203 protein-coding genes, 1 tRNA gene, 1 other RNA gene, 4 pseudogenes, 2 riboswitches and 3 other annotated features (2 of these 214 cut by a window edge) are annotated in these 230,686 nt (G+C 38.6%); of the genes and pseudogenes, 150 read left to right on the top strand and 59 right to left on the bottom strand.

Annotated features, from left to right (window positions below):
• The 11 genes from LS684_RS18855 to LS684_RS18805 form a co-directional block, all read left to right on the top strand.
• A protein-coding gene (locus LS684_RS18855) for an ABC transporter ATP-binding protein (RefSeq protein WP_233808396.1) crosses the window boundary here: on the top strand, nucleotides 1-746 show its 3' portion. 247 nt of this gene lie to the left of the window's left edge; the window shows 746 of its 993 coding nt (coding positions 248-993); the start codon falls outside the window, past its left edge; it ends in the stop codon at nucleotides 744-746.
• The gene (locus tag LS684_RS18850) at nucleotides 743-1,741 is read left to right on the top strand and encodes an ABC transporter ATP-binding protein (RefSeq protein ID WP_233808395.1); all 999 of its coding nucleotides are present in this window, start codon (nucleotides 743-745) and stop codon (nucleotides 1,739-1,741) included. The genes LS684_RS18855 and LS684_RS18850 overlap by 4 nt, the downstream gene beginning before the upstream one ends.
• A 24-nt stretch (nucleotides 1,742-1,765) precedes the next feature.
• Nucleotides 1,766-2,884: an NAD(P)/FAD-dependent oxidoreductase gene (locus LS684_RS18845; protein WP_233808394.1), complete on the top strand. Its 1,119-nt coding sequence runs from the start codon at nucleotides 1,766-1,768 to the stop codon at nucleotides 2,882-2,884.
• Nucleotides 2,885-2,922: 38 nt separating this feature from the next.
• Nucleotides 2,923-3,243 (top strand): (2Fe-2S)-binding protein, encoded by a 321-nt coding sequence (locus tag LS684_RS18840; RefSeq protein WP_233808392.1) that lies wholly within the window; start codon nucleotides 2,923-2,925, stop codon nucleotides 3,241-3,243.
• The gene (locus LS684_RS18835) at nucleotides 3,240-4,328 is read left to right on the top strand and encodes an NAD(P)/FAD-dependent oxidoreductase (RefSeq protein ID WP_233808390.1); all 1,089 of its coding nucleotides are present in this window, start codon (nucleotides 3,240-3,242) and stop codon (nucleotides 4,326-4,328) included. Before LS684_RS18840 ends, LS684_RS18835 begins: the two co-directional genes overlap by 4 nt.
• Nucleotides 4,329-4,358: 30 nt before the next feature.
• On the top strand, nucleotides 4,359-4,688 hold the full coding sequence (locus LS684_RS18830) for a (2Fe-2S)-binding protein (protein WP_233808388.1): 330 nt from the start codon (nucleotides 4,359-4,361) through the stop codon (nucleotides 4,686-4,688).
• Nucleotides 4,688-5,761: an NAD(P)/FAD-dependent oxidoreductase gene (locus LS684_RS18825; RefSeq protein WP_233808385.1), complete on the top strand. Its 1,074-nt coding sequence runs from the start codon at nucleotides 4,688-4,690 to the stop codon at nucleotides 5,759-5,761. The genes LS684_RS18830 and LS684_RS18825 overlap by 1 nt, the downstream gene beginning before the upstream one ends.
• Before the next feature lie 309 nt (nucleotides 5,762-6,070).
• Entirely contained in the window at nucleotides 6,071-6,406 is a 336-nt protein-coding gene (locus LS684_RS18820) for a hypothetical protein (RefSeq protein ID WP_233808384.1), read from the top strand.
• A gap of 702 nt (nucleotides 6,407-7,108) precedes the next feature.
• Nucleotides 7,109-8,794 (top strand): hypothetical protein, encoded by a 1,686-nt coding sequence (locus LS684_RS18815; RefSeq protein WP_233808383.1) that lies wholly within the window; start codon nucleotides 7,109-7,111, stop codon nucleotides 8,792-8,794.
• Nucleotides 8,795-9,075: 281 nt separating this feature from the next.
• Nucleotides 9,076-10,383, top strand: coding sequence for a PD-(D/E)XK nuclease family protein (locus LS684_RS18810; RefSeq protein ID WP_233808382.1), 1,308 nt, complete (start codon nucleotides 9,076-9,078; stop codon nucleotides 10,381-10,383).
• Nucleotides 10,384-10,551: 168 nt separating this feature from the next.
• On the top strand, nucleotides 10,552-13,110 hold the full coding sequence (locus LS684_RS18805; RefSeq protein WP_233808381.1) for an S-layer homology domain-containing protein: 2,559 nt from the start codon (nucleotides 10,552-10,554) through the stop codon (nucleotides 13,108-13,110).
• Between the two features lie 370 nt (nucleotides 13,111-13,480).
• A riboswitch (cyclic di-GMP riboswitch) is annotated at nucleotides 13,481-13,568 on the bottom strand.
• Nucleotides 13,569-13,986: 418 nt separating this feature from the next.
• On the opposite strand, the gene LS684_RS18800 is transcribed toward LS684_RS18805, so the two are convergent.
• Complete coding sequence (locus LS684_RS18800) at nucleotides 13,987-14,760, bottom strand: transposase (protein ID WP_233808380.1); 774 nt, start codon at nucleotides 14,758-14,760, stop codon at nucleotides 13,987-13,989.
• A 242-nt stretch (nucleotides 14,761-15,002) separates the two neighbouring features.
• On the opposite strand from LS684_RS18800, the gene LS684_RS18795 reads away from it, so the two are divergent.
• The 3 genes from LS684_RS18795 (at nucleotide 15,003) to LS684_RS18785 (ending at nucleotide 21,663) form a co-directional block, all read left to right on the top strand.
• Nucleotides 15,003-15,635, top strand: a complete 633-nt coding sequence (locus LS684_RS18795) for an S-layer homology domain-containing protein (protein WP_233808379.1) — start codon at nucleotides 15,003-15,005, stop codon at nucleotides 15,633-15,635.
• 939 nt (nucleotides 15,636-16,574) lie between these two features.
• A complete protein-coding gene (locus tag LS684_RS18790; protein WP_233808378.1) occupies nucleotides 16,575-20,114 on the top strand; it encodes a S8 family serine peptidase in 3,540 nt (1,179 codons plus the stop codon).
• A 352-nt stretch (nucleotides 20,115-20,466) separates the two neighbouring features.
• Nucleotides 20,467-21,663, top strand: a complete 1,197-nt coding sequence (locus tag LS684_RS18785; RefSeq protein ID WP_233808376.1) for an SGNH/GDSL hydrolase family protein — start codon at nucleotides 20,467-20,469, stop codon at nucleotides 21,661-21,663.
• 318 nt (nucleotides 21,664-21,981) lie between these two features.
• On the opposite strand, the gene LS684_RS18780 is transcribed toward LS684_RS18785, so the two are convergent.
• From LS684_RS18780 to LS684_RS18770, 3 genes are all read right to left on the bottom strand, one after another.
• A complete protein-coding gene (locus tag LS684_RS18780; RefSeq protein ID WP_233808374.1) occupies nucleotides 21,982-24,120 on the bottom strand; it encodes a 5'-nucleotidase C-terminal domain-containing protein in 2,139 nt (712 codons plus the stop codon).
• A 174-nt stretch (nucleotides 24,121-24,294) separates the two neighbouring features.
• Nucleotides 24,295-25,512, bottom strand: coding sequence for an efflux RND transporter periplasmic adaptor subunit (locus LS684_RS18775; protein ID WP_233808372.1), 1,218 nt, complete (start codon nucleotides 25,510-25,512; stop codon nucleotides 24,295-24,297).
• A 12-nt stretch (nucleotides 25,513-25,524) separates the two neighbouring features.
• Nucleotides 25,525-26,187, bottom strand: a complete 663-nt coding sequence (locus LS684_RS18770) for a hypothetical protein (RefSeq protein ID WP_233808371.1) — start codon at nucleotides 26,185-26,187, stop codon at nucleotides 25,525-25,527.
• A gap of 198 nt (nucleotides 26,188-26,385) precedes the next feature.
• On the opposite strand from LS684_RS18770, the gene LS684_RS18765 reads away from it, so the two are divergent.
• Both LS684_RS18765 and LS684_RS18760 read left to right on the top strand, forming a co-directional pair.
• On the top strand, nucleotides 26,386-27,573 hold the full coding sequence (locus tag LS684_RS18765; protein ID WP_233808370.1) for a polysaccharide deacetylase family protein: 1,188 nt from the start codon (nucleotides 26,386-26,388) through the stop codon (nucleotides 27,571-27,573).
• Nucleotides 27,574-27,774: 201 nt separating this feature from the next.
• Nucleotides 27,775-30,126, top strand: a complete 2,352-nt coding sequence (locus LS684_RS18760) for an S-layer homology domain-containing protein (protein ID WP_233808369.1) — start codon at nucleotides 27,775-27,777, stop codon at nucleotides 30,124-30,126.
• A gap of 178 nt (nucleotides 30,127-30,304) precedes the next feature.
• On the opposite strand, the gene LS684_RS18755 is transcribed toward LS684_RS18760, so the two are convergent.
• Nucleotides 30,305-31,927: a glycosyl hydrolase family 18 protein gene (locus LS684_RS18755; protein WP_233808367.1), complete on the bottom strand. Its 1,623-nt coding sequence runs from the start codon at nucleotides 31,925-31,927 to the stop codon at nucleotides 30,305-30,307.
• A gap of 25 nt (nucleotides 31,928-31,952) precedes the next feature.
• On the bottom strand, nucleotides 31,953-32,537 hold the full coding sequence (locus LS684_RS18750; protein ID WP_233808366.1) for a hypothetical protein: 585 nt from the start codon (nucleotides 32,535-32,537) through the stop codon (nucleotides 31,953-31,955).
• Nucleotides 32,538-32,912: 375 nt separating this feature from the next.
• On the opposite strand from LS684_RS18750, the gene LS684_RS18745 reads away from it, so the two are divergent.
• Nucleotides 32,913-34,532, top strand: coding sequence for a M14 family metallopeptidase (locus tag LS684_RS18745; RefSeq protein WP_233808365.1), 1,620 nt, complete (start codon nucleotides 32,913-32,915; stop codon nucleotides 34,530-34,532).
• 70 nt (nucleotides 34,533-34,602) lie between these two features.
• Here LS684_RS18745 and LS684_RS18740 read toward each other — a convergent pair whose 3' ends face one another.
• Both LS684_RS18740 and LS684_RS18735 read right to left on the bottom strand, forming a co-directional pair.
• Nucleotides 34,603-35,658 (bottom strand): hypothetical protein, encoded by a 1,056-nt coding sequence (locus tag LS684_RS18740; protein ID WP_233808364.1) that lies wholly within the window; start codon nucleotides 35,656-35,658, stop codon nucleotides 34,603-34,605.
• A 14-nt stretch (nucleotides 35,659-35,672) separates the two neighbouring features.
• Entirely contained in the window at nucleotides 35,673-37,118 is a 1,446-nt protein-coding gene (locus LS684_RS18735) for an MBOAT family O-acyltransferase (protein ID WP_233808363.1), read from the bottom strand.
• A gap of 226 nt (nucleotides 37,119-37,344) precedes the next feature.
• Here LS684_RS18735 and LS684_RS18730 point away from each other — a divergent pair, with 226 nt between their 5' ends.
• Nucleotides 37,345-38,508: a polysaccharide deacetylase family protein gene (locus LS684_RS18730; RefSeq protein ID WP_233808361.1), complete on the top strand. Its 1,164-nt coding sequence runs from the start codon at nucleotides 37,345-37,347 to the stop codon at nucleotides 38,506-38,508.
• Nucleotides 38,509-38,911: 403 nt separating this feature from the next.
• On the top strand, nucleotides 38,912-41,425 hold the full coding sequence (locus LS684_RS18725) for a phosphodiester glycosidase family protein (protein ID WP_233808356.1): 2,514 nt from the start codon (nucleotides 38,912-38,914) through the stop codon (nucleotides 41,423-41,425).
• A 53-nt stretch (nucleotides 41,426-41,478) separates the two neighbouring features.
• Here the strand turns inward: LS684_RS18725 and LS684_RS18720 are convergent, their stop codons facing one another.
• Complete coding sequence (locus LS684_RS18720) at nucleotides 41,479-42,366, bottom strand: accessory Sec system S-layer assembly protein (protein WP_233808354.1); 888 nt, start codon at nucleotides 42,364-42,366, stop codon at nucleotides 41,479-41,481.
• Nucleotides 42,367-42,392: 26 nt separating this feature from the next.
• Nucleotides 42,393-44,759, bottom strand: a complete 2,367-nt coding sequence (secA2, locus tag LS684_RS18715) for an accessory Sec system translocase SecA2 (RefSeq protein WP_233808353.1) — start codon at nucleotides 44,757-44,759, stop codon at nucleotides 42,393-42,395.
• 404 nt (nucleotides 44,760-45,163) lie between these two features.
• On the opposite strand from secA2, the gene LS684_RS18710 reads away from it, so the two are divergent.
• Entirely contained in the window at nucleotides 45,164-46,210 is a 1,047-nt protein-coding gene (locus LS684_RS18710; RefSeq protein WP_233808346.1) for a glycosyltransferase family 4 protein, read from the top strand.
• 199 nt (nucleotides 46,211-46,409) lie between these two features.
• Here LS684_RS18710 and LS684_RS18705 read toward each other — a convergent pair whose 3' ends face one another.
• Both LS684_RS18705 and LS684_RS18700 read right to left on the bottom strand, forming a co-directional pair.
• Nucleotides 46,410-47,450 (bottom strand): LCP family protein, encoded by a 1,041-nt coding sequence (locus LS684_RS18705; RefSeq protein ID WP_233808344.1) that lies wholly within the window; start codon nucleotides 47,448-47,450, stop codon nucleotides 46,410-46,412.
• 94 nt (nucleotides 47,451-47,544) lie between these two features.
• Nucleotides 47,545-48,183 (bottom strand): YigZ family protein, encoded by a 639-nt coding sequence (locus LS684_RS18700; protein WP_233808339.1) that lies wholly within the window; start codon nucleotides 48,181-48,183, stop codon nucleotides 47,545-47,547.
• 431 nt (nucleotides 48,184-48,614) lie between these two features.
• On the opposite strand from LS684_RS18700, the gene LS684_RS18695 reads away from it, so the two are divergent.
• The 27 genes and pseudogenes from LS684_RS18695 to hpf all read left to right on the top strand — a co-directional run bounded on the left by LS684_RS18695 (nucleotide 48,615) and on the right by hpf (nucleotide 75,536).
• Entirely contained in the window at nucleotides 48,615-49,763 is a 1,149-nt protein-coding gene (locus LS684_RS18695) for a sensor histidine kinase (RefSeq protein WP_233808337.1), read from the top strand.
• A gap of 30 nt (nucleotides 49,764-49,793) precedes the next feature.
• Nucleotides 49,794-50,477, top strand: a complete 684-nt coding sequence (locus tag LS684_RS18690; protein ID WP_233808336.1) for a response regulator — start codon at nucleotides 49,794-49,796, stop codon at nucleotides 50,475-50,477.
• Between the two features lie 275 nt (nucleotides 50,478-50,752).
• On the top strand, nucleotides 50,753-51,592 hold the full coding sequence (locus tag LS684_RS18685; RefSeq protein WP_233808334.1) for a DegV family protein: 840 nt from the start codon (nucleotides 50,753-50,755) through the stop codon (nucleotides 51,590-51,592).
• A 236-nt stretch (nucleotides 51,593-51,828) separates the two neighbouring features.
• Complete coding sequence (locus LS684_RS18680; protein WP_432418783.1) at nucleotides 51,829-53,226, top strand: ATP-dependent helicase ComFA; 1,398 nt, start codon at nucleotides 51,829-51,831, stop codon at nucleotides 53,224-53,226.
• Nucleotides 53,223-53,918 (top strand): ComFC family protein, encoded by a 696-nt coding sequence (locus LS684_RS18675; protein WP_233808332.1) that lies wholly within the window; start codon nucleotides 53,223-53,225, stop codon nucleotides 53,916-53,918. The genes LS684_RS18680 and LS684_RS18675 overlap by 4 nt, the downstream gene beginning before the upstream one ends.
• Nucleotides 53,919-53,998: 80 nt before the next feature.
• Nucleotides 53,999-54,427 carry a TIGR03826 family flagellar region protein gene (locus LS684_RS18670; protein ID WP_233808331.1) on the top strand — a complete coding sequence of 143 codons (429 nt, stop codon included), beginning with the start codon at nucleotides 53,999-54,001 and terminating at the stop codon, nucleotides 54,425-54,427.
• A gap of 106 nt (nucleotides 54,428-54,533) precedes the next feature.
• A complete protein-coding gene (locus LS684_RS18665; protein WP_233808330.1) occupies nucleotides 54,534-58,523 on the top strand; it encodes a hypothetical protein in 3,990 nt (1,329 codons plus the stop codon).
• Nucleotides 58,520-58,819 (top strand): EscU/YscU/HrcU family type III secretion system export apparatus switch protein, encoded by a 300-nt coding sequence (locus LS684_RS18660; RefSeq protein WP_233808329.1) that lies wholly within the window; start codon nucleotides 58,520-58,522, stop codon nucleotides 58,817-58,819. The genes LS684_RS18665 and LS684_RS18660 overlap by 4 nt, the downstream gene beginning before the upstream one ends.
• 72 nt (nucleotides 58,820-58,891) lie before the next feature.
• Nucleotides 58,892-59,317, top strand: a complete 426-nt coding sequence (fliS, locus tag LS684_RS18655; RefSeq protein WP_233808325.1) for a flagellar export chaperone FliS — start codon at nucleotides 58,892-58,894, stop codon at nucleotides 59,315-59,317.
• Between the two features lie 16 nt (nucleotides 59,318-59,333).
• Nucleotides 59,334-61,316 (top strand): flagellin N-terminal helical domain-containing protein, encoded by a 1,983-nt coding sequence (locus LS684_RS18650; protein ID WP_233808324.1) that lies wholly within the window; start codon nucleotides 59,334-59,336, stop codon nucleotides 61,314-61,316.
• Nucleotides 61,317-61,415: 99 nt separating this feature from the next.
• On the top strand, nucleotides 61,416-61,853 hold the full coding sequence (locus LS684_RS18645; RefSeq protein ID WP_233808322.1) for a YaaR family protein: 438 nt from the start codon (nucleotides 61,416-61,418) through the stop codon (nucleotides 61,851-61,853).
• Between the two features lie 198 nt (nucleotides 61,854-62,051).
• On the top strand, nucleotides 62,052-62,309 hold the full coding sequence (gene flgM / locus LS684_RS18640) for a flagellar biosynthesis anti-sigma factor FlgM (protein WP_233808320.1): 258 nt from the start codon (nucleotides 62,052-62,054) through the stop codon (nucleotides 62,307-62,309).
• Between the two features lie 22 nt (nucleotides 62,310-62,331).
• The gene (locus tag LS684_RS18635) at nucleotides 62,332-62,817 is read left to right on the top strand and encodes a flagellar protein FlgN (RefSeq protein WP_233808318.1); all 486 of its coding nucleotides are present in this window, start codon (nucleotides 62,332-62,334) and stop codon (nucleotides 62,815-62,817) included.
• A 17-nt stretch (nucleotides 62,818-62,834) separates the two neighbouring features.
• A complete protein-coding gene (flgK, locus tag LS684_RS18630) occupies nucleotides 62,835-64,823 on the top strand; it encodes a flagellar hook-associated protein FlgK (RefSeq protein ID WP_233808316.1) in 1,989 nt (662 codons plus the stop codon).
• A 15-nt stretch (nucleotides 64,824-64,838) separates the two neighbouring features.
• Nucleotides 64,839-65,999: a flagellar hook-associated protein FlgL gene (flgL, locus tag LS684_RS18625; RefSeq protein ID WP_233808315.1), complete on the top strand. Its 1,161-nt coding sequence runs from the start codon at nucleotides 64,839-64,841 to the stop codon at nucleotides 65,997-65,999.
• Nucleotides 66,000-66,056: 57 nt separating this feature from the next.
• Nucleotides 66,057-66,623, top strand: coding sequence for a DUF6470 family protein (locus tag LS684_RS18620; RefSeq protein WP_233808314.1), 567 nt, complete (start codon nucleotides 66,057-66,059; stop codon nucleotides 66,621-66,623).
• 21 nt (nucleotides 66,624-66,644) lie between these two features.
• The gene (fliW, locus tag LS684_RS18615; protein ID WP_233808312.1) at nucleotides 66,645-67,097 is read left to right on the top strand and encodes a flagellar assembly protein FliW; all 453 of its coding nucleotides are present in this window, start codon (nucleotides 66,645-66,647) and stop codon (nucleotides 67,095-67,097) included.
• Nucleotides 67,097-67,324, top strand: coding sequence for a carbon storage regulator CsrA (csrA, locus tag LS684_RS18610; protein ID WP_233808311.1), 228 nt, complete (start codon nucleotides 67,097-67,099; stop codon nucleotides 67,322-67,324). Before fliW ends, csrA begins: the two co-directional genes overlap by 1 nt.
• 148 nt (nucleotides 67,325-67,472) lie before the next feature.
• Nucleotides 67,473-67,890: pseudogene (locus LS684_RS24330) on the top strand (flagellin N-terminal helical domain-containing protein); the annotation flags it as partial.
• 335 nt (nucleotides 67,891-68,225) lie between these two features.
• Nucleotides 68,226-69,890 (top strand): flagellin, encoded by a 1,665-nt coding sequence (locus tag LS684_RS24235; protein WP_432418836.1) that lies wholly within the window; start codon nucleotides 68,226-68,228, stop codon nucleotides 69,888-69,890.
• 402 nt (nucleotides 69,891-70,292) lie between these two features.
• A complete protein-coding gene (locus LS684_RS18595) occupies nucleotides 70,293-70,661 on the top strand; it encodes a DUF8042 domain-containing protein (RefSeq protein WP_233808309.1) in 369 nt (122 codons plus the stop codon).
• Between the two features lie 36 nt (nucleotides 70,662-70,697).
• Nucleotides 70,698-70,898 carry a YjfB family protein gene (locus LS684_RS18590; protein WP_233808307.1) on the top strand — a complete coding sequence of 67 codons (201 nt, stop codon included), beginning with the start codon at nucleotides 70,698-70,700 and terminating at the stop codon, nucleotides 70,896-70,898.
• Nucleotides 70,899-71,090: 192 nt separating this feature from the next.
• The gene (locus LS684_RS18585; RefSeq protein ID WP_233808306.1) at nucleotides 71,091-71,450 is read left to right on the top strand and encodes a flagellar protein FlaG; all 360 of its coding nucleotides are present in this window, start codon (nucleotides 71,091-71,093) and stop codon (nucleotides 71,448-71,450) included.
• Between the two features lie 115 nt (nucleotides 71,451-71,565).
• A complete protein-coding gene (gene fliD, locus LS684_RS18580) occupies nucleotides 71,566-73,767 on the top strand; it encodes a flagellar filament capping protein FliD (RefSeq protein WP_233808305.1) in 2,202 nt (733 codons plus the stop codon).
• A gap of 13 nt (nucleotides 73,768-73,780) precedes the next feature.
• The gene (gene fliS, locus LS684_RS18575; protein ID WP_233808297.1) at nucleotides 73,781-74,182 is read left to right on the top strand and encodes a flagellar export chaperone FliS; all 402 of its coding nucleotides are present in this window, start codon (nucleotides 73,781-73,783) and stop codon (nucleotides 74,180-74,182) included.
• A complete protein-coding gene (gene fliT / locus LS684_RS18570) occupies nucleotides 74,182-74,535 on the top strand; it encodes a flagellar protein FliT (protein WP_233808295.1) in 354 nt (117 codons plus the stop codon). The genes fliS (LS684_RS18575) and fliT overlap by 1 nt, the downstream gene beginning before the upstream one ends.
• Before the next feature lie 446 nt (nucleotides 74,536-74,981).
• Nucleotides 74,982-75,536 carry a ribosome hibernation-promoting factor, HPF/YfiA family gene (gene hpf / locus LS684_RS18565; protein ID WP_233808293.1) on the top strand — a complete coding sequence of 185 codons (555 nt, stop codon included), beginning with the start codon at nucleotides 74,982-74,984 and terminating at the stop codon, nucleotides 75,534-75,536.
• 49 nt (nucleotides 75,537-75,585) lie between these two features.
• Here hpf and LS684_RS18560 read toward each other — a convergent pair whose 3' ends face one another.
• Both LS684_RS18560 and LS684_RS18555 read right to left on the bottom strand, forming a co-directional pair.
• Complete coding sequence (locus LS684_RS18560; RefSeq protein ID WP_233808291.1) at nucleotides 75,586-77,250, bottom strand: methyl-accepting chemotaxis protein; 1,665 nt, start codon at nucleotides 77,248-77,250, stop codon at nucleotides 75,586-75,588.
• Nucleotides 77,251-77,262: 12 nt separating this feature from the next.
• A complete protein-coding gene (locus tag LS684_RS18555) occupies nucleotides 77,263-78,243 on the bottom strand; it encodes a BMP family lipoprotein (protein ID WP_233808290.1) in 981 nt (326 codons plus the stop codon).
• 187 nt (nucleotides 78,244-78,430) lie between these two features.
• Here LS684_RS18555 and LS684_RS18550 point away from each other — a divergent pair, with 187 nt between their 5' ends.
• From LS684_RS18550 to ltrA, 16 genes are all read left to right on the top strand, one after another.
• Complete coding sequence (locus LS684_RS18550; protein WP_233811704.1) at nucleotides 78,431-78,994, top strand: chromate transporter; 564 nt, start codon at nucleotides 78,431-78,433, stop codon at nucleotides 78,992-78,994.
• Nucleotides 78,991-79,521 (top strand): chromate transporter, encoded by a 531-nt coding sequence (locus LS684_RS18545; protein ID WP_233808288.1) that lies wholly within the window; start codon nucleotides 78,991-78,993, stop codon nucleotides 79,519-79,521. Before LS684_RS18550 ends, LS684_RS18545 begins: the two co-directional genes overlap by 4 nt.
• Before the next feature lie 105 nt (nucleotides 79,522-79,626).
• On the top strand, nucleotides 79,627-81,522 hold the full coding sequence (locus LS684_RS18540) for an SEC-C domain-containing protein (RefSeq protein WP_233808287.1): 1,896 nt from the start codon (nucleotides 79,627-79,629) through the stop codon (nucleotides 81,520-81,522).
• A 256-nt stretch (nucleotides 81,523-81,778) separates the two neighbouring features.
• The gene (secA, locus tag LS684_RS18535; RefSeq protein ID WP_233808285.1) at nucleotides 81,779-84,289 is read left to right on the top strand and encodes a preprotein translocase subunit SecA; all 2,511 of its coding nucleotides are present in this window, start codon (nucleotides 81,779-81,781) and stop codon (nucleotides 84,287-84,289) included.
• A gap of 102 nt (nucleotides 84,290-84,391) precedes the next feature.
• Nucleotides 84,392-85,493, top strand: a protein-coding gene (gene prfB, locus LS684_RS18530) for a peptide chain release factor 2 (protein WP_233808283.1) whose coding sequence is annotated in 2 segments (ribosomal slippage) — nucleotides 84,392-84,463 and nucleotides 84,465-85,493 — 1,101 coding nt in all. Because the reading frame shifts where the segments join, the coding sequence is not laid out codon by codon here.
• Between the two features lie 330 nt (nucleotides 85,494-85,823).
• Complete coding sequence (locus LS684_RS18525) at nucleotides 85,824-86,687, top strand: YitT family protein (RefSeq protein ID WP_233811703.1); 864 nt, start codon at nucleotides 85,824-85,826, stop codon at nucleotides 86,685-86,687.
• Between the two features lie 53 nt (nucleotides 86,688-86,740).
• Complete coding sequence (gene cccB / locus LS684_RS18520) at nucleotides 86,741-87,088, top strand: cytochrome c551 (protein ID WP_233808281.1); 348 nt, start codon at nucleotides 86,741-86,743, stop codon at nucleotides 87,086-87,088.
• A gap of 546 nt (nucleotides 87,089-87,634) precedes the next feature.
• Entirely contained in the window at nucleotides 87,635-88,321 is a 687-nt protein-coding gene (gene ftsE / locus LS684_RS18515) for a cell division ATP-binding protein FtsE (RefSeq protein ID WP_233808279.1), read from the top strand.
• The gene (gene ftsX / locus LS684_RS18510) at nucleotides 88,311-89,204 is read left to right on the top strand and encodes a permease-like cell division protein FtsX (protein ID WP_233808277.1); all 894 of its coding nucleotides are present in this window, start codon (nucleotides 88,311-88,313) and stop codon (nucleotides 89,202-89,204) included. Before ftsE ends, ftsX begins: the two co-directional genes overlap by 11 nt.
• A 197-nt stretch (nucleotides 89,205-89,401) precedes the next feature.
• The gene (locus LS684_RS18505; RefSeq protein WP_233808272.1) at nucleotides 89,402-90,667 is read left to right on the top strand and encodes a murein hydrolase activator EnvC family protein; all 1,266 of its coding nucleotides are present in this window, start codon (nucleotides 89,402-89,404) and stop codon (nucleotides 90,665-90,667) included.
• Between the two features lie 405 nt (nucleotides 90,668-91,072).
• Nucleotides 91,073-92,221 (top strand): coiled-coil domain-containing protein, encoded by a 1,149-nt coding sequence (locus tag LS684_RS18500; RefSeq protein WP_233808271.1) that lies wholly within the window; start codon nucleotides 91,073-91,075, stop codon nucleotides 92,219-92,221.
• Between the two features lie 263 nt (nucleotides 92,222-92,484).
• Nucleotides 92,485-93,939: a S41 family peptidase gene (locus LS684_RS18495; RefSeq protein WP_233808268.1), complete on the top strand. Its 1,455-nt coding sequence runs from the start codon at nucleotides 92,485-92,487 to the stop codon at nucleotides 93,937-93,939.
• 400 nt (nucleotides 93,940-94,339) lie between these two features.
• Nucleotides 94,340-95,533, top strand: coding sequence for a PDZ domain-containing protein (locus tag LS684_RS18490; RefSeq protein ID WP_233808266.1), 1,194 nt, complete (start codon nucleotides 94,340-94,342; stop codon nucleotides 95,531-95,533).
• Nucleotides 95,534-95,777: 244 nt separating this feature from the next.
• Nucleotides 95,778-96,965 (top strand): IS91 family transposase, encoded by a 1,188-nt coding sequence (locus LS684_RS18485; protein ID WP_233808264.1) that lies wholly within the window; start codon nucleotides 95,778-95,780, stop codon nucleotides 96,963-96,965.
• Nucleotides 96,940-97,182 carry a hypothetical protein gene (locus LS684_RS18480; protein WP_233808262.1) on the top strand — a complete coding sequence of 81 codons (243 nt, stop codon included), beginning with the start codon at nucleotides 96,940-96,942 and terminating at the stop codon, nucleotides 97,180-97,182. Before LS684_RS18485 ends, LS684_RS18480 begins: the two co-directional genes overlap by 26 nt.
• A gap of 423 nt (nucleotides 97,183-97,605) precedes the next feature.
• Nucleotides 97,606-98,934 (top strand): group II intron reverse transcriptase/maturase, encoded by a 1,329-nt coding sequence (gene ltrA / locus LS684_RS18475; RefSeq protein WP_233808260.1) that lies wholly within the window; start codon nucleotides 97,606-97,608, stop codon nucleotides 98,932-98,934.
• A gap of 717 nt (nucleotides 98,935-99,651) precedes the next feature.
• Here ltrA and LS684_RS18470 read toward each other — a convergent pair.
• From LS684_RS18470 to LS684_RS18465, 3 genes are all read right to left on the bottom strand, one after another.
• Nucleotides 99,652-100,023, bottom strand: a complete 372-nt coding sequence (locus LS684_RS18470) for a hypothetical protein (RefSeq protein ID WP_233808259.1) — start codon at nucleotides 100,021-100,023, stop codon at nucleotides 99,652-99,654.
• 129 nt (nucleotides 100,024-100,152) lie between these two features.
• Complete coding sequence (locus LS684_RS24325) at nucleotides 100,153-100,347, bottom strand: DUF3238 domain-containing protein (protein WP_432418835.1); 195 nt, start codon at nucleotides 100,345-100,347, stop codon at nucleotides 100,153-100,155.
• A gap of 231 nt (nucleotides 100,348-100,578) precedes the next feature.
• Nucleotides 100,579-101,562 (bottom strand): LacI family DNA-binding transcriptional regulator, encoded by a 984-nt coding sequence (locus LS684_RS18465; RefSeq protein WP_233808257.1) that lies wholly within the window; start codon nucleotides 101,560-101,562, stop codon nucleotides 100,579-100,581.
• Nucleotides 101,563-101,644: 82 nt separating this feature from the next.
• Here LS684_RS18465 and LS684_RS18460 point away from each other — a divergent pair, with 82 nt between their 5' ends.
• On the top strand, nucleotides 101,645-102,472 hold the full coding sequence (locus tag LS684_RS18460) for an HAD-IIB family hydrolase (RefSeq protein WP_233808256.1): 828 nt from the start codon (nucleotides 101,645-101,647) through the stop codon (nucleotides 102,470-102,472).
• Between the two features lie 576 nt (nucleotides 102,473-103,048).
• Here the strand turns inward: LS684_RS18460 and asnS are convergent.
• Nucleotides 103,049-104,440, bottom strand: coding sequence for an asparagine--tRNA ligase (gene asnS / locus LS684_RS18455; protein ID WP_233808255.1), 1,392 nt, complete (start codon nucleotides 104,438-104,440; stop codon nucleotides 103,049-103,051).
• 52 nt (nucleotides 104,441-104,492) lie between these two features.
• Nucleotides 104,493-104,723: a binding site (T-box leader), on the bottom strand.
• A 462-nt stretch (nucleotides 104,724-105,185) separates the two neighbouring features.
• Here asnS and LS684_RS18450 point away from each other — a divergent pair.
• A complete protein-coding gene (locus tag LS684_RS18450; RefSeq protein ID WP_233808254.1) occupies nucleotides 105,186-106,592 on the top strand; it encodes a sensor histidine kinase in 1,407 nt (468 codons plus the stop codon).
• A 28-nt stretch (nucleotides 106,593-106,620) separates the two neighbouring features.
• Here LS684_RS18450 and LS684_RS18445 read toward each other — a convergent pair whose 3' ends face one another.
• A complete protein-coding gene (locus LS684_RS18445; protein WP_432418782.1) occupies nucleotides 106,621-106,881 on the bottom strand; it encodes an alpha/beta-type small acid-soluble spore protein in 261 nt (86 codons plus the stop codon).
• Between the two features lie 181 nt (nucleotides 106,882-107,062).
• On the opposite strand from LS684_RS18445, the gene LS684_RS18440 reads away from it, so the two are divergent.
• The 8 genes from LS684_RS18440 (at nucleotide 107,063) to LS684_RS18405 (ending at nucleotide 116,004) form a co-directional block, all read left to right on the top strand.
• Nucleotides 107,063-107,908 carry an STAS domain-containing protein gene (locus LS684_RS18440; protein ID WP_233808252.1) on the top strand — a complete coding sequence of 282 codons (846 nt, stop codon included), beginning with the start codon at nucleotides 107,063-107,065 and terminating at the stop codon, nucleotides 107,906-107,908.
• Nucleotides 107,909-107,980: 72 nt separating this feature from the next.
• The gene (locus tag LS684_RS18435) at nucleotides 107,981-108,223 is read left to right on the top strand and encodes a CsbA family protein (RefSeq protein ID WP_233808250.1); all 243 of its coding nucleotides are present in this window, start codon (nucleotides 107,981-107,983) and stop codon (nucleotides 108,221-108,223) included.
• A gap of 85 nt (nucleotides 108,224-108,308) precedes the next feature.
• Nucleotides 108,309-108,704, top strand: coding sequence for a hypothetical protein (locus tag LS684_RS18430; protein WP_233808248.1), 396 nt, complete (start codon nucleotides 108,309-108,311; stop codon nucleotides 108,702-108,704).
• Nucleotides 108,705-109,144: 440 nt separating this feature from the next.
• On the top strand, nucleotides 109,145-111,124 hold the full coding sequence (uvrB, locus tag LS684_RS18425; protein WP_233808247.1) for an excinuclease ABC subunit UvrB: 1,980 nt from the start codon (nucleotides 109,145-109,147) through the stop codon (nucleotides 111,122-111,124).
• Between the two features lie 7 nt (nucleotides 111,125-111,131).
• Nucleotides 111,132-113,999, top strand: coding sequence for an excinuclease ABC subunit UvrA (gene uvrA, locus LS684_RS18420; protein WP_233808238.1), 2,868 nt, complete (start codon nucleotides 111,132-111,134; stop codon nucleotides 113,997-113,999).
• A gap of 184 nt (nucleotides 114,000-114,183) precedes the next feature.
• Nucleotides 114,184-114,501 (top strand): magnetosome magnetite crystal formation protein family, encoded by a 318-nt coding sequence (locus LS684_RS18415; protein WP_233808234.1) that lies wholly within the window; start codon nucleotides 114,184-114,186, stop codon nucleotides 114,499-114,501.
• Nucleotides 114,502-114,513: 12 nt separating this feature from the next.
• Nucleotides 114,514-115,623, top strand: a complete 1,110-nt coding sequence (locus LS684_RS18410) for a DUF4097 family beta strand repeat-containing protein (protein ID WP_349293078.1) — start codon at nucleotides 114,514-114,516, stop codon at nucleotides 115,621-115,623.
• Nucleotides 115,624-115,650: 27 nt separating this feature from the next.
• Nucleotides 115,651-116,004, top strand: coding sequence for a phage holin family protein (locus LS684_RS18405; RefSeq protein WP_233808233.1), 354 nt, complete (start codon nucleotides 115,651-115,653; stop codon nucleotides 116,002-116,004).
• 322 nt (nucleotides 116,005-116,326) lie between these two features.
• Here LS684_RS18405 and LS684_RS18400 read toward each other — a convergent pair whose 3' ends face one another.
• Nucleotides 116,327-117,046, bottom strand: coding sequence for an N-acetylmuramoyl-L-alanine amidase (locus LS684_RS18400; protein ID WP_233808226.1), 720 nt, complete (start codon nucleotides 117,044-117,046; stop codon nucleotides 116,327-116,329).
• Between the two features lie 286 nt (nucleotides 117,047-117,332).
• Here LS684_RS18400 and hprK point away from each other — a divergent pair, with 286 nt between their 5' ends.
• Genes hprK through LS684_RS18375 form a run of 5 tightly spaced genes read left to right on the top strand, consistent with a single transcriptional unit; the run spans nucleotide 117,333 to nucleotide 121,286 of the window.
• A complete protein-coding gene (hprK, locus tag LS684_RS18395; RefSeq protein WP_233808224.1) occupies nucleotides 117,333-118,268 on the top strand; it encodes an HPr(Ser) kinase/phosphatase in 936 nt (311 codons plus the stop codon).
• A 58-nt stretch (nucleotides 118,269-118,326) separates the two neighbouring features.
• On the top strand, nucleotides 118,327-119,145 hold the full coding sequence (gene lgt / locus LS684_RS18390; protein ID WP_233811700.1) for a prolipoprotein diacylglyceryl transferase: 819 nt from the start codon (nucleotides 118,327-118,329) through the stop codon (nucleotides 119,143-119,145).
• Nucleotides 119,146-119,162: 17 nt separating this feature from the next.
• Complete coding sequence (locus LS684_RS18385; RefSeq protein ID WP_233808223.1) at nucleotides 119,163-120,107, top strand: nucleoside recognition domain-containing protein; 945 nt, start codon at nucleotides 119,163-119,165, stop codon at nucleotides 120,105-120,107.
• Nucleotides 120,097-120,750, top strand: coding sequence for a pyrophosphatase PpaX (gene ppaX / locus LS684_RS18380; protein ID WP_233808219.1), 654 nt, complete (start codon nucleotides 120,097-120,099; stop codon nucleotides 120,748-120,750). Before LS684_RS18385 ends, ppaX begins: the two co-directional genes overlap by 11 nt.
• Nucleotides 120,747-121,286 carry an acyltransferase gene (locus tag LS684_RS18375; protein ID WP_233808217.1) on the top strand — a complete coding sequence of 180 codons (540 nt, stop codon included), beginning with the start codon at nucleotides 120,747-120,749 and terminating at the stop codon, nucleotides 121,284-121,286. Before ppaX ends, LS684_RS18375 begins: the two co-directional genes overlap by 4 nt.
• Before the next feature lie 20 nt (nucleotides 121,287-121,306).
• Here the strand turns inward: LS684_RS18375 and LS684_RS18370 are convergent, their stop codons facing one another.
• Nucleotides 121,307-121,702 (bottom strand): hypothetical protein, encoded by a 396-nt coding sequence (locus LS684_RS18370; RefSeq protein ID WP_233808216.1) that lies wholly within the window; start codon nucleotides 121,700-121,702, stop codon nucleotides 121,307-121,309.
• 331 nt (nucleotides 121,703-122,033) lie between these two features.
• Here LS684_RS18370 and LS684_RS18365 point away from each other — a divergent pair, with 331 nt between their 5' ends.
• The 15 genes from LS684_RS18365 (at nucleotide 122,034) to LS684_RS18295 (ending at nucleotide 135,679) form a co-directional block, all read left to right on the top strand.
• The gene (locus tag LS684_RS18365) at nucleotides 122,034-123,218 is read left to right on the top strand and encodes an ATP phosphoribosyltransferase regulatory subunit (protein WP_233808214.1); all 1,185 of its coding nucleotides are present in this window, start codon (nucleotides 122,034-122,036) and stop codon (nucleotides 123,216-123,218) included.
• Nucleotides 123,215-123,853 (top strand): ATP phosphoribosyltransferase, encoded by a 639-nt coding sequence (hisG, locus tag LS684_RS18360; protein WP_233808213.1) that lies wholly within the window; start codon nucleotides 123,215-123,217, stop codon nucleotides 123,851-123,853. Before LS684_RS18365 ends, hisG begins: the two co-directional genes overlap by 4 nt.
• A 14-nt stretch (nucleotides 123,854-123,867) precedes the next feature.
• Nucleotides 123,868-125,136 (top strand): histidinol dehydrogenase, encoded by a 1,269-nt coding sequence (hisD, locus tag LS684_RS18355; RefSeq protein ID WP_233808210.1) that lies wholly within the window; start codon nucleotides 123,868-123,870, stop codon nucleotides 125,134-125,136.
• A 291-nt stretch (nucleotides 125,137-125,427) separates the two neighbouring features.
• Complete coding sequence (gene hisB / locus LS684_RS18350; protein WP_233808208.1) at nucleotides 125,428-126,015, top strand: imidazoleglycerol-phosphate dehydratase HisB; 588 nt, start codon at nucleotides 125,428-125,430, stop codon at nucleotides 126,013-126,015.
• A 3-nt stretch (nucleotides 126,016-126,018) separates the two neighbouring features.
• A complete protein-coding gene (hisH, locus tag LS684_RS18345) occupies nucleotides 126,019-126,657 on the top strand; it encodes an imidazole glycerol phosphate synthase subunit HisH (RefSeq protein WP_233808206.1) in 639 nt (212 codons plus the stop codon).
• A complete protein-coding gene (gene hisA, locus LS684_RS18340; protein ID WP_233808204.1) occupies nucleotides 126,654-127,388 on the top strand; it encodes a 1-(5-phosphoribosyl)-5-[(5-phosphoribosylamino)methylideneamino]imidazole-4-carboxamide isomerase in 735 nt (244 codons plus the stop codon). The genes hisH and hisA overlap by 4 nt, the downstream gene beginning before the upstream one ends.
• Entirely contained in the window at nucleotides 127,382-128,140 is a 759-nt protein-coding gene (gene hisF, locus LS684_RS18335; RefSeq protein WP_233808202.1) for an imidazole glycerol phosphate synthase subunit HisF, read from the top strand. Before hisA ends, hisF begins: the two co-directional genes overlap by 7 nt.
• Nucleotides 128,137-128,769, top strand: coding sequence for a bifunctional phosphoribosyl-AMP cyclohydrolase/phosphoribosyl-ATP diphosphatase HisIE (hisIE, locus tag LS684_RS18330; protein ID WP_233808197.1), 633 nt, complete (start codon nucleotides 128,137-128,139; stop codon nucleotides 128,767-128,769). Before hisF ends, hisIE begins: the two co-directional genes overlap by 4 nt.
• 410 nt (nucleotides 128,770-129,179) lie before the next feature.
• A complete protein-coding gene (locus LS684_RS18325) occupies nucleotides 129,180-130,616 on the top strand; it encodes a tetratricopeptide repeat protein (RefSeq protein ID WP_233808192.1) in 1,437 nt (478 codons plus the stop codon).
• A 110-nt stretch (nucleotides 130,617-130,726) separates the two neighbouring features.
• Nucleotides 130,727-131,668: a thioredoxin-disulfide reductase gene (trxB, locus tag LS684_RS18320; protein ID WP_233808188.1), complete on the top strand. Its 942-nt coding sequence runs from the start codon at nucleotides 130,727-130,729 to the stop codon at nucleotides 131,666-131,668.
• Nucleotides 131,669-132,050: 382 nt separating this feature from the next.
• The gene (locus tag LS684_RS18315) at nucleotides 132,051-132,509 is read left to right on the top strand and encodes an NUDIX hydrolase (protein ID WP_233808186.1); all 459 of its coding nucleotides are present in this window, start codon (nucleotides 132,051-132,053) and stop codon (nucleotides 132,507-132,509) included.
• A gap of 26 nt (nucleotides 132,510-132,535) precedes the next feature.
• Entirely contained in the window at nucleotides 132,536-133,429 is an 894-nt protein-coding gene (gene rapZ, locus LS684_RS18310; RefSeq protein WP_233808184.1) for an RNase adapter RapZ, read from the top strand.
• The gene (locus tag LS684_RS18305; protein WP_233808183.1) at nucleotides 133,426-134,409 is read left to right on the top strand and encodes a gluconeogenesis factor YvcK family protein; all 984 of its coding nucleotides are present in this window, start codon (nucleotides 133,426-133,428) and stop codon (nucleotides 134,407-134,409) included. Before rapZ ends, LS684_RS18305 begins: the two co-directional genes overlap by 4 nt.
• 39 nt (nucleotides 134,410-134,448) lie before the next feature.
• Nucleotides 134,449-135,393, top strand: coding sequence for a DNA-binding protein WhiA (gene whiA / locus LS684_RS18300; RefSeq protein WP_233808181.1), 945 nt, complete (start codon nucleotides 134,449-134,451; stop codon nucleotides 135,391-135,393).
• Nucleotides 135,394-135,421: 28 nt separating this feature from the next.
• On the top strand, nucleotides 135,422-135,679 hold the full coding sequence (locus LS684_RS18295; protein ID WP_233808180.1) for an HPr family phosphocarrier protein: 258 nt from the start codon (nucleotides 135,422-135,424) through the stop codon (nucleotides 135,677-135,679).
• Between the two features lie 81 nt (nucleotides 135,680-135,760).
• Here LS684_RS18295 and clpP read toward each other — a convergent pair whose 3' ends face one another.
• Entirely contained in the window at nucleotides 135,761-136,360 is a 600-nt protein-coding gene (gene clpP, locus LS684_RS18290; RefSeq protein WP_233808178.1) for an ATP-dependent Clp endopeptidase proteolytic subunit ClpP, read from the bottom strand.
• A gap of 441 nt (nucleotides 136,361-136,801) precedes the next feature.
• Between clpP and LS684_RS18285 the strand changes: the two genes are divergently transcribed.
• The 10 genes from LS684_RS18285 to eno all read left to right on the top strand — a co-directional run bounded on the left by LS684_RS18285 (nucleotide 136,802) and on the right by eno (nucleotide 146,629).
• Nucleotides 136,802-137,053, top strand: a complete 252-nt coding sequence (locus LS684_RS18285; RefSeq protein ID WP_233808176.1) for a hypothetical protein — start codon at nucleotides 136,802-136,804, stop codon at nucleotides 137,051-137,053.
• Between the two features lie 115 nt (nucleotides 137,054-137,168).
• Nucleotides 137,169-137,240, top strand: a tRNA-Arg gene (locus LS684_RS18280).
• 351 nt (nucleotides 137,241-137,591) lie between these two features.
• Nucleotides 137,592-138,917, top strand: a complete 1,326-nt coding sequence (gene rpoN, locus LS684_RS18275) for an RNA polymerase factor sigma-54 (protein WP_233808174.1) — start codon at nucleotides 137,592-137,594, stop codon at nucleotides 138,915-138,917.
• Nucleotides 138,918-138,934: 17 nt separating this feature from the next.
• The gene (locus LS684_RS18270) at nucleotides 138,935-139,180 is read left to right on the top strand and encodes a glutaredoxin family protein (RefSeq protein WP_233808172.1); all 246 of its coding nucleotides are present in this window, start codon (nucleotides 138,935-138,937) and stop codon (nucleotides 139,178-139,180) included.
• A gap of 137 nt (nucleotides 139,181-139,317) precedes the next feature.
• Nucleotides 139,318-140,343: a sugar-binding transcriptional regulator gene (locus tag LS684_RS18265; protein ID WP_233808170.1), complete on the top strand. Its 1,026-nt coding sequence runs from the start codon at nucleotides 139,318-139,320 to the stop codon at nucleotides 140,341-140,343.
• Nucleotides 140,344-140,391: 48 nt separating this feature from the next.
• Nucleotides 140,392-141,399 (top strand): type I glyceraldehyde-3-phosphate dehydrogenase, encoded by a 1,008-nt coding sequence (gene gap / locus LS684_RS18260; RefSeq protein WP_233808169.1) that lies wholly within the window; start codon nucleotides 140,392-140,394, stop codon nucleotides 141,397-141,399.
• A 274-nt stretch (nucleotides 141,400-141,673) separates the two neighbouring features.
• Nucleotides 141,674-142,858 carry a phosphoglycerate kinase gene (locus LS684_RS18255; RefSeq protein ID WP_233808166.1) on the top strand — a complete coding sequence of 395 codons (1,185 nt, stop codon included), beginning with the start codon at nucleotides 141,674-141,676 and terminating at the stop codon, nucleotides 142,856-142,858.
• Nucleotides 142,859-142,955: 97 nt separating this feature from the next.
• Nucleotides 142,956-143,717 carry a triose-phosphate isomerase gene (gene tpiA / locus LS684_RS18250; RefSeq protein WP_233808164.1) on the top strand — a complete coding sequence of 254 codons (762 nt, stop codon included), beginning with the start codon at nucleotides 142,956-142,958 and terminating at the stop codon, nucleotides 143,715-143,717.
• The gene (gene gpmI / locus LS684_RS18245) at nucleotides 143,710-145,245 is read left to right on the top strand and encodes a 2,3-bisphosphoglycerate-independent phosphoglycerate mutase (RefSeq protein ID WP_233808162.1); all 1,536 of its coding nucleotides are present in this window, start codon (nucleotides 143,710-143,712) and stop codon (nucleotides 145,243-145,245) included. The genes tpiA and gpmI overlap by 8 nt, the downstream gene beginning before the upstream one ends.
• Nucleotides 145,246-145,330: 85 nt before the next feature.
• Nucleotides 145,331-146,629: a phosphopyruvate hydratase gene (eno, locus tag LS684_RS18240; RefSeq protein WP_233808160.1), complete on the top strand. Its 1,299-nt coding sequence runs from the start codon at nucleotides 145,331-145,333 to the stop codon at nucleotides 146,627-146,629.
• A gap of 96 nt (nucleotides 146,630-146,725) precedes the next feature.
• Here the strand turns inward: eno and LS684_RS18235 are convergent, their stop codons facing one another.
• Nucleotides 146,726-147,655, bottom strand: coding sequence for a nuclease-related domain-containing protein (locus tag LS684_RS18235; RefSeq protein ID WP_233808158.1), 930 nt, complete (start codon nucleotides 147,653-147,655; stop codon nucleotides 146,726-146,728).
• 255 nt (nucleotides 147,656-147,910) lie between these two features.
• On the opposite strand from LS684_RS18235, the gene secG reads away from it, so the two are divergent.
• From secG to LS684_RS18200, 7 genes are all read left to right on the top strand, one after another.
• Complete coding sequence (gene secG / locus LS684_RS18230; RefSeq protein WP_233808156.1) at nucleotides 147,911-148,144, top strand: preprotein translocase subunit SecG; 234 nt, start codon at nucleotides 147,911-147,913, stop codon at nucleotides 148,142-148,144.
• A gap of 148 nt (nucleotides 148,145-148,292) precedes the next feature.
• A complete protein-coding gene (locus LS684_RS18225; protein ID WP_233808153.1) occupies nucleotides 148,293-149,042 on the top strand; it encodes an alpha/beta hydrolase in 750 nt (249 codons plus the stop codon).
• Nucleotides 149,043-149,059: 17 nt separating this feature from the next.
• Entirely contained in the window at nucleotides 149,060-151,396 is a 2,337-nt protein-coding gene (gene rnr / locus LS684_RS18220) for a ribonuclease R (RefSeq protein ID WP_233808152.1), read from the top strand.
• A 102-nt stretch (nucleotides 151,397-151,498) separates the two neighbouring features.
• Nucleotides 151,499-151,966, top strand: coding sequence for an SsrA-binding protein SmpB (gene smpB / locus LS684_RS18215; RefSeq protein ID WP_233808147.1), 468 nt, complete (start codon nucleotides 151,499-151,501; stop codon nucleotides 151,964-151,966).
• Nucleotides 151,967-152,106: 140 nt separating this feature from the next.
• Nucleotides 152,107-152,465: a transfer-messenger RNA gene (gene ssrA, locus LS684_RS18210) on the top strand.
• A gap of 146 nt (nucleotides 152,466-152,611) precedes the next feature.
• Nucleotides 152,612-152,896, top strand: coding sequence for a group II intron maturase-specific domain-containing protein (locus tag LS684_RS18205; protein ID WP_267930308.1), 285 nt, complete (start codon nucleotides 152,612-152,614; stop codon nucleotides 152,894-152,896).
• A gap of 398 nt (nucleotides 152,897-153,294) precedes the next feature.
• A complete protein-coding gene (locus LS684_RS18200) occupies nucleotides 153,295-154,170 on the top strand; it encodes a MerR family transcriptional regulator (RefSeq protein ID WP_233808142.1) in 876 nt (291 codons plus the stop codon).
• Nucleotides 154,171-154,738: 568 nt separating this feature from the next.
• Here LS684_RS18200 and LS684_RS24170 read toward each other — a convergent pair.
• From LS684_RS24170 to LS684_RS18180, 5 genes and pseudogenes are all read right to left on the bottom strand, one after another.
• Nucleotides 154,739-154,873, bottom strand: a complete 135-nt coding sequence (locus LS684_RS24170; protein WP_267930307.1) for a hypothetical protein — start codon at nucleotides 154,871-154,873, stop codon at nucleotides 154,739-154,741.
• Between the two features lie 668 nt (nucleotides 154,874-155,541).
• Nucleotides 155,542-156,266, bottom strand: a pseudogene (gene istB / locus LS684_RS18195) (IS21-like element helper ATPase IstB).
• Nucleotides 156,263-156,829, bottom strand: a complete 567-nt coding sequence (locus LS684_RS18190) for a hypothetical protein (RefSeq protein WP_233808140.1) — start codon at nucleotides 156,827-156,829, stop codon at nucleotides 156,263-156,265. The pseudogene istB and the gene LS684_RS18190 overlap by 4 nt, the downstream one beginning before the upstream one ends.
• The gene (locus LS684_RS18185) at nucleotides 156,771-157,268 is read right to left on the bottom strand and encodes a hypothetical protein (protein WP_233808138.1); all 498 of its coding nucleotides are present in this window, start codon (nucleotides 157,266-157,268) and stop codon (nucleotides 156,771-156,773) included. The genes LS684_RS18190 and LS684_RS18185 overlap by 59 nt, the downstream gene beginning before the upstream one ends.
• Nucleotides 157,269-157,314: 46 nt before the next feature.
• Nucleotides 157,315-157,803 carry a hypothetical protein gene (locus LS684_RS18180; RefSeq protein WP_233808136.1) on the bottom strand — a complete coding sequence of 163 codons (489 nt, stop codon included), beginning with the start codon at nucleotides 157,801-157,803 and terminating at the stop codon, nucleotides 157,315-157,317.
• 30 nt (nucleotides 157,804-157,833) lie between these two features.
• On the opposite strand from LS684_RS18180, the pseudogene LS684_RS18175 reads away from it, so the two are divergent.
• Both LS684_RS18175 and LS684_RS18170 read left to right on the top strand, forming a co-directional pair.
• Nucleotides 157,834-158,033 (top strand): annotated as a pseudogene (locus tag LS684_RS18175) (DUF2238 domain-containing protein); the annotation flags it as partial.
• A gap of 352 nt (nucleotides 158,034-158,385) precedes the next feature.
• A pseudogene (locus LS684_RS18170) lies at nucleotides 158,386-159,390 on the top strand (IS1595 family transposase).
• An 831-nt stretch (nucleotides 159,391-160,221) separates the two neighbouring features.
• Here LS684_RS18170 and LS684_RS18165 read toward each other — a convergent pair.
• The 3 genes from LS684_RS18165 to LS684_RS18155 all read right to left on the bottom strand — a co-directional run bounded on the left by LS684_RS18165 (nucleotide 160,222) and on the right by LS684_RS18155 (nucleotide 161,600).
• On the bottom strand, nucleotides 160,222-160,611 hold the full coding sequence (locus LS684_RS18165) for a hypothetical protein (RefSeq protein ID WP_233808134.1): 390 nt from the start codon (nucleotides 160,609-160,611) through the stop codon (nucleotides 160,222-160,224).
• Between the two features lie 11 nt (nucleotides 160,612-160,622).
• Nucleotides 160,623-161,180: a hypothetical protein gene (locus tag LS684_RS18160; RefSeq protein WP_233808132.1), complete on the bottom strand. Its 558-nt coding sequence runs from the start codon at nucleotides 161,178-161,180 to the stop codon at nucleotides 160,623-160,625.
• A gap of 99 nt (nucleotides 161,181-161,279) precedes the next feature.
• Nucleotides 161,280-161,600 carry a helix-turn-helix domain-containing protein gene (locus LS684_RS18155; protein WP_233808130.1) on the bottom strand — a complete coding sequence of 107 codons (321 nt, stop codon included), beginning with the start codon at nucleotides 161,598-161,600 and terminating at the stop codon, nucleotides 161,280-161,282.
• 160 nt (nucleotides 161,601-161,760) lie between these two features.
• On the opposite strand from LS684_RS18155, the gene LS684_RS18150 reads away from it, so the two are divergent.
• From LS684_RS18150 to LS684_RS18130, 5 genes are all read left to right on the top strand, one after another.
• Complete coding sequence (locus LS684_RS18150) at nucleotides 161,761-162,372, top strand: alpha/beta fold hydrolase (RefSeq protein WP_233808128.1); 612 nt, start codon at nucleotides 161,761-161,763, stop codon at nucleotides 162,370-162,372.
• Between the two features lie 251 nt (nucleotides 162,373-162,623).
• Nucleotides 162,624-162,879 (top strand) — a binding site (T-box leader).
• Between the two features lie 47 nt (nucleotides 162,880-162,926).
• A complete protein-coding gene (ileS, locus tag LS684_RS18145; protein ID WP_233808126.1) occupies nucleotides 162,927-166,022 on the top strand; it encodes an isoleucine--tRNA ligase in 3,096 nt (1,031 codons plus the stop codon).
• Between the two features lie 130 nt (nucleotides 166,023-166,152).
• A riboswitch (cyclic di-GMP riboswitch) is annotated at nucleotides 166,153-166,240 on the top strand.
• Between the two features lie 77 nt (nucleotides 166,241-166,317).
• Nucleotides 166,318-167,961, top strand: coding sequence for a thiamine pyrophosphate-binding protein (locus tag LS684_RS18140; RefSeq protein ID WP_233808115.1), 1,644 nt, complete (start codon nucleotides 166,318-166,320; stop codon nucleotides 167,959-167,961).
• A gap of 29 nt (nucleotides 167,962-167,990) precedes the next feature.
• Nucleotides 167,991-168,356, top strand: coding sequence for a carboxymuconolactone decarboxylase family protein (locus LS684_RS18135; RefSeq protein ID WP_233808114.1), 366 nt, complete (start codon nucleotides 167,991-167,993; stop codon nucleotides 168,354-168,356).
• 30 nt (nucleotides 168,357-168,386) lie between these two features.
• Nucleotides 168,387-168,773, top strand: a complete 387-nt coding sequence (locus tag LS684_RS18130; RefSeq protein ID WP_233808110.1) for a hypothetical protein — start codon at nucleotides 168,387-168,389, stop codon at nucleotides 168,771-168,773.
• A gap of 20 nt (nucleotides 168,774-168,793) precedes the next feature.
• Here LS684_RS18130 and LS684_RS18125 read toward each other — a convergent pair whose 3' ends face one another.
• Together LS684_RS18125 and LS684_RS18120 are read right to left on the bottom strand one after the other, a co-directional pair.
• Nucleotides 168,794-170,263 (bottom strand): ATP-binding protein, encoded by a 1,470-nt coding sequence (locus tag LS684_RS18125; protein ID WP_233808109.1) that lies wholly within the window; start codon nucleotides 170,261-170,263, stop codon nucleotides 168,794-168,796.
• 112 nt (nucleotides 170,264-170,375) lie between these two features.
• Complete coding sequence (locus LS684_RS18120; protein WP_233808103.1) at nucleotides 170,376-170,855, bottom strand: Lrp/AsnC family transcriptional regulator; 480 nt, start codon at nucleotides 170,853-170,855, stop codon at nucleotides 170,376-170,378.
• A gap of 274 nt (nucleotides 170,856-171,129) precedes the next feature.
• On the opposite strand from LS684_RS18120, the gene LS684_RS18115 reads away from it, so the two are divergent.
• On the top strand, nucleotides 171,130-172,044 hold the full coding sequence (locus tag LS684_RS18115) for a DMT family transporter (protein ID WP_233811699.1): 915 nt from the start codon (nucleotides 171,130-171,132) through the stop codon (nucleotides 172,042-172,044).
• Nucleotides 172,045-172,103: 59 nt separating this feature from the next.
• On the opposite strand, the gene LS684_RS18110 is transcribed toward LS684_RS18115, so the two are convergent.
• Nucleotides 172,104-172,778 carry a lysoplasmalogenase gene (locus tag LS684_RS18110; RefSeq protein ID WP_233808101.1) on the bottom strand — a complete coding sequence of 225 codons (675 nt, stop codon included), beginning with the start codon at nucleotides 172,776-172,778 and terminating at the stop codon, nucleotides 172,104-172,106.
• 615 nt (nucleotides 172,779-173,393) lie between these two features.
• Between LS684_RS18110 and LS684_RS18105 the strand changes: the two genes are divergently transcribed.
• The 5 genes from LS684_RS18105 to mtnA all read left to right on the top strand — a co-directional run bounded on the left by LS684_RS18105 (nucleotide 173,394) and on the right by mtnA (nucleotide 179,535).
• Nucleotides 173,394-174,506 (top strand): sugar ABC transporter substrate-binding protein, encoded by a 1,113-nt coding sequence (locus tag LS684_RS18105; RefSeq protein WP_233808099.1) that lies wholly within the window; start codon nucleotides 173,394-173,396, stop codon nucleotides 174,504-174,506.
• A 192-nt stretch (nucleotides 174,507-174,698) separates the two neighbouring features.
• Nucleotides 174,699-176,207: a sugar ABC transporter ATP-binding protein gene (locus LS684_RS18100; protein ID WP_233808098.1), complete on the top strand. Its 1,509-nt coding sequence runs from the start codon at nucleotides 174,699-174,701 to the stop codon at nucleotides 176,205-176,207.
• A gap of 1 nt (nucleotide 176,208) precedes the next feature.
• Nucleotides 176,209-177,210: an ABC transporter permease gene (locus LS684_RS18095; RefSeq protein WP_233808096.1), complete on the top strand. Its 1,002-nt coding sequence runs from the start codon at nucleotides 176,209-176,211 to the stop codon at nucleotides 177,208-177,210.
• An 18-nt stretch (nucleotides 177,211-177,228) separates the two neighbouring features.
• Nucleotides 177,229-178,452 (top strand): S-methyl-5-thioribose kinase, encoded by a 1,224-nt coding sequence (mtnK, locus tag LS684_RS18090; protein WP_233808094.1) that lies wholly within the window; start codon nucleotides 177,229-177,231, stop codon nucleotides 178,450-178,452.
• 12 nt (nucleotides 178,453-178,464) lie between these two features.
• Nucleotides 178,465-179,535 (top strand): S-methyl-5-thioribose-1-phosphate isomerase, encoded by a 1,071-nt coding sequence (mtnA, locus tag LS684_RS18085; RefSeq protein WP_233808093.1) that lies wholly within the window; start codon nucleotides 178,465-178,467, stop codon nucleotides 179,533-179,535.
• A 113-nt stretch (nucleotides 179,536-179,648) separates the two neighbouring features.
• Here mtnA and LS684_RS18080 read toward each other — a convergent pair whose 3' ends face one another.
• Nucleotides 179,649-180,473, bottom strand: a complete 825-nt coding sequence (locus LS684_RS18080; protein WP_233808091.1) for a DeoR/GlpR family DNA-binding transcription regulator — start codon at nucleotides 180,471-180,473, stop codon at nucleotides 179,649-179,651.
• A 268-nt stretch (nucleotides 180,474-180,741) separates the two neighbouring features.
• On the opposite strand from LS684_RS18080, the gene LS684_RS18075 reads away from it, so the two are divergent.
• The 14 genes from LS684_RS18075 to LS684_RS18010 all read left to right on the top strand — a co-directional run bounded on the left by LS684_RS18075 (nucleotide 180,742) and on the right by LS684_RS18010 (nucleotide 191,084).
• Entirely contained in the window at nucleotides 180,742-181,551 is an 810-nt protein-coding gene (locus tag LS684_RS18075) for a class II aldolase/adducin family protein (RefSeq protein WP_233808086.1), read from the top strand.
• Between the two features lie 178 nt (nucleotides 181,552-181,729).
• Entirely contained in the window at nucleotides 181,730-183,277 is a 1,548-nt protein-coding gene (locus LS684_RS18070; RefSeq protein ID WP_233808084.1) for an aldehyde dehydrogenase family protein, read from the top strand.
• Between the two features lie 9 nt (nucleotides 183,278-183,286).
• Nucleotides 183,287-183,607, top strand: a complete 321-nt coding sequence (locus LS684_RS18065; protein ID WP_233808081.1) for a BMC domain-containing protein — start codon at nucleotides 183,287-183,289, stop codon at nucleotides 183,605-183,607.
• A 28-nt stretch (nucleotides 183,608-183,635) separates the two neighbouring features.
• Entirely contained in the window at nucleotides 183,636-183,929 is a 294-nt protein-coding gene (locus LS684_RS18060) for a BMC domain-containing protein (protein WP_233808080.1), read from the top strand.
• Complete coding sequence (locus LS684_RS18055; RefSeq protein ID WP_233808079.1) at nucleotides 183,926-184,357, top strand: BMC domain-containing protein; 432 nt, start codon at nucleotides 183,926-183,928, stop codon at nucleotides 184,355-184,357. Before LS684_RS18060 ends, LS684_RS18055 begins: the two co-directional genes overlap by 4 nt.
• Nucleotides 184,350-184,625: a BMC domain-containing protein gene (locus LS684_RS18050; protein WP_233808078.1), complete on the top strand. Its 276-nt coding sequence runs from the start codon at nucleotides 184,350-184,352 to the stop codon at nucleotides 184,623-184,625. The genes LS684_RS18055 and LS684_RS18050 overlap by 8 nt, the downstream gene beginning before the upstream one ends.
• A 185-nt stretch (nucleotides 184,626-184,810) precedes the next feature.
• Nucleotides 184,811-185,086: a BMC domain-containing protein gene (locus LS684_RS18045; protein ID WP_233808077.1), complete on the top strand. Its 276-nt coding sequence runs from the start codon at nucleotides 184,811-184,813 to the stop codon at nucleotides 185,084-185,086.
• 13 nt (nucleotides 185,087-185,099) lie between these two features.
• The gene (locus tag LS684_RS18040; RefSeq protein ID WP_233808076.1) at nucleotides 185,100-185,768 is read left to right on the top strand and encodes a phosphate propanoyltransferase; all 669 of its coding nucleotides are present in this window, start codon (nucleotides 185,100-185,102) and stop codon (nucleotides 185,766-185,768) included.
• 15 nt (nucleotides 185,769-185,783) lie between these two features.
• A complete protein-coding gene (locus tag LS684_RS18035) occupies nucleotides 185,784-186,044 on the top strand; it encodes a EutN/CcmL family microcompartment protein (protein ID WP_233808075.1) in 261 nt (86 codons plus the stop codon).
• A gap of 15 nt (nucleotides 186,045-186,059) precedes the next feature.
• Nucleotides 186,060-187,229 carry an extracellular solute-binding protein gene (locus LS684_RS18030; protein ID WP_233808073.1) on the top strand — a complete coding sequence of 390 codons (1,170 nt, stop codon included), beginning with the start codon at nucleotides 186,060-186,062 and terminating at the stop codon, nucleotides 187,227-187,229.
• Nucleotides 187,226-188,557 carry a CoA-disulfide reductase gene (locus LS684_RS18025; RefSeq protein ID WP_233808071.1) on the top strand — a complete coding sequence of 444 codons (1,332 nt, stop codon included), beginning with the start codon at nucleotides 187,226-187,228 and terminating at the stop codon, nucleotides 188,555-188,557. The genes LS684_RS18030 and LS684_RS18025 overlap by 4 nt, the downstream gene beginning before the upstream one ends.
• A gap of 54 nt (nucleotides 188,558-188,611) precedes the next feature.
• Nucleotides 188,612-189,445 (top strand): CoA transferase subunit A, encoded by an 834-nt coding sequence (locus LS684_RS18020; RefSeq protein ID WP_233808069.1) that lies wholly within the window; start codon nucleotides 188,612-188,614, stop codon nucleotides 189,443-189,445.
• Entirely contained in the window at nucleotides 189,442-190,161 is a 720-nt protein-coding gene (locus LS684_RS18015; protein ID WP_233808068.1) for a CoA-transferase subunit beta, read from the top strand. Before LS684_RS18020 ends, LS684_RS18015 begins: the two co-directional genes overlap by 4 nt.
• A gap of 95 nt (nucleotides 190,162-190,256) precedes the next feature.
• Entirely contained in the window at nucleotides 190,257-191,084 is an 828-nt protein-coding gene (locus LS684_RS18010) for a methyl-accepting chemotaxis protein (protein WP_233808067.1), read from the top strand.
• A 49-nt stretch (nucleotides 191,085-191,133) separates the two neighbouring features.
• Here LS684_RS18010 and LS684_RS18005 read toward each other — a convergent pair whose 3' ends face one another.
• The 4 genes from LS684_RS18005 to LS684_RS17990 all read right to left on the bottom strand — a co-directional run bounded on the left by LS684_RS18005 (nucleotide 191,134) and on the right by LS684_RS17990 (nucleotide 195,616).
• Nucleotides 191,134-191,775, bottom strand: coding sequence for a peroxiredoxin-like family protein (locus LS684_RS18005; RefSeq protein ID WP_233808066.1), 642 nt, complete (start codon nucleotides 191,773-191,775; stop codon nucleotides 191,134-191,136).
• Between the two features lie 203 nt (nucleotides 191,776-191,978).
• The gene (locus tag LS684_RS18000; RefSeq protein ID WP_233808065.1) at nucleotides 191,979-192,506 is read right to left on the bottom strand and encodes a DM13 domain-containing protein; all 528 of its coding nucleotides are present in this window, start codon (nucleotides 192,504-192,506) and stop codon (nucleotides 191,979-191,981) included.
• Nucleotides 192,507-192,662: 156 nt separating this feature from the next.
• Nucleotides 192,663-194,405 (bottom strand): aromatic amino acid hydroxylase, encoded by a 1,743-nt coding sequence (locus LS684_RS17995; RefSeq protein WP_233808064.1) that lies wholly within the window; start codon nucleotides 194,403-194,405, stop codon nucleotides 192,663-192,665.
• A 190-nt stretch (nucleotides 194,406-194,595) separates the two neighbouring features.
• Nucleotides 194,596-194,809, bottom strand: a binding site (T-box leader).
• Nucleotides 194,810-194,881: 72 nt separating this feature from the next.
• Complete coding sequence (locus LS684_RS17990) at nucleotides 194,882-195,616, bottom strand: MerR family transcriptional regulator (RefSeq protein ID WP_233808063.1); 735 nt, start codon at nucleotides 195,614-195,616, stop codon at nucleotides 194,882-194,884.
• A gap of 144 nt (nucleotides 195,617-195,760) precedes the next feature.
• On the opposite strand from LS684_RS17990, the gene LS684_RS17985 reads away from it, so the two are divergent.
• From LS684_RS17985 to LS684_RS17975, 3 genes are all read left to right on the top strand, one after another.
• On the top strand, nucleotides 195,761-196,375 hold the full coding sequence (locus tag LS684_RS17985) for a methyltransferase domain-containing protein (protein ID WP_233808062.1): 615 nt from the start codon (nucleotides 195,761-195,763) through the stop codon (nucleotides 196,373-196,375).
• On the top strand, nucleotides 196,368-197,285 hold the full coding sequence (locus LS684_RS17980) for an NAD(P)/FAD-dependent oxidoreductase (protein ID WP_233808060.1): 918 nt from the start codon (nucleotides 196,368-196,370) through the stop codon (nucleotides 197,283-197,285). The genes LS684_RS17985 and LS684_RS17980 overlap by 8 nt, the downstream gene beginning before the upstream one ends.
• 221 nt (nucleotides 197,286-197,506) lie before the next feature.
• Nucleotides 197,507-199,735, top strand: coding sequence for a bifunctional diguanylate cyclase/phosphodiesterase (locus LS684_RS17975; protein ID WP_233808058.1), 2,229 nt, complete (start codon nucleotides 197,507-197,509; stop codon nucleotides 199,733-199,735).
• 313 nt (nucleotides 199,736-200,048) lie between these two features.
• On the opposite strand, the gene LS684_RS17970 is transcribed toward LS684_RS17975, so the two are convergent.
• Together LS684_RS17970 and LS684_RS17965 are read right to left on the bottom strand one after the other, a co-directional pair.
• Entirely contained in the window at nucleotides 200,049-200,996 is a 948-nt protein-coding gene (locus LS684_RS17970) for an arginine deiminase family protein (RefSeq protein ID WP_233808056.1), read from the bottom strand.
• Between the two features lie 422 nt (nucleotides 200,997-201,418).
• Nucleotides 201,419-201,577, bottom strand: coding sequence for a DUF1540 domain-containing protein (locus LS684_RS17965; protein WP_233808048.1), 159 nt, complete (start codon nucleotides 201,575-201,577; stop codon nucleotides 201,419-201,421).
• 200 nt (nucleotides 201,578-201,777) lie between these two features.
• Between LS684_RS17965 and LS684_RS17960 the strand changes: the two genes are divergently transcribed.
• From LS684_RS17960 to LS684_RS17950, 3 genes are read left to right on the top strand one after another with little or no spacing between them, the layout of a single operon-like run.
• Nucleotides 201,778-202,782 carry an ABC transporter substrate-binding protein gene (locus LS684_RS17960; protein ID WP_233808046.1) on the top strand — a complete coding sequence of 335 codons (1,005 nt, stop codon included), beginning with the start codon at nucleotides 201,778-201,780 and terminating at the stop codon, nucleotides 202,780-202,782.
• Between the two features lie 11 nt (nucleotides 202,783-202,793).
• Nucleotides 202,794-203,852: a FecCD family ABC transporter permease gene (locus LS684_RS17955; protein ID WP_233808042.1), complete on the top strand. Its 1,059-nt coding sequence runs from the start codon at nucleotides 202,794-202,796 to the stop codon at nucleotides 203,850-203,852.
• Nucleotides 203,853-204,632, top strand: a complete 780-nt coding sequence (locus tag LS684_RS17950) for an ABC transporter ATP-binding protein (RefSeq protein WP_233808041.1) — start codon at nucleotides 203,853-203,855, stop codon at nucleotides 204,630-204,632.
• Between the two features lie 26 nt (nucleotides 204,633-204,658).
• Here the strand turns inward: LS684_RS17950 and LS684_RS17945 are convergent, their stop codons facing one another.
• From LS684_RS17945 to LS684_RS17915, 6 genes are all read right to left on the bottom strand, one after another.
• The gene (locus LS684_RS17945; RefSeq protein ID WP_233808040.1) at nucleotides 204,659-206,053 is read right to left on the bottom strand and encodes an L-cystine transporter; all 1,395 of its coding nucleotides are present in this window, start codon (nucleotides 206,051-206,053) and stop codon (nucleotides 204,659-204,661) included.
• Nucleotides 206,054-207,016: 963 nt separating this feature from the next.
• Complete coding sequence (locus tag LS684_RS17935; RefSeq protein WP_233808038.1) at nucleotides 207,017-208,495, bottom strand: phytoene desaturase family protein; 1,479 nt, start codon at nucleotides 208,493-208,495, stop codon at nucleotides 207,017-207,019.
• Nucleotides 208,492-209,595 (bottom strand): glycosyltransferase family 2 protein, encoded by a 1,104-nt coding sequence (locus LS684_RS17930; RefSeq protein ID WP_233808036.1) that lies wholly within the window; start codon nucleotides 209,593-209,595, stop codon nucleotides 208,492-208,494. Before LS684_RS17930 ends, LS684_RS17935 begins: the two co-directional genes overlap by 4 nt.
• A gap of 11 nt (nucleotides 209,596-209,606) precedes the next feature.
• Complete coding sequence (locus LS684_RS17925; protein WP_233808035.1) at nucleotides 209,607-210,266, bottom strand: lysophospholipid acyltransferase family protein; 660 nt, start codon at nucleotides 210,264-210,266, stop codon at nucleotides 209,607-209,609.
• Entirely contained in the window at nucleotides 210,259-211,008 is a 750-nt protein-coding gene (locus LS684_RS17920) for a carotenoid biosynthesis protein (RefSeq protein ID WP_233808033.1), read from the bottom strand. Before LS684_RS17920 ends, LS684_RS17925 begins: the two co-directional genes overlap by 8 nt.
• Before the next feature lie 253 nt (nucleotides 211,009-211,261).
• Nucleotides 211,262-211,462, bottom strand: coding sequence for a hypothetical protein (locus tag LS684_RS17915; protein ID WP_233808031.1), 201 nt, complete (start codon nucleotides 211,460-211,462; stop codon nucleotides 211,262-211,264).
• Between the two features lie 105 nt (nucleotides 211,463-211,567).
• On the opposite strand from LS684_RS17915, the gene LS684_RS17910 reads away from it, so the two are divergent.
• Nucleotides 211,568-211,774, top strand: coding sequence for a hypothetical protein (locus tag LS684_RS17910; protein WP_233808029.1), 207 nt, complete (start codon nucleotides 211,568-211,570; stop codon nucleotides 211,772-211,774).
• Nucleotides 211,775-211,814: 40 nt separating this feature from the next.
• Here LS684_RS17910 and LS684_RS17905 read toward each other — a convergent pair whose 3' ends face one another.
• The 3 genes from LS684_RS17905 to LS684_RS17895 all read right to left on the bottom strand — a co-directional run bounded on the left by LS684_RS17905 (nucleotide 211,815) and on the right by LS684_RS17895 (nucleotide 214,945).
• Entirely contained in the window at nucleotides 211,815-211,958 is a 144-nt protein-coding gene (locus tag LS684_RS17905) for a hypothetical protein (protein ID WP_233808027.1), read from the bottom strand.
• Nucleotides 211,959-212,050: 92 nt separating this feature from the next.
• A complete protein-coding gene (locus tag LS684_RS17900) occupies nucleotides 212,051-212,461 on the bottom strand; it encodes a YbaN family protein (protein WP_233808025.1) in 411 nt (136 codons plus the stop codon).
• 138 nt (nucleotides 212,462-212,599) lie between these two features.
• Nucleotides 212,600-214,945, bottom strand: a complete 2,346-nt coding sequence (locus LS684_RS17895) for a bifunctional diguanylate cyclase/phosphodiesterase (protein WP_233808023.1) — start codon at nucleotides 214,943-214,945, stop codon at nucleotides 212,600-212,602.
• Between the two features lie 320 nt (nucleotides 214,946-215,265).
• Between LS684_RS17895 and LS684_RS17890 the strand changes: the two genes are divergently transcribed.
• On the top strand, nucleotides 215,266-215,901 hold the full coding sequence (locus LS684_RS17890; RefSeq protein ID WP_233808019.1) for a universal stress protein: 636 nt from the start codon (nucleotides 215,266-215,268) through the stop codon (nucleotides 215,899-215,901).
• 278 nt (nucleotides 215,902-216,179) lie between these two features.
• On the opposite strand, the gene spoIIP is transcribed toward LS684_RS17890, so the two are convergent.
• Nucleotides 216,180-217,316, bottom strand: coding sequence for a stage II sporulation protein P (spoIIP, locus tag LS684_RS17885; protein WP_233808017.1), 1,137 nt, complete (start codon nucleotides 217,314-217,316; stop codon nucleotides 216,180-216,182).
• 309 nt (nucleotides 217,317-217,625) lie between these two features.
• Between spoIIP and LS684_RS17880 the strand changes: the two genes are divergently transcribed.
• Nucleotides 217,626-217,907 (top strand): hypothetical protein, encoded by a 282-nt coding sequence (locus tag LS684_RS17880; protein ID WP_233808016.1) that lies wholly within the window; start codon nucleotides 217,626-217,628, stop codon nucleotides 217,905-217,907.
• 23 nt (nucleotides 217,908-217,930) lie between these two features.
• Complete coding sequence (locus tag LS684_RS17875; protein WP_233808015.1) at nucleotides 217,931-218,422, top strand: spore coat protein; 492 nt, start codon at nucleotides 217,931-217,933, stop codon at nucleotides 218,420-218,422.
• A 520-nt stretch (nucleotides 218,423-218,942) separates the two neighbouring features.
• Here the strand turns inward: LS684_RS17875 and LS684_RS17870 are convergent.
• From LS684_RS17870 to LS684_RS17855, 4 genes are read right to left on the bottom strand one after another with little or no spacing between them, the layout of a single operon-like run.
• A complete protein-coding gene (locus LS684_RS17870; protein WP_233808014.1) occupies nucleotides 218,943-219,680 on the bottom strand; it encodes an ABC transporter ATP-binding protein in 738 nt (245 codons plus the stop codon).
• Entirely contained in the window at nucleotides 219,677-220,375 is a 699-nt protein-coding gene (locus LS684_RS17865; protein ID WP_233808013.1) for an ABC transporter permease, read from the bottom strand. The genes LS684_RS17870 and LS684_RS17865 overlap by 4 nt, the downstream gene beginning before the upstream one ends.
• A 22-nt stretch (nucleotides 220,376-220,397) precedes the next feature.
• Nucleotides 220,398-221,249: an ABC transporter substrate-binding protein gene (locus LS684_RS17860; protein ID WP_233808008.1), complete on the bottom strand. Its 852-nt coding sequence runs from the start codon at nucleotides 221,247-221,249 to the stop codon at nucleotides 220,398-220,400.
• Nucleotides 221,250-221,264: 15 nt separating this feature from the next.
• Nucleotides 221,265-222,179 carry a helix-turn-helix transcriptional regulator gene (locus LS684_RS17855; protein WP_233808007.1) on the bottom strand — a complete coding sequence of 305 codons (915 nt, stop codon included), beginning with the start codon at nucleotides 222,177-222,179 and terminating at the stop codon, nucleotides 221,265-221,267.
• Between the two features lie 660 nt (nucleotides 222,180-222,839).
• Between LS684_RS17855 and LS684_RS17850 the strand changes: the two genes are divergently transcribed.
• From LS684_RS17850 to LS684_RS17840, 3 genes are all read left to right on the top strand, one after another.
• Entirely contained in the window at nucleotides 222,840-224,156 is a 1,317-nt protein-coding gene (locus tag LS684_RS17850) for a methyl-accepting chemotaxis protein (protein ID WP_233808006.1), read from the top strand.
• 133 nt (nucleotides 224,157-224,289) lie between these two features.
• Nucleotides 224,290-224,751, top strand: coding sequence for a tRNA (N6-threonylcarbamoyladenosine(37)-N6)-methyltransferase TrmO (gene tsaA / locus LS684_RS17845; protein ID WP_233808002.1), 462 nt, complete (start codon nucleotides 224,290-224,292; stop codon nucleotides 224,749-224,751).
• 266 nt (nucleotides 224,752-225,017) lie between these two features.
• Nucleotides 225,018-226,190, top strand: a complete 1,173-nt coding sequence (locus LS684_RS17840) for an FtsW/RodA/SpoVE family cell cycle protein (RefSeq protein WP_233808000.1) — start codon at nucleotides 225,018-225,020, stop codon at nucleotides 226,188-226,190.
• Between the two features lie 316 nt (nucleotides 226,191-226,506).
• Here LS684_RS17840 and LS684_RS17835 read toward each other — a convergent pair whose 3' ends face one another.
• The 4 genes from LS684_RS17835 to LS684_RS17820 form a co-directional block, all read right to left on the bottom strand.
• The gene (locus LS684_RS17835; protein ID WP_233807998.1) at nucleotides 226,507-227,577 is read right to left on the bottom strand and encodes a Ger(x)C family spore germination protein; all 1,071 of its coding nucleotides are present in this window, start codon (nucleotides 227,575-227,577) and stop codon (nucleotides 226,507-226,509) included.
• Complete coding sequence (locus LS684_RS17830) at nucleotides 227,564-228,667, bottom strand: GerAB/ArcD/ProY family transporter (protein ID WP_233807996.1); 1,104 nt, start codon at nucleotides 228,665-228,667, stop codon at nucleotides 227,564-227,566. Before LS684_RS17830 ends, LS684_RS17835 begins: the two co-directional genes overlap by 14 nt.
• A 19-nt stretch (nucleotides 228,668-228,686) precedes the next feature.
• Complete coding sequence (locus LS684_RS17825; RefSeq protein WP_233807995.1) at nucleotides 228,687-230,180, bottom strand: spore germination protein; 1,494 nt, start codon at nucleotides 230,178-230,180, stop codon at nucleotides 228,687-228,689.
• Nucleotides 230,181-230,678: 498 nt separating this feature from the next.
• A protein-coding gene (locus LS684_RS17820; RefSeq protein ID WP_233807994.1) for an ABC transporter substrate-binding protein crosses the window boundary here: on the bottom strand, nucleotides 230,679-230,686 show its end. It continues 955 nt past the right edge of the window; the window shows 8 of its 963 coding nt (coding positions 956-963); its start codon lies off the right edge, out of view; it ends in the stop codon at nucleotides 230,679-230,681.

Genomic DNA, 230,686 nt, shown 5'->3' with positions numbered 1-230,686 from the left:
CAAATAAACAAATGAGAAAAATTCGTGGAAATAAAATCTCCATGATCTTTCAGGAACCACTTACATCTCTTAACCCCGTATTTACAGTTGGTATGCAAGTATCTGAATCCATTCGTCTTCATCAAAGGGTAGATAAACAAAAGGCGAAGGTCATTGCTATTGATATGCTTGCAAAAGTTGGCATTACAAACGCTGAGAAAGTGTACTCATCCTTTCCACATCAGCTAAGTGGGGGAATGAGACAAAGGGTAATGATAGCTATGGCCTTATCTTGTAATCCTCAGTTGTTGATTGCTGATGAGCCTACGACCGCTTTGGATGTTACCATTCAAGCTCAAATCATCAAACTTATGAAGGATTTAAGCAAGAGATTAGACACGTCCATTATTATGATTACTCATGATTTAGGTGTAGTTGCTGAAATGGTTGACAGAGTCATCGTCATGTACGCAGGACAGATTGTTGAACAAAATGATGTTTTTGAGTTATTTAAAAATCCAATGCATCCTTATACAAAGGGACTGTTAAACAGTACTCCAAAAATTCATCAACTTAACGATCAGCTGGAATCAATTGAAGGAAATGTTCCTAGTCCTTCGCAAATGCCTCGTGGTTGTAAATTCCACCCAAGATGTCCTTTAGCTATGGATAAATGTAAATTAATGGAGCCTCCTTTGTTTCAAATAAATGAAGGGTCAGAGGTTAGATGTTGGTTGAGTGAGGAAGAAGGTGAAATGGCTCTATGATGACCACAAATACAAGTGATGATTACCTTTTGAAAATAGAGGGTCTTAAGAAGTATTTTTCTAGCTCAACAGGTATGTTTCAAAAATCACACCATCATGTCAAAGCAGTTGATGGAATTGACCTTTTTGTGAAAAAGGGAGAAACCTTAGGAATTGTTGGGGAATCTGGCTGTGGGAAGTCTACTACAGGAAATCTCATTTTGAGATTGTTAGAGCCAACTGGGGGCAAGGTTATCTTTGAAGGGAAGGACCTAACGACTTTATCCCACCGGGAGATGCAAAAGGTACGTAAAGACATCCAAATGGTATTCCAAGATCCATTTTCCTCGTTGAATCCTAGAATGAGAGTGTTTGATATTATTGCTGAACCATTGCGAACGCATAAAGTATATAAGGGGAAGCAGCTTGGAAATGAAGTATATGAATTAATGGAAACAGTGGGGTTAGATCGGTCCTTTGCCAAAAGGTTTCCTCATGAATTTAGTGGGGGACAGCGGCAAAGAATTGGAATAGCAAGAGCTTTGGCTCTTAAACCAAAACTAATTGTATGTGATGAACCAGTCTCGGCCCTTGATGTTTCTATACAAGCACAAATATTAAATCTATTAATTGATCTGCAGAAAAAATTTGAACTCACTTATATCTTCATTGCCCATGGGATTCCAGCAGTCAAATATATAAGTGATCGAATTGCTGTTATGTATATGGGAGAAGTAGTAGAAGTTGCCTCAAAGGAAGAGTTATTTAGTCACACCCTTCATCCGTATACAAGTGGGTTAGTCTCGGCGGTACCTCTCCCTGATCCTACGCTTAGGGAGAGGGAAGACCGTCTAATACTCGAGGATGATTTACCTACACACATGGATGATCTAATAGGTTGTAGATTCTATTCTAGATGTCCTTTTGGGACAGAAAAATGCAAAAATGAGCGACCTGTGTTAAAGGAGATTCGTCAGAACCATTACGCAGCATGTCATTACCCCGTTTTACAATGATTGTAAAGAAAGGAGCATGTAATAATGAAAGTGATTGTAATAGGTTCTGGGATAGTAGGATCGAGTACGGCTTATCACCTTGCTAGGAAGGGAATAGAGGTAGTGGTAGTCGATAAAGTTCATCAAGGGCAAGCCACTGCTGCTGGGGCTGGGATTGTATGTCCATGGATTACAAGTGTTGAAGACCCTAATTGGTATACAATTGCTCGAAAAGGAGCCCTCTATTACCCTGAGCTTGTTTCGGCTATTGAAGAGGATGGGGAAACAGAATTAGGCTACAGGATAGTTGGGGCAATGGCAGTGAGTAAAGATGATGAGCTTTTAGATACCATTGAACAAAGAATTCTTGAACGAAAAGTTGATACGCCTGAAGTTGGAGTAGTCACCCGTCTATCTGCAGAAGAAGCGAAAAATCTTTTTCCTCCATTAAATGATGACCTTAAAGCTGTACATGTAACAGGAGGAGCTAGAGTGGATGGGAGATTATTAAGAGATGCGATGCAGCGGGCAGCAGAGAAGCGCGGTGTAGTTCGCCATACAGGAGAAGCAAGTTTAGTCGCTGCTAATGGGAAAGTAACGGGTGTAAAAGTGAATGAGGCAGAGATTTATGCGGATAAGGTGATTGTAACAGCAGGTGCATGGACGAAGCAATTACTTGCTCGGTTTGGGATTGATATATCAATTGAGCCACAAAGAGGGCAAATTATTCACTTTAAAGTGAGAGATGAAGATACTTCAAATTGGCCGGTTGTTCTCCCTCAGAACAGTTATTATATGCTTGCATTTGATGATTCAAGAGTAGTAGTTGGAGCCACAAGAGAAAGTGGAACCGGGTTTGACTATCGACACACAGCGATAGGAGTAAAAGAAGTGATTGAAGCAGGGCTTGATATGGCACCAGGTCTTGCAGACAGTACTTTACATGAGATGCGCATTGGATTTAGACCAGTAGGTCCAGACATTCTGCCACTTCTTGGGACTATTCCCGATTTAGACAATTTAGTTATTTCTACAGGACTTGGTGCATCAGGTATTACCATGGGTCCATACGTTGGTGTATTGGCTGCTGAGCTTGCTCTTGGAAATGAGATCGATGTGGAATTAAGTCCTTATCATCCTTTAAGAGCTACTCAGAAAGTGTAAGTTTTGAACCCTATTAATCCATAAGTAGGTGTGTATTAATGAATATTATTGAGAGTCATCCGGTGTTTGGAAATAAAAACCTTGAACAGGTTACGATCTATTTTGAAGGTCAGCCCTTCGAAGCCTATAAGAATCAAAGTATTGCTGCTGCTTTAATGACAAATGGAATTAAGAGATTAGGAGCTAGTAGAAAGAATGTGCAAGCAAGAGGTCTCTTTTGTTCGAGTGGCAGATGTTGTAGTTGTTATATGACGGTTAATGGAGAAGATCATGTTCAAACATGCATGAAGAGAGTAGAGGAAGGAATGGAGATTTTCCCTAATAATGAAGATCCACAGATCAGGAGTGAGAGGGAATGAATAAGGATGTATTAATTATTGGTGGTGGTCCGGCGGGGCTTTCAGCTGCAGTAGAGCTTGCTACAAGAAACGTTTCCGTTGCCATTGTAGATGAGGCTCTTGAACTTGGTGGGAAATTACGTCAACAAACACAAATTTTAACTTCTTTACCAGTACCATCGGAGTCTTTAAGAGGGTTTGAGTTAGCTGATAAATTAATAAATGAAGTTAGTAATCTTCCCGTTCATCAGCTCCTCGGTCATCGAGTGATCGGATTTTATGAAAATGGAAGTGTGGGCATTACCGATGAACAAAATGTTATTCCGGTAAGTGCTAAGAACATTATTGTTGCTACAGGAGCCTATGAAAAAGCAATTCCCTTTCTGAAATGGACCCTTCCCGGAATCATGACAATTGGCGCTGCGCAAACATTGATTAATAAAGATTTCGTCATTCCAGGTAGAGAAGCTGTTGTAGTGGGAATCAGTGATTTTTCATTAGATGTTGTAAAGCAATTAAAGAGTGTCGGAGTCCATATCAAAGCGATGATACAGCCAAAAGGTCAAGTACAAAAATACAGTAGTGAAAAACTAGAGAAGGCGCAATCCTTAGGAATTCAATTCTATCAACAGGCAGAAGTCCTTGAGGCAAAAGGGAATGGCAAAGTTGAAGAGTTGGTCATAGAACACGAAGGGCAACAACTATCTTTTCAGGTTGAATTTGTTTGTATTGATGGGGGAAGGTCTCCTATTTTAGATGTTTTCTATCAGTTAGACTGTTCCTTTGGTTATAGTGAAGCACTTGGAGGATGGGTTCCGCAGTATGATTCAAACTTCCACACAAGTACTCAAAATGTCTTTCTTGCTGGGAATGCTGCTGGGGTTAGCCGCCAAGATGTCTTACTTTTAACAGGGAAGTTGGCAGGTGTTAGCGTTTGTGAGAACTTGCAAGTACTTGGTAACCAAGAGGCTAACTCTATTAAAAATGTAATTTGGAAAGAAATTGAAACAGTAGAGTCCAATTATCTACCAGATGTATGGAAGGCTAGAAAAATCCACATAGAACATTTTTTACAACCTATGCTAAAAGATCAATTCATCTCATAGAGAAGGGGATGAGTAAAAGAAGGTGTATAAATGGATAAAGCAACGATAATCTGTAAGTGTGAAGAGATCACGTATGAGGAAATAGAGGAAGTGATTGGACATGGAGCAGAAGCATTTGATGATATTAAAAGATTAACACGTTGTGGAATGGGCCCATGCCAATCCAAGGTTTGTTCTCACCTTGTTTCTCAGGTCATTCATGAAGTAACAGGTAAGCCATTCGATGAAATCCCTGTGCCACGTACAAGAATGCCGATATCTCCAATAAAGATTGAAACGCTAGCGACAAACAGCACAGAGTTCTCTACTGTCAAGTCAGTTCTTGATGAACTCAAGCTAGAGGATGGGAGGGTGAAATAATGATTAAAGACTATGAAACGATCATAATTGGTGCTGGAGTAGTAGGAAATAGCATCGCTTTCCACCTTTCTGAAAGAAGCCAAGAGGGTATTTTGGTATTGGATAAGAAATTTCCTCTGTCTGGTACATCTGGTTCAACACAGGCTTGGGTGTGGGTACATAATAAAAATCCTTCCTGGTATGCTGAATTTAGTATGTACAGTGCTGAACTTTATCCGTATTTATCAAAAAAGATCGGGGATGTGGAGTACAAGCGTACAGGGGGCTTGTCTCCATTTTTCAGTGAGAAGGATAGAGATAAAGCCATAAAACTCGCTGAGGCATATAGGGAAATTGGGATAAATATTAAGATTCTAACAAGAGAAGAAGTGCTTGAAAAAGAGCCTTTTCTAAATCCTGCCGTTGCAGGTGCAACTTTTAGTAAAGTTGATGGAAATGTAAATCCTTTTCGTTTAGTGGATTTGCTTATGAGGGCTGCTAAAAAACAAGGGGTTGAATATTCTTACCATAGTATGGTGACAGGTGTAGAAAAGAAAAATGATTATTATATTGTTGAAAGTAATAAGGGCATCTACCGGTGTAAAAAACTTATTATTGCTAGTGGAACATGGTCACGTGAGGTAGGAAAAATGCTAGAGATTAATATTCCAATTAATCAATTAAGAGGCCAAATTTTAGTCACAGAACCACTTCAGCCATTCCTTAACTACACCATAAGCGGGATGAGACAGGCAAATAACGGAGAAGTATTAATTGGTTATTCAATGGAGAATGCGGGTTTTAATCGAGCTACAACTCTTGATGTTATACAGGAAACGGCGAACCTAGCTCAACATTATGTTCCTGCAATTAGAAAGGCCAAGATTGTACGTGCGTTCTCAGGAATAAGAGCTATGCCTGAAGACGGTTTTCCAATCTTAGGTAAGGTTCCTGGCAAGGATAACTTATATGTAGCAGCAACTCATAGCGGAATAACGCTTTCACCAATAATCGGAACACTATTAACAGAATTAATTATTGATGGAGAAACATCTATCCCAATTGACCGATATTCGATTGAGAGATTTGGATAGCATTGCGGTGATCCAAGTGCTCCAAGTGGACGGGTTCCTCGTCCACTCTCCCAAAAGGGGGCAGTTTTTGTTTGGTAACAAGTAAGAAAGCTCTCTGGCTATTTGAATAGCAAGAGAGCTTTCTTACGTTTGATATCTTCAGTGATCTTCAAAACTCTTCAAGAGGAGAGAGGTAGTCATTTAATTCACTGAAAGTAATAGCAAAAACATGATCCATAAGTAAAGAGCGATAATAAAATGTCCCACAAAACCAATGATGGTAAATACATTTCTCCATTTAAGAAGAACCAATAATCCGATAATTGGACCATGGGACCGGGTACCCTGTCCCATTTAGATGTTGGCGGTGTATTTGCTCCTTATATTAAAACATGTATGGAGCAGGGATCACAACTGGAAAGACAGAAACTTCTTATGGTGCTCACACAAACATCACTCGTGGTGATTTTGCAAATTTATTATAGACGCTTATTGTTTATAATTGACAATGTATACCTTCAGTATGCTGAATCCGTATCTTCAATAAGCTCTACTTCTTTCAGCATCTCATTAGAAGAAGCAGCTCCTGAAGATTATACAGCTAGGAATGTTTGGGATATGTTCATGGTTGACATTGAATTAGAAGACGTTCTTCAATATATGTAAATCCATCTTATATATCTCTATCTCCAGAACGTAAAGTACTTACCGTTAACCATGCATCATATGACTTAGTTGGAAAATCCGGCACGATTTAAGTGGATAATGACATTTCTGTTGTTTTCAATCATAAGAACGAATAGGTCCAGGGGGACATGGTAAGAAGGCTCATTTGAGATAATTCTCAAGTGGGCTTTTCTTTATGCCCAAAAACCGAATAAATAGTGGTCCAAGTGGTCTGGTACCTTGTCTCCAATATACAATTCCCGAGATGTTGTTGCTGATAGGAGACAAGCCCGGGACACAAGCATAATATTTTTTTAGTTCAGAGTTGGTTGGATGTGATGAAAGAACTTTTTTAAGTTTAGGCATTTATTTGTATATGAAAAAAGCTGACTCAAATAAGTTAGCCCTTTTAGTTAGATATGCTCAGTTTAACACTTACTCTAATAACTATATACGAGTAAAAATATGGAAGTTAGTAGGTGGATATTTACAGTTATTAAGTGTTTTTTTGTGGAAAAATTGGAAAATTTGACTTCTGAATGTATTATTCGGCAAGTTTTATTAAGGTCAATAGTCATGTATTTTAAAAGTAATTATATTGTGAAAGGTTCATAAGAATCATTTTATATATAATAATAGTGTTTTAGTGATATAATGATATAAAAATTGAATAAAATTACATATTTGTAAGGTGGGCTTTTAATGAGATATGGTTCAAGCAATAATTTAAAAAAGGCAAAGAAAAAGCACCTGGCAATAAAGGCCATAGGAATGGGCGCATTAAGTGTCATGTTATTCGGTCAGCCACTACAATCTTTTGCTGTTGGGGATGATACCACAAGCATCACAACTGAAAATACCACACCGAATTCATCAGGTGATACTACTACTGATGCAAATCACACGGAAGAAACAACTAATCCAAGTGAGTCAACAAGTCCCGCGGAAGGAACAACTAATTCAAGTGAGCAGACAAGTCCAACGGAAGAAACAACCAATCCGAGTGAGCCAACAAGTCCCACGGAAGAAGTGACTTCACCTACTGATTCAATGGAAGAGATACTACTTCCCCCAACGTTAAGGGAAGTCTCAACAGAAATAACACTTTCTACTTTACGTTCTATGTATCAAGGAAAAGAAGTAATTCTCTATGATCCACTAAATCAAGTGATGGATTTAACTGAAGATACTCTTATCGAAGATGGTCAATCTTTTACAGTTGACGGTGATAGATATATTCTTGTGATCACTATAAATGGTGGTGATACTAGTGGAGGAACATTATCGACACCACCAACTCCGCCATCTGATGGAAATTCGGTGACACCATCAACTTCGCCTTCTGATGGAAATTCGGTGACACCATCAACTCCGCCATCTGATGGAAATTCGGTGACACCACCAACAAATATTGATGCAATACAAACACCGACAACACCTAAGACACCTGATGAAGTCAAAGAAGAGGTTAAAGACATCAAAGGCCAAGCCAAGCAAAAGAAAGACCAAGTCAAAGAAGAAGTGAAAGACGGTCAAAGTGCAACGAAAAAAGCAGAAGAAACGATCAAAAATCTTAATGAATTGAATATTAAAGGAAAAATTACGAAAGATGTAGTAATAGAAGCGGTAGCTGTTCTTGAGGTGACCTCTGAAAAATTAAAAGCGGAAAAACAATACAATGCGGTTATTGAACAAGTGGCTGAAACCGTAAGAGTATTAGAGGGAGCTGTTGATAATTCGGTTATTGAAATGTTTGTCAAAGAAAACATTTTATCTTCCTCTTCTGTCTATAAGATGATTGAACATTTGAAATTAAGTGACGCAAATACAGCTGTATTAGAAAAACTTGCTTCTGAATACAAACAAGTAGAAACTAAAGTTATAGATGAATCCAAGAAAATTTTTGAAATAAAGGCAAATAAAAACTATGATAGAGCAATTGCTAATGTGGCAATAACCGTAGCTGAATTAGTTGAAAAAGAAGTTAACCCGATTAACGTAAAAGCATTTGTAAAAAAGAATTTAACTTCATCTGCATCAGTAGAGAGAGTTCTTGAAACTCTGGATCTTAACAGTGAAGTGGCACAAGAAATTGAAAAACTTTCTGAACAGATCAAAGTGTCTGAATCTATGATGATTCTATCAAAACAAGCCGTGATGCAATTGCTTGCTAAAAAACAGTACGGTCCTGCAATTAATGAAGTCACTATTGCTACTAAAGAGTTGATCCAAAATGATACTCACCCAGCAGCTATAACTTTGTTTATTAAGCAAACATTAGCTTCTTCTACATCTGTTGAGAGAGTTATCAAACAATCAGGTGCAAAAGGAGAAACATATATTGCTCTTAAAGAACTACTTGCTAATTATAAGGAAGCTGGTAAATAAAGATGTGGAACATGTGGAACATGGGTGGAACATGGGGACGGGTTCCTCGTCCCGTTGGGTGTGGAACATAGGACCGAGTACCCTGTCCTGGGCGGTCCGTAGTTCCTTAGCTAATAACCTTTTATAATTAATCCCTTCTCGTGTGAGAGGGGGTTTTCTTTATCACTTTCCGAGAATGAATATTCCTATAATTTATATATTGAATTTGCTATATTTTATTCATAAGCGGGATGAAGCAGAACGTGGGACTGGGTTCCCTGTCCCTAAAGGAGGAAGATAATATGATAGATACTAAGGCTTGCCCACGATGCAATGGCATACTGATAGAAGATGGCTGGGAAACGATGAATCAAGGCAAGGATGGTGAAGTAGTAATTGATGCATTTCCCGCTCTCATTTGCCAAAGCGGCTGTGGATATGTGAAAAAGGTCGACGAAATCCCTGAAATTATTGCACAGCAAGGGGATGACAGGCTGCTCCTAAAGTATTCAGACGATACAGGAAGCATTCTTGAGGTTCGAGATCGCGTGTTGTGTCCGAGGATGAATGTAGATTCTATTCTAGGAAGAGGATATTGGGAAAAATATACTGGGAATCATGATATTCAAGATTTGTTAGACGAGGCAAGGGTGAGTGAATCTGCTGAGATGGAAGAGCCGAATTTATTTTCGTTTGCTACTAGTGAGCTTTCCCAGGATGCGTTTTTATGCTGGCTTATGTCCTGGAGCCCGCGCTCTCATAGAGACCTTAACAGAAAGCTGCATGAAGCGGCAGTGGATTTTATCGATAGAATCTTTAATGCTCATAAGCTTCCAGCCCCTACAGTAGAATCCATTGAAATAAAAAGGCAATTTAAGTCCCTTGATATCTTAGCCATTGTGAACAATACATATGCGATTTTAATAGAAGATAAGACGTATACAAAGGACCATTCAGACCAACTACAGAGATACAGGGACACAGTGAAGGCGGAGTATCCAGCATTAACACAGCTACCTGTCTATTTTAAAATTGGGGATCAAAGCCATTATCACTCACCTAATAAAGTAGGATACTATCCTTTCAGGCGAAGAGAAATGCTAGACGTTCTAAAAAGAGGCTGGGAAAAGGGGGTCAATCATCCCATTTTCATAGACTATTACCGTCACTTGAATTCGATTGAAGATAAGGTGAGTGCGTTTAATAACAAACCGGTTTCAGAATGGGATGAATTTGCTTGGCAAGGCTTCTTTATGGAATTACAGAAGGAACTTGACGGGAATTGGGGGTATGTTCCGAATCAAACAGGTGGGTTTTGGGGATTCTGGTGGCCATCGACAACCAGTGACCAATACTATCTTCAATTAGAACAGGAAAAACTCTGTGTAAAAATTGTAGTGGAAGTTGAGTCGAAGCGCCGAGAAATAAGAAATTCACAAATGGAAATGGTACTTAGAGAATCTAGCGAACAAAACTTACAACTAAAGCGTCCGGCTAAGCTAGGAAAAGGCAAAGTAATGACCATCGCTCACAGAGACGACTATTTGCAGGAGGCAGCGGATGGGACTGTGGATTTGGCGAAGACTTTGAAAGAGCTTAACAAGTATTAGGTATGAATAAGAAATAAGAGTTGAGTAGGTCGATAGAAGAACTCATTTTGAAGGTAATATGGTTGTTATTACCATTACAAACATGACCTAGATATTGATAAAATATATTTCTACGCCTTCCAAAAAATTGGAGGGTTTTTTCAACGTTTTTTGAAAGGAGTGCAAAAGGTGAAAAAATTCTATTCAATAAATTTAGTTTTGCTATTATTTCTAAATTTAGTTCTACCCTATGAGAAAATAGCTGCAGCTGCCGATATCACAAAGCCAAGGCTTGACCAAGTTTCGATAGATAAAACGGAAGCTTGGGTTGGAGAGTCTGTAAAGATAACGGTCAAAGCTTCTGACGACGTGAAGGTGGATTCGGTAAATATATCCTACAGTATGCCCCTTACTTATAAGTCAATGTACGTCCGTCTTACTTATAATGAAGAAACAGATGCTTTTGAAGGTTCGGTTGACCTGACAGATAACTTTGAGTCTGGTGAATACCGGATTAATTACATCTCTGTAAGGGATACTGCTAATAATTATATTTTAGAGTCTAATCGGACGCTTACGGAAAAAGGGCATTTCAGGGTGTTTACAGAAGCTAATCCCCCGACCTTTACTAAACTTTCGATTGATCGGGACCAAATTGAATCGGAGCAATCGATTAACCTTGTCGTAGAAGGTGACGATGATACCTTGCTAAAACAGGCAGTTGTTAACTATCAAATGCCGGAGAGCCAAACCATTCGATCTGTTGCCTTTTGGTTTGGAAAATATAATCCTAATCGATCAGAGCAAGAACTATATATTACAAATAGAGACGAAGTAGGGACCTGGAAGGTTCACTCTATTGAAATGACCGATATTAATGATAATCAAATAGTAGTTAATGGTGAAAATGTAGATTTGTCAGTGGGTAATTTTTCAGTTGTAAGAGAGGTCGAGCCTTTAAAAGACTATTTAGTAAACACCTCTACAACGATAAAGAATGAGACGATTACTTCAGATGTGTATATATCACCGAGTGCGAATTTAACGATTGATGGGAATGTCACAATAGAAGGGAATGTTTATGTCTTAGGTGGCTTAAGAAGTAATGGTGGACTGACCGTTAAAGGGAATTTAGTAGCTAAAAGTATCAGTAGTGGTTCCTATGCTCCATCTAGACAACAGGCCTTGCTCTCCGAAACCGATATCATTCAGAATAAAATTAAGACCGATAAAATTTTGACTGAGGTCCCACTTGTTATATATGATACTCCGTTGATCAAAAAGGATGGTCAACTAAATATAAGTGGAGCAACGCTACCATTCTTGAATATGAAAATAAATGGTGAAGCAGTGCCATTAAAAAGTAATGGAACGTTTGAGTTAACGAATTACATCCTAGGAGAAAAGGAGAGCTTGGAGCTTGTGCTAACAGACCCAGCAAATCAACCCTTTTCCTTCCACTATAATGTAGCACCAATTTCTATAGATGAATTGACGAAAGAAACAACGGTATTAAAAGGGAGAACCTACGCCCATCATGATGTGAAAGTTTTTAGAGGAGAAGAACGAGTGGGGAGTAGCAAGGCGGATGATAACGGTATTTTTCAAATCCCTGTTAATGGCTTAATTGAAAATAGTACGCTGACCTTCCGTGTGTTTTCTACTGACCAAGCCTTAGTAGCGGAAAAGGATGTAGCAGTCAAGGATACAACAGCACCAAATATGCCGGAAGTGAATGAATTGAACAATCTTTCCGCTTTCATTACGGGGACTGCCGAACCAGGAGCTACTGTATATGTTCAGGCATGGCCTGAAGTCATTGCTCAAGGAATAACAGATCATTCAGGTACATTTCGAATGGAATTGGGTGCGCTTCTCCCAGGTAACTATTACACCATTTATGTAGAGGATGCAGCTAAAAACAGAAGTGAAAGTGTTACAGCGTATGTTATAGACCGAACAATTCCTGAGCCGCCAACTGTACGAAAAGTGATGCCTGGTGATCGAGCAGTAACAGGGATGGCAGAGCTAGGAACAAAAGTGGTTGTGAATAAAGATAGGAACACGATTAGCAGTGAGAGGGTTGATTCTAACGGGAATTTCTCAGTGGAAATTGATCCTCAGGATAGCGGAACAGTACTTGAAATCAAAGTTGTAGACACGGGAGGGAATATTAGTAAAACGGTTTACGTTACGGTTGGGAAAGAAGTGAATGCTTCTTTTACGGATGTGATGAAAAGCCATCGATTTTACCAAGAGATTCAGTACCTTGTTAACCGAAATGTTATTACAGGATTTCCTGATGGAGATTTCCGGCCAAATGCTACAGTGACTAGGGCTCAAGCGGCAATCATGATCGGTAGGGCACTTGGGTTAAATAGCGAACAAAGAAATACGAGCTTTTCAGATGTAGGTAAATCTCTAAAAGCATCTGGTTATATTCAATCAGCTGTGGAAAGAGGTATAATTACCGGTTTCCCAGATGGAACCTATCGCCCTGATGCTCCAGTCACTCGAGGCCAAATGGCTATCTTTATTGGAAGAGCATTCAGCCTAACCTCTGAAGCGACGATCTCTTTTTCCGACGTTAGCCAAGGAAGCTCTTCCTATGAATATGTAAAAAGAATACTAGCTGACGGTATTACAACTGGCTACCCAGATGGCACGTTCCGGCCAAATAAACAGCTGATTCGATCGGACTTCTCGGCATTTATGGCGAGAGCCTTGGATGAAGAGTATAAGTTGTGATAAAGAAGTGTTAAGGAAACAGAGAAATAAAAAGTTGCCACAATACAGTGGCAACTTTTTTAAAAATGATTGCTATGGATAAGCAATCATTTTTATACGCTAACAGATAACTCTATTTCAAGTAGTGACTTACAGGTAGGACAATTGATCTCTTCTTCTTTTCTAAACTGGACTTTCTTAAGGTCGCTTCTGAGACAAGTAGGGAATGCGTTATACTTAGCTCCGCATTCACACGTGTTTTTATTCTTTACAATGTGCCTTAGACCAGTTGATTCATCTAAATAGGTAGGATAGATCATTTATTTTCAATACCTCATCATAATTGATTAGGCAAAGCAGTTACAAAAGCGTCTTCTTGGAATGATGTAGTTTATGCAACTCGGCCACCATAACGTGACAAACGTCTTAGGTCCGTAGCTTTGCGTCTTTTACTTTCGTAAAATTTGCCCAATGGTAATAGTACCATATTTTGTCGAAAATTGTAAAGGGGAGAGAGGACGGAATTTTCTTGAAATAGTTTTTATAATGATAATCAATTTAAGTAATTGGGTATAGTTAACTTAGATGGTTCGTACAAGGTAAATACATAGGTATCATGTACTTATGAAAAAATGAACCGGATTATCCATCGACATATTTCGACAAAAAATGATATAAATATTATACGGTAAGGCTTTGGTTGGTAAACCAATAGGTTACCAAGACCAACCATCGCTTAAGGCATCGACCCTGGAAAAGTCGATGCCTTTAAACTTGTGCGGGACGTGGGGTCGGGTTCCACGTCCCATAAATAGCGGGACAAGGGGTCGGGTTCCACGTCCCATGCCTATAATGATTAAAGAATTTAAGGAATTAAATATTGAAGTAACGAATGGATTATTCAAGAGGGGGGTGTACTCGATGGATGATACTTTTGGGTATGCCAGTAATACGTGATATTTGCCTCAAAGATACTCCTTCTAATGATTTTATAATGAATAGTAATCTATCTCTTTCAACTTTATCCATTCTTTGCAAAGTACTAATATTTGATATTCCTTTTTCACGGAATACAGCTCTAACTTCATCATCATTCATCCTTACTCTTTGAATATCTTCTAAACACTCATCTTCGTTTATCTCATTTATATATTCCAAAAAATACTTAAGCGCCATCGCTCTATCCTCAGAAAACAAGTTTAAAGCAACATCAACATCAACAAAAGGATACCTCAACTTGTATTCACGTATACTTGTCCATTTACTATCTTCTACGCTTTTGGCTAACCCTGCCTTTAATGGATTTTGATGTATATACCTAAGAACTTTAAGAAAATAGGATTGACTATCTACACATTCGCTTCTAAACCTATCCTGGAATAAAGGTCCACATCGATCATATTTAAAGTTATACCAGTATACATAACTTGAACTTATTCTCTTCATGGAGTCTGAGATCGATTCACTGTCTTCCTTCATTAATAAATGGATATGGTTGTTCATTAAACAATAGCTATAAAGCTGAAATTTACTCTGCCTTTTATACCTCTTTAGAGTTTCTAAAAATCGATATCTATCCTCATCTTCTTCAAAAATAGTTTGCTTGTTAACACCTCGCATCATAATATGGTAAATCCCACTATTGCTCTTTCTTCGAATTTTCCTAGCCAAAAAAAGTCCACCTCCAATTCTAATAATCTTTCAAAAGATTAACAGACAATGACTAAATTCTACAGAAATAGTGGATCTCCTCTATTGGGACGAGGAACCCGTTCCCTTGTCTCTCGTCTCTGTCTCTCAAATGTTGGGATATGGGGGTGAAAAGTAACAGAATAATAAGATATATAGACGACGGGACAAGGAACCCGGCCCCATTGTCCCGTTAAGTATTTTCATAACGGCCTTTGTTTTTTTTGGGAGGTAATTTTTCTATTCATGCATCTGCACAAGGATTCAAGGATTTAAATCCAGATTACCGATTTTATGAAGAAATCAATTATTTAGCTGATAAGTCTATTATTACCGGCTTTTTGGATGGTACTATTCAAACGGAAGGGGCTGTATCTAGAGCTCAGGCTGCTGTCATGATCGGACGGGCGCTAGAACTAGACAATACTTCAAGAGATACGGATTTTCCGGATGTAGGGAAAGGGAGCTTTGCCAGTGGATATATTCAGTCAGCTGTAGAGGCGGGCTTAATATCAGGTTATAAAGATGGAAACTACTATCCAGATTTAATCGTTAATCGAGGGGAAATAGCAATCTTTCTAGCAAGGGCATTTAAGCTTGTAGCTGAAGAAGAACTCTCATTTGTGGATGTTAACTCGAAAATGGCTGCTTTTTCATCGATTAAAAAAATTCTTGCTGAAAGGATTACTAGTGGGTTTCCTGACAATACGTTTCGACTAACTCAAAGCGTAAAAAGAGGGGAATTCTCCGCATTTTTAGCAAGAGCACTAGATGAACGGTTTAAAGTGACAGTACCAAATAAAGAAATGAAGGTTCAATTTTTTAATGTAGATCAAGGAGATAGTGCGTTAATATAAACGCCAAATGGGAAGGATATTCTAATTGATGGAGGAGCTGATCGAGCAGATATTCGCGTACCATTATATATTATGGAATCAGTGGTTTCTTCAATTGATCTGCTGGTATCCACTCACCCAGATCCATGAGACATGGGTGAGACATGGGGACGGGTTCCTCGTCCCTCTTCCTTGGAGACAAGAAATTATTTGTCTTCAAGAGCATTGAAAAGCCCAAATGAAAATAATGTAAACTTCCTCCAGGAACTTGTATAGTTTGGAGCTCAAAACAACCAAATTATGCAAATTCAGAAGGTTTTTTAATTCCTTAAAGACTAGTAGATTATTAATTGCAATCTCATAAGGAAAGCCAACAAGCAATTGGTTATTCTTAAGAATGTTACTACCCTTCCACTTAACTGGGACAGGGAACCTGACCCCCTTGTCCCCCATGGGGACATGGGGACGGGTTCCTCGTCCCTCTTCCTTGGAGACAAGAAATTATTTGTCTTCAAGAGCATTGAAAAGCCCAAATGAAAATAATGTAAACTTCCTCCAGGAACTTGTATAGTTTGGAGCTCAAAACAACCAAATTATGCAAATTCAGAAGGTTTTTTAATTCCTTAAAGACTAGTAGATTATTAATTGCAATCTCATAAGGAAAGCCAACAAGCAATTGGTTATTCTTAAGAATGTTACTACCCTTCCACTTAACTGGGACAGGGAACCTGACCCCATTGTCCCCCTGGGACAGGGAACCTGACCCCATTGTCCCTCTCATTCCCACCACATAATCCCTCGCTAGGAAAATTTATGTAACTTTATGAAACTTTTTACAGGTTTGTTACGTTTATATAAATGGGCATAAATTTCATACTTTTTTAACTCTTCTTAAAAAGGAGTTTAATAAGTTATATAGAATTTATGTTTTGGTGGAAAAAATTTCTAGGGGGTAATTACTTGAAGACTATTAAAGGAAAAAGCCTTGCGGTTGGGCTTGCTGCGTCTTTAGTGGTAGGTTCATTCTTACCAGGGGCTACTTTAGCTGCTCAGAAAGAACCTAGTCAGAGTTTATATCAGCAGTTGGAACGCTTAGGGCTAAAGCAAAATTCGGTCAAGTCGAGTCAAATTACGAAGGATCAAGACAAAAAGTTTTCAGAGAATCAATTAATTGTTAAGTACAAAACACCTCTATCATCTAGCGACCATCATAAAGCAGGTGGAAAGCTAGTTAGGCGTTTTGCAAGCTTAGGCTATGATGTAATTGAGGTTTCCAGTAGTAAAAAGCTTGAAGCTGTTGCTGCAGAGTATGCAAAGCTTGGGAACGTAACTTCTGTGACTAGAAGTGCTTTTGCAAAAACGATGGGAACCGATGTAAAAGAAAACATGATGTATCATATTAAGGCATTGAACCTTTCCAAAGCACAAGGGCTAGCTGGGAAAAATAAAGTAAAAGTAGCTGTCATTGATACTGGAGTTGATACAAATCATCCGGAGCTGAAAAACAAAGTAGTAGCAAATAAAAACGCTATGAATCCGTTAAAGAAAGGCCTGGCCGATTCTCATGGTACACATGTAGCGGGAATTATTGCTGCTGAAAAAGGGAACAGCATTGGAGGCTATGGGGTTGCTCCAAACGCAGAAATCGTCTCTATTGATGTTTTTAACCGTTCTCCATTTGTAACAGACTATGTGATTGCAGAGGGAATTATTGAGGCAATTAACCAGAAGGTACATGTTATCAATATGAGTCTAGGGACGTTCTATCCATCACCTATCCTGAAAGATGCTGTACAAAAAGCTATTGATGCTGGAATTACTGTCGTAGCATCTGCTGGGAATGATGGTGCGGACATCTTGAATTATCCAGCTTCATTTGATGGCGTTATCAGTGTAGGAGCGACTAATGATAAAAATGTATTAGCCGATTTCTCTACCTATGGACCATCAGTAGATGTAGTAGCACCCGGTGAGGCAGTATATTCTTCTGTGTATGACTATGAAAAAGGCTCCTCATTCGTCGAAATGAGCGGAACCTCTATGTCATCACCAGTCGTAACAGGAGCTGTCGCACTACTGTTATCTAAATATCCAAATCTTACACCATATCAAGTAAATTATGTTTTAACCAAAACGGCTAAAGATATGGGAGATAAAGGGCACGATTTAAAGTATGGATATGGAATGATTGATATTGAAAAAATGCTATCATTTGATCCAAAGCATATCCCTGCAAATCCATTAGTAAATGAAAATAGTTTACTAGAAAACGCCCAAGACCTTGGAGAATTTGACACAATTGAGAAGTCTGGGAAGCTAGTTAAGTTAAACCAAGCCGATCTATATAAAACAGAACTGACGAAAGGTGAATACGTTCAGTTAAAGCTAGAAGGTACAAGTAAATATGACCTTAAATATGAACTATTATTTTATAAAAATGGCGAAGACAAGCCGGTTCAAAAGCTAGAAGTAAATGATACTAGAGAAAACCAACTTGAAGGTGGTCTCTTCCAAGCACCTGAAGATGGAATGTTAGTAATTGCTGTCAAAGATAGCTATGGGAAATATAATGAAACTGGAGCGTCTACTTACAAGTTAATGCTTGAAAGAACGCTGGAACTAAAGGAAGATGGCAATACGATGGATTCACCTGTTGTTATTGAATCTTTACCATATTCCTCGAAATTAGAAAATTACTATACAGATGAGTTTGTTCCTGCTGAAGAATCAGAAGAAACGGAATCAGAAGAGCTGGAAGAAGAAACAATGCCTGCAGAAGATTCAGAAACTCCTGAAGAATTAATGGAGGTCCATGGAGATTCAGACTTCTTTAGCTTTAAAGTACCAGGGAATGTAGAAGATGAGATGGTTGCAGTCAAGATAAACCTTTCAGAAGTTCCTGGGATCAATCCATCATTACGGTTACATATGATTAACCAGTATGAAGGGGAAGAATTTGTAGAAGAAATGGACATGGCTGATATGAAGGGCTATGGAAAAGGGGAAGAGCTAATTTTTAGTGCATTCCCAGGACAAGAGTATATGGTTGAAGTGACAAATAAGCCATTTATTGATCCATTTATGATGTTCTTCTTTGGGGAAGTAGAAATTGATAACGAACGCAGTTACTCCTCTAATCTTCCATATCAATTGAAGATTGATACGAAGGCATTGCAAGCGGATGAAGATGGAATTCCATTTGAAATGGGAATGGAAACGGTTGAAGAAGAACTTGCTGAAGGGAATTTAGAAGAATACGTAGCTAGAAAAAATGAAATTGAGCAGCAAGCATTTGACCCATTCGCTAATCCATATGAAGAAATGATCAAAATGATCAAAGAAGCTGCACTACCACTGGAAGAAGGGAAAGCAGCAGAAGGATATGTACAGTTAATGGGTGATGAAGATTGGTTTACATTCACTCCAGAATCAGACTCTATTTTTGAAATTAAAATGGACAACTCTAGTAAGTATAAGCCAGTTGGTATGAATATTATGAAGTATGATGAAAAGCTTAAAGATTTTAGGTATATATACTCAAATGAAGAAATGTCGTTTATCGATTGGATGCCAAAGCCAAAGGATACGTTCTATGTAGGCTTACAAAAGGGAGAAACCTACTATTTACGTATTGCAGATCCGATGTATCGCCCATCGTTTGACCCTTATCGTTTTACAATCAAAACAAAGGTCAAAAACACTGCCGATGCTTTTGAAAATAACAATGATTTTGAAACGGCTGTAACTATTACAACTAAAGGGATTACAGGGAATTTCTCTGGTTCTGCTGATATGGATACCTATTATTTCAAGCCAAACAAAAATAGTGTTTATGGAATCAGTGTAACTCCAGGTACACTACCTGCCAAATATGCAAATGTACCGAATGATGTTAAAGCGCAGATTGATCCTGTATTAGTTGTTATTGAAGATACGAATGGAAATGGAAAAATGGATAAAGAAGAAGAAGGAAAGTTTACAATGGTAGACTATGGCTTCTTCAATGATGAAGAAAGAACAGGTTTCAAAACGAGAAAGGGTATGGGATACTTTATTTTAACAATGGATTATTTCAACAAGTCATCCCTAACGCCGTATGTGTTAAAAGTGGATGAAACAACAATGGCTGATGAAGATAAAGGGTCAGTTGTCAAATCAAATATTCCTAGTAAACCATTAGTCCTAAACCAACCAGTGAAGAATCGATTCTACGCATTCGGTTATCTAAACTTAACCGATAACAAGGGAGATGCAGATTATTACAAGCTGCCAATCTCTCAATCGAAAGAATTCACAATTGAATTAGAAGCACCAACCGATATTGATGGGAAAATCACAGTGTATGATTCAAAAGGCAAGCAAGTAGCACAATCGGATGTCTATGGCCGTGGGGATCATGAAATTTTCTCAACGAAATTAACTAAAGGGACTTACTATGTAAAAGTAGAAGATGCTACTGGAGCAGCAAGCACAGTTCCTTACAAAATTATCGTAAAATAGTTATACCCACACTTTATGATTAGCTAAACTCGAATATAGATTTGAAAGAAAAGAGTTCAATCTGAGCTCTTTTCTTTTTTGTGTCTGAAAATTCATCAATTGTTGTTAAGCGCTTCGACATCCATCTCAAGCGCCTGGGCGTAAGCCAATTTTAGAATGGAAAAGGGTTAAGAACGCCCTCTATGCTAAAGACTTACTTTCCCTAGCTTGACCTAGGTGCTAGATTTTCTCCCAAAAGCTATATGAACATATAATCAAGAAATGAAAAAATTCCAAAGAAGGAATTTAAGTTGCCATTCTTTTATGTTAAACTATATTTATGTAAAAATATGGGTGTAAAAGGAGGAGAAATATGAATAGAAATCGATGGCTTTTTATCATTATCATACTGCTGTTTTCAGTTATTCCGTTGTATATCTTGAGGGACACAGATCATTCGGAGGCTCAATCTTCAAATCAAGCATTTCAGCTTAGAAATCCAGATAAAGTAATGGAAGATACCCTCCTAAATCCTTTTCAAACGAAGACGAAAATAAAGATTCTCGGTGACAGCATTACAGCTGGTGCAGGCGCTACAGGTTATGGGCTTACCAATCAAATGATTGGAAAAACGGGCTACTACATCCCTAAGCAAAATTCCATGTCTTGGGCTAATCAAGTAAAAAAACATGTAGAAGAAAAGTATAATGAAAAAGTATTTATTAATCCACTTGATCCGCGAATTAGTTATAAGTACCAAGGAACGGCTACTAAGAACGATGCCTATAAGCTAAAAATGGCTGCCTATACAAAAGGGAAAGGTGCACGAGTTTCATTTGATTTTATGGGTACGGCTGCCTCTTTGTATTTTACTAAGCAAAATGGATCTGCAATTGTTGATATCTATGTCGATGGGAAAAAAGTTACTCGTCAAGATCTATATAGTGGGTCCAATCAATATGGGCACGTAGTGAAACTCAACCAATTAACATATGGGAAACATACGGTTGAAATTCAATCTGCTGGTAAAAATCCAAAATCAATAAGTGACCGCATTTTCTTTGAGGGGATTGAGCTTCAAAAAAACGCGGTTGTGGAAAACTGGGGAGTAAGTGGCCAAGATTCTGAGTGGCTCTTTAATAACAAAGATACTTTAATCGAAAAAGATGATGATGTGGTGATGATTCAAATTGGAACCAATGACCGAATTGATTCCTACTCCGCAGAAGCAATCAAAGCACATCTCATTCCAATCCTTGAAAAATGTAAAGCTGAAAGGAAGCATGTCATTCTCCTATCAGCAAACCCAACTTCTATAGAAGATGATACCTTGAAGGGAACAAGAAAATTTACGATGTATGAAGTGGATGAAGCGATAAAAGGATTAGCTGCCGATTATGGAATTACCTACATTAGCAACTACCAAGCTTTCTTCAATTATACTGATACAACTGGCAATTCAATTGATAGTTTATTGAAGGATGGACTTCACCCAAATGACAAAGGATATGAGATAATGTATAAAAATGTAATACATGAACTTGGTCTTTCGCGAACTCGATCTTTGTAATGTGAATGGAATGAGTCCATCTGCGTGGTTAGATCAAACAGCATTGGTATGGAATGACAATGGTGATGGAACATATACAGCAATCATTGAACAAGCGTTAATTTATGGACAATAGCTACTCGCTAGACAAGCGACGGAAGGCCCATTCGTTTTCAAATCTACGATTGCTACTTCTGTAGAAATTAATTCAGTTGTTGTCGATCGTTCAATTAAAGAAGTATCCGAGCATTTCGTTCAAACCCTGATCTTACAATAATGAATATAAGTTTATAGCAAAAGCCTCTCCATAAAAAACTGGAGAGGCTTTTGTATAAAAGTTTATTCAGCTGGTGTAGCAGTATCTACAATACGTCCTTCCACTCCAGGTGTAATAGAAGTAGACTTTTGTAAATAATTCTTAAACATTTCATAGTCTACAAATCCAGGCTCACTTACTCGTCCTTCGGTATATGCCGTTTTAAATACATCATAACCGTCTCCACCTTTTGCAGTGAATGTGTTCGTAGCTACAAAATAGGTAGATGTTTCGTTTACTGGTGAGTAAGTTCCATCTTGACCTTTCACTTCAGCAGAAATCACTCTTTCGCCAGCAGGCTTTGAGCTGTCATAAGTGAATTTCATTCCAGAAACATGAAGGAATGCGCCGCTTGCATTTGGAGCTTGACTTACACTATGCTCAAGTGCAGTTGAAATCTCCGCTCCAGTTAAGTTCATAATCGCGAGAGAATTCCCGAAAGGCATAGTTGTTAATATTTGTCCAAGTGTAATATCTCCTGCTGGAATGGAAGCACGAATTCCACCACCATTTGTCATAGCAATTACTGTTTGCGGGTTAATACTTTGTGCTTTTTCAAGCATGCCATCTGTAATTAAGTTTCCTAGATTTGTTTCTTTAGTACGGACATCAGCGCGCTCCCCGTCTAAGTTAACAGTTGTTGCTACTCCAATTGTTTGTTTCTCAAGCTCTTCAATTTTTGTCTTATATGGTTGGAACATTCCTAAAGCTTCTGTATCTTCAGCAAAATCATCAATAGCGATAAGATCTCCTTCAAATCCAATCATCTTTCCTTCACTATCAAAATCAACACCCAGCATACCTAAGTACTTATTGTATTCTTTAGCCTGAACAATGACAGTTGGCTCATCTTTCCCTGCTTCAACTAGTACAGGAGCATCAAGCTCTGAATGCGTATGTCCACCTACAATGATATCGATTCCTTCAACCGCTTTAGCAAGCTCTAAATCGTTATCAAACTCTGAATTATCATCAAAACCAATATGTGTAATGGCAACGATTTTATTGACTCCTTGAGCTTTAAATGCTTGAACGGCTTGCTTTGCTTCATCAATATAGTTAGAGAAAGTAACGTTTACAGGACTTGAGATTTGCGGAGTTTCTTCAGTTGTTAGACCAAAAATACCGATTTTCTCTCCGTTCACCTCTTTAATGATTCCATCATAGATGTTCCCGTCCATCGGTGCATCTGCTATTGTTCCACCATGGTAGATTCCGTTAAACAATGAATCACCAGTGAAATCTACATTTGCACTAACAAATGGAAATTCAGCAGTCTTTACAAAATCAGCAAGTGCTTTATGACCATCTGTGCTTGCACCTAAGTCAAATTCATGATTTCCAAAGGTCATTGCATCATAGCCAAGGTAATTCATAAATTCTAGGTCAGCTTGTCCTAAAAATTCATTGAAATATAAGCTACCAGAGAAAACATCCCCAGCATCCAATAATAGCGCATGAGGCTTTTCACTTCTAATCTCTTTTACTACTGTAGCTTTCTTAGCAATATTATCAATATGTGCATGTGTGTCGTTTGAGTGCATTACGGAAAGCTCAAATTTCTCTGCAGCTGCCTGATCGGATTTATGTAGGAATATGGCAAAATCTCCGCGTTTAGCTGACGTTTCAATTCCAAAGGAAGTATCGCTTACACCACTTGTAATTTGGTTCGCAACTAATGCTTTGATAGCTTCGTTATAGCGGTCAGAGGCATCGCTGAAGCTAGTTTCAGAAAGCCCCTTTAACTCAAAGCCCTTTTGAATCCAAATCGCAAGCTCTCCACGTTTGATGGTGTCAGATGCTCCAAAGGTAGTATCTGTTTTACCAGAAGTAATATGAGCTGCCTTTAAAGCATTGACAGCACCACGTGCACGAGATGGTACATCGGTAAAACCAGAATCAGGTGCGTTTTTTGTATCAAGCTCTAATACATTTGCTAGCATTATTGCTGCGTCAACACGCTTAATATCCTTATCTGTTCCAAATTGACTATCGGAAATCCCATTAATCCCATTTGCAAGCATGAAATGAACCGCATCTTGGTAACGTTCGTTTACATCTGAAAAATCCTTTTCAGCAGATACTGTAGTTGCATATCCACCTGTAACAAGAGCGGCTGTGGCAGCAGTAGCTAATAATTTTCGGTAAGACTTAGAATACATAGAAGAATCTCCTCCTAAAAATTAATAGATGATCTAAAGCTTATAGATTCATAGACCCGAAGTTAATTATAGCAAACATATGACAAATAGTTTCAATATTTATATTATTTTTACAAGATTAATATTTCCTTAATGAAAAAAAATCCCTTTCAATTTGAAAGGGATAGGTATCTTCTATCGGCTTAAAAACCCTAGTAATGTATATTTCGCTAGCTCGCTTTTTGTCATATTCTTGAGTGCTTTCTTATTTACTTCTCCTATCTGTAACGGAGTTATAAATGGGGAATTATTTCGAATATGCACTTCTCCAGGGTGAAGAACTATCTTCTCATTTTCCGTTAGCCCAGATTGTATTTCATATAGCTTATTTACTTCAAGTCCGAGCTCAAGCTTGCGTTTCTCTATTTTTCCCGAACTATTTAACACGTAAGCATGGTTCTTTTTTAACAATGAATGACTTGATACTGTAATAACATCTTTCAACTCTTCTAGAGTAACATAGGCGTCTACGTGGTTACCTGATAGGAGAGATTCATTTTCCCCCTCTAGTCCAATAGTAAATAAATAATTACTATCTTCGTTTAATTTAGGAGTATTCATAGGATGGTGAAGCACCTGTGTTATTGTTCCAGTGAACTTCTCTCCATCATGCTTTCGGTAAATCGATGCATCCATGCCCGATTCTACCATACTTACTTCTTCTTCTGTTAACGTTCCTTGCACGGAAGGGGTTTCTGAATGTATTGAAATAATAGGGTTTGCTAGACTATCTTGAATTTTTGTAATTGTCCCAGTGTAAGAACTAATTACCGTGAGGCGATTCTCTTCCTCTTGAAGCTCTTCTAGCTGCTGATCAATTGCATCATACTCTTTTTCTAGAAGAGCCTTTTCTAGCTCTTTATTATAGATTTCTTTATCCATTTCAACGATAGAGGCAAAGTATGTGTTATCCTTATTTTCTTTTTTTTCCTGTGAGGCATCTATTTCAAGACCAGTTATATAGCTTGTTAATTCATCAATATGATCTTCTAGGCTAACAATTTGGTCATTTAGCAAATCTCGCCTGTTCTCCATTGTTTCTTTTTCCTTTTCGTATTGAAAGGTTTCATATTCAAAGAGTGGAGTCCCTGGTGTAATTTGCTCGCCTTCCTTTACTAAAAACTGTTTGAAAGCACCATTTTGATCATCAAAATAGATAAAATGCTCTTCAGAAGGTACGATTAGTCCTTCCGTTTTCAAGGTTTTCTTGAGGTCTTGCTTCTCAACAGAGGACCAATGCTCGATAAAGACAGAACGGCTTATTTTACTGTCCTCTTTCAAAATTAAGTAAAAGTTACAAGCAATAAAAAAAGTAATTGCTGTACCTAGTATGACAAGTTGTGATTTTTTCATGATTCCACACCTTTATAAAAGCTTTTCAAATTTAATAATCGAAAATAATGAAGCAATTAGCCAAAAAATAAGGTTAATTCCAACTACCATCAACGCTACCATTTTTGGTTCTTTATTTGATATTTTTTTAATCCCATTGTACTGAAAGTAGATGGTCCACACACTGAAAATAGATATGAAACTGAAGAAATAGATCAGAAATTCATATTCTATCACGTATTGAGAAACCACCCCGAGTGAGAAAGGAGAGGAAAATCGGTTTAATCCCCAAATGGATGCTACGAGAAATACTAGTGCTTTCTCCAATAGTAGAAGACATGCTGCTATTAATTGAATGACAACGACTTTATTAAAGGGTAAATCTGTAAACACCCAAAAAAATGCTGCTGGGACAAAGAGTATGATGGCTGTATAGAGAATAGCCCATGCGATTTTTCCAAGCATGAACAGTAGCTTTCTTGTTTCGAACTCACTTCGAGGCAGCTCAGCTAATTCCTTTGAAATGGATTCCGTTCCCATTCCATAAAATGCACTCATGGCATAGATGATTATACTAAACACAAACAATAAGAATATACGAGGCTTTAGTCCTTTGATTACCTCCGCTTTATGAAGCTGGAAGAATAATTCCTGTGGATGCAAAAGCCCTTTTAAAAGACGGACTTGATAAATCATGACAAAATCCTCCAAAATTTTGATGAGAAAGGTAAATTTAACAATCTCTATTTTACCTCAATTAGTGAAGAAAAGGGATTAATAACAAGAATATATTTTGTAAAATAAAGGTATTAAGTTAGTATAATTCTATTATCCTATTAAAAAAGTCTGTTATAATTAGGTATTATTACCATTTTTTAGCGGAGGTTTGGGGTTTTGAAGAAATGTATATGGATAATTCCTCTATTCTTTTTCTTGTTAATAAGTGCTGCAGAGAAAAGGGGAGAAGCTTCAACAAATATCTACATTGAAACGAAAGAAAATACGGCATTATTCGATATGATATCGGGAGAACGGGTGACAGTTGGCCAATTAGTAAAAGGCCAAATAGTCCAAACCATAGATGAGGATGAGAGCTATTATTACATTCTGTATGGAAATGGAAAAGCATACGTAAGCAAAGCTAGTGTTGAAGTTACACAGAAACGGGAGCCAATTGGGAAGAGAAGATATTCCAATCAAGTCGTTATTACAGAAAAGAATGTCACTGTTATCTCAGATACACGATCTGGAAAGGAGTTAGGGTTTTTATCTAGAAATATGAGATACCCTGTTACAGGTACATATAAGAAACATTGGTATACGATCCAACTTGGAGGAAGAACAGGATATATACATAAGGATCATGTTCGTAATGATGATGGGATTCCTGTGTTAATGTACCATCATATATTAAAGGATTCAGAGAATCGTTACTTTAAGAACCATATGACGATTTCTTTAAAGAGCTTCCAACAGCAATTAGATTATTTGAAGAAGAATGGATATCGTACCATTTTTCTAAATGATCTTGAGAATTACATGCGTTATCGTTCCAATCTAACGGGTAGAACTGTTGCCATCACGTTTGATGATGGATTAAAATCTGCTGCTATCTATGCGTATCCAGAACTGAAAAAACGAGGATTTATTGCGACGAATTTTTTGATTGCGGACCGAATATGGAAAACAGACTATGCCTTTAATCCTGATCGGCTACAACAGCTAAGTATGAGAGACCTTGAACAATCAGCGGATGTTTTTAGATATGAAAGCCATACGGCCTCTATGCATCTTAGAGACAAGCAGACAAATATTCCATTTCTTGTAATGAAAGGCTTTAATGACATTGCCAAGGATCTAGTGAAGAGTAGAGAAATCATTGGTTCTCATGTGAAATATTTAGCCTATCCATTTGGACAATATGATCAGGAGACTATTAAAGCAGCCCAAGCAGCACAGATCACAATGGCATTTACTACTGAACCAGGAAGGGTCATGTTAGGTGATCATCGCTACAAATTAAAAAGGCAGGGGGTTTCACCTGTCACGTCAATGAAAGATTTTATGAATAAAGTAGAATAGTGTAAAAGGAGGAGTGCCTAATGGGTGCTCCTTTTTCCATTCGTCTTTACCATTAGCTTCGTAAGGAAGCAAAACTTTTGTTGTAGGAATATGGTAATGGGTCAGTAATTGGTCAACAAAAACACCCATAAATTACCACTCAGATGCTAATTAGCTATACGTTATAATGGGGAAATCAACTAACATAATCAGGGGGTAAAAATGAGAAAGACTGTTATGGTGATTTTCTTAATGATTACTCTTCCGTTAAGCTATATGCATAGTCAAGTAAAAGCAGAAGAGCTATCAGATGTTCGTGACCATTGGGCAAAAAATCAAATTTCGACGCTGGTTAATAAAAATGTTATCAGTGGCTTTGAAAACGGCACATTTCAGCCAAATGCACCCGTAACTCGTGGGCAATTCATTGCTTTTCTAGTAAGAGGGCTAAGGTTACCGCCTGGGGAAACTGGGTTTAAAGATGTCACAAGGGGAAGTAGCTTATATGATGAAATGGCAGCTGGGAAACGAGCTGGATTAATAGTAGGTACGAAGGAAGGATATTCAAAAGCGAATGCCCCTGTAACACGTGCAGATGTAGCTGTTATGATTGACCGGGCTCTCCAGTTAAGGGGGGATTATACTGAACTTGATCAGTTGGATTTTGATGATCAAGGGACCATTCCTGCCTATGCCTTACAGTCTATTCAACGGACAGTAAAATATGGAATTGTGCTGGGGACAAAAGAGAACAAAATTAATCATAAATCAACAGCTACGCGTGCGGAGTCGGCTGTTTTCGTTTATCGAATGCTTGAAGTATTAAATGAACTAGAGGGTTTACCGACCTCTCCTCCACCATCTAATAATGGAGAGCCAGGTGCTTCTAAGAATATCAGCTCATCTGAAGTAGCCATCCCTATTGGAGACGGCAATCAAGTGAAGATCAGGATGAATACAAGTGGTGTCCCCCTTCATTATAAAAAATCAGATGAGTTTACCCACATTCATTCAAAGGATTTCAATTATTATTACGATATGGGATATAAACAAAATCCATTAGGTTTCCTCCGTGTGACACTAAGAAAGCTTGATAATGGGGATACATTTATTTTCTCAAGGTTTATTCATAATGGGGACAATACGTATTCTGCGTCGATTATTTTACCATTTGAACAAGCTAGCTCATACAGTCTAAAAAGAATAGATTCTTATGGTCAAGTGAAGAGGGAGCATGATGATACAATTGGTATAGATCCCACCTCCCATCCAATTGGACTTTTAAGTGTGAAAAGTGGGCAAGAGACAGCCCATCAAGTCATGATGAGTAAGAACTATACTTCAATTCAACGAGAAAAGCCTTATGCAAATGGGCAAAAATCTGTTGTTAGAGAGTTTTTAGATGAATTTGAGGGATATAAAATCTATTCTTCATCTTCCGCCGTCTCTATGCAATTAGATATGAAGGTAACTGGAAAGGCCATTTCCGAGAGCTGGGCACTGCTTTCAAATGAACCATTATTTCAGGATTCGTATTATATGGATTATTGGTTTCAGAGAAGTGTGGACGAATATCATACCATTAACAAATGGTTAACTGCAGACGGTGTATATACGAAGCTCCCATGGTCCATTGAACCGGGGTATAAACTAGGATTTGGTCGGAATTTAGGCTATATGCAAGGTGGGATATACTTGCGGGCATATAATGGTTCAAGTGAACGTTACTTCTATGATTTGGTCATGAATTCAATTGCAGATCTAGACGTGTTTACAAATGGTGCGATTCGAAGTGGGGATGTCCCTGTATTTAAAACGGAGTACACTAGTACCTGGTTGAAAAATGCTTATGGAACTACTGCTCCTTATATTGATACACGTCATAATGAAAACACCGCTCTATTTCTAAAAAATGCTGGAGAAACATTTCAAATACCACAGTTAGCAAAAGCAAATCAAAAATATGCAGATTTCCTAGTGGATCAAAAAGCGATTGGAAATGTCATAAAAATAACGAGCTCTAGCCATTTGATTGCCGATTATTATGCACCTGGGAGTAAAACCACCCATGTATCGTTAAACCATGCTCTAGGCGAGATGCGTTTCTTAATTGAAACTTATCTGCAAACAAATGATGCAAAGTATTTAAAAACAGCTAAGGAAATAAAAGCAGCTGTCGAGCATCTGTACCCGAGATGGATTCGAGATGATGGAGACCTATGGTATCAGGTTAACGGTAACCTGGTGTTTAATGGGAGAGATTATGAGTGGCTAACATTGGTAGATTTGCTTGCTAGTCAAGAATTATTCGAAGATATAGGCATGGTTAGCAGTTCCATCTTTGATTCGATGATCCGTTCAAAGACAGAGTATTTAATTCATACCAATCAATATATAAAATCCAGCATTCTTGAAATGCTGAGTGAACAAGGTTACACAGACCTTGTAGAGAAGTATAAAAACAATGTTACCTCATCAAGTAACATCCTCGAGGAACCAAAAGAGTTAGTAGGAGAACACGATATTTATGAGGTAGACGGGGCTGTAGATACGCTAGAAGAGCTTAGTAAATAAATACTTGAATAGGGTGTTCCTTTTGACTTGCTGGTTAAATTCCATAGAAAACCTTAAAACCTGCTCCGTTAGAACTTAACGGAGCAGGTTTTTTTTAGGGATATTACATTTTTGCTTAGACTTCTAATTGATCCATCAGGTTTACGAAAAGCTATCTAGTATTATTACTGACAGATTCTCACTTTTGAATTTTTAAAATATCATCTCTCATGCGATACATAAATTCTGCCATTTGGGCTCTTGTTGAATGGGCTGTAGGTCGGAATGTTCCATCTTTAAAGCCGCCTATATACCCCTGTTGATAAACCGCAACAATCGATTCATAAGACCAACGCCCAGGGTCCAAATCAGGAAAAGGTGAGTTGTCAGTTTTAGCAATAGGGTAACTAAAGATATTAAATAATATTCTGGTGAGCTGTTCTCTTGTTAGGGGATCCCCTGGACCAAATTGGTTTTCTTTTTTTCCATGTAAGAATCCTAATTCGCGTGCTGTTTCAATTTCATGTTGGGCCCAGTGACCCTTCACATCATTAAATTTAAAGGTTTGCGGTTTGTAATTGTCATATCCTAATGCCCTAATTATTATTACTGCGCCTTCTGCACGTGTGAGTGTAGAGTCAATCGCAAATGTGGTACTCGTCTTACCAACCATCCATCCTGCTTGAGAAACGTAATGGATGCTTGGCTCTGCCCAGTAGCCTGAGGAAACATCCCTAAAATAGAGTCCATTTAACCATAAAGAGTAGTAATCCCACATTTTAGGGTTCTCTAAATATAACGACCATGAGCCAGTCCCTTTTATCCCATATTTTTTCGGTAAGCGCAGTTTAGCCTTAAGAGATCTTTCATTTTCAGACCAAATAACATAGGGTCCTTCGGTGAGCTTCGTCGTTCCAATAAAAAAACTCTGTCCTTTTGGAATTGTAAAGCTAGCACTTGCACTTTCAGTTATTTCATCGTATGTTTGCTGTCCGTTAAATTTAGATAGGAGTTCTGTTATTCGTTCACTTGTAATCCCCATCCCAGTAATTTGTTTGTTTTCAAGTGTTGGGCCATTCAGCTTCCACAATCGCCCATAAAAAGGGATTCCATAGACAATTTTGCTTTTTGGGACCCCTTGGTTAATGGCGTATTGTATTGAACGCTCTGCGAAAGATATACTTGAAACGGGACCTATAGGACTTTCTGGAGATTCCCAGCTTTCATCATATGCCATGATCATAAGGTAGTTCGCATAAGTTGAAAGAGCTTTGTAATCGTATAATCCATGCCAGCCAGTTTTCCAATCGTTTGGATTGGCAGCTACGGCAACTGATACATCTTTGTGCTTTGGGATATAGGACCTTAGAAGTCGAATGAAGTCCGTATGTGCATCCCTATAGGTGGAACCGACTCCCTCAATATCTACATCAACCCCATCCAAATTGTATTTTTCTATTGCGGCTGCTATATCCTTTGCCAATTGTTCACGCTTAATAAGACCGTTAATACCTGCCTCCATATCCCAATGATTGGCTAAAAACGGAACTACTTTAATGCCTTTATTATGCATTTTAGTAATAAAGGAGGTCTGTAGTTTCCAAGTGACACTTAGAGAACCGTCAGGGAGAATATCAAAGTAATTTGGAGATACGACTTGAAGACTACCTTTTGTTTGATTGACTTGATCAAGATATGAAGTAGGGCTTCCAAAAAACAAATAGGACATATTATATAAATTTGTTTGAGCAGAGCTTTGTGACATCATGGGAGACCAAATTAAAAAAGCAAACAATAGGAGCAAAGCTTTGAAGACTTTCATAAAAATCTAGCCTCCTTAATTCAATTTACAAATCTTTGGGGTAGGAAGCTTCGAACAGATACCCATTAGCATATGGAGATACCCTATAATTAATTCCTTCATATAAAAGAGTGCTTTCGTTAATATTCTCAAGATTTTCATTTGGACCCACTCCAAGAGTAGCAAGCAAAGCATCTCCATCCTTTTGTGAATCTTCCCCTTTCAATAGCTGGTACACTACAATCCATCCTGTGAGCATCTTATAATGGTCTTTTGAGCTTTTTGAAATAAATTGTATCTTAACGATACCCTCACCATCACTCATTGCTCTAACTTCCATTTGATCTTGAAGCAGACACTGAAAGTAAGGATCGATTGGATCGTCAACATAGATTAATTCATTTATATGTAAATTCCTGTCCATTTCGTCTGCTAGAGCATTCCATCTATCTTTAAATTCAGCATATGGAATCTTTTCTAGAGTAATGGTTTTTCTGTTATTACTCTTTTGGTTTTCGATGGATGAAATGTTTAGGTATTCATTGTCATTTTGTTTTGCTCTCTGGCCATTCATTTCATTTCGACAGCCACCAACTACGATCAGTAAAGCTAAGACCCATATTATTCTCATATAACACCTCTTCCATATAGATAGGGTTTGTTATTCTTATCCGAAATATGACTTGTTTTGCTATACAGTTAGGAAGAATTAGTCATTTTTCCCCAAACAAAAAAATCCCTCCATAATTTAGCGAGTGTTTCATAAAAATTATTTTGAATATTCTTAGCTTGTATATTTTTCAAGGTTAACAATCTTCTCTACCTTGATAGAGTGTTTGTTTGGTTTAAACAACAATAGAAGCATTATAGCTCTCTTCCATGTGAAAATATTAAATATTAATATTTTGGTAATAAGATACAGAGAGAAAATCTCAAAATTTTTCAAAATAATGCTAGATTTATAAAAAAATAGTCTTTAATATTTGATAGGGAAGGGAGAGGACTAATGAAGAAAAATTATTGGAAGATAGTTATACTTTTATTCTTATGGGTAGTTATTTTTGCTCCAAACACATATGCGAATAAGTTAACTACCGAGTTTATAAAAGTAATTAAAGAAACAGAGTTAATAATAGTTGATGAAAATAATGTGGAAATTGAACGGGTTCCAATAGCATTAGGTACCGTTTTTCAAGTAATAAGCGAAACAGAAGCAGACTACTCTGTGTCATGGAATGACCAAATAGGATTTATATTAAAAGACGTAACGGAACCTGCATCGAGTTGGGATTATTATACCAATAGCACAATATTTAAGCCTACGGTTGATACGGCTGTTTTCAAAATGGAAGATGGAAAATTAGTAAAGCGTGCTAGGCTACTAAAGGGAGAGACTTTTAAACGAATTGGCGAAGAAGGTCTGTATCATCTCGTCCAATTCAGCTCGTTTAAAGGATATGTGTTAAAGGATGAAACCGAACCTGTAATAGCGGGTGAATTACCAAATGGAATTGTAGAAGGAAGTAAGTTCACCAATCGAATGATCTCATTAAATGTAACCAACTTTTATTATTCAAATGGTGGAAAGTTAACTCCGATGGCTCGCATGGAAAAGAAAATTGAAGTTCAAGCGATTGAAGCATATAGAGATTACTTTATCGTGGAGCTTGCTGGTAGGAGAGCATACGTGAAAAAGAGTGATGTGAACCGTTATGTGGGAGACTTCGTTAATCCTCGACATACCTATACATATGAACAAATGATTAAAGATCTAAAGGATATTCGATTATGGTATGCCGATATGACTGAGATTCAAATCATTGGAAATTCAGTAGATGGTCGAAATCTATACGCGCTGAAATTAGGAAGAGGAAAAGAAGAAATTTTCATCAATGGTTCCCATCATGCACGTGAACATTTGACAACCAATGTAGTGATGGAAATGATAGATGCTTATGCATATGCCTATCTTCGAAATCAAACCTTAGATGGGTATAACGTAAGAGAAATTTTGGATAAAACAAGTATTTGGTTTGTTCCAATGGTAAACCCAGATGGCGTGACTTTAGTTCAAAAAGGCTATAAAAGTGCGAAAAATCCGAGCTACGTTTTAAAATTGAACGGGAATAGTAAGGATTTTTCAAGCTGGAAAGCCAACATACGTGGAGTAGACTTAAATAGACAGTATCCTGCGGATTGGGAAAATATTTGCTGTGATCCTGGCAAGCCCGGTCCTCAAAACTATAAAGGGAAGCGCCCATTAAGCGAACCAGAAGCAAAAGCGTTAGTAGACTTTACATTAAAGCATCAGTTTAAATCAGCTACTGCATATCATTCTTCTGGAGAAATTCTTTACTGGCACTTTAATCAGAGTTATTCAAACTCGATAAGGGACAAAGCAATTGCCAATAAGATTAAAGAAAAAACTGGTTATGCTTTAGTTCCCGCTGTGAGAAATCCAAGTGGTGGAGGCTATACAGATTGGTTTATTCAAGAGTTGAAAAAGCCAGGATTTACACCTGAAATTTCGAAATATGTTGGGCCAAGGCCGGTGCCAACATCAAGCTTTGATAGCATTTGGAAGAAGAACTATTCTATTGGTCTAATGCTAGCAAAAGAAACGTGAGAATAAATAAAAGCATCGCCATAGATGAACTGCTCGTAATGTAGGGCAGCTCACCTAGGAGCGATGCTTTTTAATTTCTAACAAACAATTGCTGATTATGTTCTTTAATCCAGGCAAGGTGCTCTGCTAAACTGGCAGAGTCTACATATTTTCCAAAGTCAGGTGGTAGTTCTGGGTCTCCCGGATTACTTATTTTGCGAGCGATGGCTGTGCCGACGTGAGGATAGAAGTGATGGCCATCGAAATAATTTTCTATTTCATTCGTGATAGAATTCGGGTACATGAAGTTATGAACACCCCCAAAAACCGATGTAATATCCTGTAACCATCTTTCGTAATCAGTATAGCGCCCTTCATCGACAAGTGCTTCAAATAGTCTGTTCGAAATGGGTGTAGTGAAGATAATAAAATTTGTATTAGGATTATTTTCCTTTAACTCCAATAAATATTTTTTGTATTCGGGATTGTATTCATACGTTTCACCATAGAATACGTCGCGAAATTTTTGGATTTTAGCTACTGTTTGTTGCTCCTTAAGCTCAGGGTCTATTTCTTTTGCAACTGCTACATTGCTACGGTTATAGTTTCGTTCTTCTAAAATTTTGTTGTCTTTAGACACCTTAAAGTTTTGCCAAGAATACTCAAGTAGGTCTAACGATAATAGGTTTTTATAGCGGTAGAACGGCTCCTCAAGCTTTTTTGTATATTGATCTAAAGACAGTGCCACATTGCTTTCCGTTGTACTGGATTTAAAAAAGTCTAGCCCAATAATAATATTGGTGAAATCTTGACCTCTTTCTTTTTTAGCAAATTCAATAAAGCTATTATATTCACGGACAGACATATTGCTAACTGCATAATTATAAACATCCATCCCTTGGAAATCATGCTGATTAATATACGTAGACCTGCTACTGCCAAGAAGAAGAGTGTCGAATTCAAAAGGCTGAAAGTGTATTCGATTTGTCTTCTGTTGACGTTCGTTTATGACCGTTTGGACATCATTAAATCGGTGCTTAGAACTAAATGTCCACATAGGATCCATTAAATAGATGAATGAACCAGCAGAAAAAATAATAACTCCTACAATAAAAAGAATTTTATAAACAAATGATTTAAATGACATAATCATACTCCACCCTAGAAGTTAAAGTATAGGAATTCTGTGACTTTTTGTAGTTGAAATACAGAATATACAATTAGAGCTGATACAAAGAAAGCATTGGTCCAGTTTGGTTTTAGGTTATTTTTGAGTTCAATTGAGTTTTTGGCAAATAGTGTAACTATCAATCCTAGTAAAATGACAATAGCAGGCTTTATAAATCCATCATCAAGTGGAAATGCATAGAAGTTAGATACCTTTCCTTGTAAATATTCAAAGTGGTTGAACTCTTCTGGCAATCCGAAGCCATTTAAACCCACCATTCCTTTTAGTACGTTTTGAGCAATTTCAAAGGAAGGGGCGCGGAAGAATACCCAAGTTGCATTTACAAACTGGAAGGTGATTAACCATGCTAGCCATTTATACATTTTGAACCCAGCTTTTGACCATAGTCTATTAATGACGCTTGCCAATCCATGTAATACTCCCCATACAATAAAAGTCCAACCAGCACCATGCCAGAAACCACTAATAAAAAAGATAATTAGGATGTTGAGATAGGTTCTAAATCTACCTTTACGGTTTCCCCCTAATGGAATATAGATATATTTTGTAAGAAAGCTTGATAGTGTAATATGCCATCTTCTCCAAAAATCTTGGATATTTAGGGCTTTGTAAGGAGAATTAAAATTCATTGGTAGAACAATATTGAAGAGTAGCCCCGCACCTATTGCCATATCTGAATACCCACTAAAGTCAAAATACAATTGAAATGTATATGATAAAGAGGTTGCCCAAGAATCTACAAAGGTTAAATTCTCCGACATACTATATCCCTTATTCGCCCATACCGAAAAGGTGTCAGCAATTCCTACCTTTTTAAATAATCCCACAGCAAAAATAAATAAGCCTAAACCAATATTTTTGTAGTTAATTTTTCGATTCTGACGATCTGAGAATTGGGACATAACTGCGCTATGATGTACGATTGGCCCCGCAATTAACTGCGGGAAGAAACTTACGAACAGGGAGTAGTTCAAGAAATTATAATTTTTGGTTTCATTTCGAAAAGAGTCTACAAGATAGCCGATCTGCTGAAAGGTGTAAAAGCTGATGGCTAAAGGAAGAATCAAATGAAGCACCTGTAAGTTTGCACCTAATACAACATTTAAATTACTAATAAAAAAGTCATAATATTTAAAATACCCTAGTAAACATACATTAAATACAATTCCGACGGTTAACCAAAATTTTCTTCGATAAGTCGGATTTTCTTTTCCTAAATAGGTTCCAATTAAATAGTTTATACCTAAAGATACAAGAATTAATGGTAAATACTTTGGATTCCACCAGCTATAGAAGAAAAGTGAGCTAAGTAATAACCAAATCTTTGAAATAGTGAAATTCACTTTATTTAAAAGGAAGTAAACAACGAAAACAATAGGAAGAAACACAAAAATAAATTCAAAAGAATTAAAAATCAAGTTAATCTCCTCCGCGAAATTAGAAATGACACGATGAAGTGCCAAACTACATCATACTATACAGAAATTATAGATACAATATTACACTATTGTAGTTTGATAGTGAAATGTGTGTAAATTTAAGTCATTATTTGAAAAAAATTGTAGAAATATAGTTCATATATACTAATTAATATAGTAGAATAACATAATATGAAAAAAATGGTATTACAGGAGGCTGCTAAAGTTGAAGAATAAGGTTTTATGGATGATGGCATTTTTCGTATTCATTCTATTATTATCAGGAAAGTCAATCGCCATTGCAGCAGAAAAGAAAATCGCTGTCGGGGTGAATGATAAGCTTATTGAATTTCCAGATGCAGCTCCATCTATTTCGGATTCGACTGCTTATGTTCCAATTGTTCCATTTGCAGAAGCGATTGGTGCATCCATTACCTATGATTCTAGTAATCAAACGCTACAAGTCAGTAAAGGTGAGCGGTGGATTTTATTTTCTATTGCGGAACATACATTAGTAAATTCTGATGGTATGAATCATAAGGCCAGTATATTTATTAAAGATAAAAGAACGCAAGCGCCTGTTCGTCTATTAGGTGAATTTTTTGGCTATCGGGTAGATTATCTTTCACAGAACAACACCGTTCGATTAGTTAACGGTAAACATACAACTAGTCATAACGGGTTTGTTCAGCTAAATCGAAAAAAACTATTTGAATACTTTAATGGGAAGACAAGTAATAAGGATAATGTTGTTCCAAAAGGCAAGAGAAAGGTGTACCTAACTTTTGATGACGGACCAAACATCTATACTCCGAAGATATTATCGATTCTAAAAACCAAACAGGCATTAGCAACCTTTTTTATGCTTGAACCGAATATGAGGAAATATCCAAGTACCGTAAATCAATTAGTAAATGAGGGACATTATCCAGCTTTACATAGTGTAACGCATGATAAAAATAAGCTTTATATGGGGCAACCACAAAATGTTGCTTTAGAAATGGAAACTGCAAGAAAAACGTTGTTCAATCTTACAGGAGTTAATAGTAAACTGACTCGTGTTCCTTACGGGAGTAAGCCTTATATGAAACAACCATATAGAGATTCTCTCGCCAAGTATGGATTTAAGATGTGGGACTGGCATATCGACACGCTGGATTGGAAATATCAGAGTAACAACCCTAGACAAATTGTTGCGAATGTAAGGCTGGGAATGGAGAAGTTAGCGCTGAAGCAAGATAAGGTTGTTATTCTATTTCATGATTCGAAAGGAACTGCGTCCGTTCTTTCCGAGATTATTGATTATATTCACTATAAAGGATTCCAACTTGAAGTATATGATCCGAACGAACATCATGTGGTAAATTATTGGAATGACAGTCGTTTATAATAGTAATTTATAACTATTAAGGGATAGAGTAGTACTTAATAGCTCTTAAAATATGAAGAAATTAACCTAAAAGGGTATTATTATATATCTCTCATAAAATAGCCAAAACATGAAAATATTTCATGTTATATCTTGTATAACAGCCCTTATGTGTTAAAATAAAAGTGTAATACACTTCCGTTTTGTTTGGCGATAAAGTGTGGGCGATGGTTGGTCGCAGGCCGAAAAAAGATATCTGCTTTTTAAAAAGCAGATATCTTTTTTTGGTTATAGGACATTAGTTTTATCTATGAAAAGCTGGGTCGAACCTCTTGGTTTTTTGTCAAAATAAGTTATAATTTAGTAGGATAACTTTATTTTTCCAAATATAGTATTTTACTAGAAAAAGAGGGATCGTTCAGCTATGAAAAAGTACTTTATCGCTATATTGATTTTCTTTCTAATTGGGATACAAATTCAGCCTGTGAATGCTGCAGAGAGTGTGACCAAATTAACTCCAGGCATTTCATTAACAAATCAGTCTTTGTCTATTTCTAACAAGAAACAATCCATCCATCAAATACAAATTAATTTACAAGATCCCTATACAGATATTGATTATGGGATTTCGAATCCAATAAATAAGTTAACACCAGTAACTTCATTAGCTAAGATGCATACATTTGAGAAGCATCATGTTGTTGGAGCTATTAATGCTTCTTTTTTTCATATGGATTCAGGGGAAGTGGCCTATCTGTTATCTTCAAATAATCAGATAGCAAATCTTGGGGCTTTATCTTCATCCTCAACTGATTACATGCATACACCAGCAGCATTCGGTAAGGATAGAAGTGGGAAAGGAATAATCGATCGTTTTCAGCTGCAAATATCTATTACACACCATAATCAAACTTATCAATTATCTTCCTTTAACAGACAGCGTAATGAGAATGAAAGTATTCTATACACTCAAAGCTTTCGCTATAGTCATACAAGAACGAATCCGACAGGAATGGAAATAGTAGTTAAAGGGCTTAATAAGAATCTCGATCCAGGTGCGACTTTTGGAGAGCCCGTAACAGGGAAAGTTGTTAGTATTCGCCCTTATGGTCAAGTGACTAGTGCCGAAATACCAAAGGATGGTTATGTTATTTCTGCCCATGGAACAGCTGTAGACCAAGTGCGAAATTTAAAGGTAGGAGACCCAGTTACTATTCAAGTGGGAATTGATCAAAAATGGAAGGATGCTAAGTTTATTTTAGCGAGTGGTCCTCTCCTTGTTCAAAATGGAAAGTCTAGTATGACCATTGATTCAAGTAGTCCAAGGGCCACTAGCCGAGCACCTCGTTCAGCAGTAGCAGTTGATGCATCTGGCACTAAGGTTTTTTACGTAACTGTTGATGGAAGGCAGCCGGGCTATAGTGAAGGGATGACATTGAAAGAATTTTCTAATTATCTTGTAGGAATTGGAGCATATCAAGCACTTAACTTGGATGGCGGTGGTTCTACAACAATGGCTGCTCGAATTCCTGGAAATCGGTATGCATCTTTAGTCAATAAACCATCCGATGGAAAGCAACGTTCGGTATCAGCTATTTTACAAGCAATTAGTACCGCCCCATATGGACAAGCAGCTACATTCGAAGCAAAACAAGCCGCTGAAGGCAAGATTTTAGTAGGCGGTTCTGTCGCATTTCAACTTAATAACGTACTAGATTCATATAATAATTTAATAACCCTAAACAATGAAATGATTGAATATGAAGTAATAGGTGGAATTGGCACGGTGGAAAATCACCGGTTTATTGCAGAAAAGGCTGGGAATGGGTATGTATTAGTTAAATCTGGTCTAGCAAAGGTGAAGGTTCCAATTGCTGTAGTTGCGAATCCTAGTAAAATAGAAGCTTCCCAACCGAGTATTTATATTGGGAAAGGACAATCACAGAAATTATCTCTAAAAGTATATGATTCCAATGGGAAATTGCTTATACATGATCCTCAAAGAATAACTTGGAAAGCAGAAGGAAATGTAGGTACTGTTCAGCCTGATGGTACCTTTATTGCCTCTACAATTGATGCAAATGGTTCTCTTACAGCACAAATCGGGGAAAAGAAGCTTTCCATACCAGTAACCGTTAATAATAAACCGAAGCTTCTAGATGGCTTTGAGAGTCTTACAAAATGGAGTACAGATAGTGTGCGTGCACGAACAACTATTGGGAGCGTTTCAGATGGATCTCAAAAGGAAGGCAATAGCTATCTAAAATTAAATTACGATTTCACTGGTAATAAATCGGGAACTACTGCTTCATATGCTGTAGCAAAAAACCGAATCCCTATTGAAGGAAAGCCATTAGCAATTGGCTTATGGGCATATGGTGATGGCCAAAATCATTGGTTAAGAGGTAGGTTATATGATGCGGCTGGTAAAGAGGTGACCGTAAGCTTTACAGAGGAGGGCGCTTTGAATTGGAATGGCTGGAAGTATGTTCAAGCCACTATTCCGACGAATGTACAGTATCCTCTCTCATTTGAACGAGTGTATATAGCAGAAACCGTAATTGCTAAGCAATCAAAGGGTACAATTTACTTGGATCAGCTACAAGCAATTTATGAGCTTCCACATAAAGAAGCCTATTTTAAAACGAACTCTAGTACAAAAACAGTAGAGAGTGATAAAAAGTGGACGGTATCATTTAATACGGCGTTAAGTCCTACAACAGTAAATGACAAAGCCATTTATGTTCAAGATGTTGATGGGAATCGACTGCAAGTCAAGGTTGGTTTGCATACAGATGGGAAAACGGCGTATATTCAAAGCCCTGTTGCTGGGTATGAAAAAGGAAAAGCTTATCAGCTAATTGTAACCAAGGCTGTTCGATCGTTAAATGGAGTAGCGATGAGAAAAGACTATGCAATGCCGTTTATCATAAAATAACAAAAGGTTATACAAAAAAAGGATCAACTACATGAGTTGATCCTTTTATATTCCTATTGAATAGGATATACCTTCCATTTGGATAGGTCAGGTTTTTCTTTTGTAACTAGACTAGATGGAAAGATGAAAGTCCAAGGCTTAGATGTATTTGCTTTAATTTCAAAATTATCTAGCTTGAAGCCTCCTTTTGCAATGACTTCACCAGAAGCATCTTCTACCTGCAAAGGAAGCTGCTGAATATTCATGTTCTTATCATGCCCATTGCGTATCAATACTGTAACATGTAATTCTCCTGAATCTGCTGATTTGGCTTGAATACCCATAAAATTGACTTCACCTTGTTTAGGAGGCTGAATACTCTGTACAAGCTTTTCTAATTTCTCTTTTTCTTCAAGTGCAATGGATTGTTCCCATGTTTCATGCAAATCCAATTGATGTTTTTTCTTAAGTTCGAAAGCAATGGTCCATCCTTCTTTTTCAAACTCGGATTTCAATAAAGCCGAAGCTGGAAATAGAAAGCTCCAAGGACGGCTGCTTTTAGCAGGAAGATCACCAAGCTCACTTAAATCGAAAGTATGCTTTGCAATGACTTCTTTATTCGAATCTAATAGTAACAAGTTTACCTCTTGAAATTTGATTGATTTTGTAAGACTGTTTCTTACAAATGCAGTTACCTCAACGCCAGCTTGGTCTGGACGAATTTCAATCCCAGATAATGAAATTTGATTCGGCTTTAAAGGCGGCAGCTCATTATTTAAAAAACGTAAAACGTACATTTGTTCAGATTGAATATTCCAGGACGGGTGAAGAGAAAGGTCAGTGAATATTTCCTCTTCAGCTGATTCCTCAGAAACTTGAAAGAGATCTTCAGAAGAGACACTGCTTTCCAACCCAGTCTTTTTCATTCTATCTTGGTTTTTACGACGGAAGATCGATAGCATAGCTTCTACTACTCCTTTAAAATGGATTACAATTCCTCTTGCGCATTTTCAAATTGCTTAATTAATGACACTGCTTCTATACAAATATCCTTTTGGATTTTATGGAAGGATAATGTGAAAAGCTCAAGCCCCTCACGCTGATATATTCTCATCGGGTCTTCTTGTTGATAATGACGAAGTCCAATGCCTTCTTTCAAACGCGTCATTCCTTCTAAATGCTGAACCCAGTGATGATCGATAATAGCTGTCATAATATATTTAAGACCTGCTTGTACTTGTTCTTGCTCTTTAAGAGATTCGAGCTTTTGTAAATATTGATCTAGTGCTGTGAAGACGCTTTGGTTTATTTCTTTTAGTTCGGTAATGATATCAGTTACCACGATCTTTTCGGCGAGTAGAAGGGTGTTTACTGTTTGGTATAGATCTTGTGTAGTCCATTCTTCAGGCAGAATATCTTCTTGGCAGGTTTGGTCAATTTCTGTTTGAATGGTCTCTTTTACCATTGGGATCAGTAGTTCGATTCGATCATCTTGTTCTAAAACCTTATTTCTGAGAGTGTAAATAATACTTCTTTGCTCATTTACTACATCATCTAGCTTTAGATTGTATTCCCGCATCGAGAAGCTTGCGCCTTCTACAATACGCTGTACTCTATCTACGAACTCATGAACATTTTTATTTAGGACAATTCCTTCTTCGTTAACTGATAGCTTCTTTTCAAGTTTTTCTAAGTCATCTTTAGCGAAACGGCGGAACATTTCATCTTCTAAAGAGATGAAGAATTGGCTCTCTCCAGGGTCTCCCTGGCGCCCTGAACGTCCTCTTAATTGATTATCAATTCGGCGACTTTCATGTTTTTCAGTTCCGAGAACATACAGTCCACCAAGCTCTGCAACACCTTCACCTAATAGGATATCTGTCCCGCGTCCAGCCATGTTCGTCGCAATCGTGATCTGACTTTTTTGACCAGCAAGTGAAATTAAACGTACTTCTTGCTCGACACTTTTTGCATTTAATATTTCATAAGGTAGCTCTGCTTCATTAAAGTATTTAGCTACTTTTTCTGATTGAAGAATAGAAGAAGTACCAACTAATACCGGCTGCCCTTTTTTATAGCGTTCTTTGACTTCTTTCGTTACGGCTACGTATTTTTCATGAGCTGTTCGGAAAACGATGTCATCCCGGTCATCCCGAATCTTCGGTCTATTCGTCGGAATTTGGATAACAGACATTCCATAAACCTGCTCAAATTCTTTTTCCTCTGTCTTTGCTGTACCAGTCATTCCAGATAAATGCGGATACATTCTGTAATAGTTCTGAATGGTTATAGATGCTTGCGTTTTATTTTCTTCAGTTATTTCTAAGGATTCTTTGGCCTCGATTGCTTGGTGAAGTCCGTCGCTTAATGTTCTGCCTTCCATAATACGGCCTGTAAACATATCAACGAGCATGATTTTTCCTTCGCGAACGATATAGTCAACATCTCTTGTAAACATTACATGAGCTCGAACAGCTTGGATGACGTAATGGTAAAGTGTTTGGTGTTCTAGCTCATATAAATTATCTACACCAAAAGCCTTCTCCACCTTTTCAATTCCTACGTCTGTTAGGCTAGTTGCCTTTGTTTCATCATCAAAGTGATAATCCAATTCTACTTTAAAGCGCTTTGCTAATCGAGCAGCGATATAATGAAGATCAGCGCTCGACTTCATTTTTCCAGCAATAATTAACGGTGTTTTGGCCTCGTCAATTAGGACGCTATCTACTTCGTCTATAATCGCGAAATGGTAAGGTCGTTGAACACGTTCTTTTGGGTCGCGAGCCATGTTATCTCTTAAATAATCGAAACCAAATTCGATTCCTACTCCATAGGTAATATCTGATCTATAGGCAGATATTTTTTCCTCGGGCATCATCATTGGAAGGTTCAAACCAACAGAAAGTCCTAAAAATTCATGTATCTGACCAATCATTTCACGATCGCGTCGTGCTAAATAATCATTCACCGTAATGACATGTACACCTTTGCCTTCTAAGGCTCTTAGGTAGCTAGGAAGTGAAGCTACAAGAGTCTTTCCTTCACCAGTAGCCATTTCAGCAATATTACCTTCGGTTAGAACAAGCCCACCGATTAATTGAACGTCAAAATGGCGCATGCCTAGCACTCTTTTAGAAGCTTCTCTGACAACTGCAAATGCTTCAGTCTGAATATCTTGAATAGAGGCACCATTTTGAATGGCATTTTTAAATTCAAGGGTTTTCTCTTTTAATTGTTCGTCTGTAAAACGTTCAAATCTAGGCTCTAAAGAATTTATTTCTTCTACTAATTTACTATATTTTTTTAGTCGTTTTTCATTTGTATCCCCAAGGGTTTTTTTGAGAAACGTTAGCATATTCGTACGCTCCTTCATTCCTACTAGTTTAATTCTAACATTTATTAATCTTACCAAAAGAAAGGATATTTTACTATATAGATTGAAGAACTAGAAAATATATGCAACTTTTATTTGATATATTTCGTCATATGTTTTAGATTGGAAAAAGAGGGTACAATCTGCTTACATAATGAAGTAGGAAAAAATATAGTGGAATATTTAGAGATAAGTAGATATAATAATGAAGTTGTAATGGGCTAATTTTTTTACAAAACTGTAAAAGAAATGAGCGAGAATTATTGCTATACTGTTTTTTAGAAAATTGTTTAATTTTATGGTAACCATTTTTTTGTTGAATATGACGAACTTGTTAATTTAAAAATTTTTGACTTTGGATATGCTAATAGTTGAGGAGGTACGATATGGTTTACCTTACCTTGTTAATATGTTTTATCGCATCGATTATTATGACACCGTTAGTAAAGAAATTGGCGATAAAAATTGGTGCAGTTGATAAACCGAATAATCGAAAAGTTCATCAGAGGATTATGCCCCGCTTAGGTGGCTTGGCAATATATATCAGCTTTCTTGTAGGAGTCCTCTTTCTTAGACCTGAAGGAGAACTGGTAATACCTATCCTAATTGGTAGCTTAATCATCATCGTAACTGGCGTTTTGGATGACATGATGGAGTTATCGGCAAAATTTAAATTGCTTGGTCAATTAGCTGCAGCTGCAACAGTAGTAATTGGCGGAGTTAGTGTAGAGTATATTAATGTGCCTTTTGTAGGGCAAATTGAGTTTGGGATATTCAGTATCCCATTAACCATTCTTTGGATCGTGGGAATTACAAATGCCATTAACCTAATTGATGGCTTAGATGGTTTGGCTGCGGGAGTATCTTCCATTGCTCTTATAACAATATCAGGGATGGCAATCCTGAAAGGGGACCTGTTTGTTGTAAGCTTTGGAATTATTCTGTTAGGAAGTACTCTTGGGTTTTTGGTATATAATTTCCACCCTGCAAAAATATTTATGGGTGATACAGGAGCTCTTTTCCTAGGGTTTATGATTGCTGTTCTATCCTTGCTTGGCTTTAAAAATGTAACAGTGATTTCTTTGATTGTCCCTGTTATTATTTTAGGTGTACCGATTTCTGATACATTTTTTGCGATTATTAGACGAATTGTCAATAAGCAGCCATTGTCTGCTCCAGATAAATCTCATTTGCATCACTGCTTACTACGGTTTGGTTACTCTCACCGTCAAACGGTTTTAATTATATATGCAATGGCAGCAATGTTTGGTTTGGCTGCTGTAATCTTTTCTCAATCAACAATGTGGGGCTCACTTGTAGTCATTACTGTGTTAATAGTAGGAATTGAATTGTTTGCAGAATTAATTGGATTAGTTGGTAGTGAATACAAGCCGTTATTAAAGCGAATGGCAAACGTGAAGAATCGAATATAATAGTCAAAAGTGCGACCATTTGTCGCGCTTTTTTATTGTTTAAGAAATGATAAAATTTATTCATTGTTGATAAGTGCCTCCACATCTAGCTCCATCGCCTTGCCCCTCGAGGTGAGCTTGCAATTAACCCTTTGTTTATTTGAGATGAAAGAAAATGACGATATAAAAATAGCTTTGCCCCTAATAGGGGCAAAGCTATTTAATAGTTGCTCGAGTTAGTATTTTCGCTGTCTTCTAATGATGAGCGATCAAGTTCTTCTTCCTCAATTCCAAGGTGAACTTGTAGAGTTAGTTGCACTTCGCTAATAGATTCTTCGTCTAATTGATAATAATAGGATCTGTTATTTCCATTATCAATCCAAAGGTCTTCTCCATCTATTTTTATGGAATCGATCTGTAAAGAAGATCCTGCAGTGGCATAATCAAAAAATGATTTCATTTGGCTAAATGATAAGTCAGTTTGCATATTTTCCCCGATAGCATCAATTACATCTGCATATTTTGTAATGGAATTAGCTGAAATAGCTTTATCGACAATTGCTTTTAGGATTTCCTGTTGCCTTTCCCCACGCATAATATCATTATCCTGGTGTCTTGTTCTTGCAAGAGCAAGCGCCTCTTCACCGTCTAACACTTGTAAGCCTGGTTGTAGGCTAATTGCGTTGCGATTATCTTTCGAATCAAACTCATTGATAGCGTAAGGAACTTCAACCTTGATTCCGTCTAAAGCATCTACGATATCAATAAATGCATTGAAATTAACTTTTACATAATAATCAATGGGTATTTCTAGTAGCTCTTCTACTGTTTCAATGGTTGATGCAGGGCCGCCAAAGGCATGAGCGTGATTAATTTTATCTTCTATATCCTCAGATGGTATATAAACAAGAGAATCACGAGGAATACTTAGAAGCTTAACTGATTTGGCTTTCTTATTAAAGGTAGCTACCATAAGGGCATCTGATCTAGAGTTTACCTCGGCCCTTGTATCACTGTCATCTACACCTATCATTAATATAGAAATATTATCTACCTTTGGGTCGACTTCCGTTCTTTTTGTATCCCTTTCAATAGGTGTATAGGATTCGTCCATTACAGATTCTGCTTTGCTATATAAGAAAGCGCCATATACAGTGGCACTAATTGTTAATACAAGAATAGGTAGAAGGATCCACGCAACAATTCTTTTACGTCTAGCTTTTTTAATTTGCCTTTTATAGGCGTTTCTGTTTTTTGCCATACCTGATCTCCTCTATCAGAATTTTTCCCACATGTCAAAAAAATAAGCCAAGTTTCATTCTACATTTTTTTTTGTTTTTCGTAAAATGAAATTTTTACTTCTTCACATCCTCTTCTAAATAAAGCACATCCCCCTTATCGATCGCTCCCTGTCCATTCGTCAATTCCACCATCCACTCGGTAAAGCTCTCGGTTTGTGCTTCTTCGACAAAAACCTCAAATTCGACATTGTCTAGATAATGAATGTCTTTAATCGTATAAATGGAAGAGCGCAGTTCGTTTTCGAGTTTTCCGATCCATGTATAGTCAACCTTTGTATGCATGACGCGCATCAGTTTTCGTTCAACTACACCAGTTGCTTCAATTCCTTCAGAGGTTGATTTTCCATAAGCACGGATGAGTCCACCTGCACCTAATTTTATTCCACCAAAGTACCTCGTTATCACAACAACTGTGTCTTTTAGGTGCTTTTTTTTCAAAACCTCTAAAATCGGTACTCCTGCTGTACCACTTGGTTCGCCGTCATCATTTGCTTTTTGTATTTGATCGTGCTCTCCAATTAAATAGGCGGAGCAATTATGTGTCGCATTCCAATGCTGTTTTTTTATATGTTGAATAAAAGCTTGTGCTTTTTCTTCTGTTTCAGCTCGGGCAACTTGAGCGATAAATCGTGATTTCTGTATGGTGATCTCGTGTTCTCCATCACCTTTAACGGTATAGTAATTGGGCAGCATTTCTACCGCTCCTTTCGATAAAGAATAACACTCTTACAAAGGGAATAGCTAAACGCTTATTCCAACATATCTTCCGTCAAATCTCTATTATACGTCATTTTCTATACTATTTCGACATTTTATGTGTTTATTCTGAAGAAGCTGTTTATCAACAGATTGTAATGTTTCTTTAATGTGACTGTCACGTTGTCATGCTATACTTTACAAGATACATTTTAGGATTAAATTTTTCTATTGTTTCAGGCATAGAAGCCTTCGTGTCGTGATATAGTAACTATAGGACATTCGGCACGTGGCAATAGAGATAACCTGCGTCTTTTTACCGAATTTTCGGTAGTTTTGATATATCTAGATAGTAAGAAAAGTGATTTCACGCTAAAATATTTCCAAAGAGTATCAAGGATTGTTGATATTTCCCCTGGAGGGATAAAATGGCAAAAAAGAAATTTGACACAAAGACACTCGACTTTATATTAGGGAAAATGATCGACACGGTAGGAAATAGTAAGGATGAAATTTTCCGCATAGGCGAACAGTGTCGAAAGGATTACGATAGTCTGACAGATGAGCTAAAGGAAGTCAAAGGTCTCGTTATCCAAGTAATCGATGAAGGGGACAAGCTAGAGGTTAACACGAGGTTTGCGAGAAAACGCCTTTCTGAGGTAAGCAAACACTTTAATGATTATACAGAATCGGAAGTTCGCGAGGCATACGAAAAGGCACATCAACTACAAATGGACCTTACGATGAATCGGCAAATGGAGAAGTCGCTTCGTGACCGTAGAGATGATATTGAAAGAAGATTACTAGGACTAACAGAGACAATTGAACGAGCTGAGCATCTGGTATCACAAATAACAGTTGTCATGAATTACTTAATGAGCGACCTGAAGCAGGTTGGCGAAGCATTGGAAGATGCTCAGTTGAAACAAGACTTCGGGCTTAAGATTATTGAAGCTCAAGAGGAAGAGCGCAAAAGACTTTCTAGAGAAATTCATGATGGACCAGCTCAAATGATGGCGAATGTCATGATGCGTTCAGATTTAATTGAAAAAATCTATAAAGAACGTGGGGCAGACGAGGCAATTACAGAAATTCGGAGCGTTAAGAAAATGGTTCGAAATGCTTTATATGAAGTACGAAGGATCATCTATGATTTACGTCCTATGGCTCTTGATGATTTAGGCCTAGTTCCTACCCTCAAAAAATATTTACAGACGATCGAAGAATATCATAAGGAAACCAATATTTATTTTACCAGCATTGGGGAGAATCGAAGGCTCCCTACTAAATACGAAGTAGCCCTATTTCGTCTTGTCCAGGAATCCGTTACAAATGCATTAAAGCATGCAGCAGCAAGAGAAATTCAAGTGAAGATTGAACTTTCTAAGGCAAATATCACAGTAGTAATTAAGGATGATGGAAAGGGGTTCGATGTAGGTGAAAAGAATCCAGAATCCTTTGGCATAATTGGGATGAGAGAACGAGTGGAACTCCTTGAAGGAGAGATGAGCATTGACTCAAAGCTCGGAAGGGGAACCATTGTACTAATCCAAGTACCAATAACAAATCTGATATAAAACATATAAAGGCTCAGGGAGGAAATCTATATGACTACAAAGATTGTCATTATCGATGATCATCAATTATTCCGTGAAGGGGTTAAACGCATTCTAGATTTTGAACGTTCATTTGATGTAGTAGCAGAAGGTGATGATGGAACAGAAGTAGTTGAATTAGTTGAGAAATATCAACCGGATGTCATTATTATGGATATCAATATGCCTAAGACGAATGGTGTAGAGGCAACTGCTCAATTAATTCAGAAATATCCAGAATCAAAGGTCATTATCTTATCGATTCACGACGACGAAAACTACGTGACACACGCCCTTAAGACTGGAGCAAGCGGCTATCTTCTAAAGGAAATGGACGCAGATGCACTAATTGAAGCGGTGAAAGTGGTGGCGGATGGAGGATCTTACTTGCATCCGAAAGTGACACATAACCTAGTAAATGAATACCGCCGTTTAGCTTCTGAGCAAGCTGGTGGTGAGGGCTATGTTCAGCAAGTTGAAATTCGTCGCCCGCTCCACTTACTTACGCGTCGTGAGTGTGAAGTTCTGCAGTTGTTAGCAGACGGAAAGAGCAATAGAGGAATTGGAGAAGCACTATTCATTAGTGAAAAAACGGTTAAAAACCATGTAAGTAACATTCTTCAAAAAATGAACGTCAACGATCGTACACAAGCAGTTGTCGTGGCGATTAAAAATGGTTGGGTGGAAGTTCGATAATTTTTGAGGTGATATGTGGAGAGAAGTACGTTAAATGGACGTACTTCTCTTTTTAGTAGATGAACTAAAGTAATAAAGCTCCTATATGAAAACATTACCATATATAGCAAGTGCTATAATATGCTTTCTTTGTACACTACTAAAGGAGAGAAGCATTTTAAGGAATTGTATGATTTTTCCTTGGCCCATGCTAAACATAATGCATTTTTAATCCTTTTCATATAAAATGAATAGTAAGCATATAGTAGAGAAAAACGTATAAGGAAGGTACTTTTATGAAGACGGCAGTCGTTACGGATAGTACAGCGTACATACCGAAGGAATTGCGTGAGAAATTAAACATACATATGATTCCTCTTAGTGTGATTTTCGGAAATGAATCCTATCAAGAAGAGGTTGAAATAAGTGCAGCAGATTTTTATGAAGAGGTAAAACATAAGGAGCTTCCAACGACCTCCCAACCAGCGGTAGGAGAGTTTGTAGAACTCTTTGAAAAGCTTTCAAAGGAATACGATGCCGTAGTTAGTATCCATCTATCAAGTGGAATTAGCGGAACGTATCAAGGAGCTGTATCAGCAGGGAATATGGTGGAAGGGATTCACGTCTTTCCATTTGACTCAGAAATCAGCTGTATGGTCCAAGGCTTTTATGTATTGGAAGCAGCTGAAATGGCTCAGGCGGGGAAATCCCCAGATGAAATTATGGCACGTTTAGAGGAAATGCGAGAAACACTTACTGCCTACTTTATGGTAGATGACCTTTCCCACTTGCAGCGTGGCGGACGTCTGTCTAGTGCACAAGCCATTATTGGTAGCCTTCTTCAAGTAAAGCCGCTGCTACACTTTGAAGACAAAATGATTGTACCTTTTGAAAAAATCCGCACACGTAAAAAAGCCATGAAGCGCATTGTTGAGCTTCTAGGGGAAGCGGTTGCGAGCGGTGAACCACATCGTGCTGTGATCATTCATGCCAATCGCGAAGAGGAAGCAATCGAGTGGAAGCAAGAGCTTGAAGCTCAATATCCACACGTAGAATTTATGATTAGCTATTTTGGGCCTGTCATTGGGACGCACCTAGGTGAAGGGTCCATGGGACTTGGATGGGTAAAAAAATAGAAAAAACGTCACTTCAATAGCTGGAGTGACGTTTTTTTATTTTTGTCAAAAATTCGGGGTAGCTTCCTTGCTGGTCATGCTATACTGACAAAAAGGAGGTGAAAACAATAGAAGGGCTAGTGTCTAAAAAGGCTAATGTGATGCTGAGTGGCATAAGTGTATTGTTGCATATGACAGAAGTAGTGTCTTGATATCGCCAGCAGAAAGTTGGTTTTGAAAGAGTAAGCTAATTAAATATGATCGAAGGTGATCCATTGGAATCAACACAACCCAATATCGAACTTCAACAACTATTAATCGGAAAGCAACTGCTTCTAGATGAGCTTCCTTTTAGTAAAGAACTATTACAACAGCACCAACACCATCTTATTTTCCGCGAAGGAATCTCCTTAGAGAATAAAGCCCCCAAGTGCAATCGCTGTGGAAACCAACACCCCGAATGGCTTGCCACCTTTCCATGTTCACGATGTAAAAAAGAGTGTACCTATTGCCGAAAATGCATTAAGATGGGCCGAGTGAGTACATGTACTCCGTTAGTTAGCTGGAACGGACCAGCCATTTCACTATCTGTCACCCCAAAGCTAGACTGGAGCGGGACCCTTTCTATTGGGCAAAAAGTCGCCTCCGAGCAAGTAGTGAAAGCCATTAAACAAGACGAAGATCTTCTAGTTTGGGCAGTGTGTGGAGCTGGGAAAACAGAGGTATTGTTTCAAGGGATTGAAGAGGCATTGCTGTCTAACAAACGGGTATGTATCGCCACTCCGAGAACAGATGTAGTACTCGAGCTTACCCCAAGAATCAAGCAAGTATTCCCCCATTTGAAAATAGCTTCACTTTACGGTGGAAGTGACGATCGTCATCATTATTCACCCCTTACGATATCAACAACCCATCAACTGATGAGATTTTATCAAGCCTTCGATGTCATTATTTTAGATGAAGTAGATGCTTTCCCATACTCAGTAGAAGAATCCCTACATTACGCAGTCCATCAAGCACGAAAACCAGTTTCCTCGATGATCTATTTAACCGCTACCCCAAATCAGAAATGGCAAAGGGACTGTCAGCTTGGTAAACGACCATATGTCACAATTCCTGCCCGCTATCATCGCCATCCACTACCAGTGCCTCAATTCGTGTGGTGTGGAAATTGGGAGAAAAAATTGAAAAAGGGAAAGCTTCCCGGAAATGTCCTTCGCTGGCTCCAAAATCGAATTCACTCGAAAAAGCAAACCCTCCTATTCCTGCCAAAAATAGATCTCATGGAAAAGGTATTGCTCATCCTCCAAACCATCGATCCGACAATTCAATCTGTTCATGCTGAAGATCCTGATCGCAAAGAAAAAGTGAATAAAATGAGAAACAAGGAAATTTCATTATTGCTGACCACGACAATTCTTGAGAGGGGCGTCACTTTTCCGAATGTAGATGTAGCTGTACTAGGGGCTGAGAATCATATATTCACTGAAAGTGCCCTAGTTCAAATCGCTGGAAGGGTAGGGCGCAGCTTCGCCTATCCATCAGGGAATATTACCTTTTTTCATTATGGGAAGACAACCGCCATCGTTCGAGCTAGGAAACAAATTATTGAAATGAATCATCAAGCTGTAAAAAGGGGGCTAGTAGACGTATGAACTGCCTCACCTGTCATAATGAAATTCAGCAAAAGGTTAATTGGCATACGCTAATCTTGAAAGAAGAAGAATGGTTCCTTTGTCAGGAGTGTGAAAAGCAATTATCTCGAATCGAAGGGGAAACTTGTCGTGTTTGTCATCGTTCGTTCAATCTACTATCAAAGGAATATCAGAAAGGAGAGCTATGCTATGACTGCTTTCGTTGGGAGAGAGACGAAGAATGGAAGGGGGCATTGATAAAGAACACCTCGCTTTACCTCTACAATGATTTCCTCAAAGAGCTAATCGCCCGTTACAAATACCGCGGAGACTATATCCTCTCCAAAATCTTTGCTAAACAGCTCTCTTCTCTGCTAAAAGGCTATGAACTCCTCGTCCCCATTCCCTTAAGTGAAGAACGATTAGACGAACGAGGCTTCAATCAGGCAGAAGCTTTAATTGTTCAAGCAGGACATACACCAGCCTACCTTTTAACGCGAACACATTCTGAAAAACAATCGAAGAAATCGAGAGAGGACCGAATTCATCTGGAGCAGGTGTTTCGTGTGGAAAGAGGAGTGGACGTTGAAGGGAAGCGAGTCCTATTAGTGGATGATATTTATACGACGGGGTCTACGCTTAGGCATGCGGGGAAGGTGTTGCGAGAGGCGGGGGCATCGCAAATTCATTCTATAACTCTAGCTAGAGGATAAGATGTCTTAGAATTTTCATTTCCATCCTCTACGCTAAAAGATATAATGGAGGAAAAGTGTTTCTGTGGGGAGGATCATCAATGGATGAATTAAGCAACTGTCCTAAATGTGGAGATATTTTTGTTTTAACTAAATTTCGTGATATATGTCAGAAATGTTGGAAAGAAGAAGAACAAGCCTTTGAACTAGTCTATAATTTTATTCGAAAGCGAGAAAATAGAACCGCTACAATGACTCAAGTAGAAGAAGCCACTGGAGTAGATGAAGCTTTAATTATTAAATTTATTAAAAAAGGTCGTTTGAAATTAACACAATTCCCAAACTTAGGCTACCCTTGTGAAAAATGTGGGAAGCTAATACAAAAAGGGAAAATTTGTGATCCATGTTCAGAGCTTCTTCGAAAGCAATTGCAAAGCTTAGAAAAAGAAGAACAGCGTAAAGTAGAACGATTAAAAAAAGAAAAGCACGCTACATACTTTAGCGTAGATGATAAATTCAAAGAAAAGTAAGCCGTATGCGCAGCATGCGGTTTTTCTTTTTCTAAAAGATAGAAATTAATAAATAGGAAGATGCTCCGATATATAGATTAGATGGTAAGAATGAGGACGTGAGCGAATGCAAATAAACCAACAAACGTTTACTACTAATAATACACAAACGACAAATCAGCCTCTTGAGTTAAAAGAAGGCGAAATATATAGGGCACAAATTAAAGAGAGAGTTTCGGATTCAGAGGCAGTTCTTGTTATACGAGGGAAAGAGCTCCCTGTTAAATTCGAAGGAGCTGTCCCGTCTCAATCTCCTGTAACTGTTCAGATATCTGGCCAAAAAGATCAAGCAACATTAGTGAAAGCTATTGCATCTGAGTCGATAAAAGCGGAAGTTCAGTCAACGAATGCGGCTAAGGCATTTCAAAGTATAGGTATCAACTCTTCTGATTCTCCTGAAATAAAAAAGGCTGCTCAAGTTTTATTGGATAAAGGGCTACCTCTATCTAAGGAAGTTGTAGAAGAATTAAAATCGTTTTTTAATAAAGCAAAAGGATCGGAAGAATCAAAGATAGATACAGTCAAGGCATTGGCGAATAAAAAACTAGAGGTTACACAAGTCCATTTAAAAGCCATCCACGAAGCGTTGCATGGGGATCGACTTAGCGATGTCCTAAAGAACATAGCAAAGGAACTCGATCCGAATTTTAAAATAGAAGGGTCTAATCAAAATCAGTATGTAAATCATTCTTCTAAAAGTATAGAGAATAACGCTTCTACTTCTACTACTAAGGTTCTACGTTCCGAGTCTAATTCTTTGAATCTACCACAGAACGATGCTGTAAATAAGCAGGTTAGGGATGCGTTAAGTAATCTTCGGCAGGTAGTCGAAAATGAACCTAACTTAAAAGAGGCAGTGAGGAAAGTCAAAGAAGAAGTATGGAAGATGCCGGGTTTAGATAAGGAATCTATAGCTAAAATTGAAAAAGCTGCGAATGAAGCAGAGAAACTACAATCCATTGGAAAAGAGCGATTACTTCAAGAACTAAGGAAGGCTGAAAATCACCTTGAATGGAAAAACAACCAGCAGCCAGAGAAAATAACTCAAATCCAACCAAATAAATCAGCTATAGAAAGCCTTTCAACTATTGTAAATGAAATAAAGAGTGACCTAGTGAAAAGCTCTAATCTTCAAAAAGCAATGGATCGTGTTCAAGTCCAGTTAGTAAGAGATAGTCGATTTCCACAACAAAGTATTACAAAAGTACAACAAACAGTAGAAGAAGTTGCCTCCTTGCAAAAACAAGGTAGAATCACTGCAGGAAAAGAACAGCTTGGAAGTGTATTGAATTCATTAGAAAATGAACTCAAATCAATAGAAATGAGTCGTGCGAATAAGAATCTTCAAACAATAGAACAAAAACCTAGCGAAATCGTAAAGCAAGCAAAAGAAACGGTGCAGCAGGACCCAGATCTAAGCAAGGCGATTGAAAAAGTACGAGAACAGGTAGTCACCAATCCGAAAATCGATCGGGAAGTAGCGCAAAAGGTTGAAAAAGCAGTACAAGAAGCACGCCAGCTTCAACAAATCGGCCGAGAAACAGTAGGAAGAGAGCGCCTAACGCAAGCATTAACCAAGGCGGAGAATGAGCTAGGAAAAATGGAGGCTTCCTCAAAGCAGCAGCAAGCGCCAGCAGCAGAGCAACGTCCAAGCGAAATCATAAAGCAAGCAAAAGAAACGGTGCAACAGGAACCGGACCTAAGCAAAGCGATTGAAAAAGTACGTGAGCAGGTAGTCACGAATCCGAAAATCGACCGGGAAGTAGCGCAAAAGGTGGAGAAAGCACCACAAGAAGCACGCCAGCTTCAGCAGATGGGCCGAGAGACAGTAGGAAGAGAGCGCCTAACGCAAGCCTTAACGCAGGTGGAGAATGAGCTAGGAAAAATGGAGGCATCTCCTAAGCAGCAAGCGCCAGCAACAGAGCAACGTCCAAGCGAAATCATAAAGCAAGCAAAAGAAACAGTACAACAGGAACCAGATCTAAGCAAAGCGATTGAAAAAGTACGTGAACAGGTAGTCACGAATCCGAAAATCGACCGGGAAGTAGCGCAAAAGGTGGAGAAAGCACTACAAGAAGCACGCCAGCTTCAACAGGTGGGCCGAGAAACAGTAGGAAGAGAGCGTCTAACGCAAGCTTTAACGCAGGCGGATATGGAATTAACAAAAACGGAAGCTCAAGGTAAACCCCAAGCTGTAGAAGCTCAACTTAATGACACGGCGAGAAACACAACGGAAGCCACTAAAGCTACAACGGCCACTGATGAACTTAAAGAAACAGTAAAACATATTCGTAATGAGCTCCAATCAAAAGAGGATGTAAAAGCTTCTGTAAAAAAGATTTTAGACGAAATTACATCTAGTAGAAAGCTAGATCCAGTACTAGCAAATAACCTTGAAAAAATGGCTAAACAGGCAAATCAGCTTAATGACGCAGGTCGAGAGCGCATTGCTAATATGTTAAAGCAAGTTCAGGAATCTTTAGGGCTGTCTCAACAGAAAGTTGATCCTACAAAGTCACAAGATTCTGTTGAAATGAATCCAGAACAACAAATGAAGCAAGGGAAAGCCGTCCTTCCTAGTGAAACAATCAAACAAGCAATCAAGCAGCTCCAAAATGAACCAAGCTTAGATGTTGCACTAGATACTATCCGTAAACAAATCTCGAGCAACCCGAATATTGATCTGAAAAACATAGAAAAGGCCGAGAATTCATTGGAGCGCGCAGCCCAGCTGCAAGAAAAGGGTAGGGAGATGGCAGCTCGCCAAGAAATTTCTAAAACCTTAACTGAGATGGAACAAGACCTAACTAAGACAGAGCCTGCTTCTAAGTCAGAACCTACGTCAGCCGCTGAAAACTATGACATAAATGAAAAACTGCAAGGACTCAACGTTCCATCTAAAGACATATTGGTTACAAGAGTCACTCAAAAGCTAGCTCAAGTTACACATGACTTCCGCGAACTTAAACGTGAAATAACAAGGAATTTAGATCATGTAGATAAACTTATTCAAACGTTTAAGAACAATGCCTATCCTCAGGCGAAGCAAATGCTCGAGTCTGCAATAAGCAAACTGGATAATGCAATCTTAAAAAGTGATATTATGCTGTTTACTGACATGCAAACAGAAAAGAAACTGATTAATGCGAGCTCTCAACTTGCAGAAGCAAAGAAATTACTAGCCAAAGGAGAGCATTCTCAAGCATCTAAAATAGTTCAAGAAGTAAAGACGCTAGTCGATAAAATCAACTTTAAGCCAACAGATCAAAAAATTGTTCATTATGCTTCAAAAGAGAGCTTGATGCTGGAAAATTCAAAGCCATCTCATCAGCTGTTAAACCATTATGGTGACCTGACAAAAAACATATCAACCCAAGAACCATCTGCGAAACAAATGTTTGAAGCCGTCCGTACGCTAGGTTTAAACCACGAGAGTGATCTAGGAAAATCACTAGTGTTTCAAAAAGGGGATTCATCTTTTCAACAAGAGCAAAGTCAACAGCAACAAAACATGAAGGCAGCGTTAATGAAGCTTGCTCAAGGAGAAGGAGAAGAAACAAGTCCGAAAGTCATGCAACAAGCGGAGCAAGCATTGAATAACCTTACAGGACAACAGTTGCTAAGCAAATCGGACGCATCAGGCTCGTTGCAAAGTATGTTTTTTAACCTTCCAATGCTACTAGGAGGAAAGCCAGAAAACATTCAGGTATTTATTAACTCTAAAAACGAGGGTGAACAGGTAGACTGGGAAAATTGTAGTATTTATTTCCTTTTAGAAACAAATAAGCTAGGTGATGTAGGTGTAATGCTGACATCCTCGGAACGGAATCTTTCTATTACGATAAAAAATGATAAACCGGGGTTTAAAGAAAAAATGGAACCCATTGCAGCAATAGCGAAAGAAAAATTAAATGAAATAGGCTATAGCGTGAATAGCATTAGCTTCGCCAAGATGAATGCTCCTACAACCAATACGCAAGAAGAACAACCCAATCATGCCGCTGCCAAGCCGTTAAGACCAGTATTTACAGAGAAAGGAATGGACTTCAAGATATGATGGTTACTAAGTTTTATAATCAGAAAAAAAGAAGAGAAATAAACGGTCCTTCTGCCGCTGTGATCAAATATGATGAAGAAACGGGAAGAGCGCCGATCGTTGTAGCCCAAGGGAAAGGTCAGGTTGCCCAGCAAATTATTGATCTAGCAAAGAAAAATAACCTTCATATGCAAGAGGACTCTTCATTAGTCTCAAACCTCTTGGACATGGACCTGGGAGATAATATTCCCCCTCAGCTTTACTCAGTAATGGCGGAAATTTTAGTATTAATAGAAGAAATGGAAAAAAACTATTAACAAAACTATTAAACACTTACAAAATTAGACCGATAAAATAAACAGATAACGTAAATTAGGAGGTGTACCTTGATGACTGACTTCTTAACAGAAGAATTAATCTATAAAAAATCGCCTCAGGAAATTACGGCTTTATTATATGAAGGATGTATCGTAGCTTTAGAAGAAGCTATTGAAGCCATAAAACAAAAGGACTATTACCATACGAATAGACTATTAACCAAATCAAATGATATCCTGTACCGATTAGATGCAGGAATTAACTATGAAGCTGGAATTATAGCGGACCAATTAGATGCGCTTTATGACTATATGTCAGAGAAGTTAATTGAAGCTAATATGAATAAAGATATTAACAAAATTGAAGAAGTCCTACAAATCTTAAACGAACTAAGCGGATCGTGGGGTCAAGCAATTAAAAGCAAACCAATTAAACAAGCGAACCCGATACGTCAAAAAGCTAATGCATACGAAAAACACATTCTAACCGTAGAGTAAAAGGAGACTAAGCAAAATGAGAATTAATAATAACATTCAAGCATTAAATGCTTATCGCAACTTATCTTCTAATCAGTTTAATACTTCTAAGAACTTAGAAAGATTATCTTCCGGATTACGTATTAACCGTGCAGCTGATGATGCAGCAGGTTTGGCTATTTCAGAAAAAATGCGCGCGCAAATCCGTGGTTTACAAATGGCAGAAAGAAACTCATTAGATGGCATCTCTTTAATTCAAACGGCAGAAGGTGCACTGACAGAAGTTCACAGCATGCTTCACCGTATGCGTGAGCTAGCAGTACAAGCAGCAAATGACACAAACACTGAATCCGATCGTAAAGAAATTCAAAAAGAACTAAACCAGCTAACATCAGAAATCAACCGTATCGGAAATGCAACTGAATTCAATACAAAGAAGCTACTAAACGGTGGAGCAAATAAAATTGCGCCGACAGTTGAGAAGTATGGGGTGGCATTAACAGAGGGAGAAGCTATATTTAATATTATTACAAATAGTGTTCCAGCTACGACTCCAGGAAAATTTGAACTTGATTTAAATAAAATGTTTGTTAAAGGTGAGCAAATTTCAATAGCAGGTCAAACATTTACATTCGGGGAATCAACAGGACAGATTAATTTAGGGAATACAACTTCAGAACAAGCAAATAATATTAAAAATACAATTGCAGCAAATGCAACACTTTCACCAAGATTCAATGTTAGTGTTATTGATAACAAGATAATACTAGAGGAAAAATCAGCAGTAGTAGCAGCTGGGAACCCAACAATTAGTACAATCGGTAACGCACAAGGAACCGTTCATTTTGATCATCTAGTGGTTGGTACTGCAGCACCAGCAGTAAAAGGAAAATATGAAATTGATATTACAAATGTTTTTAGAGAGAATGAAACAATCAAGATTGCTGGAGTGGAATTTAAAGGTGTTAAAGGAACAGCAAACCCTACTGCTACTCCTCCAGAATTTAGTGTGGATGGAAATGCGCGTGATCAAGCAAACAGTTTAAAGCAAGCACTAGAAGCACATGCTACTTTCTCAAACGCAACTACTGGTTATGATATCTCAATCTCAGGTACAACCTTAACTTTTGATGAAAAAGTAGCTGGTTCAGGAACAGCTATCACTAAACCAGAAACAGACCTAACTGCAGCAATCCCAGGTGAGTTTAAATTTAACATTGAGCGTTCGATTGTAGGACAGTCATATACAATTGATGGAATTGAGATCAAAGTAGTTAATGACTCTACACAGCACAATGATGATGTGAATACGGGTAAATCGATGCGCCATAGTGAAGTCCTATCCGAGCAAGCTGAGAACTTAAGAAAAGCGATTGAAAGAAACCCTGATCTTGGGAAAAAATATTTTGTTGAAGGAACTGGAAATGAGGTTGTTCTTAAACAAAGACCAGACTACGAAACGGCTGTTATCCCTACGATTATGCTTTCGAACACGGGAGATGGGGATGTATTCAAATCGAATCTCCAAATTGGGCCAAACCAGCACCAAGTTTTAACTGTGGAATTAAACGATGTACGTTCTCCGATGTTAGGAATTTCTACAACAGATCCTCGAACGAAGATTGTTGATGTAAATGGGGACCTAATTGAAGGAGCCGCGTTTAACGTAGAAAAGACTGTTTCTAATGGTTTAACAGAAGGGTTTGTTGAATACTCAATCGATATTAGCTCACATGAAAAGGCTTCAGCTGCAATTAAAGTGTTTGATACGGCTATCGAACGAGTGAACGGAGAAAGAGCTTCACTTGGAGCACTTCAAAACCGTCTAGAGCATACCATTAACAACCTTAAAGTAACTCACGAGAACCTATCATCTTCTGAATCACGTATTCGCGATGCTGATATGGCTCTTGAAATGACGGCATTTACGAAGAATAACATCTTAAACCAATCTGCTCAAGCGATGCTAGCTCAGGCAAATCAGTTACCACAAGGTGTTCTTCAATTATTACAAGGATAATGAGATAGAGAGGTCTGCTCCTTCGGCCGAGCAGCCTCTCTTTTTTTTATTTCTTATGGTACAATACAAAAAAACTTATTAATAGGATGGGATTCTATAATGGATGTTCAGAAAATTGGTAAGGCAGGCCTTGATGGAGTTAAAAGTAAGAAAAATGTACCTACTGAGAGCATTTCATTCCAAGAGGTAGTGGCAAAAGGAAGACAACAGGTCATATTTGACCGACTTACCCAGATGGTGGCTGAAATTGAGGAGCAAGGGAAAGTGTTAGCGGAGAACCGATCCGTTGACCACTTAAGGAAATATAAGAAAAAAGTAAAAGAGTTTATGGATGAGGCAGTTCAAAACGGCTTGCAGCTTGAGGAGCAGAGAGGGTTTAATCGTAGGGGAAGAACGAAGGTATATAAAATCGTAAAAGAAGTAGACAAAAAGCTGATCGACCTTACGAATGCTGTATTAGACAAGGAAAAGAAGGGCTTAGATATTTTAAACATGGTTGGAGAAATCAAAGGTCTGCTGATAAATATTTACACGTAAAGCTACTAACCACCCGTTAGTGGTTTTCTTTATTTTTTCTAACTCTGCAGAATCCCACAAAAAATACAGCAATAAAAATTAAATTACAATACTTTAATTTATCGAAAATCTGACGATATTAATAAAAAGTGAAACGATACGTTGAATTGGAAAATAGATAAAAGACGTGATTTGAAATTCAAGAAAGGAGAATTTTCCATGAAAATCAATAATGTAAACCGTGTAAATGTCAATCCATATAGACAGGCATCGGATAAGATCGAGCAGGTTCAAAAAGTATCTAAAAAAGATAAACTTGAAATTTCAAGCGAAGCAAAGGTATTACAAAAGACGAGTCCAATGGAAGCTGCCCATTTAGAAAAAGTGGCAAAGCTGCAACAGCAAGTTCAAGCGGGGGAATATCAAGTGAACCCAAAGGAAGTCGCTCGCAAGCTATATGATTTCTGGAATTTATAAGAAGTAAGGGGGGGAAGCAGCTATGTCGATTAAAGATGTAATTAGTAATTTAGAGAAGTTAACCATGCTTCAAAAGAGCCTAGTGAACATCTCTATGCAAAAAACAGAGATTATCAAATCTGAAGACGTAGAGCCCCTTAACCAATTGATAAAGAATGAATCCAAGCATATTCAAGTGATAAAGAAAATAGAAGCTGATTTAATCGCAATTTCAAAAGAAGTGAACGGAATGGAAGAGGATTCTCCAACAATAACTGACCTCATTCACCTTGCTGAAGGAGACGAACAGGAAAGGCTTCTAGCTCTCAAGCAAGAACTAGAGGAGACGATCGGAGCATTGACGAAGAGAAATCGGTTAAATCAGCAGCTATTAGAGCAATCATTGCAATTTATTCAAGTATCAATGGATCTTCTTAATCCAACTATCGATTCTTATAACTATGAAAAGCCGAATCAATCGAGTGAATATGAAGAGCTGAATCGCTCCATTTTTAATTCTAAAGCATAAACTGGAGGAAACCTTATATGGTATCTACTTTTTTTGGACTTGAAATAGCAAAGCGGGGGATGCAAACGTCTCAAAGTGCCCTTTATGTAACGGGTCATAACGTTTCAAATGCAAATACACCTGGATATACGAGACAACGAGTGAACTTCAATCAAACAGCTCCGTATCCTAACCCAAGCATGAACCGTCCGCAGCTTCCTGGTCAGATGGGAACAGGTGTCGAAGCGGGAGCCATTCAAAGAATAAGAGACAACTTTGTTGATGGTCAATATCGCTCAGAAAACAACAAACTAGGTTATTGGGCTGCTCAAAACCAAGCATTAAGTTCATTAGAAACCATTATGAATGAGCCTAGTGACTTAGGAATTGCGAATGCATTAGATGAGCTTTGGACCTCACTTCAAGATCTATCTGTTACCCCTCAAGACTCGGGAGCTCGTTCAGTTGTGCGTCAAAGGGGAGCAACTGTAGCAGATACATTTAACTATATTTACAATAGTCTTCAAACCGTTCAAACCGATTATAAAACAGAAATAGATGTTACTCAAAAGGCAATCAATTCGATTCTGAAGCAAGTGAATGATGTAAACCAGCAAATTAAAGATGTGGAAGTACACGGATATCTTCCTAATGACTTGTATGATCAGCGAGATCGGTTAATTGACAATCTATCATCCTATGTAAATGTTCGCGTAGACGCAAAATCCTCTGGAGGACTTTCTTCTTCTATTGCAGAAGGTGTCTATGATATCTATTTAGCCGATAACAACGGGAATATTATAAAGGATGACAATGGAAAAAATATTAAATTGGTGGATACCATTCTTAATCAAGCATTTGGTGTATCCGTTAAGTATGATTCAAGCAATGTAAATAACCCAGTAGCTGGTATTGAACTAAGATTATTAGATACACAAGGTGGAGGAACTAATGGATTTGCTCAAAATCCGTATGACCCGTTAAATACTCCTGCCTATTCATTTGCTAAGTTTGAGACGTTTAAAAATCAAACAACAGGTAGTTTAAAAGCACATATCGAGTCATATGGCTATCAAACGGATAGTGGCACTAAGGGAATCTATCCAGATATGTTAAAAAACCTCGATGAAATGGCCTTTAAATTCGCGCAGGCATTTAACGAAGTTCATCGATCAGGCTGGAGTATTACTGAGATTAACAAAGGAATAAAGGATGGAAAAGACTTTTTTACTTTTGATAGTTCCATAGCGAATCCTACTGAAGATAATCCGACAGGAGCAGCAAAAAGTTTAAAGCTTTCCCAGCATATTTGGGATAGCATTGATAATATCTCAGCTGCTGCAGAAGGAACAACGATTTCTCAACAAATGCAACCACCAACCGTCCTACCATTAAATACATCTACAGGTCAACCCGAAATTACGGGAAGATTTGAGCTTCCAGCTGGGGAACCGAGCATGGATGTGCAAGTGAGCTGGTCTGGAACCACTTGGAATTATACTATTTCAACACCAGGAGGCACGGGAAATACTACTGGAGTGCTATCCTTGAATAGTGATAAAATAGCTGAACTGCCTGGTTATCCAGGAGTGAAAATCGATTTTTCTGCGATTGCTGGAGAAGTGGCTGGAGACAATTGGACGGTTTCAATTGCAAATAACGGTGGAATTACACCAAAAGACTCAGCTTTTATTGGAAGTGGATCCAATGCAGCAGCATTAGCAAATATTAAAGATTTTGTTCAAGACTATGGCGGAACCTCTACCACGATAACAAGTTTTTATCAATCAGTTATAGGGGATATGGGGGTAAAAGCGAATCAAGCAAATCAAATGACAAAAAGTACTGAAGTACTATCAAGCTCGGCTTTAACGAGACGAGAGTCGGTTTCAAGCGTTTCTCTTGATGAAGAAATGACAAATATGATTAAGTTTCAGCATGCATATAATGCAGCTGCTCGTAATATCACTATGGTAGATGAAATGCTTGATCGAATTATAAATAATATGGGTGTAGTAGGAAGATAAGGTAGGTGACTAGACATGCGTGTAACTCAAAATATGCTTATCCGCAACAACTTATCCTATATCAGCAATAACTATGAACGATATGGGGAAATTCAGGATCAAATCAATACGAATAAGAAAATTACACGTCCGTCTCAGGACCCAGTTGTCGCGATTAAAGGCATGAGATATCGATCTCAAGTCGTAGAGGTGGAGCAATTTAAGCGAAACCTCAGTGAAGCATACAGCTGGATGGATAATGCAGATGCAACATTAGATGAAACTACAAATGTACTTCATCGGATCAAGGAATTAACAATTCAAGCATCGAATGAGACGTATACTCCCGACCAAAGAGATGGAGTAGCAAAGGAAATTAATGAGTTATTAAGCCATCTAGAATCACTTGCAAATACTAGAGTAAATAATAAATATATTTTTAATGGTACAGATACAAACAGTAAGCCAGTTGATATAGCTAGCATTAATAAAAGTCTTTCAGAGTTAACCCTAGCAAATGGAGGGGACTACATGCTTCATTATCAAGGGAAGCATTTTCAGTTCTCAAGTTCGAGTTCTAGCACGGCAGGTGCTGTAACGACGAATAATTATGTGTTTACGAATGGAAACGAGCAAATTACGATTAATATCGATAAAGAAGCGTCAAAAGAAGATGTAATATCTATTGAATTTGATGGAGACATCGCCGATGCTACGAATACACCTGATGCGATTACAGAGCAAGACATAATTCTTTCAGGCAAAAACGCAGTGGCGACGAATAAGCAAGATGTGAATATTGAGGTAATGAAAGGAATCAATATCGATATTAATATTCGACCGCAGCATGTATTCTCTCCAGAAATGTTTCGAGACATCACTGACTTAGTTAAAGCATTAAAAGAGCCAAGTCAAAAAGCGGATGGAATTAATCCCTTTATAAGTAAAATAGAAGCGCACATGGACAATGTGACAAATGAAAGAGCAGACTTAGGTGCGAAATACAATCGAGTAGAGCTTATTGAACAAAGATTGGCTCTACAAGAAGTAATTGCAAAGGACACGATGTCTGATAACGAAGATATTGACTTTGAAAAAGCAATCATCGACCTTAAAATACAGGAAAGCTTGCACCGTGCTTCATTAGCGATGGGAGCAAGAATTATTCAGCCAACACTGATGGATTTCTTACGTTAATGAAAAATAGCTATCTATTATAGATAGCTATTTTTCATAGGAGGACAAGGAGGGGATATGATGCAAATACCTCAATTAAAAGTGAAAGCGCAGCCGGCTCTTCTCGGAGTTCAATATCAGCCTACGCAAATTGAAATGAGGCAGCCCAAAGCTGAATTATTCATAAAGCAGCCTGCAGCAGATATAAGATACATAAAAAATGAGGGACAGCTAACTATTGATCAAACTGAAGCCTTTGCAGACGCGGAGCTAAAACACATATTTAGACGAAATGAGGAGTGGGCAGCTAAAGGCAGACAACAAGCGATGAAGGCTGTTGCAAAAGCAGTCCAACAAGGGGATCAAATGATGAAAATCGAAAACAAAGGGAGTGTCTTGCCTCAAATAGCGAAAACGAATAGCGAGCCACCTAATTTCGAATTTAACATAGGCTTCATCCCGTCATCAGCCTCTAAGGTGAAAATTCAATACCGTCCAGGCTCTCTAAAATTTGATATTAAAGAAAATGCTCCAGAAATCCAAATAAACCCAAATAAGGTTACGGTTAACGTAAACCCAGGGCATACTAGAATATATATAAAACAAAAATCAGCTATTTCATTTCAGATTGACCTTCAAAAATAAAAAGAGATAAGCGGTGAAAATATGATCATTGAAACAAAATATCATGGGAAACTCGAAATTGAACCAAACACAATTATTACTTTTGAAAGTGGAATTCCAAGCTTTGAAGAGGAAAAAAGATTTATTGTCCTAGAATTAAATGACGATACGCCTTTTTTTGTTCTCCAGTCAACACAAACACCTGAACTTGCCTTTTTATTAATTAATCCTTTCGCCTATTTCCAATCATATGAGTTCTCTTTACCAGAACAAATTCTAGAAAAACTAAAAATCGACAATAAAGAAGATATTGCGACATTTTCAATATTAACGATAAAAGAACCTTTTGACGAAACAACAGCCAACTTAAAAGGACCAATCATTATCAATACAAAAGAAAAACTAGGCAAGCAACTATTACTGGTAGAAGAAATCTATCAAACGAAGCACAAATTGTTTGAAAAATCACCCTCCCAAGGAGAGGAGCAGGAATAATGCTGGTGCTAACAAGAAAACCAAACGAAGCCATAAAAATTGGATCTGACATTGAGATAAAGATTCTTTCGATAGATGGAGAACAAATCAAAATAGGTATAAATGCCCCTAAAGAAGTCGAGATTCACCGAAAAGAAATCTACCTCTCCATCCAAGAAGAAAACGCAAAAGCGGCCCACACAACAATTGACATACTAAAAAAATTTACCACTCAATTAAAAAAATAAGCAAAAACTATTAAAAAAGAACTAAACTAGGTCGATATAATGAGTGTAAAACAAAATAAGAGCTTTGGACGGCCGCCAATCTCTTATTTTGTTATCAAATTCACCACATGGATGTGGGAAAACAAACATTTCAAGGAGGAAATAACCAATGATTATCAACAACAATATTCCAGCGTTAAACACGTACCGTCAGATGGGAATTAACAACAATGCAAGTGCGAAAGCAATGGAGAAATTATCTTCAGGTCTTCGTATTAACAAAGCAGGAGACGACGCTGCAGGTCTAGCAATCTCTGAAAAAATGCGTGCTCAAGTACGTGGTTTAGACCAAGCAAGCCGTAACTCTCAAGATGGTATCTCAATGATCCAAACTGCAGAGGGTGCATTACAAGAAACTCATAACATTCTACAACGTATGCGTGAGCTAGCTACACAAGCAGCAAATGATACTAACGTAGAAGTTGACCGTAACGAGATTCAAAAAGAGATGAACCAATTAACATCTGAAATCAATCGAATTGGTAATACAACTGAGTTCAATACTCAGAAGTTATTAAATGGTGGAGGGCAAGACGCAACAAAAGTATCAAAAGGATCATCCCTTGAAATTCCTGCTCAATTAGCAGGGGGTGAGGCAGGAGTTGCAGCAAACTTATCTAAGACATTTACAGTTACAAATAACTTCACTACTGCAGATGATGGTAAACAACTTACTTTCAAACTTGGTGAAAAAGAGTTAACTTTTACTTTAAATAAGAATATAACTGGTGCTAATTCAACAGCAACTCAAATTGGGATTAGTGATACTAGCACAGCAACAGCAACAGCTGATGCAATTTCTAAAGCATTAAAACAAGCAATAGACGCAGATGAAGAGCTAAAGGCAAATTACCAAATTGACATGACATCTGATGCCGATGTTCTTGTATCTGCAAAAGCGATGGCATTCTCTGCTGGTAAACTTACAGGTTTAGACCATGGAACAAATGGAACTATTAATTTTAGCACAAGTGAGTCAATGGCATCTGCAACTTTTGGTGAAGCAATAACTCAAGCAAGTGCGGGGGCACATGCTACTGCTGAAATCGATTTTACTGGAAAGGCAGCTAATGAGCTTGTAGGAACTGGATTTGTACTAGATGGAAAGAAGATAGACTTTTATGATAGCTCACAAGGGGCGTATAAAGGAGATGCCGACTTCTCTATTGATTTAAAAGGTACTGGTTCTTCTGAAGCTATTGTAGATAAAGTTGTAAATGCACTTTATAACAGTACTGGAACTACTGTTAATGGAGTTTCCAATAATAATAGCTGGTTGACAAATGTAAATGTTGGTAAATCTCTATCTGATCCAAATAAATTAGTAATAGCAGCTAAGACTTCCGGTACTGCAGGAAATTCAGTATTATTAGCAGATAACTCACAAGTGAAAGTTTCTAACCAATCTGGAAATGATAAGTTAGTTGGTGAATCTGTAGTATCTGCAAAGGGACTTGAAGATGGATTACAAACAGTAGAAGTAACATATAATGCAGCTAAAACTAATACAATAGGTACAGATGGTGTTCACTTTGATGGTGGAGATTCCGTAAGTATATCTAGCGAAACTACTCTTACAGATGGAACATATCAATTAGTAGCCGCAGATGCTGGTGGAAATGGTGAATTAAAATTACAAAAAATGGACAGTGCTGGAAGCTTCCAAGATGTAGCTGGTTATGAATCGTTTACTCTGGGATCAAGTGGTGTTTCATTTAAGGATTTAACTATTTCAATGGACAATGATTTATCGGCTGCTGCTATTAATGCTGCAGCAAAGTTAACTTTCTCAATTAGTCAGCAACATTATTCAGCGAAACTTACTGAAGCTAATGACAGTACAGCTGGAACAGAAGTGAAATTTACTCCTGGTCAAGAAGGAGGATTTACACTAAAGGCTAATGATGGAATTGGTGAAGCTACTATCAAAGTTGATGACATCGCTGATTCGCTTGGTGTTGGTGAGAGTACTAAATTTACCTTTAATACAAAGGCTGGAGCTCTTGAATCAGAAGTTGTAGGTGGAACATTTGAGGCTTCATTCCAAATCGGAGCTAATTCTGGTCAAAGCATGACAATTCAAATCAATGATATGCGTTCTCAAGCATTAGGTGTTAGTGGTACAGATGCAGCTGGCACAGCAATGGCTAAGAATGGAAAAGAAGCGTCATTTACAAAAGTAGAATCTGTAACAAATGGAACAAACAACGATAACGTAGAATTTGCACTAGATGTATCTACTCATGAAAAAGCATCTGCAGCAATCAGTGTTATTAATGATGCAATTGAGAGTGTTTCAAGCCAGCGTTCAACTCTGGGTGCATTCCAAAATCGTTTAGAACACACAATCTCTAACTTGAATAACTCTTCTGAGAACTTACAAGCAGCTGAATCTCGTATCCGTGACGTAGATATGGCTAAAGAAGTAATGGAAATGACTCGTGCAAACATTCTAGGTCAAGCTTCTCAAGCTATGCTTGCTCAAGCTAACCAAAAACCTCAATCTGTAATGCAGTTATTAGGATAATTTTAATTAACAACTACAAAGGAGGCTCTAGATTTCTAGGGTCTCTTTTTTCATACATATCACAACTATTAGAGTGAAATATAGTGGCTAATTAATTAAATGTGAAACTAATAAAGTATTTGCTACTATACCTCATATAAAGCTTAACATAGCAGTTATAGTATCTGATATTACTGATTTTTTTACAAAGAGGAATGAACCCAGTCTCGCTGTTAAAGGAGTTAATGAGATTGTATTAGCAACAGAAGAAGTTTAAGATAAATACAGTAGTTATTTACCGAACTTATTAATTACGATTAATCTAGCTAACGAAGTAATAAGGGAAGATGAGAGAGATATACAACCTAGAGAAAAAGTAATTATTAACGTGAGTTTTATATAAAAATATAAAGAAGGTGCCACATGGAAAAACACATCGAAGTCATGAAAATGTCATTAGAGCTTTCTGAAACCATTGTAGAAGGCTTACAACACATTCAAAAGTTACTAAACGAGGGTAAACATGAGCAAACTGTCTTCTTGTTTGAGGATGTACTCACAGCCTATGAAAGCATTGGTAGAACAACTAAACAAGTTGTCAAAGACTTAAACCAAGAATTAATTCTGGCTAGACAAACTGAATTTGGTAAATCAGCCGAATTAGTTGTGACTGCTTTTGAAGAAAAGAACTACGCTAAAGTTCAAGAGATTCTTCAATTCAACTTTGTACCAAAATTTAAAAAGCTAAAAGAAGAACTAGAGAAGGCATTTAACCCGTATTTAGTCTCTTAATAAAGTAATTTAACTGAAATAAAGGAGGATAATCAAATGGACATAGCCTTGCTCTCCTTGGCATTAAGCCAAGGAAAAGTCCAGCATCAAGCTTCCATGTCAGTCATGAAGAAATCATTAGACCAGGAAGAACAAGGTGCAGAGGGACTAACAAAGATGATTGCAAGTGCAGAAGTAGGAGCCCTCCAAATGGCAGCCCAGCCACATCTTGGAGGGAACATTGATCTGAAACTATAAAAACAATAGCAGAGTAGCCGAACAGGTTGCTCTTTTCTAATGGAAAAAAATATATCCACTTTTCAGCCCCTTACATCTTTTTTTCCCATTTTCTTTATTTGCTTCATATGACTATGAAAAATATTGTAAAGATCATCTATAAATAATAGTGAATATTCCGATATAAAAAGAAAACGAATAAGGGGAACTGATATGAATATTCAAAAACCTTCCTTTTCCCAGTCATCCCATATACAGAAAAATATTGGTACTTCGGAAAATATGGATAAAAGCGAGTATGTTATTAAAGATAGTATTCTCCCATCTAACCAAGAAGAAACAATAGATAATAAAGAAAAAATCTCTGCCCAAATAGACAGCATGAACAAAATGTTTGAGCTAAATATGACCTCTCTTAAGTTTAATCTGCATGAAGATACAGATCGCTATTATGTTGAAGTAAGAAATCAAGATACTCAAGAGGTAATTAAGGAGATTCCCTCAAAAGAATTTCTTGACTTAATGGCTCGTATTGCAGAGTTTAGTGGATTTCTAGTGGACAAAAGGGTTTAATTGTTGAAGAGTAAAACTCTTCTTTTTTTTGTCTTAAAAAATGTAGAAAGCTGACGATAATAGTAGTAACAGATAAAGTATACATAGAAATTGTATATAGTTCGGGAGGTTTATAATGAGTGGATTAAGAATAACCGGTTTGGCTACAGGGATGGATATTGATAGTATTGTCAAAGACATGATACGCGCAGAAAGTATCCCCTTAGATAAGATTCTACAAAAGAAACAGACGCTCGAGTGGAAGAGAGACTCCTATCGAGAAATGAACACATTGATTCAAACTTTACGTGAGGATTCATTGAAGATGCGTCTTCCTTCAACCTATTTAACAAAAGTCGCAACTTCCTCAAATGATTCGAAGATTTCAGCAACTGCAGATGCGACAGCTGGAACCTTATCTTATTCCTTCACAAAAGTAGACAGATTAGCTTCTGCTGCAACGAACGCAAGTGCAACTCCCATTTCCGGCATTGATGGAAAAATTGACACGAAAGCAAAAATATATTCCATCCAATCGAAGTTTTTGAATAGCTCTGCAAATTTTGATTGGAAAACAACGGATACTGACGGTGTGAATGAAACGGTAAAAGTGTCTAGTGCTAGTAAGGTATTTAAGTTGTCAAAGCTATCAGGTGGAACGATTAGTAGCGGTAGCTTAGATGCAGGGCAGACGATTTCCGTAAAAGATAAAGATGGAAATATTACCGATACATTTACCATCACAACGAATGAAGAGGATCTCAAATCTCTTTCTGAAAATCAAGTGTATCTCAATAAAAGCACTGGTCAAATGACGTTTGGGAAAGAGTTACAAACGGACAGTAGTTTTGATGTACCCTATAAATATATACAAAAAGATACATTATCAGCTAGCTCAACGCAAAAAGAGTTTCAGCTTTCGAATGTTGGAATTAATAGTACAGATGGGATAAAAAAAATTACGGTAACTACCTATCAGAAAAATGAAGATGGATCGATTAAGATAGATTCGAACGGAAACTCGATTATTGCTAGCACTCAGAATTACACATCATTCGTAAATGGTGCAAACCCAGGTGAGTTTGTGAGCAGTGATGGAAAAGTTACTGTTGATGGAAATACAGGAAAGGTTACTTTTGCTGATGATGTAGAGCAAGGAGCTAAAATAGAGGCAGACTATTCCTACTCTTATTTTGAGTTTGATATAAAGACACATACATCCAAAGGTGAAGTTACGGAAAGCTTTAAAATTAATGGGGGCGACTCATTTAGTACGATTTTATCGAAAATCTCTAATTCGAAGCTAGGCATTAGTGCTTTTTATGATGAGTATTCTGACAAAGTAACGATGACTCGAAAAGAGACTGGAGATTACCATACCAATGCGTATGATCCTGCTACTGGAAACTTAATAACTCAGAACCATGAAATTGAATTCATGGGCAATAACTTTCTTACTAATATCTTAAACCTTAACGAGAATCAAGAAAAAGGCGGAGAAGATGCCAAGTTTACAATGAATGGGCTTGAGACAGGGCGTCATACCAATACTTTTGCTGTAAATGGTGTAACTTTCACACTTAAAGATACATTTCAAGCAACCGATCCAACAGTATCAATTGGAACAAAGACAGATACGGACAAGGTATTTGATAGTATTAAATCGTTCATTGATAAGTACAATGAAACAATAGATAAGGTGAATAAGAAAATATCTGAGGATCGCTATCGAGAGTATCAGCCATTAACAGCTGAGCAAAGAGAATCACTTAGTGAGAAAGAAGTAGAAATGTGGGAAGAAAAAGCGAAAAGTGGACTCCTTCGCAGAGATCAAAATCTATCTGGTCTCCTAGACAAAATGCGTAGTGATTTCTATGCGAAAGTTGATTTTGAAGGCGATAGCCCATACAAACAACTTGCTACAATTGGGATTACAACAACTAATTTATATAATGTAAATAAAGGAAAGCTTGAGATTGATGAAGCTAAACTAAAAGAAGCCATTAACAATGATCCAGATGCAGTCTATAAACTTTTCGCAAATGACAGCGACAATTACTCGGAAAAAGGGATTGCTCGACGATTACGTGATTCGATGACGAATGCCATTGTTGCAATTGAAGAAACGGCCGGTAACGATGTTAAAACCAATGATCAATTTACTATTGGGAAAAACTTAAATGATATCGAGGATCGAGTATCCGACTTTGAACGAAAACTTAAAGAAGCGGAAGAACGCTATTATCGTCAATTCAGTGCAATGGAGCAAGCTGTACAGAAAATGAATCAACAGTCTTCCTACCTCATGTCACAACTTGGAATGGCACAACAGCAATAAGGAGTGGAATAAAATGGCGATTAATAATCCTTATCAAACCTATAAGCAAAATTCAGTCACACAGGCATCTCCTGCAGAGCTTACGTTAATGCTATATAATGGAGCATTAAAATTTATCAAGCTAGCAAAGCAGGGCATTACCGAGAGTAACATTGAACTCAAAAATACGAATATCCAAAAAACCCAAGGAATTCTTCAAGAGTTGATGGTTACCCTCAATACGGACATTGAGCTTTCAAGAAATTTAATGAGAATGTATGATTACATGATGCAGCAGCTTGTGCAAGCTAATATTCAAAATGATAGCAAGCTATTAGATGAGGTTGAAGGATATTTTACCGAATTTCGTGATACATGGAAGCAAATTGTTCAGCAAAATCGACAAACGAGCTTTCAGCAGGGTGGTCAAGTGTAGTGAGTTCACTTCAGGAATTGTATGACTTAACGGTAGAGTTCCACCTTTTTGTACAAAATGTTGAAAACGATCACTCAAAACGTGAATCCACTATCGAACAAGTAAACGACTACATCGATCGAAGGCAAGAGTTCATCAGCAATGTTAAGGAGCCTACCGATCTTCAAGAAAGAAAGATGGCAGAAGAGCTAATAAAGCTCGATAAAGAAATTAGTCTTCTTTTGAAAGGAATTCTAGGCGATATTAAGACAGATATGCTTTCCCTAAAAAGTAAAAAGGTTAAGCAAAATCGATATGAAAATCCTTATAAAGCTCCATTAAATGATGGAATGTTTTTTGACAAACGAAATTAATAGTAGCGAAAGACAAAAGGTATGTGTAGCCTTTTGTCTTTTATTTTTTTTAGAATTAATCCAACGAATATACTTTAGACGTTCTTTATGATGAAAATGCTGTTTTCCCTCATTGAAATCACCTTTCCTCCCACCATCTTCACCATTTCGACAAAACTTTTTCAATTTTTCCACTGTTTTAGCAGGAATATGTTAGGGTAAAATAGAAATGTATTAGTATAAGTCTTCAAATTGATTTTCTGGTTACGTTGGTGAGGCAGATAGGAGATGAAAGCTGTAGATGTTAGACAGCTGACACCCTCATCACCTAGAGAGGCTAAGTTAGCGAAATCAGCCCAGTGTCCAATGTAGACAGAAGCAATAGAGAAGGCTAGGCCATTCTAGATCGGCGGACATGCCATTCGAAAATGACCATAATTGGATTAAGGAAAAGGAGGAGTTCACTTATGAATTACAACATTCGTGGTGAAAACATTGAGGTAACTCCAGCAATTCGAGAGTATGCAGAGAAGAAGATTGCTAAATTAGAACGCTATTTTAATGAGTCTCCTAATGCAACTGTACATGTCAACTTAAAAACGTATAATGATAAAAAGAGCAAGGTAGAAGTGACTATTCCGATGCCGCATTTAGTCTTACGTGCAGAGGAAATTCATGATGATATGTATGCAGCGCTTGACTTAATTACTGATAAGCTAGAGCGCCAAATTCGTAAGCATAAAACAAAAGTAAACCGCAAGTTCCGCGAAAAAGGAAACATTAATGAAATGTTTGCTGCTGTGGAAGAGCCAGATGTAGCGGTAGCGGTTGAAGATGACAATGAATTAGAGGTTGTACGCCAAAAGAGCTTTGATCTAAAGCCGATGGACAGTGAAGAAGCGATTCTACAAATGAACATGCTTGGCCACAGTTTCTTCGTTTTCACAAACGCAGAAAGCAATCGTACAAATGTAGTCTATAAGCGTAAAGATGGCCGCTATGGCTTGATCGAAGCTCAATAATCATACAGAAAATCAAAATCCCCTGCCACTGCTGGTAGGGGATTTCTTATTATTTTAATTTAAACCTCTCCAACTCCACCTTCATCTCCCTTGCCATATCCTGAAGCTGGGCGACTTTGCCACTTACTTGCTCGAAGGAGCGAAGCTGGGCTTCCGTTGAGGCAGAGATTTCTTCGGTGCCGGCAGCGGTTTGTTCGGTGATGGCTGAGATGTTTTCGATGGCCGCCACGACTTGCTGGCTCTTGTCACTTGAGTTTTTCATGTCGCCAACGAGTGTGTGGAGCTGGCTTGTGATGGCGTTGACTTCCGAGCTAATGATTTCGAAAGACTTTTCGGTATCTTCCATCGATACAGATTGTTGTTTGGATAGGTGGTGGCCGAGTTCGGTTAATTCAACAATTGTGCTTATTCCATGTTTGATATTTGATACCATTTCGGTGATTGATTGGGTTGCTTTCGTTGAGTCGTCTGCTAGCTTTCGAACTTCTTCTGCTACGACTGCGAAGCCTTTGCCTGCTTCTCCTGCCCGAGCTGCTTCGATCGCTGCATTGAGTGCAAGTAAATTCGTTTGATCTGCTATTTCTCTTACCGCATGTGCAGCTGTTTCAATTTGACTTGTGTATTGGGCAAATTTTTCAACAGAGCTTTGAATGTCGTCTGAGGATGTGGCTAGCTGATGGGCGATTTCTGCTTGCTTCGTTAATGATATTTTTCCGCCATCAATGGATAGAATCGCGTTTTGGCCAGCTGCTAATGAATCCTCGCTTTTTTGCTGAACGTGCTCAAAGTCATCGTTCATACGCGTCATAAGGCTTGCGGTTGATTGAATATCCTCTGATATGGATTGGCTGCCTCGTGCAAGCTCATCGGTAGAAACGGCCACCTGGTTACTGCTTTCCTTAAGGTTTTCCATATAATCGGACACTTCATGTGAAAAGCTTGTTACGCGAACGCCCACTTGTTCAATGGATTGGACCGTCCCTCTTAAGTTTTCCACCATATTGGCGAAGGCCAATTTCAGCTGATCGACCTCATATTGACTGTTTTTCTTTACCTTGTTTGTATCTACTTGTACACTTAAATCCCCGTTCGCTACTTTTACAGCTTGCTCCACGATTTGGTTTACTGGCTTGGTAATGCGCTTGGCAAGAAGGATGGATGAAGCAACGGATATGGAAATTAAGAGAATGCTAGCTACAATGGAAAACTGAACAATAAATCGTAATTTCTGTTCCCCTTTGGCTAGTAGTTCGTTGTACCATTTATTGGTTTGCTGATCTAGTAGATAAACATCGTTTTCAATCCCTGCGATACGAATAGACTCTCGCTTAATAATAGGACTATCAGCCGCTTGGAATGCGGACTGTGCTTCTTTCGTTAATACGGTAAATTTCTCTTCTGCCTTCAGAAAGATTTGCTTATGATCATCTTCTTTTAAAAGACTGCTTAGCTCGTCCATATTGGCTTCGATTTGAGCTAGCTTGTTAAGTGCTTCTGCTTTGTTCGCATCCGATGAAATATACGTATAGTTTGAAAGGCCTTGTCTCGCTTGATTAAGATTTCCTTGTAGCTCCTCAACCTTAAGGAGAATGTTCACATCGTCTTTAGCTGAGCTGGATACGGTTAATAACAGAATGAGCATAAACCCAATAATCATCGTCGAAAAAACAAGGGGGATCAATCCTAGCATGAGTAAACGGATTCTTAGTTTCATACGTCCCACTCCTTATTCAAAGTCCACTTGGAGGCTGCCAGACTTTATTTTATCTGTTGCTTCCTCAATGGCTGATTTTTGTTCACTCGTCAGTGTGATGTTGCGGATTTCTGCAAGTCCCACGCCTTCTTCTACTAGCCCTAGCTGATAGGATGATGCTTCAATGGACCCTTTATCAACTAATTCCTTTGCGATGTTGTATACCGCAACGTCAATGTTCTTTAGCATGGAAGTAACAACGGCTTTTTCTGCAACAAAGTATTGGTCTGTATCGACTCCAGCTGTGTAAATTCCTTTCGATTGTGCGGTCTTTAATGTGCCAAATCCAGTAAACCCAGCAGCAGGATAGATGAAATCTGCCCCCTGCTCAATTTGCTTTTCAGCAATTTCACTCCCGACCTTTGGTTCGGAAAAGCTATTTGCGTACTCTTGAAGGATGTTGATCTCTGGATTCACGTATTTGGCTCCTTGAATAAAGCCTTTTTCAAAGTGGTGAATAACAGGTACATCAGCACCTCCAATAAAGCCAAGTGTATTGGTTTTGGTGATCATCGCTGCAATCATACCGACAAGAAAGCTTCCTTCATTCTCTTTGAACGTAATGGATACAACGTTTTCTAAGCTAGAGACCCCATCAATGAGAAGAAATGGCTGCTTCGGGTTTTCTTTTGCGACTTTCTCCAGTGTTTCTTGAACGGAGAACCCTAATCCGATAACGAGGTCATATTTCTCGTTGACTAATTCGTTTAATCTTCCTTCAAAGTCTCCATCTGGTGCTTCTTTATAATCGAATAATATGCCTAATTCATCACGGGCTCTTTCAAGCCCTCGAAAGGCAGAGTCATTAAAGGATTCATCGCCTAGTCCAGCATCGGATAGAAGGATGCCGATTCGGATTTCTTCAGGCGTGCTGACTGAATTTGAGCTTTGACCATTTGAACATGCGGTTAATATGAATACTAACAAGATGATGCTGATCAACTTTTTAAACATGGGTATAAACCTCCCAAATTTTAATGTGTACCTTTAGTAATATCGACTTATTTTTTAAAAAGTTAATATAGTGGTCAGACATCTTACGAGTGTTTTTTTGGGTATTTTTGAGTTATTTCGAGTTCCTATCATTTTTTGAATATTTTTATTATACTAATAAGTAAAAGGATGAAACGGGTGATGCATGGTGAAGCAGCTAGATCTATTTATGGCCTTTTTTCGAGTAGGGATCCTTGGATATGGGGGTGGCCCATCTTCTATTCCTCTCGTCCACAAGGAAGTGGTTGAGAAATACAAATGGATGGATGGGGATGAATTTGGGGATGTGCTGGCGTTAGGGAATGCACTGCCAGGCCCGATTGCAACGAAAATAGCAGGTTATATCGGGTACAGAGTAGGCGGTTTTGCCGGCATGCTGACGGCACTATTTGCGACAATGGTTCCTACTATATTCTTGATGATTCTTCTTCTAACCGTTTTAAATGCATATAAAGATCAACCATGGGTGAGCGGAATGTCTGCAGCGGTTATTCCAGTTGTAGCAGTCATGCTCGGTGTTCTTACATGGGATTTTATCAAAAAGTCAGGCAAGTCCAGTTTAGGCTGGGGAAGGACGGCAGGTTTAATTTTTATGAGTTTACTATTATTACAGTTTCTACATATTCATCCAGCAATCCTCATTTTTGCTCTGCTTGTTGCAGCCTTGTCGTTAAAGGATTCTAAAGGAGAAAAGGAGAAGAAGGCATCATGATCTATTTAGACATCTTTCTAGCATTCTTTATTCCGGGGATTCTTGGCTATGGCGGTGGACCGGCTTCGATTCCACTGATTGAAAACGAAGTGGTGGATCGGTATGGCTGGTTAACTGTGAATGAGTTTAGTGAGGTGCTTGCACTAGGTAATACACTGCCAGGTCCGATTGCAACGAAGATGGCAGGCTATATCGGTTATGCGGAAGGAGGCGTGCTAGGGGCAGTTGTCGGGGTGTTTGCAACAGTTGCTCCATCGTTGATCTTAATGATCGCCATGCTAGGACTATTGATGAAATACAAGGAATCACCAAGGGTGAAGCGGTTAACGACCTTTGTTCGCCCGGTCATTGCCGTGTTGCTTGGCCTTATGACATACGATTTCTTTTTTTCCTCCTATGAAGGGGTGGGTGTCCTTCAAACGGTTGTAATCGGGGCCATTAGTTTCATTCTGATGGAAAAATTAAAGGTACATCCTGCCTATGTGATTGCAGGAGCACTTGTATACGGAGCGGCATTCTTAGGATAATTCCGAGCAGCTATTCGTTTTTATGCGGATAGCTGTTTATTTTTTGCTAAATAAGATTAAACTAGAACTAGATTAACAGATTCGGAAGGAAGAGGAGAGAATGCGATGAAAACGAAGGTCAGTCGGAATGCATTATGTCCTTGTGGGAGTGGGAAAAAATATAAGCGTTGCTGTGGCAGTCAAGAAACCATTTCCATTCATGAGATACTTGAAAATGATATGATCGAGGTCCAACGAGACATTCGAGATTTTGGATTGGCCCATTACTCGGAAGAGATAGAGTCTGCCTATGCTGAATTTATGGTTGATTTTGATATAGATGATGAGGATGTTTATCCATTTATCCATTCGTTTTGGTTTATTTGCTTTGTAGAGGTGGAAGAGCGCCAAACGATATTACAAATGTATATTCAGTCCCATCTGAACAAGATTACTAGAACGAAGCTGAAGTCGATAGTGAAGTCGTGGACCTATCCTATTGTGACAGCTGGGGAAATAACAGATGTGAGAGATGATTATCTGGTGATTCATGATACATTAAGGGACACACCGTTAAAAGTAAAGCTATTTAGCTATTTAGGTAGGTTTGAAGAAGGAAAATATGCATTTGCCATCCTCCTTCCTTATGGAGAAGCAGAGTACGTTTTGTTTCCAAATATATTTGATATCGAAGGTGAAAATTGTAAAGCATATGCTGACGTTATCTTACAAGAATATCGAAACGCTTCTGTAATTGAAGTAGACGATTTCCTAGCAGACCATCTACTTTGGCTGATGCTCCTTACCCCACAGGTGAAAATGGAGTTGAAGGTTGAACAAGTAGAGTGGCCATCTTCTGCTTCAAAAGATGTAGCGGAGATTTTTGAGGAGGAAATGAAAGAAGCGGGGGAAGACTACGCTACTATTGAGATGGGTGTGATCTTATGGTATCAATTTGTCACCCGTAAAAATAAGCGAATACAAAACCCACTGATCTACGTGGCCGCACTTCGTTACTTTGTATCTACGATAATTGAAACGGAAGGGGTTTATACACAAAAAGAGCTGGCTAAAAAGTATGGCATCTCCGTTTCCAGTGTGTCTAGTAGGTACGGGGAATTGTATGATGAACTTGAACCTGAGCTCGCAAAGCTATTAAATGAAGAGGTGCCTGAATCACATATGGTGAGTCCTTTTCATGACCTATTAGAGGAATTAAAAGACCATGAATTCGACAGCATGGAGGAAGCAAAAGCGTATATCTATTCGAAAATCAATGGGAATGAGAAAAAAACGGGGAAGCAAACCGATGAACAAAAAGCGCAAGACCTTATTTATGAAGCGATAAAAGCTGGAGGGAAAAAGCGTTATCAGCTTGCACAGGAAGCGTTGGCACTTAATCCACTGCACCCAGATGGTTATACGTTATTGGCTGAACAAGCATCTACAATGGAAGATGCTCTATTGCTTTATCAAAAGGGAATGGAATGTGGCATAGAGGCATTAGGAGAAGACTTTTTTAGTGAAAATAGAGGTTTCTTCTGGGGGCTTATTGAAACGAGACCTTATATGCGTGCACGATATAATTACGCACAAACCTTACACAATCTAGGGAATATGAAGGATGCAATAACAGAGTACGAGGGTATGATCGAGCTGAATCCAGAAGACAATCAAGGAGTACGAGATTTGCTTCTCATTGCTTATATTGAAGTGAGCGACCTAAAGGGTGCGAAGAGATTAATGGAGCGTTTTGAAGAGGACTCCAGCATGGCAGCCTTTAATAAAGTTTTGCTGGAAATAATGAATAAGGGATTTACAGCGAAAGGTAGATTGTTGTTGAATAACGCAAAAAGTCAAAATCCGCATGTGATCCCGTACTTAGTAGGGAAAAAGAAGCTCCCACAAGAATTGCCAGCATATTATGGAATTGGTGATGAAAATGAAGCAAAAACGTATGCGTTGCTTCATCAGCACCTTTGGAATCAGGTAAGTGGGATGAAGCAATGGTTATTGAAATAAGAAGGCAGCGGATGCCTTCTTATTTATTCGCTCATACCATTAGTGCTAGTTATAGATTGCCTCCAAGGTAAGCACAGCCGTTTTTCAAATAATGGCATCATTATGATAATAACTCTACCTTTTTATCGTTAATTGGACTCACCCTCTCCCCCACATAAGTTGTCACCCCTTGTATGAAGTGGTAATATTAATTAGGAATAAATAGAAATCGTATGAGAGAAATTTGCTCATATTCCATATAAAAGGAGCGTTTTTAATGCTTGGTATTTTAGGGAAAGTGTTTGATCAAAACAAACGAGATTTAAAGCGACTAAATAAATTAGCAGATGAAATTGATGCATTAGCAACAGCAACAGAGCAGCTTTCAGATGAAGAGCTTCGCGGAAAAACAGTTGAATTCAAGCAGCGTCATGAAAAGGGAGAATCTGTTGATGACCTTTTAGTAGAAGCATTTGCCGTTGTTCGTGAAGCAGCAAAGCGTGTGTTAGGCCTTTATCCTTACCGCGTCCAGTTAATGGGTGGTATTGCTTTACATGAAGGAAATATTTCAGAGATGAAGACAGGGGAAGGGAAAACGTTAACCTCTACCATGCCCGTTTACTTAAACGCATTAACAGGGAAAGGTGTCCACGTTGTAACGGTTAACGAATACTTAGCAAGTCGTGATGCGACTGAAATGGGTCAGCTTTACGAATGGCTTGGTCTGACAGTCGGGCTTAACTCGAACGGATTATCGAAAGAAGAGAAAAAAGAAGCATACGCATGTGATATCACGTACAGCACCAACAATGAGCTAGGGTTTGATTATTTGCGTGATAATATGGTTCTTTATAATGATCAAAAGGCGCAGCGCCCACTTTATTTTGCTGTAATTGATGAGGTCGACTCCATATTAATTGATGAAGCCAGAACTCCATTAATTATTTCTGGGACGGCTCAAAAATCAGCAAAGCTTTATATTCAAGCGAATGCATTTGTTCGCACGTTAGTACGTGATCAAGACTATACGTACGATGAGAAAACAAAAGGGGTTCAGCTAACAGAAGACGGAATGACAAAGGCTGAGCGTGCTTTTGGTATTGAAAACCTATTTGATATTTCACATGTAGCATTAAACCATCACATTAACCAAGCATTAAAAGCCCATTCAAGCATGCATCTAGATGTAGACTATGTTGTTCAAGATGGGGAGATTGTAATTGTTGACCAATTTACGGGTCGTCTAATGAAGGGACGCCGCTACAGTGACGGTCTTCACCAAGCAATCGAAGCGAAGGAAGGCCTTGAAATTCAAAACGAAAGTATGACAATGGCGACGATTACGTTCCAGAACTACTTCCGTATGTATGAAAAGCTAGCTGGGATGACAGGTACAGCGAAGACAGAGGAAGAGGAATTCCGTAACATTTACAATATGAGTGTTGTCGTAATTCCAACGAACAAGCCTGTCATTCGTGATGACCGTGCTGACTTAATATACGCTTCAATGGATGGAAAGTTCCGTGCAGTCGTTGAGGATATTGCAGAGCGCCATCATAAGGGACAACCAGTTCTTGTCGGTACAGTGGCAATTGAAACCTCTGAAATTATTTCTAAATACCTGACGAAAAAAGGTGTTCGTCATAACGTACTAAACGCCAAAAACCATGAGAGTGAAGCGGAAATTATTGCTCATGCGGGTGAAAAAGGTGCGGTTACCATTGCGACAAACATGGCTGGTCGTGGAACAGATATTAAATTAGGTGAGGGTGTTCGAGAAATCGGCGGTCTTGCCGTGATCGGAACCGAGCGTCATGAATCTCGCCGTATTGATAATCAGCTTCGTGGGCGTTCAGGACGTCAAGGAGATCCAGGGGTTACCCAATTCTATCTATCGATGGAAGATGAGTTGATGCGCCGTTTTGGCTCAGATAATATGAAATCGATGATGGAGCGTCTTGGCATGGACGATAGTCAGCCAATTCAAAGTAAAATGGTATCTCGTGCAGTTGAATCGGCTCAAAAACGAGTGGAAGGAAATAACTTTGATGCTCGTAAGCAGCTTTTACAATATGATGACGTTCTACGTCAGCAACGCGAAATTTTATACAAACAACGAAATGATGTATTAGGATCAGACAACATTCGTGAAATCGTCGAAAACATGATTCTGTCTTCTATTTCACGAAATGTCGCTGCACATACACCTGATACTGAAGACGAAGAGCAATGGAATCTACAAGGAATCATCGACTATGCGAATGGAAATCTTCTTCCTGAAGGCGACCTTTCCATCAACGATCTTCGCGGAAAAGATGCTGAGGAAATGGTCGATTCGATCTATGAAAAAGTAAAAGCACGCTATGATGAAAAGGAAGAAGAGCTTCTTCCTGAACAAATGCGTGAATTTGAGAAGGTTATTCTGCTTCGTGCAGTCGATTCTAAATGGATTGACCATATCGATGCGATGGATCAGCTTCGCCAAGGAATTCATTTGCGTGCATATGGACAAATTGATCCGCTTCGTGAGTACCAACATGAGGGCTTCGCTATGTTTGAAAACATGATTATTGCCATTGAAGAAGACGTTGCGAAATACGTGATGAAGGCAGAAATTCGTAACAATTTAGAGCGTCAAGAGGTAGCAAAAGGCCAAGCGGTTAATCCAAAGGAAGATGGAGACAAGGCGGCAAAGAAAAAGCCAGTTGTGAAACAAATGGATGTAGGTCGTAATGACCCATGTATTTGTGGGAGTGGCAAGAAATACAAAAACTGCTGCGGGCAATAGCATTGGATAAAAGAGGGCCGGCCCGGATGCCGACTCTCTTTTTCCTGCCAATAGAGTAGGATTTGTCGAAAACGGAGTAGAATTTTATAAGAGGTGACTGAAATGGAATTAGCAGATATTCGGAATGAATTAGAAAAAACAGCTAAGAAATTAGCGGACTTTAGGGGGTCTCTTTGACTTAGAAAATAAAGAGGCGCGGATTGCGGAGCTTGACGAAGTGATGCTTCAGCCTGATTTCTGGGATGATCAGCAACAGGCACAGGGCATTATCAGCGAAGGAAACGCCCTGAAGGAACTTGTCAATGAATTCAACGACTTAAATGAAACCTATGAAAACCTAGAGCTGACTCTCGAGCTTGTTAAGGAAGAAAACGATGAAGACCTCAAAGCAGAATTAGTGGAGGAGCTAAAAGATTTAATGAGCCGTTTAAGTCAATATGAGCTTCAGCTCTTATTAAGTGAGCCATATGACAAAAACAACGCCATCCTAGAGCTTCATCCAGGTGCAGGAGGGACAGAGTCACAGGATTGGGGATCGATGCTGCTTCGAATGTACACGCGCTGGGCGGAAAAGAAAGGCTTCAAGGTAGAAACGCTGGATTATTTACCAGGGGATGAGGCTGGAATTAAGAGCGTTACCTTGGCAATTAAAGGGCATAATGCATACGGGTATTTAAAAGCGGAAAAGGGCGTTCATCGCTTAGTTCGGATATCCCCTTTCGATGCGTCAGGTCGTCGCCACACGTCATTTGTTTCTTGTGAAATCATGCCTGAGTTTAATGATGAAATCGAAATTGATATTCGGACAGAGGATCTGAAGATAGACACGTATCGTGCGAGCGGTGCTGGTGGTCAGCATATTAATACGACGGATTCAGCTGTTCGGATTACGCATCTTCCAACAAATGTTGTCGTTACCTGCCAAACCGAGCGCTCACAGATCAAAAACCGTGAGCGTGCGATGAAGATGCTTCAAGCGAAGCTTTATCAAAAGAAAATTGAAGAGCAGGAGCAAGAGCTAGCTGAAATCCGCGGAGAACAAAAGGAAATTGGCTGGGGAAGTCAAATCCGTTCTTACGTATTCCATCCCTATTCATTAGTGAAGGACCACCGTACAAACACAGAGGTGGGGAATGTTCAAGCCGTAATGGACGGAGAACTAGATCCCTTCATTAATGCATACTTGCGTTCAAAATTAAACTAATACAAAAATAATAGCCTCTACCGCAGAATTGCGGTGGAGGTTTTTTAGAAGGAAAAAATAAAGAGTCCCATAAATGTCCATTCCAATTTGCGTAAATAGATGATTACATGTTTGATATTGATTACTTTGATTGTTCAATAATTTACAATTTAATATTATGTCGTAGATTAACCCATTCTATTAATAGGGGGTATGAAATTCCTGTTTTAGCCCTTTAATACGGTGGTTGAATGGCATTTACACACATAACCCTCCATGCTATACTCACTTTCGGTTCAACACATTTTTGTTACATAATGCTTGCTTAGTAAAGGAGTTATCCATATGAACATGAAACGAAAAAGAGGAACGCTTCCAAACCCGCGTCTTGAAAAGCTTCTAGAAATTATCTTTATTTTAAGTGGCTCTGCCATTGTGGCAATTGCGTTTAATGTGTTTTTACTTCCAAACCAAGTGGCATCTGGAGGGGTGAGTGGGATCTCGACCATCGTAGAAGATGTCTTTGGCTGGGAGCCAGCATATGTACAATGGTCATTGAACATCCCGCTGTTTATTGCTGGAGTCATCCTACTTGGTAAGCAATTCGGGCTAAAAACACTAATAGGGACCATCTTTCTGCCGTTTATTGTTTTCGTAACGAAAGATTGGGAGCCTTGGTCACAAGATCCATTGCTTGGTGCACTATTCGGTGGGATTGGTGTTGGTCTAGGTTTAGGAATTGTATTTCGTGGAAAAGCATCTACAGGCGGAACCGACCTTGCCGCTCAAATTATTAATAAGTATACAGGGTTCACACTTGGAACTTGTGTAGCAATTATTGATGGGTTAATCGTATTATCTGCAGCGATCGTTTTTGATATTGAGAGAGGATTATACGCATTGATTGCGTTATATGTTACGAGTAAAACAATTGACCTGGTTCAAGTTGGTTTTGGTCGCTCGAAAATGGCGATGATCATTACCGACAAGCAAAGTGAAGTTCGAGACGGAATCTTGAATAAAATTGATAGAGGTGTGACAAAACTATCTGCGTATGGTGGTTATACTGATAATGAACGCCCAATCCTAATGTGTGTCGTCGATCAAACGGAGTTCACAAAATTGAAACAACTAGTCAAAAGCATTGATCCATCTGCATTTGTGATTGTAATGGATGCTGCAGAGGTACTTGGCGAGGGTTTCAAACGGGCATAGAGTTGGTATAATATAGTTGTACTATGTATATTTTTCCTGAGGGGGAGTTTCAAGTGAAGAAAAAGCTTCTTGCATTATTAATGGGTACTTCTCTTGTTCTTGCTGCATGTGGTGGCGGAGACAATGCTGGAGAAGAAAAGGACACATCTACTACTGGTGGCGAAACGACTGAAACAGCTAGTGCTGGAGATGCAGAAAAGCTCTACAGCCAAAAGTGTTCTAGCTGTCATGGTCAAAATCTAGAAGGTGGGGTAGGTCCTGGTCTAGAGCAAATTGGTGCTTCACTTTCAGCTACAGATATTGAAAAGACCATTGTTGAAGGTAAAGGTGCTATGCCATCTGGTCTATTACAAGGCGAAGAAGCAACTGCAGTTGCTGAATGGCTTGCTGGGAAAAAGTAATCCGCTTTTCTAAAGAGCGTTCTGTTTCATGAACAGGACGCTTTTTTTTACAAAAATCTACTATATCATCCACTTCTATATCATCCATCTATTTATTCTTTCCTTCTTTTCTAGTAAAATCGATCCATTTGTCGAAAAATTGAAGCAGGAAATGCTGTCGATTTGTTGTATATAATAGTTGTAATAGGTTGTATTTTGCGGTTTCTTGACTTGTTTGAAAAGAAACTGTAATAATTTGATAAGGTAATTTGACAAGTGTTGGTGTTATAATGAGAAAGGTGCTTATGAAGGAAGCATTTTGGTGCTTTATAGGCAAACATGTAGAAATCAAAAGAAACTGTCGTTTTTTTGTCGTTAATTGCGATTTTATAGACTTGATTTTAGGCACGATTGTAGATAAAGGCTGTTTGCCAAAAATATCAATAGACAATTTTGAAAGCTGCTATGGAATGAGTTCATGGTGAAACGAGTTAGTAGAAAACTAGACAACAAGGTATCGGAAAGACAGCTAGCAACAAAAAACAAACTAGACTCTAGGTGATATAAATGATTGAAATGCAGGATGTGTTTAAGAAGTATCCGAACGGTGTCGTAGCTGCCAATGGAATCGACGTACGAATAAAGCAAGGCGAGTTTGTTTATGTGGTAGGTCCGAGCGGTGCAGGGAAGTCAACATTTATTAAAATGATGTATCGTGAAGAGATTCCGACAAAAGGAACGATAATGATTAACGGAATTAACCTGACAAAGCTCAAACTAAGTAAGGTTCCACTTTTACGAAGAAATATAGGCGTTGTATTCCAAGACTTCAAGCTACTACCTAAATTAACCGTATATGAAAATGTAGCATTTGCTTTAGAGGTAATTGAAGAACAACCAAAATATATTAAAAAGCGAGTCATGGAAACATTAGAGCTCGTTAATTTAAAGCATAAAGCACGAATGCTTCCAACTGAATTATCGGGGGGAGAGCAGCAGCGTGTATCCATTGCAAGATCGATTGTCAATTCGCCTAAAGTAGTTATTGCAGACGAACCAACAGGGAATCTTGACCCAGATACGTCATGGGAAATTATGAACATTTTTGAGGAAATCAATACGCGTGGAACGACGGTTGTAATGGCGACACATAATAAAGAAATTGTTAATACAATTAAGCACCGCGTTATCGCAATAGAAGCAGGGAAGATAGCCCGCGATCAACAGAGGGGGGATTACGGTTATGAAAGCTAGAACCCTTCGTAGGCACGCAAAAGAAAGCTTTAAGAGCTTAGGTAGAAATAGCTGGATGACTTTTGCCTCTGTCAGTGCCGTTACGGTCACGCTTATACTAGTTGGTGTGTTTTTCGTTATTATGATGAATCTCAATAAAGTAGCTACAACGATTGAAGAGGATGTTGAAATTCGCGTTCATATTGATGTAGCTGCAAATGAGCAGGATCAAGAGAAGCTCAAACAGACAATTGAACAAATAGCGGAGGTTAAATCCGTCGCTTATTCACCTAAAGAAACCGAACTCAATAATTTGATTGATAGCTTGGGTGAAGAGGGTGAAGCATTTAAATTATTCGAACAGGATAATCCTTTAAATGATGTATTTGTCGTAAAAACGAAGAAACCAACAGACACGATGAAAGTTGCCAAGCAAATTGAACAAATGAACTATGCGTCAAAAGTAAAGTATGGACAAGGACAAGTAGAGAAGCTATTTAATTTTATTAGCATGAGTCGAAATGTAGGACTAGCTCTAATTATTGGCTTGCTGTTCACTGCGATGTTCCTCATTTCAAATACGATAAAGATTACGATTGTAGCTAGAAGAAAAGAAATCGAGATTATGAAGCTAGTAGGAGCAACAAATTCATTTATTCGCTGGCCATTTTTCCTAGAGGGACTTTGGCTTGGAATTCTTGGGTCCATTCTGCCAATTATTCTTATTTCAGTAGCCTACAATCAAGCATATGATTACCTACAGCCAAAGCTAAAAGGAAACTTTATTCAAATTCTCGAATTTAACCCATTTATCTATCAAGTAGGTGCGATTTTAATTGCACTGGGGGCATTCATTGGAATTTGGGGAAGCTTAATGTCTATCCGTAAATTCTTAAAGGTTTAATGTGGAGGAGCGAGCTATCGAAGAAAACGAGCTTGCTAGTTAGAAAGAGAGGTTTGAAGGGTCTACGGGGGGAACCGTATCTTAAGACCCTTCAAAGCTATCTAATAGACGATTAATTAAGCTAAAAGGTTTCAAAATCTTGCACAGAAAAAACGATGAACCTGTACATAGATTAGGAATGGAAGGGAGAAATCGGAATGAAACGACCACTTATAACATTAACTCTAGCAGCTACTTTAGGCATTGGGAGTATTAGTGTGGCAGCACCAGCGCAAAATGTACTTGCTAGTAAACTAGAAGATCTTCAAAACCAAAAAAAAGAAATACAAAATGAGCGTTCAGGAATTGAATCGCAAATCAATAGTACGAATAAAGAGCTGGACAAAGTAAAAGCAGAGCAAGAACAAGTGCAACAAGAGATTAAAAAAATTGATCTAGCTACAACAGATACGAAGAACAAAATTGATGAAAAAACAGTTCAAATTGCAGAGAAAAAGAAAGAAATTGAACAGCTTCAAATAGAAATTAAAGAGCTAACTGAAAGAATCAATAAACGAAATGAAATGCTGAAGGATCGCGCTCGCAACTTCCAGGAAAATGGAGGAATGGTGAGCTATATTGACGTTCTGATGGGTGCTCAGAGCTTTAGTGATTTTATCGATCGTATGAGCGCAGTGGCAACGTTCGTTGAAGCAGATCAAGGAATTCTCGAGCAGCATCAAGCGGACAAACAGCTTTTAGAGGAAAAGGAAGCAAAAGTGGAAAAGGATCTAAATGATCTAGAATCCATGCTAAGCGAGCTAGAAGCAATGAAACAGCGTCTATCCGCTCAAAAGGCACAAAAAGATCAGTTAATGGCTTCCTTGAAGCATGAGGAAGAGCAAATGCATGCAGAAAAGCTAGAGCTTGAAGAAGAACAAGAGCTGTTAGCTGCACAGGAAGCTGCTATTAAGCAGGCCGAGAAGCTTGAAAAGAAAAGAATTGCTGAACAGCAAAAAGCAGCGGCTAATAAAGGGTCAAACGGATCTAGTGGAGGAAGCTCTGTTTCTGCTCCACCGGTTTCTAGCGGAGCCTTTACTCGTCCTTCTGCAGGATACCTTTCTTCAGGGTTCGGCCACCGCTGGGGCGAACTCCATGCAGGTGTAGATATTGCCGCTAGCGGTCATGTTCCAATTGTAGCAGCAGCCGACGGGGTAGTAATCAAATCCTACTATTCGAGTAGTTATGGAAATGCCATCTTTATTTCTCACTCTATTGAAGGACAAATCTATACAACTGTATATGCGCATATGAGCAGTCGTTCAGTAAGCTCAGGTGCTACTGTTTCAAAAGGCCAACAAATTGGAGTTATGGGGAATACAGGGTACTCCTTTGGACAGCATTTACACTTTGAGCTTCACCGTGGCCCGTGGAATGCTTCTAAGTCCAACGCAATTAACCCAGTTGGAATTGTCCCATTGTAAGTCTTGTTTACTCTATTTATACCCTATTAAACTAGTAAATATACCTATTCACGATAAATGATTTCTACAAAAATCGAAGACTATGTTTAAACAAAAGGTATTGAGAATGTTCTCGATACCTTTTGTTTTTTACATCAAAATACGAGAAAATTTTCTTGTTTGGATAAATAGTTTAAAATACAGAAAATTCCTTCATCCTACTTTCCTCATATGACTTATTTCCTGTAAATTCTGTTAATTTAACTTGTTTTGTTACACAATTGTAATATTCCTCTAACCTTCCTGTTATCTCCTGTTGCTATACTACTAGAGAGAAAAACAACTAATGCTGTAAAAAAACTGAATTTATTGTCTTATTTTAAAATAAAATACATAATTTTGCTTAAATTAGGGAGTTGGCAGTTTATGTTGAAGAAGAAATTACTAGTCTTAAATACAACGATTTTACTAGGTTTAGGAAGTGTGATTGCCTTACCGTCTACCTTGGCAGAAACAAATGCTGAAAAGCAGCGTAAAGTAGAACAAAACTTAACAGAAGTACAAAATAAGCTATCACAATTACAAGAGCAAGTAAAACGTGTAGAAGAAGCATATAACGATAACAATGAAATGATCGCCAAAACGGAAGCGGAAATCAAAGCAACTAATGCAGAGGTAGAAGCTTTAAATAAAGAAATTGCGATACATAACGAGTCGATTGCAAAGAGAACTGAAATCCTCAAGAAGCGCGCTGAATCATTACAAGAAACAGGTGGGAAGGTAAGCTACTTAGAAGTACTTGTTGGTTCAAAGGATTTTAGTGATTTTGTTGATCGAGTGTTTGCGGTTGTGCAAATTGCTCAAGCAGATAGTGATTTAATTCAACAGCATGAAGTAGATAAAGCTTCTATTAAGGAGAAACAAGACCTTGTGGCAAGCAAGTTAGCCGACCTAACAAGTAAGAAGGTTGAACTGGACGGAATGAAGGCTCAAATTCAAGAGCAAAAGAAGCAAAATGACCAGTTAAAAGCTCAATTAGAGAAAGAGAAAAAAGAGAATCTAAACAAGAAAGCTAGCTTACAAGCAGAGGCTCAGCGTTCACTTGCAAGTGCACCATCATCATCGAATACTAGTCATTCAAATGGAGCATCGTCAGCTCCAGTGTACACTCCTCCGGCAGGTAACGGAAGCTTGAGTGACGTACTTGCTGCTGGCTACAAATATATCGGAAATTCAGTGTATGTGTTTGGTGGCGGTCGAAACCAATATGACATTCAAAATGGACGTTTTGATTGCTCAGGCTTTGTTCACTTTGCTTTCTCCCAAGCAGGTGTCCGCATCGGTGCAAGCACAGAATCATTGAAAAATACGGGAACACCTGTGTCAACAAGTAATATGAAGCCAGGCGATTTAGTATTCTTTGATACGTATAAAAGAGACGGTCATGTAGGTATTTACCTTGGTGGAGGGAAATTTATCGGTTCTCAAAACTCTACAGGAGTTGCGATTGCAGATATGACCTCTGGCTATTGGAAACAAAAATTCAATGGTCGTGTAAACCGAATCATGAACTAATACGACAAGCTTATCCTACTTTAGGGTAAGCTTTTTCTATCTTTCTATCATCCTTCCCTATTCTATGTAAAATAAAACCTACTAGAGCAAAATTGGAGGAATTTCTTTTTCATCATGGCAAATCGACCTTTATTCTTCATAACTCGTCCATTCTTGGCATATAGTGTTGATAAGCTAAGATTGTGCCTATTAATCAAAATTTGTTTACTGATTCAACCAGAAAAGGCTAAGGAACGGTAGAGAGAGAATTGAGGAGGATTCATATGAATCGAAAGTGGATGGCGATTTTAATGACAGGCTCTTTATTGACAGGGGCAGGGGGCACGTATGCTGGTATGCAGCTGCTGCAAAAGCCAACGGAAGGGTCTGCTTTGGAGAAGCAAATACAAGGCATGGAGACAGGTTCAGGGCAAGCTGTGAGCCTGGAGGACTTGGATAAAGTGCAGCAAGCCTACAAGCTTATCTTAAGCAGCTATGTCGATAAGGTTGAAGGGGACCAGTTGATTGAAGGTGCGATAACAGGTATGTTGTCAACGCTCGATGATCCGTATTCTGTCTATATGGATCAGGAAACAGCTAAACAATTCAGTGAGACACTTGAATCCTCATTTGAGGGGATTGGTGCCGAAGTGAGCATGGTTGAGGGGAAAATTGTTATTGTGTCTCCGTTTAAAGATTCTCCAGCTGAAAAAGCAGGCTTAAAGCCGAATGATCAAATTTTAAAGGTAGATGGAGAAAGTGTGGAAGGCTTAGACTTGTATGAAGCGACCTTGAAAATACGGGGTGAAAAAGGAACGAAGGTTCAATTAGAGATTGCGAGAAAAGGGCTTAAGGAACCAATTACCGTTGATATAAAGCGAGATGAAATTCCCCAAATTACGGTCTACTCCGATCTGAAGAAGCAAAATGAAAGAAAAATTGGCTATTTGGAGATCACATCATTCTCAGAAAATACTGCGAAGGAATTTAAGGAAGAGCTAAAGTCATTGGAGAAGAAGAGAATGGAAGGGTTAATTATTGATGTACGAGGCAATCCGGGCGGCCTCTTATCAAGTGTGGAAGAAATCTTAAAGGAGTTTGTTTCAAAGGAAAAGCCATATGTACAAATTGAAAAGCGTGATGGTGAGAAGCTCCGTTACTTTTCCACATTGGAGGGTGATAAGACCTATCCTGTGGCGGTGTTAATTGATGAAGGAAGTGCTTCCGCTTCTGAAATATTAGCTGGTGCCTTAAAAGAAGGAGAGAATTATACTTTAATAGGTGAAAGAACCTTCGGGAAAGGAACTGTGCAGCAGGCTATGCCGATGGGTGATGGAAGTAATATTAAGTTGACGCTGTTTAAATGGCTTACCCCGGATGGCAATTGGATTCACAAAAAAGGGATTGAACCGACCTTAGAGGTAACACAGCCAGACATCTATCATACACACCCCATTCAAATTGAGAAACCTCTGCAAAAGGATATGAACAATGAACAGGTGAAAAATGCGCAGCAAATATTAGACGGGTTAGGTTTTGCACCGGGAAGAACGGATGGATACTTTAGCATACAAACGGAAACAGCCGTGAAAGCCTTCCAGCAGCAAAAGGGTGAAAAAGCAACAGGTGTGATTGATCAGAAGACAGCATCCTTGCTTGAAGAAGCCGTTATTAAAGAAATGAAGAAAGAAAAAAATGACCTCCAGCTTCAAACCGCTCTTCGCTTCTTAGCAAAATAATAAGGAGTCAGGCACCTTGCCTGGCTTTTTGCATTGGGGGAGGTACATTGTCTTTTGCATATGATCTGAAAAGGGAGCGAACACTCGTTTTTGGAGCGAACGCTCAAGGGTTTGGCGTTTTCGCTCACTTTTTTTGATTTTCGCTCGTATTCGACAAGAACTCGCTCGTACTTGACCAAGTTTCGCTCCATCATCCCCTATTTTCGCTCATTATGCAGATTTTCCAAGCCTGCATAGGGGCGTTTTACTTGAAAATTGGTTCAAATCTAGCATTTTTCCTAGTTACGTACTTAATGGCTATTTTCAAAAAACTAGCAATAGGCTTTGACGGCACATTTTGGTAGAATAAAGACAGATAAGTTGAGAGAAATAGAAATTTACATAGAGGTTGGTGGCAAGGGTGGTTGAAAGCTGGATTGTACAATTATTAATCGGAACCGGAAAATTATTTCTCCATCCCGTGTTTTATTACGCATTTTTTCTAGCGGCTATATTAGGTGTATCACGTGTCAAGCGAGAAAGATGGAATTTTCATATTCGCGCGGAAAATGCCTATTTTGAATTAAGGCAATTGCTCCCATTAGGAATGCTTCTAGGACTTTGCCTTTCTCTAATTACGATTGGTGCAGGCTTAGTCATTCCATTTGCGGCCATTCTATTTACGGCAATATGGACCATTCTTCTGAGTTTTACAACAAAGATTCGGTTGCTTTCCCCAGTCTATACATTAGGTGTTGCCTTTTTTGTAGTAGTCATTGGATCGAATCAAGGGTGGGAGCTACCTTTTTTTCCTGAAGCTCTTAAAGAGGTGGAGGAGAGTGTATTTCCTGCCATTGCCCTTTTACTTGCTCTTTTGATGATTGCAGAAGGAGTTCTTATTTTCCGAAACGGTTCAAAAGGAACATCGCCAAGGCTGATTAACAGTAAACGTGGTCAAAGAGTTGGAATTCATGAGGTGAAAAGAATATGGATGCTTCCGCTATTTCTAGTCATACCAGGTGAGGCGTTATCATCTCCATTTTCTTGGTGGCCTGTCTTCACAATAGCAGATAGTAGCTATTCGTTGTTGCTTGTTCCATTTACTATTGGGTTTCATCAACGAATCCAAGGAATGCTTCCGAAAGATGCGATTGATGTTCTGGGTAAAAGAGTAATGATGTTAGGCATTCTATTCGTCCCGCTTGCAGCAGTTGGATACTGGTACCCATTGTCTTCTGTAGGTGTAGTAGCACTTGCGATGATCGGTCGAGAGGCATTGTATATTCGTCACAAACTATTAGATGAAAGCCTGCCTTTCTTCTTTTCTAAAAAAAATCATGGTTTGATGATCCTCGGAATTATTCCAGAGTCTCCCGCTAGTAAAATGGCTCTTCAGGTTGGGGAAATGATCACAAAGGTGAATGGCACACCCGTTCAAAGTGAAACAGCCTTGTACGAAGCACTCCAACGGAACCGTGCCCATTGTAAGCTTGAGGTCATTGATGTAAATGGACAAATTCGCTTCGTGCAAAGAGCGCTATACGAAGGAGATCATCACGAACTAGGTATTTTATTTGTACAGGATAAGAAGAAGTGGGATAGTGCGGTGGTATAACTGTAGGTTTTCAAAATTAATTAGAAATTCGTCAAAATTAATTGGAAAAATTGTCAAAATTCTTTGGAAAGCTGGTTAGTCCTTTGAGATAATTATCTCGAAGGACTTTTTATTTGTTTAGGAAATTATAAAATTCTCGACTTGTGGATAACTGTTCGATAAAATGTTCGTATAAATAGTAGGAGTATCAATATGAGTAAACAAGGAAGCGGAGTCATAAAACACATTTTAAAAGACCACTTTGATGGATTGGAAGTTGAACGACTGGAGATTCCCCGAATACTATCGTGAGGTTATAAAAGAAACGGTGGAAAAGGCGATGCATTGTGGCACAAGTGATTTAGGGTATGCTCGTTATGAATGTTTAGGGTGTGAAGGGAATCCTAAACCTGTTTTTGTTTGCTTTACATGTAAAAGTCGCTTCTGTCATAGATGTGGTAAGAAGTATACGGATGATTGGTCAGATAAACAACAGGAAATGATTTTGGATGTACCACATCGACATATGGTGTTTACTATACCGAAAGAACTTAGAAATGTATTTTTTGAAGATCGCAAGAAGTTAAACGAACTAAGTAAGCAAGTCGCTGAAGTTTTTCAATACCACTATCAAAAGAGAAGAAAAAAGGATAATTTAACCGTTGGGGTTATTACTGTTATTCATACCTTTGGTAGGGACCTGAAATTTAATCCTCATATTCATGCTTTGGTTACCGAGGGCGCTTTAGATAATCGAAATCAATGGGTTTCAAGTGGATATATTCCTTATGACTTTTTGAGAAAGTCTTGGCAGAAAGTTATATTGGACTTGTTAAAGAAATGGTTTCCTGATAACCAAAGGGTTACAAATCTTGTTAATGAATTATATCAAAGGTATCCAAAAGGATTTTATGTGAATGCAGAAAAGAAGATGAATGACGCTAAAGGTGCGGCAAAATATACAGGTAGATACTTAGCGAGGCCCGCAATTGCTGAGTATCGGGTTGAAGAATATGACGGAAAGGTAGTTCGTTTTTGGTATGAAGATCATCAAATAGGGAAACGAGTAGATAAAACTTTTCCCGTTTTCGAATTTCTCTTTATGTTAATACAGCACATTAATCCCAAGCATTTTCGAATGGTTGGTCGTTTTGGGTTGTACAGTAGAAGAACGTATGAAAGAGCTAACCATGTTATGAGTCTATATTCATTTATGAGAACTAGACAACTTTCATTGCTCCTAGGAAATAGAAAGAAAAAGAAGACTTATCGACAAAGAATGATTGAAGCATTTGATAAAGATCCATTTATCTGTCCTCATTGCCATCGAGAGATGGACTTAGTTGAGATATGGCATACAGATTACGGATACTTGTATCAATATATGGATGATATGGAATCTATTAAAACAATGAGGAGAATAAACCTTGGACAAAAACAAAAAGCAGGATAATTTTTTAAAATGGTTGGATGAGGAAGATCCATTTGGTTTAAATGATGAAATGGAATTCATTATATTTAAGTGTCTTGATTGTGGAAAAAAAGATGAAGTTCCTGATTATGTAGTAGAGGAGTTTCATTTTGATTTAGATCAAAATGAAGAAGTGGAAGTCGAATGCCCTTTTTGTAATGGTACCATGCGGCAAGCGAAAAAAGACCCAAGTGAATAATCAACACTTGGGGTGTGGTTGAGTCGCGTTAGCGATTTTGTTCTTTCCAAGGTTGTGAAGCATTACACTTTCACTAACGGGGCAGGTGTGCGGCCGAGCCTAGGTCGTATCATATAGCGGGCGGGCCGAAAGCAACATTTTATCCTTCATCAAAGGCAAGAACGGTAAAACCTCTCTGGAGTCAGAGACCTTGGCACGTTACACATTGATATGATACGGCAACTCGGGAAACCCTACCGGTCTTTTCTTTTGAAGAGTATGGTCTACAAGCGATAACAAGCAAGGAAACCAAATTCCACGATAGGGAGTCGGATAGCAGCGTAGTACCAATGAAGTCGGGTAATGCCGATGGAGGGAAGGCTAGCTACCAGTTATCACCCTTACTAGGGACACATTTACTACACACAGAGGTAGGAATAATAAATGGAAACAAAACTACTAAGGATAGCAGAATTAGCAAAATCTGAGCCTAAAATGAAATTCACATCTCTTGCGCATTTATTGAATGAACAATCCCTAACTCAGTGTCATCATGAATTGCCTAATAAAAAGGCAACGGGCATCAACGGAACGACAAAAGAACAATACTGTGACAGCTTGGAAGAAAACATAGAGGACTTAGTAAGTAGGCTCAAAAGTAAAAGTTATCGTCGTGTTCCAGTAAGACGAATGTATATCCCAAAGCTCAACTTAAACAAGATGAGACCATTGGGAATACCGGAACATGAAGATAAAATTGTCCAAAAAGGCATTACTAAAATACTAAACTCCATCTATGAAAATGACTTTCTAGACTGCTCATTTGGGTTCCGTCCAAATAGAAACTGCCACGATGCGCTGAAAATACTGAATCAATATATTGAGAAGAGAGCAGTGAGTTATGTAGTCGATGTAGATATTAAAGGCTTCTTTGATAACGTTGACCACAAATGGATGATGGAATTCTTGAAACTCCGAATCTCTGACCCTAACCTACTGAGAATAATCAGCAGGTTTCTTAAAGGTGGATACATGGAGGAAGGTAAGAAACACAAGACAGACAATGGTACACCGCAAGGTGGAGTGATATCTCCGATATTAGCCAATGTCTATCTTCATTACGTTCTTGATCTATGGTTTGAAAAAGTGGTTAGGAAACAATGTAAAGGCCAGGCATATATAGTAAGATACTCAGATGATTTTGTTTGTTGTTTTCAGAATAAAAGGGAAGCCCAGCAATTCTTCCATTCATTAAAAGCTAGGTTAAAGAAATTCAACTTGGAAATAGCTGAGGATAAAACTAAAATAATTCCCTTCGGACGGTTTGCGGAAAAGAATGCAAAACGTGACGGGACTGGCAAACCAGATACCTTCGATTTCCTTGGGTTTACACACTATTGTGGGTTAAGTAAGCACGGCAAGTTCCGAGTAAAGCGGAAAACCAGCAGGAGGAAAGTCCAAGGCAAACTAAAAGAAACGAAAGAATTTCTGATGAATAATAGGAATAAAGATATTCATATGATTATGGATAGATTTAAACGCTCACTAATAGGTTATTACAACTATTATTGCATCACTGATAACTCCCAAACTGTTAACAACTTTAAAGAGAAAATCGAGAGCTTACTATTTAAATGGCTAAACAGAAGAAGCCAAAGGAAATCCTTTACTTGGGATAAATTCAGGCTCTTTCTTAATAAATACCCACTACCTTCACCAAGAATCAAAGTGAATATTTATGACTTAAGAAATGAAATCAGCTACATTCTGTGAATGATAATTTGGAGGAGCCGTGTGCGTTAATAGCGCAAGCACGGTTCTGTGAGGGGGGAGGAGTACCATTTACCGTAAGGTAGAAAGGCTCCCTTCTACTCGACTAGTTCAAGAAGGAAATGGATTAATAAAAGGTGACCTAAAGTGATTACATTCGTTTGAGGGTTTAAATGATACATATTTTAAAAGAAATTGTACAAATAAGGCATAGTGATTATTCTGGCTGTAAGGACAAGTAGGGATGGGATAATCCTGAGTATTTTCTTACGGAAATAGAGGAGTTTGAGAAAAAAGGTTCCCTTCTCTTCATTAATGAATATTGGCAGTTCCCTTTAGTTCTTGGTTTCTTTTCTATTTCTTTAGATGCTCCCAGCTGTTGTCGCACTGAAGACAGTCCATTCTTACTCTTTTACTTCTAATTAATCCTGCTAGGAGCCCGATGGGTTCCACTACGATGCCTCCCGCCAAGCCTTTACCCCTTGGTACCGATCTTAACATCCTTAGATTGATATCTAGGGCATTTAATGTTTTCCGTTAAATTTCCTGCTTGAATGTTGAAAAGAGCCTCTAAACAGCTTTCTAGAGGCTCCCTGCCAAAGTTATTGTGTCTTATAAGACATCTGAACCTGTTCTGGGTGCTTCTTGATATTTTCCTTTCTTGTTTTTGGTGAGTCAATCCATTCTGGACCAAAGTCGCCTCTATAATTCGTTAATTATTTATAGACCAGCTGAAAAAGGTAATTTATTGAATTTTATAAAGAGTTCTTCGATTATAAAGAAAAAAATACCTGCAATAAGACCGTATAAACTGATAAATTCGGCTAAAAAGAATAAACCTCCAAAGAGTGAATAGCCTATTAATTTAAAAAGAGCTTTTATAATCGGGTTATTTATTTTTTTGGTCAATTTATCTATAAGAAATGATACCACTAATCCATACGTGAAAATAGCTAAGGTAAATACCAAAAAAATAATCCATATAATTGATAAATCAATATATTTACTAAAAATTAGATATGTGGTGGTGGTGGACAAGAGACTGGTGATGGTAGCAACTAAGAATTTTCTTTTTAACCAACTTGATTCCATCCCATAATTTCTCCTTTCAAATCCTAAGATGTTATGTAATATCTTATTCACTATCAAAATTATTATGATTTTGCGATAAGAGAGCATGAATTGATTCATGCTCTTTTAATTATCTTTCAAGGCACAATATTACTGGTAATATCCAAAGTCTATATCCATTGGTGGAGCCAGGGAAGTAGGTGACGAACCACTTGCACTATAGGTGTATAATGTCTTCCAACTCGAATCATACCTATAAATTTCATGCCATGGGTAACCATCATGAGATCCGTTAATCATTGTGACTCCACTTTTATAAATCGTTAAGTCGTAAACGTAATCAATGTTCGGAAGAGTATCTCCCCAAAATGGGTTTCCGATAGAATGTACTACCCTAAAAATGCTGAACTGCTTGTTACACTTGGTTGGCTATATGTCATGCCACTAGAACTAGCTGTCTTTATTGCTTTATACGACGTATAAGGACAAGTATTATTTGTGCCATCATCATACTGTTTAGTGGAAGATACACTCCTTATAGGGGTATACGTCCTAAAAGGAATATCCAATTCCTTCTTAGGTCCCCCTAATCACCAGCTCCCCTTTATAGACTTTTCTTGCAGGGAGAAATTCTTTACCGCTAAGTCTGTCTAGTAAACAGGTGACCAAATCAATGACCATCAATTTAGTCTGGTTTTGAATGCTAGAAAGTGCAGGGAAAGTTGTCAGGCAAATTGGGTGGTCATCAAAACCAATAATGGAACATTCTTTTGGAATAGAAACACCATGTTTTTTAGAAGACGAAAGTAAGCCTGCAGCTAAAAAGTCACTGCCTGCAAGAATTCCATCATGTTTGCAATGACCTGAAAAAATTTCATCACCCAGGAGTATACCATCTTCAATCGTAGAGTACCCACTTATTTTTTGATGAATAGTACATGCTTTATTAAAATCAAGATGAGCTTGTTTAAACCCTTCCCATCTTTGTCGCTGAAGTGGCGTTCTTTCTTCATCCGCACAAAATAATAGTTGGTTGCGTCCTTCTTTCAGTAGGTATTTGGTAGACGAATAGACTGCATCAATTTCATCAAGTGCAAAGACATCTAAATGTTTTGTTTGAAGTGGTTCGTTGCAAATAAGCACGATCTTATCTCTAGATTTCTGTTTAATCTCCTTCTCACCTAATAAAGTATGGGTGATAATGACTGCGTCCAGCTCATTTTCAGTTAGCCTCTCAAAAATTTCATATTCCTCATCAATAGAATAAAACGTTTGGAAAATAACTATCTTATATCCGGATTTTCTGATTTTTTCTGCAATCATGCCAACAAGCGGGCTAAAATAAGGGTGATCAAGGACCGGGATAGTCACACCAATAGTTTTTGTTGATTGTGTTCTTAGGTGTACACCTCGCGCATTTCGAACAAAAGACAACTTTTCTATTGCCTCCATTACTCTTTTTCGGCTGTCTTCTGAAACGTGAGGATGATTATTAATAACGCGTGATACCGTGGACTTTGAAACGCCACTAAGTCGAGCAATATCTAGAATAGTAGCCATTTATTTCACCTCTAAAAAGATTGACCTGGGAACGTTCCCTGCCTGTACATTATAAATAACATAGAACAGGGGGGCATTAAACGTGACATATAAAGTGTACCATTCTAACGGAAATCCTGACTACTTAATGCTATTTGATTTTGATGAAACATACTATCCACATGACCTAAAAGGGTGGCAGTTAGAAGATTTATATGAGCTTGAGGAGTATCTTGAAAAGATTCTTCATAAAAAAAACATCAGAATTGGTTGGGTAACAGGCAGTAGTTTGGCTGATATTCATAAAAAAATGAGAGCAGCTCGGATGAACTATCTTCCGCATTTTATTGCATCAAACCTTGGAACAGAGTTATGGGAGATCAACCCAAAAGGAGAATTTAATCAAAATCAAGAGTGGAAGAAAAGAATCAAAAGGTCAGGATTCAGCCATCGAGAGATTGAAGATTTTATTAATGATTTAAGATTAATATATGGAATACAGTTACAAAAACAAACAAAATTTGGTCAACAATCCTTTAAGATGAATTATTATTATTTCATAGAAGATAGTGTGAAGGTTAAGTACGACCTTGATATCATAAAGCAATTAGCACGCAATAGTGGAATAAATTTCAATATTAACCGTTGTAACCCTCTAGCTGGAGATCCGGTAAATGCATTTGACGTAGATTTTATACCACAAAATACAGGGAAGCGGGCAGTAGTTTATTTTGTAATGAAACAGTATAGGATCTCTGTTGAGAATACATTTGCCTTTGGAGATAGTGGGAATGATATAGAAATGCTTAAAGCGGTAAAGCATGGGTATTTATTGAAAAATGCTACAGAAGAAGCAAAAAAACTGCATGACACGATAACGGTAGATCCTTATGCCAAAGGTATCCAAAACGTTTGTAGGATTTACTTTTAATTTTACTCTTACTCAATTTCTACCACTATTTATCCAATTCTTCTCCTTGACCCGATTAGACCACGTTTATTAAGTACGACCTTGAGTTTACATGTCCCATCATTTTGGCGACTGGCCGGAAATGGAAGTAGATCTTAATAAAGGTTCGTGGAGAATAATTATTCAAGTTTTGTTAAATTAATTGATGATGCAGAGGATGCATTATCTAAAGTAACAAAACAGATATTCCAAACCATATTTTTGTTGATGAACTCGAAGCGTATGATGGGGATCAAGAGGTTTTTAAAAAAGATTTATCTTTAATTAGAGATTTGATTTTACTATTTAAACTTTGCCTATTCTTAAGCAATTCCGTAGAATTATGAAAAAAGGTAGTTTGAAAATCGTTGATAGGTTCATAACTTATTCCGAGAATTTATAAAAAATAACATGTACCAAGTGACTTCTTCACCAGGCAACTTTCATACTTCAACACGAGGGGGCGCTTACACGATCGTAATCGTCTCTTTTTTCTGATGTAAAGACTAGACAGATAATGAAAAAAGGATGCCGCAGCATCCTTTTTTGAAGGTACGATTAAAAATCTGCATTTCCCGGTGTACGTGGGAACGGAATCACATCACGGATATTCTTCATCCCAGTTAAGTACATGACAAGTCGCTCGAATCCGATTCCATAGCCAGAATGTTTGGTGCCACCGAATCTTCGTAGCTCGAGGTACCACCAGTAGTCTTCTTCTGACATGCCAAGCTCTTTAATTCGATTGGCAAGGACTTCTTCTCTTTCTTCACGCTGGCTTCCACCGATTAGTTCACCAATTCCCGGAACCAGTAGGTCAGTCGCTGCTACAGTCTTACCATCATCATTTGCTCTCATATAAAAAGCCTTGATTTCTTTCGGATAGTCGGTTACGAAAACAGGGCGCTTGTAAATTTCTTCACTTAGGTAACGTTCATGCTCCGTTTGCAAGTCCGTCCCCCATTCAACTGGGTAGTCGAATTGTTTATCGGAGTTCTTTAATAATTCCACCGCTTCAGTATAGGTTACTCTTCCGAATTCGGACTCTAGCGCATTTGTCAGTCTTTCCAAAAGTGTTTTATCAATAAAGTTATTAAAGAATGCCATTTCTTCAGGTGCATGTTCAAGAACATAGTTAATAACATATTTGACCATATCTTCTCCAAGGTCAATAATATCCGGTAATTCTGCAAAGGCAACCTCAGGCTCAATCATCCAGAATTCAGCGGCATGACGAGCAGTATTCGAGTTCTCTGCTCTGAAGGTCGGACCAAAGGTATATACATTGCGGAAAGCAAGTGCAAAGCTTTCTGCGTTTAACTGACCGCTAACCGTTAAGTTCGTTTCTTTAGCAAAGAAATCGGCACTGTCATCTACTTTTCCTTCTTCCGTTTTAGGCACTTGGTTCAAATCCATTGATGTGACACGGAACATTTCACCGGCACCTTCTGTATCACTTCCCGTAATAATCGGTGTGTGTACATTTACGAAACCTTGTTCTTGAAAGAACTTATGGATGGCATAAGATGCAAGAGATCTTACTCTGAACACAGCTGAGAAAGTGTTAGCTCTCGGACGTAAATGAGCAATCGTTCTTAAATATTCAAGAGAATGGCGCTTTTTTTGTAATGGATAACTTGTATCTGATACCCCTTCTACAACAATTTTAGTTGCTTTAATTTCAAAAGGCTGCTTCATTTCAGGAGTTGGGACAAATTCACCTTCTACTAAAACAGAAGAGCTGATCGGTAATTTCGTAATTTCTTTGAAGTTATCTAGCGTGTCTTCAAACACGACTTGTACACTTTTAAAAAATGTTCCGTCATTTAATTCCATAAAGCCAATGGTTTTAGAATCACGAAGCGTACGAATCCAGCCAGAAAATTGAACAGTTGCACCATTATATTCTTCTTGATTTCTGTATAAGTCCTTTACTACGGTCTTTTTCATAAATAGTCTCCTTCTGGTTATTTTTGCAATAAAAAAAGCCTTCTATCCCATAGAAAGGGACGAAAGGCCATCTTCCGCGGTACCACCCAATTTGTCATCATATGACCAACTTACAATTGCTTACCCAGTCAATAACGTGCTGGTAACGTCTAGGCCTACTTAGAATATTCTGTTCGGTTAGAACTCAAAGGTGTTCTTCGTTCATGCCTCATCGCCAGGCTTCCACCACCCCCAGCTCTCTATTGAATATAGCAGAAACTACTTTCCTTTTCATCGTTTACATATGCAGTTTTCAAATGGATTTTTATTGTATTAATTTATCAAAAAACATAATCCTTTGTCTAGTTGTATTTGTGAAGAGGTGCTAGGTTCACACGAAAAAGAAGGGGAACATTCACATTTTCTAAAGAGAAGGGGGTGGGTAAATAAGGAAAACCTACTTTCGTATACACAAATTGTTGCCTGTGGTAAAAGCCATACAGAATGAATCTGTAACCCCCTCTGAATCCTGTTAGGGTACGGACATCATACATCCTCTTATTTGATTTCCTTCCTAAAGGGTAAGAGATCTTTCCTATATTTTGTTCGATTAACATATGTAAGATAATGAATTCCCACCATAGAATGGATAGGGAAAGGAAATTAGTAGTGTTTACCGCTGAAATTTCTTATACTGTTTAAGGAAGGAATGTCCTTGAGGGGTCGTTTGCAGTCACTAACTATTAAAAGATATTGGAGATTCGATATGATAGTAGGACTACTAGTTTGTATTATTGGGATTATTCCGATCGTCTTAGCAATAAGCACGCGGCGGATATTTAAAGGTACGGAACTCTCATTTGCTGTATTTATTATTATGCTCTTAATTAGTATTTGGCAGGTTGATGTGGGGATTTTATATTTTCATGGGATGTTGGGGGAGGAGCAGACTTTGTTTCTGTTTCGCTTATTCCGTATTGCCCCTACTTTTTCCATTCCGTGTGTTTTCTTTGTTGTCTATACCATGCTGCAAAATAATCCTATTACCTTTGAGAGAAAAGGACTAGCTAAGATATTTTCAAAAAAAGTGTTTTATCTATTGCTAGGATGGAGTACTTTCATTTATTTCATGAACTGGACTTCTTATGGAATTAAGGGATTAGAATTACAAACACTGCTTTCCACGCAAATTGACTATTACTTTCCCGTCTATGGACCGTTGCATATCTTATTTATGCTCCATATGAGTACCTTTATCTTTTTTCTAACGGCGATTTTTTTAATAGCAAGAAGCTTACAAAATACATATTTAAAAGATTTCTTAAAGAGCTTTGCGATCAATTTAGTTCTTTTATTTATATTTGGCTTTTTTAATTTTTGGCCAGATACGGGAGCGATTGCGAGCAGTTTTGGGGTTGTTTTATTTTCCATTAGTATTATGACTGCCTTTATAAAAATGAATCTTCGAATTACCTTGCAATACAACCAATTGATGGAAAGACAGAAGAAGATGGATTATATCGGTAATTTAGTTAGTAGCTTAACCCATGAGGTGAAAAATACAGCCCAAGTCATTCGGGGGTTTAGTCAGATGTTAGAAGAATCTACGTCGAATCCAGGGGATCAAGCCAAGCTAAAAATGATTCAAAAAGCAACCGATCAAATCCATGGATTTTCCGATCAATTTAAAGAATACATCGAGTCATCGAAAATGGACTTCAGGATCGAGGATCTCAATCAAATTATTTCAGATTCAATTGATTTCTCAAAAGAGCAAGGTCTTGATATATCCTACAGGCCAAAATACAAGCCGTTAACTGCCTATGTGAATAAAGCATTTCTACAACAGGTGTTTATGAATTTAATTAAAAACAGTGCAGAAGCAATGGCAGATAAAGATCGAGATAGGACCATAACGATTCGGACAGAGGTTGAAAAAGGATTTGTCCTTATCCACTTTTTTGATAAAGGAAAAGGCATCCCTGCCTCATGCTGGGAAAGCATATTTGACCCCTTCTTCTCCTTAAAGGAGTCAGGCATGGGCATGGGGCTTCCGTTTGTGAAAAAAATTATATTTGAACATAGGGGAGATGTTCGGGTCGTCAGTAGCGATTCCAAAGGAACGCATTTTCTCATTCAAATCCCCCAAAATGAGTTGAGTGATTTCATATAAAAAGGGAGAAGAGCCCGAAAATAGGCTTCTACTCCCTTTTAGTTAATTGCTCTTTTGCCATTTCAATCATCTCTTTCACCATGCTGCCTCCAATAGGACCACCAATTTTTCCTGCTTGCCTGGAGGTAAGGTGTCCATTGTCACGTGCCTTCAGCGGAATATGAGCTTCTCTGGCTATTTCAAATTTCACATGATCCGGAGTATTTTTATAAATGGGGACTCTTTGTTTCTTCATCCTCTCCCATTTTGGTTCGTTTAAGTCTACATTCCCTTTCATTCCTCGATTCAACTACGTCATCTCCTTTTGATTAGCATGTACAAATACCCCTATATTATTTTCAAATGAGCATAACGAATCTTGCTTCCGTATTTTAGGAGTTTTATAATGAATGTTGGAAAATAAAACCTTCGAGCCAGTGCTCAAATCATGTAAGTTAAGCGTGGCATTCATACCTAAAGGGGGAGATAAGGTGCCTGATTTGAATCAAAAGCTTTATCATTTTTTATCTGAACACTCTACAGAGATATTAAATGAGTGGTTAAATAATAGAAAGGTGATACCTTCCTCTGTATATTCGGCAGATGCACCTATGGAAACGGTTGAAAAGATTCGTAAACAAAATCAAGAATTGTTCCTGAATATATGCAAAGTTTTTATTGGTGAAATGGATGAATTTTTAGCCTTTATTAATCAATGGACGTTGACCATTTCCGCTGAACGTGCAGTTGAAGAAACACCGATTTATGAGGTAGTAGAACAATCGAAAATCGTAAAAGGAATTTATAGCAAATACATTGAGAAATTTGTCGAAACCTGTGAAGAAAATATAAGTATGTCTCAAATCTTCAAGTGGAATCGACTTAGTGTGTATGCATTGGATGAAGTGATGGAGAAGTTCGTGTTTCATTATTATAAAGCCACACGAAACCAGTTAAACATCCAACAAAAAGTCATCCATCAATTAAGCTCTCCGATTATTCCCATTTCTGATGAGGTGGCCGTTCTCCCATTGATAGGAGATATGAATGAAGAAAGAGCTCAATGGGTCATTGAGTCATGCTTACAGGAATGCAGTGAAAAGCATATAACCCATCTAGTCATTGACCTTTCTGGTGTTCATACGATGGATACACTAGTTGCTCACAAGTTATTCCAGGTGATTGATGCCCTCTCAATTGTTGGCGTTCAATCTATTTTGACAGGGATTCGGCCGGAAATCGCTCAAACAGCCGTACAACTAGGGATTGATTTTACTGGTATTCCAGTTGAAGTCAATTTAGCAAAAGGCTTGGCAGCGTTAGGGTTAAAGGTGTAGAATTTGATAGACTAAGGTGAGGGAATGCTTCGCCTAAGAAAGGTATTATCATAGGAAAAGTAGGTGTACCTAATGGCTATTGAATTGCTTCGCTTTTTTTCGGCACTTTTATTACCAGGTTTATTAGTGGTCCTTTTTACAAGGGTAACCTATAATCATATCATTGGCCTCGTATTGACTGTTGCGTTAATTGCAGCATCAGCCTATAAAGGATATACGACTACATGGCCAATAATAATTGTGGATGCCTTCTCGTTAACAGTTGGCTTTTGGTATGCTCGAAAAATGAAACAAAGAACGAAACAAAGCGCATAAACATATCAGTTAGCCTGTTGATCTGTTCAACAGGTTAATTTTTTGCGTCTTTGAGAAAAATGTATAAGACGAAAGGAAGGTTTATATGAAGTACTTTTACAAAACACAGCTTTTTAGTTTGGTTTACGCATTGGTTGGGCTCCTCTATGCGAACCTCTTCTATTTCTTATTCTCACAGTCGATTCCGATTGTACGGCCGCTACTTTATGTAATTACCATTATACTAGCAATTGTCTACAGCATAACCGCTAGAAAATATTTGGAGGGCAGATGGATTTCAATTGTGTATCTCATTGTTCCATATTTTCTTTATTTGCTGTTTTTTGTTTTCTTGGAGGAAGCTCTATTAAGTAGCAAAATCAAACTTGATACGTTTTATTTTGTATTTGAGCAAGTGAATGCGGGCCATGTCGTATCGATATTGATCGGGACTGCGATGGGAATTTATTTTGCTAAAAACTCAGTGAAACATGATGCTTGAGACCTGCATAAAATAGATTCCGATTATAGAGTCAAAATAAAGTGATTTTTCCTATAACCAACTGGGTTCAAACCAATTTAATCAAACGTTTGATTAATATTCTTACGAGAGGATTCATTCTTGGTGTATCAAGTTTTTTTAGTTTTCAGTAAGACAGGGGAAGCACCAATAGGCGAAGCCATGGAGCATGAATTTCTTTTAGATATAAGCCATTGTTCGTAGCATAATGGAACAAAAGCTGTTTGAATTCCGAAAAATAGAAAGATGAAATTATTAAAAAAAACGAATATCCGTTCGCATATTGTTGGTTTGTAATCGCTTGATTGTGGTAGAATGTTGATATTGAATGAAACGGGATACTCAGCTTCAACCAGGTCCTAGTGCTTCAGAAGAACGACAGCTGATTACATATAAGTCATTTTTGAACAGGAGGCTTTTTAGTGAAGGACCAATTTGAATTAGTCTCGAAATACTCCCCACAAGGTGACCAACCGAAGGCAATTGAACAAATTGTGGAGGGGATTCAGTCTGGAAAAAAACATCAAACACTTCTTGGTGCAACAGGAACTGGGAAAACATTTACGATCTCCAATGTCATCAAAGAAGTTAACAGGCCAACCTTAATTATCGCGCACAATAAAACATTAGCTGGACAGCTGTATAGTGAATTCAAGGAATTTTTCCCAAACAATGCAGTTGAATATTTTGTCAGCTACTACGATTACTACCAACCTGAAGCCTATGTGCCTCAGACAGATACCTTTATTGAAAAGGACGCAAGTATAAACGATGAGATCGATAAGCTCCGTCATTCTGCTACCTCTTCTTTATTTGAACGGAGAGACGTCATCATAATTGCCAGTGTTTCTTGTATTTACGGGTTAGGTTCTCCTGAAGAATACCGTGACCTCGTGCTTTCTTTAAGAACCGGGATGGAAATTGAACGAAATCAGCTATTACGTAAATTAGTTGATATCCAGTACGAACGAAACGATATTGACTTTCAACGTGGTACGTTTCGCGTGCGAGGCGATGTGGTTGAAATCTTTCCTGCCTCACGAGATGAGCATTGTATAAGGGTTGAATTTTTCGGTGATGAAATCGATCGCATTAGGGAAGTGGACGCATTAACAGGCGAGATTATGGGAGACCGTGAGCATGTAGCTATTTTCCCAAGATCCCACTTCGTTACCCGCGAAGAAAAGATGAGAGTGGCGATTGAGAACATCGAAAAGGAGCTTGAAGTACAGCTCTCGGTGATGAGAGAGAACGGAAAGCTGCTAGAAGCTCAGCGACTAGAACAAAGAACTCGTTATGATCTTGAGATGATGAGAGAGATGGGCTTCTGTTCGGGGATTGAAAACTACTCCCGGCATTTAACCCTACGTCCACCCGGCTCGACACCATATACACTGTTAGATTATTTTCCTGAGGATATGATGATGGTCATTGATGAGTCCCATGTGACACTCCCGCAGGTTCGGGCCATGTTTAACGGAGACCAAGCCCGTAAGCAGGTTCTTGTTGATCACGGTTTCCGTCTGCCATCTGCAATGGACAATCGACCGCTAACCTTTCTTGAATTTGAAAAGCATGTGAATCAAATTGTCTATGTATCGGCAACACCTGGGCCATATGAGCTAGAACACACACCTGAGATGGTTCAACAGATTATCCGTCCAACTGGCTTGCTTGATCCTACGATAGATGTTCGCCCAATCCAAGGACAAATCGATGACCTAATTAGTGAAATTCAGGATCGAATTCAACGAAATGAACGGGTACTCGTTACTACGCTTACGAAAAAGATGTCAGAGGACCTAACAGACTACTTAAAAGAAATCGGAATTAAAGTCCAGTACCTTCACTCGGAGGTCAAAACGTTAGAACGGATTGAGATCATTCGAGAACTTCGTTTAGGAAAGTATGATGTGCTAGTAGGAATTAACCTATTACGGGAAGGGCTTGATATTCCAGAGGTTTCACTGGTAACGATACTAGACGCGGATAAAGAGGGATTCCTGCGTTCTGAACGCTCATTAATACAGACAATCGGACGTGCTGCTCGTAACGCCAATGGACACGTAATTATGTATGCAGATCGAATGACAAATAGCATGGAGCTTGCTATCAGTGAAACGAAGCGTCGTCGTTTGATTCAGATGGAATATAATGAAAAGCATGGGATCACACCACAAACCATTCAAAAGGATATTCGTGATGTTATTCGAGCAACACATGCAGCCGAGGAGCAAGAGGAGTACAAACCAGCAAAGAACCTAGGCAAGTTAACGAAAAAAGAGAAAGAACAGCTGCTGACCGATATGGAGCAAGAGATGAAGGAAGCTGCAAAAGCGTTAAACTTCGAACGAGCTGCAGAGCTTCGTGATTTAATATTAGAGTTGAAAGCGGAAGGATGACGAAACGATGGCAATGGATAAATTAATTGTAAAGGGTGCTAGAGCCCATAACTTAAAGAACATTGATGTCACCATTCCGAGAGATCAGCTGGTTGTACTTACAGGGCTTTCTGGTTCTGGGAAGTCCTCTTTAGCCTTTGATACGATCTATGCAGAAGGACAAAGACGTTATGTAGAATCGCTCTCTGCCTACGCAAGACAATTTCTTGGACAAATGGACAAGCCAGATGTAGATGCGATTGAAGGTCTTTCACCTGCCATCTCCATCGATCAAAAAACAACCAGTCGAAATCCCCGTTCGACTGTCGGAACGGTGACGGAAATATATGACTATCTACGACTTTTATTTGCTAGAGTAGGGAGACCCACTTGTCCGATTCATAACATCGAGATTTCTTCCCAAACCATAGAGCAAATGGTGGATCGAATCCTAGAATATCCTGAGCGAACGAAGCTTCAAGTGCTTGCACCTGTTGTGTCTGGAAGAAAGGGAACACATGCAAAAGTGTTGGAGGATATTAAAAAACAAGGCTATGTGCGCGTGCGCGTTAACGGAGAAATGTACGATATAGGGGAAGAAATTGAACTGGAGAAAAATAAGAAGCATTCGATCGAGGTAGTGATTGATCGTATGGTCGTAAAAGAAGGAATGGAAGCCAGGTTAGCGGATTCCCTCGAAACTGCCTTGAACCTTGGGGAAGGCAAAGTCATCATTGATGTGATGGGAGAAGAGGAGCTATTGTTTAGCGAAAAGCATGCCTGTCCACATTGCGGGTTCTCCATTACGGAATTAGAGCCTAGAATGTTTTCTTTTAACAGTCCATATGGTGCTTGCCCGGATTGTGACGGGTTAGGGTCGAAGTTAGAAGTTGATGTAGAGCTTGTGATTCCGAATTGGGACCTCTCTCTACGACAGAATGCACTTGCCCCGTGGGAGTCGACGAGCTCACAGTATTACCCTCAGTTATTAGAAGCGGTTTGCAATCATTATGGAATCGATTTAGATGTGCCTGTCAAGGATGTCCCGAAGCACTTATTAGATAAAGTACTTTATGGCTCCGATGGGGAAGAAATCTATTTCCGTTACGAAAACGATTTTGGACAAATAAGAGAGAATACCATTCCATTCGAAGGTGTCATCCGAAATGTAGAGCGTCGCTATAAAGAAACTAGCTCTGACTATATAAGGGAACAGATGGAAAAATATATGGCACAGCAATCGTGTCCAACATGTAAAGGCTACAGGCTGAAAAAAGAAAGTCTAGCGGTTCTCATTTCAGGTCAACATGTAGGGCATCTGACATCTTTATCGATTGAAGAGTCCTTTGCCTTTTTCGATAGGATGTCATTAACAGAAAAAGAAATGAAGATTGCTAATCTTATTTTACGAGAAATTAAGGAACGTCTCGGCTTCTTAATCAATGTGGGTTTAGATTACTTAACATTGAGCCGAGCAGCTGGAACATTATCTGGTGGAGAAGCGCAGCGAATTCGCTTAGCCACTCAAATTGGCTCTCGATTAACAGGGGTACTCTATATTCTAGATGAGCCTTCTATTGGATTACACCAGCGGGATAATGACCGTTTAATTGATACGTTGAAAAATATGAGAGATATCGGCAATACGCTCATTGTCGTAGAGCATGATGAAGATACGATGATGGCAGCGGACTATTTAATTGATATTGGACCAGGTGCGGGTGTTCACGGTGGTCAGGTCATCTCTGCGGGTACTCCTGATGAAGTGATGAATGATGAAAACTCATTAACAGGTCAATACTTATCAGGAAGAAAATTTATTCCACTTCCGCTGGAACGCCGAAATGCAGATGGACGTATGTTAGAAATTAAAGGCGCTAAAGAGAATAATCTTCGAAATGTGAACATTAAAATTCCATTAGGCATGTTCATTTCCGTAACGGGTGTATCTGGGTCTGGGAAAAGTACGCTTATTAATGAAATCCTTCATAAAACACTTGCGCAGAAGCTTCATCATGCTAAGTCGAAGCCAGGTGAGCACCGCGAGCTAAAAGGGATCGAGCATTTGGATAAGGTAATTGATATTGACCAATCTCCAATTGGCCGGACACCACGATCAAACCCTGCAACCTATACTGGAGTGTTTGATGACATTCGCGATGTATTTGCAGCTACAAATGAAGCAAAAGTCAGAGGATACAAGAAAGGTCGCTTTAGTTTCAATGTAAAAGGTGGCCGATGTGAGGCATGTCGCGGGGATGGAATTATAAAAATTGAAATGCATTTCTTACCAGATGTATATGTTCCTTGTGAAGTGTGCCATGGAAAACGTTACAACCGAGAAACGCTTGAAGTTAAATACAAAGGCAAGAATATATCAGATATTCTTGATATGACAGTGGAAGATGCTCTAGAGTTTTTTGAAAATATCCCGAAAATTCGTCGGAAGCTCCAAACGATTTATGATGTAGGTTTAGGGTATATTACCCTTGGTCAACCGGCAACGACATTGTCTGGAGGGGAAGCGCAGCGCGTGAAGCTTGCTTCTGAACTACACCGTCGCTCGACGGGGCGCTCGCTGTATATTTTAGATGAGCCTACAACTGGTTTGCATGTGGATGACATTTCAAGGCTCCTTGTCGTTCTCCAACGCCTAGTTGAAAACGGCGATACGGTCTTAGTTATTGAACATAATTTAGATGTGATAAAAGCAGCTGATTACATCATAGACCTCGGACCAGAGGGTGGAGATAAGGGTGGAACGATTGTGGCTACAGGAACACCAGAAGCGGTTGCAGAAGTGCCAGAATCGTATACGGGAAAATACTTAAAACCAATCCTTGACCGAGACCGTTTGCGAATGGAAAAACAGCTTAACCAAATGTCAAATGTATAACCATTCATCGAGTCGTACGAGAGAGTACGGCTCTCTTTATTTTACATACAAATGAATAGGACAAGCTGGAAAAAATCACTTGGGTTCTACTCAAATTATCTCATCGCTCATTATCAACTATTTTCACTAAACTTGAAACTTTCCGGCCATATGAGCGTAAATATTCTAGAAGGAGTTGACGGCAATGGAGACGAAGAAAGTATTATCAGCATTAAGTTATTTAAGTGTATTATTTGCTGGGATTATTGTACCGATTATTCTATACTTTGTTGCAGAGGATACGGATGTAAAGAAGCATGCGAAAAAAGCACTCTTGTCTCATCTCATCTTGCTTATCCCGCCTCCAGTGATACTTATTACAATTTTTAGTTACGGTGAGGGCTTGGAACTCAGCTTTCCAATCCTTTTGATTGTTGAGTTTGTTCTCTTTATTCTGCTAAGTCTAGCTGTGGTGATATGGAATATTGTTAGAGGAATTCAGCTATTAACAAGGGGCTACTAATAAGGAGGAGTTATGATGCAAGAGGAACGTAAACGAATACTTAAAATGGTTGAGGAAAAAAAGCTGACAATTGACGAAGCATTAATTTTACTAGAGCAGCTAGAGGAAAGCTCACAAGCAATGGAAAAGAAGCAAGAGGAAATGATCAATGAGCTTTCTACAGTTGTCGATTATGATTATGGAAAGAATGAACAGACTTCTTCTTCCAAAACAGCCCAATCGACAAAAGAAAAAATTCTAGAATTCTTTGATGTTGCGGTGAAGAAGATTAAGGACTTTGATTTAGATTTAAACTTTGGTCAGTCTGTAGATATCTCCCATATTTTTCAGCATGGAGAAGCCTATTTAACACATGTAGATGTAGATATTGCGAATGGTTCATTGCAATTAATCCCGTGGGATCAACAAGATGTACGAGTAGAATGTGATGCAAAGGTGTACCGAGTGGAATCAGCGGAAGAAGCGAGGCAAAGCTTTTTAAAGGATGTTCACTTTGCCATTGAGGGAGGGAAACTGCGCTTTTCTACCCAGCAAAAGTGGATGAAAATCCATACGAAAATTTATGTACCACAAGAACATTTTGATAAAGTAAATGTTCGTATGTTTAATGGGCCAATCGAAAGTGAAAACATAATAGCGAATGAGTATAAAGCAAAAACGGCAAATGGAAAAATTTCTGTAAATGGGTTAAAAGCGGAATCCGTTGAAGTGGAAACAGCAAATGGGCCGATAAATATCCTAAATAGTAGAGTAAGGGACTTAGAGGCAGAAACCATTAATGGGGCTATTTCATTAGATGGTGAATTTCATCAACTCGACCTACAATCCTTTAACGGAAGTATTCATGGAATCATTAAAAACGAGGATTGTGGACGTGTCGAAGCAAAGGCAACTACCGGAGGCATTCGTTTACACCTTCACGAACAGGTAGCATTAGCAGGAGAAATAAAAACGAACCTAGGAAGTTTAAGTCTTGAATTCGATCACATTCAGATGCTTGAAGAGAAACAAGAAGTGATTCAAAAGTCGATGAAATTCACTTCTTTAAAGCCTGGAGAACCAAGGCTAAAGTTAAATGCCGACACGAAATCAGGTGCGATTATCGTTAGGAAAATTAAGTAATCTCGAGAAGGGAATGAAGATTGTAGGATGCGCTGGCTCATCGGAATTATGATAAATGCGGTTTTGTTTGTAGCGCTTGCTGGCTATTTTGAGCAGTCGATCCAGCTCTCTGGCTTTGGAGCAGCACTTGGCGCAAGCTTTATTTTATCCATCTTAAATATACTCGTGCGCCCCATTCTGATCCTCTTAACCTTACCTGTTACTGTGCTTACACTAGGGCTATTCCTTTTTGTTATAAACGGAATAACACTCTTAATGACAGATGGACTGATGGGTGATGCGTTTGAGTTGGCTGGATTTGGAACGGCCCTGTGGGTGACTATTGTTATGAGTGTAGTCAACCTCATTGTCCAGCAAACGATACTTAACGAGGATAAATAAGAGAGGCTGGGACATAAGTATTTCAGTCAATGACATACCCGAACGATCAGGAGTAATCTCCTTTTACTAGTTCGGGTATTTTTGTTTGTTCGGAATACAAATTTTTTAAAAATAGTGGAATGGAGCGGAAGACACTCGACTCCTAAGGGAAATAGAGGTAAGGCTGAGACACCAAACCGCAGCGAAGAGGCTCAGCTTCCTCCCCGCGAAAAGCTAGTGTCCGCAGCGCAGGTGGAACGAACTTGTTTTTACAACTTAATTATTTCAAAAAAGTCATTGTTCGTCTTTGAGAAGGAGTCATTTAGTTATGTCCCAGCCTCTTTCATTCTTGATAAATATAAGGAGCATACCCATCCTTTTTTAATTGAGCTGCGAGCTCTTCCGCATTTTTCTTATCTGAAAAAGCACCTACCTGTACTTTGAATAATCCTTTCCCGGTGCTAGGGGTCTTATTGCTTCCTTTATTCGTATCTGTACTGCTACTAACGGGTTTTTTCACTAGTTTGTATTGCTCTGCAAGTGCCTTTACTATTGCATCTGCACATGTTCGCCGATAAGCATCTGAGCGAAGGAGCTTGGCTTCCTCTTGATTCGTCATAAACCCACATTCCACTAATACTGCTGTCATATTCGTTTCCCTTAACACATGAAAATCAGCCGTTTTGACTCCTCGATTGTCTCTCCCTGTTGAAGCAATGATATACTTCTGAATTTTCAGAGCTAATTCGTAGGCTTCTCTAGGCTTTGTCGTGTATACATACGTCTCGATTCCATCTGCACTATTCCAGCCAGAGCCATATGCATTCGCATGGATGGACACAAAACAATCGACTTTTAACGCATTTGCCCTGTCTGTTCTCTCGGTTAAAGGAACATCTCTTTGATCAGAATGGGCAAAATAGACGGTTACATTTTGATAATTTTCGAGAAATAGCTTTACGTAGTTTGCAACTGCTCGGTTAAATTCATATTCCCGAAGGCCATCGGGACTTCTTTTTCCAGGCGTATTATAGCCGTGTCCAGCATCTATCATCATTTTCATGCACGATACCCCTCTCAATCATTGGTATTTTTCTATAAATATATGTTTGTTGTAGGAAAAAGGACATGGACAAGAGTTGTTTTTGATGAGCGGAACTTTCAAAATGGTCAGAGACCCACAGTTCAACTTATTCGGCCACCATGTAGAGGGGAAGTTGTCCTTGGTAAAAATAGTGATAAGATGATGTTAAAACTGTTCTCAGAAATTTGGTTCTGCATAAAAAAATGCTAAAATAGAGTAATTGATGGCTCTACATGATAATCATCTACACAAAGGAGGAGCTCTTTTGGTAAAAGTAAGAACGAAGGATATGATTGAAAAATTTGATTTGGAGCTGATTAGTGGCGAGGAAGGTATTGATCGTCCCATCGTGACAAGCGATATTTCTCGACCTGGTATTGAGATGGCGGGTTACTTTGAATATTATCCCGCTGAGCGAATTCAGCTCTTGGGAAAAACAGAGCTCTCATTTGCCTATAAATTAAGTGATAACGACCGAAAAGTCCGAATGGAGCGTTTATGTACAGATATCACACCGGGAATCATTGTGACAAGAGAGTTGGAGGTTCCTCGTGAGCTCATAGAGGCATGTGAGCTAGAAGCAGTACCTCTTCTACGAACCAAGCAGAAAACTACACGGTTCTCCAGTCGCCTCACTAATTTTCTAGAAAGTAAGCTAGCTCCAACAACAGCCGTTCATGGAGTGTTAGTAGACATTTATGGAGTGGGAGTGCTGATTACTGGAAAAAGCGGAGTAGGTAAAAGTGAAACCGCGCTTGAGCTAGTGAAGCGAGGGCACCGCTTAGTAGCGGATGACTGTGTAGAGATACGCCAAGAGGATGAAGACACGTTAGTCGGGAATTCCCCAGAGTTAATTGAACATTTGTTAGAAATCCGTGGTCTCGGAATTATTAATGTGATGACCCTGTTTGGTGCAGGTGCCGTCCGCAGCCATAAACGGATTTCCCTTGTGATGAATTTAGAGCTGTGGGATCAAAGCAAGCAATACGATCGCCTTGGACTTGACGAGGAAAAAATGAAAATTATCGATACAGAAATCACGAAGATGACGATTCCAGTTCGCCCCGGACGAAATCTCGCTGTTATTATCGAAGTAGCAGCTATGAACTTTCGTCTGAAGCGTATGGGTGTCAATGCAGCTGCGCAGTTTACAGCTCGTTTATCCGACGTGATTGAAGATGGAGAGCATGACGAGGCATAAACATACATAAGGAAACCCGACATGCAGGTTTAAATGAAACGGTGAAGGAGATGGAATGATGGAAGATACAATACAGCCTTTAGATCCGGTTGCGCTATCACTTGGCCCGATTACGGTTCATTGGTATGGAGTCATTATTGGTTTAGGGATTGCACTCGCTTTAATACTTGCGATGCGTGAAGGGGAAAGACGTGGCTTACCAAAGGAGACATTTGCCGATTTAATGCTGTGGGCTATACCGATTGCAATCCTGTCAGCTCGATTGTATTATGTGATTTTCCAATGGGAGTTCTACGCAGAAAACCCTGGAGAGATTATTAAGATTTGGCATGGTGGAATTGCCATACATGGAGCATTAATTGGATCTGTGATCACCGCGTTTATTTTTGCAAAAAAACGGAATATTTCCTTTTGGCAGCTAGCAGATATTGCAGCGCCAAGTATTATTCTAGGTCAAGCTATTGGAAGATGGGGGAACTTCATCAACCAAGAGGCACATGGGAGCGAAGTGACTCGTACGTTCCTTGAGAATTTATTCTTGCCCGAGTTTATTATCAATCAAATGTATATTAATGGGGCTTATTATCACCCTACGTTTTTATATGAATCCCTATGGAACATACTTGGATTCATTCTGTTAATTTCATTAAGAAAAGTAAATTTAAGAAGAGGGGAAATCTTCTTATCTTATGTGATCTGGTATTCAATTGGTCGCTTTTTCGTCGAGGGGCTTCGTACTGATAGTTTAATGCTTGGAGAACTTCTTCGCATGGCACAGGCCATTTCAGTCGTCTTAATCCTTGGTGCTGTCGCAATGATTATTGTTCGACGAGCAAAGGGCTATGCAACTGAAAGATATTTAGATAAAAGCGTATAACGTAAGGGGTTAGGAGAATGCTAGGATCAATAAAAAGGGGATTTTTTGTTGGACTTCACACGACGTGGACACTAGGGAAGATTATATTTCCTATCACCTTAATTGTAGCGGTACTGCAGCATACGCCTATTCTGCCATGGGTGATTAAATGGATTACCCCACTAATGCAGCTAATTGGCCTGTCCGGGGATGCGGCCATTCCACTTGTACTCGGAAATTTTTTAAACTTATATGCTGCAATTGGAGCGATATTAACGTTAGACTTAACCGTTAAAGAGGTATTCATCATTGCTGTTATGCTATCTTTCTCCCATAACCTGCTAGTCGAATCGAGCGTAGCGGTAAAGGTTGGTGTGAAATTATGGGTGGCGTTTGCCGTTCGAATTGGACTCGCCATCGTCTCAGCTATCTTCATCCATATTTTTTGGAAAGGCGGCTCCGACCTCGCGAAATATGGACTCGTTCCTATTAAAGAAGCAGAAGTGTCTGGAATGCTTCCGATCCTGCTAGATGCTCTTGAAAAAGGAGCACTCGGAATTTTCCAGTTAGCGTTAATCGTACTGCCGCTCATGATCGGTATTCAAATCTTAAAGGATTTGAAATGGCTTGCCGTTTTTTCCAAATGGATGGCACCATTTACAAGGGCACTAGGGATGAAGGAAAATACGTCAACGACTCTCGCCGCAGGCTTAATCTTTGGTCTTGCGTATGGAGCAGGTGTGATGATTCAAGCAGTTCAAGAGGATGGTGTCAGTAAAAAAGACGTGACAATTGCGTTTATTTTTCTTGTAGCCTGCCATGCTGTTATTGAGGATACATTGATATTTATCCCCCTAGGAATCCCGGTACTGCCACTATTACTCATCCGCTTGGTAGTTGCCATTATCCTTACGTTCATTGTTGCTACGATTTGGAATAGAATTGATTTTGCGAAAGGAAAGGAAGCTACATATGAGCAATAACATAAATACTGTTTTATTCGATCTAGATGGGACACTAATTAATACAAATGAATTAATTATCGCATCCTTCCTACACACCCTCGAAAACTATTACCCTAATCGCTATAAGCGAGAAGATGTATTGCCATTTATGGGACCTACATTAATAGAAACGTTTGAAGCCATTAATAAGGACCAGGTTGAGGAGATGGTGCAAACCTACAGAGAATATAATTTAGCTAATCACGATCAGCTCGTCACAGAGTTTGAAGGGGTATATGAAACGGTCAAGGTCTTAAGTGAGAAGGGCTATAAGCTTGCGGTCGTCACGACAAAGATGTTAAATACGGCATTGAGAGGATTAAAGCTAACAGGACTTGATCCATTTTTTGAAGTTGTCGTTGCCCTTGATCATGTGGAAAAAGCAAAGCCAGATCCAGAGCCGATCTATAAGGCCCTCGATCTTCTTGGTTCCAAGCCAGAGGAAGCGATAATGGTTGGAGACAATCATCATGATATTTTGGGCGGAAAAAATGCCGGGACGAAAACAGCCGGTGTGGCATGGACGATAAAAGGCAGAGAGCATTTGATGAGCTTTGAGCCAGATGTAATGCTTGAGAAAATGCCAGACCTTCTATACGTGCTAGAGGGGAAACAAGGATGAGAAGGACCGAGCGTTATCCTGTTGAAGGAGCAAACTCGCTATGGCATGTCTATAAGACGGTTCCCTTTATCAAGGTTGTAAAAAATTTCATTGTCATTCAAGCTGCCCGCTATACCCCATTTTTAGGAATGAAGAATTGGCTGTACCGGACGTTTTTGCAGATGAAAGTCGGGGAGCAGACATCGTTTGCCTTGATGGTTATGCTAGATGTCATGTTTCCTGAAAAAATCAGTGTGGGACGAAACACGGTCATAGGCTATAATACAACGATTCTAGCACATGAGTATTTAATTAAAGAATACCGACTGGGAGAGGTTCGCATTGGCAGTGAAGTGATGATTGGTGCGAATACGACCATTCTGCCAGGGGTAACCATTGGAGACGGAGCCATTGTTTCAGCAGGGACGCTTGTTCATAAGGATGTCCCCCCTGGTGCGTTTGTTGGTGGAAATCCGATGCGCGTGATTTACTCGAAGGAAGAATTAGCGGAGCGCTGGGCTGATGATGAGATATATGGAAAGAAAAAACTGCATTAACTTTGGTTAATGTGGTTTTTTTAATTGTGCGGTGGAAGTTTGTGAGTGAAACCGGGCAAAGTGAGTGAGTGCTCTTTTTTTGGTGTGGTGGAAGTTTGTGAGTGAAACCGGGCAAAAGTGAGCGAACGCTCTTTTTTTGGTGTGGTGGAAGTTTGTGAGTGAAACCGGGCAAAAGTGAGCGAACGCTCTTTTTTGGTGCGGCGGAAGTTTGTGAGTGAAACCGGGAAAAGTGAGTGCTCTTTTTTTGGTGTGGTGGAAGTTTGTGAGTGAAACTGGGAAAAGTGAGTGAGCGCTCTTTTTTTGGTGTGGTGGAAGTTTGTGAGTGAAACCGGGCAAAAGTGAGCGAACGCTCCTTTTTTGAGCGTTCGCTCCACAATAGCCGAAAATCGCTCGTTTTTTCTGAATTTCGCTCGCATTTGACAAGAAATCGCTCCAGTTCGACAAAGTTTCGCTCGGAAGTACCTGGATTTCGCTCATTAACTGGTGTTCTAACCGCTGTAATTTCTTACAGCGAGTCTTTTAACACAACATGGCCATACAATTGCCATATTACTCAATTTTGATGTGCCCTCTATTCCGTAAGTGACAGGATAATCAACAAAAGTGGAGAATAGACAGTTATCCCAATTTCTGAGACTTTGTGGTTGACGTGAAGCTTGGAGCACGTTAAACTACTAGTAAATTCAATTCACTAATATATTAGCGAATTAAAGGATTCGGAATTTGATCATTGTTGAGGTGAGAAGCATGAGTCGCTTATTTATGTTTGAAAAACCATTAGGGATGAGAGACACTCTTCCTGACTTGTGGGAAACGAAAAATCAAGTACGTATCTCTGCAGAACGTGAAATGAAACAATGGGGCTATCAATTTATTGCAACACCAACCCTTGAGTATTTTGAAACAGTCGGGAGCGCTTCTGCCATTCTCGATAAGCAGCTATTTAAGCTTTTGGATCAGCAGGGACACACATTAGTGTTGCGCCCGGATATGACGGCGCCCATTGCTAGGGTGGCGGCCTCTAAGCTTTTGAAGGAGGATTTGCCGCTTAGGTTAGCCTATTCAGCAAATGTCTACAGATCGCAGCAGCGTGAAGGAGGGAGACCTGCTGAATTTGAACAACTAGGGGTAGAATGCATTGGTGATTCGACGACTAGCGCTGATGGAGAAGTGATTGCTTTAATGATCTCAGCCTTAAAAAAAGCACGATTAGAAAATTTTCAAATTTCAGTCGGCCATATTGATTTTGTACGGGAATTATTTGTTCAAATTCTTGGAACAGAAGAGCGAGCGAACACATTGACGAAATTCTTATATGAAAAAAATTATGTCGGATACAGGCAGCATATCGAGAGCCTTTCCTTATCGAGTATAGATAAACAGCGACTAATTGATTTCTTAAAATTAAGAGGGGGCCAAGAGGTATTTCAGGCTGCTTTAGATCTATTGGAAAATGAAAAAGGACGAGAAGCGATTATTGAATTAAAACAGCTGTGGGACACGATGATGGACTATGGCGAAGAGGAAAAGCTAAAATTTGATCTCACGCTTGTTAGTCATATGAGCTACTATACAGGGATTTTGTTTGAAGTATATGCAAAGGATGTAGGCTTTCCTATTGGGAATGGAGGACGCTACGATCTGCTGCTAGAGAAATTTGGAAAATATACAGGTGCTACTGGATTTGCGATCCGGTTAGATCGGCTAATTGAGGCTATAGGTGAGCTGGAAAATAGTAGTCCAGAGCAATGTATCTTATTTAGTGAAGAACGCCGTAAGGAAGCTTTCGATTTGGCCAAAAGCAAACGAGCGGATGGCATAAAGGTGGTTTTGCAGGATATACGGGGGGTTCGTCATATAGATGCGTGTACGAATCTCTATGATGAGGTTGTTTTCTTAGTTGGAAAAGCAGGAAAGGAGTCGGTGAAATGAGTGAATGGTTAACGATTGCCATGCCAAAAGGCAGAATTTTTGATGAAGCTGCAGAGCTGTTGCGTCAAGCTGGCTTTAACCTGCCTCCTGAATTTGAAGACTCTCGAAAGCTCATTATTGATGTGGAAGAAGAGAAGTTTCGGTTTATTTTGGCAAAACCAATGGATGTCCCAACTTATGTGGAGCATGGGGTCGCGGATCTTGGAATTGCTGGGAAAGATGTAATGCTTGAAGAGGAACGGGATATATATGAGCTTCTTGACCTGCAAATCAGTGACTGCTACTTAGCGGTAGCAGGTCTACCACATACGAACATGAATGATATCGCGCCAAAAGTGGCAACGAAATACCCAAAGGTTGCTGCTGCTTATTTTCGTGAGCAAGGTGAGCAAGTGGAAGTAATCAAGCTGAACGGGTCGATTGAACTTGCTCCGTTGATTGGATTGTCTGATCGAATTGTCGACATCGTTTCGACTGGGCGCACGTTGAAGGAGAACGGGCTTGTCGAGTATGAAAAGATAGAGACTATTACGTCAAGATTAATCGTCAACCCTGTTAGCTACCGAATAAAGGATCGTCGTATAAGTGAAATCGTAGAAAGGTTAAACCTCGTAATTAGTGATGTAGTGGGGTAAGGAGGTATATTCGAATGCGGATAGTGAAAGTGGAGGAAGCAGTATCAGTTAAACGTTCGGTTGATAGCGGGACAGAAGAGCAGCGAGCAATTGTTCGGGCGATTATTGATAGGGTACGACGAGAGGGGGATTCGGCTCTCAACGTATTTACAAAGCAGTTTGATGGAGTGGAGCTCTCGAGCTTACTAGTTAGCCAGGAGGAAATACAGGAAGCATATGAAAAGCTAGCTTCAAGCGATATCGATATCATTCAAGAAGCAGCATGCAATATTAGAAGCTATCATGAAAAACAGGTAAAACCTTCTTGGATTACAACGGAAGCAAATGGGACGATGCTAGGGCAGAAAATCACCCCTCTCGACTCAGTTGGGTTATATGTACCAGGAGGGAAGGCCGCTTATCCTTCTTCCGTTCTGATGAATGCTATTCCAGCTAAAGTAGCAGGTGTTGAGCGGATAGTTATCGTATCTCCTCCTAATCGCCAAGGAGAACTGCCTCCAGCAGTGCTAGTAGCCGCACATGAAGCAGGTGTGACCGAAATCTATAAGGTAGGAGGCGCCCAAGCGGTAGCCGCCTTAGCCTATGGAACCGAAACGATATGTGCAGTAGATAAAATTACTGGACCTGGGAATATCTTTGTAGCACTTGCTAAAAGGGAAGTATACGGAGATGTGGATATTGATATGATTGCTGGTCCAAGTGAGATTGCTATTTTAGCAGATGATACCGCCATTGCAGCGGAAGTGGCAGCAGATCTTCTTTCGCAAGCAGAGCATGATGAACGGGCATGTAGCGTACTTGTGACACCGTCAGAGAACCTTGCAGAAGCAGTTCAACTGGAAGTGGAAAAGCAATTAGCACTACTTCCTAGAAAGGAAATAGCGAAGGAAGCTATCTCCACATATGGAATGATCTATGTGACAAACACCATCATTGAAGGGATAGCTACCATAAATGGGTTAGCCCCTGAGCATTTAGAGATTATGACAGAAAATCCGATGGAACTGGTGGGAGAAATTCGACATGCTGGAGCCATTTTCATCGGAAGATTCAGCTCTGAACCGGTTGGAGATTATTTTGCCGGACCTAATCATGTGCTGCCGACAAACGGCACCGCACGTTTTTCTAGTCCGTTAAGCATCGAGGATTTTCAAAAGAAATCGAGCCTCATCTACTATAGCGAAAAAGCACTTCGGGAGAACGGAGAAAAGATTGCTCAATTTGCTAGGTTGGAAGGGTTAGAGGCACATGCCAGAGCGGTGGAGTCACGGTTGAAAAAATAACGAATTCAATGGTCGTACGCATGGCAATACTGCTTTAAATGAAAAGCTATTCTCTAAGAAGATTGTTGTTTTATACCAGGTAGAATTCCTGCTTCATACGAAGGTTAGCAGTTTGGAGCGGAAGGATCCGAGCCGCTTGCGGGAGCAGTGGACAGGTGAGACCCCACAGGCGAAGCCGAGGATACTCTCTGCGTGTCTCGCGGCAAGCGAGTTTCATGGAGCAATGGGAATCTGTCCTAATTTTATTCGAAAACAGTCAAATGAAAATATCCCAATATTGGAGGATGAATTATGGCTAGAACCTCATCAATTAAAAGAACAACAAATGAAACGAATATAGACTTAACATTAGCAATTGATGGAGAGGGAAAATCAACTTTACATACAGGTGTTCCTTTCCTAACTCATATGCTTGATTTGTTTGCAAAACACGGCCAATTTGACTTAACGATTCAGGCGAATGGAGATATAGAGGTTGATGACCACCATACTTCAGAGGATATCGGAATTTGCCTAGGTCATGTATTACGAGAAGCATTAGGAGATAAGAAAGGAATTAAACGATATGGAAATGCGTTTGTTCCGATGGATGAGGCACTTGCCCAAGTGGTCGTCGATTTAAGCAATCGACCTCATTTGGAAATGCGGGCTACATTTCCAAGTCAAAAGGTAGGGACGTTTGATACAGAGCTTGTTCATGAGTTCTTATGGAAGCTTGCTTTAGAGGCACGAATGAATTTGCATGTCATTGTTCACTACGGACAAAACACTCACCATATCATTGAAGCCATTTTTAAAGCACTTGCACGTGCATTGGATGAAGCAACTACAATCGATCCACGGATTAAAGGGGTCCCATCGACGAAGGGAATGTTATAAATCATGATTGGCATCATCGATTATGGAATGGGAAATTTGTTTAGTGTGAGCAAAGCTCTGGAACGACTAAACGTATCTTATTTTATTTCTGAAAGCAAAGAAGAGTTACTGAAGGCAGATGCCTTGATTCTGCCGGGGGTAGGATCCTTTAAAGATGCAATGAATATCTTGACTCAATCCGGTTTAGATGCGATGATTCATCAATTTGTAGAAACTGGTAAGCCTCTTCTTGGTATTTGTTTAGGGATGCAGCTTTTATTTGAAAAGAGTGAGGAAAACGGGATAACTAAGGGGCTAAGTTTGCTTCCAGGTGAAGTGAAGCGCTTCTCAGGAGTGAATCATAAGGGGGAAGCGTATAAAGTTCCCCATATGGGCTGGAACCAATTGTCCTTTACGAATCGCTCGTCACTCTTTAAAACGGCTGATGAGGATCATGTCTATTTTGTTCATTCTTACTATGTCGACCCGAAGGAAACAGATGTAATATTGGCTTCTAGCTTCTATGATGTAGAAGTTCCAGCGGTTGTAGGGAGAAATCAAGTTTACGGGATGCAGTTTCATCCAGAAAAAAGCGGGAAATTAGGGATGGAGCTACTGAAAAAATTTACAGAGATAGCAGGGGAAAGGGTGGGAATGGCATGAGCTTTATCGTATACCCGGCGATTGATATGAGGGGCGGCAAATGTGTTCGTTTGCTTCAAGGAGATTATAGTCAAGAGACTGTGTATGGAGATTCTCCCTTTGAGATGGCCAAGAGATTTGCTGAGGAAGGAGCAAAGTGGATCCATATGGTTGACTTGGATGGAGCTAAGGAAGGCAAACGTGTAAATGACGAGTTCGTGTTAAAAGCAGCGAATGAATTACATGCAAAAGTCCAAATTGGTGGGGGAATTCGATCTGAACACGATATTGACCACTATTTAGTTAATGGTGTAGAGCGAGTCATCATCGGAAGCATCGCTGTTTCAGATCCTAATTTTGCCATCGAAATGATACGAAAATATGGGAAACAAATCGCTGTTGGACTCGATGCGAAAAATGGGTATGTAGCAACACATGGCTGGCTAAATACATCAGAGGTACAAGCAGTAGAAATAGGGAAGCGGCTGGCTGATGCTGGTGCAGAGACATTTATTTTTACCGATATTGCAACGGATGGGATGTTATCAGGCCCAAATCTGGAGGCAGTTCAGTTAATGGCAGAACAAACAGGCAAGGCTGTTATTGCCTCAGGTGGTGTAAGTCAGCTTTCCGACTTAACTTCATTAGCATCCTTTCAAAATAAAGGTGTGGCCGGTGCTATTGTAGGAAAAGCGATATACGAAGGCCGCTTTTCTGTTAGAGAAGCCTTGAACGAGGTGACTTCATGCTAACGAAACGAATTATTCCATGCTTAGATGTGAAAGACGGCCGTGTCGTGAAAGGGATTCAATTTGTTCAACTTCGAGATGCAGGAGACCCTGTTGAATTAGCAAAGGTATATGATAAGGAAGGTGCGGACGAACTTGTTTTTTTAGATATTTCTGCTTCACATGAAGGGCGCAAAACAATGGTAGAAGTAGTGAAGCGAGTAGCGGCAGAGTTAGCCATTCCGTTCACGGTAGGAGGAGGCATTAACTCTTTAGAGGATATGAAACGGATTCTTCGTGCAGGGGCAGACAAAGTGTCATTAAATACTGCTGCGGTAGAATCTCCAAGTCTGATTACAGAGGGAGCGAATTATTTTGGCTCTCAATGCATCGTAGTAGCTGTGGATGCGAAATATGATGAAACAATGGGAACGTGGCGCGTGTATACTCACGGGGGACGGACTGCAACAGACTGGAAGGTGCTTGATTGGGTGAAGGAAGCAGTTGCTCGCGGGGCAGGAGAAATCCTTCTGACAAGCATGGACGCTGATGGGGAGAAAAAGGGCTTTAATGTCCAACTAACAAAGGCTGTAAGTGAAGCGGTATCTGTTCCTGTTATTGCATCAGGTGGTGCGGGAAATGCAGCTGACTTCAAAGATGCCTTTGTTGCTGGAAAAGCAGATGCAGCACTTGCTGCCTCCATCTTTCATTATAAGGAGACCTCCGTTAGTGAAGTAAAGGGATACTTAAAAGAAATGGGGCTGTGTGTACGATGAATATGGAGCAAATTAAATTTGATGGTCAAGGGTTAGTTCCTGCAATCGTTCAAGATGCTGAAACAAGGGAAGTATTAACGTTAGCTTATATGAACCAAGAGTCATTAGAAAAATCCCTTGAAACGAAAGAAACGTGGTTTTATAGCCGTTCACGACAAGAGCTATGGCATAAGGGAGCGACAAGCGGTCATACCCAGAAAATCACTAGGATGACATATGATTGTGACCAAGATGCCTTGCTTGTTGAAGTCGTGCCATTAGGTCCTGCTTGCCATACAGGCGCAATCAGTTGTTTTCATGAAGAACTAATCGTAGATCAAGAGAATGATCGTGCGAGTTTATCTGATTATGAAATTTTGATGAAGCTAGAAAAGCTCATTGATTCACGGGAAAAAGAACGTCCCGAGGGGGCTTATACAACCTATTTATTTGAAAAAGGTGTCGATAAAATCCTTAAAAAAATTGGGGAAGAGGCAGCTGAGGTGATTATTGCCGCTAAAAATAGAGACAGTGAAGAGCTAAAATGGGAGGCGGCAGATCTACTTTACCACTTACTCGTCCTTCTTACTGAGCAAAAGCTTAGCGTTAAAGAGGTTTTAACCGTGTTAGAGAAGAGACATGTCAAGTAATGAACCGGTGTAAAATGGCCCGGTTTTTTTTTAGAGTAAGAAAGTGAAAAATTAAAACTTAGAGAATTGTCCAGCGCAAGCGCCCTAGCTCCTAGTGTACTTCGGTCCTCTTGCTACAATAAGTCGACATCAATTCGCTTACAAGCTCATCGTGTTTTCCTTTACCTCCTTCGAGTCCCGCAAGTCCCTAAGGCGCTGGACATGGCGCTTTCGCTTTTCTTATTGAATGAGAAATTCTATTGTGCATTTGTCGAATAAGTCGATATTTCCCAGGAAATGTCCGAATTCGCCTGACGAACTGAAAAAGTTGTCAGCATTTGGTGTGACTGATCTTTCCCTTCCCCCTCTTCTCTAAAGGAAGTTACATATGTTATAATACATAAGTTAAAAATCTTTTTATGGAGGATTGCATGGGTAAAGACTCTTTCGTAAGACAACCAAAAGGGAAATTATTATCATTTATTCCTACCGGTGAGTACTACTTCTCAAAAGGCATAAAAGCGTATCATCGTCGGGATTTTCATAAATCAAAAAAATATTTGCAGCGTGCCATGCATCTAGAACCTAACGAGCCAATGATTATTTGTCAATTGGCGATTGTTTGTACAGAAATGGGAGAGTACCAGCATTCTAATCGTCTTTTACACATGATCCTTGAAGAAATAGATTCAGATATGGTCGAATGCCATTATTTCCTTGCTAACAATTATGCCCACATCGGGTATTTCAAAGATGCACATCATCATGCCACTCTTTATATAGATCTAAATATCGATGGTGAGTTCATTGAGGACGCAGAGGACTTGCTTGATTTGCTGTCTCTTGAGCAAGAGGATTTCGAAGAGGGCTTCTTTGAAGAGGATGACCTCATTATTAAACAAGAAAAGGCTACTGACCTCATTGAAAATCGTCAGTTTTCTGAAGCCGTTGTTCTATTAAAAGAAGTCATTGAGCAATATCCTGAGTATTGGTCAGCTTATAATAATTTAGCACTTGCTTATTATCATCTAGATGAAAAGCAAAAGGCATATGAAATTTTAGAGTCTGTTTTAGAGCTTAATCCAGGCAATCTACATGCCTTATGTAATAAGCTGCTCTTTGCATTTGCAGAGAATCGCTATGAGGAAGTAGCATCCTTAAAGGTGGCACTTAGAAAAATAAAGCCGTTATTAGCAGACCATCAATTAAAGCTAGGGACAACGCTAGCAGTAGTTGGAGATTATGAGACGGCGCTACTATGGCTACGCAGATTGCAGAAATCAGGCTATCATGGGGATTGGGGCTTTTATTACTATTTAACACTATCATCGTATTTTACTGGTCGAGAACAGATGGCGAAACTGCTTTGGAAGAAGGTAGTGGAATTAAAGCCTGAGCAAGAAGGCAATGAGCCATGGGCAGAAGAAGCAGAAGCAACATCCTCTCATTTTTTGAAAAAGATGAAAAGTGACTTAGCCATTGAGCGGTTAGTCGGGTTATTCTTAGCAGTTGAAGCTGGTCACAAAGCAAAGGCATTAGAGGTATACCCAAAATCCGGGAACATCACGACGCTTGAAAGACAGTATTTAGAAGGTACAGCCACTACCTTACAGTTTGCTTTTGACATTGCGAAACGCTTGCAAAAAGAAAATGAAGAATCGATTTTATATACATGGTTTTCCGTATTTCTCGAAATGGCCAATCAAGAGCAGCAATGGAATAATCCATCTGCGTGGGCGGCAGCAACAGAATATGTATGGTCAAAGTCGGAGCATGTCAAACAAACGCAGCAAACGGTAGCAGCTAAGTTTGGAATTTCGACATCCACCCTACAAAAATATGTAAAAATGGTGAATAAACACCTATAGTCAAGCAGATTTTTGGACTATAATTCCTTTCTTTAATACTATAAGGGTAGTAAGGAAATAGTAAAAAGTATAATCCATTTCGAGGATATACGGCAAAGGAGCGAACCGATATGACTGAAGAAAAAATATATGATGTGATCATTGCTGGTGCAGGTCCAGCAGGGATGACTGCAGCTGTTTATACATCTCGTGCCAACCTTTCTACTTTAATGATTGAACGTGGAGTACCAGGTGGACAAATGGCTAATACAGAAGAGGTTGAAAACTATCCAGGATTTGATCATATTTTAGGACCAGATCTTTCGACAAAGATGTTTGATCATGCTAAGAAATTTGGTGCAGAATATGCATACGGAGACATCAAAGAAGTAATTGACGGGAAAGAGTATAAGACGGTAGTGGCAGGATCTAAGCAATATAAAGCACGTGCCGTAATCATTACTACAGGTGCAGAGTATAAGAAAATTGGTGTACCAGGGGAAAAAGAACTAGGTGGTCGCGGAGTTTCTTACTGTGCAGTATGTGATGGAGCATTCTTTAAAGGGAAAGAGCTTGTTGTAGTAGGTGGAGGAGATTCTGCTGTAGAAGAAGGTGTGTATTTAACACGTTTTGCTTCTAAGGTAACCATTGTTCACCGCCGAGACGAGCTACGTGCTCAAAAAATTCTTCAGGATCGTGCATTCGACAACGAGAAAATTGATTTCATTTGGAGTCATACAGTAAAGAAAATTAATGAAAAAGACGGAAAAGTAGGCAGCGTCACATTAGTATCCACTGAAAATGGGGAAGAGCAAGAGTTTAAAACGGACGGTGTATTCATCTACATTGGAATGGTTCCTCTTTCTAAACCATTTGCTAGCATAGGGATTACCAATGAAGCTGGATATATCGAAACAAATGACCGTATGGAAACGAAAGTGGCTGGAATTTTTGCAGCAGGAGATATTCGCGAAAAGTCACTTCGTCAAATTGTAACAGCAACAGGCGACGGTAGTATTGCTGCACAAAGTGTACAGCACTATGTAGAGGAATTAATGGAAAGCTTGAAATAATTGTTTGATTGTTGGACTGCACTCATGTATGTATGAGTGCAGTTTTTGTTCGCCTAATAGAATAGTTTTTCTGAAAAATTATGGTTGAAGTGATTAAGAAATATAAAACAGTGAGCATTTTTACAAAAAGTCATTCCCTTTTAATTATCCTGTAACAGTAGTGAAATAAAGATAGGTTATTATATAGTTAGAAATTGACCCCCTTTTAAAGATATAATCCTTTGTTCGCACAGGTACCCCCTGTGCTCTTTTTTTACCCAAATTTGTCTTAGTCCTATTCGTTGTGACGAATGACTAAAAATAGTATAATGATAAGAATTAAAATAATTAGGTCTCTTCGTGAGATTACATAGATAAATGAAGCAAGATGAGGTGAATAGACTTGCAACGAGTGACGAATTGCGTTTTGTTAAAGGACGATAAAGTGTTATTGCTACAAAAGCCAAGAAGAGGCTGGTGGGTAGCGCCTGGTGGGAAAATGGAGCCAGGGGAATCAGTTAGAGATTCGTGTATTCGGGAATTTCGTGAGGAGACAGGCATATATTTAAGAAATCCGAATTTAAAAGGGATATTCACCTTCATCATCAAAGAAGGCGATCAAGTGGTCTCAGAGTGGATGATGTTCACCTTTTTCACAAAAGAAGCGGATGGAATCAACTTGAATGAGTCTGAAGAAGGCACGCTGTCTTGGCATTCTTGGGAGGACATGAAGAATTTACCTATGGCACCAGGTGATTATCATATATTAGATTATATGATCCATGGAAACGGAATCATTTATGGAACCTTCACATATACACCAGATTTTGAATTAATTAGCTATCGATTAGATCCAAGCTAAATGCGAATACCAAGGGGGAAATAACAATGAGTATAGGTTCGAATAGCGATACTCAAATGGTCGTCATAACTGGAATGTCTGGAGCTGGAAAAACTGTAGCCATCCAAAGCTTTGAGGATTTAGGATTTTTCTGTGTTGATAATCTTCCTCCGACGTTATTGCCTAAATTTCTTGAACTGATGAAGGAATCTGGGAATAAGATGAATAAAGTTGCATTAGTAATGGATTTGCGAGGCAGAGAGTTCTTTGACCATTTATTTAAGGCGTTAGATGATCTTGCTGAAACCTCATGGGTGACACCGCAAATCCTTTTCTTAGATGCAGATGATTCAACACTTGTTAGAAGATACAAGGAAACTAGACGCTTCCACCCACTTGCACCGTCAGGGCTTCCTCTTGAGGGCATTAAGCTTGAACGAGAGCTGCTAGAGGAATTAAAGGGAAGGGCACAGCTCATTTACACTACTTCAGGAATGAAGCCACGAGAATTACGGGAGAAAATTCTAAATGAATTCTCGATGAATAAAAAAACGATTTTCACAGTGAATGTCATGTCCTTTGGTTTTAAACATGGGATTCCTATTGATGCTGATTTAGTGTTCGATGTACGATTCTTACCTAACCCACATTATATTGAGCATATGAGGCCGAAAACAGGCTTGGATGAAGAAGTTTCAACATACGTGTTAAAGTGGAACGAAACGAATAAATTCCTCGAAAAGGTTACGGACTTACTGAGCTTTATGCTTCCTCACTATAAGAGGGAAGGAAAGGCGCAGCTAATAATTGCGATTGGGTGCACAGGTGGTCAGCACCGATCGGTCGCTTTGGCAGAGCATATCGGCCATCATTTTGCAGGTGACTACCACACTTGTATTACCCACCGTGACATCGAGAAAAGAAAGGATCAACAGAAATGACAAGGATTAGACAGCCTAGAATTGTCATCATTGGTGGCGGAACAGGGCTACCTGTACTATTGCGAGGGTTAAAGCAATATCCAGTGGATATTACGGCCATTGTAACAGTTGCTGATGATGGTGGTAGCTCGGGGCGATTAAGAGAAGAGCTTGATATTCCTCCTCCAGGAGATATTCGCAACGTGCTAGCAGCCTTATCCGATGTTGAACCATTAGTCGAAGAGATGTTCCAGCATCGATTTTCATCTTCTAATGAATTAGCAGGTCACTCTTTAGGGAATTTAATTCTTGCTGCGATGACATCCATTACAGGTAACTTTACGCATGCAGTGCAAGAAATGAGCAAAGTGTTAAATGTAAGAGGGAAGGTCTTACCTGCTGCTGAAAAAAGTGTCGTGTTACACGCAGAAATGGAAGATGGATCGATTGTATCAGGTGAATCAAAAATTCCATATTCGGGCAAACGAATTAAGAAAGTTTTTTTAACACCTAAGGATGTTCGTCCACTGCCTGAAACCATTCATGCCATTCGACAAGCAGACCTGATTATTATTGGCCCAGGAAGCCTATATACAAGTATATTGCCAAATTTACTAGTACCTAAGCTTGGGAATGAGGTTTGCCGCTCAAGTGCCAAGAAGGTGTATATATGTAATTTAATGACACAGGCAGGTGAAACATTAGATTTCACTGCTAGTGACCACGTTCGAGCGATTTATGAGCATATGGGATGTGCATTTATTAACACCATACTTGTAAATAATGAAGAAATTCCACAAGTAATACAGGATCGCTATAGCGAAGAGCTGGCAAAACCAGTTATTTATGATCTAAACCGCCTATACGAGCTAGGTTTAGAAGTGATATTCGGTGAAATTGCGAATCTCGAGAATGAGGTCATTCGCCATGATACAAATGAAGTGGCAAGAATTTTATATTCTTTGCTATTAAATGAAACTAATAAACGTTTTAAAGCGTAATTATAGCTGTGCAAGCGTTTGTCTATAGGGGGTGAAGGGGTGTCTTTCGCTTCAGAAACAAAAAAAGAACTGACAAATATTGATGTGAAAGCATGTTGTGGAAAAGCTGAATTGTCCGCATTGATTCGAATGAATGGCTCACTTTCTTTTTCTAATCGAAATCTAGTGGTAGATATTCAAACGGAAAATGCGGCTATTGCTAGACGAATTTACACGTTAATTAAAAAATACTACAACATCCAAGTGGAACTCCTAGTTCGAAAGAAAATGCGGTTGAAGAAAAATAACGTTTATATCGTCCGCATCGCACAAGAGGCTAGAGAAATACTGGCTGATTTGAAAATTATTGGTGAAAGCTTTGTTTTTACACATAATATTTCAAGTGATTTGGTAAAAAAGAAATGTTGTAAGCGCTCTTATTTGCGAGGAGCCTTTTTAGCAGGGGGATCTGTGAATAACCCTGAAACCTCTTCCTATCATCTTGAAATTTTCTCACTTTACCAGGAGCATAATGAAGCCTTAAGTGAATTAATGAATAACTTCGGGTTAAATAGTAAGACGCTTGAACGAAAAAAAGGGTTTATCGTTTACTTAAAAGAAGCAGAAAAAATAACAGAGTTCTTAAACATCGTAGGTGCTCATAGTGCTCTTCTTCGCTTTGAAGATATTCGGATTGTCCGAGATATGAGAAATTCGGTCAATCGACTCGTTAATTGTGAAACAGCTAACTTAAATAAAACGATAGGTGCTGCTCTGAGACAAGTGGAAAACATTCGCTATATCGAAGAATCCGTGGGACTTCATATTCTGCCAGATAAGCTAAGGGAAATCGCCGAGCTTCGCGTTACCTATCAGGATGTCACCTTAAAGGAACTAGGGGAGATGGTGTCTGGTGGTACGATTAGTAAGTCAGGGATTAACCACAGGTTAAGAAAAATTGATGAAATGGCAGAGAAGCTTCGCCGCGGGGAGCCTATCGGATAAATATAGTCAAATAGGAGGGAACAGGAAAATGGTGGAGAAACAGGTGGAAGTAAAGCTAAGAACGGGATTGCAAGCTCGTCCAGCCGCTCTATTTGTACAAGAGGCCAATCGTTTTTCATCTGATGTATTTCTGGAGAAAGATGGGAAAAAGGTGAATGCGAAAAGTATTATGGGGTTAATGAGCTTAGCGATTAGCTCCGGCTCGGTTGTGAGCCTAATAGTCGAAGGTAGCGATGAAGAAGAAGCTATAGAAGCACTAGTCACTTATGTTCAGCAAGAAGGATAAAGAGAAAAAGCACCTAGCGCAATAGGTGCTTTTCTGCATGTAAAAGCCTCCAAGATCATCTCCTGGAGGCCTGAATGTATCTTATTTCTTCTCGTCTAATAAGTTGCGCGTAATAATATGATCAACTAGGCCGTATTCCTTCGCTTTTTCAGCCGTCATGAAGTTATCACGATCTGTATCCTTCGCAATAACATCCATAGGTTGACCTGTACGATCCGCAAGAATTTGGTTTAGCTTTTCACGTAAGAAAAGAATGCGTTTAGCTGCAATTTCGATTTCAGTTGCTTGCCCTTGAGCACCACCAAGTGGCTGATGAATCATAACCTCAGCGTTTGGAAGAGCATAACGCTTTCCTTTTTCACCAGCTGCAAGTAGGAATGCTCCCATAGAAGCAGCCATCCCAATACAAATCGTTTGCACCTTTGGTTTAATAAATTGCATCGTATCATAAATTGCCATCCCTGCAGTGATGCTTCCACCTGGGCTATTAATATAGATGGAAATGTCCTTTTCAGGGTTTTCAGCTTCTAGGAATAATAATTGAGCAACAATGGAGTTGGCAACGTTATCATCAATAGCACTCCCAAGCATAATGATGCGATCTTTCAGAAGACGAGAGTAGATATCGTATGCACGCTCACCACGGTTTGTTTGTTCAATAACTGTAGGAATTAAATTCATCAGATTTCCTCCTTTAAAATAAGAGTATAACGTCTAATTCGGTAATAGATGTTGCTTGTATGTACTCTAATGATACACGGATGGTCAATAAAGGTCAAACAAATCACTCACCAATTTTTCATCTCTAACCATCATACCCCGGAAAGTCTCCTTCTAAACGAGAAACCCTCCAAAAGGAGCATCATTTTCTAGGTCATTCGAAAATAAAATAAGTGGTAGCTGACCTTTTCACCGCAGAGTATTTTACGGAAAATAGCTAAATTAGAAGAGTGTATTCAGAACTAGATGCTCCCAACCCGTTTACACTTTTCTTATCATATGTAAGCGTATCATATAAATATGCCACGTACCTACAGATAACACTCTATATGAGACCGTTGCGAATTTTTGATTGGGAGCAGCTGGACAATGAGGGTGTTGAGAAAATTGGAGGAGAATGACATGCCGAAGCAAATCGTTACAACTGCAGTAGAAGCATTAATTGACCAATTCAAGATGAAATCAGAAGCTGACAGCTACCTATTCTTTCGTTACCTCGAAGAAATGTGTGACAGAACAAATGATGAAGCATACATTTTAACTGACCTTCCCTTATTAGCTAACATCCTACTAGAAAAAGACATGCGATGCTTGATTGATTTCATTGCACTATACGACTTTAAAGCTGCTCAGCAGCTAGAACTTCTTACATGAAAGGACGAAGTAAAGCTTACTCGTCCCATCCCGCGGGTATTGACAATTTAGCGCAATCTTAGTATTATGGTGTAACGTCAAGAGTGACCCAAAATGCTTGACGTTAACACAATTTGCCCTCGTGGTGCAACGGATAGCACGTAAGATTCCGGTTCTTAAAATGGGGGTTCGATTCCCTCCGAGGGCGTAAATAGGACGAATACAAAACACCCCTTCATGCTGGATATCCAGCATGAAGGGGTGTTTTTTTACTAGATAGAAAGATGGAGATCCGTAACATAGTTTGATAAATCCGCAGGAACCACTGAGAAATCCGCAGCTTTTTAGAATCAATCCGTATGTAAGCCAAAACCTATCTAGGACTTTGATCTAGTATAGAAAAAATGCACATCCTCTCTTCTAATAAATAATTTCCGATCATGAGAATATAAATACTAACAATCTACTTGTAGTGAAATGATTTTCTGCCAGCATGTCAATTTATTTCCATACAACATTTGGGCGGCTTATTGTAAAATGAGGGGAGGGGGAATGTTAGATGAATTTAAAGGCCGGGTTGTATCAACAGCAGACACTGAAATTAACGATGACACAAGAGCTAACTCAGGCAATTGCACTGCTACAATATTCCACTCAAGAGCTTACTTCTTTTTTAGAGAATAAAGCACTCGAAAATCCCCTACTTGAAATTGAAACAGGCCATATTACGGCGATGGATCCACGAAAAGACCAGTTAAAATTGAATCGGATGAAACCCGAAAAGGATAAACAAAGCTGGATCGAACAAATAGGGGCAGAGGTTCACACCTTGTCTGAGTATTTACTCTCACAACTAACAGATCAACAAATTACTTCATCTGAGAACAAAATATACGATTATCTTATTCATAATCTAGATGAAAACGGTTACTTGTTAATTGGTACGAAGGAATTGATGGAGCATTGTGGGCTAACCAGTGAATTGGCAAGCGAATATATAGATAGACTTCAACAGCTGGAGCCTGTTGGAATTGGTGCTAGGTCTCTTCAAGAGTGCTTACTATTACAAGTAAAAGATTATGGCTATGACTTAGCAGAAGTCATCCTTGAAGAACACTTCGAAGCATTTGCTGATCGTAAATGGAAACCATTAGCGAAGCTTCTAGGGGTCGATCTAAAGGAAATTCAAGAAGTCTTTGACTACGTTCAAACTCTAGATCCACGGCCGGCGTCTCGATTTCAGACGGAAAAAGCATCATATGTGGTTCCCGATGTCGTCATCAAATGGGATGGAGAGTCGTTTGCCGTTAGTATTTTTGATGAGCTAATTCCGAAAATAAAATTTAACACCACGTATTATCAGAAGTTTTCAAAACACGAAGACCAACAGGTTAACCGATTTTTAAATGAAAAGCAGCAGGACTACCATTGGATATTAAAAAGTCTTGAACAACGGAAAGAAACGCTCACAAATGTCTCGATGAAAATTGTTGAGAAGCAGTCGAATTTTTTCATTAAAGGACCCTCACATCTCAAACCAATGACGATGAAGGAAATAGCTGATGAATTAGAAATTCATGAATCTACGGTTAGTCGTGCTGTAAGGGAGAAATATGCGCAGACCCCATACGGTACGTTTGAGTTAAGGTCCTTCTTTAGCAGCACGATACAGACAACCTCTGATGAAAATACATCTTCTCAGCAGGTAAAGAACGTCATTCAAAGACTTGTAGATAAGGAGAATAAACAAAAACCACTTTCAGATCAGCAGCTAGTGAGTATTCTGAAAGACGAAGAAGGAATCGTTGTGTCTAGGCGTACGATTGCGAAGTACCGTGATCAGCTAGGGATACCGTCCTCCTCCAAGCGAAAGCGATACGAGTAATAAAGGGGCGTATACAGATGAATACCATCATTAAATTATATACACGTCAAGGATGCCATCTATGTGAGCAAGCTATGGAAATCCTCGTAGATCTCCAGAGTGAGGTTCCTTTTGTAATTGAAGAAGTAGATATTGAAAAAAGTGATGATCTAACGGAGCGCTATGGATTAATGATACCCGTCGTAGAATGGGACGGTGAAGAGATTCAGTATGGACAGGTTGACAAAATGTTCATATATGAAGCGCTTACAACAAAAAAGTAGGTTATTTAAGTTGAAAAGCCACTTCACTCCTGCTAGAATGAACTTGTAAAGCGGGAGTGATTTTTTTTGAAGTGAGTGGGACATAATATGACTTAGCGGGACGATTATTGCCCAACTATAAAAAGGAGATATTATGAATGCACTCATTACTTGATATACAAAAAAGATTATTACCTGATTTGCTTTCTGTTATGCAAAAGCGGTATTACATCCTTCATTACATTTCCATCATGCAGCCTGTAGGAAGACGGAGCTTGTCGTTAAGCCTTGGTTTAACTGAACGTGTGCTGAGAGGTGAGGTCGAATTTCTAAAAGACCAAAATCTCCTTTCAATCGCAACAATTGGAATGAGCTTAACCAATGAAGGACAGCAGCTCCTTGAAAAGCTAGAAGGCATTATGCGAGATGTGACAGGTGTTAACGAAATGGAGCAGCAGCTTCAAAAGCAATTAGGAATCAAGAAGGTTGTTATCGTTACTGGAAATAGTGATGAATCTCCTTGGGTTAAAAATGAACTCGGTAGAGCAACAGCGAGTTGCATGAAAGCCTTGCTTGATGGGGAAAATATCATCGCAGTAACTGGGGGCTCGACAATGGCAGCTGTAGCAGAAATGCTAAACCCAGAGCTAATAGAAGGCAAAAAATTGTTATTTGTTCCTGCTCGAGGTGGAATTGGTGAGGATGTCAAAAATGAAGCAAACACGATTTGCGCGAATATGGCAGAAAACACCGCATCCAAACATCGCGTACTTTACGTACCAGATCAAGTAAGCAAGCAAATGTACGATTCATTTATGAATGAACCAAACATCATTGACGTTTTAAAATTAATTAAAGCTGCTAGCATGGTGCTTCATGGGATTGGAGACGCTATAACAATGGCAGAACGTCGAAAAACGAGCATAGAAGATATTTCAAAGCTCCAGCAATTAAATGCTGTTGGTGAAGCATTTGGTTATTATTTTAACGAAGCTGGTGAGGTAGTCCATAAAGTTCATACTGTAGGACTACAATTAAAGGATTTAGAGCATATTGAACATGTATTAGCAGTTGCAGGTGGAGCTTCGAAAGCGAAAGCGATTCGGGCTTATCTGAAGAAAGCACCTCAATCAACCATATTAATTACAGACGAAGGTGCAGCACAAAGGTTGTTACAAGGGTAACCCCTTAATATAAATATTATCCCTACCCACTTAAAGGAGGAAAAAATCATGGCAGTAAAAATTGGTATTAATGGATTTGGAAGAATTGGACGTGTAGTATTCCGCGCAGCTCTTAAGAACCCTAATGTAGAGGTTGTAGCAGTAAATGACTTAACAGATGCTAACATGTTAGCTCATCTTTTAAAATATGACTCTGTACATGGAAAATTAGATCAAGATGTAACAGTTGATGGTGAATACCTAGTAGTAGGTGGCCATAAAGTAAAAGTTCTTGCAGAACGTGATCCAGCTCAATTAGGTTGGGGAGATCTTGGTGTAGAAGTAGTAGTAGAATCAACTGGTCGCTTCACAAAGCGCGCTGATGCTGCGAAGCATTTAGAAGCTGGTGCGAAAAAAGTAATCATCTCTGCTCCTGCAACTGAAGAAGATATCACAATTGTAATGGGTGTAAACCATGAAAGCTACGATGCAGCTAATCACCACGTTATTTCAAATGCATCTTGTACAACAAACTGCTTAGCACCTTTTGCTAAAGTTCTTAACGATAAATTTGGAATCAAGCGTGGTATGATGACAACAGTTCACTCATACACAAATGACCAACAAATCCTTGACTTACCACATAAGGATTACCGTCGTGCGCGTGCAGCTGCTGAAAACATTATCCCAACAACTACTGGTGCTGCAAAAGCTGTATCATTAGTACTTCCTGAATTAAAAGGAAAATTAAACGGTGGAGCAATGCGCGTTCCGACTCCAAACGTTTCTTTAGTTGACTTAGTAGTTGAATTAAACCAAGACGTAACAGCTGAAGAAATTAATGCAGCTCTTAAAGAAGCTTCTGAAGGTGAATTAAAAGGAATTCTTGGGTATAGCGAAGAGCCACTAGTATCTGGTGACTACAACGGAAATCCGGATTCTTCTACTATCGATGCTCTTTCTACGATGGTAATGGAAGGAAACATGGCGAAAGTAATTTCTTGGTATGACAACGAGTCAGGTTACTCTAACCGTGTAGTAGACTTAGTAGATTACATCGCACAAAAAGGCCTATAATCTAACCAATTGAAAATTATATGTATGTTCACAAGAATATAATGGATATTAAAAACGTGAACGTCTATAATGATAAAGGGAAAAACTTCCCTCAATAGATATCTTTATCCATAAGGGAAGCTAGACCTTTTATTAAAGCGTCTAACTGAACGACATAAAGGGTAAAAGGGGAGCGGGGAGGATTCCCCACTCTCCTTTTCTTATTTAGGAAGCATCAATCTTTTAGTTGAATGCAGCTCATGAAATTGAAAGTATTTTAAGGAGGTCCTTTATCATGAACAAGCAAAGTGTTAAAGACTTACAGTTAAGTGGAAAGCGTGTATTTTGCCGTGTGGATTTTAACGTGCCAATGAGCAATGGTCAAGTTACAGATGAAACACGTATTCGCGCTGCCCTTCCAACGATTCAATATTTAATGGATCAAGGAGCAAAAGTAATATTAGCAAGTCATTTAGGACGTCCAAAAGGGCAAGTGGTAGAAGAGTTAAGACTCACTCCAGTTGCTAAGCGATTATCAGAGCTATTAAACAAAGATGTAAAGAAAGCGGACGAAGCATACGGTGAATCCGTTCAAACCATCATTTCTGAAATGAGTAATGGAGATGTTCTTCTTTTAGAAAATGTTCGTTTCTATCCTGGTGAAGAGAAAAATGATGCAGAGCTTGCAAAAGCATTTGCAGAATTAGCGGATGTGTATGTGAATGATGCTTTTGGTGCTGCTCACCGTGCGCATGCATCAACTGAAGGTATTGCTCACCACCTACCTGCCGTTTCTGGTCTTTTAATGGAAAAAGAACTTGAAGTGTTAGGAAAAGCTTTATCAAATCCAGAAAGACCGTTCACAGCTATTATCGGTGGAGCGAAGGTAAAGGACAAAATTGGCGTTATCGAAAATTTACTAGAAAAAGTAGATAACCTGATTATTGGTGGCGGACTTGCTTACACATTCATTAAAGCACAGGGCCATGAAATTGGAAAATCACTATTAGAAGAAGATAAAATTGAGCTGGCAAAGACGTTTATGCAAAAGGCTGAAGAAAAAGGCGTTAAGTTCTATATGCCTGTCGATGCGATTGTTGCAGACGATTTCTCAAAAGAGGCCAATACGAAAGTCGTTGGAATCAATGAAATTCCTGCAGATTGGGAAGCACTTGATATTGGACCAAAGACAGCAGAGGTTTACAGCGACGTTATTAAAAACTCTAAGCTAGTTATTTGGAACGGACCTATGGGTGTTTTCGAATTCGATCTATTTGCAAACGGTACGAAGGCAGTTGCAGAAGCCCTAGCAGAAGCAAAAGATACATATTCTGTTATCGGTGGCGGTGATTCTGCAGCAGCAGTTGAGAAGTTCAACCTTGCAGATCAAATGAGCCACATTTCCACTGGTGGTGGTGCGTCTCTTGAATTTATGGAGGGTAAAGCATTACCAGGTGTTGTCGCTTTAAACGATAAGTAATCATAGGCTCTGCTATGTGGAAGGGTAACCTTTATATTAGATGAAGCCGATTGAAATATAATGTCTATTTTTCTAAAACGGAAAGGATGTGCCAGTAATGCGCAAACCAATTATCGCTGGGAACTGGAAAATGCACAAAACTCTACCTGAAGCGAAAAGCTTTATGGAAGAAATCAACGGATTAGTTCCATCCAAGGATCAAGTAGAGGCTGTTGTATGTGCTCCTGCATTATTTCTAGATCGTCTAGTAGAAATTGCAAAGGACTATGATGTAGAAATTGGCGCTCAAAACATGCACTTTGAAGAAAGCGGTGCATATACAGGCGAAATCAGCCCAAGAGCTTTAGAAGATATTGGAGTAAAATATGTAATCCTAGGACATTCTGAACGTCGTGAAATGTTCAATGAAACAGATGATGCGGTAAACAAAAAAACACTTGCAGCGTTTAAGTACAACTTAACTCCTATTGTGTGTGTTGGAGAAACGTTAGAGCAACGTGAAAACGGTGAAACAAATCAGCTAGTTGGCGATCAAGTGAAGCAAGCACTAGTAGGTTTAACTGATGAGCAAATGAAGGAAACGGTTATCGCATATGAGCCAATCTGGGCAATCGGAACAGGTAAGTCTTCAACGGCTGAAGATGCAAATGAAGTATGTTCACATATCCGTAAAGTAGTGGCTGAGCAGTTTTCTCAAGAAGTAGCTGAAGCAGTACGGATTCAATATGGTGGAAGTGTGAAGCCAGGTAATATTAAAGAATACATGGCACAATCAGATATTGATGGAGCATTAGTTGGTGGAGCTAGCTTAGAAGCTCAATCATTCTTGCAATTATTGGAGGCAGGGAAGAATGAGTAAAGCACCTGTTGCCTTAATCATCTTAGATGGCTTTGCTTGCCGAGATGAGGTAAAAGGGAATGCAGTAGCACAGGCGAAAAAACCAAACTTTGAGCGGTTTTGGAACCAATTCCCTCATGCTACTCTAACAGCATCTGGAGAGGCAGTCGGATTACCAGAGGGCCAAATGGGGAACTCTGAAGTAGGACACCTCAATATTGGGGCAGGCCGCGTTGTGTATCAAAGCTTAACAAGAGTGAACATTGCAATTCGCGAAGGTCAATTTGAAAAAAATGAGACGTTCATTGACGCAATGAATCACGCAAAGAAAAAAGGTACGAACCTTCATGTATTCGGATTATTATCTGACGGTGGAGTTCATAGCCATATCCAACATCTATATGCATTGCTACGTCTTGCAAAAGAAGAAGGCGTAGAAAATGTGTATGTACACGCCTTCTTAGACGGTCGTGATGTTGGTCCGAAAACAGCGGAGCAATATATAAAAGATGCTCAAGCTAAAATGCAGGAATACGGTGTTGGGGAATTCGCAACAATATCAGGTCGCTATTACTCAATGGACCGTGATAAGCGCTGGGAACGTGTAGAAAAATCTTATCGTGCCATGGTGTATGGAGATGGCCCAACTTATTCAAGCCCGCTTGAACTAGTGGAAGACTCGTATACGAATGGAATCTTTGACGAGTTCGTTATTCCGTCTGTTATGACGAAAGAGGATGGTTCGCCAGTTGCAACGATTCAGGACGATGATGCGGTAATTTTCTATAATTTCCGTCCAGACCGTGCGATTCAAATTTCCAACACTTTCACGAACGAAGACTTCCGTTCATTTGATCGTGGAGAAAAGCATCCGAAAAACCTTCACTTTGTATGTTTAACACACTTTAGTGAGACAGTTGATGGGTATGTTGCTTTTAAACCAACAAACTTAGATAATACAATTGGTGAGGTATTATCTCAGCACGGCTTAAGACAACTTCGTATTGCTGAGACAGAAAAGTATCCACACGTAACCTTCTTTATGAGTGGTGGACGTGAAGCAGAGTTTCCTGGTGAGCAGCGCATTTTAATTAACTCGCCAAGGGTTGCGACATATGACTTACAGCCTGAAATGAGTGCATACGAAGTAACCGATGCTCTTGTCAAAGAAATCGAAGCAGACAATTTTGACGCAATCATTCTCAACTACGCAAACCCAGATATGGTTGGACACTCTGGGATGCTAGAGCCAACTATTAAAGCGGTGGAAACAGTCGATGAATGTTTAGGACGCGTAGTAGACTTAATCGTCAGCAAAGGTGGAACGGCGATTATCACAGCGGATCATGGAAATGCTGATGAAGTGGTAACGATGGAAGGAACTCCAATGACTGCTCATACTACAAATCCGGTTCCAGTAATTGTAACAAAAGAGGGAGCCGAGTTACGTGAGGGTGGAATTTTAGGAGACTTAGCCCCAACCATGCTTGATTTGCTTCAGATTGCAAAACCAGAAGAAATGACAGGAACAACCTTGATTAAAAAATAGATTCCGTAGGTATTTACGAAAGCCCCAATAGCAACATCTTATAATAAAAAAGGCTTATAAGCCTCAAAAAAAGGAGACAATTAATATGCCATTTATCGTAGACGTTTATGCTCGTGAAGTATTAGATTCTCGTGGAAATCCAACAGTAGAAGTAGAAGTATTTACAGAGTCAGGTGCGTTTGGTCGTGCCCTAGTTCCAAGTGGTGCATCTACAGGTGAATACGAAGCAGTAGAACTTCGTGATGGTGACAAAAGCCGTTACCTTGGAAAAGGTGTATTAAAAGCAGTTGAAAACGTAAATGAAATTATCGCTCCAGCATTAGTTGGCGAAGAATACAATGTTCTAGACCAAGTTGGCATTGACCAAGCATTAATCGCTCTTGATGGAACAGAAAACAAAGGGAAATTAGGAGCTAACGCAATCCTTGGAGTATCAATGGCAGTAGCTCATGCAGCAGCAAACTACCTAGATATGCCTTTATACCAATACCTTGGTGGATTCAATGCGAAGCAGCTTCCAGTTCCAATGATGAACATCGTAAACGGTGGAGAGCATGCAGATAACAATGTAGATATTCAAGAATTCATGATCATGCCAGTTGGAGCTGAAAACTTCAAAGAAGCATTACGCATGGGTGCAGAAATTTTCCATAACTTAAAATCAGTTTTAAAAGACAAAGGTCTTAACACAGCAGTAGGTGACGAAGGTGGTTTCGCACCAAACTTAAAGTCTAATGAAGAAGCGCTTCAAACGATCATCGAAGCAATTGAAAAAGCTGGCTACACACCTGGTGAGCAAATCAAGCTTGCAATGGACGTAGCATCTTCTGAGCTATACAACAGAGAAGACGGCAAATACCACCTAAAAGGTGAAGGTGTAGTTAAAACATCTGAAGAAATGGTTGATTGGTACGAAGAGCTAGTTTCTAAGTATCCGATTGTCTCAATTGAAGATGGGTTAGACGAAAATGACTGGGATGGTCACAAGCTTTTAACAGAGCGCATCGGCCACAAAGTTCAATTAGTTGGGGATGACTTATTCGTAACAAACACGAAAAAGTTATCTCAAGGAATTGAGCAAGGCGTTGGAAACTCCATCCTAATCAAAGTAAACCAAATCGGTACACTTACAGAAACTTTCGATGCAATCGAAATGGCAAAACGCGCTGGTTACACAGCAGTTATCTCACACCGTTCTGGAGAAACAGAAGATAACACAATCGCTGACATCGCTGTAGCAACAAATGCTGGCCAAATCAAAACTGGTGCTCCATCACGTACAGATCGTGTAGCGAAATACAACCAGTTACTACGCATCGAAGACCAATTAAGCACAACTGCTCAATACCTAGGTGACAACACATTCTACAACCTAAAAAAATAATGAGCTAATGATTATATGAAACGTCGACCATCGTGTCGGCGTTTTTTTCTATTTAGCAGAAACAAACCATGTGAGAGGCCTGTCATACACTCTGCCTCAGTTGCTGCCGGAGTGGGGGAGGTGGGTGGTGAGTATCCTTGAAGCTATGTTTGGAGAAGCAAGTAAAGAGAATTCACAGAACTTATGGTTAGTTAGACGATCATCAATTAGTAGAAAATAATCGGAAATGGTGGATAAATGGGCATCTTTGGACAAATGAGTGCATGAAGGACACTTCCAGCATCCATGCAAACGAACCATTCCAATTTGTTTACAATTGGGACAGGCGACACCAGGAATTACCTCAGACTCTTCCATTTTGTAGTAGCTTAGGATGTTAAAATCTTCAAGGGAATGTGCTTTAATTATGAGTTTGCTTAATTTCTTAAGGGATTTTTCATCTAAGTGTTCCGTTCTATATTTTTTCTGCATTGTATTAATCTTTTCAATTAGATGTTGTGCATGAAAAACTTTATCGAATAGTTGAATGGAGTTAGTTGAAGTTTTTAGAATGGTAGAGGAGTGGCTAATTACAATGAAGTATTCAATAGGTAAATTAAATTTGGTGTGGGTATCTAGCCATTTTTTTAGGAGGATACTATGACGATTAGCTTGAGCAAGGGGGGTTGGGAAGCCTTCTTCCTTATCTTCTTTATTTTTTCTAATTAATTGCTTGAATTCATGATCAAATATAAGGGTACCAAAAATATTTTTAATTTCTAATAAGAGGAGAAACTTTGAAGAGAGTAAAAGGGTATCAATTTGAAATGTAAGGTTGTTAATGGAGAGTCTTACATCATGAAGAATCATAAAATCTTTCAAGTGCTCTAAATGGTAATCAATCGTCTTCTCTCCTTTGTAACCAGCTAAGTTTTTGGTTAAATTCCTCTCGATTTCTATCCTTTTCGGATGATTATTAGAGATTCTTCTCAATAAAGCTTCATGTTTTAGAATTCGTAAAGGGATACTGCGGTGTTTTATAATCATTTATATGCCTCCTTCGATAAGATGAATATTTATTTCTCTAACTTAATAGTAAACTCCTGCTATAAAAATCAGGAGATTCTTACATATCAGCGAAATTTTTGGTTTATCAGCGAAATTTCAAATATATCAGCGAAAAACAAAATATATCAGCGAAAATGAGATTATATCCGTATTTGACATCCCCTATTGTCTAAGCCGTCAATATATGGTACATTTAAACTACTGTGTAATGTACGTTTTTCAGGAGGTGGCTATATGCACGCGTTACTACTCACATTATTGGTTATTGTGTCAATTGCTCTTATTGTTGTTGTACTTCTTCAATCTGGAAAAAGTGCAGGCCTTTCAGGTGCGATTTCTGGAGGAGCAGAATCTTTATTCGGAAAGCAGAAAGCACGCGGTATTGATTTGGTACTTCATCGTGTGACGATCGTTCTTTCTGTATTATTCTTTGTATTAACAATTTTAGTATCGTATGTTGGTCTTTAATTATACTGCCTGGCCTTATCGGTCAGGTTTTTTTGTTGTATTGGGGCGGAAAATAGGTCGTTTTAGTGGAATGCGACTTCAATATTTGTTAAAAAATAAGCAGAAGGATATTTATTCAATTACATAGATTAAAGGAGTTCGAAACGAAATGAAACGAGTTGCACCTAAGCCATTTACATTTGAGGGGGGAAGCCGAGCGGTCCTTTGTCTCCACGGATTCACAGGAAATTCGGCAGATACGCGGATGCTCGCCCGTTATCTTGAACAAAGAGGCTATACCTGCCATGCGCCGCAATACAAAGGACACGGGGTTCCACCGGAAGAACTCGTTCATACGGGTCCAGAAGATTGGTGGAAGGACGTCATGGAAGGCTACGAATTATTAAAAAGTATGGGACACGAAGAAATCGCTGTCGTAGGGTTGTCCCTTGGAGGCGTATTTTCTTTAAAATTAGGTTACACTGTACCTATAAAGGGAATTGTGCCTATGTGCGCGCCGATGTATATCAAAAGCGAAGAGATTATGTATAAAGGAATCCTGGCTTATGCTCGCGAATATAAAAAGCAAGAGGGTAAAACTTCAGAAGAGATTGAAGAGGAAATGATGGAGTTCCAAAAAACACCGATGAATACGTTAAAAGCTCTACAGGGACTGATTGCCGACGTTCGCGAACATGTGGATATGATTTATGCTCCTACATTTGTCGTTCAAGCACGCCACGACCATATGATTAATACGGACAGCGCTAATATTATTTATAATGAAGTAGAAACCGAACATAAGCAGTTGAAATGGTATGAAGAATCAGGGCATGTCATCACACTTGACAAAGAGCGGGATCAATTACACGAAGATGTATATCAATTTTTAGAATCACTTGATTGGCAAGATAAATAGAAGAAGGAGGTATGACTATGGAACAAAACATTCAGCAGCATGTAGATAAGCTATTACACTACATGAAGGATGAAGCATATAAGCCTTTAACTGTACAAGAGTTAGAGGCGGCATTCGGAATTGAAGATTCCACACATTTCAAAGATTTCGTAAAAGCGCTTGTTGTGATGGAGGAAAAGGGACTAGTTGTACGGACGAGAAGCAATCGTTATGGATTGCCGGAAAAAATGAATCTTATTCGCGGAAAACTAACTGGACATGCTAAAGGGTTTGCCTTTGTGATTCCTGATGAGCCGGGGATGGACGATATTTTTATTCCGCCGAATGAAACGAATAATGCGATGCATGGAGATACGGTACTTGCACGTGTATCCTCAGAAACTTCAGGCCAAAGAAGAGAAGGGACCATTGTTCGTATTCTAGAAAGAGGCATTCAAAAAATCGTCGGAACATACATCGAAAGCAAAAACTTCGGATTTGTGTTACCAGACGATAAAAAGTTTGCAGGGGATATTTTCATCCCAAAAGCTGCTTCTAAGGGAGCTGTAGAAGGCCACAAAGTCGTAGTTGAATTAACAGTTTATCCTGAAGGGCGCAAGAGTGCGGAGGGAGAAGTTGTAAAAATATTAGGTCATAAAAATGATCCAGGAGTCGATATTCTCTCGATCATTCATAAGCATGGCCTGCCGATGGCTTTTCCAGATGAAGTAATTAACCAAGCGAACGAAACGCCAGACACGATTAACGAAAGTGAATTGGAAAATAGAAGAGATCTCCGAAACGAGACGATTGTCACGATTGATGGTGCAGATGCAAAGGACCTAGATGACGCCGTACAGGTTGAGAAGCTAGACAATGGAAACTATAAGCTGGGTGTTCATATCGCTGATGTTACATATTACGTAACAGAAGATTCAACTATCGACCGTGAAGCAGCTGAACGCGGGACAAGTGTGTATCTTGTTGACCGAGTGATTCCAATGATTCCTCACCGACTATCGAATGGGATTTGTTCCTTGAATCCAAAGGTGGATCGCTTAACCTTATCTTGTTCGATGGAAATTACACCAGAAGGGGAAGTCGTTCATCACGAAATCTACCAAAGTGTGATAAAAACAACTGAACGGATGACCTATCACGATGTTAACTTAATTTTAACCGAAAAGGATGAGAATCTAATCAAGCGCTATGAGCCGCTTGTTCCGATGTTCGAATTAATGGCTGAGCTTGCAGAAATTCTCCGTACGAAGCGAATGAATCGTGGGGCTATCGACTTTGACTTTAAAGAATCCAAAGTTCTAGTTGATGAAGAAGGAAAGCCAACAGATGTTGTATTAAGAGAACGATCTGTGGCGGAACGCCTTATTGAAGAATTCATGCTTGCGGCAAATGAAACGGTTGCTGAGCATTTTCACTGGTTGGATGTACCGTTTATCTACCGTATCCATGAGGACCCGAAAGAGGACAAGCTACGTAAATTCTTCGAGTTTATTACGAATTTCGGCTACTTAGTAAAAGGGACAGCTAATGCTGTTCACCCAAGGGCTCTTCAGGAAATTATTGAAGAAGTACAAGGGAAACCAGAAGAGATGGTTGTATCAACGGTTATGCTACGCTCGATGCAGCAGGCGAAATACAATCCAGATAGCTTAGGACACTTTGGGTTGTCTACTGAGTTTTATACTCATTTCACTTCACCAATTCGTCGTTATCCAGACTTAATCGTTCATCGCCTCATCCGGACGTATTTAATTGAAGGCAAGCTTGACCAAGCAACAAGAGAGAAATGGAGTGCACTTCTACCAGATATCGCTGAGCATACGTCTAAGATGGAACGCCGAGCGGTTGAAGCAGAACGTGAAACCGATGAGCTTAAAAAATCAGAATATATGGAGGACAAGGTCGGCGAAGAGTATGATGGAATCATTAGCTCTGTTACAAACTTTGGTATATTTGTGGAGCTTCCGAATACGATCGAAGGACTTGTTCACGTAAGCTATATGACCGATGATTATTATCGCTATGACGAGCGCCATTACGCGATGATCGGCGAGCGCACGGGGAATGTTTATCGCATTGGGGATGAGATTACAGTTCGCGTAGTTAAAGTCAATAAGGAAGAGCGAGCAATTGATTTTGAAATTGTCGGTATGAAAGGGACTCGCCGCCGTGAAATCTCTGATGCACCAAGAGTGTTTAAAACAGGTAGCAATGAAAAGAAACCGAGAAAATCAAAGGCTAAGGGTGACCGTAAGCCAATGAATGGCTCTAAAGGAACAGCACCAGGGAAGAAGCGGAAGAAAGACAAAAAGCATTTTGAAAACGCACCAAAAGCAAAGCGTAAGAAAAAATGATCATTCAGTCGAAGAGAGTCTAGTATAGGCTCTCTTTGCCTTCCCCGTTGAGAATGAAAAGAGTTTTTGTTAAAATAAAGCAATAGAGAAAGGGGAAGTCATATGCCAAAGGGATCAGGGAAAGTGATCGCACAGAATAAAAAAGCTTATCATGATTATTTCATCGAGGAAACATATGAAGCTGGCATTGTTCTTCAAGGAACGGAAATAAAGTCTATTCGCTCTGGACGAGTGAATTTAAAGGATTCCTACGCTCAAATTAAACAAGGGGAAGTCCACCTGCTCGGCATGCATGTTAGCCCATATGAACAAGGAAATCGATATAACCATGACCCGCTTCGAACAAGAAAGCTACTCCTCCACAAGCGGGAAATTGATAAGTTAATGGGAGAAACGAAGGAAGTAGGATATTCTATCGTTCCATTAAAGCTCTATTTAAAAAATGGCTTTGCCAAAGTTCTAATTGGCTTAGCTAAAGGGAAGAAGCAATACGATAAACGTGAAGATTTGAAAAAGAAAGAAGCGAAACGTGAAATCGAGCGTGCTTTCCGAGATCGCCAAAAGATGTAGTTTACAGTTATTAACAATTGAATTTTACTTGCAGTATGCTATAATAGAACTTGTCACCACGAGTGACACTGACTTATGCTCATCTATTCTGAGCTTCCTAACGTCACGTGCTGAATAAGATTCGACGTTGACCTTTATATGGGGACGTTACGGATTCGACAGGGGTAGTTCGAGCTTAGGTTGCGAGTCGAGGGGATCGGCCTCGTTAAAACGTCAAAGCCTATAACTGGCAAACAACAAAACAACTTCGCTTTAGCTGCTTAATAGCGCTTAGCGGTTCCTCCCTCCATCGTCCATGTGGTAGGGTAAGGGACTCACTTTAAGTGGACTACGCCGGATCTCGCCGTCTGAGGGAGAAGGAAGAGAACAACCAGACTAGCTGCTCGGGCGCCTGTCGATAGGCAGAAGTTGCAGCGAATGATGAATATATCGACTACACTCGTAGAAGCTTAAGTGCCGATATTTCTGGACGTGGGTTCGACTCCCACCGTCTCCACCAATACATAATGTTTGGTGGGTTTTTTATTTTGTGTGACTTTAACCATAATTTTGCCGGATTGGCAAGGATATGCTTAAATAAGCATTCGGCAACGGAAGTCAAGCAAGAAGAAAGTCCAAGGCAAACTCAAAGAATCTAAAGAATGGTTGAAGATTAACAGAAATAAAGATATTCATTTAATTATGGATAGATTTAGACGCTCTCTTGTAGGGTATTACAATTATTATTGCATCACAGATAATACCCCAAGTGTAAACAAATTCAGAGACAAAATCGGATACCTGCTGTATAAATGGCTCAATAGAAGAAGTCAAAGGAAATCATTTAATTGGGAGAAATTCAAACTGTTTCTTAATAAATATCCATTACCTTACGCAAGAGTTAAGGTTAATATATACGACTTAAGAAAAGAGATTAGCTATATTTTGTAAATGATAACTAGGAGGAGTCGTGTGCGTTAATAGCGCAAGCACGGTTCTGTGAGGGGGGAGAATACAATCAACCGTAAGGTAGAGAGGTTCTCTTCTACTCGACTACTACATTTAGCAAGGATCACTATAAGCCAAAAATATTCAAGTTTTTATACAAAACTTGTTATTTGTTTGGCTTATTTTCATTCTTAAGGGAGTAAATGAGCAGAATAGTTAAAAAAGGAAATAATTGGACAAATGATTAGATATTCAATGACTTATTAATGTTTTAAAATGAATTAATAAAATGCTCAAAGCTACAAAATAGGAGCAATATGGGAAACAAGGATGATTTATAAAAAAAACTATTGACTACCACCTTGGGTGTTAGCTTATGCTTTTTTTGAGAGGTGATAGTTATGTTAATTAATGAAGCAAGTAAGTTAACAAATTTGACTAAAAAAGCTATTGAGTATTACATAGAACAAAAATTGGTATTTCCCAATATTTTAGACAACGGGTACCGTGATTTCAGCGAAAATGATATAGAGTGTTTAAAAAAAATTTATGTCTTCCGTAAACTTGGGCTTAGAACAGAGGAAATCAAGTCAGTGCTTGCCGATAAGGCAAACAACACATTGCAAAAGATATCGGTACAAAGAGAATTAATTATGCAGAGGGATCAGGTAAAAAAATCCATTCTTGACCAACTAAGTTTTGACAAAAATTATTCTGAACTAAGTAAGGAACTGAGAGCTATTGAACAGAGTTCAAGTGTAACCGAAAAGATATTAGAGGCTTTTCCAGGTTACTACGGTCGATTTATTTGCCTGCATTTTGCACGATTTTTGAATGAGCCTATTACAACTTCAGTTCAGCAATCTGCGTATGAAGAAATAATAGCATTTCTGGATAATGCACCTTCATTGCAGTTAACTGAAGACTTACAATTGTTCTTAATGGAATGCACAAAGCATATTAACACAGAAAATATTCGTGACATGATAGAGAATACAAAGCAATCTATTGAAAATCCTGATAAATTCTTGTCAGAAAACAAGGAAGTTGTCGAGCGATACTTGGCCTACAAGCAGTCCGAAGAATACAAAAATTCCCCCATCTATAAGATCCAAACAATTCTTAAAGAGTTTAATAATACAAGTGGTTATTATGATGTATTCATTCCTGCAATGAAAAAATTAAGTGTTTCTTATTCGGAGTATTGTATGCAGATGGAATTAGCAAACGAAAAATTATTGTTACAATATCCAGAAATAAATAAATTGAACAACTAAGCTAATAGAGTGATCTTACTTTTAGTTACGGAGTTGCATTCTTATGATTTGAAATAAAGTAACTCATTTATATGTTCTTAGGAAAAGATTGTGAATTAGTGTACTTAAAGTAAGGGTGAGCTATACCTCCTCAAAGATTGAAAATAAGCAGCCAAAAATATGCAGGATTTTATTCATATACAGGGGAGAATAAACAGAATATGATCTGTACAGGCTCAACACCTTTATATCAAATCAACTTTTTTGAAAGGATTAAATGTTGAATTAATCGATGGTGTGAAACTTGTTGAACTTTGGTTAGAAGAATTAGAAAAAGTGAAAGATGAAATTAAGCAAGTTTTGCTAAGTATATCTAAAAAAACAAAGCACCTTGGGGATTTGTTTTTTAATTTAACCTAATACAGGATTTTATTTTTCAATATCTAACCTTTTATTCAATTTATAGTTGAAGCAAAATTCAAATAGAAATAACACCGATTTGAGTATTTTCATTCTCAGTTGTTGGTTTCTGAACCCAATTTTTTGTTTTAGTAAATATAACTCCTTTCACATGTTCATCACATATCCATTAAAGCGGAACAAAAACCTCTGCGTAAGAATCAGAATTTTCTTCAGTTTTATAGAAGGTTGCTTGAATAGTTTTACCATTATTTAACGGAATTAGGGACTCTTTAGGTATAAGCACTTTTACCAGGCAATTCATGATTTTCCTCCATTAACATTGAATTTATGTTTATTATTTGTGCAGAGAAATATATTTATTCAAATGGAGAATTCTTGAAAAGTTCATGTGCCGCAACATTAAAAGTGTAATTTGACTTTTCAATATGGAAATTAATGGTGATAAAAAAGTAGTTAGAAGTCAAAGAGTGGTTAACACACCACTCTTTTTCTTTTTTTAAGTGTCCCAATAATCTTCTTTTGGAATGGGTGAAGCTTTTAACATAGAAATAAATTAAACCAATGTTCTACAAACGGGCCAGTTTGTTGAATAAGAATTATAGATTTTTTTATATGTAAGTTAATGGTGAATCCTACGTTAAATCTACTGTTCAATGTTTAATAACACATGGAAATAACCATTTTTTCTATTATTTATATTAATTGAAAAAATTAGGTCGATATTGAAGTTTAATAATGTAGAATAAAAATAAAGAATAATTTTATATGGGGTGAAGCCAATGGGAATTTCTATGAATTCCTACCGAAGTAGATAAAGAATTTTGTTGATTCTATATTTTTTCTCAGAAGAAATTAAAATTCAATGAAAGAGACATTAAAAAATTTTTTAGAGAAATAATCCAAGGTTGTATTTTGCAATAGAAAAGTGCAGAAAAATGCAAAGAAAAGTACAGAGGTTTGTCACCCAGGTTACTTTTCTTTAAGATAATGAATCGTTAAGCGGTAACTCTCACCTTGAAAAGAAATAATGTGAGCGTGGTGAATCAGCCGATCCACCAATGCTGCAGTCAATCTCGAATCTGTAAATATCCGGTTCCATTGACTAAATTCTAAATTTGACGTGATAATTAAACTCTTCTGCTCGTAAAATTCAGAAATAAGTTGGAATAATAGCTCCGAACCTTCTTTACTAAATGGCAGATAGCCCATTTCGTCCAGGATGATTAAATCCACTTTCTCCAATTTCTTACGAAATGCTGAGAGCTTATTTGATTTTACGCCTGCTCTAATTCTTCTACTAAATGAGCGACACGGTAAAAGCGGACCTCATATCCATTTTCACAAGCCTTCCTTCCCAAAGCGGTTGCTAGATGGGTTTTTCCTGTGCCAGGAGAGCCTACTAACACTACGTTTTGCCCACTTTCAATGAAATTCAAACTGCATATTTCGTCTTTTGATGTATGAGCTGGAATACGAATCTGCTCAGTCCACTCGTAAGTTTGAAGACTCTTCTTATCCAAGAATCTGGCTTTCTTTATTAGTCTCATCGATTTTGTCTGATCCCTTAATCTAAATTCCTCGTCAAACAAATCATTTAGATATTGCTCCAAATTCTCGAAGGGGATTTGATGATGGATTTCTGCTATATGTGCCAATCGTAGAGTCTTGCATTTGCTTCGTAATTGATCACTCATTTGCCTGCCTCCTGCATTGGAGATAGGGCATCGTATTGATTCCAATCCACTTCATAAGGGTTACTATCACCATTCAATTGATCCTTCTCAATTAGGTCATAAAATTCTTCATTGATTCGCTTCATGTCATGAGTAATCAGGAGGGCTGTAAGAGACTCTAAACGCTTTCTACGAATAAGCAAGTTGTCCGTTAGTAGAAATTCCTTTACCCTTCCCGGTAGGTAGTCACGATATCGAGAGTAGTTCAGAACTCTTGGTTTATGTACCCACGTTTTAATAATAGATAGCCAAGGAAGAGCTTTTCGCTTATTCATGTAAGGACGGAAGTCCTCCAAAAGAATTTCACCATCTGGTGAAATGACTTTAAATTGATCCCATGTTAGGATTAGGCGCAATTGGCTATAGTTATATGCTCTTGGTACATGAATAAGGAACTTATCAATATTCACTTCGTTATACTTGTTCACCTTCGCAAAGTCTTCTTTAAATACTGGATAGTCTTTGTCAGGTAAAGCTAATAAATTCTTGGTCCCATAACTCTTGGATAAGAACTTCCTTCTCATAATGCAGCCTTTTACGATCTTCCTGCAGTTGTTCCTCCAACTGTAATGTTAGATCTTCAAAGCTCTTCATCACCGGGGCATTGGTGAAAAAGTTATATCGAATATAACCTACTTTGTTTTCTACATTTCCTTTTTCATGGCCACTTCTAGGGTTACAAACTTGCACATGAAATCCATAATGATTTTGAAATTGCATAAATTCATCCGTTAATTTTGCCTCTTCTATTTTGGAGCGCGTTTGTTTTACTGCCGGTGTGAGATTATCAATACGTAATGATTTTGGCACTCCACCAGCTTGAATAAACAGCTGCTTCAATCCATATAAGAAACACTCTTGGTTCTCTGATGGTAGTGGTATCGCGAAGCCAGTGTTACTGTAAGGCATAGACATTATCAATGCACGCACATCTACTAATTCTCCGTCTTGTACAGCTTCCATTACACCAAAATCCACCTGGGCTTCACCCGGAGGGTGTTCTAATCTTTCATGTCCTCTGTCTTTGTCTTCCTTGATGACTGCTTTTCCACTCTTTCACAAAATTACACACAGTTCTATACGAGCCGGTAAATCCGTAATTAGTTAGTTCGTTATGTAGCTCTTTATTTGTCCTTCTAGATTTTCTTTTTAATTTTTGATCTTCAAACAACCAATCTGCTACCATGTCTCCCCACTTTTCCTCATACATCATCCCTTTTCTAACTTTCAGGGTTTCTTCGGGTACCTGGTCTTCATCAGCATACTTCTTAGCTGTCCTCCAATTGACCCCCAATATTTTCTGGATCTGAGAGATAGATAGACCTTTGTTGTTTCTTAGATTTTTGATACAATTAACATCAGACATTGCTAGCATCCTTTCGAAACCTCCATGTATTGATTCGACACCAATTACACTAGAGGGACTTGGGGTGACTGGCAAGTCTTTTTTTATGCCCTTATAAAAATAAGTGCAGGACTCTGCATTTTTCCTTTGCAAAGGTCTGCACTTCTATTTTGCAATAAACAGCTCTTTAAATGGATTAAGGATCATCTTGATCTGAGCTGGAATCACTATGATCGGTTTGGGCATTTCTTGAAAGGTTTTTTGTGATTGTGATAAGAGGAATTTTATTAAGAAAAACCCCATTAACCATAGGCTCATGGCTGGTTGCCATTACATTATGTATAAATCTCGCAATAAGTGCTTTATATGAAATCATTGAGTGGCAGGTCTCGAACCTATGATCTAATTTCATGTTATGCAATATGGTAATAAAGAAATATTTCATAGGAATTCTCCCTGAAAAATGATATATTCTCCAACTAACTATTCATCAGAAACTAAGAAAAACCTCTATTGATTGTGGAAAATAATCCTTACAGACAATTACCGGATATTATATATAAAATATTTAATAAACAAGATGTTAATAATGTAGATTTAAATAAAGTTTGATAATTTGTAAAAAAGTTTTATTAAAAATCCTGTATTATTTTTTGCCTGTTTTCGTAAATATTGTGGATAATATCTAAATTTCGTATAAATCTAACAAGAACGTACGTGCGGGAAGGTTTTTCAATGTGGGAAAATGTATATCAAGCTTTCTTTGACCTACCTGACGGAGAAAAGGAAAAGTTTATTCGAGCGATTGAGCGTGATAAAACTGCCAACAAATCCGATATTGCTAAACTAATATCTAACATTAGAGAAACTCGTTTTAGTGATGGGCTTGGATGTGTTCATTGTGGTTCAACGGTAGTAGTCCGACACGGGAAATATCGTGGTCGCCAACGCTATAAATGTAAGGATTGCTTTAAGACGTTCAACGATATGACCAACACGCCAGTTGAAGGTACACACAAACCTCATTTGTGGCTTCGTTATTTTGAATTGATGGTGGAAGGATACACTCTTCCCAAAATCGTAAAGCGTCTTAATATCCACCTTTCTACGGCTTTCTACTGGAGACATAAAGTGTTAAATTCTGTCCGTTCTGTCGGCGACAGTGTTCTTCAAGGTGTCATTGAAAGTGATGAAACCTATCTACTTGAAAGTATGAAAGGAGGCAAGCGTATCACTCACAGGGAGCCTCGTAAACGTGGTGGAGTGGCTCCTGAATGTGGGATTAGTAAAAGTCAGTAAACATTCTGGTGGCAATGGATAGGAACGGAAATATCATCAGTAGAAAAAATGATTTTGGGAGAACAACCGCCTCTGAAATCGAAAGTGTATTAGGGGACTACATCGACCCTTCTAGTATTTTGTGCACCGATACAGCGACGAATTACAAGAAATTTGCCAAGTTGAAGAAGTTGCCGCACGAACCATAAACGCAAGTAAGGGTATCTATGTACGAAAACACATCTACCATATCCAACACGTTAACAGTTACCATAACCAACTAAAACAGTGGTTGGATAGATTTCAGGGGTATCAACACGATGGTTAGACAATTACTTGTATTGGTTCAGTTTTCTCCAATTAAACAAGAAATTGCCGTATGAGGAGCAGATTACTTCGTTATTATTGGGGTGTTGCAGGAAGTCCAATTACACAACGATTGAAGAACTAAGAGCTGCTTAATATCCACCCTTGATAGTGGATTAGCAAGGTCATACTTACACACAAAAACATTTTCGCTATGATAAAAAGAAAATGTTATTTGGACTTCCTTTATTTTCTTGTTCCATTAAAGCTCCTGTTATATGGTATAAAAAATTATGCATTTTTCTTTTTCCCTATTAGAAGAAAAATTAATCCTAATAGCATTATGAATATACCTATTTGCCAATATAGTCTATTGACATCCTCATGTAAAACCCATCCCCAGTTTATTCCTCCTCCAGGTTTCGCTGGATAAATAAATAGGATGGGGAGCACACCAAAATAAATAGTAGGAATACTACCTATAACAATTAACAGATAAGATAAAAGTTTCAATCTCATTTAACCCCTCAACGAATTAAATAGTTCAATAATCACCTTGTTCAACAATACTGCCCTTTAGCTAAATAACAACTTCTACTATATATTAGCATAAAATCCCATTAACCTTCTATTTATTATTTGAAAACCACAATATTTTAGAAAACAGGCTATTTTTTAAACAGGATTTTTCTTTACATGTTCTTATCGGTGTTGTAAAACTCAAGTATGTTACTCCATCCTATACAATTTGAAAAAACTAATAGGCCAGCAAAAATATAAAAAATTTGCTGGCGGTACCAATTCTTATTATATATTGTTTGTGTCAGTAATTTTAGCCCTGGGGTGGTCATTTTTAGTTCAAGGTAGGGTTTACCTTGAACTAAAAACCATTTACAGATGTAAGTAATCAGCTTAGAAGTCAGAAGAGTGTCTTAAATGGATTCTCAAGTATGTCAGTTTCAAATAAATCTGGAAGAAGAATAGGATTTATATACCTAGAGAAATAAGATTTGTGTTAACATCTCGTTTAAATTTATCTATATTAACGTTCCTATTGGTTAGTTGGTATCGACTTAGAAAGTCTTCAGATCGATTGATAATAGCTAGAAGTGCATCAGGGAACGATCGATGTTTATTAATAAATCGAAGTAAATCTATTGCTAGCTGTTTGGATTTCGGTTGCTTGCCTAATTCTAGTATTCTTTCAGAAGCTTTATCGAAAGCATAATAGTCGCCTGTACCAATATGTTTTACATATGCAGTTTTAAATTCATTTAATATAATATCACTGTTAAATAGGCTCCAAACATTGTCGTCTAATTCATACTTTTTCATAAGGTACTTAATTTTCTTTCCCGTTCTTAGTTGTATTTCCATACGATAAACATTTAGGCTTCTTCTAATAGAAAATCAGGATAACCTTTATTCTCAGCTTGATCATACTTATCATAGAAATTATAGTATGTGCTTTTACTTCCTACATAATCACTCCCAGCACTCCATCCAATTTTTCTATACCAATATGGGACAGTACCTTTTTGAGCTAGTCCTACATAAGTAGATACATAGGGTGTGTGTATTTGAAAGGCTATATCTAGTCTTGATAACCACCAGTTAACTTTGTTGAAGCTCAATTCTGAACAAATGACTTGGAGTGTACTATAAAGTTTTTGTTTCAGTATTTCAGTTGTTAGCTCGTCAACAGGGAACAGTTCCATGCTTTTAGTTCCTTGTACTAGAGTTAGAGGTTCTATGACAAGAGCTAGATAGTATGCGGATACATTGGGTGCTACTGTTAACGTGGCTTTCTGTATGCATGGTATTCCAAATGGGTCTGACAAGGTTGGTGGTATTTCTTGTGTTAATAGAGATTGGCTAAGAGTCTCATTGACGCTCAAAATTTGTGAATATGAAAATGCTGCCTTAATCTCAAAAGTGTGAATCATTATAATTCCTCCAATTTTGTCAGGTAAGTCGCCCTTATTTTAATAACCTATTACTTTAGTAGAGGCGACTTTTCACACTTTTTGAGAAAAAATCTTAAATTATTTTTCTAAGTTTTCTAGAGCTCGGAGCAAGACTTGGTATCTGGGCTCTTGAACTAGAGATTCGAATTGTAATATTTTTTTCAGTTCGTCTATTTTATTGCCAATAGGTTCTAAAAATTGATTTTCTTTAACAAAAAAAGTAAATGGTTGTTCTAATACATCCATTAGCTTTAAGAATGTTTGTACTTTTAATTGTGAATGCCCGTTCTCAATTCGCCATAGGGCATGCACATTCATTTGAGCTATTTCTGCTGTTTCTTCTAAAGATAAACCTTTCAAATGTCGAGCAAGCTTTAACCTCTGTAAGTCTAATTTCATAAAATATTCCTCCTCTGAAAAAATTTATACACTCCTTAATTACCCGTTGAATTAGATGCTCCTATAGGACCATTGATATTTTTATAGAAAAACACACAAAGGATTTTCAACTGCCAATCAAGAATACTAATCATAAAACTCTGAGGGAGCGGTGATTCATATGGGTGATGATAAAAGGATTCCGTACCGATTGATTGAGCAAAGAGAAGCTACGAATAGATTGGTTATGATCTTACCTGGAGCGGGTTATTCTACACAGGCTCCATTGTTACATTTTTCAACCGGGTTGTTTTATGCTAACGGATTTGATGTTTTACATATTAACTACTCATTTAGTAGGCAGGAGATGGCTGAATTAAAAGAAGAGGACTTTGCTAGAGATGTACAGCATGCATTTGAGGCACGTATTAATAAGAAGAAATACAGTCAATATGTTATTGTGGCGAAGTCGGTCGGAACGATTGCGTTGAGCTACTTGCTAGATCATCCGATATTAAAAGATGTAAAACTAGTATGGTTGACTCCATTATTACAAAGAGATGATGTGTTTCATTCTATGGTCAATTGCGATAAGGAAGGGCTTTGCGTCATAGGTGATCAAGATCCTTGTTACTTGGAAGAACGCTATGAAAAATTAAAATCTAATCTTAAACTTACGTTGAAATTAGTTGATGGTGGTAATCATAGTCTAGAATTGGATCAGCAACCCATTACGTCGATTGACTGCGTAAAGGATGTTATGACTTCTATTCAAATGTTCGTACTTAAATGATAGATACAATCGAATGGTGCTGTGGATATTCTTTGGAATGCTACTCTACATCGATTTGTCAAAGAGGCTACCTTAATCATACTTTTTTCCGTTTGCACATAGCTCAAACGAAACAAAATTGAAAAACGAATGGATGTTGCCCCAATTACCGTTGAACTACAAAAGAGAAGGTATTTCTAATTGTTTCCAAAAAATATATTGACTCTTTAAAGAATTTTTCATATCCTAATCATAATATATACTTACAAGAATGAAATTCGTTGACGAGAACGAGTAAATATGAAACCTGATCCACAGAGAGTTGACGCTTGGTGAAAGTCAATGTACAGGCCGTATTGAAAATCCTCTCTGAGAAGCAAGGCTGAAGTGAGTAAGTCTTGACGGGATTCCGCCGTTAAAAGGGACACGTATGATAGTACGTAGTATGAGCGCTGAAATTTATCTCTCCAAGTGTTGAGGTGGATTTTAGAAGTAAGGTGGTCACGCGAGATGAAACTCGTCCTTATATCAAGGGCGAGTTTTTTTATTTTCCCATTAATAAGGAGGAGCAGAAAATGAGTCAAGTACATGTCAATGAACCCCCCTGGGTAAGAGAAAAGCGAATTCAACAGGTTTGGAAAGATGAAAGGATATTCGAGCAATCGATTTCTAATAGAGAAGGGAAAGAAATCTTCGTGTTATATGAAGGACCACCAACTGCTAATGGCTTACCACATGCAGGGCATGTCCTCGGTAGAGTTATAAAAGATTTTGTTGCTCGCTATCAAACGATGAATGGATACCAAGTTAAACGAAAAGCGGGTTGGGATACACATGGGTTACCTGTTGAGCTTGGGGTAGAAAAACAGTTGGGGATTTCAGGGAAACAAGAAATCGAAGAATATGGAGTCGAGAAGTTTATTGGAAAATGCAAAGAAAGTGTATTTTCATATGAAAAAGAGTGGCGGAAGTTTACGGAGATGATTGGATATTGGGTGGACATGAACGAACCATATATCACATTAGATAACCATTACATTGAATCGGTTTGGTATATCTTGTCCACCATTCATCAAAAAGGTCTGTTATATAAAGGGCACAGGGTTAGCCCGTATTGTCCTAGCTGCCAAACTTCCTTAAGTTCACATGAAGTGGCTCAAGGCTATAAGGATGTTAAGGACCTGTCTGTAACGGCTAAATTTAAAATTGAGGGTACCGAAAATCAATACATCCTTGGATGGACAACTACGCCTTGGACATTACCAGCGAATGTTGCGTTGGCAGTTCACCGAGAATTGATATATGTGAAAGTCCTTCAAAATGATGAAATATATGTGGTGGCAGAAGAACGCTTGCGAAATGTATTGAAAGGTGATTATACAGTCTTAAGCACCCATAAGGGAGAAGATTTTGTTGGTGTTTCCTATGCTTCACCATTTTCATATGTGAAAGTAAAAAATGGCCATCAAGTCGTTCATGCTGATTTTGTTACAAATTCGAGTGGAACAGGAATCGTCCATTTAGCCCCAGCATATGGAGAGGATGATTACCAAGCTGTACTAGACAATCACTTTGACTTTGTAAATGTCGTAGATGGTTCAGGTTGCTATACTGAGGAAGTTATAGAGCTTGCTGGTAGATTTGTAAAGGATTGCGATGTGGATATTATTAAAATGCTTGCCGCAAAAGGCTTGTTATTTGATAAAGAAAAGTATGGGCATAGCTATCCCCACTGCTGGCGATGTGATTCTCCATTGCTGTACTATGCGATGGAAGGATGGTTTATCCAAACAACTGCCATGAAAGAGATGATGAAGCAAAACAATGATGCAGTTACATGGCATCCAGCTCATATAAAGGATGGACGATTTGGAAATTTCTTAGATCATATGGTGGATTGGAATCTTGGACGAAACCGGTACTGGGGAACTCCACTTAATATTTGGGAATGTCAATCCTGCCACCATCAGTATGCCCCTTTAAGCTTAGCCGATATGAGGAAGTATGCCACACATGAGATATCTGCTGACATTGAGCTTCATAAACCATATGTAGATCAAGTTCGATTAAGGTGTTCATGCTGTGGGGAGGAAATGGTTCGTACGAAAGAAGTCATTGATGTATGGTTTGATAGTGGTTCAATGCCATTTGCCCAATATCATTACCCATTTGAAAACAAGGAATTATTTGAGAAACAATTTCCAGCGGATGTAATTGCGGAGGGTGTGGATCAAACGAGAGGTTGGTTTTACAGCTTGCTCGCTGTTTCTACACTATTTACAGGCAAGGTTCCCTATAAGCGGGTTCTCTCACTAGGGCATATTTTAGATGAGGCTGGGCGAAAGATGTCTAAGAGCAAAGGGAATGTCATGAATCCAGTAGAACTCATTGAAGAGTTTGGCGCTGACGCACTAAGATGGGCTCTACTAGCTGACAGTGCCCCATGGAGCAATAAGAAATTTTCAAAACAAGTAGTGAGTCAGGCTAAATCTAAATTGGTAGATACATTCGTGAACATTCACTCCTTTTACTCCCTATATGCAAGCATCGATCAGTTCGCTTCGGAAAAAAGTCAGAAAGGTACAAATACGCTTTTAGATCAATGGGTCTTATCTAGGTTAAATACCGTCATAAAAGATGTTAAAAAGCTATTAGAAAAGTATGAGATAACAAGTGCTGCAAGGGAGTTACTAAGCTTTGTAGATGAAGTAAGTAATTGGTATATCCGTAGATCACGGGAGCGATTTTGGAGTGAAGGAATAAGTGAGGATAAGCTGGCAGCATTCCACACCTTATACGAGGTACAAGTAAAACTATGTCAGTTGTTAGCTCCATTCACGCCGTTTGTTGCAGATGATATTTATCGAAATTTAACAGGAAGTAGTGTTCATTTATCTAACTTTCCAGAAGTGAATGTTCATCAAATAGATGAAGTACTAGAACAACAAATGGGAGGTGTACTTCAAGTCGTGGAGCTGGCTCGCTCCGTAAGAAATGCAACTGGTATTAAAACAAAACAACCGCTTTCAAAATTAGTTATTATGTCTACTGATGAAGGGGGTGAACTTGAGTTCCTGAAGGATTTCACACGTATTATTGAAGAAGAAGTAAATGTTAAAGAGGTGATAACTACTATACCTTCAGAAACCCTTCGGTATTCACTTAAGCTTCATTTCGGGACGGCAGGACCTAAACTAGGAAATCATACAACATACGTTCATCTATATTTAGAAGGCTTAGACTCAGAATCAGCTAAAGCGGCATTAAAGGATGGAGGCATTTCTGTACAATTGCCAAATGGGGAAGCTGTAAAAATAGATTTGTCAGATGTAGTGATTGAAAAATACGCTGACGGAAATAGGGAGCTTGCATCCAATCGATTATTCACAGTATTGCTAGATACAACGATTAATGAGGAGCTAAAAAGGGAAGGGTTCGCAAGAGAATTGATTCGAGCAGTTCAAAACTATCGAAAAGAATTATCCTTACCTGTTGAGAAGAGAGTGAATATTACAATCGATGCCACAGGGTCTGTTCAAGATACTATACAAGAGTATGAATCCTTACTGAGGAACCATCTGTTAGTAAATCGCTTTTTATTTGGAAAAGATGAACATATGAAATATGTGCAAATTAATGAGCAACATGTTGGGATTTTCATTCATGAATAGAAAAGAACGTTCCTAAAACACCTTTCTAGTTCTTTGCAACTAGGTGAATTGTAAAAGTTATGAAAATCGAAGTGTTTTTCATTGAAAAAAAAGAAGATATTGGATAAAATGACAATATTCGATAATATTTTTACTAATAGGGCAAACTCGTCGAAAGTCGAGGACGCAAAGCCTACAGGTCTAAGGTAACAAACTACTATGATGGCTGGGTTGCACTTTTTATTTGTGATGACGCCCTATTTGTGCTTTTTGGGGCGTTTTTTGTTTTTTCACTTGATAAAGGAGTTTTGCCTAGATGAGAAAAGTTGCTGAAATCCTAACAATGAACTTGAAAAGAATGGGAGTAACAGATGTTTTTGGAATCCCAGGAAAAGCGGTAGTTCCAATCCTACTAGAGTTAGAGAATGCGGGAATCCGTTTCAATTTAACTCGGCATGAAGGAGGAGCTGGATATATTGCTTCGGGATATTCTCTAATGAATAACCATATTGGGGTCGCAATTGGTACATCAGGTCCTGGCGGTACGAACTTATTAACGGCAGCTGCTCAAGCGAAAGCTTGGCATTTACCTGTAGTTTTTCTTACAGGACAGCCCTCTGCAAAGTCTATTGGTAGACCTTTTGGCCAAGATTCGACTCCATTTGGAACGGACTTGGTAAAGATGTTTGAGCCTGTTACGAAGTTTAGCGCCAGAGTTGAAAGAGCAGAATCTTTTGAGAATCTCTTTACACATGCGATTGAGAAAGCTTTATCTGGAGTGAAGGGACCTGTACATCTTTCGATTCCGATGGATGTATTAATAGAAGAGACTGAAGCATTTACTGTAAACATACCAAATGCTATGCACCATATGATTGCTCCTAAAGAGGACTTGCAGCAAGCTTTAAATTCTATAACGAATGCTCAAAGGCCAGTTATGGTACTGGGGAAAGGAGTCCATTCATCTGATGCCTATGAAGAGGTTATTGCATTAGCAGAAGCATTTCACATTCCAGTAATGACCACACCTGGTGGAAAAGGAACGTTTCCAACTACTCACCCTCTGTCATTAGATGGATTTGGCTTAGGTGGATCTTCGAAATCAAATGAGTTCTTGAAAAAGAAGTGTGATCTTATGATTGTCATTGGATCCAAGCTTTCCGATATGTCAATTGTGGGGATTAGCCAGGATCGATATCCTGATCAAGTTATCCAGTTTGATTATGACTATACGTTCATAGCTAAGTCGATTCCAGTCGATACAAAGTCCATCCTTGGTAATGCGAAAGATAATATTAGGTCTTTGCTCGAGCTAACGAATAGGGAGATTAAGAGAAGTATATCTTCAACACTACCATTTATGGAAGATGTGATGAGTGAGACAGATAGTTCTTCAGATCGAATGCTAGCAAAAGAAGTGATTCATACAATTAGGGAAATCCTTCCTGAGGATACGGTATTCTTTGGGGATGATGGTAGTCACTCATTTTATGCGATTCAAAGCTTATCCTTATCCCAACCAGGTACCTTCTTTTTTGATGATGTATTCGGAGCGATGGGGCATGCCATTGGGTACAGTATTGGAGCAAAAGTGAATCAGCCGCATCGGAATATTGTCTGTTTAACAGGGGATGGATGCTTTTTTATGCATGGGAATGAGGTGTCAACGGCAGTTGATATGAAGGTTGCTCCCATTATGATTGTTTTTAATAATGGTAGACTTGATATGGTGGACAAAGGGATGTCAAAGAATGTGGGCAAAGCAGTTGGGACCATCTTTCAGCACGAATTAGATGTGAAGAAATTCAGTGAAGCAATGGGTGCCTTATCCTTTAAATGTTGGAATAAAGAGGATCTAACGGAGGCATTAAAACAAGCAGTAAACTATCAAATGGGTCCAAGTGTGATCGAAGTGATGGTCGATCAAGAAGAAATTCCGCCCACTCTTTCGAGAGGGTAAACTGTTAGGAGTTGAAAGAAGTGTCACAAATGAAAGAAGAACTAAAAAGTGTTGAGAAGCTCGCTGGAAAAAAAGGCGTTTCCATTATGAAGGATCTACAAGAAATATTTCCTGATCTCGGCGAATTAGCTACAAAACTACACAAAGAAATTTATGAAAGAAATATATTAGATTTAAAACAGCAAGAAATCATTACACTTGCGGTTTTAATTTCACAAGGGAATACAGAATCTGCTTTTAGATTCCACATTAATGCCGCTTTACATGCAGGCTTATCCAAGGAAGAAATTTTAGAAATCATTTTTCATTGTGCACCTTATACTGGGTTCCCAAAAGCGATTAACGCTGTGTATGCTGCGTATGATATTTTTGTGGAAAATGGTTTAAGTTCATAATATAAATTTACATTAAGAGGAGAAAAAACTATGTCAATTACATCAAAAGCTGTTACAAAAACTCACAATGGCGCATACTACTGGAGAGCTACTACAACATCGATTACAGTAGAAGAAGCAAAAGATATTTCTGCTAGGGTAAAAAAAGAAATTAGCAGTCCTAGTATTAAATACTTTATTGTTGATAATCGCGATTTAAATGGACCATATAAGCAGGATGTTCAAGAAATTTGGTCTGATCTAATGAATACAGTGGCTCAAAATGTTGAGAAAAACGTAGTCATTTGTAAGGATGTAATTACACAAATGCAAGTGAATCGTATTTCTAGAACTACAGGCACGGCAGATAAAGTGAAGGCCTTTATCGATGAAAAGGAAGCATTGGCATTTATTGATATGACATCATTCCCATTCTAAAAAAAACCTCACTGAGTTACTCAGTGAGGTTTTTTTGATTGAGAAGGTAGTTTGATGGTAAATGTTGTTCCTTCGTTCTCTATTGATTTCACATCAATTTCTCCTTGATGCTCTTTTACAATTTTATAACAGATCGTAAGTCCTAGACCAGAGCCAGTTCCTTTTGTTGTGAAGAAAGGTTCCTTAATGCTCTCGATTAAACGAGCCGGAATTCCGCAGCCTTCATCCGTAATATCTACGGATATGTTCTGTTTCTGATCGCAATACACGTGAATGGTAATTGTTCCACTACTATGCATCGCATCAATTGCATTCTTGATTAAGTTAATAAAGACTTGTTTAATTCGTGATTTATCGCAATTACAGAAATAGTCATCTTCTTTTCCATCAAAGACAAGCTGTATATCTATATTTTTCATACTTGCTTGAGAATCCATTAATATAACAACTTCCTTCACAAGTGTGATCATATTATTAATGTTATAAATAATGGCCTGTGGTTTAGCGAGAGAAAGCATTTCTCCCGTGATTCTTTCAATCTTGTCAATTTCATCTTTAATGATATCTAAGAATAATGTGTCCGATTCTAGAAATCGATTATCTAATAATTGTAATAGTCCCTTTATAGAAGTTAAAGGGTTTCTAATTTCATGAGCTATTCCGGCAGAAAGCTGTCCAACCGATAATAGCTTCTCGCTTTGGATTGTATGCTCTAAGCTCTTTTTATGCTCGGTGATGTCTCGAATGATCACCTGTAAGGAAGGCTTATCTTCCATCATAAAGGGCATAATAACCGATTCAATATAGCGGATATCTCCGTTTAAGCTTAGCATCTCCCATTCATTTTTCATTGTAATCTCTTGAGTGCTCAGAATTTCTGTTGATTTGGTAATGAAATCATGATGATAGGCCGAGGATAGGAAATTTAAAAACGATTTACCTAAAATTTCATTCTCATGCTTTGCTCCTAATAAGTGCATACCTGCTTTGTTAATATATTTGAATATACAATTCGTAACAATGGCTACGGTATCAATGGAATTATCAATAAGCGTCTGATAATACTTTTGATGCATTGTATATTTCGCCTTAATATCGGAAAGGTCTGTATAGCTCTTAATTACAACATAATCAAGGTTTTCTCCATTAATCTCGAACGGTATGAGGGATGATTCTATATTTAATATATTTTTCTTCAATGTAAGGATTTTTTTTTGATTAAATGCTCGTCCTTTTCGCTGCTGACCTAAGTCCATATCTTTAATAATTTCTCTCAGATATTCAGGATGAGCAAAATCTGAAGCGCACGTTCCAATAATTTCTGTTACATCTTCAGCTTGAAATAACGAAACGGCAAGCTGATTCGCGTATACAAAAAATCCATCTTTCCCTATGAGTGTAGGGAAGGGGATTAATTCAATCGAATCCTGTAAAGTATGTTCCATCTCAATGATCTCTTTATAATTATACTTCCCTAACCTATTCTCCATAACACACTTCCAATAGTTAGAATAACTGCTATTCTATTCGTTCTTTATGTTACCTCTATCATAGCAGATTATGACAGTAGGTAGAAGGTCTCAATTAACAAAAATGGATGAATTAGTCTTCTAGAATAGGTAAAAACGTGGAATCCTTAATTTCGCGTAAGGCCAAGCTCGTTTGAATTTTGGTAACGCCGATTTCATTCAATCTTCTAATAAATTCCTCAAGTCCTTTCCTGTCCCTACAAGCAACCTTCAAAAGATAATCATACTCACCTGTTAAGCAATGACATTCCATCACTTCCTTCATGGAATAGAGCGACTTTTCTAATGATGACAGCTTTTCAGCTTCATGAACATTCGTACTCATAAAAACAAAACAAAGGAGATCGAATCCAAGCTTCTCGTGATTTAATATAGCTACCTGGTTTTTAATATACCCATCACTTTCTAAACGCTTAATTCTAGCATGAACAGCTGGTGCTGATAATTTCACCCGTTTTGATATTTCGAGATTGCTAAGCTGACCATCCTTTTGAAGCCAATCTAGAATTTGAATGTCTACATGATCTAATACTCTACTTACAATGGATTCCATTGTGATTTCTCCTTTTCAATCATTCAAAAAACAATCTAAAACCTAATTAAAATATGAATTATTAAAATTATATACGATAAAAAACTTTATTTTATTTCTAATATTTATTATAATACAAAATTTTCTTTTGTTCACTACTAAAAATGTTAAAATAATTCATATAACGATGTCATTGTGCACAATGGCTCTTTCATTCCTTGTTCGATTCATTTCCCTTAGCAGGAGTTTGAGCGGCAAAGTAAAGGAGCTTAATGACGTGAAATATTATTTATTGATGCTGTTAACAAGTCTTCTGTGGGGTGGAAATTTTATAGTAGGGAAAACCCTCGTTGAATATGCATCTCCAGGAACCTTGACGTTCTTAAGGTGGGGAATTGCAGTCATTTGTTTAATACCAATGGTTTGGTGGAAAGAAAAAAAGCTCATTCCTCCTAAACAATCGATTCTTCCTTTAGTCTTGATGGGGGTAACGGGTGTGGCATTATTCCAAGCGCTGCAATTTATGGCGCTGGAAAATACGTCTGCAACCAATGTGGGACTAATATCTACCTTAAACATGTTTTCGATCGCAGCCATCTCTTATCTTTTTCTTAAGGAAAGGGTAAATGGGTATCAACTATTATCAATGATCATTTCTCTGTTTGGAGTTCTACTTGTTCTCTCTAAAGGGAATTTTGAAATGCTTGTCTCTTTATCGTTTAATAAAGGGGATCTCTATATGCTGGTAGCTGTAGGGATGTGGGGGATCTATTCGGTTTGTAGCAAATGGGCAATGAGAATGGTTACTCCTATGATGTCCATCCTTTATTCGGGAATTTTTGGCCTGCTTGTTCTCATTCCATTTACAATACCTACGTTTGCCGTTTCTGCAATTGATATACCTTTTGTCCAATCCATCCTCTATACAGGCCTTATTTCGACCGTTTTGTGTATGGTTTTTTGGAATATTGGTGTCAATCAGCTAGGACCAAGCACTTCAGGATTGTTCTTAAACTTTAATCCTGTTTTCACAGCCATGCTTGCTTATCTATTTCTTGGAGAAAAAATGACGGTTCTTCAAGGTGTTGGAAGTATCATTGTCATGGCAGGATGTATTCTTTTTTCATTAACAAAAACGCACCGAGGAGAATTAAAGGGAAAACGAGTCTTGATACCAGTGAATGTCTTATCAAAAGAGGCTGTAAAATAAATTTATATATAGAAAGAAACAAAGGACGGCTCATCTTACATGGGCCGTCCTTGTTTCTTTTAGAAGGAAGATTTTAATATGCTTTCAGAATGCCTAGGATTACGAGTAATAGTAGAGAGGCTGCTTGCAATCAGAAATTGGGCTAAGTAGTAGGTGGTCATGATCAGCACCTCTGAATAGGCAAAGCTTGTAACAAATAGACTCCAAGAGAGAATAGAGTCAGAGAGGACAAATAGTACACTACCAACAGCAGCCGTCATATTTCTCGTTCGGATGGCTGATAAAGCCATTAGAGAAATGACTAGCATATAAACAATTACTGGGATAATCAGCTGGTTAAGTCCTTCCTCAAGTAAAGAAGAAATCAATTGATTTCCAATGGAAAAAGCATAGATTCCAATCAGAAATAAAGTGACAAATAGATCCTTTTTTGTTCGGGCTGCTTTAAAAAAACCGGATAAATAGAACAAATGCCCAACAAGAAAAGCTCCAAGCCCCGCAATAAAGGACAAAGTAATAAACCAGTCTCCAAGCATACAAAAGAATAGGCCTGTTAAGATCAGACGCTGCGAAGCATTTGGTCTAGAAGAAAACTGCTTGAAAGCATAAACAATGATAAGAACCATAGGAATTAATTTAAAAATTACTTTTACAATTAGCGGCTCATTAGGAATGATAAATATATATAAAACTGCCATCATACCAATGAGAAAAGGAAGCAACCACTTTTTCAACTAACCCACCTCCCGTTTTTTATCAAGCTTCACAACTACAAAAAAGCAATAGTGGTGAAGGTTCATTCAATTTCATAGAGCTTCAAAGTGAATAGAACAAGTTTGTTTCCTCTCTGAGCCTAAAAACGAATGAATTCAAGATTTTTCCTTAAGAATATTTTATTAGATAAAAGATTCAAAATTCCTTTTTTAAGTAGATTGAAAGAAAAATGGTTGGATGATATAGAACAGAAAGGACGAAAAACCGCAACTAGATTTCATGAAGTCCTAGCTACTGCTATAGAAGTCCTATTAATGGCTCTTTCATCCTTTAGATAAAGATCTTAAATAAAGGTGAATAACTTAAGAAACAACAAAATAAACGCTTAATAAATGGGAAAATAAGTAATTTTAATCAGGAAATCCACCAATCAATCAACAAAAAAAGAAAAGAATTAGGTACAAATCCAAATAATTAATGACAAAATCAAAAAAACCATTGTACAAACCTGTATCTGAATGATAAAATTTAAATAATTTTAAAAGTAAGTTTTGTAAGCGTTTTATCACAATTAGGCAAACGGCTTCAATGGCTGTTGGACCTAAGAAAATCCAATTTAGAGGGAGAGTGTAGAAATGAAAAAGGGGTTTTTCAAGAAAACGATGGTTTCTGCGATAGCTATTGGGATGCTATTGACAGGATGTTCTGGTGAAAAAGCATCAGAAAAGCCAAAAGGGAATGAGAATGTTTCACTAGAGAACGTTCCTGAAAGGTTCAAAGATGGCAAGGAAGTAAAAATCAAAGTTATCCGAAAAATTGGTGGAGATGATCATACTGCCCAATTTTTAGCTGGTGCAAAAGAAGAGGGAGAATCCATGGGATTCACTGTTGATATCTTCACAGCAAATGGAGATACAGCTAAATTCCACGATGCAATTGCTCAAGCTGCTGAGGAAGACTATGATGGCTTCATTATTTCACATGGTGATGACGCAGCTACCGTTGATGCAGTGAAGAAGCTTTCTGAAAAAGGAAAAAAAGTTGTGACATTTGACTCAAATCCTGACATTTCTTCCGTTGAAGGTGTAACACTAACTTCTCAAGACGATGAAGCACTTGCAAAATTAGCATTAGATCAAATGGTAAAAGATTTAAATGGGGAAGCGAATGTAGTGTATCTATGGGTAGACGGATTCCCTCCAATGGTTAGACGTAACAATATTTATCAAGAAACATTATCTGCTAACCCTGGCTTAAAAGAAGTAGACCGATTTGGTGTAGCGGCTGCTGATACATCTGTTCAAACGCAAAATGCTGTATCTGCGATGTTAAACAAACATCCAAAAGGTGAAATCGATGCGGTCTTTGCTACATGGGATGCGTTTGCCATCGGTGCTGCTCGTGCAATTAAAGAAGCGGGTAGAGATGAAATCAAGATTTATGGTATTGACGTTTCCAACGCTGACCTGCAATTAATGCAAGAAGAAGGAAACCCATGGAAATATACAGCTGCAGTAGATCCAAAGCTTGTTGGGTCAATAAACTTAAGAATTCTTGCGAAGAAAATTGCAGACGAAGAAACACCTGCTACTTATGACTTAGAAGCTTCACTTATTTCTCAAGAAACGCTTCAAACATCGAAGGAACCAGTAAATATGGTCAACCTTACTGAAATTGTTGAGGGCTGGGGACAGTCTTCTGAGTTTGAAGAAGATTGGATGAAGACGTTAAAGGAATATTATCAATAATCAAGGACCTGAATCTGTCAGCTGACGTGGTAATGGGGTCCGTATAACATAACAGATTTTCAGGCTGCATCTGCAAAAAGTAATTAATACGGAAAGACTTGACTCATAGAAAGGTACGGCTCATTTGTTGAAGTTACCCCAAATGAGTCAGTCTTTTTTAATGTATTCTAGTCGGAAGGCAGGTCAAGGAGTATGGCTAGCACTTTATTAGAAATGAAGAAAATATCAATTGAGTTCCCTGGGGTAAAAGCCTTAAATGAGGTGGATTTTACTACAGAAACGGGTACAACACAGGCACTCATTGGAGCGAATGGTGCAGGAAAGTCTACATTAATGAAGGTGCTCTCTGGTGCGTACAATCATTTTACCGGTGAGATTTTCTTAAATGGTGAGAAAGTGGAGATTCAATCTCCGAAAGATGCTCAAGGATTAGGAATTCAAATTGTGTATCAAGAAGTTGATACAGCTTTAATTCCATATTTAACTGTAGGCGAGAATATTATGCTGAACGAAACAGTTCATGATATGGGGAAAAAACAACTTGTGAATTGGAAAGGCATCCATGAGAGAGCTACGGAAATTTTGAGGGAAATTAACGTAAATGTTCCATCTAAGAAGCTTGTAAGTGAATTAACACTAGCGGAAAAACAAATGGTCTTAATTGCACGATCCATTTCAAAGGAATGTAAATTCTTAATTTTAGATGAGCCAACTGCTCCATTAAGTCATTCAGAAACGAAAGAGCTATTTCGAATTGTCCGAGATTTAAAGAGCAAAAATGTGGGAGTAATCTTTATTTCTCATAGATTACCAGAGCTATTTGAAATTTGTGATGATATTACCGTGATGCGTAATGGAGAATATGTCACAAAAGAAAGAATTGCTGATACGACTCCTAATAAGGTCGTAGAACATATGCTAGGAAGAAAGCTAGACGAGCAATTCCCAGAGAAAGTTGTGAGCATTGGAAATAAAGTCCTAGATGTAAATGGACTTAACGATATGGAACAAAAAATTAAAGATTTCTCCATGCATGTTAATGCAGGTGAGATTGTCGGTATCGCAGGCCTTGTGGGAGCGGGGAAAACAGAATTTTGTAAAACACTATTTGGTGCAACAAAGATTGCCTCAGGTGATATTTCGTTGAATGGGAAGAAGCTTAAAATTAATAATCCCAACGATGCTGTTAAGCAAGGTATTGCCTTAGTACCTGAGGAGCGGCGAAAAGAAGGAATTCTAGTTCTAGAGTCAGTTGCAACGAACTTAACGTCTGCTAATCTAAAGAAATTTAGCCAGTTTTTCAGCTTCTTAAACTTTAAGGAAGAAAAGAAGACTTCTGTTGAGCTAATTAATAGCTTGGGTATTAAAACCCCTTCTGAAGAAACGAAGGTGCAAAATCTGTCTGGAGGGAATCAGCAGAAGGTAGCAATCGGGAAATGGCTCATTGCTGATGCAGATGTATATGTGTTTGATGAGCCAACAAAAGGTGTAGATGTTGGAGCAAAGAAAGATATTTTTGAATTGATTATTAATCTTGCGCAGCGCGGAAAAGCAATTATCTATGCATCTTGTGAGCTATCAGAAATTATCGGTATAACCGATCGAGTGTATGTTGTGTACGATGGAGAAGTTGTAAAAGAACTTGATACTCAAGTGACGAACGAAGAAGAAATTTTATTCTATTCAACAGGAGGCAAGTAAAATGAATGCTTCGAATCCGATTCAAACGAACACATCGAAGAAAAAGGGCTTTGAACTATTTGATTTCTTATATAAGTACGGAACCATCCTTACTATTGCTGTACTGATTATTATCTTTTCGGTAGCAAATCCTTCCTTTATGCAAGGTTCCAATATCGTAAATATTCTACGTTCAATATCCATTGTAACGATCATTGCGATTGGGATTACCATTTCATTATCTGTTAATGGATTCGACTTATCGGTAGGGTCAGTCGCATCCTTATCTAATGCGGTTGTTATATCTATGTTTGTGTGGTTCTCGCAAAATACTCTCGTAGCTATTATTGCAGCGATTGCCGCATCTCTTGTAGTCGGAGCATTAAACTCATTTATGATTGTTAAGATGCGAATTCCAGATATGCTGATGACGCTTGCAACGATGTTTATTATTCAAGGGATTGCCCTTACATATACAAAAGGGGCAACAGTTTCACAGAATATGATTATGGCAGATGGTACTTTTTCTACAGGGGTTATCAGTCCTTTTTTCGCAAAATTGGGACAAGTTCCATGGATTATTATCATCATGGTTGTTGCGGTTATCGTTGTTCACGTTTTCTTAACGTATACAAAGCATGGTAGATACATGTACGTAATTGGTGGAAATCAAGAGGCGGCTAGATTGTCTGGAATCCCGGTTAATAAATATAAGGTGATGGCCTACCTTCTATCAGCAACATTTGCGGCGATTGGAGGAATTATCTTAGCTTCTCGTGTAATGACAGCAGAAATTAATGCAGGTGCCCCATACTTAATGGATTCTGTAGCAGCGGCTTTCATTGGCTTCTCCGTTTTAGGTGCTGGGAAACCAAATGCCTTTGGAACATTTGTTGGAGCTGTGTTAATTGGGATATTACAAAATGGACTCGTTATGATGTCTGTTCCGTATTACTCTATGGATATTGTCAAGGGAACAGTGCTCGCATTTGCGCTTGCATTAACTTACTATAAGCAAAAATAAAAAGAGGGAGCGGTTGGAATGAGAGATTTTACAGTAGAGTATTTCAGAATGAATGAAGAAGATGCCATTGCTTACGCTAAAACGATGCTGGATGTTTTTAACGCTAAGGCTGAATTGACTTGTAAAGAAATTGGTGATGGAAACTTAAACTACGTTTTCCGAGTAATAGATGAGAAAACGGGCCAATCCATAATTGTAAAACAGGCAGGACCAGTTGCGAGGATTTCTGACGAATTTAAACTCTCTCCAGATCGTAACCGAATTGAAAGTGAAATTTTGGCGATGCAATTTGAATTAGCTCCAGGGTTTGTACCTAAGGTGTATAAATATGATCCAGTGATGAATTGCTGTGTAATGGAGGATCTATCGGATCATGTCATTATGAGGACAGCTCTTATGCAGCATCAAAAATTCCCATTGTTCGCAGACCATATTACCACATTCTTGGTAAATACTTTGTTGTTAACATCAGATGTTGTATTAGAGCATAAGGAAAAGAAAGAACTGGTTAAACGCTTCACGAATCCAGAGCTTTGTGAAATTACTGAGGATTTAGTCTATACTGAGCCATTCTTTGATTGTGACAGAAATGATATGACACCTGCCACTAGAGCTTTTGTAGAAGAGCATATTTGGCAAGATGAAGCTTTAAAGCTTGAAACGGCAAAGTTAAAGTTCGAATTTATGACAAAAGCACAATCCCTTTTACATGGTGATTTGCATACAGGTTCAATTTTTATTAAAGAAGATTCGACGAAAGTCATCGATCCAGAATTTGCCTTCTACGGACCTGCTGGATATGACATTGGAAATGTAATTGCAAATTTAACGTTTGCTTATGTTAGTGCACAATATACCATTGAACATAACGAGGAACGTGAAGCGTATTTAACATACTTAGAAGAAACGATTCGCGATGTAGTAGATTTGTTCAAAGAGAAATTCAATCTCACATTTGATCAGCAAGCGTTAGAAGCAGTTGCTCGTTATAATGGATTTAAGGCGTTTTATTTAGATGGAATTTTACAAGATACATCTGCTGTTACTGGCTTAGAGCTTTGCAGACGTATCATTGGAATTGCCCATGTCAAGGACATTACATCCATTGAGGACGAAGCTAAACGATCAGCTGCTGAAAAGGTAGTATTAAACATTGGGAAGAAGTTCATTTTAGAAAGAGCTACGATGAAAAATGGTTCCGATTATGTAAGAACGCTTCAAGAGTGCTTACAATTGGTATAAGGAGTGTTGGAGATGGAAAACTTAGTGCAGGTCATTCAATCAGTGAAGCTTGATGATGAGAACGATAGGTTAATTCTGTTGGATCAGACGTTATTGCCAAATCAAAAGGTATTCCTTGAACTAAAAGAAATGAAGGATGTATGGGATGCAATTTATCATTTAAGAGTAAGGGGAGCTCCTGCAATTGGAATCGCGGCAGCATACGGTGCTTATTTAGGGACGAAGCAATCAGGTGCAGAGAGCTATGAAGAGCTATATGAAGATTTCCAAAAGGTTAAGGAATATTTAGCATCCTCCCGTCCAACGGCTGTGAACTTATTCTGGGCTTTAGACCGTATGGAAAAACGATTTAAGAAAGAAGAAGGAAAATCGGTTGCTGAGGTTAAGCTTGCTCTGAGAGATGAAGCAGAAACGATTCGTGAAGAAGATGCAAAGGTTTGTGAGTCGATCGGTGAGCATGCCCTTGAGCTCCTTAAGCCGGGTATGGGAATTTTAACGCATTGTAATGCGGGAACGATTGCAACAGCTAAGTATGGGACAGCTTTAGCACCTATTTATTTAGGACAAGAGCGGGGATATGACTTTAAAGTATTCGCTGACGAAACTCGTCCATTGTTACAAGGTGCCCGTCTAACCGCTTGGGAATTGAAGGAAGCTGGTGTTGATGTCACGTTGATTTGTGACAATATGGCTTCGATCGTTATGAAAGAAGGAAAGATTCAAGCGGTGCTAGTTGGATGTGACCGCGTAGCAGCGAACGGAGATACGGCGAACAAAATTGGAACGTCTGGTGTAGCGATATTGGCGAAGCACTATAACATTCCAGTCTATGTTTGTGCACCCCTATCAACAGTAGACTTAGAGTGTAAAACAGGTGACGACATTCACATTGAATTAAGACCATCAGAAGAAATTACTTCTAAATGGTACAGTGAGCCAATGGCTCCTGAGGACGTGAAAACATACAACCCGGCATTTGACGTGACGGATCATCAATTCATAACAGGGATTGTAACGGAAAATGGCGTAGCATATGCGCCATTCACAGAAAGTCTTCCAAAAATGTTTAAGCAAGATAAATAAGAATACAAAAAGGGATTCGATATCAGATCGAATCCCTTTTTGTATAAAGATCTTTTCGTGTGTGTTGCTTTTTTTTATGAAGCAAACAGAGAGGATGCCCAAGCATACCTTGCTTATTCGCACTCAATCACCTTTACATCCTTTTCCTGTAGAAACGCATGCCATTCTTTTGAAAGGGTGTTATCAACGACAACAGTTTCTACCTTTTCAAATCCACAAATGCTAACAAAGGATGTTTTATCAAACTTGGTGTAATCAGCTACTAAAAAGACATGGTTAGCATGGTCAGAAGCAATTTGGCGAATAGCTGCTTGCTGTTCGTTGGAGTCTGTAATTCCATGCTGCATACTAACCGAGCGACAGGAAATGAAAGCGGAATCAAAAAAGTACTTTCTTAAATTATCCTCTGCGGTTTTACCTAGATTAGAGAGGGAAGAATTCGAGAGAGTGCCGCCAATCATAATTAAACGAATGTTCGGGTTGTCCATTAAGGTTGTAATCACTTTTATGGAATTCGTGACAACAGTTAGTTTATAATCCTTCAGCATACTTGCAATTACTAGAGAAGTTGTTGATGCATCTAGGAAGATCGAATCTCCGCTCTTAATAAATGGTAGACACCTTGCGGCAATTTTCTTTTTTCCTTCTACATGTATGTGCTCGCGAATGCTGACATCCACATCACTTTGGACGCCGTCCGAAACATAGGCGCCACCGTAAGTGCGGTTTAGAACTCCTTCATCTTCTAATTGTTTTAGATCGCGACGAATGGTTTCCTCAGTCACTTTAAAAAGAGAAGTTAACTCAGCTACAGTAATACTTTTCTTTTCGATAATCAGTTCTTTTATTTTGTTTTTTCTGGCAATTGGTAGCATATTTAATCCCTCTAATAATTTATTAATAGCAATTGAAACGGCTGTGTACAAGCTTTGTTTCAAGCTAATCATATCATATGGGTTTTGGTTTTGAAATTATTTTAAAGCAAATAAGAGGAAATAGTTAGGTAAATCAGCTATTTTTTTCAATATCTTTTGGTTTCTTGTGAGTTTTTGTGACAAAAACAACAAAAAACACAAATAAAACAAAATAAAGTTTGACAAAACAGGGTAAAAATAAGAAAATTACAGTATAAACAAGCGAGATTGGATGAAGCATCAGATTGACATAAATGAATGAATGGACTTCCAAGTAAAGGAGTAGTTGAAAGTGATTGAGAAAACAAAATATTTATCAGATTTTGAAGCAAAAAAACTAATTTGTGAGATTGGTAGAAGAATATATAACAAAAACTTTGTAGCAGCAAATGATGGCAACATATCGGTAAAGTGTGGTCCTAACACAATTTGGACAACGCCAACTGGTGTCAGCAAAGGGTTTATGACACCAGATATGATGGTGAAAATGGACTTAGGTGGTAAAGTCATCTCAGGAAAGATGAAACCATCTTCTGAAGTGAAAATGCACTTGCGCGTATATAACGAAAACCCTGAGGTAAATGCGGTTGTACATGCTCATCCACCGGTAGCGACGTCCTTTGCTATTGCGGGAATTAATCTAGAAAAACCGATTTCACCAGAAGCAGTCGTTCTATTGGGGACTGTTCCGGTAGCGCCTTATGCAACTCCGGGAACACAAGAAGTACCAGATTCCATTGCACCGTATTGTAAGGACCATAATGCTGTATTACTAGCAAATCATGGGGCACTAACGTGGGGAAGAGATTTGATAGAGGCGTATTACCGTATGGAATCATTAGAGCATTACGCACTAATGCATATGTATTCTAATAATATTATCAACAAGGCGAACGAACTAAGCTGTACTCAAATTGATGACCTGATTCAAATTAGACAGAAGCTAGGGATCAACACAGGTGGAGTTCCAAGTTGTACACCTGAACAAAGCTCTCCAATTAAACAAACTAGTCAAATGGCTGAGGAGCCAAATAAAAACGAGCTAATTGAGGCAGTAGTACGTAAAGTTACTGAAAGTGTGTTAAAACAGCTACAAAGCTAACAAATATATACTCTAGTATTTATCAGTGAATGACTTATGAAATGGCAAGCAGCAGATAGGTAAATAAACCTCTGATCCTGGGGAGATATCCTATATGAATCTCCCTAGTCAGCTTTGGTTTAGTAGACACATGCTTTTGCTGGTTTCTGTTTCAAATTGTAAATGAGAGGGAGGAGTAATGATGAGTATGAATGTAAGTGAAAAGGATATTCAAAACATCATTCAATCTGTACTTCAAAATATTGAGACAGTTATGGGGAAGGATTCTTCAACACAAAATCAAACCATAGCCCCCATAAAAATGAAAACGATTACGCCGGATGCAACGGGAGAGATTCGAGCTGCTTCTACGACTCACACGATAACGAATGGGATATTTGAACGCATGGAGGACGCAATTGATGCGGGCTATCAAGCACAAATAGAATATGTGAAAGATTATCAAGTGAAGGATCGAGAGCGAATAATTTCCTCCATACGAACGGCTATTTTAAATGAAAAAGAAACATTAGCAAAAATGGTTTATGAAGAAACGAAATTAGGAAAATATCAAGATAAAATTGCTAAGCATGAGCTTGTTGCTACCGGGACTCCTGGTACAGAAGACTTAGCAACTGCAGCCTTTTCCGGTGATGATGGATTAACGATTGTTGAACAGGCTCCATTTGGGCTGATAGGGGCGGTTACTCCCGTTACCAATCCAACGGAAACGGTCGTGAATAATAGCATTAGTATGCTAGCTGCGGGGAATGCGGTTGTCTTTAATGTCCACCCATCGAGCAAGCAATCTTGTGAATACGTAATTAAATTAATTAACCAAGCGGTTCAAGCTGTAGGAGGACCAGCAAATCTGGTAAGTATGGTGAAGAATCCTACCCTTGATACGATGAAGGTATTAACAGAAAGCCCTAAAGTAAAAGTATTGGTTGGAACAGGTGGACCAGGACTGGTAAAAGCGCTATTACAATCTGGGAAAAAAGCAATTGGAGCAGGTGCAGGAAATCCTCCTGTTATCGTAGATGAAACAGCTGATCTCGAAAATGCAGCCAAATCCATTATTAACGGGGCTTCCTTTGATAACAATTTGTTATGTATTGCTGAAAAAGAAGTATTTGTTCAAGAATCAGTAGCAAATGACCTTATATTTCATTTATTGAATAACGGAGCATATATGCTGGATCAACAACAATTACAACAGGTAATGAGCTTCGCCCTTGAAGAAAATGAAAAGCAAGTTGCGCAGGGATGTAGCTTAGATAACAAACGAGATTATCATGTTTCTAAGCATTGGGTTGGAAAGGATGCAAAGCTTTTCCTTGAAAAAATAGGAGTAGTAGCTTCATCCGATATTAAACTATTAATATGTGATGTTGAATTTGATCACCCATTCGTCCAGCTCGAACAGATGATGCCTGTTCTTCCAATTGTACGTGTGAAGAATTTAGATGAAGCAATTGATTTGGCCGTTCAAGCGGAGCATGGAAACCGTCATACAGCAGTTATGCATTCAAGGAACGTGGATCACCTAACGAAATTTGCTAGAGCAATAGAAACAACGATATTTGTAAAGAATGCTTCCTCATTAGCTGGTGTTGGATTTGGTGGCGAGGGACATACAACAATGACAATCGCTGGACCTACAGGGGAAGGAATCACGTCTGCTCGTACATTTACGAGACAGAGAAGATGTGTTCTTGCTGAAGGTGGATTTAGAATCATAGGGTAGGTGAGACAAATGAGAAGTGCTATCGGTTTACTAGAAGTACAAGGTTATAGTGTGGCCCTAGCTGCAATGGATCAAGCTTGTAAATCAGCGGATATTCATATTGAAGGAATGGACTGCAACAATCCTTCTGAAGGGGACCGGGCGCCCATTCCCGTCGTCATTCAAGTGAAGTTTACAGGTGGAATCTCTGATGTGCGAATCGCTTTAGATGTTGCAAGAGAAGAAGCTAGTAAATACATCCGTGAACAAGATATTTTAACTCATTTAATCCCTTCAGGTTCAGAGGAATTAATGAAATTGCTTTCAACTGGTAAGGTAAAGGTGAAATAAGTGCTTAAGATCCTAGTAGAGGGTGATCATGTTGTATCAATCATTAGGAATCATTGAGGTAATCGGAATTGCCACCGCTACTTCTTGTATCGATACTATGGTCAAATCCGCTTTTGTTGAAGTAGAGAGCGTCCAAAGAGTTGGTTCGGGTTTCATCGCCATTATGGTTAGAGGAGATCTCGCATCAGTACAAGTAGCAGTAGAACGAGGAGCAGAAGCGGCACAGAGATTAGGGGAGGTCGCGGCTGTAAGTGTCATTCCAAGACCCTATGATGGCTTAGAAGCATTAATAGGGCCTGAGAAAAAAGGTGATCAAAAATGAAACAATATGAAGCAATTGGCGTTATAGAGGCACAATATTTTGCGGTTGCTATGCAGCTTTTAGATGAAATGAGCAAGTCAGCAAATATTGAGTTTATCACAAGTGAAAATTATTTAGGTGGCAGACTTGTAAGTGTCATCATTGGTGGAGGAATTTCAGATGTTTCAGCCGCTATTGAAGTGGCGAAGCAGGTTTGTCAGCAGAAGGAATCAAATCCTTTAAAAATGGCTGTCGTGATCTCCAAACCACATCCTGAAATTTTAAAATATATGATCTCTTCTAAGGAAGAGCAACAAGTGTCAACCGAAGAAGTGCCAAATGAAGCATTAAAAGAAACAACAACAACTGAAGAAGCTGGAACAGAAATCAGTAACGAAGAAGTACAACCAAAACCGAGAAGAAATGTGAGGAGGAAGAACAATGAATGAATCTTTAGGTGTAATTGAAACAAGAGGGCTAACAGCAGCAATAGAGGCAGCAGATGCCATGTTAAAGGCAGCGAATGTAGAAATCGTTGGTAGTGAGAAAATTGGATCTGGGTTAGTTTCTGTCATTATTAAAGGAGATGTTGGAGCGGTAAAAGCTGCAACAGAAGTAGGAGCAGAAGCGGCACAGCGTGTAGGTGAGCTAGTAGCTGTTCATGTGATTCCAAGACCACATGGAGATGTAACTAAATTAATTCCTAACTTATCATAATGATCTTTGTCATACAGTTCGTGCTTTAGAAGAGAGTAGATTGGAGAGGAAGATAGGAAATTTCAAAGGAAATAGAGGAAGAAACATGATTACACAAGAGCGAAATTCAAACACCCCTTTGTCCTGAGAAATAGAGCATCAACTTCCACGGTTAACAAAACATAATAATAAGGAGGAAGTTTACAATGAGTGGATCTTTAGGAGTAATCGAAACAAGAGGTTTAACAGCAGCAATAGAGGCAGCAGATGCTATGTTAAAGGCAGCAAATGTAGAAATCGTTGGCAGTGAGAAAATTGGATCAGGATTAGTGTCAGTCATTGTAAGAGGTGAGATTGGAGCTGTAAAGGCAGCAACTGAGGTTGGAGCAGAAGCGGCACAACGTGTGGGCGAACTAGTAGCTGTTCATGTCATCCCGAGACCACATTCAGATGTTGAAAAATTACTACCTTTCTTAAAGTAAAGTGGTGACTGAGTTGAAATCATTTAACCAAAATGAGCTATTAGCCGAAATTACTAAATCTGTTGTCCATGAGCTTCAAGCTCATGGACTCATCCATTCTCAACAGCCGAAAAGCGATGTGCCTGTAAGTATATCCGCTAGACACGTCCACCTTCAGCGTGAACATATTGATCTATTATTTGGTCACGGCCATCAATTAACGAAATTTAAGGATATTTCACAGCCAGGACAATTTGCGTGTAATGAACAGGTAACGATTATCGGACCGAAAGGAAAGATAGAGAAAGTACGAGTGCTCGCTCCTATTCGTAAGCAAACCCAGGTTGAGATTGCTCGAACAGATGCTAGGAAGCTCGGAATTAATCCGCCTGTGAGAGAATCTGGGAACTTAAACGGGTCTGCGCCAATTACAATCATGGGGCCGAATGGATCAATCGACATAGTTGAGGGATGCATTATCGCAGATCGACACATCCATATGACACCAAATGATGCGAAAGATTATCAAGTGGTTGATAAGCAAAAAGTATCTGTAGTAGTAGAGGGTCCTAAAGGCGGAACGATGGGGCAAGTCACTATACGTGTAAGAGAAAATTATGCTTTAGATATGCACATTGATACAGATGACGCAAATGCGTTTGGTCTAACAGGTAAAGAACAACTAAAAATAGTACGTGAATAATGGAGGCTCAAAATCATGATATTAGGCAAGGTCATCAGCAAAGTAGTGTCTACAAGAAAGTGCGAGGGACTACAGGGGTATAAACTTTTAGTGATTCAGCCTTGTTATGGAGACAAGGAAGCTTACTTTGTCGCAGCAGATGAAATAGGAGCAGGAGAAGGTGAACTCGTCTTAGTATCAATGGGAGCACCTGCTCAATATGCACTAAAGAGAAATGCCCCAGTTGATGCAGTGGTTATAGGTATCATTGATCGTGAACCTACTATTGAACAATAAAACTGGGGGAATAACATGGAAAAGGTGTTAAAAGTCCTAGCTGTGGGAGACCCTGCGGTTTATGCATATACAGATCGACAATTTTCAATTTTACCTACATTTACGACGCTATATGGAACGAAGGTTGAATTTACGATTGTTCCTTGGAATGATTATTACGGGAAGCTGATGGATACATTTGCTGGAAAAGCTTACTACGACATTGTCATGGTAGCAGGGCATCTATGGCTTAAGGATTTTGTCGAGCAGGGGTATTTAGCAGAAGTAAACATTCCTAGTGATTCTGAGTATGACCTTGAGGATATAGTGGATGTAATTAGAGATGAGCTAAAAGTATCTGGAAAACAATACTTATATCCTTCCTTTTGTGATGGTCACTTTTTACTATATCGAAAATCGATTGTTGAGAAATATTATGGAGAGCTCCTACCTGAAGTAATTGATACCGCTACCATAATGAAAGTAGCAGCAATATGTCACGGGAAAGAAGGAATGGATGGAATTGCACTGAAAGCCCATCCAAGCGAAATTTTCTTAGACTTTCTTCCATACTTGCGAAATGAAGGAATCGATGCCTTTGATCCTAAGAGACACGTGCCTACCTTTAATGAACCAAAAGGCAAGGAAGCACTGACTAACTATATAAAAATGAAGCAATTCGCTTCAGCAAATGTAGAAGGCTTTGGCAATAATGAAGTGAGAGAAGCACTTCAAAATAAGGAATGTGTACTAGCTGTTACTTGGGGTGGTCAAGTGGGATTCGTGCTAGATGAAAACTGTATAGACAAGGATGATATTGGGTTTGCTGCTTTAAATAGCGCTTGGAATGTCACTTGGAGCTTCGCGATACATCAGCAATCCGCTCATCATGAGCTAGCAAATGAATTTCTATCGTATATCACCTCGAAGCAAATTGATCGAATGATTGGAAGCTATGCAGGATCGCCCGTGAGAAAGTCAACATATAGCACAGACTCGTCTAAATTTGCTTGGTATAAGACACATTTACAGCTGATCGAACACTATGCAAAGCCCCTTCCGATGATGGAGGCTGCTGGAGATCGAATGGCCCCCTTGTATGAAGAAATCTCCAACGCCTTTTCTGGAAAAAAATCAGTTGAAAGTGCCTTGAATGATGCAGAATCCAAGGTGCTAGAAATCAACAGTAGGAGTAGAGAGCAATGAAGCTAATCGTAATTGGTGGAGTCGCAGCTGGAATGTCTGCTGCCTCTAAATTAAAGCGTATGAATCCCGACTCTGAAGTGGTTGTCTATGAAAAGGGTGGGTTTTTATCTTACGGAGCTTGTGGCCTTCCTTATTATGTATCAGGTGAAAATGATGATTATACAAAAATGATTGCTAGAACAAAGGATCAATTTGAGAAGATGGGTATACAGTCTTTTCTCCATCATGAAGTTGTAAAGGTTGTTCCTGAGAAAAAACAAGTGCTAGTAAGAGACATTGGACAGAATAAACTATTTATAGATACGTACGATCAATTGATGATTTCAACTGGAACATTTCCGATTGTCCCGCCATTTCCAGGTGTTAAGCTTGGCAATATTCACGGATTAAAGACACTTGAAGATGGAATCCATCTAAAGGAAATAGCAAACCAGGATGAAATTCAAGATGTCGTTATTGTTGGTGGTGGCTATATTGGCATTGAAGTGGCTGAAGCCATGCTTCATCTAGGGAAGAGTGTAAGAATTATCGAACTTTCTGAGAGAATCTTAAGAACCTTTGATCAGGAAGTAACGGATATGGCGGAAGAAGAGTTGATTCGTCATGGAGCTTCTCTTAATCTAGGTGAAAAAGTTGAGGAATTCCTCGGTTTTGAAAATGTAGAGGCAGTAAGGACGGATAAGGGGACGTATAAAGCAGACCTGGTTCTCCTATCAATCGGAGTTAAGCCAGCGACTAAATTTCTAGAAGGATCTGGAATTGCGTTAGCTTCAAACGGAGCTGTTATCATTGATCGAGAAATGCGAACAAATATCGAAGGCATTTATTCTGCCGGGGACTGTGCCCAGGTATACCATAAGGTTATGGAAGAAAACACATTTATTCCACTTGGGACAAATGCCAATAAATGCGGACGTATAGCAGGGGCTAATATTGCTGGCAAGCACCAAAAGTATGTCGGCACACTTGGTAGTGCTGCTATTAAGGTATGTGATCTTGAGCTAGGGCGAACAGGGCTGTCTGAATCTGAAGCGAAAGATCTTGCCATTGATTACAGCACAGTCTTCGTTCAAAGCGCGGATCATCCTGGTTATTATCCAAATCAAACGCCCATATGGATTAAGCTAATTTGTGAAAAAAGGTCAAGAAAAATACTTGGAGCACAAGCTATTGGGCCTAAAGGCGTTGTGTTACGAATTGATATATTTGCAGTGGCCATTCATAACCAAATGACAGCGGATGAATTAGGGATGGTTGATTTATGCTACGCACCACCATTTGCTGGAGTGTGGGATGCCGTTCATATCGCAAGCAACGCAGTCAAATAATCGTTTTGATTCATGTGAAAATCTAGTTCTAACATGAGATTGGTGGTTTCGGAAATGAAAAAAATCGTAAATTTAAAAGAAGCTGCTTCTATTGTTCAGAATGGGAGCATGATCAGCTTTGGGGGAAATGTTCTTCATCGAGCACCTATGGCTTTTGTGAGGGAATTAGCGAGGCAAAGAATATCAGGGCTTAAGATTGTGAAAACAGCAGGTGCTCATGATATCGACTTATTGTGTGCGGTAGGTAGTGTCGAATCGGTTGATGCAGGCTTTGTAAGCTATGAAACAAAGTATGGGTTAGCTACTCACTACAGAAAAGCTGTACAATCTGGTGTAGTGAAAGGAAATGAACATGCTTGTTATACTGTAATCTGTGCCTTAAGAGGAGCGACGATGAATGTTCCTTTTATGCCTGTAAAAGGACTTAATGCAGGAGACCTGTTACTGAAGAATGATTATTTTGTTGTGGTGGAGGATCCTTTTAGTGGGGAGCCTATTACCCTAGTAAAATCATTAATGCCCGATGTAGCGGTTATCCATGTACAAGAATGTGATGCAAAGGGAAATGCGAAAATTGCTGGGCCGAAATTTGAGGACATCTTAATTAGTCGCGCAGCCAAAAAAGTTATTTTGACAACTGAACAGATTGTACCAGAGAGTAGAATGAAGCTGTATGCAGATAGCATTGACATTCCAGGCTTTTTAGTAGACAAAATTGTTCAGGTGCCAAAGGGTGCTAGCCCATGTTCATGCTATAAAAAATATGACGTAGATGACCAAAAGCTAACAGAATTTATCCAGGCTAAAACTCAAGCTGAAATAGATGCCTACTTAAAAAGCTATGAGAAATTAGATTATGCTGGAGAAAGGATGGCCATGCGCAGATGAAGGAATATAGAGTAAGTGATATTATGACATGTGCTATAGCAAATCTACTCCAGAATGAAGAAACGGTCTTTCATGGAGTGTCGTCGCACCTCCCTATGGTTGCGATGAATCTTGCTAGACATACGCATGCTCCGGATCTCGTTCATTTGAATATCCCAGGTGGGGTAAACCCATCTAACATTAGTCAAGCGACTTACTCATCTGCAGGATCAGATCTACTTGCAAGTTCAGAAGCTTATTTCCCATTAGAGCAAGTATTTGACCTATCGATGCGTGGGAAGCTGGATGTCGCATTTTTAGGTGGAATTCAGTTCGATGTTCATGGAAATGTGAATGCATCAGTAATTGGGGACTATCACAAGCCGAAAGTTCGACTTCCAGGAGGGGCAGGGAGTGCGGTGCTTATTCCTACTGCGAAAAAGGCAATCATTTGGCGGACGAAGCATGATGTTCGTACATTTGTTGAAAAAGTAGACTTTGTTACAACAAGGGGAAACCTTTGGAAGATTGTCACACCTCTTTGCATTTTTGAATTTCGAAATGGTAGATTAATGTTAGATCGAATTCATCCCACATCTTCATTAGAAGAAGTGAAGGAACATACAGGATTTGAGCTCCAATATGAAGAAATTAAATACACAGAGCTCCCTTCACAAAAGGAATTGGCTACACTTAAAAAAATTGATCCTTTTGATTATCGATCCATTGAATTTTAAAAGTTTTTTTAATAACGTTGGTTGAAAATCAACGCATCAAGGCAAGGATTAACAAAAGTGCATGTAAAATATCTAAATGGTTTATGGAGGCCAATATGAGTGAGATTCATCCAATACTTCAAAGCATTATCGTTTCAGCTCCTTTTATTCAAAAGATGAGAAAGAATGGGTTTATGATTGGGATAACAGATAGAGAAAAAACGTTAAAGTATTTTCCCAATGAGTTGATTAACTTGAAGATTGATGATAATCAGCCTTTACTATCAGATGATCCCATGCTTGAAGTGATGAAGTATGATAAAGGCTTAGAAGTTCGTGTTCCTGCAGACCTTTATGGAATCCCGTTTAAAGCTTTTTATACGGCAATAAAAGATGAAAATAATCAAGTCATCGGTGGTGTGGCACTGGGACAAGAGTTAGAAATTGAAGAGCAGGTGCTCGATATCTCGAATCGTTTAAATGATATTATTCAGGATATTCTTCTTAGAGTCAACACAATCTCAGGAGGTTCAATTGAGCAAGAGTCCATAAGTGACACATTGGAGACTACGATGCTAGAAGCGTCGGAAAAATATGAAAAGACGGATCAAATTTTAAAGTTTATTAAAGGGGTTTCTGAGCAAACGAACCTTCTTTCATTAAACGCCCAAATTGAAGCGGCAAGAGTTGGGGTACAAGGACGAAGCTTTGCTGTTGTGGCAAATGAGGTAAAGAAATTAGGGACCAGCAGTAAAACAGCAGTAGAGGAAATTAATTCAGTATTATCAGAGATTAAGAGCTCGAACGATCAAGTCAAGAAGCTTGTTGAAAAAAATAAGACGATTAGCTCTGAGCAAACACCTGCTGTTCAAGAAATTATGGCATCTATCCAAGAGTTAAGCTTCTCAATATCAACTCTAAAAGAAATAGCAGAAAAGCTATAGCAAAAGCAGCCTTTATTCAATAGGCTGCTTTTACTGTGTGTTGAACGACTTATAGCTTTCGAAGGGCCCGTAAAAGTTCGCTTGGTTCAAGTCGAGTCATATAGTTAGGATTGACGTGACTAAAGCGAATTTCACCAGTTTCGTCAATCATAAATGTAGCTGGAACGGGAAGAATGGAGTTGTCTTTTCCATTATAGCCTTCGAGGTCTAATCCCATCGTTTTATAGGCATGCTTTAAGTAATCAGGTACTTCAAATAAAATATTATATTTAGCAGACACAATCCCTCTTGTATCACTTAATACCTGAAATGCTAAGTCATGCTTCTCTGTTAGTGATAAAGAATGGTCAGGAGTTTGCGGACTAATGGCAAACAACTGAGCACCTAGCTCCTGGATGTCAGGCATAATTTCCTGATAGGCTTTAAGCTGACGATTGCAATAGGGGCACCACGAACCACGATAGAACGTTAATATGACAGGACCTTTTTCAAGCTCTTCATACAGATGGATTGTTTCTCCTAAGTGGTTCACAAGAGTAAAATCCTTTGCTTTAACTCCCTCGGTTAATCCAGTAACTAGCCCTTCCTCTTGAACCTCTTTAATTGACTGTTCCATAGCTTGCATGGCTTCTAAAGGTGTTCCCTTTACTAACTCATTCGAAATTTGATCTAACTCAAATTGAAGGCTCATTTTCGATCTCCTTTAATAGGTAGGATTATTCATGAACTGAAAAAACTAGGCCTATTTGTTCAATATTAAAATAATATTAGTTCATTAAGTTTCATTTGAAAAGAAAAGAGTCTTACAAAACCATATCCTATCAGAATAAAGAATAAAGGAGCCGCAGCTAGATTGCAGAGGTCCTCCAGTTTATACGGCGCTAAACAGGGGGCTTACGCTTTTCGGAAAATAGCTTCTCCGAAGTCCACGTTAAAGGCTCTACACCAGATGACGACTTTCCAGCTTCCTTCATTTAGGTTAATCGAGTCCGGAATGACATAGTTTTGTGAGCCTTCGTTGCCTTTCAGCTTTCCAAGGTTAATGCCTTCCTTTGTGTTTTGTTCATCTTTTACCAAATAGACAAAGAGGTCAGGTCCGTTTGTCGCGGTGAATTCTTCAAATCGGAGCCAATTTTCTTTTTCGATCTGATATATTTGGGCAGTTCCAGATACTTGATGAAGCTCATCAGCCCCTACAAATTGACCTGTTCGAATGATTATTGGGTGAGCCTCGTTAGAAGTGCTGTCTGTTTCTTCCTGATGTTCGTTACGTGCTACCTGCTGCTTTTCATTGTCTTCAGTTGTATTTACAGGCAATTCTTCATTTACGACTGTAGTCGTCCATAATGGAGACAGTAAGTAATACCCAACTCCAACCATCATCAATGAAAGAGCTGATATTAGAATGACCTTCCATCGCATTCGCTTCACCCTCTTAAAAAAATTCATAATCAATGACTTGATATGTTTTATTAATCATATCAAAATTAGGTGGAGAGAAATGTAAGGGTGCTTACATTTCTCAATGGATTCACTCTAGTCAGAAAAAAGGGAACGGATTTTTAGCTACATGTATCCCTAATTGGTCACTGCAGTTCTTTGAACGAGGACCACCTCAAGGCCATTTTGAATTAAGCTTGCCTGTGGACTTATTTCTTTCAAGCTTGTAAGGTGCTTGAATAGTTTCTCTTGGCAATGCGGTTCTTCAAGTGGATTTTTCTCAAGGATCTCCAATAGTTCAAGCTGCAGCAACCATTCTTCAGGGTATTCCTCTAGGGCTTTCTCTACCATTAATTGTAGATGCGCAAGATTTCTAGATCCTTCTTCTCTAAACAGCTGGACCTCACCATAAAGCCTCTCTATTGGAGTAAGTGCTGGCTTAACTGGGTGCTGGTCATCAATCATAAAGCGGCCTTCTTCTCCGTAGAACTGAGCGTGATCAGCTGCTATTGGACGAGCTGAAATTATTTTGCTGCCAACGACAAGATCGTACGTACCCCAATCTGGATGGAATAATATGTTCTCCTCAAATGTTACTAGAGCATCTTTAAATGTCATCACAACAGGTGTTCCTTGATGACATAAAATATCTGATACCAATCCCGAAACTGTTACACCACTTTCAAATGTAAACACAGCCTTCTGATCGATATCAATACCTAGATTCTTTAAACCTTCCATTGTTTGCTCTTCAAGTTTCAAACCTCCTACTAATCTACCAATTGGCGCCCCAAAGCCATCAGGATGTGTCGACGTTCCGTGACCTGGTAATTGTTCATTTTGAATAGAAAGCGCACTTGGACCAGTAGTTTTAAGATATATAGCTTCTCCGTTAGCATCTTTTACAACATCCGTAAATTGTCCAGTGATTTGAATGCCTGAATTGTATTCAACATGGGCAACTTGATTAAATGCTATAGCTTTGTCAATCGCTTCTGTTCCTCCCTTTCGAAAGGCCATTGTTTCACCAAATTGACTTACTTCTTCAATAAGCTGCTCAAAGCTTTCACATACAAAAAGCTGAGTTTGCATTGAAGTGACATCGTAGCTAGTATGGATTGCATCCTTGATGGTGAAAGGGCGCTTCATCACTTCATCTGACAGAGAATGTTTACTCTCACCAACAGACGAAAGTAATCCAGCACCGTAAATTTTCGGTTGATCAAGTTCGCCAATTAGTCCGAATTCTACGGTCCACCAAAAAATACGTGATATTTGTTCTGCTTCAGAAAGACCTGTGACCGCTTCCTGTTTTTTGGATAAATTCACTTTTGCTTCTCGAATGTCCTCATCTGTTGATGCAGGATTTTCCATCACGATCGATAGGTGTCTAGTCGCTTCAAACACCTCATGCTCCTCTTTGGTTGCAAACGCATTTGCACCTATATTCCCAATGAGTTGAACAAATTTTGAATACGTTTCGTCAAATAAGATAGGAGCATGACCAGCTGCTTCATGTAAAATATCAGGAGCCGGTGTATAGAGAATATTCGATTTTTGGCGGATATCTGTGGCAATTGGTAGTATTCCATGAGCTTGGAAATCAAAAAAGGCAGTTCCAGGAATTAATCCATCAACAATTACCGCGCCCCAGCCGATTTTTCCTAATTTCTCGTTCATTTCGCTTACTTTAGGGATACGGTCGATATTTATCCCCGAGGATTTAAGCCCAGTAGTGAAGGCTTCATGAGCAACATCTTCAAGGAAATGATGATTTTGCTTCATCACATAGCGCCACACTGCATGATCAATCGGACTATATGCATCATAATGTTGCTTTGCAACAAAAGGTTTTAAGTGAGCTGGAATAAATTCATTCATATCAAAAATCTCCTTTGATTGTAATTGATAAATGCTTTGCCCAAGGCGTATATCCCATGGGAATCAAGCGCAAGTCTTGTTCCCTTCTTTCAAACACCTTCATGAAATTGAATTGAAGCGTACGAATAGCAGCGAAAAGTATTTTCCAAAGTCCGCATACAATAAAAAAATCCCTGCTGAAAATGAATTCAGCAGGGACGAGTTTACTCGCGGTACCACCCTGATTGTAAGCGCTACGACTTACCACTTCTATTCTTAACGGTTACACCAACCGTCTTATTTCATGAGAGAAATAAGCAGCTCCAGAAACGTAATTCATGAATTTCCTTTGTACTGGTTCACAGCTACACCAGCTCTCTTTAACAGGGAGGAAATCACTACTTCAAATCCTTCAAAGCATTTCGTTATTCACTTGACACTTCATATCTTAAACGCTTTTAAGCGTTAAAGTCAATAGGTAAAGAATATTTCATTAATCAATTTTTGTTTTCATCGACTGCTACATAATAGTCCACATAGTTATATTCATGGTATAAAAGCTGTTTCAAATCATGAACTTCGATGATATCTCCCAAGAGAATTAAGTTTTCCTTTAAGGCATATTTCTGAAGAGCAGCTTGATCCTCCTTATCTGTTAATTGGTGTTTAGGAGAGGTGAAATGAACAAATGTCTGCCCAGGAAAAATATAATCCGCTCGATCCTCCACTTCGATAAAAATGGAATGTGAATGATCTCCACCTTCATGAATATGAGAAATAAAAACTAATTGATCCTGTCGGTTTTCTAAAATAGAAAATTGAGAGGGGGTGCTAATATCCAGCTGCTGAAGTTTGAAGGTTTTCCTGATTGTCTTAAATTCTAAATCTCTACTAGGCTTCATATGGGTAGCAGCCTCTAAAGCTTGCCTTTGATAGGAAAGCTGCTCTATTTCTTGATTGATTTGCTTTATACGATGTTGAATGAAAGCTTTTCTCTTTTGAAAATCCTTCACCAATAACATTTCTTTAATGTCAGTAATACTGAATCCCATGCCTCGATAGATGTGGATCTGAAACAATTGGTAATAATCGTCCTCGCCGAATGAATTGTAATTATTCTCGTCCTTTTGTGTAGGAAGAATCCCCTTCCTTTGCCAGTGGCGAATGGTATCTTTTGAAATGCCAATTCGTTCGCTAAGTTCACCGATTCGATACTTCTTTTTTCTTTTCATATGTTTAAACCCCTAAATTTATTTTGTAAATGAGTTGACTGTGGACTTGGTCCACACTTTACGATCATAGTAAGCGCTGATTTCTAACTAAATAGTATCGAAAAGGAAAGATAAATTCCAATTGAAAAGAGAGGATGAACAGAAATGAATGATGGTCAATCATGGGAGGATTATTATCATAATAATTTAAATCCGTGGACAGAGGCAGATGAAACACTTGTAGAAGCAGTAGAAGGCATCCGAACAGGGAAAGCTCTCGACTTAGGAGCAGGGGAGGGGGGGAATAGCTATTGGCTAGCAGCAAAAGGCTGGAAAGTGACAAGTATCGATCAAGCTCCATCCGCAGTGGCAACGATAAAGAGAATTGCCGATAATCAAGAGCTTTCCATTCAAGCATATGTAGAGGATGTTTTTCGTTATCAATCGGAAGAAAGATATGACCTTATTATCATGTCGTATCTCCATTTCTCAACAGACAAACGTATCGAACTATTCGATAAATATAAGGAGTTATTAAACACTGGTGGACTGTTCATCTATTTGGGATTTTCAAAGGATGAAGCCACGCTTCCAAAATGGGCTAGTCCCGATGAGTTTCCCTCATCTCAAGTGGTTGCGAACCAATTATTATCTAAAGGGTTTCAAATACTTGATCATGCAGATTGTCTAAAGACGATCCCTATCGGACATGAGCAAGGGACCTTTGAGGGGATTACGACAAAAGTGATAGCAAAGAGAGGAGTAGGATTGTATGAATAAAAATCAATTTGAGTGTGTAATTGTGGGCGGAGGTGCAGCTGGATTAAGTGCAGGCCTGATTCTAGGGAGGTCAAAGCGAAAAGTAATGATTATTGATGAAAATAAACCTAGAAATCGAGTGACACATGCCTCTCACGGATTTTTAAGTCGAGATGGAATTGACCCTAGAGAGTTTAAGCGGATTTCTATTGAACAGTTAAAAAAGTATCCGAATGTAATTTACCAAAAAAGTCGAGTAGAGCATGTGGACAAACAGGATGATATGTTTATCCTTACTACGAATGATGGGGAATTATTCCATAGTAAGCGTGTTATTTTTTCAACAGGAATGAAGGAGAAGCTACCGAAGATAAAAGGGTTGAGGGAAGTATATGGAACAAGTGTATTTCCATGTCCTTATTGTGATGGATGGGAACGTAAAGATGAACCTCTTGCGATCATCGGCTCTGGTGAATGGTTAATGCATTACGTCAAGCTAATCTACCATTGGAGTAAAGATGTAATTGTCTTTACAAATGGCCCTGCAAATCTTTCGATGGAGGAAAAAGCGGAATGCCAGGCCCGTCAAATCCAAGTAGTCGAAACGGTCATTTCAGAATTAAAGTCCACGAACGGTAAGCTAGAGGAGATTGTCTTAGAAACTGGCAAAACTTATTTACGAACAAGTGGATTCTTACTGAACACGGGAGAGGTTCAAGCAAGTACCATACCTCAACAAATGGGAATCGTCCAAGATGAGATGGGAGGATATGTAACGAGTGAAATCGGCGAAACCAAAGTCAAAGGTTTATACATTATCGGAGACGCGAAAAACACTTTTTCTGGGGTCATTAAAGCAGCAAGTGAAGGGTATGAGATTGGGGCAAAGATTAATGGTGAAATGGTAGAGGAGGACTGGAAGAGTAACTAATATTACGCAATCATTTCAACAAGTATAATTATCATTTTCTTCACCTAGTCAAATTGAAGGGCCAAAAAGCTTATTTATATGACGATAGAACTAAAGTGATTGATTTTTTACTTTATTTTCCGAATGAAATATAGTAAGTTTAAACATTGAGTGGATAGGGAATTTTAAGGAAATACATTTCTATTTCCTATAAATATGGTCGTTGATTGGGTGAAGAATAGATGAAATTATTTAATGATAAACAATTCGTTGTTAAAGGTACATTGCTTCTTATATTTGCCATTATCATCCTCATAGAAATTCTGGATATATTAGGAGTGACGACTTTATTTTCCAATCACAATATAGAGTTATTGTTGCATATCGTCTTAATCATTAGCACATTTAGTTTAATGACTATTCTCATTAAAGGGGACTCATATACAACCACTGAATTAAGGAATAGTAACATTAAATTAAATAACATCTTTGAATCTATTGATGTAGCTATTTGGTCCCATGATCTAAGAACAGATCAGCTTTTAATTACACCGGGTATCGAACGGCTTTATGGACACAGGCTTGAAGAGTTTTATCAAGACACACTCCTGTGGAAAAAAGTAATTCATCCAGATGACCTATATGTATTAAAAGAGCGGGAAGAACAGCTTCTGAACGGGTATTCGTGCACGAGTGTATACCGAATTATTCGCCCTAATGGGGAAGTACGCTGGATTAAGGATCGAGGGATTCCTGAATTAGATACAAAGGGACAGTTGGTCTACTTTACTAGCGTATTATTTGATATGTCTGACAGAAAAGAAAGTGAAGATCAATATCGAAGCTTGGTAGAAATGTCACCAGATATTATAGCCGTTATTATCGACAAAAAAATTAGTTATATCAATGAAGCGGGAAGCAAGCTGTTAGACGCTGATTCTCCAGATGAATTAGTAGATAAAGAAGTCTTGCAATTCACAACTTTGCGAGACATGGCCTTTGTAAAGAGAGAAATAAACCATAAAATGCGTAATACGCGCTTTGAAATAACCGTTTACGGTCTAAAAGGAAGAAAAATTGATGTGGAGCTAACCGCAATGCCTATTCTTTATCAAGGTAGAGAAGGCTTTCAAGTAGTGGGAAGAGATATAACAGAGCGGAAGAAATCGGAAAAAATGATTCGCCAAATGGCTTTTTATGACTCACTTACTAAGATACCGAATCGTAATATGTTTAAGCAACGATTAAACGAAGCGATTCAACAAGAAAGCAACAAAGGGTTTGCCATCTTTTTTATAGATCTTGACCGCTTTAAAGTAATTAATGATACAAAAGGGCACACTGTAGGTGATCGAATTCTTGTAAAGGTTGCTAATCGGTTAAGTCGAGCAGTAGGAAAAAGAGGGCAAGTGTTTAGGCAAGGGGGAGATGAATTTCTAATTCTATTAGAGAATGTTGACAAGGAGCAAGTAATCCAAGAGGCTCGAAATGTGATTGATAAATTCTCCCAATCATTTGAAGTAGATGAACAGGAATTCTTTGTGACACCAAGTATTGGAATTAGTATGTACCCAATCGATGGGATTGATCAAGAGAGCTTAGTAAAGCACGCAGATTCAGCTATGTATGTGGCAAAGGATCGTGGGAAAAATAATTTTCAATTCTATCACGATTCAATGGACCGTGCATCTGCCCGCAAAATAGAACTAGAGAATGGCTTAAGAAAGGCGATTGAACTCAATCAAATGATTCTCCACTATCAACCGAAAATACATTTAGCATCTAGAAATGTATTGGGAGTCGAGGCGCTAATCCGTTGGGAACACCCTACATTTGGAATCGTTTCACCTCAAGACTTTATTCCATTAGCAGAAGAAACTGGTCTGATTGTTCCAATTGGTAAATGGGTGATGAAGACTGCTTGTGAGCAAAGTAAGCTATGGGAGCGGAAGGGGATTGGCAAAGTACCGATAGCTGTTAATATTTCAGTAAGGCAAATCCAAGATGATCATTTTGTGGACGATGTAAGCCATATATTAGCGGAAACAAACTTTGATCCCACCCTACTTGAATTAGAAATTACTGAAAGTATTATGCAAGATTTTGAAAGGTCGACGAGAATCTTGAATGAGCTAAAGAAGCTAGGGGTTACCATTTCGATGGATGACTTTGGCACAGGGTATTCTTCTTTAAGCAACTTACGATATTTGCCTCTAGATCATATCAAAATTGATAAGTCATTTGTGGATGATATCATTCATCATTCGTACCAAGGCTCTATTGTAAAAGCAATTATTGATATGGGCTTAAACCTCCAATTTCAAATTATTGCAGAGGGAATTGAAGAGGAAGAGCAAGTAGCATTCTTATTGGAAAATGGTTGTAATATTGGCCAAGGCTATCATTTTAGCAAGCCATTGCCTGCAGAACTTTTGGAAAGCTATCTGATTTCACAAGATATCATGCTTTGATTTATGAGGCTGGGACATAGGTATTTTAGTCAATGATCTATCCGAACTTTTTACTAGTTCGGGTATTTTTGTTTGTTCGGAAACAAATTTTAAAAAAATAGTGGAATGGAGCGGAAGACACTCGACTACTAAGGGAAATAGAGGAAAGGCTGAGAGCAGCGCAGCGAGGAGGCTTAGCTTCCTCCCCGCGGAAAGCGAGCGTCTGCAGCGCAGGTGGAACGAACTTGTTTTTACAACCTAATTGTATTAATAGTCATTGTTCATCTTTGAGAAGGAGTCATTTAGTTATGTCCCAGTATCTGATTATTTTCATTTATCCTCTAACAAGGGGAAGGGTCATACAACGGATCCCACCGCCACCTTTTTCGAGCTCTGTTAAGTCACACTCGATGAGCTTTTTATTCTGTAGTTTCGGGTGATGTTTAAATAGTTTCTTATTTGCATCTGAACTGATAAGCAATGTTTCTGGGTCCAAACTAATGAAATTAATGTCTGCCACAGTATGATTAATATGGTTAGTGAAAATGACCTCAACCCCATGTCTACCTAGAAACTCATGCATCATCTGATAAGAGGCATCTCCTGTTGTTAGTACGTGAACTGGGAAGTAGCGTAGATAGCTTTTAGCTAACATCACATCGTTACCGACTATATTACAGTTCATGTCTAGATGCATCGTATCGGCTCTTCTTGGAAGGTTAATTACACCAATTTCGGAAAATCCCGCTCTAAATATGTGGTCCTTGATATGTTCAATGCTGCTTACACTTGTACGAAGTCCTGTATTAATAATGACAGCATTCTTATTAAGTACGAGGATATCCCCGCATTCTAAAGAATCAATCTTGTTATTGGCTTCAATCTTAAAGGTCCCTTCTGTCAGCCAGCGGTTAAAAAGAAAATGAGCATGCATATATTCGGGTCTTCGCATGGACATACCTGGTTCACCTGGAATGACAGTTTGTCCTAATGTACAAGCAAGGTCACGTACAAAAATTCGGTGAATGAGTTGGTCACTTAATTTTTTATCCTTCATCGGGAGATAATCTGAATAATCAATTACCTCCACTCCAACATCCTTCATTTTTGTAACCATTTCATCAAAATTTTCTCTAGCTTTTTTATATTCAAAGGGCTTGCTCCATTGGATGTCTTGAGCTGTTTCCGAATCGGGTACATCTAGTAGTGCAGGGGAACAAACCACTACTGTTTTTAATTCTTCATGCTCACTCCAGCATGTGGGTTGAATAGGGATCAACACAAAACCTCCTAATATGAATCAGTGTTGGAAGATACGTTGTTATACGTAATTTAGTGTCTTCTTTTACACTCTATATTATGTCCGTTAAAAAATAGGCTATGTTAATGGTCCATGTTAATTTTTTTTAACTGTTTTTCAAATACACTGTTGCTTTGAAACAAGGGCAGTTTTGCAGTTTTCCGCTTCGGGATACTTGCTTGCCGCCTGGTGGGCGATGAGACGCCAAAGCAGCAATCTTTTAGAGAAAGCCTTTTTTAAAAAGTGTAGTGGTGGAAGAAACAAGAGGCAATGGGGCTGAAGAAGGTAGGGAAAAGAGAATGAAAAATATAATATTTTGGAAATAAGAATGAATATTATTGAAAATAATTCTCAATACTATAAATAAAGAGACAACCCCGGCATGGGCTGCCCCTAAGGATAATCTATAGATCTTTTGGTTCAAATGTCTTACAATCAGTCTCTTCACTATTCTCTGCATTCTTTGCGCGGTTATTTACCACGTAAATTTGACTTGCCCCACATCTTTCGCCTTGCTTGTTAAATACACAGCTGCTTACTTCGCATAATACATCTTGTGCCATAATGAGAACACCTCCTTCTGACATAGTTTTTACATTTTTACAGTGATCTATTCAAGGAGCTGTCTTATTCTATATACCCAATTATGAAAGGATTATCGCACAATTGACGGAATTATCTTTCTTTTTGCAATTTCACAGTTACTTCACATACTAGTTTTATACTACTTCCAAGATGAATAGATATCTTGGAGGTATTTGACATGAATAAAATATGGAGAAAATTTAGCGCCATCACGATGATAAGTAGTGTGCTGCTTTTAGCTGCTTGTGGAAGTGAGGAAGGTGCAGAGGGTTCAAAAGAGGAAGAAAAAGTAGTGGAAGTGGAAGAACAAATGACCATTACAAATTATAATCGAGAGTTTGTAATCGAAGAAACACCTAAAAAAATTATAAGCACGAACGATCATACAACTGAAATACTATTAGCGTTAGGCTTAAAGGATGCGATTGTAGCGAAAGTGGTGGGTCATGAAAGTATAGTAGTTCCTGAATTACAGGCGGAATATGATGCAATCCCAACGATATCTCAATCAGATCATAATTACCCAGCTTTAGAGGCGATTCTTGAATATGAGCCAGATTTCATGTTTGGACGTGAAAGCGCATTTACGGAAAAAGCGATCGGAACGCCAGATGCTTTAAAAGAATATGGAATTAATGTGTTGGTTTCAAAAGGAACGTATACACCTGGGGCGACATTAGAGGATGTGTTTGAGGACATTACAAATATAGGGGAAATATTCTCAATTGAAGACAAGGCAGAAAAATTAATAAAAGATATGCAGTCAAATATCGAAGGTGTGCAAGCAAAGCTTGGAAAAATAGAGCAGCCTTTAAAGGTGGCAGTTATGGATATGGGAGGAGAAGCTTTGTTTACTTCCGCTCAATCGCTAGAAACACATCTAATTGAGTTAGCCGGTGGAAAAAATGTATTTGATGAAATTGAAAAAACGTGGGCTGAAGTGAGTTGGGAGGAGCTTGTAGACCGCAACCCTGATGTAATCGTGATCAATGACTATTCAGAAGTACCAACAGAGGACAAAATAAAAGAACTGCTCTCTAATCCTGCTTTAGCTGATGTGACAGCTGTGAAAAATGAAAACTTTGTTATTCTTCCCCTTTCAACGGTATTTGAAGGGATTCAAAATGACGAGGCTGTTGAATTGCTGGCAAAAGGATTTTACCCAGAGAAATTTCAAGAGTAGGATTTAGGCGTATGGAGAGAAAAAGTAGCATCTTTTTTCGAATGTTAGTTTTAGGATTAACGGTACTTTTATTTTTATCTGTTACATTAGCGATTATAGCGGGACCAGTTGCAATTGATCCTCTAGTTGTTTGGAAGATTCCTTTATCTAAGCTCCCATTTATAGGGCAGTGGATAGAAGAAAGCTGGTCAGTCGCCCAATATCATATAATCTGGGACCTTCGTTTTCCTAGAATCTTACTTGCTGTTATTGTTGGAGCAGGGTTGTCATTATGTGGGGTGGCAATCCAAGCTCTTGTTCGCAACTCTTTAGCAGATCCCTACATCTTAGGGGTCTCCTCTGGAGCATCTGTTGGTGCCACTTTAGTTATTCTATTTGGATTGTTCTCTGTGTTTGGTCAGTTTGCTCTTTCTGTTGCTGCATTTGTTGGTTCGCTAGTTTCGTTAATTCTTGTCTTTGTATTGGCGAGGGTACGTGGAAGGTTATCAACTACTCGGTTATTGTTAGCAGGAATTGCAGTATCAATGATTTTATCAGCTGTCACTAATTTTATTGTCATCTCTGCTCCTCGAGAAGAATCAATCAAAAGTGCGCTCCATTGGATGCTCGGAAACCTATCAGGTGCAAAATGGGAATATCTAACGATTCCTACTGTTGGAATTATCATAGGTGCTATATATCTATTAGTGAATAGTCGCCAGCTTAATATGCTACTGATGGGCGATGAGGTAGCTGGAACACTTGGATTAGATGTAGAGAGGTTTCGAAAAGGGCTTGTTGTGATGACATCGCTTATGACCGGGGTAATTGTGTCGATTAGTGGATCGATCGGATTTGTCGGCCTGATGATCCCTCATATTGTGCGGTTGATTGTGGGATCTGACCACAAACGAGTTCTACCAATTAGTATGCTATTAGGTGCTATTTTCTTATTATGGTGTGACGTGTTAGCAAGGACAATTATCCAACCGCAAGAGCTTCCAATAGGGATCATTACAGCCATTTGTGGCGGTCCATTTTTTATCTGGCTGCTAAGAAGAGGCTCTTATTCCTTTGGGGGTGGAGAATAAATGATCATTCAAATCAATCAAATGCACGTAAAGATTCAAGATAAGGAGATCTTAAAAGATATCTCATTACAGGTAAAGAAGGGAACATTTGTTGGAGTGATTGGTCCGAATGGTAGTGGGAAATCTACGATGCTTCGAACGATCTATCGTGGGATCCAGCCATCAGCTGGTGCTGTATACATTCAAGAAAAGGATGTTACGAAAATTCGCTCGAAAGACCTTGCGAAAGAGATGGCTGTACTCAAACAGGAAAATCAGGGAGCATACGACTTTACAGTTGAAGAAATCGTAATGATGGGACGGTCTCCACATAAACGTTTTTTTGAACCAGATACGGTTGAAGATCGAGAAATTGTAAAGGAAGCGTTAGATGCAGTAGGCATGTATACGTTTCGATTACGCCGTTTTAACGAGCTTTCTGGAGGAGAGAAACAAAGAATTCTGATTGCACGTGCACTTACGCAAAAGCCGAGCATCTTAGTCTTAGACGAGCCAACGAATCATCTAGATATACATCATCAAATTCAACTTCTTGACCTTGTGAAGAATTTTGACTTAACAGTTGTTGCTGCGTTGCATGATCTTAATTTGGCTGCTAGAACCTGCGATGAACTAATCGTACTTGAAGAGGGAGAGGTAGTAGCCGTTGGAAAGCCAGAAGAAATAGTAACTGAAAAGCTATTAGAGGATGTCTTTAAAGTAAAGACGATGATTCAGCCTCATCCAATCAATAAACTACAAATTACGTATATTGCTGCATGTAATAATGAAAAAGCGTGAATTCATCGAATTCACGCTTTTTCAAGTTATACAGCTATATCTTTTTCAACGGCATTTTTATCATTGAACTTTTCTATGTTAAATCTTTTCAAGATGCGCGATGTAAGCGTACCTGATGTCATCGCTCCATTCACATTAAGGGCTGTACGACCCATATCAATTAGTGGTTCAACAGAGATGAGCAATCCAGCTAAAGCGACTGGCAGGTTCATCGAAGAAAGGACGATTAACGCGGCAAAAGTAGCTCCTCCGCCTACACCTGCTACACCAAATGAACTTATTCCGATAATAATAACGAGCTGCAAGATAAATCCAGGACTAAGTGGATCAATGCCAACCGTAGGCGCGATCATGACCGCAAGCATGGCTGGATAAATGCCAGCGCAACCATTCTGGCCTATTGTTGCACCAAAGGAAGCTGACATATTCGCTACCCCTTCATCTACACCAAGGCTGTTCTTCTGTGCAGAGATGTTTAAAGGAATTGTACCTGCACTTGAACGTGATGTGAAAGCAAAGCTTAGAACTGGCAATACTTTTTTCAAGTAGGTAAGTGGGTTTAATCCAGCAAATGAGATCATTAATAAATGAATGACAAACATAACTGCTAATGCTACATAGGAAGCCATTACAAATTTTCCAAGCTCTACTATACCAGCTACATCTGTGCGAGCAACTGTGCTTGCCATAAGGCCGAGTATTCCGTACGGAGTTAAGCGAAGAACAAGCGTTACAATTCGCATGACGACAGCGTATACTGCATTAACCCCTTTAATGAATAAGGCGGCTTCATCTGGCTTTTTCCTTCTGACCCCTAACACAGCAATTCCAACAATCGCTGAGAATATGACTACCGCGATGGTTGAAGTTGCTCGAGCACCTGTCATATCCTGAAATGGATTAGATGGGATAAATTCAAGAATCTTTTTAGGTGTACTCATATTTTGTACTTCAGTAAGCTTCTCTTCTAAATAAATTCCACGATCTTGCTCGGCTTGACCGGCTTCGATTTGCTCAGCGTTTAAGTCAAAGACAAGAGAAGTCCCTACACCAACTAGTGCGGATACCATAGCAGTTGAAACTAGAATTCCGATAATCCATCCAGAAATTTTTCCAAGTTCTGATGACTTTTCGAGATTTATGATTGATTGAATGATAGAAACCATAATTAGCGGAACAACGATCATCATAAGTAAACGAACATAACCGCTTCCAACGATGCTATACCAGTCAGAGGTTGTTGCTACAATCTCTGAGCTTGAGCCAAAGGCTATCTGTAGGTAAGCACCAAGTAATACTCCAAAGCCTAGACCGGCGAAAACTCTTTTGCTAAATGATACATGCTTCTGCTGCATTCGGATAAGAACTCCAATGAGAACAAGCAAAATAGCAATATTCACAATGACTAAAAATAAATCCAATGGAATCACTCCTTGTGTTGTTTTGATTCTATTCAATATATATTGACAGAATCTAAGTTTAAAAACTTATAATTCCAATATATTTACTATGCTTTAATAAGTTACAATATACTGGAAAAAAAGTCAACGAAAGAGTTTGTTAGAAGGTTAGATTGATATAATTTCATATTTTTGGATGATACAAGGTGATTTCCGCTTCAGTGGCTTGCTTTCCGGGGGGGGGGTTCGCCAAGCCTCCTCGTCCTTCGTCCTGCGGGGTCTCGGCTGTAACACTAATCCCCCAGGAGTCTAGCCCCTTCCGCTCCAATCACTCGTTTGGCTTTTATAACTGGAATAAACGTATTCAAGCTCCAAAGTAAGCAGAAAAATGATTAAACAAAAGATCTTTTACATATGTTCGCCGTAATCGAATGTGACAATCAAGGTGATTTCCGCTTCAGTGGCTTGCTTTCCGGATGTTCGCCAAGCCTCAATAGCGCTAAATATCACCTGTCCTGCTTTCAACGCTGATGGTGAGTAAACTTCATAAGCCAATTTTGAATGTAGTCTCAATGACTGTTTAATTGAATATACCCTTATTCAATAAAAAAAAGACTGTAGACAAATAAAAATACAACAAATTTGTCTACAGCTTGAGCCGTAATAATCATACTTAAATTGAGTGGAACACTATTTTAAGAAAATGATTTAGTTAAAGATATTCATCCAAACTGTAAAGTTGGCAATGTGGAAGAACATGTGGGCAACCATGGCATAGACAAGGCCTTTCTTCCAAAATAAATAACCAAACCATACGCCTACAACTCCATTTAATAAAAGGGCTCTAGTAATAAGTGGTGTAAATTTATTTATTGCATAATGTTGAGACGAAAAAAAAGAAGCATCTTCTTAACAAGAATGCTTCGAGTTGTATGATGGTTCTTTTGGGAGGTGGGGGATTATGACCGCTTCTTTCGTTTACTTCTATTCGTTATGAAGGTGGATCAACTCTCTTGCTACGTTCATGCCACTTAATGTGACCATTGGGGAACCGCCGCCCGGATGTGTGCTTCCTCCTACAAAATACAAATTGTGGATATCTTTGCTTTTATTTCGTGGGCGGAGAAAGGCGTCTTTCTTCTTGTTTGCAGAAAGACCGTAAAGGGCACCACGGTAAGCACCAAATTGTTCAGCAATTTCTTTCGGCGTAATGATTTTCTCCACTTCAATAAATGGTTCAATATCCACACCAAATTGGCGAAGCTGGTTAAAAACTGTCTTTTTATATAGAAGGGGATCGATTTGAAGCTCCCCATTCCATGTAAGGGCAGGAGCATTGACTAAAATAAACAAATTGTCTCCTTTTGGAGAGCGGTTTGAGTCAGTGAAAGACGAATTGCAAACATACACAGTTGGCTCTTTGGCATATTGCTGCTGGTTGAATAAGGTGGTGAATTCGCCTACATAATCCTTTGAGAAAAACACATTATGATGCTGGAGGTCTGAAATTTGTTTGTTTAGTCCCGCTAAGATCACATATGCAGATACAGAAGGCTCTAATTGAGATACTTTTTTGTTAGAAAGTGATGGTCGATGTTCTTCATCGACGAGCTCCGGAAATGCTTGCAGTAGGTCGGCGTTCATAATGATATGATCGGCTGAGACAGCTTCACCGCTCTCCAAAACAATTTCTTGTGCTTGTTTGTTATCAACGGTGATCTTAGCTACTCTTGTTTCTAGGTGAAGCTTTACACCGAGCTTCTGTGCCAAGGCTGTGAATGCTTCAGCAATTTTCACATTTCCTCCTTTTACATAATAAACACCTTCGACCATCTCTAAGTAAGCAATCATCGCAAAGGTCGCAGGAGCTTGATAGGGGGAAGAGCCAATATATGTTGCGTACCGGTTATAAGCTTGGACCACGTTTTCATTCGAAAAATAGGAACGGAAGAAATGATCCAATGTTTCTAACGGCCGGACCTGTAACAGGGCAGCCCCAAGTGTTGGAGAAGCATAATCTCGCCATGACTGAAATGTTCGATGGAGAAAATACTTTTCTGAAAGCTCATGAAGTCTAGTAATTTCATGAATAAAAGCCTCGTACTGAGAGGCTCCAATTGGATCCAATTGCTTTAGCTGGTCAAGCATATCCGTTTGATTGCTAATAAAGTCAAAGGAAGTCCCATCCGGGAAGAAATTTCGAGTGTGTGAATCCAGCTTAACTAATTCAAAGTAATCTGCCGCAGTTTCTCCCGTTTGCTCAATAACCTTCTTAAACACAGACGGCATTGTAATGGTGTTTGGTCCGAAATCAAAGGAATAATCATTGAGCTGGACCTGCATAAGTTTTCCGCCTAAGTGCCCGTTTTTTTCAAAAACTTCTACATCAAATCCGGCATTGGCAAGTGTAATGGCAGCAGAAAGTCCTCCGAGTCCTCCTCCTATTATTGCTACTTTTTTCATGAGTAATGTCTTCCTTTCCATACATAGGATTGCTTAAACCATGCTTTAAACATAGAGGCATTCATTATGATAATAAATGAGATAGCGGAAAGAGGCATTAATAAAGAAAGAGCTAGCCGTTGATTTGTTACATAATGAACGAATAAAGCTTGGGCAGCTATGATGAAATAGGGAATCGTATAGTATCCATTTAACGTAATTAAGCTCATGACAAGAAAGATAAGTGGACCAGCATAAAATAATCCATAGAAAAGAGATAATAGCCATACCATACTAGTCGACCTTCCTAGTCCATTAAATATATTTTTTAAGAACCCTTCCCACACCTCTTGATTGGTTTCATACATTCGGCAATTCACATCTGCCGTAATATTCGCAAGAATGACCTTGTGCCCCTCCTTTTTCATTTCTCTAGCTAGGTGTACATCCTCAACTAGAGATGAACGTACTTTCTTATGACCTCCTAGCTGTTGATAAGTCTTTCGCTCAAAGAACATAAAAGCTCCGTGAGCAGCAGTAGCTGCAGGCATGTTCGTTCGATTTGCTATCATGAGTGGAAGGTGAAAGAGTACAACAAAGTGCTGCATAGGAACAAGCAACTTACTAAGAAAAGTGGGTACCTCAAAAGCTGAAAAACCAGTAAGAAGCTTTCCTTTTTTTTGAAGAAGAAGAGCAAGGGTCTTTTCAACCGTATGTGCCTTCAGGCGAACGTCTGCATCTAGAAAAAGGAAGTAATCGCCTTTGGCTTCCTTCTGTAATTGCTGGCACGCATGGACTTTTCCAATCCAATCGGAAGGCAGTCTCCTTCCGTTCATTACGCGAAAGCGTAAGTCATTCTGCGTATGTTTCGCAAGCAACGCTGATGTATGATCAGTTGATTGATCATCAAGTATGATAAATTCCAATTGAGGGTAAGTAAGCGATTGGAGTGACTCGATTAGGCTCGCAACATTTCTTTCCTCGTTTCGCATAGGAATAAGCACGGATACAAGAGGATAATGGGAGAGACGTGCTTTCTTCTGTAGAGATGGAAGAAAGCACGCATTCACAGCGGTCCAAGCAAGAAAGCTAGTTAGAATAATGATGTAGTATAAGAGCATAGTAAGCACCTCTATAGTAAAGTAATAAATCTCCTTGTTTCTTCTTGAATGACCATTTGCTTTAATACATCCAATTGCTGGGTAGTCATTTTTTCAATTTCTCTGGTTTTTTCGTTTCGGTTGGCTCCTTTTAAATTCTCTAACCAAATAGGCTTACCAGCTAATCCCCAGAATTCTGGCTTTCGATTGTGACCAAAGGAATAGTAGAAGCTGAGCGGGATTAAAGGCGTATCAGGGCACTTTTCTAATAGATAAGTCACACCTGGTTGAAAAGAGAGAGGTCTTTTCTCTAAGTGATATTCGTCTCCTTGTGGAAATAGCCCGACACTTTTCCCTTCTTGAATTAATTGTTGTGCGTAATTCAAAGACTTGATAATATCCTTTGGGCTGTCTCGATTCACTGAAAAGGCGCCGAGCTTTTGAAAAAAGGGATATTTTCTTATTCCAGATTCATGCATCATTACATAGAGCTCCTTTGGGAGGACGGATTGGTTTAATTGAAAAAATACGAGACCATCCCACCATGAGCTATGATTGGCAATGTAAATTGCAGTGGGAGGAAGTTTCTCTTCTTCAAGCCAATAAAACTGTTCAAATGAAGAACGTAGCAGCTGCCGATGATAGATCTTAAATAGTTTCTGAAAAAGTTTGTTTTTCTTTGCCTCAATCATTGGAAAGCCTACCTTTTACCGCAAAATAGATGACAAGGGCAGCTAATAAAGTTGTGAGGGCACTTGCTAACCAAAGTTTGCCGATGATTCCAAGTAGAACAAACATGGAAATCATTAGGATGAATAAGATGCCCATTCTCTTTTCCCATAACGGGTTGGGTTGAGCCCTTTCTGAAAAGGAAATGATTACAAGGTGAAGAAGGAAGGCAACAACAAACCATCCAACAAAGTTGCTAAACGGAATATGGTAGTAAAAACCTGGTTCTTCCCAAATCCAATATCCTTTCACCTGATAGGCCACTGGATCAATAATAAGGTCAATGATAACTGCGATCATTCCTCCAAGAAAGGCGTATAAAAGCTTGCTATTTGGCATGATTCTTTTTGCAAGCACATGTGAAGTACCCATGACCATTAACCAAGCGAAACCAATGCCAATAGGTACATCCCAAAGGCGTGGATCAAACGCACTTGTATATCGATATTCTCCAAACAATATTCCATGTGTAGCGCCAAGATACTCTGCTACAAAGGAAAAACAAAAAATAATGAAAATTAGACTGATTCCGATCCTGTTCCCAAAGACTTTATAGAAAAAGATGGCTGCAAGTAATCCAGCCAATATTAAAAAAACTGCATTTGACCACTCAAGCCATGGGGGCAGAAGGTCAAAGCTTAGCAGAACAACACCGCAAACATACCAAATTAAAAACCATTTATAAATAAAATCATCCAGCTTCATTTCAATAGGCCCCTTTAAATGGATTCATCTATAAATTATACAATCTTCACATGATGCTTCAATTTTCAGTGTGTTAGAATGTGCCGATGGGAGAGTAGATTGCTGAATGAATTGGGGGTATACGAGACTAGAACGCAACTAGCTGCCAAGTGGAGAAGACATTGTTTCATCTGTGTATTGTTTCGATGTACAGGAGGTAATTTCCTTTAAGAAACTAATGAAACCAGCAGTTGATCTGCTGGTTTAGTCGGACCTAGTCTGTGAAATAGTCTCGAAATGCTTTAATGTCTGAATTTGATTCATTCTTAAAGTAAGGATTATCTTCTGTAGAATCCGTCGGATCAAGATTGGTTTTAATCACTAGCATGGGCTGTGATGCTCCTTTGGCAATTACACGATCACTTAATGAGTCAAAATCAGGCATCTTCTCACTACCAGGTTTTTTCGGTTCCATATTCCAGCACCTCCTTCATCATTAGACTGTAGATAGAGAAAGATTATTATGTATGTGGTTGAAAAAGAAATAGTTGATGATACTAAAGGGGAAAGGAGGATGACGATGAAGAAGAAACTCAATGCGAGTGAAACGAATATGGAATTGAATCAACAATTTCATGAAGGAGACTATGATGAAGTCTTTAAGGGGAACGATTCTGCTTCAGCCAATATGAAGCTCGAAAATGAATTTTATCGAAATCATCGCGAGCTTAATTCTGTCGCCCCAGCATTTATTAACTCTCCCAACGCACTGCCAGAAGAAGATTAGAAAAAGAGGTTTGACCATATAAAATGGCCAAACCTCTACATCATTCGTATAAATCGGTTTTATCTTTTTGATCTTTGTTTCGTTTATTTCCTTTGCTATTATCTCCACTCATATCGGAGTTTAGCTGTCCGCCCCGTTTAGCACCATTTTGATTTTCACTACCCTTATTATACTTTTTCGTCATCACTTGCTCTCCTTTTTTCATGAATTCATGATTATTGTTTACCAGCAAGTGTTGTTTGTATTCAGTATTTTAGAGAAAGGATATTCAAGCACTTAATTCGCCTTTTTTTTCAAGTGGCTTTGAAGCGGAATGGTTTTTATCTTTTTAATAAAGTAATAATGTTTGTAAAAGGCCATGCCTAATAATAGGATTCTGACGAATAAAATATCTACTAGAATGATAGATAAAACAATGAAAAAATCCGCAATGATATTTATTCGAATCTTTTCCTTAAGGGGCATCCCTGTTTTCAGTACTAGTGGTTCTACATATTTTTCATAAATCCATGTATTTTTAAACCAATGTTCAATTCGTTTCGAGCTTTTCGCAAAGCAAAAAGCCGCAAACAAATAGAAAGGACCTCCTGGCAGAACGGGCAACACAGTGCCTGCAATTCCGAGTCCAAGCGAGATCATTCCAAGAATAAAAAATAGAATACTTTTCACTTTTAATAATATATTCATATGGTTTTCCCCTATATAAAACGATTCATCCGTATTTACTTATTTATTCCTAATTGTACTACAAAAAGGTGGAGGGAAGAATCGTTTTTGGGAATTCAGTGCTGCCAAATCTTATGTTAAGGAGTAATACGATCAGAGTCATTCATACTGCTGAAGCATTTCTAGTATTTCGTTAGGACTGACAGGCTTACTATAGTAATAGCCTTGAATCAAATCGCAGCTCTCACGAGTAAGCCAATCGACTTGTGACTTACTTTCTACACCCTCCACAAGAACTTTCATATTTAGGTTGTGTCCAAGCTGAATCATCGAGCGAACTATTGACTCTTGATCACTGTTTCCAATGAGTTGATCAACAAAAGATTTATCGATTTTTAATACTTCAATTGGCAGTTGATTAAGATGTTTAAATGATGAATAGCCTGTACCAAAGTCATCTAATGAAATACTGATTCCCATTTCTTTTATTTGGTTCAGCTTTATTCCTACTTGCTCCTCAAAAGCTAATGAAGAAGATTCTGTGATTTCTAATTCTAAGTCACGTGGATCCATTTTTGTTTCTCCAATAATTTCTTTAAGTCTTGTAAGAAAATCTTCTTTGGAAAATTGTAAAGGTGATATGTTTACGGCAATCTTCATTGGTTGCTGATTTTTATCGTTCCACTCAACCGATTGTGCACAGGCTTCTTTTAGCACCCAGTCACCTAATTCACATATCAAATCTTTTTCTTCGGCAATTGGGATAAATTCAACTGGTGATATATGACCAAGTTCTGGATGATTCCAGCGTAACAATGCCTCTACACCGGAGATTTTCCCTGTTGTAACTTCAATTTTTGGTTGATAAAGAAGGTATAACTCGTTGCGGCTTATCGCTTGGACTAGTGCCTTCTCAATTTGTACGGAACGTTTTAATTTTTCGTTTAGTAGGCGATTAAAGAAAGTAACTCGATTTTTGCCATTTCTTTTTGACTCATACATTGCTAAGTCGGCAAAACGTATTAATTCACTAGCATTCGCGGCATCTGAAGGATAGATTGCTACTCCTGCACTGACTGTAACTCTTATTTGCGAACGATTGATGGTGAATGGAATTTCCATCTCTTCAATAATTTTACTTGTTAGGTTCTCCGCAAACGCTACCTGATCTCCAAAAAGTAGGATGATAAATTCATCTCCACCTACGCGAGCTAATATGCCTTTTTCATTAACGACCTTCTTTAATCGTTTTGCAACATAGCTTAAAAGTGCGTCGCCAGCTTGGTGCCCTAAAGTATCATTGGTGAATTTTAATCGATCAAGATCTAGAAAGATACAAGCCACTTCTAGTTCTTTCTCTATTAGGGTGGTTAGCTCTTGATCTAATTTGTAACGATTAGGCAGACCGGTTAGTGGATCATGATAAGCCAGAAATTCGATTTTCTTCTTGGATTCAATTGTTTCTGTTATATCTTTGAAAAACCATAAAGAACTTTTCTTATTTTCTTCAATGATTGGATGTGTTTTTAATTCGATGATTCGCTGTTTAACAGTTAGTTGATAGTCGTGATTATATAAGTAATTATTGCTAAAATCAGGAATGTAGTCTTGTAAAGATAAATTCGATTTCAGTTGTTTGTTTTGATCGACTAATTGGTAAAAGGCAGGGTTTGCGTGAAGAATCATTCCTTTATCATCTGACACAACTATTCCATCTGTTGCTGAATCGAGAATCGTACTTTGAAAGACTGCGTGCTTCCGAGATAGCTTATTATACGAAAGCGAGAAAAAGAATCCAAAAAAGACGAACAAAGTTCCGATAACAACAATCCATGCTAATAAATGGTTGTCTAACATATGTTTCGTATGTAAACCTACTAATGTTGAATCTCTTGAAATATTGGTAGCGGCCATCCCGGTATAGTGCATTCCTGTTATAGCGATAGCCATGATAACGGAAAAAAGTAATTTTAATTTCCATGAGATTTCTTTTCGAGTGAAAGGAGAGAAGAAACCAATCCACAATGCGACCTTAGAAGAGAAAATAGCAATGATAATCGATAAAGTAAATAGCGCTTCATTATAGGTAATGACAACAGGCATAGTAGCTTCCATTCCAACATAATGCATACCAACGATACATCCACCCATGAAAGTACCCGATAAGATAAACCTTAAAAAGAAAAGAGATTGACCAGACGCAATGAAAAAACCAAGAATACATCCGATTACGGCAATAATCACCGATAAGAGTACTAAGAAAGGATCATAATAAACAGGAAATTGAAAATTATAAGCAAGCATGGCAATGAAATGCATAGACCATATGCCAATTCCTAATGCTGAGCCGCCTAAGAGTAACCAGAAGAGTTTTACGAGATTTTGTGAATGTCGAACCCTTTTTGCGAGATCAATTGATGCATAAGCGGACAATGTAGCTATCATATAGGATAAAATTACAAGTAATGGGTTATGATGGAAGTGTTCGTGTATAAAATGCTCCATTTGGCACCTCTATAGGAATGATGTTATTACTATTTTAATAGTATAAACCCATTAAATCACCATTTGAGGAAAAAATATCGATAGACTTTATGATTAGTCTCTCTCTGGAAACTATTTGGTAGGATTAGTTAAAGAAGGATTCACAGAATGAAGTGAAATCACAACTTTAACAAAAGCTAGAAGTGAATCGAGAATAAATGCTCGAGCAAACAGAAACCCCTATAGAACAAAAGGAAAGCACTTTGGTTTTTACTGGAAGGGCTATGTTATACTAAAAGGAGTATAGAAAACTCTTGATAGATCATGCAGGGGTGATGTTGATGAAGGAAAGTATATTAATTTGTGTAAGCAATCCGAATCATGGAGAACGATTGATTCAGAGAGGAAAACGATTAGCAGATGCTTTTGGGGGAGATTGTTACATCTTGTCCGTCTTTAATGGAAAAATGGACGATTTAGATTTCAATCAGCTACAAACACGGCTACTTTTTGAATCACTTGCTGAGAAACATGATATAAAGATGCTTTCAGTCCCTTCAGAGGGAAGAAAAGTATCTGAAGTCATTTCAGAAACGACGAAGACCCATCACATTACACAAATTGTCATTGGACAGGCTGTACAAACAAAGCTTGAGCAGGTGTTTAGAAATTCGCTTATTAATGAGCTTTTTCAAGAGCTAGAAGGAGTGGACCTTCATGTGGTGGAGGTGCAGCGTGATCTTTACGACCCTTCAGAGTCCTGTGACCGTGGTATCCAAGCGCAATTGATTAAGAAAAATGAACACTATGAACTGCTTCTTGAAAAATCAGAAGAGAAGGGCAGTCTCAAAGGAACTTTCTTTCGAGAGTTATCCACAAACTTTTCCAATGGTTTTTTTGTTATTCAACAGGAAAAGACACATAAGGTGGTTCGTGTGCAAAACGGACATGTGGATAAAGAAGCGGTAGAAGGATAAGCTTAATCATATAGGATTTGGAGCGAACGCTTCTTTTTCGAGTGCTCGCTCCTGTTTGACCATAGTTCTCTCTTTAGTACCTATATATCGCATATAAGAAGCATCTTGGCTATGATGTTTCTTTATCCTTCAGCTCATCTTCAATCAAGTTGATTATTGCTAGAATGATTCCTGATAAAAAACATGAGACCGTGATAGAAGATAGATTAAAAAGTTGGTAAGTAATTAGGGTGCTTACCAAAGTCCAAATAAGACAATAATGGGATACATACAATTGATTAGCCATTCACCATCTCAGCCTTCTTATAGAACTCACTAAAGATTTCGGCGAATGCTTTAATTGAGTTGTTCAGTTCTGTCAAGTCATTCTCCACTCCTCCAACCTCAAGCAGCAGTGCCCTGTTCGAAATATCTTGATTATACACGCCATTTCCTTCGCTTTTTCCTTTAATAAAAACCCCACGGCTAATGCCTGGATATCTTTCCTCTAGCTTTTTATTAAGTTCGGTCGCGATTTGTAAGTTCTCCTCGTAATTCTTGTTTTCTCTTCCTACAATAAAAAACAGTCTGGCATATTCCTTTTGATTTATAACGGTAGTTGTAATGTCACGGGAAAGTGAGTCACGATGAATATCGATAAAGTATGATAGGTTTTTATTCTCAGCTACCGCTGCTTCTACAATTTCCCTTGAAAGGGAGTAGGAACTAGCCCAATCCCAGCTTTTCTTCTTTAATTCCGCAGTCATATTTGTTTGGTCATGTTCAACTCCGATTCCATACTTCGCAAGCTCATCGGTTAGTTTTTTTCCAAGCGCGATGACATTGACTTTTTCGTTGGAGCTTATGGCATCATCTTTCGACTTTGCCCCTTGAAGAAGTGGAATAAAAGATTCATAGCTATGCGTGTGATAAATGAAGACGGACTTTGCTCCAGGAACAACTGGTGTGACACCATCACCAGGATCGCTCTGGAGCTTTTCCTTCGCGATTGCTCGTTCCTGCAGGAGAACCTCCATTGGTGGAGCAGATTCTACTGGAAGTGTAGTTAAATCTGTGCCATAACCTGCTACTGCAATTTCTGTATCGTATATAGATAACCCTGGTAGTTCGCTTTTTACAAATGTACGAATGTCTGTCGGTTGAATATTTGTGGCGAGTTCGAAGGTTAATTCCGAGATTGAATATAGATCAGGACTTTTTTGATTTGGAAAAAATGCGTGATTCTCTGACTTAATCACATGCATAAATAATTGATTGGCATTTACATCCTTCATCCAAGCTTTCGCCGTTTCTGAAGTAAAAGGAGAAGAGTAAGTGGTCATAATTCCAGCGGCAATAAAAGCTAAAATCGTTGTCATGATAAACCCATTTACATAGAAAAATAGCCTTAAAGGTCCACCTTGTGAAGTATTCATTAGACAATCCCTCCATCATGTACAACTGTATGAAGGGATTTTTCAAAATAGAACTGGAATTAGACAAAAAAATCCTCCCAATTAAATTGGGAGGGAAAAAGGGGGATTTACACTTGTAGGAATAGTATGCCCCTTAAAAATATGGATTATACATGAAAATAAAAAAATATTAGCTCCAGATTTAGAGGACAACCTCTAGGCAAATCTATCAATCCATACGCCTTTTTTTAGAAGAATAGGGGATGAGCCCTCTCTATCTAGTTGGTTAAACATATACAAGTAGTAAAGAAGCTAAGGGGGTGAAATAAGTTGGACTTAAACGATAAATTAAACAAGTTATCCAAAGATCTAGTCAGCTTACATGTGAAGGATGTATTAAAGAAGCGAAAAGAAAGAGGAATAGAAGTGAAAAGTCTATCAAATGACGAGAAACAACGCATTAAAGATTTAGTGAAAGACCTTGAACAATCCGTAAATTCCTTTGTTCAAAAAGCGAAGGAAGGAAAAGAGGTAACAGCGGAGGATGCCGTAAAGCCTAAGACAAAAAGAACGTTAAGAGAGCTTGTTAGACAAAAGAAAAACTCAAATTAATAGGAAAAGGAGAGAGTTAGATTATGTTAAGTGGAAATCGAAGTTGTGATAGAAGAGAAAGAGTGGCGGCGGCTGCATGTGATAGAAGCTGGAATGCTCTTGATCCAAGAAGCACGTTCCCATTAGATATCTTCGCAAATAGTGATGGTGATCTACAAGACGCTGCACAAGTATCTGATATTGAGCAGCGTTCCAATGAACTAATTGTGTTAAAAAATTGCTTAAATGTAAATGTGATCTCCACAGAAACTCAAGTAGCAGCTTCCTTGCAAGCAGCTTTACAAGTTGCAATTGCTCTTGTCATTAATATAACGATACTTGATAGTGCAGAAGCGGAAAGAGTCACACAAGACTTACTTCAATACTCGCAAATTCAGCAAGTTAACCGTCAAAGTGTATATGTTGAAAATGCAAAAGATTGTACAATTCGCATGACAGATACGGATATCGCTGTATCCATTCAGTTAATGCTTCAATTACTGCTCGCACTCATCATTCAACTAGACATCCTGTAAGGTCATCGTTTTTAACCACCAACCTATTACCTCCTATTTATATAAAAGTCGCCTCCTGTTTCAGGCGACTTCTTTTCTGTATAGGCAATTCGCAAATATCTATTGAATACTAACTAATATATGTAAAAATTCACAGGCAAATCTTCTTCCCGCTAAAAAACGAAGAACTAGACAGATGCCTACCTGCATCGTAAATGAGGCTGGGATATAAATATTTCAGTCAATGATCTATCCGAACGATCAGGAGTTATCTCTTTTTACTAGTTCGGGTATTTTTGGTTGTTCGGAAAACAAATTTTTAAAAAATAGTGGAATGGAGCGGAAGACACTCGACTACTAAGGGAAATAGAGGAAAGGCTGTGACCCCACAGCGCAGCGAGGAGGCTCAGCTACCTCCCCGCGGAAAGTGAGTGTCTGCAGCGCAGTGGAAACGACCTTGTTTTTACAACCTATTTTAATAAAGTATTTGTTCGTCTTTGTGAAAGAGTCATTTAGTTATGTCCCAGCTCTTTCAGTGCATTTAATCTATCTCTAACATGTTCCATTCATTCAAAAAGCTGGCAGTTGCAGAGTTAGGGGAGGCAATGACAGCTCTAGTATCACCAATTTGCTTAATTTGACCATCTATTAGAAGTGATAGGCGGTCGGTCATATACTTGACTTCGGTTAGATCGTGGCTAATAAATACGGTAGTCGTCTTTGTATTTTTAAGTATGTTCTTTAAGTCTTTTAAGAGATGAACCTTAGTTGGATAATCTAATGCTGAAAAGGGTTCATCTAAAAATAACACCTCAGGATCAAGTGCCATTGCTCTTGCTAGATTGACTCGTTGAGCTTCTCCACCGGATAAAAAATTCGCCTGTTTTTTGGTTAAGTGAGAGATTTGGAATTTATCCAGCCAATAGTCTACCTTTTCTGCTATCTGTTTATTTGAGACTTTTCTTATTTTAAGACCAGCTGCTACGTTTTGATAGACAGTAGTGTCGAATAGTAAAGATTGCTGCATAGCCACAGCAAATTTCCGTCGTTCTTCTAAGGAAATGGTATTCGCTGAAATAGGTTTTTGCCTGTAGAATACTTGACCGCTAGTGGCATCTTCTAAGAAAGAAAGAACTTTTAAGAGAGTGCTTTTGCCAGCACCATTCGGACCCATCACCCCTAGAATCTCTCCTTGATAGATGGATAGGTTTGGAATGGAGAGGATGGTTTGATCCTTCACCTGATAAATGATATTTTCAAGCTGAATGAGCTGAGTCATGAGGAACGCTTCCTTTGCTGTAAAGACGTAAGGCAAAATGTAATGATAAAGGCAAGGGTCATCAGAATAAACGATAATGCAAGAGCAATATCGAAATTCCCTTTCGAAACTTCCATCACAATAGATGTGGTTAGAATTCGGGTTTCACCGCGTATATTGCCGCCTACCATCATGGCAGCTCCCACCTCTGCCATCACACGGCCGAAACCAGCGATAATGGCAGCTAGTATGGCAAGTTTGGTTTGTTGAAGCAGGAGCAAACATGTCTGTATTTTTGTTGCGCCAAGTGCTTTAATTTGAAGTAGCATTTTGTCTTCAATTTGTTGGAACGCAGTACTTGTGAGCCCGATGATTATTGGTAACGATACAAGAACTTGTGCAAGGATAATGGCAGTAGGTGTAAACAACAAAGATAAGTGTCCTAGTGGGCCAGATCGCCAAAGTAAGATTGTAATCCATAGTCCTGCTACTACGGGTGGAAGACCCATTCCGATATTGATGAAAACAAGTAAAAGGCGTCTCCCAGGAAAACGGCGTAAACCTAATAGCATTCCTACTGGAAGTCCAATCAGTGTACTGATCAATACAGATGTCAGCGAAACCCTTAATGTTAACAAAGTAATTTCAATAATTTCCGGGTCTAAAGAAACGATCATTTCAAGCGCTCTTTTCATTCCATCAAGTAAGAGATCCATACTACCTCCATTAGTCTATCTGCTATTCTGAATAGGGGAAGAATAAGGGTTGACCATATTCTTCTTTCCCATAGTCTTTAATGACCTTTTGAATATCATCGGCAATCATAAATTGAACAAATGTATTTGCTCCTTCACCGTTAATATTCGTATGCTTCTCTGGATTCACTTGCATCACATGATAGATATTCAGCAGGTCTTCATCGCCTTCTACCATAATCTCTAATTCCGCTAGATTCTTTTGTTGTGCTAAAAAAGTCGCCCGATCTGTTAATACATATCCTTGTTTCTCTGCAGCTACTTGAAGAGTACTTCCCATTCCCTGTCCAGTTTCTACATAAGTTTGTAAGGATGATGGGTCAATCGATAGTGATTTCCAAATTCCTAGCTCCTTTTTATGTGTCCCTGAATCATCACCACGAGAGATAAATGGACCTTGCTGATCAAAAAGGGATTGGAATGCTTCTTTTACAGGCAGCCCTTTCACATTCGCAGGATCTACCTTAGGACCTATGATGATAAAATCATTATACATAACGCGTTTTCGATTGACGGCATCGCCACTGTCTACAATTACTTGTTCAGCATCAGGAGCGTGAACAAGTAATACATCTGCTTCACCCTTTGTTCCCATTTCTAATGCTTGTCCTGTTCCGACCGCAATCGTTTTTACATTAATCCCACTTTTTTCTTCAAACATGGGGATAAGGACGTCTAATAATCCACTATCTTGTGTACTAGTAGTTGTAGCGAGAATTAAGTCCTTTGCTTCTTCTACCTTCTGTTCCGGTTGTTTATCTGTAGAAGCTGGTGTACCTCCGCAAGCAGTTAAGAGTATTACGATGAAAAGAATTAGTAATCGGTTTAGTTTCAATGTTTACGCCTCCATTTATTGATGTTCATAGATAATCATTCCAAGTTGACTAGCATCATAACCTTCTAACGTTAGGACTTCTTCCTTAAAAGTCGTGAATTGAAGGATGTTCATTAAGTGCTCCAATGCGTCCTTATTTTGAGGAGTCCAACGAAAAACAAGGTCAAATTGCTCTTTAGCAATAGGGATAAAATCCAATTCAAGCTGACGAGCAGCAGACTGAATTCCAAATGCTACATCTGCGAACCCACGACTAACTGCTAATGCAATGTTGAGGTGATTCCATTCTTCATTCTCATAGCCATTAATATGAGAAGGGGTGAGATGCTCCTTTGCTAAAAATGAATCAAATAAAAAACGTGTACCTGAACCTTTCTGTCTATTGATAAACGTGACATCCTTCCGAGTTAAGTCTTGAAAGCAATGTATGTTCTTAGGATTTCCCCTCTGAACAATGAAGCCTTGTTCTCTTGCAGCAAGACGCATCATTGTAATGGGTTCATGAACAAACAACTGCTGTATAAACGGTAGATTATATTCTTGTGATGCGGGGTCAAGTAGATGAATAGCAGCTAGATCCGCACTTCCTCGATACAGCATCATTAGCCCCTCAAGACTACCGATATAAGTTGGATGAATATTCATGAGACCAGATTGTTTAGAAACGTATTTGATTAAATGCTCTACAAGAAAATCATGACTCCCACTTACATGAAGAGACAAGGGGGGAGAGGTACTTGAACAAGTCTCATTACCATGTGACGTTCGCTGGCTGTCTTTAAATCTCTCGAGCTCCTTTTCTTCGATACGCATTTTGTTCCCTACTTTAAATGCTTTCAATTCCCCCCGTTTAATTAATTCATAAACAGTATGTTTGGAAATTTTAAAGGCTTTCGCAACTTCATCTACGGTCAAAGCAAATTCATTCAAGTGAAGTCCTCCTCTTTAAACGGCTCGTTCTAAAAATACAAGATTTCAAAAAGGAAAACTGTGACTTTTGTTAAGTATTGTTAAGTTTTATTAGAGACGATTGGTTGTTTGTCACATTTTGTTCAAAAAGTAATACAGATAACAATTGAAAGATGAGTTGAAGGTATATACCTATAAGGGTATAATAAGAGGAGAGAAAGGATGAGAAGACTATATGAATATTACAGATGAAGCTCGTGTTCTACTTCAAAAAATTTTTCAAGAAAGAGATGCAACAGGAATACGTGTTTACTTCGCAGGCTATGGCTGAGGAGGTCCTCAAATTGGGCTGGCTCTGGATGAGCCTCATAATAATGATTCAGTTCAAATGATCAACTCGATTCAAGTGGCAATTGAACAAAATGTAGTTGAACATGTTGAAGGTTTAATCTTACAATATGATCAAAAATCTAACAGCTTGGTTCTACTAGGGGATAATAGCTGCTGTTAATTTACTTAAAAAGCACGTTCCTACAGGTCGTGCTTTTTATCTACGTCTATCATTCTTTATACATAGGTTAAAAGATTCAATTCAAGCCGAATTTGTGTTCCAGTTTTTTCTATAATGGTATAATAGTCTGGTGTTGAATTTATAGAGATTTTCCTATAGGAGGCCAGACAATGGACAAAAATCAACAAAGAAGCAACCTGTTAAATTCTATTAACCGAATCAATTTTACGAGAAGCTTACGATTGAAAATGATTGTGGTTGTTGCCCTTTCATTCTTAATTAGCTCGCCAATCTCTGCTTACATTAACTCTCATGTGACAAAGTTTGTAGCCGCAGGTTTTGAAGTTTACATTCATACAATGATCACTTTAGTGATTACTACTTTTATTACAGTATTTTTTATAAAAAGAATTGTGATCAGCCCGTTAAAAGCTTTGATCAACTCGATTCAAAAAGTGTCAGATGGGGAATTAAATGTCACGGTTTCAACTAAGGCTAATGATGAAATAGGACAATTATCAGCCGCCATTAGTGTGATGATCGAGCGATTAAAAACACTAGTAGGTGAGATGAATCATACATCTGCTCAAATTGCTGCTTCCTCAGAGCAACTTGCTTCGAGCTCACTGGAAACGAATCAAGTTTCAGAAGAAATTGCAAGAGCTATTCAAGAGGTTGCGTCTGCTTCAGATGAGCAAACCAGAGGAATGGAGCAGGTTTCAATTGCAATGGAAGAAGTAAATATGGGGATGCAGGAGATTTCGAATAATACAGAGAGTATATCTATGATTTCCCAACAAGCCACCAAGCAAGCAGAAGATGGAGAGGTAGCAGTTGAAAGAACAGTCGAGCAAATGAATTCAATTCAAGCATCAGTTGGAAAATCCGACCATACCATTCAATTGCTACAAGAACGTTCAAATCAAATCGGTGAAATTATCAATGTCATTTCGGCCATTTCAGAGCAAACGAATTTACTTGCATTAAATGCAGCAATTGAAGCTGCCAGAGCAGGTGAAGCAGGTAAAGGCTTTGCTGTAGTAGCAGATGAAGTACGTAAATTAGCTGAGCAATCAAATCAGTCTGCACAGCAAATTGGTGAGCTTGTGAAAGAAATTCAATCCGATACAAATACCTCTGTAAGCGCTATGAAGCAAGTGATTCATGAGGTTCAAGTTGGAATAGATATTACGCAGGATACGAAATCAAAATTTGGTATGATTTCACAATCTATGAGTGAAATGAACAAGCAAGTCAAGCTGATTCTTGAGGCCACTCACAACATTTCAGCTAACTCTGAAGAGGTTTCAGCATCCATTGAAGAATCTACTTCCATTTCAAAGAAGAACAACGAGCGCTCGATGAGTGTGGCGGCTTCGACTGAAGAACAGCTTGCTGCCATAGAACAAGTGTCATCATCGACAATGGCACTAGCGGAAATTGCTGATGACCTTGAAGCCTTGACGAAGCAATTTCAATTAGATTAAACAAATAGGTGGGTATATTGCTGCTATCTTACACTTAAACAAAGAGGATTTGCTCGTGTAGCCAGCCTGGAAATAGGGAAAACTTCATTATAACGAATGTGCAGAGTGCCATTTAATTAGAGGAGGAGCCTCGATGAATATTTCCATGTCACCCATCGGTGTTGTCAGAAGTACGAGAAAGCTAAAACAGGATGATGAATGGGGGAGAGAGAAAGCATCTATTGAGCTAGATTCATCCGTTTTTACAGAAGAGGCTTTATATGGATTAGATGCTTTTTCACATGTAATCGTTATTTTTTATATGCATGAAGTGAACCAAGAACGTATTGAAGTTGGAGCTCGTCATCCGCGAAATAATCTGAACTGGCCAAAGGTAGGGATTTTTAGTCAACGAGGAAAGAATCGACCGAATCAGATTGGGATTACCATTTGTCCGATAGAACAACGAGATGGGTTGATCCTAAAGGTGAAAAATCTAGATGCAATTGATGGAACGCCTGTGTTAGATATAAAACCGTATATGGCGGAGTTTGGCCCTCAAGGTGAGATTCATCAACCAGTATGGGCGACTGAGCTCATGCGAGGCTATTTTTAAATGAAGAAAATGTCTATGAGCAAAATCAGATGAACTAGGTAATACCAACATCGTTTAGGGAAATACCAGGCCTGTTATTGAAAAAAAATCCATTTGTTAATGAAATAATATCCATTCTTCACGGAAAAGTTGTGATTTATTCCTATTAAAAATATAATGAAATATTGTACAAGATTATTTTATACATAATGACATCTTGGAGGAATTTGACCTAAAGGTCCAACTAGATTAAATAATCTTTGTCGATTCATTAAAGGAGAATAAACATGACTTCGAATAAAACTACTGCACCTAGACTTGATTTTGGGTTAGTTTCGATATTGCTTCTATTATTTATAGCAAGCTGTGTCTCGATATATAGTGCACAAACAACTGGACAATATGGTGAGAATTTTCTCTTAAAGCAAATCGTATGGTATTTTATTGGAACCATGATTATTGCGGTTGTGATCACATTAGACTCGGAACAATTGTTCAAGCTTTCGTGGTACGCTTATGGATTTGGGATCTTTCTCCTTTCGTTTTTAATTGTCGCACCGAGTTCGATCGCTCCTGTTATTAATGGTGCAAAAAGCTGGTACAAGGTTCCAGGCATGGGATCCCTCCAGCCCTCTGAATTTTTTAAGGTGTTTCTAATTCTTGCATTAGCGCGAGTCATCGTGTCTCATCAGCAAAAAAATCGGATCAAAACCATTCAAAGTGATTTATGGCTCTTAATAAAAATTGGTATTACAACCATGATTCCACTTGCTCTTGTGCTAAAACAACCGGATTTAGGAACCTCTCTTGTGTTCATTGCGATTATGCTAGGTATGATCTTTATCTCTGGTGTATCATGGAAGATACTATTGCCTATCTTTGCATCTGGCGTTTCAATTATTTCTGTTATCTTTTATTTCGTGCTTTGGAAGCCAGATATACTAGAGAAGTATTTGGGTGTGAAAGAATATCAGTTTGGACGGATCTATTCTTGGCTAGATCCCTACAATTATCAAAGTACGACAGGCTTTCAGCTTACTCGTTCCTTGCTTGCAATTGGCTCAGGAGAAACAACAGGAAAAGGGTATGGAACGAGAGAGGTATACTTGCCTGAGAGTCATACAGACTTTATCTTTAGTATTGTGGGCGAAGAATTTGGGTTTATAGGAGCAAGTGTCTTAATTAGTTTGTTTTTCTTGTTGATCTTTCATATAACAAAAGTGGGGATGGAAACAAAAAATCCATTCTATTCCTATATTTGTGTCGGAGTGATTAGTATGATTACATTCCATGTATTCCAAAACATTGGAATGACAATTGGTATTCTCCCGATTACAGGGATTCCCTTACCGTTTATTAGCTATGGAGGAAGCTCCTTGCTTGGTAATATGCTAGCGATCAGCTTGATCTTTTCCATCCGCTATCACTACAAAAAATATATGTTCTCAGATAATGAGTAAAAGAGGCTGGGACATAACTTAATGACTCCTTCTCAAAGACCAACAATGACTTTTTTAAAATATGTAGGTTGTAAAAACAAGTTCGCTGTAGACACTCGCTTTCCGCAGGGAGGCAGCTGAGCCTCTTAGCTGCGCTTTGGTGTCTCAGCCTATCTTTTATTTCCCTGTAGCCGAGTGTCTACCTCTCCATTCCACTATTTTTAAAAAGTTTGTTTTCCGTTTTCCGAACAAACAAAAATACCCGAACGATTAGGAGATAACTCCTAATCGTTCGGATATACCAATGAATGAAATACTTATGCCCCATCCGCTTTTTTTATTCGACAACCCCACTTTCTTGAATAACTACATTACATGTAACTTCAACATCTACATCTTTATATTCTTTTTCCCATTTAGTAAAATCGAATCCTCGAATGTTCCCTTTTACAAATGCACCGATGCCAAGAGGGTCTACACCATTCTCTTGAAATTGTTTGATTAATTGCACTGCCTTTTTTTCCACGGTTTTTTCAAGTTGTACTTGAATGGTTTTAAGCACCTTCTTATCAAGCTTATCTCCCGAGTATTCTTTTATAATGCCATCTACGTCAATGTGAATACTTATTTTGTAGGGGCTTTTAGAGACTAGCTTATACTTGTTTTTTGAGTTAATGCTTTTCACAAAAGCTTGAGAACCGTCAGACAAATCAAGTCGATGCTCCCCTTCACTATACTTTTCAACGAGAAGCTTAAAGAAGAATAAGTCTAGAGCAGGAATTTCATCAACTACTTTATCTTTCTTAAAGATACTTACACCGCTTAGCCTTACTTTATCTTTTTCGAAATTCTCTAATTGAGGAAGAAAGGGGTCCTTTCCTTTCTGATAATAATCATATAAAAACAAATGAAGATTTGTCGTTGGGAGATCTCGCAATTTAATATTCTGTCTAATCAAATCAGAAATATATAGAGGCGTTCCCTTTACTCCATAGTCCTGCTTGATCAATTGGGTTGCTTCGCCTTTTGTAGTTGCAAGATACATTCTTTCGCCAATCCCAGGATCGCGTTGTAATGAGTCCACTAATTCAATAATTCCTTTCTTCGACAATTCCTCTCCAAATAAACAAACCTCTAAGCTACCAGTCACGAGCGGATCTGCCGCTTGCTGCTGAACCTTGTAAATGATCCCGCTTCTTTGGTCACCAGTGGCAGAAAATTCTATATTCTCAACGGGTTGGTCTACTAAGTAATGAGGAACAATGACTGTTCCGATTATTTCTTTTTCAGAAAGAATATCATAGGCAGCTCCATTTTCAATGCTAACATCGTCTAGAATTTCTTTGTCTACACAACCAAAAAGAAGGAACAGAGGGAAAAAACATAAGAGTACATTATTTTTGTTCATTCTTATCTTTCACCTTCTTTGCAATCATAATCAAAACAAAGAGAAGGGGGATATAGAAATAGGAAAATGCGAATCCAACCTTTCCCGTTATATCGTTTAACATATTGATTTGGTCCCTTGTTTGGAACAAGCATACGCATGTGAGACAAATGGTTGCTAAGAGCCAAACTGCACTTCTCTGCCGGATATGAAACACTTGCTTGATGATACGGCTTCCACACCAAAGCGGAATGCATACATTTGGCAAGATTACAAGGCTCCAGGTTGCGATACCGATATATTCAAAACGTTCAACAAATGGGAATTCAACAATTTTCCACATAGTTAATGTAGCCCACACATTCTTTTCTATTTGCCCTTCAGAAAAATAAGCAAAAGTGAGGATAATTAATACCGTATACACGAGTGTGGTTGTTAGAATAGCCAAGTGTGCCCATTTCCTAGATTCCTTTGGTTTTTTGATAAAAGGGTAGAAAAAAAGTAAGGTACCATACCCAATATAGGTAAGTGACATATGGTAGGAACCAGTTAAGATTTCTTTCAACGAGTGGTCATAAATGGGAAGGAGGTTTCTGAAATCTGCATATTTGATAGCAAACGCAAATGTAAACAATAAATATGCGGGTAAAACAATTCCAAAAAAAGCAATCCCTGTAACTGTTCGAAAACCGCCATCAATGACGTAAATAGCAAGCAGAATAATCGCTATTGAGAACCAAAAAGTGCTTAAATCATGGAATAGCCAAACCTGAATGACTTCTATATACGTTCTCAACACAGCAATGGCCAGCAAGCAATAATAAAATACAAAGATAGTAGTAAAGAATTTACCTACTTTCCCTAAAATATACTCGTGGGCGGCAATCATGTCCCCATTAACGGTTCCGTTAATTTTATAAATGATCCAGATCAGAGGGTGGATACTTAGTCCTGCAACCAGTACAGAAATCCAGCCGTCATAACCGGCATCCTGAGAAATAATGCGTTGGTACCCTAATACCCCGATTCCAATTTGCATAGAGATAATCGGGAAAAAGACTAGGTAGGGTGATATTTGAAGTCGTTCTTGAATTTGTTGTGGTTGTATCATATCTGATTACCTCATCTTCTTATTCATCGATATCCTTCTTCATTTTAGCCTTCTTCGGGCTAAATCGGCTCGGTTTCTTCGTTCGTAAATACTCTGGTCTTTGTGATTGTTTAGTAAATGGCAATCGAATAAGTGCATCTTTTAAGTCGGCCACTCTTGGTGGGAATAAAGGCTCCAAAAAAGGCCGTCCTAACGATGTAAGCTTGAGGAGGTGGATAATGAGAAAGCTGAAGCACAGAACAATTCCAACTAATCCCCAAAGCTCGGCAGCTAGTAAAAAAGGAAATCGCAATAAACGAATCGTGTTACCCATTCGATAAACAGGAGTGGTAAAGGAGGCAAGTGCAGCGAGCGCAACAATAATCAATAACACATTACTTGTGAGCCCTGCATCTACAGAAGCCGTTCCAATAACGATCCCTCCTACGATACCGATTGTCTGACCTACCTTTGTAGGTAGTCTTGCCCCTGCTTCACGTAAGAGCTCAATCGTTAGCTCTAGAAACAATGCTTCTAGTATAGGAGGTAAGGGAATCTCCCTACGAGATGTAATTAACGTGCTAAGCAGATCCTTTGGAATCAGCTCGTAATGGTAATTTAATGTAGCCACATAAACCGGTGTCACGAGAATCGAAAAAGCTACGGCAAATAATCGAATCAATCGGAAAAAAGAAGATAGCTCCCAATTAAGAAAATAATCTTCAAATGAGCTGAAAAATTCGACTAACGTAGTTGGAGCAATCAAGGCATGTGGTGAGCCATCAACAATTACCGCTACTTTCCCTTCAGCTAAAATGGCAGCTACACGATCGGGTCTTTCTGTATCAAGAAGCTGTGGAAAAGGTGATCGGCTATTATCAGATATTAGCTGAGTAATGTACGAGCTATCGGCAACTTCATCAATCTCAATATCGCCGATTCGCTGCTTGATGGTATTTACATTTTGCGGGTCTGTTATCCCTTCAATGTAGAGGATGGCGATTTTAGTTTTCGATAAATCTCCAATCGTAATATTTTCAATTACAAGCTCTTTAATAGGTATTCTTTTCCTTACTAAGTTAATATTCTGATCCATACTTTCGACAAAGGCTTCCTTTGGACCAATTACGCTGAATTCAACTTCAGGTAGAGAGATTCCTCTGACAAGCTCTTTTTGAGCAGCAAGAAAGGCTACTTTTTTATTGTCTCCAGTAATTTGAAGCATCACATAGCCGTTAAACAGCTTTTGTTCCACTTTGGACAAATCATCACTGACTTGAACATCAATAATTGGAACGATTTCTTTCACATCTTCAATTTTATGAAAATCACCCTCTAGTAAATAGGGAAGAGCATTTTCCTCTAGAATGCTTTCATCAATCAAAGTAGATATAAATGTGTATGAAAATGTAACACCTGTCTTTAAGTTAGTGTAATGAGTCTTTTTGAAGTCATGTGACTTTTTCCAAAGTTCCTGTGATTCATTTGAATCATCTGAATGAGGAGTCTGCTTTTTCTTAAACCAATTTTTCATAGAACCACACCGTCCTACGGAATAATATCTAGTAAGCTTATTGTTTCCCATTTTGGAAAGAGTATGAATTAGAGGACAAATAAAAGCGCGATACCACTATTTGGTATCGCGCTTTTACAAGGGGACTCCTAGAGGGGGAGTAGGAGTGAGTATGTTTGTACTATCAGTTTAGGGATATTAATTTGTAAATAATGATTATGATAATCATTATCACTTATAGAATTGATAATAATATATTTTTCTCTGAATGTCAAACGAAATTATCAAAAATCAATCTGATCTCAGGCTTGATTATAGTGTTTATAATACGAATTAAACAATTTGGGATTAGGTCAGTAGTAAATTTGAAAATTTATAGGATATGGATCTTTTGATAATTGGTGATATTTTCTATAAAGAGCAAAGCATGAAATAAAGGGAAAATAAAAGGGCGGTGTCAATATTGACACCGCTCTAAAAAGGAACTCTCTTAATGGAAGTAAGAGTTAATTCCAAAAATTATTTTA

The organism is Cytobacillus spongiae (assembly GCF_021390075.1).
The sequence above is the reverse complement of the archived record's forward strand: the minus strand, read 5'-3'. Positions and strand labels throughout refer to the sequence as shown.

What these genes read in the sequence shown, in the direction of transcription:
- LS684_RS18850 (WP_233808395.1), top strand. Translation starts at nt 743, where the DNA reads ATGATGACCACAAATACAAGTGATGATTACCTTTTGAAAATAGAGGGT.
- LS684_RS18845 (WP_233808394.1), top strand. Translation starts at nt 1,766, where the DNA reads ATGAAAGTGATTGTAATAGGTTCTGGGATAGTAGGATCGAGTACGGCT.
- LS684_RS18840 (WP_233808392.1), top strand. Translation starts at nt 2,923, where the DNA reads ATGAATATTATTGAGAGTCATCCGGTGTTTGGAAATAAAAACCTTGAA.
- LS684_RS18835 (WP_233808390.1), top strand. Translation starts at nt 3,240, where the DNA reads ATGAATAAGGATGTATTAATTATTGGTGGTGGTCCGGCGGGGCTTTCA.
- LS684_RS18830 (WP_233808388.1), top strand. Translation starts at nt 4,359, where the DNA reads ATGGATAAAGCAACGATAATCTGTAAGTGTGAAGAGATCACGTATGAG.
- LS684_RS18825 (WP_233808385.1), top strand. Translation starts at nt 4,688, where the DNA reads ATGATTAAAGACTATGAAACGATCATAATTGGTGCTGGAGTAGTAGGA.
- LS684_RS18820 (WP_233808384.1), top strand. Translation starts at nt 6,071, where the DNA reads ATGGGACCGGGTACCCTGTCCCATTTAGATGTTGGCGGTGTATTTGCT.
- LS684_RS18815 (WP_233808383.1), top strand. Translation starts at nt 7,109, where the DNA reads ATGAGATATGGTTCAAGCAATAATTTAAAAAAGGCAAAGAAAAAGCAC.
- LS684_RS18810 (WP_233808382.1), top strand. Translation starts at nt 9,076, where the DNA reads ATGATAGATACTAAGGCTTGCCCACGATGCAATGGCATACTGATAGAA.
- LS684_RS18785 (WP_233808376.1), top strand. Translation starts at nt 20,467, where the DNA reads ATGAATAGAAATCGATGGCTTTTTATCATTATCATACTGCTGTTTTCA.
- LS684_RS18780 (WP_233808374.1), bottom strand. Translation starts at nt 24,120, where the DNA reads ATGTATTCTAAGTCTTACCGAAAATTATTAGCTACTGCTGCCACAGCC.
- LS684_RS18775 (WP_233808372.1), bottom strand. Translation starts at nt 25,512, where the DNA reads ATGAAAAAATCACAACTTGTCATACTAGGTACAGCAATTACTTTTTTT.
- LS684_RS18770 (WP_233808371.1), bottom strand. Translation starts at nt 26,187, where the DNA reads ATGATTTATCAAGTCCGTCTTTTAAAAGGGCTTTTGCATCCACAGGAA.
- LS684_RS18760 (WP_233808369.1), top strand. Translation starts at nt 27,775, where the DNA reads ATGAGAAAGACTGTTATGGTGATTTTCTTAATGATTACTCTTCCGTTA.
- LS684_RS18755 (WP_233808367.1), bottom strand. Translation starts at nt 31,927, where the DNA reads ATGAAAGTCTTCAAAGCTTTGCTCCTATTGTTTGCTTTTTTAATTTGG.
- LS684_RS18750 (WP_233808366.1), bottom strand. Translation starts at nt 32,537, where the DNA reads ATGAGAATAATATGGGTCTTAGCTTTACTGATCGTAGTTGGTGGCTGT.
- LS684_RS18745 (WP_233808365.1), top strand. Translation starts at nt 32,913, where the DNA reads ATGAAGAAAAATTATTGGAAGATAGTTATACTTTTATTCTTATGGGTA.
- LS684_RS18740 (WP_233808364.1), bottom strand. Translation starts at nt 35,658, where the DNA reads ATGTCATTTAAATCATTTGTTTATAAAATTCTTTTTATTGTAGGAGTT.
- LS684_RS18725 (WP_233808356.1), top strand. Translation starts at nt 38,912, where the DNA reads ATGAAAAAGTACTTTATCGCTATATTGATTTTCTTTCTAATTGGGATA.
- LS684_RS18720 (WP_233808354.1), bottom strand. Translation starts at nt 42,366, where the DNA reads ATGCTATCGATCTTCCGTCGTAAAAACCAAGATAGAATGAAAAAGACT.
- secA2 (WP_233808353.1), bottom strand. Translation starts at nt 44,759, where the DNA reads ATGCTAACGTTTCTCAAAAAAACCCTTGGGGATACAAATGAAAAACGA.
- LS684_RS18710 (WP_233808346.1), top strand. Translation starts at nt 45,164, where the DNA reads ATGGTTTACCTTACCTTGTTAATATGTTTTATCGCATCGATTATTATG.
- LS684_RS18705 (WP_233808344.1), bottom strand. Translation starts at nt 47,450, where the DNA reads ATGGCAAAAAACAGAAACGCCTATAAAAGGCAAATTAAAAAAGCTAGA.
- LS684_RS18700 (WP_233808339.1), bottom strand. Translation starts at nt 48,183, where the DNA reads ATGCTGCCCAATTACTATACCGTTAAAGGTGATGGAGAACACGAGATC.
- LS684_RS18695 (WP_233808337.1), top strand. Translation starts at nt 48,615, where the DNA reads ATGGCAAAAAAGAAATTTGACACAAAGACACTCGACTTTATATTAGGG.
- LS684_RS18690 (WP_233808336.1), top strand. Translation starts at nt 49,794, where the DNA reads ATGACTACAAAGATTGTCATTATCGATGATCATCAATTATTCCGTGAA.
- LS684_RS18685 (WP_233808334.1), top strand. Translation starts at nt 50,753, where the DNA reads ATGAAGACGGCAGTCGTTACGGATAGTACAGCGTACATACCGAAGGAA.
- LS684_RS18680 (WP_432418783.1), top strand. Translation starts at nt 51,829, where the DNA reads ATGATCGAAGGTGATCCATTGGAATCAACACAACCCAATATCGAACTT.
- LS684_RS18675 (WP_233808332.1), top strand. Translation starts at nt 53,223, where the DNA reads ATGAACTGCCTCACCTGTCATAATGAAATTCAGCAAAAGGTTAATTGG.
- LS684_RS18670 (WP_233808331.1), top strand. Translation starts at nt 53,999, where the DNA reads ATGGATGAATTAAGCAACTGTCCTAAATGTGGAGATATTTTTGTTTTA.
- LS684_RS18665 (WP_233808330.1), top strand. Translation starts at nt 54,534, where the DNA reads ATGCAAATAAACCAACAAACGTTTACTACTAATAATACACAAACGACA.
- LS684_RS18660 (WP_233808329.1), top strand. Translation starts at nt 58,520, where the DNA reads ATGATGGTTACTAAGTTTTATAATCAGAAAAAAAGAAGAGAAATAAAC.
- fliS (WP_233808325.1), top strand. Translation starts at nt 58,892, where the DNA reads ATGACTGACTTCTTAACAGAAGAATTAATCTATAAAAAATCGCCTCAG.
- LS684_RS18650 (WP_233808324.1), top strand. Translation starts at nt 59,334, where the DNA reads ATGAGAATTAATAATAACATTCAAGCATTAAATGCTTATCGCAACTTA.
- LS684_RS18645 (WP_233808322.1), top strand. Translation starts at nt 61,416, where the DNA reads ATGGATGTTCAGAAAATTGGTAAGGCAGGCCTTGATGGAGTTAAAAGT.
- flgM (WP_233808320.1), top strand. Translation starts at nt 62,052, where the DNA reads ATGAAAATCAATAATGTAAACCGTGTAAATGTCAATCCATATAGACAG.
- LS684_RS18635 (WP_233808318.1), top strand. Translation starts at nt 62,332, where the DNA reads ATGTCGATTAAAGATGTAATTAGTAATTTAGAGAAGTTAACCATGCTT.
- flgK (WP_233808316.1), top strand. Translation starts at nt 62,835, where the DNA reads ATGGTATCTACTTTTTTTGGACTTGAAATAGCAAAGCGGGGGATGCAA.
- flgL (WP_233808315.1), top strand. Translation starts at nt 64,839, where the DNA reads ATGCGTGTAACTCAAAATATGCTTATCCGCAACAACTTATCCTATATC.
- LS684_RS18620 (WP_233808314.1), top strand. Translation starts at nt 66,057, where the DNA reads ATGATGCAAATACCTCAATTAAAAGTGAAAGCGCAGCCGGCTCTTCTC.
- fliW (WP_233808312.1), top strand. Translation starts at nt 66,645, where the DNA reads ATGATCATTGAAACAAAATATCATGGGAAACTCGAAATTGAACCAAAC.
- csrA (WP_233808311.1), top strand. Translation starts at nt 67,097, where the DNA reads ATGCTGGTGCTAACAAGAAAACCAAACGAAGCCATAAAAATTGGATCT.
- LS684_RS24235 (WP_432418836.1), top strand. Translation starts at nt 68,226, where the DNA reads ATGACATCTGATGCCGATGTTCTTGTATCTGCAAAAGCGATGGCATTC.
- LS684_RS18595 (WP_233808309.1), top strand. Translation starts at nt 70,293, where the DNA reads ATGGAAAAACACATCGAAGTCATGAAAATGTCATTAGAGCTTTCTGAA.
- LS684_RS18590 (WP_233808307.1), top strand. Translation starts at nt 70,698, where the DNA reads ATGGACATAGCCTTGCTCTCCTTGGCATTAAGCCAAGGAAAAGTCCAG.
- LS684_RS18585 (WP_233808306.1), top strand. Translation starts at nt 71,091, where the DNA reads ATGAATATTCAAAAACCTTCCTTTTCCCAGTCATCCCATATACAGAAA.
- fliD (WP_233808305.1), top strand. Translation starts at nt 71,566, where the DNA reads ATGAGTGGATTAAGAATAACCGGTTTGGCTACAGGGATGGATATTGAT.
- fliS (WP_233808297.1), top strand. Translation starts at nt 73,781, where the DNA reads ATGGCGATTAATAATCCTTATCAAACCTATAAGCAAAATTCAGTCACA.
- hpf (WP_233808293.1), top strand. Translation starts at nt 74,982, where the DNA reads ATGAATTACAACATTCGTGGTGAAAACATTGAGGTAACTCCAGCAATT.
- LS684_RS18560 (WP_233808291.1), bottom strand. Translation starts at nt 77,250, where the DNA reads ATGAAACTAAGAATCCGTTTACTCATGCTAGGATTGATCCCCCTTGTT.
- LS684_RS18555 (WP_233808290.1), bottom strand. Translation starts at nt 78,243, where the DNA reads ATGTTTAAAAAGTTGATCAGCATCATCTTGTTAGTATTCATATTAACC.
- LS684_RS18545 (WP_233808288.1), top strand. Translation starts at nt 78,991, where the DNA reads ATGATCTATTTAGACATCTTTCTAGCATTCTTTATTCCGGGGATTCTT.
- LS684_RS18540 (WP_233808287.1), top strand. Translation starts at nt 79,627, where the DNA reads ATGAAAACGAAGGTCAGTCGGAATGCATTATGTCCTTGTGGGAGTGGG.
- secA (WP_233808285.1), top strand. Translation starts at nt 81,779, where the DNA reads ATGCTTGGTATTTTAGGGAAAGTGTTTGATCAAAACAAACGAGATTTA.
- LS684_RS18525 (WP_233811703.1), top strand. Translation starts at nt 85,824, where the DNA reads ATGAAACGAAAAAGAGGAACGCTTCCAAACCCGCGTCTTGAAAAGCTT.
- ftsE (WP_233808279.1), top strand. Translation starts at nt 87,635, where the DNA reads ATGATTGAAATGCAGGATGTGTTTAAGAAGTATCCGAACGGTGTCGTA.
- ftsX (WP_233808277.1), top strand. Translation starts at nt 88,311, where the DNA reads ATGAAAGCTAGAACCCTTCGTAGGCACGCAAAAGAAAGCTTTAAGAGC.
- LS684_RS18505 (WP_233808272.1), top strand. Translation starts at nt 89,402, where the DNA reads ATGAAACGACCACTTATAACATTAACTCTAGCAGCTACTTTAGGCATT.
- LS684_RS18500 (WP_233808271.1), top strand. Translation starts at nt 91,073, where the DNA reads ATGTTGAAGAAGAAATTACTAGTCTTAAATACAACGATTTTACTAGGT.
- LS684_RS18495 (WP_233808268.1), top strand. Translation starts at nt 92,485, where the DNA reads ATGAATCGAAAGTGGATGGCGATTTTAATGACAGGCTCTTTATTGACA.
- LS684_RS18485 (WP_233808264.1), top strand. Translation starts at nt 95,778, where the DNA reads ATGGATTGGAAGTTGAACGACTGGAGATTCCCCGAATACTATCGTGAG.
- ltrA (WP_233808260.1), top strand. Translation starts at nt 97,606, where the DNA reads ATGGAAACAAAACTACTAAGGATAGCAGAATTAGCAAAATCTGAGCCT.
- LS684_RS18470 (WP_233808259.1), bottom strand. Translation starts at nt 100,023, where the DNA reads ATGGAATCAAGTTGGTTAAAAAGAAAATTCTTAGTTGCTACCATCACC.
- LS684_RS18465 (WP_233808257.1), bottom strand. Translation starts at nt 101,562, where the DNA reads ATGGCTACTATTCTAGATATTGCTCGACTTAGTGGCGTTTCAAAGTCC.
- asnS (WP_233808255.1), bottom strand. Translation starts at nt 104,440, where the DNA reads ATGAAAAAGACCGTAGTAAAGGACTTATACAGAAATCAAGAAGAATAT.
- LS684_RS18450 (WP_233808254.1), top strand. Translation starts at nt 105,186, where the DNA reads ATGATAGTAGGACTACTAGTTTGTATTATTGGGATTATTCCGATCGTC.
- LS684_RS18435 (WP_233808250.1), top strand. Translation starts at nt 107,981, where the DNA reads ATGGCTATTGAATTGCTTCGCTTTTTTTCGGCACTTTTATTACCAGGT.
- LS684_RS18430 (WP_233808248.1), top strand. Translation starts at nt 108,309, where the DNA reads ATGAAGTACTTTTACAAAACACAGCTTTTTAGTTTGGTTTACGCATTG.
- uvrA (WP_233808238.1), top strand. Translation starts at nt 111,132, where the DNA reads ATGGCAATGGATAAATTAATTGTAAAGGGTGCTAGAGCCCATAACTTA.
- LS684_RS18415 (WP_233808234.1), top strand. Translation starts at nt 114,184, where the DNA reads ATGGAGACGAAGAAAGTATTATCAGCATTAAGTTATTTAAGTGTATTA.
- LS684_RS18410 (WP_349293078.1), top strand. Translation starts at nt 114,514, where the DNA reads ATGATGCAAGAGGAACGTAAACGAATACTTAAAATGGTTGAGGAAAAA.
- LS684_RS18405 (WP_233808233.1), top strand. Translation starts at nt 115,651, where the DNA reads ATGCGCTGGCTCATCGGAATTATGATAAATGCGGTTTTGTTTGTAGCG.
- LS684_RS18400 (WP_233808226.1), bottom strand. Translation starts at nt 117,046, where the DNA reads ATGAAAATGATGATAGATGCTGGACACGGCTATAATACGCCTGGAAAA.
- lgt (WP_233811700.1), top strand. Translation starts at nt 118,327, where the DNA reads ATGGAAGATACAATACAGCCTTTAGATCCGGTTGCGCTATCACTTGGC.
- LS684_RS18385 (WP_233808223.1), top strand. Translation starts at nt 119,163, where the DNA reads ATGCTAGGATCAATAAAAAGGGGATTTTTTGTTGGACTTCACACGACG.
- ppaX (WP_233808219.1), top strand. Translation starts at nt 120,097, where the DNA reads ATGAGCAATAACATAAATACTGTTTTATTCGATCTAGATGGGACACTA.
- LS684_RS18375 (WP_233808217.1), top strand. Translation starts at nt 120,747, where the DNA reads ATGAGAAGGACCGAGCGTTATCCTGTTGAAGGAGCAAACTCGCTATGG.
- LS684_RS18370 (WP_233808216.1), bottom strand. Translation starts at nt 121,702, where the DNA reads ATGCGAGCGAAATTCAGAAAAAACGAGCGATTTTCGGCTATTGTGGAG.
- LS684_RS18365 (WP_233808214.1), top strand. Translation starts at nt 122,034, where the DNA reads ATGAGTCGCTTATTTATGTTTGAAAAACCATTAGGGATGAGAGACACT.
- hisG (WP_233808213.1), top strand. Translation starts at nt 123,215, where the DNA reads ATGAGTGAATGGTTAACGATTGCCATGCCAAAAGGCAGAATTTTTGAT.
- hisD (WP_233808210.1), top strand. Translation starts at nt 123,868, where the DNA reads ATGCGGATAGTGAAAGTGGAGGAAGCAGTATCAGTTAAACGTTCGGTT.
- hisB (WP_233808208.1), top strand. Translation starts at nt 125,428, where the DNA reads ATGGCTAGAACCTCATCAATTAAAAGAACAACAAATGAAACGAATATA.
- hisH (WP_233808206.1), top strand. Translation starts at nt 126,019, where the DNA reads ATGATTGGCATCATCGATTATGGAATGGGAAATTTGTTTAGTGTGAGC.
- hisA (WP_233808204.1), top strand. Translation starts at nt 126,654, where the DNA reads ATGAGCTTTATCGTATACCCGGCGATTGATATGAGGGGCGGCAAATGT.
- hisF (WP_233808202.1), top strand. Translation starts at nt 127,382, where the DNA reads ATGCTAACGAAACGAATTATTCCATGCTTAGATGTGAAAGACGGCCGT.
- hisIE (WP_233808197.1), top strand. Translation starts at nt 128,137, where the DNA reads ATGAATATGGAGCAAATTAAATTTGATGGTCAAGGGTTAGTTCCTGCA.
- LS684_RS18325 (WP_233808192.1), top strand. Translation starts at nt 129,180, where the DNA reads ATGGGTAAAGACTCTTTCGTAAGACAACCAAAAGGGAAATTATTATCA.
- trxB (WP_233808188.1), top strand. Translation starts at nt 130,727, where the DNA reads ATGACTGAAGAAAAAATATATGATGTGATCATTGCTGGTGCAGGTCCA.
- rapZ (WP_233808184.1), top strand. Translation starts at nt 132,536, where the DNA reads ATGAGTATAGGTTCGAATAGCGATACTCAAATGGTCGTCATAACTGGA.
- LS684_RS18305 (WP_233808183.1), top strand. Translation starts at nt 133,426, where the DNA reads ATGACAAGGATTAGACAGCCTAGAATTGTCATCATTGGTGGCGGAACA.
- LS684_RS18295 (WP_233808180.1), top strand. Translation starts at nt 135,422, where the DNA reads ATGGTGGAGAAACAGGTGGAAGTAAAGCTAAGAACGGGATTGCAAGCT.
- clpP (WP_233808178.1), bottom strand. Translation starts at nt 136,360, where the DNA reads ATGAATTTAATTCCTACAGTTATTGAACAAACAAACCGTGGTGAGCGT.
- LS684_RS18285 (WP_233808176.1), top strand. Translation starts at nt 136,802, where the DNA reads ATGCCGAAGCAAATCGTTACAACTGCAGTAGAAGCATTAATTGACCAA.
- rpoN (WP_233808174.1), top strand. Translation starts at nt 137,592, where the DNA reads ATGAATTTAAAGGCCGGGTTGTATCAACAGCAGACACTGAAATTAACG.
- LS684_RS18270 (WP_233808172.1), top strand. Translation starts at nt 138,935, where the DNA reads ATGAATACCATCATTAAATTATATACACGTCAAGGATGCCATCTATGT.
- LS684_RS18265 (WP_233808170.1), top strand. Translation starts at nt 139,318, where the DNA reads ATGCACTCATTACTTGATATACAAAAAAGATTATTACCTGATTTGCTT.
- gap (WP_233808169.1), top strand. Translation starts at nt 140,392, where the DNA reads ATGGCAGTAAAAATTGGTATTAATGGATTTGGAAGAATTGGACGTGTA.
- LS684_RS18255 (WP_233808166.1), top strand. Translation starts at nt 141,674, where the DNA reads ATGAACAAGCAAAGTGTTAAAGACTTACAGTTAAGTGGAAAGCGTGTA.
- tpiA (WP_233808164.1), top strand. Translation starts at nt 142,956, where the DNA reads ATGCGCAAACCAATTATCGCTGGGAACTGGAAAATGCACAAAACTCTA.
- gpmI (WP_233808162.1), top strand. Translation starts at nt 143,710, where the DNA reads ATGAGTAAAGCACCTGTTGCCTTAATCATCTTAGATGGCTTTGCTTGC.
- eno (WP_233808160.1), top strand. Translation starts at nt 145,331, where the DNA reads ATGCCATTTATCGTAGACGTTTATGCTCGTGAAGTATTAGATTCTCGT.
- LS684_RS18235 (WP_233808158.1), bottom strand. Translation starts at nt 147,655, where the DNA reads ATGATTATAAAACACCGCAGTATCCCTTTACGAATTCTAAAACATGAA.
- secG (WP_233808156.1), top strand. Translation starts at nt 147,911, where the DNA reads ATGCACGCGTTACTACTCACATTATTGGTTATTGTGTCAATTGCTCTT.
- LS684_RS18225 (WP_233808153.1), top strand. Translation starts at nt 148,293, where the DNA reads ATGAAACGAGTTGCACCTAAGCCATTTACATTTGAGGGGGGAAGCCGA.
- rnr (WP_233808152.1), top strand. Translation starts at nt 149,060, where the DNA reads ATGGAACAAAACATTCAGCAGCATGTAGATAAGCTATTACACTACATG.
- smpB (WP_233808147.1), top strand. Translation starts at nt 151,499, where the DNA reads ATGCCAAAGGGATCAGGGAAAGTGATCGCACAGAATAAAAAAGCTTAT.
- LS684_RS18200 (WP_233808142.1), top strand. Translation starts at nt 153,295, where the DNA reads ATGTTAATTAATGAAGCAAGTAAGTTAACAAATTTGACTAAAAAAGCT.
- LS684_RS24170 (WP_267930307.1), bottom strand. Translation starts at nt 154,873, where the DNA reads ATGAATTGCCTGGTAAAAGTGCTTATACCTAAAGAGTCCCTAATTCCG.
- LS684_RS18190 (WP_233808140.1), bottom strand. Translation starts at nt 156,829, where the DNA reads ATGAGAAGGAAGTTCTTATCCAAGAGTTATGGGACCAAGAATTTATTA.
- LS684_RS18185 (WP_233808138.1), bottom strand. Translation starts at nt 157,268, where the DNA reads ATGGAAGCTGTACAAGACGGAGAATTAGTAGATGTGCGTGCATTGATA.
- LS684_RS18165 (WP_233808134.1), bottom strand. Translation starts at nt 160,611, where the DNA reads ATGGAAATACAACTAAGAACGGGAAAGAAAATTAAGTACCTTATGAAA.
- LS684_RS18160 (WP_233808132.1), bottom strand. Translation starts at nt 161,180, where the DNA reads ATGATTCACACTTTTGAGATTAAGGCAGCATTTTCATATTCACAAATT.
- LS684_RS18155 (WP_233808130.1), bottom strand. Translation starts at nt 161,600, where the DNA reads ATGAAATTAGACTTACAGAGGTTAAAGCTTGCTCGACATTTGAAAGGT.
- LS684_RS18150 (WP_233808128.1), top strand. Translation starts at nt 161,761, where the DNA reads ATGGGTGATGATAAAAGGATTCCGTACCGATTGATTGAGCAAAGAGAA.
- ileS (WP_233808126.1), top strand. Translation starts at nt 162,927, where the DNA reads ATGAGTCAAGTACATGTCAATGAACCCCCCTGGGTAAGAGAAAAGCGA.
- LS684_RS18140 (WP_233808115.1), top strand. Translation starts at nt 166,318, where the DNA reads ATGAGAAAAGTTGCTGAAATCCTAACAATGAACTTGAAAAGAATGGGA.
- LS684_RS18135 (WP_233808114.1), top strand. Translation starts at nt 167,991, where the DNA reads ATGAAAGAAGAACTAAAAAGTGTTGAGAAGCTCGCTGGAAAAAAAGGC.
- LS684_RS18130 (WP_233808110.1), top strand. Translation starts at nt 168,387, where the DNA reads ATGTCAATTACATCAAAAGCTGTTACAAAAACTCACAATGGCGCATAC.
- LS684_RS18125 (WP_233808109.1), bottom strand. Translation starts at nt 170,263, where the DNA reads ATGGAGAATAGGTTAGGGAAGTATAATTATAAAGAGATCATTGAGATG.
- LS684_RS18120 (WP_233808103.1), bottom strand. Translation starts at nt 170,855, where the DNA reads ATGGAATCCATTGTAAGTAGAGTATTAGATCATGTAGACATTCAAATT.
- LS684_RS18115 (WP_233811699.1), top strand. Translation starts at nt 171,130, where the DNA reads ATGCTGTTAACAAGTCTTCTGTGGGGTGGAAATTTTATAGTAGGGAAA.
- LS684_RS18105 (WP_233808099.1), top strand. Translation starts at nt 173,394, where the DNA reads ATGAAAAAGGGGTTTTTCAAGAAAACGATGGTTTCTGCGATAGCTATT.
- LS684_RS18100 (WP_233808098.1), top strand. Translation starts at nt 174,699, where the DNA reads ATGGCTAGCACTTTATTAGAAATGAAGAAAATATCAATTGAGTTCCCT.
- LS684_RS18095 (WP_233808096.1), top strand. Translation starts at nt 176,209, where the DNA reads ATGAATGCTTCGAATCCGATTCAAACGAACACATCGAAGAAAAAGGGC.
- mtnK (WP_233808094.1), top strand. Translation starts at nt 177,229, where the DNA reads ATGAGAGATTTTACAGTAGAGTATTTCAGAATGAATGAAGAAGATGCC.
- mtnA (WP_233808093.1), top strand. Translation starts at nt 178,465, where the DNA reads ATGGAAAACTTAGTGCAGGTCATTCAATCAGTGAAGCTTGATGATGAG.
- LS684_RS18070 (WP_233808084.1), top strand. Translation starts at nt 181,730, where the DNA reads ATGATGAGTATGAATGTAAGTGAAAAGGATATTCAAAACATCATTCAA.
- LS684_RS18065 (WP_233808081.1), top strand. Translation starts at nt 183,287, where the DNA reads ATGAGAAGTGCTATCGGTTTACTAGAAGTACAAGGTTATAGTGTGGCC.
- LS684_RS18060 (WP_233808080.1), top strand. Translation starts at nt 183,636, where the DNA reads ATGTTGTATCAATCATTAGGAATCATTGAGGTAATCGGAATTGCCACC.
- LS684_RS18055 (WP_233808079.1), top strand. Translation starts at nt 183,926, where the DNA reads ATGAAACAATATGAAGCAATTGGCGTTATAGAGGCACAATATTTTGCG.
- LS684_RS18050 (WP_233808078.1), top strand. Translation starts at nt 184,350, where the DNA reads ATGAATGAATCTTTAGGTGTAATTGAAACAAGAGGGCTAACAGCAGCA.
- LS684_RS18045 (WP_233808077.1), top strand. Translation starts at nt 184,811, where the DNA reads ATGAGTGGATCTTTAGGAGTAATCGAAACAAGAGGTTTAACAGCAGCA.
- LS684_RS18035 (WP_233808075.1), top strand. Translation starts at nt 185,784, where the DNA reads ATGATATTAGGCAAGGTCATCAGCAAAGTAGTGTCTACAAGAAAGTGC.
- LS684_RS18030 (WP_233808073.1), top strand. Translation starts at nt 186,060, where the DNA reads ATGGAAAAGGTGTTAAAAGTCCTAGCTGTGGGAGACCCTGCGGTTTAT.
- LS684_RS18025 (WP_233808071.1), top strand. Translation starts at nt 187,226, where the DNA reads ATGAAGCTAATCGTAATTGGTGGAGTCGCAGCTGGAATGTCTGCTGCC.
- LS684_RS18020 (WP_233808069.1), top strand. Translation starts at nt 188,612, where the DNA reads ATGAAAAAAATCGTAAATTTAAAAGAAGCTGCTTCTATTGTTCAGAAT.
- LS684_RS18015 (WP_233808068.1), top strand. Translation starts at nt 189,442, where the DNA reads ATGAAGGAATATAGAGTAAGTGATATTATGACATGTGCTATAGCAAAT.
- LS684_RS18010 (WP_233808067.1), top strand. Translation starts at nt 190,257, where the DNA reads ATGAGTGAGATTCATCCAATACTTCAAAGCATTATCGTTTCAGCTCCT.
- LS684_RS18005 (WP_233808066.1), bottom strand. Translation starts at nt 191,775, where the DNA reads ATGAGCCTTCAATTTGAGTTAGATCAAATTTCGAATGAGTTAGTAAAG.
- LS684_RS18000 (WP_233808065.1), bottom strand. Translation starts at nt 192,506, where the DNA reads ATGCGATGGAAGGTCATTCTAATATCAGCTCTTTCATTGATGATGGTT.
- LS684_RS17995 (WP_233808064.1), bottom strand. Translation starts at nt 194,405, where the DNA reads ATGAATGAATTTATTCCAGCTCACTTAAAACCTTTTGTTGCAAAGCAA.
- LS684_RS17990 (WP_233808063.1), bottom strand. Translation starts at nt 195,616, where the DNA reads ATGAAAAGAAAAAAGAAGTATCGAATCGGTGAACTTAGCGAACGAATT.
- LS684_RS17985 (WP_233808062.1), top strand. Translation starts at nt 195,761, where the DNA reads ATGAATGATGGTCAATCATGGGAGGATTATTATCATAATAATTTAAAT.
- LS684_RS17980 (WP_233808060.1), top strand. Translation starts at nt 196,368, where the DNA reads ATGAATAAAAATCAATTTGAGTGTGTAATTGTGGGCGGAGGTGCAGCT.
- LS684_RS17975 (WP_233808058.1), top strand. Translation starts at nt 197,507, where the DNA reads ATGAAATTATTTAATGATAAACAATTCGTTGTTAAAGGTACATTGCTT.
- LS684_RS17965 (WP_233808048.1), bottom strand. Translation starts at nt 201,577, where the DNA reads ATGGCACAAGATGTATTATGCGAAGTAAGCAGCTGTGTATTTAACAAG.
- LS684_RS17960 (WP_233808046.1), top strand. Translation starts at nt 201,778, where the DNA reads ATGAATAAAATATGGAGAAAATTTAGCGCCATCACGATGATAAGTAGT.
- LS684_RS17955 (WP_233808042.1), top strand. Translation starts at nt 202,794, where the DNA reads ATGGAGAGAAAAAGTAGCATCTTTTTTCGAATGTTAGTTTTAGGATTA.
- LS684_RS17950 (WP_233808041.1), top strand. Translation starts at nt 203,853, where the DNA reads ATGATCATTCAAATCAATCAAATGCACGTAAAGATTCAAGATAAGGAG.
- LS684_RS17935 (WP_233808038.1), bottom strand. Translation starts at nt 208,495, where the DNA reads ATGAAAAAAGTAGCAATAATAGGAGGAGGACTCGGAGGACTTTCTGCT.
- LS684_RS17930 (WP_233808036.1), bottom strand. Translation starts at nt 209,595, where the DNA reads ATGCTCTTATACTACATCATTATTCTAACTAGCTTTCTTGCTTGGACC.
- LS684_RS17925 (WP_233808035.1), bottom strand. Translation starts at nt 210,266, where the DNA reads ATGATTGAGGCAAAGAAAAACAAACTTTTTCAGAAACTATTTAAGATC.
- LS684_RS17920 (WP_233808033.1), bottom strand. Translation starts at nt 211,008, where the DNA reads ATGAAGCTGGATGATTTTATTTATAAATGGTTTTTAATTTGGTATGTT.
- LS684_RS17915 (WP_233808031.1), bottom strand. Translation starts at nt 211,462, where the DNA reads ATGGAACCGAAAAAACCTGGTAGTGAGAAGATGCCTGATTTTGACTCA.
- LS684_RS17910 (WP_233808029.1), top strand. Translation starts at nt 211,568, where the DNA reads ATGAAGAAGAAACTCAATGCGAGTGAAACGAATATGGAATTGAATCAA.
- LS684_RS17905 (WP_233808027.1), bottom strand. Translation starts at nt 211,958, where the DNA reads ATGACGAAAAAGTATAATAAGGGTAGTGAAAATCAAAATGGTGCTAAA.
- LS684_RS17900 (WP_233808025.1), bottom strand. Translation starts at nt 212,461, where the DNA reads ATGAATATATTATTAAAAGTGAAAAGTATTCTATTTTTTATTCTTGGA.
- LS684_RS17895 (WP_233808023.1), bottom strand. Translation starts at nt 214,945, where the DNA reads ATGGAGCATTTTATACACGAACACTTCCATCATAACCCATTACTTGTA.
- LS684_RS17890 (WP_233808019.1), top strand. Translation starts at nt 215,266, where the DNA reads ATGAAGGAAAGTATATTAATTTGTGTAAGCAATCCGAATCATGGAGAA.
- spoIIP (WP_233808017.1), bottom strand. Translation starts at nt 217,316, where the DNA reads ATGAATACTTCACAAGGTGGACCTTTAAGGCTATTTTTCTATGTAAAT.
- LS684_RS17875 (WP_233808015.1), top strand. Translation starts at nt 217,931, where the DNA reads ATGTTAAGTGGAAATCGAAGTTGTGATAGAAGAGAAAGAGTGGCGGCG.
- LS684_RS17870 (WP_233808014.1), bottom strand. Translation starts at nt 219,680, where the DNA reads ATGACTCAGCTCATTCAGCTTGAAAATATCATTTATCAGGTGAAGGAT.
- LS684_RS17865 (WP_233808013.1), bottom strand. Translation starts at nt 220,375, where the DNA reads ATGGATCTCTTACTTGATGGAATGAAAAGAGCGCTTGAAATGATCGTT.
- LS684_RS17850 (WP_233808006.1), top strand. Translation starts at nt 222,840, where the DNA reads ATGGACAAAAATCAACAAAGAAGCAACCTGTTAAATTCTATTAACCGA.
- tsaA (WP_233808002.1), top strand. Translation starts at nt 224,290, where the DNA reads ATGAATATTTCCATGTCACCCATCGGTGTTGTCAGAAGTACGAGAAAG.
- LS684_RS17840 (WP_233808000.1), top strand. Translation starts at nt 225,018, where the DNA reads ATGACTTCGAATAAAACTACTGCACCTAGACTTGATTTTGGGTTAGTT.
- LS684_RS17835 (WP_233807998.1), bottom strand. Translation starts at nt 227,577, where the DNA reads ATGAACAAAAATAATGTACTCTTATGTTTTTTCCCTCTGTTCCTTCTT.
- LS684_RS17830 (WP_233807996.1), bottom strand. Translation starts at nt 228,667, where the DNA reads ATGATACAACCACAACAAATTCAAGAACGACTTCAAATATCACCCTAC.
- LS684_RS17825 (WP_233807995.1), bottom strand. Translation starts at nt 230,180, where the DNA reads ATGAAAAATTGGTTTAAGAAAAAGCAGACTCCTCATTCAGATGATTCA.